Genomic DNA, 175,342 nt, shown 5'->3' with positions numbered 1-175,342 from the left:
AACAGCAACAGCAACAGCAACGCCACCACCGGCCCTGGCAGTAATGGCGCCAACAACGCTGACACTCAGACCGGAATCAATGGCGGCAGCGCGGGCACCACCAATCCTGCGTTAAGGCCGGGCAACGGTGGCGGTTCATCGTCGGCACCGTCTTCGGGCGGCACCAGCGATGCGCTGCAACAGCAACGTCAGCAAAGCGGCGAGCGGATGATCATGGAGCGCAAGGGACAGGTGCAGGAAAATAATTAAGCATTCACTCCCTTGTGCGTTGACATTCTGTTCCGCGGGCCAGTCTGTCGGCAGGCGGTGGGACCTGACGGCCAGCGCCGGGGAGGCGTGTTGCCATAGGGCCCGTGTATTACGCCTGGAGCGCCGAATACACCGGGCGTCTTTTGGTGGTTAACCTTCAATCCCGCTCTGTACGATCTCCATGCCTGGCCTTAAGCTCGCGTCACTATCATTGGAGGTCATCATGGCTAAAGCATCTGCATCCGTGCGCGTCGCGGTTTCGGCCGATCAGGTCTGGGAGTTGGTGGGGGGCTTCAACTCCTTGCCCGACTGGCTGCCACTCATTGCCAAAAGCGAACCGGATGAAGGCGGGCGGGTTCGTCATCTCACCACTCAGGACGGCGCCCGGATCAGCGAGCGGCTGATGGCGTTCGACGACCGGGCTCGCACCTACAGTTACTCGATCACCCAGGGACCGTTCCCGGTCACCGATTACCTGGCAACCCTTAAGGTCAGCGCTGACGGCGAACACGGTGCGCTGGTTGAATGGTCGGGTACCTTCACCCCGGTGGGCATCAGCGACGCAGAAGCCGAGACCTTGTTCCTGGGAGTGTATGAAGGCGGCCTGGAAGCGTTGAAGGGCAATTTCTGATCTATTTGCGCAAGACCTGTCATGCAAGGTTGCACGAAAGGGAGGGGCTGATCGCGACCTGACCGAGTGGGGGGGCGCAGGTTGCAGGGCCGGTCCGATCACTGAACGATTCATGGTTGAGCAAATGGAACCGTTCGGGCGCGTGGGCCACCTAGGGTAATCGCTTTCAGGACCCGTCCCCATGCCACCTGCCTTGACCCTGCCGAATGGGCCCTCGCTTCTCGTGCTTCAGCTGCGTTTTGCATCGCTTGGCGTGATGCTGTTGTGCGCAGGTTGTCAGTCCATCGATTACCAGGCATTTGGCTATCCTCCTCAACCCTCCATAGAGCGCACGCCCAGGTTGGTCGCAGGGCTCAGTCGCAGTACGGATGCAGCACCGGCCTTGCAACCCCATGTTGCGGCAGCTCCCTACGACGGCAGCGACATCTGGGGGCGACTGGGGCAGGGGTTCAGCCTGGTGGATGACACGGGTGTGAATGCGCGAATCGCACGCCAGCGCGACTGGTTGCTGGGCAATCCTGGCTTTTTGCGCAATGCCAGCCTGCGCGCCAGCCCGTATCTGCATTTCATCGCCGAGAGCCTGGACCAGCGAGCAATGCCTGCTGAGCTGGCGCTGCTGCCCATTGTCGAAAGCGCCTACAACCCCAAGGCCAATTCAATCCGCGATGCGGCCGGCCTGTGGCAGTTCATGGCCGCCACCGGACGCGACTTTAATCTGCGCCAGACGGCCTGGTATGACGGGCGCCGCGATGTGGTGGCGTCGAGCAAGGCCGCGATGGATTACCTGACTCGCCTGCACGATCAGTTCAATGGCGACTGGTTGCTGGCCATGGCTGCCTACAATGCTGGCGAAGGAACAGTCAGCCGTGCGGTGCAGGCTAACCAGCTGCGGGGTTTGCCCACTGACTATTGGCACTTGAACCTGCCCCGCGAAACCCAGGATTACGTGCCGCGCCTGCTGGCGCTGTCGTTGCTGGTGCGTGAACCCCAGGTTTACGGCGTGCAGCTGAGTCCGGTGGCCAACGCGCCTTATTTCACGGCAATCGAGCTGACCCGTCCGGTCGACCTCAGTCAGCTGGCGGCCAGCGCCGGGATAAATGAGACGGTGCTGCTGAGTCTCAACCCCGCGTTCCTGCGCAAGAAGACCCTCGACGGACCCACCCACCTGCTGGTGCCTCGCGATCAGGCGCAACAATTAGCCGCCAGCCTCGCGAAGATGGCCCCGTACGCGAATCAGGCAACCGGTGAGGCGCTGGCGATATCGACCAGCCCTGCGTCACCGTCCGTCAGATTGACGCCTTGAGACGTCAAGCCTGCGACCTCATGTGACCTTCCGCAGTGCGCCAACGCTTGCGCAAATTCGGTACCCGCCTAGATACAATTTGGCTCATGGTACAAATGAAGGTCACGAAAGACACCTATCAGGCTCTAAAAGACACACTTGTACAGGTAAATCCCTCTGCCGCTTGCTGAACTTTTCGATCTGCGTGTACCCAGCTCGATACATCATGCCTGAATAGCACGCCGACATATTTTGAAACATCGTGTCGATATTTACAGTGTGAATACCTGCCCATCATCACACCTTCACAGCACCTGTGCGGCGCTCGTCGTTAGTTGGATCCCGGTTGAGAATCGCGAACGCGATTTTCCAGAATCCTGTCGCTCAACGGCTGGCGGATGCAGGCGTAGTGCCAGCGAGGCCCCGCAAAACAAGGGCTTCCGAGCGCTTGGCTGAATGGATAAAGCTATGTTCGGAAAACCGAATCCCGGTAGTTGGATTTCCGAACGGGTTGGGTTATTGAAAACAGATGCAGGTTAGTTGGTGCATGATCCGTTTTCTTATATGTTTTTTACACCTGTGTCCGAATGGAATAGGTAATGGTACTATTAAAAAACTTATTATAAGATTAAAACAATTTTAAACTTATTATTGATAGTAGTGTTGCAGTTGTTTGGGTTTTAGCATGTCTAAAGTTAAGCATTTTTTAACTAGCGAGCGATCGTAATTATCGCAGAGCCTTTCACTTCATTTGAGTGTGTTCCACTGCACGGTCTAATCCTGCACTGAAATGGCGCATAAATCCTTGATTCTCAATGCATTGCGCGGTCAGCTAGGAATTGCTCCCAGCTCTTCGGGACGTCAATAAGGCATTGTTTCAAAGGGCGCAAGTCAAAGATTTAAATACACGTTTGAAACGCTCGAACCGCTCGTTAGTTGCACTGGGCAATGAAGTCATATTGATATCACTGACGGAACTTTGTGATCCCGTTCTCAGGTCACACGGGAACTAAAATTAATGATTGCTGCCTTTGTAATGCGTGGTACTAATAACTCGCTTGCACCCAAATTGAGAGGTATCGATGAAGGAAGAAATCGATGTAAGCGGCTGGGCGTGTTTTGCGGGAAATACAACGCTGGATGTTCATCAGATTGCGTTGAATACAGCCAGCCTGGGTATGGATTTACTTTTGTGTGGCGAGACAGGGACCGGTAAGGACACGCTGGCAAAGCGCATTCACGAACTGTCCGGCCGCACAGGCGCCTTTGTAGGCATGAACTGCGCGGCCATCCCCGAGTCGTTGGCCGAAAGCCAACTGTTCGGTGTCGTCAATGGTGCCTACACAGGTGTCAGTCGGTCGCGCCCGGGCTATATCGAAGCGGCCTGCGGAGGAACGCTGTACCTGGATGAGATCGACAGCATGCCGCTGAGCCTGCAGGCCAAGTTGCTGCGTATTCTCGAAACCCGTGGGGTCGAGCGGCTCGGCTCGACTGCATTCATCCCGGTAGACCTGCGGGTGATCGCCTCGGCGCAACGTCCTCTGGATGAACTCGTGGAACAAGGGCTGTTCCGTCGCGACCTGTTTTTTCGTCTCAATGTGCTGACCATCCAGATGCCAGCCTTGCGTAACCGTCGTGAGCAGATCCTGCCGTTGTTCGACCAGTTCACCCAGACCATCGCCGGCGAGTTCGACCGCCCCATACCGATGCTGGACAACGGGCTTGTGCAATTGCTGCTCAGCCATGCATGGCCCGGCAACATCCGTGAACTCAAGTCGGCGGCCAAGCGCTTTGTCCTCGGTTTCCCGTTGCTGGGCGTGGACATCGAGCCGCACCGCGACCCTGAAACCGGTTTGAAAACCCAGCTGCGGGTGATCGAAAAGATGTTGATCGAGGACGCATTCAAGCGCCACAAGCACAGCCTGGACGCAGTGATTCAAGAATTGGAGATCCCCCGGCGTACGTTGTATCACCGCATGAAGGAACTGGGCCTGACCTGCCTGGGTGTGTCCGATCCGCTGCTGTCCTGAAGACTGAAGCCTGTTGTCTCGCGAATTGTTTAAAGGCCCGTTGCGCCAGCATAAGCAATATGCAGGCGCGTGAACTGCTAGAGGTCGTGAATGAGCGTGAACGATGATCCGTCGGCCGACGACAATCATGTGCCTAACCTGACTGTCATCGCCCAAAGTATTTCTCAACTGGGTATCGACGTACTGCTGTCGGGGGAGACCGGCACTGGCAAGGATACCGTCGCCGAGCGTATTCACCACCTGTCGGGCCGTAAGGGTCGCCTGGTGGCCATGAATTGTGCGGCGATTCCCGAGTCGCTGGCCGAAAGCGAGTTGTTCGGCGTGGTCAGCGGCGCCTACACCGGCGCCGATCGCTCCCGCGTCGGCTACATCGAAGCGGCGCAGGGCGGCACCCTGTATCTGGATGAAATCGACAGCATGCCGCTCAGCCTTCAGGCCAAGCTGCTGCGGGTGCTGGAGACCCGTGAAGTCGAACGCCTGGGTTCGACGGCGCCGATTGCGCTGGATGTCTGCGTGATTGCCTCGGCGCAGCATGCGCTGGACGAGTTGGTCGAGCAGGGTCGCTTTCGCCGGGACCTGTATTTCCGGCTCAACGTCCTGACCCTGAAATTGCCACCGTTGCGCTCCCAGCGGGAGCGGATCCTTCCGCTGTTTCGGCGTTTCGCCCTGGTCTCGGCTCGCGATTCCGGCTTGTCCATGCCAGAGGTCAGTGCAGTGCTAAGGCATCTGCTGTTGAATCATCAATGGCCCGGTAACATCCGGGAACTCAAATCGGCGGCCAAGCGCTTCGTGCTGGGTTTCCCGCTGCTGGGGGATGAGGCAGGTGAGGAGCGCGAGTCGTCAACCGGATTGAAATCCCAGTTGCGCGTGATCGAGAAAGTCTTGATCCAGGCCGCGCTCAAGCGGCACAACAACAGCATCGAGGCCGTAAGCCAGGAGCTGAACATCCCGCGCCGCACCCTGTACCACCGCATGAAGGAGCTCGATGTCTAAGCATGGTCCGGATAACCTCGCTGGCGCCAGTTTGATAAGAACGGTGGGCAACAGGCGACACCCACAGCCGACCCACTAAACTGCCGTCACAACCCCGACGTCTCCCACGGGTATCGCGCAATAACGGGCCTGCACACCCACGGTCCAGATCACGCCGGCAATCCCGGCGCGTCAGCGATCGGACCCCGACTGCCTGCCTTTGTTTTTCTATTTGCTCAGCTGGTTGCAGATTTTGGCGATCCTGCCGGGCGGACCACCGCTGGTGCAACTCGGGGAACTCCTGCGCCATAACCTCCCTGGCCGCACGTACCCAGCGATAAAACGCGTTACCGGAAATACCAATGAGCGGTGCAGCAGTTGGGCCGGGCCAACCTGCCAGCAGGTACACCGCAAAGGTTGACCACAGGTGCATATGTTCGAGTCGGGCAAACGGCGTTCCGGTCAAGCTGTTATAGCCCTTACGGCAGGAACGGCATCTATAAGTCGGCAGGCGAAATCCTGGTTGCACACCTTTTGAGAAATACACACTGGAACTGTCGCAGTGCGGGCAGCATCGATACTGCTGATAGGGCAGCTCATGCAGATGGCGGATGAACATAACCGCCGCGGGACGCAGATTGACCGGCAAACAAACATAGTAGTCCGGTAACTCATCTTGCCCCGACAGGGGCGGTATCGGGCGCTTTGGCATCATGGTTTCTTCCCGGCCCACAGAAACGCGGACACCGCGCTGCCAGTGTCCATGGGGTTGGGAATAGAAAATCAACTTTCCAGTATGAAGGCTGCAAAAGTCCGGCAGCTCAACATCAAGCTAGCTTTCGTGCCGTCTGCGCCGCTAACTCTGCCTCACGCGTGGCGATGGCTTCTTCCAACTCAGGGGACCGCTTGGCCCATTGCTCCGGTGGTAGCGGCCTGGACCATTCTATGATGTCGGGATAGGGCAGGTCTGGCGGCGGGTTCAGTTTCCAGCGTTCAAGGACATCTATCAGTAGCGTATTAAAAATAAAAATCCCGCAGAAGCCTTCCCACAAAGCGGTTATAAACCAGCCTCTCAACTTCGCAGCCTTGATAAGGTCGTCCAGGTAGGTAGCCGATATTCCTTTAGATCTGTCGAAGCGTGCCGTCTGATCTTCAACAGCGTCCGGCCCAATCTCCATGTAGCTGCGCACGCACTCCCACAACGCCATGGCCGTAGTGCCGCCGCCACAGTTAAACCCGAACCAAAAATGCTTGTCATCGTCCTTGGCCTGCGGATCAGGATTCTCAAAGCCAATGATCAATAAGCCCATCGTAGCTTTACCCGCCTGACTCACCGAAGACTGCTGCGTGGCCGCCGCCGTCACGCTTTCCCAGGGGACAATCCAGTACTTGCCATCCTCTCGTGGCACGCACACCTCGCGGCGTTGCCGATTAAAGCGCACCGGCAAGGGGACATCGCGAAATAGGCCCTGAATTAAAAAAAGCGTGGGAATCCCAATGATGAAGGTAGTCATGATCGCAAATATGTGCATATCGTCATGATCATTTCTGAACAGATATCCCATGAATGCAAACAGCATCACCATCGGCCACAGCACCATCACCGCCGAGCCGATACTGTAGTTTCCGATGTCGAGAAACACCTCGTTCTTGCGCCAAATGGTATTGAGCACATCCGAGGGTTTTTCACCGGTGGGAATGGGCAACGGCGCCAAGTAGTCATTGCGCGCAAACATCCTTTTTTTTGTGGTGCCTGCCGGTGGCGTACTCATGCGCAGTCCTTGGCCTTGGGTTGCAGGTAAATAGAGCCTGAACGCTCACTGTCGAGCGGGTAGCTTGGCACGCGATCCAGTTCCGGTGTCGGATCGTCCCGCAGGGCAATCACATCCCCGTTGCCACTCACGGTAAAGGCCACACCGCGTTCGCCGCCGATAAAGTTTCGGGCGCCCAGCAGCGCGGTGAATGGCGTGCGATACCGCAAACGCAGGGAGATCGTGCTGGGTAGGGTGCTAAGGACACCTTGTACTGAGCTGAAGGGGCCGTTCAGGCGTAAACCTTGGCCTTCGTTATCGGGTATCCAACAACAGGTGCTGCCGGGCAGCCAGTGAGGTGCCATATCCCGCCATGGGCGAGGTGGTTTATAGGCGGAGTACGGGCCGTTTTTGATCAGGTCGCGAGACGCCTGAGTGTCGACCGGATCGCCGATCAGGCTCAGTTCCAGATAGACACTGCCAGGTTCGGCGCCGGGCAAGTCGATGGTCAGGGCATTGATGACGCTCTGGGAGGCTAGCCCGGAAGGACCACTGGAACCGACCATCACCGAGCTGCTTTCTGCGCTGACGCGGGGGGTATACAGGATGCCGTACAGTTGGTTGAGTTCGTCTTGTTGGGCCTTGGCCGCAATAGGCTCTAGATTACCAGCTCGGGCTTTTGACCAGCAGCAGAAGTTGAGGAAATTTTGCAGTGGGGTTTGCTGAAAGAACCAGGTGATCAGGTACAGCACGCCCAGCGCGGCAATGACCCAGTTCAGTGGGCCCATGCACAACGAGTAGCGCATGATCGCTGCTTCCACTTCCACCAAGCCTGCCAAGGCTCTTGCCGTTTGACCAAAGCCTAATAGCGCTTGAGCCCCATAGGCCGCTACTTGGCCCGTAACGACGGTCTTGCGCATCTGCAACCAAGGATCGATATGCGTCTGGCTGCTTTCCAGTTGTAGTTGCAGTGACTTGTATTCGTTTAGGGCCGCGCTAAACGACAATCCACCAATCACTCCACCAAACAGCGTCAAGGTTGGGGCCGCCGACCCAAAAAAATTAAATCTATCTTTCGCCAAACCCTGCCGCACCTGATTATCAATGACTGCCACCAACGCAGCAGCGGCATACAACGAAGCGGAAACTGTATCGTTCACGCGCTGACTGTCCATCCCCTTCACGGCTGCGGCCTGACTCAAGTAGTTACTCGCATTGAGCGTGTTCAGCAGCAAGGCCGCCAGCGGCACGACCCCGCCGCTATTGGTCACAAAGGAGGAGTTTGCGACGCCTGACACGCGTCCGACGCCAATGGCTTCCCCCGTGGTGCGGGCCCATTGGGTCAGCCCTTCCGCTTGTTGGCCCAGTACTCATCGCAAAAAATTTCTTCCCCCGCAGGGCCCGTGACACGAGCCGTCTGGCTGACCAGCACCGATTTGCGTGTCACCCGTGGTGGACGGTAGAACACATCCCAAAGAATCGCGCTAAAGCTGTTGCGGTAGCCTTGAGTGAATCCGTCTTGGGGGTTGACGTCGCTGGTGATCGACTCCTCAAGTGCCTGCGGCTGCGTGCCGTCATGCTCAACACTGAGCAGCAGCCACAACGCGTTGCACTGCTGACGCGGGTGTTCGGTCAGGTCGAAGAAGTGGCCACTGCGCAGGATCGGCTGGTCGCTTTTACCCTCGGCCAACTGGTAGTCGGTACGGTGCCGCTCCAGGGCCTGCCGGGCCAGCTGTTTGCCGCGCTTTTCATTCTCGATCAGCACCGGGTAGCGGTAGTCTTCGAGTGCCGGAGCGAACTCGGCAGTGAATTGGCTTTCGAGCAACAGGCTGGGGCGTTTTAGATCGTAGCCCCGGCGCGTCGTCGTGCTGGTCCGCGTGTTGAAACGCAGGGAGAACTGGCTGACGACCGGATGATCCGCTGCCAGTCCAGAACCTTGCTGATAGGGTGTTTCGCCCAACTTGGGGAAATAGGTCTGGTCGTCAGTAAATACCAGATGATGACCATCCTGATCGTGTTGGTGGTGCCACGACATCCCGTCCTCGCTGCACAACCGCTGGATGAACTCGAAGTCGTTTTCACCGTATTGAGTGCAGTATTCGCGCACTGGGGTGGTGCTGACATGAAAGGTATATGCATCGGCCTGAATCCCGTGGTCTTGGAGCACTTTGGCCACGATCTGCGGCACCGTCAGATTCTGGAAGATCCGCTGGTTGTGGCTGAACTGCAAATAGTGCAGAGCGGGTACCAAGGTCAGGTGATACCGGGTCAGACGTTTACCGGCCTCGCCGACGAACACATCTTCGATTCGCCCATGAATACCTTCCCCATTCAGACCAAACTGGAGAAAAGCCGGCTGGCTGAGCAGGCTCTCCAGATCGAAATCAGGGGACTCGCTGACGAGTTCAACCTCGATCGCATACAAGCTGCTGATGGCTTCAGTACCGTGGAAACCCAGCACCTTGAAATCGTTGCGGACAGAGGGAATCAGTAATGTGAAGTGTGCAGTATTGGCAGGCGCGAACATGCGCTTATCCTTAAGCTGAGAGAGGAGGCAAAACGCGATGCCCAAGCCATACCTAGCCTGAACAAGCTTAAATTTCCGAGCACCCTAACGAAGCGGCAAACGAATTGATGCAGGAAACGTCTTAAAAAGACTCCGAATCTTCAACAGAATATTTCTTCGGCGAACAACAGAGTCAGTGAAAATGATGCTGAGTTCATTGCTCAGCTGCGCGGGCGCATCCCTTGAAACAACTCATCTGCGACAAGCTGTTTGACTAATACTCTCCAGTGTTTTTTGTAAGTCCCTCTGAATGATTGCTTTTGGCTGATTCTGTCCCACCGACAGAACAAACTCAAAGGGAGGACTTTCGGAATCACAACTTGCCCGAGGGCAGATCTATTACCTTGGGGCCGCTTTGCTTTGCCTTTAAAACACGAGTCTCGACCATCAATACTTCGTTAATCGAGGCGAGGTTGGCAATCTTTTCGCGTAGTTCCTCATTCTCTTGGCGGAGCATTCGATTTTTCTCGCGCTCAGCCAAAAAGTCATGGTGTTTCACATCTCGCTGAGCACGACTTGAACGCCCCTGAGCTTCGCGGATCGCCTCGGCGACGGTTGGGTAGTGATTGTGAATCAGGGCGGTTGAAACACCAGCTTCACGCGCCACCGCGGCGATAGTGACCTTGGATTCGCGCTATGCGCCCGACCGCGCAGGATACGTGCAAGTGCGAGTTGCAAATCCCGCTCGCGGGCGTCCGAGGGCTTGCGTTTAAGGGTCATGCTACGTTCTCCTCCGGGTCGTATCCAAGCTGCATAAGCATCACGACAGCGATCCAAATTACGCAATACGCGCTGCTCCGTAGGCCGAGCGGCATGGATGCCGCGAGAGCCGCCCCCGGCCATGGATGGCCGATGGCGGCGGGCCCACGGAGCGTCGCCGCAGAGACGGTACTCCGACGAAGGAGGCGCCCAACCAAGAGCAAAAGCGCTTCGGTTACTTTCGCGCTTTTCGAAAGTGACCCGCTGTAAAAGCGGAACCGATATCCGAGCCATCCAAAATACCGGATATCTACTTATCATCCACTGCCGAAACACGCTCCCGATAGGCGAATAATGACCCAAATAGAAAGCCCCAGACCTTGCGAGTCCGGGGCTTGAACAAAACGGCCACATACCGCCCGGCCAAAAAAGAACGCTAAGCGTTAGGCTGCCACCCACCACCAAGCGCCTTATAAATCGCCACGATACCGCGATACAGCTCAATCTCCGCCTGGGCCTGCGTGTCCTCAGCCGCCAACCGCTCGCGCTCGGCGTCCAGCAACACCAAAAAGTCCGCAGTCCCTTCCTTGTACTGAATGCTCGCCAGATTAGCCGCCGAACGACTCGCCTCGCTCTGACGCACCAGCGACACCAAACGCTGCTGGCGCTTGTCATAATCGCTAAACGCGTTCTCGGTTTCCTCCAGCGCCTGCAACACCTGCTGCTCATAGTTCGCCAGCGCACCCTCGGCATCGGCATTCGCGCCACGGATCCGCGCCCGCACACTGCCCAAATCGAACGCCGCCCACGTTATGCTCGGGCCCAATCCCCAGGCTTGCGCCGCCCCTGAACCAATCTGCGAACCTCGGCTGGCAGTGAAGCCAAGGAAACCGCTAAGGCTGACCCGAGGGAACAGGTCGGCAGTTTGCACTCCGATGCGTGCGGTTTGCGCCGCCAGTTGCCGTTCGGCACTGCGCACGTCAGGACGGTTCTCCAGCAAACGGGTCGGATCGCCAATCGGCAGCGCCTTGGAAATCGCCGGCAGTTTGGCCGGCGCCAGGCTCACGGTCATGGCGTCCGGGCGTTCACCCAGCAGGGTGGCGATGCGATTGCGCTGGCGGGTCTGTTCGGCCTGCAGTTGCGGAATCGTCGCTTCCACGGCGGCCAGACGTGCATCCGCGCGCACCACGTCGATCTCGTTGCCGACGCCTTCGTCGCGCAATTGCACGGTGACCCGGCGCGAGTCCTGCTGGTTTTTCAGGTTGTCGCGGGCGATGTTTTCGCGCAGTTGAGCGCCGCGCAATTGACCGTAGGCGTCCACCAGCTCGGCGATCATGCTCACTTGAAGCTGATACAGGTTGGCCTCGGCCACTTGCTGATCGGCTTCGCTGGCTTCCAGTTCGCGCTGAATGCGACCGAACAGGTCGATCTCCCAGGCCATGTCCAAGCCTAGGTCGTAGCGTTCCTGATTGACCCGGTGTTCGGTTTCACCCGGCACCTGGGCGCGACCCACCTGGCTGCTGGCGCGGCTGGTCACCACGGGCATGGCATCGTTGCTGATGTCGTCACGGATGGCGCGAGCCGCCTTGAGCCGGGCGAACGCGACGCGTAATTCGCGGTTGCCTTGCAGCGACTCGGCCACCAGTTGATTGAGCGTTGGATCATCGAATTGCTGCCACCAGATCGTCTCTGTGCGGCTGCGGTCGTAGGCGCCCTGGGCAGCGGCCTGGATGTTGGCCGCCGCGGTGTCCGGCTTCTTGTAGTCAGGGCCGACGGCACAGGCCGCCAGCGCAAGGACCAGCAGGCTCGGCAGAAAGAGTTTTACAGCCTTCATCAATGAGCCTCCGGGGCGATGGTCTGAACGTGTTGCGCCTTGGCCGCCTTGCGCGCCTGTTTGCGCTCCACGAAATTACGAATCAGCACATAGAACACCGGGGTCAGCAGCAGACCGAAGAAGGTCACCCCAAGCATCCCGGAGAACACCGCCACCCCCATGGCGTGACGCATTTCGGCACCGGCACCGCTGGACAGCACCAGCGGCACGACACCCATGATGAACGCGAAGGACGTCATCAGGATCGGACGCAGCCGCAGCCGGCAGGCCTCCAATACGGCCTCCAACGGGGTCTTGCCTTTTTCCTGTTCGTCCTTGGCGAACTCGACGATGAGGATCGCGTTCTTGCACGCAAGACCTACCAATACGATCAGGCCGATCTGGGTGAAGATGTTGTTGTCGCTACCGGCAATGATCACCCCGGCGATGGCCGACAGCAGGGTCATTGGCACGATCAGGATCACCGCCAGTGGCAGGCTCCAGCTTTCGTACAGGGCCGCCAGTACCAGGAACGCCAGCAGCACACAGAGCGGAAAGACCAGCAGCGCCGTATTGCCCGAGAGAATCTGCTGATAGGTCAGGTCGGTCCACTCGTATGTCATGCCGTTGGGCAGTTCTTGCTTGAGCAGTTTTTCCATCGCTGCCTGGGCTTGACCCGAGCTGTAGCCTGGGCCTGCGGCGCCGTTGATCTCGGCGGTGATGAAGCCGTTGTAGTGCATCACGCGGTCGGGGCCAGAGGTGTTGGTGACGTGCAGCAGGGTCGCCAGCGGGATCATTTCACCCAGGTTGTTGCGCACTTTCAGCTGACCGATCTGCTCGGCGTCCTGACGGAACTGCTGTTCAGCCTGAACGTTGACCTGGTACGTGCGACCGAAACGGTTGAAGTCGTTGGCATACAGCGAACCCAGGTAGACCTGCAACGTATCGAAGATGTCGCTGATGGCCACGCCGTGGGTCTTGGCTTTTTCCCGGTCAATGGCGGCATCCACCTGCGGCACGTTGACGGTGTAACTGGTGAACAGCGCGGCCAGTTCCGGCACGCTGCGGCTCTTGCCAATCACGTTCATCGTCTCTTTATACAGCTCGTCATACCCCAGGTTGCCCCGGTCCTCGATCTGCAGCCGGAAACCACCGATGGTGCCCAGCCCCTGTACCGGCGGTGGCGGGAAGATCGCCATGTAGGCTTCCTGAATCGATGCGTACTCACCGTTGAGCGCACCGGCAATCGCCCCGGCCGACTCGCTGGCCAGCTTGCGCTCGTCGAACGGTTTGAGCGTGACGAACACCACACCCGAGTTGGGGCTGTTGGTGAAGCCATTGATCGACAGGCCCGGGAACGCTACCGCGCTTTCTACGCCCGGCTGCTTCAGCGCGATGTCGGACATGCGCTTGATCACGTCTTCGGTGCGGTCAAGGCTGGCCGCGTCGGGCAATTGCGCGAACGCGACCAGGTACTGTTTGTCCTGCGCGGGCACAAAACCGGTGGGCGTGCTCGAGAAACCCAACCAGGTCAGCACGATGAGCCCGGCATAGACCAACAGCGCCACGCCGCTGACACGAATCACGCGGCCCACGGCCCCTACGTAGCCATTGCTGGCCTTGACGAAGAAGCGGTTGAAGGGGCGAAACAGCCAGCCTCCCAGCAACTTGTCGAGGAACCGCGAGAAGCGATCTTTCGGTGCATCGTGAGCACGCAGCAGCACTGCAGCCAGCGCTGGCGACAGGGTCAGCGAGTTGAACGCGGAGATCACCGTAGAGATGGCAATGGTCAAGGCGAACTGTTTATAGAATTGCCCCGTCAGCCCGGAGATGAACGCCGCCGGGATGAACACTGCGCAAAGTACCAGTGCGGTCGCGATGATCGGGCCGGTCACTTCGCGCATTGCAATCTGTGTGGCCTCCATCGGTTGATGGCCCAATTCGATATTTCGCTCGACGTTCTCCACCACCACGATGGCGTCGTCCACCACGATACCGATCGCCAGCACCAGACCAAACAGCGACAGCGCGTTGAGCGAGAAGCCGAACAGGTGCATGACGGCAAACGTACCGATCAGCGACACCGGCACCGCCGCCAGCGGGATGATCGAGGCGCGCCAGGTCTGCAGGAACAGGATTACTACCAATACGACCAGAATCAGCGCTTCGAACAGGGTGTGGACCACTGCCTCGATGGAACCGCGCACGAAGATGGTCGGGTCATAAACGATGCTGTAGTCCATGCCTTCGGGGAAGCTCTTCTTGAGCTGGTCCATCTGGGCGCGCACTTCGTTGGAAATGTCGATGGCGTTGGAGCCAGGCCGCTGGAAAATAGGCATCGCCACCGCTGGCTGGTTGTTCAGCAGTGAGCGCAGGGCGTACTGGCTGGAGCCCAGTTCGACTCGGGCAATGTCGCGAACCCGGGTGATCTCGCCGTTTTCACCGGAACGAACGATGATGTTTTCGAACTCTTCTTCCGAGACCAGACGGCCCTGGGTGTTGATCGACATTTGAAAGCTGGTAGCGCTGGGGGAGGGCGGGGCACCTAGTTGACCGGCCGCGACCTGGCGGTTTTGTTCGCGAATGGCGTTGACCACATCGGTCGCGGTGATATTGCGCGACGCAGTCTTGTTTGGGTCCAGCCATACGCGCAACGAGTAGTCACCCATACCGAACAGTTGCACGTCGCCGACACCGTTCAGGCGCGCCAGCTCATCCTTGATGTTGAGCACGGCGTAGTTGGACAGGTACAGCATGTCGTAGCGTTTGTCCGGCGAGGTCAGGTGCACCACCATGGTCAGGTCCGGGGAGGCCTTGTCCACGGTGATACCGATCCGCGTGACCTCTTCAGGCAGCTTGGGTTCGGTGCGGGTTACGCGGTTCTGCACCTGTACCTGCGCCGTGTCCAGGTTGGTGCCCAAGGCGAAAGTGATGGTCAGGGTCAGTTTGCCGTCGGCGGTTGCCTGCGAGGACATGTACAGCATGTTCTCGACACCGGTGATCGCCTGTTCCAGTGGCGCGGCCACGGTTTCGCCGATGACCTTCGGGTTGGCGCCGGGGAAATTGGCGCGCACGACCACGGTCGGCGGCACGACTTCCGGGTACTCACTGATCGGTAGCTGAAACAGCGAGATGGCGCCGGCAATCAGGATCAACAGCGAGAGCACCGCCGCGAAGATCGGGCGCGTGATAAAGAACTTTGAAAAATTCATCGAGTGTGTTCCTTAACCGCGTGGGGTCGCGACAGCTGCAACCTTGGCGTCCGCTTTGGACGGCACCTTGGGTTGATTGCTGGCGTCGAGTGCCTGGCGTTGTTTCTGCAGTGCAGCGAGCGTGTCGGCGCTGGCCATCTCGGTGTCTTGCGGATCAATCGGCGAGCCGGGACGCACGCGCTGCAGACCGCTGACGACGATACGGTCGTCCTTGGCCAGGCCGCTGCGCACGATGCGCAGACCTTCGATTTTCGGCCCCAGGTCAACACTGCGGTAAATGGCTTTGTTGTCCTTGTCGACCACCAGCACGAACTTCTTGCCCAGGTCGGTGCCGACCGCTTCATCCTTGATCAGCATCGCCGAGTAAGTGCCACTGCCCACCAGCTTCAGACGCGCATAAAGACCAGGGGTGTATTGACCCTTGCTGTTATCGAACACAGCACGGCCACGAATAGTGCCGGTACGCGGGTTGACCTGGTTATCGACGAAGTTCATCTGGCCCTGATGCGGGTTGTCCGCTTCGTCGGACAGCCCCATGTACACCGGGCTGGCAGCGCCACGCTTGCCGTCACGGGCCAGTTGGTTGTACTTGAGGAACACACGCTCGTCGGCGTCGAAGTAGGCGTAGACCTTGTCGGTGGAGACCACGCTGGTGAGGATGCTCTGGTCGGCGGTGACGATGTTGCCGGCGGTGATCTCCGCTCGGCTGACGCGGCCGGTAATCGGCGCAGTCACGCGGGTGAAACTCAGGTTCAGCCGCGCCAGGTCCAGTTGTGCCTGAATCGCGGCGACAGCCGCCTTGGATTCCTGCGCGGTGGTGGTCCGCGAGTCGGCCAGTTCTGCGGAAATCGCATTATTGGTGCGCAGTCGCTCTCCACGTTGCGCTTCATTGTTGCTGCGATTCGACGCTGCCCTGGCCTGTTGCAACTGGGCATCCAGATGATGCACTTCAGCTTCGAACGGACGCGGGTCGATCTGGAACAATACGTCGCCTTTGTTCACCAGTTCGCCGTCGGTGAACGCCACCGAATCAATCTGTCCGGAGACGCGAGGTCGCACCTGCACGGTTTCGGGTGCTTCAAGGCGTGCGGTCACCTCATCCCATTCGTTGACCGGCTGCTCAAGCACCTTGGCCACGCTGACTTTTGCCGCCGCTGGCGCCTGTGCCGCCGTCTCCGGGCCTTTGCCGCAGGCACTGATCACAACCAGTGCCAATGCGGCAAGGGGATAGCGAAATGGATTGAGTGACTGAAACATTGGAAAATCCGCCGATGTTATTGAGATGGGCGGATTCTGTTCTCGGGGATTTTATTGCACGAATCGAATAACACGAAGGTAACTATCAGTCGGAATGATATTTCCGCAGCCGCAGGCTCTGAGTCGCGGGTTACACCAGGCTGTCCTAATCCCCGGAAACATTTTGGCTGGGCGTCAGGGTTGGTCGCGCATGGAAGAGGTCTTGCCAAAGGTGCCAAGTGAATTAATTTTCACTTGACATTCATCGGTCTGCGAAAATAAAAAAGGCACGGTGTTCAAGCGACCGAAAGGGTAACGGTGTGGCGATTGAGGTCTTTAGGATGCTCATAAGCTTATCAACAGTTTTCTACCTAACGGCTGCCAGGTGTGCAAATGGAAAACCCATCTTATAGCTTTAGTACTCAGCCTTATCATCCCAAAGATCGTTTTGATGTTTGGCGTGAAGAGGTAAATGCTATCTTCGATGTGAGGATTGGCGAGTCGGAGTTACTGGCCTTCAATTATGGGCTGACGACCTCTTATCTTGGAGCATTACTTATGGGGTGTGGAACCTGGAAGGGCGCTACAACACCGGTTAATTATGCTGTTAACCGGACTGATCAGATGATACGGCGCGATGGGCTTGACCACTATTATCTGTGCTTGGGCCTTTCTCATTCAATTGATGGGACGGCGGGCGGCGCGTCGTTTGTTGCGAATAAGTCACAAATTTATATATTGGATCTGGCCAAAGAGCTGAACTCTGTAATCATTGCCGGCGACACAATAATCCTGACGATTCCTCGTGATCTTCTAGCCCCTCGCATAGGCAATAAGGATATTCACGGCATGGTAATGCAGGGGGCGCTCAGCGATTTGCTAGCTGATCATATGCGCGCGCTACGAGCGCGTGCCTCCAGTTTCACTGCCGCCGAGATACCTTACATTCAACAAGCCACATTGGCCATGATCACCGCAGCAGTTACCCCTTGCGTGGCGAACCTAAAAAGTGCGGAGACTGAAATTGACCGAGTGCTGCTCAACCGAGTTAAAGTATTCATAGAGCAACGGCTACAAGATCCAGGCTTGGCGCCTTCATTGATATGTCAGCACTTAGGCATTTCAAGAGCCAGTCTCTATCGCCTGTTCGAGCGAGAGACCGGGGTCGCGACTTATATACAAACGCGAAGATTGGAAAAGATAAGAACGGTCATCCAGGAGAGTTATAGCGTTTCACATCGAATATCCGCGCTGGCCTTTCAGTTTGGCTTCAAGAGCGAATCACATTTCAGTCGTTCGTTCAAAAAGGCTTTTGGCTACTCACCTAAAGACGCTAAAGACTATGCGACTGCGGCTCGACCTACAGAAAGCGCTGGAGCGATATCCATGCACACCGGTTTCTCGCTTCGGTCCGTGCTCGATCAAATGGCACCTGACTGAGACGTAGAGGCAAAAAATTGATACGCAGAGGCAAGAAATTTTTCTCAAATGTGACGGTTAACAGCCTATGATTTATAGCTATTCGATTCGTTGCGATGTGAAGTTGACCCTTCCTGCTTTGATCATCGAATCGCCAGGTCAGGCGTTAAATATTTCATTACTGATAAGGGAAAAACGACATGTTCATGCGTAAATTTTGCTTGGCATTCACAACGCTGTGTGTATTGAGCGGCTGTAACGCTATAGCAAGTAAGACAAACATGTTGAGTGACGATGACTTGAAATCCAAAAGTGCTGGGGCACTGGGCTACGATCCGGCAGACTTGACCATCGTGAGTCGTCGAACAGAAGGTACTGATACTTATGTAACTTTAAAAAACAAACAAAACAAGCAGTTTAATTGCTTGATTAACGGAGGCAATCTCCTCACATTTGGTATGTCCAATCCGCCATCTTGCGCGAAAAAGGGAGAAGTACTCAAAACTGGTCCATTTGGGAGTTAAACCCGCGCTCGCGAATATAAGCGCAACTCAATGCACGTATTGCCGTCAGAGCAGGGTCTTTCTCAATGCAGTCTGTTTCCCCGCTTAGCACATTGCGGCTATTTTTAGTCGCAATTGCTCTCGTGGCCACCTTGGCCAATGCTGCTGGCTCAGCTGCCATAGCGGATGCCACCGACGTGCCGGACTTAGCGTTTGGTTTTGCACAGCGTTGCGTTGAAAAGGGTGTAAACCTGAAGCGTCTAGAGGTTATCGCTTGCAACAGTCAAAAGCTGCGTGCGCAGGAAAAGACCATGCTCGATATTGTCGCTGCGGCGCGTGAGGAAACCAGTGGGGTGGACGGCGAAACCGGCGATATCATTGATCCCTTACCCAAAGAGCAGGACGGCTGGCGTCAAGGTGTTGAGCGTAGATGTAAGGATGCTCCGTGCTTATCCAAGGCTTATGCTGCTCGTATTTCGCAACTCCGTGAGGACTGGTGGGACGCATTGCCTGAAGCGCTACGAGACTAGCTGCAACATAAGTATTTTTTGGTTGAGGCCGTAAATAGGTCTTGCCTATTGATAATAAAAAGTACTGCCCGTCATTAGCTTATTGATCTTTGCGCGGCCGGTAACCACACGTTGGCCTAATGGGACGAACGATATCCAGAGAAGGGCTTTACTGCAACAGTCTGCTATTTTTAAATCCTTTTTTGAGGATTGCTTCGCTATGCGATTTTTTCTGGTGTTTCTTGTATTTCTTCCTTCTCTGGCATCCGCATTACCTGCTCTAGAAGAAACCGAGCTTTATACGAAAAAGACAACTTATTGCCATGACGTCGACCTTTCGACTTGGCAGCATCCCATCCGTGCTGTATTCAAGAAGGCCAATATCACGCTTGAGCGTGTCCAGCTCTGCAATGCGGATCGCTACCCTGTATTCACTGTAGACCTGCCCTACGACCCAACAGGTCATACAAAATCCTATTTTACTCCGCTGTATTGGAAAATCCGCAAGGCCAACGGAAAATGGCCCTATGCGATTGTGGCCACTAGCGACAATTTAGTGCTTTATATAAGTTACTCGGTGCACGACACGCTAGTGATTGACTACGAACAGTATCATCTCTAGCCCGAGCCGCTGCGGTGCACTGGAAAGGAGTGGGGAATTTGCGATGTACGATGTTATTACTCAGAGAATCGGTCAGCCCTACGGCGGCCTTAATCATAGGCGCACGAGGATACGGGGTATGAGGCATCTGGTTGTCATGGGCATATTTGTCAGTGTGGGGGTACTGCCAGCATCGGCGTACTCAATGGATTGCAAAAAAGCAGCGACTAACCTTGATCACCTTATCTGTTCGGACCAGCGTCTTATCAGTGCTGACGCATCAATGGGCAAAGCCTATTCTCTGTTGCTGAAAAGTGCCCCTGATGCGGCCGTTCGCAACCTGTTGGTTGGCAGTCAGCGCCGTTGGATCAAAACTCGCGACGCAGCGTTTGGCGACCTCGACACGCTTACCGATGACCAGACGGGTGATGCTTATACCAAAGATGACCAGCGCGAAATCCTGCTTAACGCTATCCAGCAACGCACGCGACAACTGAATGAACGTTTGCCTGGCAACGCCCCATATCCACGTCTGGTCCAGACAGTTGTGGATCAACGTACTTTTGCCAGCCACTTTTCCGGTGGGCCATTCGCGGGTTTTTCAGTGTCCTGTGAGTTTTTGCCGCAGTCCGGCCAATATTCCTATGGATGCTTCGGCACGCATTTTTATCAGCACAACAACAGGGTCTGTAGCGTATCCATAGACTGGGCCAGCGGTAGCGTCACTGAAATACGGGCGATGGCCAATGTTGTTGACGGTAAGCCCAAATTGGCGGCGACCTGCCACCCCGGCGAGAACCGATGCTCCTTGGATGACGCTGCCAACATGGACTTGCCGGGCTGGAGTGAAAGAGCAGAGCGCTTCTCTGGGGATGCGGTGCGGATATACGAACAACTCGGTGAGACTGCATTGCCCGAATCAGACCCTGAGATGTCAGAGGAAGACTCACAAAAGTGGCTACAGAGTTGTTTGACCGATCCGCACTATCCGGTCAATGCACTAACCGAATAATAATGGGTTGCGCAATTTATTCGGGCTCTGGCATGGCGGGAAATGCTTCACCGGAGGGGCTGCTGTGGAGGATGGGGCCTTCACAACGCATGTCACGGGTCTCCGAGGTGTAATTGGCCTCCATGTGGTTATCAACCTGTAGCCGGGTTCTCCAGCCGACGGTAGCCTGATAGGTAGCAATGTCCTTGCCTGAAAGACTTAGCCCCGGGCCTTGCAATGTTTTTGCTACGGTTGCGCCACTGTCCAGCACTTCTAGCTTTGTAAGGCCCTGACGGTCATCGTGGTCCTGTTGCTGGAGTACTGCCAAGCATTCGGCGAAATTTTTGTAGTTTACCGGCAGCAACTCCATGGGCCACAGATGAGCGCTGGCTTGAGCGTGCGAACTGGCCAGAGTGTAAAGGAGAAGGCCGAGCATAGTGTAACGGGCTGAATTCATGATATCGACGCTCTTGCTGATAGTGAGTAGGGCGCTTGACGATTTTCTTTTATCCATACTAATACAGTGAATAAGCGTTGAATGTTTAACTTTACCCAACGTTCACTGACGTTTGACGCAAGCCGCCAAGGGGCGTAATTGATGAAAGGGTGCCTACGAGTTGCCTTGTTGCTAACTACCTGTACGGGTTTCATGAATACCGCCGGCGCGCAACTTGCCAACCCCTATGCGCGTCCCGACTCCGGGGCCACCACTGTCGAAAAAAATGCCCGTGATGATTTCAGCAGGTTTGCCACGGGTGGCTTCAAGGTTCTCGAGTCAGTCAAGGGCGATCTGACTGGGGCCGGCCATGTGGATGTTCTTCTCGTTCTTGATCCGCCTTTGAATGATCCTTCAGTAGCGCGAGAAGGCCTCAAGCGCACTGTCATACTGCTGGTACGTGACAGCAGAGGAGGTTTACAAAAGGCCGCTTCCAACCCGAATATTGTGCCGTGCTCCACATGCGGAGGGGTTGTCGGCGACCCCTATGCTTATTCGAAAATTGAAAAGGGGCATTTCACTATTGTATTAGGCGGCGGTAGTCGTGAGCGATGGACAGACGAATACAGCTTCAGTTACGCACCTGACACAATGAAATGGCTGGTCTCCAGGGTCGTGCGCAAAGTGGTCGATATGGACTCAAACAATCAAAAGCAGATTGCTCTCACCGGCAACGACCTGGGCGAAATGTCTTTCAATGATTTCAACCCTGAGCAATTACCTGAAGTGACTCTGCGTTGATACTGCCAGGGCCGTTCACGCTGTACCCACCCCATCGCCAGTCCGTCGCTCACCCATTGAACACGAGCCCACTATGAAGCACGCATTTCCCCTGTTACCCATCGCTGTCGTGGCGATTCATTCGTTCGCTTACGGCCAGTCTATGGTTCAACCGGACGTCTCGATCAACCAACATCCAACGATGAGGTATGAGGTTACCGTGAAGTTGGACGGGGCTCCTGGCTCATTCGACCGCATTGAGGGCATGGCGGATTACCGAGTAAAGAATGAGGACTGTGTGGCGCTAACTCCTGTCACGGGGGCAACTGTCCCGCCGGAAAGGCGGGTACCGCTTAAGCTGGTGCGGTCGGAACACAACCTTTACACATTTGAATTTTTCGCTGATTTGCTCCAGGACAAGAACTATTTTGATAAAGGCGTCTGTCATTGGGTGATTGTGGCGGTGAGCGCGAATCTTTGGAATAAAAGCGTCGACTTCAGTGCGCCACTGTTCCACGACGATTTATTCCGAGGCCGCTCGGTGACGCGGTATTACTCCAATCGCTCCTATGCGACGACGCAACTGGATCGTGTGGATGTGGGCGAAGCGAATCGTGCCCAGTATCAGGACGAAGCCGATGCCACCTTTTCCATTACGTTGAATGCGCGGCATACGCCTCAGTAAGCCAGTGCATGATTCCGTTGAGCCCGACACGCCCATCCTAGTGGGTTGCGCGCTTCTCAAGCTCGGCCGCCCGCGCCGCCGTCTTGTTCAAATGGCACTGATTAGCGTCAAGCATTGCCGCGGTACCGCCGTCCGGATCGGGAGCACAACTCTTATCACGTGAGGCAATCCACGCCCGCTCTTCATCGCGAAGTGCGGTATTGGCAGAGCCACTCAGGCTTTTACGCAGCCGCTGGTAAGCGTCATTCAGTCGTTTGTCCTGAAAGTCGTATTCCGCGCCGATGCAATTATTCAGTGTCAGCGTAACGCCTTCGGACCCATCGACACATTTATCGAAGGAAGGACGACACTCGTCGCCCAAGAGCAAAAAATATTGTCATCGTGATGCGACTCATGCGTCGTGTCTGTCCCATCATCCTTTTTGATCTCATCTTGCGCATAAGCAATTCAAGTTTGGTTTTGATAGCTGAAAGCGCCCAGGTGAATTAGTTCATTTGTAATCGGGGTCGATTCCGTCCCTGCGATTGCCTCATATCCTTATACCTGTGCTCATGACCCGAAACTTTTCTGTCATTTTGGCGTTACATTGATGATCGGGTAGCAGGAGAAGGTATTTGAGTAGTTTAAGCTTTTACTGGTGTCGCACTGAAAGACAGACGAACCCTTTTGGAGTATTAAATAATGAACGGTGAACGGACTCCCCGGCGCCTGATAGGCAGCCTTGACCTCATAACCATCACGCAGGAGCTCCACCACCCCGTTATGTCATCAGCGAAAGCCAGTGAGCTGACCGTTGGAAGCGTGAGGGCGCAGATTGCCAGGGCGGTAAAGTGTTTTTCAACATGAGAGGGTCTCTGGGTAGGGCTGAGGTCATTTAGTTTGGAAAAAATAAGTTAAGCAATGGGCTTGCCGCTGTCTGGTTCAATGGCGTCACAGGTTAGCGACGACCATGGTATATACGACTGCACGCGCCCGGATCAGTTTTCTGAGTCGTGACATCGGTCACGATATTTTGCGCGTTGAACGTGACTGAAAGAATACATTGGTGATTCGTGACGGACGTATATTCCGTAGGGGTCACCATTGTCGATCCACCAGGGCCTGCGCTCAGCTGATTAACCTGCGACACATACGTATAGGAATACGCATCATCCCATTTCGCCACGGAGAGGCCATTGGGCAGTTTCTCTACTTGGTCTGGCGGGCCAATTTTTTGGTAGGCTTCATTTATGCCTGATCCCTTTAACTTATGCGCGGCGTATAAATCATTCAAGGTGGGCGCGTCGCGCCCCATCAGTGCGCAACCCGACAGCGCCAACACGATAGAATAAGCAGCGCAATAGCTTAATAGTTTTATGATGTTCATCACGGTACTTTTCAGTCTTTGAGTGGGTATTGATTGCTGGGATGTCATCAGCATGAAGCAACTTAAAAAATACTAACGTCTTAGAAAGTAAAGGTGGAATAAAAGGCTTGTCCCTGCGTCTCAGATTTTTGTCTGTGCGTCTCAGTTGGAGCCGTTCTGAACTATCGGGCTTGAAGCGCAAAGCCAGAAAGAGTAGCTATATGTCACGGTAGGTAAGGCGCTCACCTACATCCCGACCGATGAGGGCTGGCTATTTCTGGCCGTCGTTATCGATCTGTTCAGCCGTCAGATCGTGGGATGGTCGATGGATGAGCGGATGAAAAGTAGCTTGGTGATCGATGCGTTGCGCATGGCTTGGTTCAAGCGTCATCCATCAAAGGACTCAGGGTTACTGTTTCATAGTAATCGGGGAAGTCAGGGCGGATTCAACCGGTCGTCGCAACACCTTTGATCGAGGTGTTTATGGGGCGGCCTGCAGGTTGGATGCAATAGTTGACTGGACGTGGAGCGATGCGTTCGCCAGGTTCGCCGTCACTTCGTAATGAAATCGAGCGGCTGTTCTGGAAGCAAATCGCAACCAGGATCGCCTGCACTCAACTCTGCTTTACGTAAGTCCGATGCAATACCAGAAGAACTGGCAAATGCTGCGACCTTAGATACTCAACCCGAACGCCGGGTAAGGGATACGTTTCTCGGGGGCAAGGTCACCCCCGCACAAGCTTTATTCACCGGACGTTTACAATGCAATCGCGGATTTAGGATGATCGCCTGCATCATGGGGGGCAAAGGGGAACCAATGAACGAATACATACTATTGATGTACCGGGATACACCTAACCCGGACTCTGCATCAGACATGGCCCAATGGGCTCAATATTTCACCCACCTACGCAGCACGGGTCAATTCGATGGCGGCAGCTCGATTGGTCAAGGGGAGCGTCTACGCAAAGGTCACTTGATTCAGCCTAGCGATACTCAAGTAAGTGGATTCATTCGAGTCCGCGCAGAGAATCTCGATAAGGCTAAGAATCTACTTGTCGGCAATCCAGTTTATGAGGCCGGCGGTACAGTGGATATTCAGGAGCTACCCCAGACCTAACGTTTAGGCATGACCGGTGCCGACGCATCTGGCTAGCGAGATTGAGCAGCTACTCCCGCATCAGTGGACGCCAGCCCAATTTACGCAAGGTGTGTTCGCCGTTCGCTTACGGCAGGTGGCATTGCCACTACGGTAATGGTAACCACAGGCGTGATGCTGGGTCGTGTACTTGGAACAATTGTTGGCAAGGGCGCTGAAATAATCGGTGGGTTGGTGTTGATGCTAGTTGGCTCTACTATCCTCTATGAACATTTGTCCGTGGCATGATTTAGTTTGGACTTATCTCGCCGATAATACAGGCCTTAAATTGCGGGTTTAAGGCCTCTCTGTACCAGCGTGCAGTTATTTTTCGTCTTGCTTGTTCTCGCTGAATTTATATTTAAGAAGAGTCAAAAATAGGATTTGGTAATGGGTCTTCGATGGGTTGCGGCCACTGTGGTTCTGGCGATCCACTGGAAGTGAATGGATCGCCATGACTATGAAAAGGCAGAAATGATCAGGTTTACGGCCAGCTCGACAACGCCTAAAGACTCTCAGGATCGCCAAAAAACATTTTTACTTGGCTCTAGAACGGGTGTTTCAGGCTTAAATTCTGAAGTTTTGCCCCCAATTTTGCCCCCAGTCGCCTCAGGTGCGCGGGCGATCACGATTGGCGATTTTTGACACGGACCACGGTGGTCGTCAGCAGTCGTCAGTGTACGCCAGTCTCGGCTTAGCTGAAGCAGGCCTGATGATTGATTGCCTAGGTCAGTGCGCAAAGCGGAGGGGGACTGCGCCGCGTCCCGCGCGGATCTGTCACTTTCAACTGGATGGTGGCTAAACCCCTGTAGCTGGTGTGCGTAAGCCTCTTGACACCGATGCTGAGTTGACCCAGTTGCCGAGGGATCTAGACCCAATTTTATACTTCCTGAATCATTACCTGCGTGGGGGGGATAAGGTATTGGTGGTGGGTCAGTTGGGCCCCGGCATATGGGTCGATTCCGCATCAGCGCGAACACCCGGTATTAAAGGCATAGCAGGCGTTCAAGGGCAGCGCAGCCGTTTACCGGAGGATTTCCGGTTTGGCCTGGATACGCGGTTGAATCGAAAAGTTCTCTGTTACACATTTCAGCTGGTACCGTTGTACGGTCGGACAGATACAAAATGCTTCGCTCAGAGGTGTCAGCATAACGCGCACACGTCCAAAGTGCACGGCGGCGGAGACAAGCTAAGCGTTAATCAATCGTCATACAATATGTGGGCCTGTGACGCAGGTGCCACATAGAGACGCCGCAGCATTCCTGTCCGGACATGAGTGAATGGATCAAGGTCTCCATACCCACCAGTTGCTGATCTGAATACGCTTCCATTGGGCACGCACCTGGCGCATCGAAGCGGCGTGTGCACGAATCCCATTCCGAAATTAGATGGATGTCAAACTGAAATCGTCTGCAAGTGTTTCATTCTCGAGAGAAGGATTTTAGGGCGGCGGGTCAGTGACCAGTTGCTTCTCCATTTGTGGCCAATCCTCCTTGAAAGGCTCCGACAGCCTCCTGAATTACGCCCGGTCTTGATTTGCCGACTGGGTGCACCCAACTGTCAGCTATCGCCCGGGCCGTGTGAAAAAACGATTAATACATCCAGAACTGAGACGCGCCCGGATTTATCAATGAAATCGGCAGGCGAAAGCTCAGAGGCTACCCTGACCGCAACCGGAGTTTCACGACGTTACATAGTTTGACAGTACCCTACATGGACGGCGCAGCGTTGTGCAAAATTTGCTTCGGCAGCCGACAAACTCATCTATTCTCGTTGTTTGAATTCGCGAAACGCTATTTTCTCTCTTTGGTATCAATATGAGTTACAGCTGTTTGACGCGCTGTTTTCTCGATAGTGCACCGATAGTGTGCGAGATTCCCTGTTTATACCAGCGCGGTCACGGTAGTGGTGCGTTTTTTCCTTAATATCACCCGTTCGCTCGGCGGGCAGCGGCGTGACGAATCATTGCACAGATCGTAGAATGGGCCACCTATTCATAGTTTAGTGATTGAATACGTTAATTCATACGCAATTGTTTTGATTGGCGGAGATGTATATCCATGAAAAGTCACACTTCGGAAGTTCAACTTGCGACCTTGGGTTTGGCGCCCGTTGCCCGTAGAGTTTATGCCTTGGAAGAAACCTTGATCGAGCGAGGTATGGTCGAGCACGAGTCGTTCGAGTCCATCGAGCACAAGGCAACCGAGGAGTGGGTTCCGCGCAATGGTGCTCGCCTGGTGGTTCGGGCCTGGACCGATCCCGCCTTCAAACAGCGGTTGCTGACTGACGGGCGGAGCGCCGCCTTGGAGCTGGGCTTTGAGCTGCCCACGATCCACAGACAGTTGAGTGTCAAGGAAAACACCACGCTGGTTCACAATGTAATCTGCTGCAGCCTGTGCTCCTGCACTGCGTTTACTCTAATCGGCCTGCCGCCATCTTGGTATAAGGACCTTGAGTATCGGGCCCGGGCGGTTCGCGAGTCACGTACAGTGTTGGGTGAGTTAGGCCTGCAACTGCCGGAGGCTATCGCGATCCGGGTGTGGGACACCACGGCCGACACTCGCTACATGGTGCTGCCGCTGCGCCCACCTCACACAGAGGGGTGGACCCATGCGCAACTTATCGATCTGATCACCCAGGACAGCCTGATCGGTGTTTCCCGCTTGGAAGCACCGTTCACCCAGCCCGATGTCCCGGAGGGGAGTATCTGAATGGACGGCATGCACGATTTGGGCGGTAAAGAGGGCTTCGGCCCGGTCAAACGCAGCAACTATGCAGGTTTTTATCAGATGCCCTGGGAGCTGCGAGTCCATGCCATCGGTGCCGTGATGATCGGTAAGAAGTTCTGGTGCGCGGACGAGCAGCGGCATGCTATCGAGCGCATGGAACCTCGCCACTACATGAATGCCAGCTACTATGAGCGCCAACTCACGGCGTTCTTGACCCTGGCCGTGGAAAAGGATCTGTGTGGCCATGCTGAGCTGTGCAAGCGCGCAGAGGGCGGGGTTCCCTTATCCTTGCCCGCTGCCGCCGGCAGAGCCGCAAGCGGCGCCACCGAATGGTTCCAGGTGGGGCAGAAGGTGCGAGTCAAGGATGAGTTCGTTCCTGGGCACACGCGTTTTCCTGGCTATGTTCGCGGGCGCACCGGCGTCATCGCCGGCCAGTCAGCGCCTTGCCACTTCCCTGACGCCGCCGGGCACGCCCTTGATGCCGCGTTGGAAATGACCTACGACCTCTGTTTCGAGGCCAAGGATCTCTGGCCCGAGAGTTGCGATGACGCACAGGTGCACTTCACCGCTTTCCATAGCTATCTTGAACTTGTCGAGGATTGCACCGATGTCTGACGTACCCGAGGATCAACAGCATAGCCTGTTGACGCAACTGCAGCGCTCCCGCGCCTGGGCCGATTACCAGGACGACCTGCGCAAGGGTTTCATCGGCGGGCGGGCCATCAGCCAAGGCTTCGAGCGGCCTTCGGATTGGCGGGTCGGTTTGGGCATACTGCCTAGCGGCAATACTGAACAGGGATCGACAGATGACTGATTTGCATCGTTTGAGCATTGCTGAGGTAGCAGCGCTCTACCAAGTCCGTGATCTATCGCCGGTGGACTATGTTGGCGCCTTGGCCGAGCGCGTGAGGACCTTGGACCCGCTGGTCAACGCGTTTATCGAGCCCATGCTTGAACAGGCGCAGGAAGATGCGCGCCAAGCCGAAGCCGAGATATTCGCTGGCTATAGCCGTTCGCCGTTGCACGGAATTCCCATCGGCATCAAGGACATCATCGATGTCGCGGGCATGGCAACAACCTGCCATTCAAAACTGATGCTCGAACATCGAGCCACCGCCGATGCCCGGGTGGTCAGTCAACTGCGTAGTGCCGGTGCGATCATCATGGGCAAGCTCTCCACTCATGAGTTCGCCTTAGGCGGACCCAGTGTGGACCTGCCGTTCCCGCCCGCGCTAAACCCCTGGAACCTGGCGCATAACTGCGGCGGCTCATCGTCAGGTTCAGCCGCCGCAGTGGCTGCCGGATTCGTGCCCGCTGCCATCGGCACCGACACCGGCGGCTCGATTCGTCACCCGGCGAGCCATTGCGGCATCGTAGGTATGAAACCCAGTTTTGGCTTGGTCAGCGTCGACGGGGTCTTCCCGCTCGCCTATTCGCTGGATCATGTTGGGCCCTTAACCAAAACAGTGGCTGACAATGCACTGGTGCTCGACGCCATTGCGTCGGCCAGCGCGAGGGGTGCCAGCTACGGTGCGCTTTTGCAGCAAGGTGTTAAAGGCAAGCGCATTGGTGTGATCAGACACTTCTACAATCACGACACCGTGGCCGACGAGGAAATGCTTAAGGCCATAGAAGACGCCTTAGCGATCTTGTTGGCTGCCGGCGCCAACGTTGAAACCGTGACCCTGCCACCCTTGGCGGACTTTGAGAACGCACTGCGAGTGATCATGTGCACGGAAGCGGCGGCTATCCATGAGCACAATCTGTTAAATCACCCAGGTGATTTCGCCGAGTTCACCCGGCTGCGGCTGTTGCCCGGTCTGTTCACCACGGGGGTGGACTACGTGCAGGCCCAGCGCCGCCGGCAGCAGCTGACTCAGGCGGTCGAAGCCTTATTTGATGATCACGATATACTTATCACAGCGTCCATCATGGACCCCGCGTGCCGTATGGATGATCGTGCCGCCATCGACTACACCTACACGCGCCAGTCGCGCATGCCCTTCAACCTCTCCGGGCACCCAGCGCTGTCAATTATGTGCGGAATCAGCAAGCTCGATGGTGTACCGTTAGCCGTGCAGATCATCGGTCGGCGCTGGGCGGAAGCCGAGGTTTATGCGGTAGCGGCAGAGTACGAACGTCTTACCCCTTGGCACCAGATGTTTGCGCCGGCACCGCTGTAGTTGTTATTGGATAGTGCTGCTGTGTGCCCCGCACTGGGGCGCACTTCGGTTAAAAAGATCACTGGTGGTGCTGTTCGCAAAACAGAAAATAGTTGATTCCTGAATACCTCTTTTGCTCAGTGAATAGTTCATTTACTGTCGCTAGAACGCTATGGATGAGCCGTTTAGCATCCCTGATAGTAGTTTAATATAACAATCGCCATGCGTTGTTATCTTATTCTGCCCTGCATAATTCTCATGTTGCATGAATAATCTTCTTTAAGAATAATGAGGTTTAGCAATGGCTGTTTTATCTTGCACGCATGTGCAGAAACAATATATGTCACGCGTGGGCATACCGATGACCGCTGTCAAGGATTTCAATTTAACCTTGCAGCATCAAGAGTTTTTTTGTCTGCTCGGTCCTTCCGGATGTGGGAAGTCGACGGTTCTGACCATGCTGGCAGGGTTCGAGCTGCCGAGCAGAGGCGATATCACCTTGGACGGACAAAACATCACCGGTCCGTCTCGGGATCGAGGTATGGTGTTTCAAGGCGATGACTCTCTATACCCTTGGCTCACGGCTCTGGAAAACATTGCGTTCGGGCTCAAGCTAGCCGGGGCAAGCCCTATGGCTATTCGGGAAGAGGCCATGGGATACCTGGAAATGGTGGGCCTTAGTGGGCAGCAGAACAAATACCCCGCGGAGCTCTCCGGCGGCATGAAACAGCGCATCCAGATTGCTCGCGCGCTCGCCGCCAAGCCAAAGATGCTGCTAATGGATGAACCCTTTGGCGCCCTTGATGCTCAAACTCGCGGAGTAATGCAGCACCAACTCCGGGATATCTGGCACAAAACCGGCTCGACGGTGGTGTTCATCACCCACGATATTGACGAGGCCATCGTCCTGGGCAGTCGCGTCGGCATCATGACCGCAGGCCCGGGCGGCACGCTGAAGACTACCATCGATATCGACCTGGGTGAGCAGCGCAGCCGCAGCGATCCGGGCTACAACGCCTACTACGGGAGGATCGAGTCGACGATTCGCGAAGAGGTCGATAAGACTTACAGCATCGTCAGGAGTAGCGTCGCATGAACAGTTCCTCTCTTCCTACCGTAGATTCGCCTGTCAGGAACAAACGGCCGGGCCGGTTGCGTAGCGCAATAGCGCCGATCTTGAGCCTTGGCCTGAGCTTTTTTTTACTCCTGGCCATTTGGTATGGATTTTCTCTGCTATTTGCCTCGCCGTTGTTTCCCGACCCGTTCACTGTTGCACGCAAGGCCCTCGAGTTACTAGCCGACGGATCTCTGCTAAACAACACCTGGGTCAGCATGCTGCGGATCCTCACCGGTTTTACCATAGGCTCGGCCATAGGCGTGCCCTTGGGCTTGCTGATGGGCAGCTTTAAGCCGGTGAAACAGTTGCTCGAACCCTGGACGGAATTCCTGCGGTTCATTCCCGCCACCGCCATGATCACCACCGCAGTGATCTGGTTTGGGATTGGCGAAGGCTCGAAGATCTTTCTGCTGATCTACACCACCGTCTTCATCGTGATTCTAAATACCGCGGCAGGGGTCCGGAGTATTTCGCCCAACAAAATCCGTGCGGCGCAAGCGCTGGGCGCTACCAAGGCCCAGATCTTCTTTCTGGTGGCGTTTCCGGCCACGGTACCGTTCATCTTGACCGGCATGCGCCTGGCGATGGCCAACGCGTTCACCACCATTGTCGCAGCCGAGATGGTCTCGGCCGACATGGGCCTGGGAGTAATGATCTGGTCGGGGCGCATGTTCATGTTGGTCGACGATATCTTCGTGGCGCTGGTTACCCTCGGTTTGCTCGGCTTTCTCACCGACCGCTTATTCCGCCTGGGTATTTACCGATTCGCTCGACGCTACGCCCCCGTCATCTGAAGGCCAGACGCCTTGGTGCTTTATCCCTTTCGAAGAGGCGAGTCATGTTGAAGTCATTCAAGCAAGTTCTGCGGCCGTTGTTATTCGTTGTCTTGGGGTGTTCAGTGCATTTCGCCCAAGCAGCCGCTCCGACCAGGATGCTAGTGGGTGTCGGCGCTGATCCCTCCATGGCGCAATTGTTGATCGCCAAGTCCGAAGGCTATTTCGAGCGCGCCGGACTGGATGTGCAGTTGATCCAGAGCGCATCGTCCGGCGCCACTGTACCCATGCTGATCGGCAACCAGATCAATGCCACGATCTCTGCCGAATCATCTGGCATCACCACGCACCTTGTAGACAATCGGGTGATCACCGCCGGCGAAGTGCTAACGTTCAAAGGCTTTTACGGTCTGGTGGCGCGCGGTGCCAAAAATTTCGATGAGCTCAAGGGCAAGCGCGTTGCCGTGGATAACGCCACGAACAGCGGCATACTTTGGCAGTCGATCCTGGAGAAGAACAGGCTCAACCCCGCCGATTACACCGTCGTACAGGTGCAGCCTCCGGAAATGATGCCGGCACTGATGCGTAAGGATGTTGATGCCATGGTCACGTGGGAGCCCTGGATCAGCCGTGCAGAGGCGCAAATAAAAGGCGCCACGGTGCTGAGCACCAACGAGGGCATCATGGAGGCGGGTTGTTACATGTATATGAACAGGGAGTGGGCGCAGACCAACGCGCAGGCGGCCCGTGCTTTCGTGCTGGCGATTACCCAAGCCACCGATTTCATCAACAAGGATCCCCAGGCAGCCGCGCGCATCACGGCGGCGCAACTGAAAATGGATCCAGCCCTGACCGCAAGCTTGATGGCCAAGCTCAACTTCAGCGTAAAGCTGGATGGCCAGACGAGAAACCGAGTGTCGACCATGGCCGAGAAGCTCACTCAGGCAGGGCGCTTGAAATCCGCCTTCAATGACAGCGATTACTACTACCCCGCAGCACTTATGAGCGTGGCGCCGGAGTCGGTCAGCCTCAAGGACTGAGCGTTGCTAACCCTGCAGATCAAGATTCGAGGATTTGATGTGATGACCCATAGGATTGAACAACGCCTTGCAGTGCTCGAGGCCCAGCAAGCCATTCAGGCCCTGAAACATCGCTATTGCCAATTGTGCGATCTACATTACGACGCGGATGCTATTGCACTGCTGTTTACCGAGGACGCCAGTTGGGAAAGCGGGGGAAGAGGAAGGTTCGTGGGGCGCGAGGCGATCCGGACGTTCTTTCTCGGCGCCAACCAACTCTATCCATGGGCCGCCCACCTTGTCCTGAATGCCATCATCACGGTCAATGGTGACGAGGCAACTGGCCAATGGCGGATGCTGATGCCTTGCAACGTATTGCGTGATGGCCAGTCGGTAGGTGTTTTGCAATGTTCGGAATATCAGGAGCGATACCAGTGCGTTGACGGCGCTTGGTTGATCAAGTGCCTTATAGTCACTCACCGCCGGATAGAGTCGCGTTTTACCGCTTGGGAGTAACTTCTCGGATCTGCTGGACAGCACTGCCGATGCCGGAACAAAGTAAGACGGTACTGGACTGAAGGGCTGGAAAATGCCTGCTGCGCAAGCTGCAGGCTTATTTTTGCTTAGAGTGTTTCGTCATTGGAAACAAACTGTTTCTGAGGTGGCTTGGCGTTGGGTGATCAGGGTCAATGACGTAAAAGGTTTTCGGCCGACCCTTGGCCTTGTCAACTATCAACTGTGAGAAACCTAATGAAAACTGCACTGCAAACCTCCACCGCCGCAGAACGTGTTGCTATCGTGACGGGGGCAGCCTCTGGTATCGGCAAACAGTGTTGCCTGGATTTGCTGGCCGCAGGCTGGCACGTCTATGCCTTAGATGTCTCATTGGACGCCTTGACCCACCTAAAACAAACCCAAGGGCCACACCTTCGCACGGTGATGTGCGACGTGAGCAATGAGCGCTCAATTGCCGCTGCACTCGAGATTATCGTGGCGCAAGTGAAACACGTATCGGCGCTGATCTGCAGCGCCGGCATTCTGCGTACCGGTTCTTTGATGAGCTTAGAGACCTCCGCGTTCGATCAGTTGTTCGCAGTCAATACTCGCGGCGCTTGGTTGGTCGCCAAGCATGCCCACCCCCTGCTGGCCGCCGCCGCCAGCAACGAGCACCCAGCGCGGATCATCATGGTAGGTTCCATTGCTTCGATTCGCCCGAAGGTCGGCGGGGGCGCATACTCAGCCAGCAAGGCCGCACTTGCGACATTGGTGCGGGTGATGGGGGTTGAGCTGGCAGCCGAAAACATACTGGTCAATGCCATCGCGCCTGCGACCGTCGATACACCTATGATCCACGGCAATGCCAACGCCAGTGAGGGCAACTATAAACCTTCTGGTGTTTCGCCGCTGGGCCGCATTGCGGGTGTGGCGGACATCACCGGGGTCATCGGTTTCCTGCTGAGCCCGGCCGCCAATTACATGACCGGTACCTTATTGCCGGTGGATGGCGGCACCAGCGCTGCTTTTGTGCCACGGTAATACTGGGTGCATACACCGGTTCGGGGGGGGCTGTGCCCGGGCAATAGTCTAGAGGGGAGTGATATGGATCTGTTACGTTGTATCGAAGTATTCATCGAAGTCGCCGAAGGATCGAGTTTCACCCGTGCCGCCCAGCGTCTGGGGATGGCCAAGGGCAACGTAACCAAGCACGTGGCATGGCTTGAAGAGCAGTTGGGCGTTCAATTGCTGAGACGCACGACGAAAAGCGTCAGCCTTACCGAGTCCGGCAGCTTGCTGATCGAGTCGGGTACCGAGCTGCTGGAACGGACAGAACAGATCCGAGATGAGGTGAAAATGCTGGCGGTTTCACCCAAAGGGATGATCAAGGTCGGTGCCCCACCGGCTTTTGCCGCGTTGCAGATGATTCCCGTGGTCGCCGCATTCTCCAAGCTGCATCCAGACATCAACGTGGCTTTGGCCTTGGATGACGGACGCGCTGACCTGGTGCAGGAAGGTCTGGACTTAACCATCCGAATCCGTCCGGCGCTGGGCGATACCAGCCAAGTGGCGCGCAAGCTTGCAGATGTGCGTCAGGTGCTAGTGGCCTCGCCCGACTATCTGTCACGCCATGGCCATCCTACCTGTGCCCAAGACCTCGCATCTCATGCGTGCATGGTGCACTCGTTGAAATCGCCTACTAACTATTGGGAGTTGAGTGGGCCCTTCGGGAGTACGAGTGTTCGGGTCAAGGGAAATATTCGCGCCGACTTCGGTGAGCCGCTTCATTATGCCGCACTCTCGGGTATGGGCATCAGTATGCATCCTGTATATATGGTAGCGCCGGATATTACATCCGGCCGCTTACAGGTGGTACTTCCCGACCATGTTCCGCAACAGTTGGGTCTTTACGTGGTATTTGCCAGTCGGAAATCAATTACCTTGCGTTCGCGAACTTTCGTTAACTTTCTTCAGGCCTGGTTCGGACGAGCGGACTGGGATGAAACCGGGGCGCCAGCGATGCCCCTAGCTCTTCACGGCTCTCAAGCGGAGTCCGCAGCATGCATCAAATGAGGCATAACTATATCTGTACAGTGAATAGCTTTTTCTCATACTGGAAACAAACCCCCTTTTTTGGCACCGTCTAGAAGATTTCAGCCTATATTGCACTGCAATCGTGCCTGATTTTTCCGCTTTTGCTGTTTTTAGAATTTTATGTTCATGCCTGGTGCAGTGACTATCATCCCTCCAATTTTGCTGTTTCGGAGGGGGGGTGACGCAGCCTAAAATAGTAATTAAGCTTGTTTTAGGCGAACAAATACAACCGTAGCTAGTTATCAATTGGCGCCAAATTATTTTTCTGTTCGCACGTTAATTCGGAGGTTGTAAAGTGTCATTGCATTTCATAAAACCCCACACTGTGGAAACGGCGAACTCAGCCAAATCGACCGGTGCTGCATTACTTGAATTGAGCAAGGTCGACTTGGTCTTCGGTAGTCAGAGAGTCTTGCATCAGGTGGACCTGACCATTGCGCAAGGTGAGTTCATTTGTGTTGTAGGCCCCTCGGGTTGTGGAAAAACCTCCCTGTTGAGGCTTCTGGCGGGATTCTATACGCCTTCGGCCGGCAAGATCACCTACAGGGGCAAGGCCGTCAGCGGCCCCAGCCAGGACATCGCCATCGTTTTTCAGGATTACGGCAAAGCCTTGCTGCCTTGGCGCACCGCCGCCGGGAATGTATCGCTTGCCCTGGAAGTGGCGGGAGTGCCCAAGGCTGAGCGCGCCGCTCGTATCGCGCCGCTGTTGGATAAAATGGGCCTGGCGCAGCACGCCGACAAGTTTCCCGGGCAAATGTCTGGCGGTATGCAACAGCGTTTGCAGATTGCACGCGCTTTGGCACAGAACCCCAGGGTACTGCTCATGGATGAGCCCTTCGGCGCTCTTGACGCCATGACCAGGCAGGTGCTTCAAGATGAGTTGCTTTCACTGGTTGCGGACACTGGAGTGACGGTGTTCTTCGTGACCCATGATCTGGAAGAAGCTATCTACCTCAGTGATCGCGTGGTCGGGCTGCAACCGCATCCCGGCCGCGTCGGTGAGATTTTCAATATCGGAATCGACAAACCCCGAGATCAGTTGGCATCAAGGGAAGTTCCCGAATTCCTGCGTCTGCGCCGTGAAGTGTTCGACTTCGTGCTCGCGGCCGAGGGTCGTAAATGAGCACCGCCATTACCTCAAAAGACCGCATGGTAAAGGCCTGCGTCGTGCCGGTGCTGCTACTGGCTATTTCCGAGATCTATTGCCGCTTCACCGGTCTGAACAGCTACTCGATCGCGTCGCCTAGCGCTGTCGCGATGGCGTGGTGGAACACATTGTTGAGTGGCGCGATTTTCCCCATCGCCGGCGAGACCTTGGCGTCAGCTTGCGCCGGCCTCCTGATTGGCACACTTATAGGCTGCAGTTGCGGCGTTTTGTTGGGGTTGTCGACACCGCTGAACCAGGTAACCAACATCACCATCGAGTCGTTGCGCCCGATTCCCTCGGTTGCTTTGATTCCTGTGGCGGTAATGCTACTGGGGCTCGGCTACTCCACCGAGATCGCCATCATCGCGTTCGCCACGGTTTGGCCAAACCTGATTGTAACCCGCACCGCGGTGCAAAACGTGGAGCCCCGGTTGCTGGAAGTGGCCAAGGCCCTGCATCTGTCGCCTTGGGCTGTGGTCAGTAAAATTATTCTTCCTGCAGTGACTGCCCGAGTGTTCGTTGGCATGCGGATCGCCCTCGGCTTTGCCTTTATCGTGGCATTAACCGTAGAGATCTCTTCTGTACCGCTGGGATTGGGCTACGCAATGATGGCGGCTCAGCAAGGGCTGAACCCAGCATCGATGCTCGCCTTCCTTGTGTGGACGGCAATCATCGGCGGTGGGCTCAACTATCTCATGTCGGTTGTCCAGAAGCGTTTTTTTGCACATGTCGAATCTCAGGGGTGATGTGATGAAGAAATTGGCATGGACTGTTGCCGGGCTTCTGTTTCTCGCGTTGATGGTGTGGCTGTGGCAGGTGCTGGCCGATGCCAGGATCATCTCCCCGGCATTTTTCTCTAGCCCGCAGAGGGCGTGGACCTCGCTGGTGCGTGGTCTGAGTAACGGCCCATTGTTCGATGCGTTCACAGGCACTGTCGAGCGCATGGTCTACGGCTGGTTGGTGGCGGGATTAGCAGGGATCGTCACTGGTAGCCTGATTGGCACCTCGAAGGCGGCCCGTACCTACCTTGGCCCGACGTTGGAGATGCTCCGGCCGCTGCCGGCTGCGGCGATCATCCCGTTGGCCATCGCGGTGTTCGGGCTCACCAACACAATGGTGATCGCGGTCGTTGCGTTCGGTGCGTTCTGGCCAACGCTGCTCTCCACGATCCACGGTTTCTCTGAAGTTGAACCGCGGCTCTACGAAGTCAGCCGGGCATTGGGCTTAAGCCGTTGGCAGGTGATTTTCAAGATTGCCTTGCCCAGCGCCATGCCTGACGTGCTGGCGGGCCTGCGGCTGAGTATCACCGTAGCGCTGGGTCTGTCTGTGGTGGGCGAAATGCTGGCCAGCGGCCAAGGACTAGGGCAATGGATTCTGGTGGCTGGGCGGATGTTCCGTGCCCCTGATGTCTTTGCCGGGATCATTCTGTTGGGGGGCATCGGAGTTTTCACTGCCTGGTTGCTGGCAATCCTAGAAAACCACTTCCTGAAGTGGCGCAAAACTTACTGATTCATCATTAACCCAAGGTAATTAGCATGCTCGAACGTTTTGGTGTACTGCGCCAAACTTTGTTGTCGATGGCGGTACTGGGTGGTCTCTCTTCCGGTGCCGCTCACGCTGATCAGACAGTCCGGTTCGGTTACGCGCCGGGCAACGATTCCATAGCGCTGTTCATGGCAGTGGAGCAGGGCTATCTGAAGAAACGCGGCATTGAGCCAGACTTGAAGTTCATGACCGCGCCGCCCGTATCCATCGCGGCGCTGGTGTCAAATTCGATCGACATAGTTGCCGTTGGCCCGGGCTCGACGTTGCAGGCTATCGATGGGGGCGTTCCGTTGGTCGTGGTATTTGACGGGCAAACCCTGCCCACCGGTACCCAACTGGTGATCGTCGCCACCAAGGGGACCAATATAAAGACCGCTCACGATCTGGTCGGAAAAAAAGTGGCCGTAATTGGTTTTTCCAGCATTCTACACACCATGACAAAGCGGTGGCTGGAAGAGAAGGGCGTCGACTACAACAAGGTCGACTTCGTGGAAACGGGTCTGGCGCAAATGCCTGATTTGTTAAAGAACAAGCAAGTAGATGCTGCGGTCATCGCTGATCCAGTGTATCCGCGCGTCGTACAGGACCAGTCAGCCGACAAAATCGGTGATGTCTATGACACCGCGCCGACAGGTGTGGCCATCTCGGCTTATACCACTACTGAGCAGTGGGCGGAGGATAATAAGAAAGTGTTGGCCGATATTCGCGCCGCGCTGTCCGAAGGCGTCGACTATGCCAATGCCCACCCCGACGCGGTACGCGCTTCGATCGTCAAATACTTAAAGTTGCCTGAGGACGTCGTAGCCCAGATTGGACTGCCAGGCCTGGGCAAACAACCTTCGGTGGCGAGTCTGCAATGGGTATATGACGTAATGAAGCACCAAGGGCTGTTTCAAAGTGATGTGGACCTGAAAAAAGTGGTAGTTGACGGTAAGTAACATACCGCTGGAAGTCTATTCGTAAAGTTCACGGGGGCTGCTGTCCGCCCTCGAGAGCGAGCCGACGCGTCTGGAAATAGCGTCGGTGGCATGAGCAATGGTGTTTTGTATCAACCAAGGCCGAGTACTCAATATACGGTCGCGGGTGAGTGTTGCCGAAGAGCAGCCAACTCTGAAGAGTTCATATCTGCCCCCACTACTAACGGTCAGTAAGAGGTTGCAATGAAGTTTTATATGGGGAGTGTTTCTGTGATTACTTCTTTGGGTGCATTGATGGCATTGCCGGCACTGGCGAGCCAGCAATCCGACACCAAGGGGTTCGTAGAAGATTCGAAACTGTCAGTCCTGAACCGTAACTTCTATATCAACCGCGATATGCGTAATGGTGGCAGCTTCACCGCCGGCAGCGAGCCCCGCGGTTACGGCTCGGAATGGGGTCAAGGTGTGATAGGGCGCCTCACTTCGGGCTTTACCCAAGGGACGATAGGCTTTGGTGTGGACGCATTGGGGCTGTTTGCCGCCAAACTCGATACTGGAGATGGGCGAAGTGGCCTGCTGGCGCTAGAGCGCGACGACGAACGTCACGCCAAGGACACTCAGGCGTTCGCTGGCGCGGCATTGAAAATGCGTCTCTCTAACACAGAGTTGAAATATGGCGACCAAATGGTCAATCTACCGGTGTTCTCCACTGCTGACACGCGACTGTTACCTGAAACTGCCGAAGGCTGGCTTCTGACCAGCCAGGAAATCAAGGATCTGAGCATTTCTGCTGGTCACTTCACCGGCTTGCGTGCACGCAACGATTCCTCCCATGATAGCGTCGGGTTGACATCTACCGATTTGGCGGGGCTGGTCTACAAGTTCAGCAAGCAGGCGGCGGGTTCGTTCTACTATGCCGACACCGATAATCGCTTCAGGAAATACTACGTCAACGGCAACTATGTCTATCCGCTGAACAGTAGCCAAAGTCTGTCCTTCGATGCCAACTATTACAATACTAAGGGTGACAGCTCCCTGGCGACCTACGACAGGCTTGACAATCAAGCGTTCAGCCTGTCGGCAGGCTACAGTTTTGGCCCGCATAAAATCACTTTGTCGCATCAGCGTATCGTCGGCGACGGTGGTTACAACTATGGCATCGATGGCAACACCGCGATCTTCTTGGCCAACTCGGTGCAACTATCCGACTTCAACCAGGAAGATGAACGCTCTTGGCAGTTAAAGTATGATCTTAATATGGTGGCGTTCGGCTATCCGGGCTTAAATTTCATGACGCGCTACCTGCGCGGTGATGGATTCACGGCCGCCGGTACCACCGATGGCAAGGAATGGGAACGCGACACGGAAATAAAATATGTCGTGCAGTCGGGAGCCGCGAAAGATCTCAGTCTGCGCGTTCGACACGCCGTACGCCGTACCAGCGATATTGCGAACGGTGACATCGACGAGATCCGTATTATTACCGAGTATCCCATTAACATCTTTTAAGGCAGCAACACGCCTGCATTAGCTGAATATTTACGCACCGCGGCTCCTTGATCTCAGGCTTCCTCTGGAAGCCTTTTTTAGTTTTGAGAAAAGTGTGTTTCCAATCGCGAACTTACAGCCAGTCTGTTCTCGATGTTAACGTTTAAGGACTAATGCGCGTTACGGCTTCGAGGAAATATAGTGGACAGGGTTGAGCATCACCATAATGGGCGACGTATCGAGGCTCATCACGTTATGACAGCGGCTTTGACCGACGGCTATCGCCGAGGTGAAAGTGGTTTTGCGAGGATCGCATTGGCACTGTTCTTGGCGGGGTTTTCGACATTCTCGCTGATCTATTGCGTACAGCCGCTGATGCCGGTATTTGCCAGCGATTACGGCATCTCCGCTACGCAAAGCAGCCTTTCGCTCTCTGTCTCAACGATATGCCTAGCTGTCGGAATGTTGTTCACTGGGCCATTGTCCGATGCTTACGGTCGAAAACGGGTCATGCTCATGGCCTTGTTCGCCGCCACTCTGGCGACATTGTGCTGCGCACTGAGCACCACCTGGCCAATGTTTCTGCTATTTAGGGCTCTGGTGGGGTTGTCGCTGAGCGGGGTCGCGGCAGTAGGAATGTCCTACCTAAGCGAAGAGATCAGCATGCGCCACCTTGCGTATGCCATGGGGTTGTATGTCAGTGGTAACGGAATCGGCAGCCTGACCGGACGGCTATTGGGCGGGGTGCTCGTGGACTGGCTGAACTGGCGTGTGGTCATGGGGTTGATGGCAGCGGTGTCATTGCTGGTAGCAACAATATTTGCCTATGCATTGCCGCGTTCTACTCGATTCATCGCCAGTCCATTGAACCTGGCTTATCTGGTCGGAGGGATCTCGGCGCACTGTCGAGACAAGGGCCTGCGGTTGCTGTTCCTGCAAGGATTTCTGTTGATGGGGGTATTTGTCGCGCTCTTCAACTACATCACGTATCGGCTACTAGAACCTCCTTTTAGCTTCAGCCAAGCCTGGGTCGGACTTGTCTTTGTGGTCACCATCACTGGCATCATCGGCGCCTCCCACCTAAGTGCGATGGCTGATCGCTTCGGGCTGGCTAATATGTTCATCGTGGTGGTGACAATCCAGCTGATTGGAGTACTGTGTACACTCAGCAGCCATATCGTGGTGGCGTTGCCAGGGCTGTGCATTTTTACACTGGGTTTCTACGGCGCCCACTCCATTGCCAGCGGTTGGGTCGGTCAACGTGCCACTCATGCCAAAGCGCTGGGGTCTTCGCTCTACCTGTTTTTTTATTACTTAGGGTCCAGTGTGGCGGGTACGGCCGGTGGAATATTCTGGCAGGCGTTTAATTGGCGTGGGGTGGTGTTTTTCGTCAGCGCCATGTTGATGTTTTCGTTGTGGATCGCCACAAAGCTAAAGCGTCTGGATTGATCATGCAGGTGTGCCGCCAGCTGCACGTCGTGTTTGCCTGTCTTTCAGAGATGGACAACTACTTATCCGTTACGACGGATTTCCGTGCGATCGTCGTGCCTGTGGGGTTTATGGTCAGGCGATAAGTCTCCGCACCGCGCAAACCGTTTAAATAGAAGAGGCCGCCTAAGCGGCCTCATCTTGCTATTTAAAGTATTTATCGACGTAAGACTGAATTTCGCGGCGCATGAAGCGACCCGAATCATCGGCGCGCTCCTCCCATCCGAATACGCAGGCGGTGATGATGCCGTCGAAGCCGGTTTTTGCCAGTGAGCTGAAGAACAGATCCCAGTCGATTTCGCCCTGGTGTATGTCCATATGCTGATGCACGGTAACCTTCGCTCCTGGTGGGTTGACGATGTAGCGCAACCCCGATGATGCCTTGTGGTTGTAGGTGTCGGCGATGTGCACGTGGGCAATCAACGACCCGGCCTCGGCGATCATCTTTTCCATGTCATCGCCGAAGTAAAAGGTGTGGGGCGTGCAGTAGAGAAACTTGACGTTCTGCGAGCCGATGGTTTTCAGCATGTCCAGGGCCGGGTGTAGAGTCTCGCACCAGTCCTCAGGATGGGGTTCAACGTTGAGGGTTACACCTTCCTTTTCCAGTACCGGCACCAACTCCTCCATGGAACGCCACCAGGCGGCTTCGCTTGATTCGTGGCTGTGAGAACCACCGCAGCAACTGACTTTATGGCCGCGATCAGGGGATGGACCTCGGCCGAATTCAGAATTCATGGTGGTGCAGCCCATCTCCACAGCAATCTGGATCGCCTCCTTCCAGTAGTTGACGGCCGCCCTGCGCTCGTCCTCATGGGGGCTGGCCCAGCGGTACATCGGAAGTAACGAAGCGAGCTGGAGGTTGTGGTCACGCAGTGCCTTTTTGAACTCGCTGATGCGCTCCTTGTGCGCGCGGGGGCGAACCCACCATGGCAGGAAGTCGTCGCGGGGAGATAGCTCCAGGTATTCATAGCCCAGTTCTGCGGTCTTGCGGCACAGTTCGGGCAGGCTGAGGTGACGATGCATGTAGGGATCGAGCGCGATTTTCATTGTTGTTCTCCATAGCAATTGCGGGCGCATATTCGGGTTGGTCAATGCGGTAGGCAGAGACGCCAAGCGTCAGTAGGGGACCCAGGCGGCGTCTTTATCGGCGGATTCCACGCAGCGCTCGACCCAGCGGACCCCTTCGACACCTGCGTCGATATCGGGGTAGCTAATCGCTGCCAGTGCCTCGACATCGCCTCGGTCGGCGGCGTCCATGGCCAGAGCGAAGCGGTAGTAGAGGTTGGACCAGGCTTCGAAGAGGCCTTCTGGATGACCGGCACCGATTCGGTCGTCGAGCAACGCGTCGGCATGCAGATACCCCATGCCCCGCTCAAGGATCTGAGCGGGCTGCTCCTGCACTTCGAAACTCAGTTGGTTGGGGCGCTCATCCCACCATTCCAGGCTGGCACGTGAGCCAATGACGCGGATCTTCTGGCCGTGCATGGAGCCTGCGTTGACCGCGCTGGACCAGACCATGCCCATTGCGCCGCCTTCATACTCCATGAGGGTGTAGGCGTTGTCCTCCAGCGGTGCGCGGCTGGCCACGAAGCTCTGGCGGCTGCACATCAGGCGTTTGATTTTCAGGTCAGGCAACATCACTTCTGACAGGTAGAGTGGGTGTGTTCCTACATCGCCAAGCACGTAACTGGGGCCTGCCTGGCGGGGGTCCACACGCCATTGCGTTGCCTGACTCTGCGCTTCAACAGGCGCACTATGAAACCCGTGAGCGAACTGCATGTGCACCATGCGGATTTCGCCCAGCTCGCCTCCAGCAATCATCGCCCGAGCCTGCTCGATCAGTTGGTGGCCTGCGTATCCATAAGTCACACCTACCACCCGATTATTGGCTTTGGCCACCCTGCGAAGGGTCTCGGCTTGCTCGACGGTAAAACACAGAGGCTTCTCGCAAACCACATGTAGCCCCGCTTCGAGGGCGGCCTTGGTGATCGCGTAGTGGGTGCCATTGGGTGTGGCAATTGATACGGCTTGAATGCCATCGGGGCGCTGGGCTTCCTGCTCAAATAGGCTCAGATAATCGGCATAACAGCGATCAGGGTCGACACCCAGCTGTTCGCCAAACGCGCAACCTCTGACCGGGTCGATGTCGAAGGCGCCGGCCACCAATTCGAAATTGCGATCGCGCAGTGCTGCGCTGCGGTGGATATAGCCGATCTGACTCTGGCTGCCGCCGCCGACCATGGCCCAGCGTATAGGCTGAGAAATTCGTTTGCTGCCGTTGATCATGTTGTTGTCCTTGTTAGTCAGCGTGGTGGATTAGAAACCGGTGCAGGCGAGGAAGGCTCGACTAGCGGCGACATCGTCCAGGCTGCCATTGGCGTTACGCGGATCGCGTTCTTGCTCGACGGTGATGTAGCCCTCGTAGCCCAGCTCGTGAATCAGGCTATACAGGGCGGGATAATCGATGACGCCTCGGCCAATCGGGCACATGACACCTCTGCCGCAGGCGTCGAAAAACCTGATGCGTTCATTCATCACCTGGTCAAACACGTTCTGGTCAATGTCTTTGAAGTGGATGTAATCCAGGCGATGGGCGTAAGTGCGCAGCGACGCAACAGGGTCCATGCCGGCGTAGTAGAGATGCCCTGTGTCCAGGCACAAGCCCGCGACTTCGTCAGGGATGTCGTCCACTAGCCGCGCCAGTTCATCAGCGAATTCGATATAGCCGCCAGCGTGAGGGTGGATCACGGGCCGGATGCCGTATTCCTTCCACGCGATGTCACAGACAGCGCGGATGTTTTCCATCATGTCGTTCCACGCCGAGTCACTCAGTCGCGGAGCTTGATCGGAGTGGCCGGCGGCGTAGTCACGTTCATCGTGGCCCCAGTCCATGATCACCAAATAGGGGCCCGCGTACCGCTGTTTGGCTTCCTGTTCGATGGGCGGCAGTGTGTTGAGCAGTGTGCAGATGTCGTGGGTCTGGCGAAGCAGGGCAGGTCGGTTTGTGGGGGTAGCCAAGTCATCAAAGATCGTCCCGGCAACGACATGCAGCTGATTTTCCGCCAGTGCAGAACTTACTACTGCAGCATCCAGCGGTAGATAGCCGTATGGCCCCAGTTCGATTCCCCGATAGCCCGCTTCGGCGGCCTCACTCAGGACACGGCGCCATGGCGGTAAAAATGGATTTTTGACGTCGTCGACGCCCCAGCAGCATGGCGCGGTGGAAATGTGGATGGTCATGAAGCACTCCGCAATTGTTGTTTTTAGCGAGCGTTTAGCGTGTGAAACGATGCTAGTGAGATGTGTCAGCAGGCGCTATGGGGGAGTGGCTTAACCTGTCAAAACCCTTCCTGATTTAAAAAAGAGATGTCAAAACATGTCAAAATTGCCCCGTCAAAAACTGCGTCCCACGATGGAAGATGTCGCTCGCGAAGCGGGCGTCAGCCTCTCGACCGTGGACCGTGTTCTGAATATGCGCGCCGATGTCCGTGCCGATACTGCACAGCGCATCGCTGCGGCGGCAGCGCGATTGGGCTTTCATGCCAAGGGCGTCATCGAGCAGCGGGTATTGAATGACCGACCCACTGTACGGCTTGGCTTTTTGCTTCAAAAAAAGCGGGGTGGCGTTCTATCAGGGGCTGGCGCAAGCGCTATCGAACGCTGCTGCAACGTTTGCGCGGGCGCGTATTCGGGTCGTGATCGGCTACCTGGATGACCTTGATCCGGCCAACGTCGCGCAACGAATTCTGGCGTTGCGCGAACAAATCGATGGCTTGGGCGTGGTGGCCGTGGATCATCCGGTGGTGCGTGAGGCCGTTGCCACGCTTCGTGATGCCGGGGTCCCTGTGGTGGCGCTGATCTCTGAGCTATCGACTGCTGCCGGTGCAGGCTATGTGGGCGTAGACAACCGGGTGATGGGGCGTACTGCAGGCTGGTTCATTTCTCGGCTGGCAGCGGCTCCAGGTTCGTCCGCCGTCATGGTCAGCAGTCAGCGTTTTCAGTGCCAGGAGTTGTGCGAATTCAGCTTCCGCAGCTATCTGGCTGACCACTCGGGCGATTGGGAGTTGCTTGCCTCGCGCCTTACTTTGGAGGATGACGATTTCGCTTACGGCAATACCCTGGACTTGTTGGCGGGCGAGCCCGATCTCGTCGGACTGTACATCGCTGGGGGCGGGATCGCAGGCGTGGTGCGAGCGTTGCGTGAGCACAAAGCGCAGGAAGCTCGCCTCCCCGTAGTGATCTGTCATGACCTGACGCCATTGACTCGGGAGGCTTTGAAAAGCGGCTTGGTGCAGGCTGTCTTGTCGCATCCGGTTGCGAGCGTCGCCGAGCAGGCAGTGAGCGCATTGGTCGAAGCGGTCAAGGACGGTTCAACGGGAGTAATTGCGCGGGTGATGTTGCCTATTCAGATCGATGTCCCCGAGAGCGTCTAGAGATTTACCAAGTTGCTCAAGGCTGAGGATCCGGCATTATCTGGCCCGCGAGAATCACGTAAAGACGATATCAGAGCTTTGTGAACATAAATTCCATTACCTGTTGCGATGGAAAAATAATTCGAATATTGTTTTTGACACGCATGCCAATCGGTACGGCGAAACAGAAAAACAATAGGAACCTGCCCATGCTCCGTTTATCGCTTTGCTTCAGTGTGCTTGTATTTTCCCTCGCTGCTCATGCCGATCTGAAGATTGGAGTCACCGTAGGCAATTACGATAACTACGTGGCCTATCTGGTATAGGCATTGCAGACCCACGCCAAAGAAATTCCGGGGGGCGTGACGATTCAGGTGGAGGATGCTAGCAATGATGTGGTGCGCCAGCTGAGTCAGGTCGAGAGCTTTGTCAGCCAGAAGGTGGATGCCATTATCGTCAGTCCCGCCGACACTGCCGCCACTGCTGGTATCACTTCTCGCGTGGTCGCGTCTGGCATTCCGCTGGTGTACATGAACACACGCCCTGAAGTTGATACGCTTCCTGACGGCGTTGTCTTTGTGGGCGCCGATGAGCGAGAAATTGGCCGTATGCAAATGCAGTACCTGGCCGAACAAATGGGGGGCAAAGGTAGCCTTGCGATCATACTGGGTCGGCATGGCGCATGCGGAGACGCGTAAGCGTACCGATGGCGTGAAGGACATTCTGGCCAAGTACCCAGAGATCAAAGTCGTTGAAGAGCAGAGTGCCGATTGGCAGCGCGAAGCCGGAATGACGTTGATGAACAACTGGCTGACAGCGGGTGAAAAAATCGATGCTGTTGCAGCCAACAATGATGAGATGGGTATCGGCGCCGCGATGGCACTCAGGCAGGCGGGGCAGGGGGCAACAATGGTCGCCGGTATCGACGTTACGCCTGATGCAATGACGGCATTGAAAAAAGGACTGTTGATGGTCAGCGTTTTTCGCGATCCGGTGGCAATCGCCACGACGTCTTTGGATGCCGCAGTCAGCCTGGTACACCATGAGGGTGTCAAAGGAGAGGTCTGGGTACCTGCTACGTTGCTTACGCCGAAAAACGTTGACCAGTTTGTAGCGAAATAACCATAAGCGGAGCTGAGAATGGCATCGGTAGCTTTTACGTGGCTGATTGATGAAATGGAGGGAGGAGCCCGTGGTGAGATTATCCAAGTTAAATCGTTGGGGTTAGCTGTTTATCTTTGTATTCATCAAGGATAATGTTGATGTTTTTGGGAGATGCGCTTGCCGCCAGGATGGTGAGCGAAAAATCCATGTTTTTGCTTCGCTGCTTAGTTGTGGGTTAGCGCATGTAGGATCGACGCTGCCACGGCCAATTGGTTTGGCACGCAGGTCCGCCTAATTAGGCTTAATAAGTTATCCGTAAAATCTCTCTCCCCTCAGTAGAGGGGAGCGCTACCTTTAATATACTAGGTAATACGTGCCGATGAATGATGCCTGTCAGTCAGTTATTGTCGATTCAGCTTTTCCCAGGATGAATTAAAAAACTGTGCACAGCGCCTACGGCCGGCACACCCAGTCCATCTGTTTTCCACACGAGTCCGAGCTCCATCTCTGGAGGTGGATCAAGCAACGGACGCATTTCCAAGCGTTTCCCTTCGAGTGACCATGGTCTGAACACCATCTCGGACAGTATGGTTATTCCAAAGCGATGGGCGACCAACTCACGAAGCGACTCCATCGATCCCGTCCTGAACGCGATATCAGGCACTACTCCAGCCGACTTCCAATACCGACTACTCGATGCCTCGCCTTCGTCGACCGTGAGCAATATGTAGGGGAAACGTTCGATATCTTTCAGCTGTATTTGACTTTGTTGCATGAGCGGATGGTCGGCTGCTAGCCAAATCTGACGTGGCGACCGCAAGAGTACGGCTTTCTGAAGAGTAAGATCTGCATCGGAATTGGACAGGATAATGAGGCCTAGATCCAACTCGCCATCCGCCACAGCTTCTTCGATGGCAACGCGATCCAGATCCCGTAGATCGAAAATGATGTTGGGGTAGCTTTTACGAAATCGCGCCAACAGTGCTGGCAGGTAATACCCCAATACAGTGTAGCTAGCCCCGATGCGTACCGTTCCGCTTAAAGCAATGTCGTTCGTGAGTGGCTCGCTTACAGCATCCTGTACTGCATTTAGGATCGACCGAGCTCGCTCTAAAAATCGGTAGCCCTCACGTGTGAGCCTGACCCCGTGAGGTAGCCGCTCGAAAAGGGTGACACCAAGCGTTGCCTCCAACTGGCTCACGGCCGATGTGATTGCCGATTGAGAAATGTGTTCATTAGCAGCTGCCAAGGAAAATTGACCGCTGTCAGCCGCTGCCGCGAAATACCTGAGCTGCCGAATCGTAACGTCACGAAAGCTGGGCATCTGTTTTTTTTATACCTGGGGTTCGTTTTTAGAGTTTTACGATAGCGCAATTGGTGGATAGGGTGTCGAAAATTCGATTGGCGCTCGTGCGGCTGACCGACCACAAGAATAAAGCCTGAGGATTTGCCCGATGACTACGCCCGTCCCAACGCTGGATGATAAATACATCCTAGAATCAGGCACTGTTCTGATGACGGGTGTGCAGGCACTCGTACGGCTACCTATGATGCAACGCCAGCGCGACATGGCCGTGGGGCTAAACACCGCTGGATTCATTTCTGGCTATCGTGGCTCGCCGCTTGGGAATTTCGACCAAGCCCTTTGGAAAGCTCGCGACCATCTGAAGTCCCAGCACGTCAAATTCCATCCTGGCTTGAATGAGGATCTGGCGGCAACCTCAGTCTGGGGTACCCAACAAGTCAATATGTTCGAAGGCGCCACCTACGATGGGGTTTTCGGAATCTGGTATGGCAAGGGCCCAGGCGTAGATCGCTGCGGTGATGTTTTCAGGCATGCAAACGCGGCAGGTACCTCTCAGTTTGGTGGGGTACTGGCGATCGCTGGCGACGACCACGGTGCGCGCTCGTCGTCTCTGCCGCATCAAACCGAGCACATCTTCAAGGCGGTAATGATCCCCGTATTGGCTCCATCCGGCGTACAGGAATATCTGGATTACGGCCTGCATGGTTTCGCAATGTCTCGGTATTCAGGTTGCTGGGTGGCGATGAAGGCCGTCGCAGACACCGTCGAAAGTGGGGCAGTCGTTGATGTGAGCATCGACCGTGTGCGCCCTATCATCCCTGACTTTGAACTTCCAGTAGGTGGGCTGAACATTCGGTGGCCGGATCCTCCTTTGGCCCAAGAGCAGCGCCTACTAGAGCACAAGCTGTACGCTGCTGCCGCTTACGCCCGGGCGAACGGTATCGACCGGATAGTGATGGATGCGCCCAAGGCTCGCATCGGTATCGTTACTTCCGGGAAGTCTTATCTGGATGTCTGCCAGGCGCTGAGAATGCTCGGTATTGACGAGACTCGAGCGAAAGAGATCGGTCTGCGCGTTTATAAGGTAGGCATGGTCTGGCCACTGGATGCGGAGGGCGTACGCCAGTTCGCTGAGGGATTGGAAGAGATCATCGTGGTGGAGGAAAAACGCCACATGATTGAGTATCAGCTCAAAGAAGAGCTCTACAACTGGCGTGAGGACGTCCGCCCTCGTATCGTCGGAAAGTTTGATGACAAAGGCGAATGGACGCGGCCGCACACAGCCTGGCTGCTGCCAGCAACTAGCGACCTGACTCCGTCGCAAATCGCTCGTGCTCTAGCCAAGCGGATTCTCGGCTATCACAAAAGTGGTGAGCTGCAAGTCTCCCTTGCAGTTCTCGAGGCGCAGTTAGCCGCCAACAAAAGCTTTGGCACACTGATGGATCGGGTGCCTCACTACTGTTCCGGATGCCCACACAACAGTTCCACCAAAGTTCCTGAGGGCAGTCGTGCCCTTGCGGGCATCGGCTGCCACTACATGGCTGCCTGGATCTATCCGGAGACGAAGACTTTCAGCCAGATGGGCGGCGAAGGTGTTGCCTGGATCGGTCAGGCACCCTTCACGAGCACACCTCACGTATTTGCGAACTTGGGCGACGGTACGTATTTCCACTCGGGCCTGCTTGCTATTCGTGCTGCCGTTGCTGCGAACGCCAACATCACCTACAAGATTCTCTACAACGATGCTGTCGCCATGACTGGGGGGCAGCCTGTCGATGGGACATTGAATGTCCCGCAAATCTCACGTCAGCTCGCAGCGGAAGGTGTTCAGCGAATAGTAGTCGTGACGGACGACACAGGTCGTTATGCATCGATCTCAGACCTAGCAGTCGGGGTACCTGTGCTGGGGCGCGAGGAAATGGATTCTGTGCAGAAATCGCTGCGCGAATTCAAAGGCGTCTCTGCCATCATCTACGACCAAACATGTGCCGCCGAGAAGCGCCGTCGTCGTAAGCGCGGTAAGTTTCCAGATCCGGCACGTCGCGTGATGATCAACGAAGCTGTGTGCGAAGGCTGCGGCGATTGTAGTAGCAAGTCGAACTGTATGTCCGTGACGGACGTCGAGACAGAGTTTGGAAGCAAGCGTGAGATCGACCAGTCATCGTGCAATAAAGATTTCACGTGCCTGAGCGGCTTTTGCCCGAGCTTTGTAACGGTGGAAGGTGGAACGCTTCGTAAGCCCAAGGCTTTAGCAGACGAGGACGATTGGGATTTACCAGCGCCTCGGCTCGCACCTATGGATCAGCCCTATAGCATTCTCATCACTGGCGTGGGCGGTACGGGGGTTGTCACCATCGGCGCGCTTCTGGGTATGGCGGCATTCATTGAGGGCAAAGGCACGCTCAATCTAGATATGGCAGGGATGGCCCAAAAAGGCGGTGCCGTTTGGTCTCACATTCGTATCGCTTCTCGTCAAGACCTGCTGCATGCACCCCGCATAGCGGAGGGTGAGGCCGATCTGCTGTTGGGTTGCGACCTGGTAGTGAGCGCGAACACCGAAACGTTGTTGAAAATGCGCCAAGGCGTCAGCCAAGCGGTGATCAACAGCGAGGAAAATATTACGAGCGCCTTCGTTCGGACGTTTGCTCGTCAGGCTGAGAGTGGTGATTTGCAAGCTAACCCTGATCCGGTATTTCGCACCTCAGAAATGGCTCAGCAAATCACAGATGCTGTGGGGGATGGGCGAGCGACCTATCTGGATGCCAGTCGGATCGCTACAGCGCTGATGGGTGATTCGATCGCCACCAACACGTTCATGCTTGGTTTTGCCTGTCAGAAAGGGTGGCTTCCTGTCGCGCAAGAATCCTTGATCCAGGCTATCGAGCTCAATGGCACCGCTGTTGGCTTCAATAAAGCAGCATTCATGTGGGGCCGTAGAGCTGCCTGGAATCTCCCGAAGGTTGAAGCCAAGTTGGCAGGAGCTCAGCTAAAAATCGCGGATCGGGTGTTGTCAGAAACTCTGGAGCAGCAGGTCGCGCGTCGTGTCGAGTATCTAACTAGCTATCAAAATGCTGGATTCGCGGCTCGCTATAAGCAACGTGTTGACGATTTTATCCACGCAGAAACGAAGCTCAACGGTAAAGCCGGCGATCTCAGCGAGGCGGTTGCTCGTTATTACTTCAAGGTGCTTGCGATCAAGGATGAATATGAAGTTGCACGTCTCTACACCAGCGGTGAGTTCCTGAAAAAAATCGAGTCGACATTTGAAGGTGACTACCGACTGCGCTTCCACCTGGCTCCACCTATTTTGAGCAAGACCAATGAAGGTGGACAGCCTAAAAAATCCAGTTACGGCCCATGGATGCTCAAGGGCTTTCGGTTGCTGGCCGCTTTCAGAGGCTTACGTAATACCTGGGCAGACCCATTTGCTCGCACTCACGAGCGAAAGGCTGAGCTTGCGTGGCTTAAGGCCTATGGCGAAGTTCTTGACGAAGTGCATAGCGGCCTGACTGCCGACAATATCAGCGTGGCCCAGTCCCTTGTTTCACTCCCTGACGCAGTGCGCGGCTATGGGCATGTCAAGGATCGGTACCTCGAAAAGGCCTATCAGCGTAGAGATGTATTGCTGAAGCAATGGCGTGAACCCGCACTATTTCATGATGCAGCATCGCCCGTGGGCATGATCGCTGTCGCACAGTTGTAACGAGTGCCCTAAATGCGTGCCGAGTCATTGGTACGCATCTATCTGCCAAAGCTCTGCATTCGTGAATTTTGGTTTGGCTGAGGTTTGACGTTCACGTAAAGGATACCCATGCCCACTTTCAGCATTTCTGACCTGGCCAATGAGCTGAATGTAACCACTCGCACCATTCGATTTTACGAGGAACGGGGCATGGTCACTCCGGCACGCAGAGGTCTGGAGCGAATTTACAACAGTCGTGATCGAGTCATCCTCAAGCTGATATTGCGGGGCAAGCGCATTGGCTTTTCCTTGAACGAATGCAAGGAGCTTATCGACATGTACGACCCGAGCGGCGGCAACGAGAAACAGTTGGAGCGCTTCCTGGAGAAGATCGTCGAGCGTGTGAATCAGCTCAACCGGCAGGCCCAAGATATCCAGCTGATGAAAGCCGAGCTTGATGGGCTTGCCTTGCGATGCCAGACCACCCTTGCCAGTACACAAAACAGTGTCACCCAACTCGATTTGAGCCCCATCAAATAAAAACGGAGACCACTCATGAGCCACTTACCAGGACTCAATTTTTTCCTCGGCGAAGACATCGACATGCTGCGCGATTCTGTAGCCGGATTTGCTGCCAAGGAGATTGCCCCCCGTGCCGAGGAGACTGATCGGACTGATCAGTTTCCGATGGATCTCTGGAGGAAATTCGGTGACATGGGACTGCTGGGCCTGACTGTCAGCGAGGAATACGGAGGTACCAGCATGGGGTATCTCGCTCACATGATCGCAATGGAAGAAATCTCTCGTGCTGCCGGCGGTATAGGTCTCTCATACGGCGCGCATTCCAACCTCTGCGTCAACCAAATCAATCGCAACGGTACGGACGAGCAGAAGCGTAAGTTTTTGCCACGGCTGATCAGCGGCGAGCACATCGGTGCGCTTGCGATGAGTGAGCCAAACGCAGGTTCGGACGTTGTCTCCTTGAAGCTTCGCGCAGATAAGAAGGGCGATCGCTATGTGCTCAATGGCACGAAGATGTGGATCACCAACGGCCCAGACTGCGACGTGCTAGTGGTGTATGCCAAGACGGATCTGGCAGCAAATGCCAAAGGTATGACTGCATTCATCTTGGAGAAGGGCGCTCCAGGGTTTTCAGTAGCGCAGAAGCTGGACAAGCTGGGTATGCGAGGTTCTCACACCGGTGAATTAGTGTTCCAGGACGTCGAAGTTCCTGAAGAAAATGTGCTGGGCGGCGTCGGTGAAGGCGTCAAGGTGCTCATGAGCGGCCTTGATTACGAGCGCGCGGTTCTTTCGGGCGGCCCGTTGGGCTTGATGCAGGCTGCTATGGACGTAGTAGTGCCTTACATCCATGACCGCAAACAGTTCGGCCAAAGCATCGGTGAATTTCAGCTGATCCAAGGCAAGATCGCCGACATGTACACCACTCAGCAAGCTTGTCGCTCATACCTCTATGCCGTGGGCAAACACTTGGATGCACAAGGAAGTGGGCATGTCCGTCAGGTTAGAAAGGACTGTGCAGGCGTCATCCTGTACGCCGCTGAGAAAGCCACATGGCTGGCGGGAGAGGCGATTCAAATTTTGGGGGGTAATGGCTACATCAATGAGTTTCCAGTTGGCCGACTGTGGCGTGATGCAAAACTTTATGAAATTGGTGCGGGCACCAGCGAGATCCGCCGCATGCTGATCGGGCGCGAACTATTTAACGAAACGCGGTGAGCTCTTGCTCGGGCTGACAGCCCGTGGTTTGTAGACGACCGGCAGAGGCGCAGTTTTTCTGAGCTGTTGCTCTTGTTAATCAGAGTAGGGCAATAAAAATAAGAGGCACCCATGACCACCCTCAATACACATATCAATACGCGCTCGCCTGACTACGCCGCTAGCCGCGACGCTTTGCTCGCGCAGGTCGAAGGTCTGCGTGCGTTGCTGGCTCATGTAAGCGAAGGCGGCGGGGCCAAGGCGCAAGAGCGTCACATAGGCAGGGGCAAGCTGCTTCCTCGCGATCGAATCGATCAGTTACTGGACTCAGGCTCGCCATTTCTTGAAATAGGGCAACTTGCTGCCTACGAGGTCTACGGTGAGGATGTTCCCGCCGCAGGAGTCATCGCTGGCATCGGTCGAATCGAGGGGGTCGAGTGCATGATCATCGCCAACGACGCCACGGTAAAAGGGGGTAGTTATTACCCTCTTACTGTCAAAAAACATCTGAGAGCCCAAGCGATTGCGCAGCAGAACCGCTTGCCGTGCATTTATCTTGTGGACTCTGGTGGCGCCAATTTGCCACGCCAGGATGAGGTGTTCCCTGATCGAGAGCATTTTGGCCGCATTTTTTTCAACCAAGCCAATATGAGTGCTCAAGGTATCCCACAAATCGCGGTCGTAATGGGCTCTTGCACTGCTGGCGGCGCCTACGTTCCGGCCATGAGTGACGAAACCATCATGGTGCGTGACCAGGCCACGATCTTCCTGGCGGGGCCCCCATTGGTAAAGGCGGCAACGGGTGAGGTCGTCACTGCTCAAGACTTGGGTGGTGCTGATGTGCACTGCAGAACATCGGGTGTGGCAGACCATTATGCCGAAGATGACGCTCATGCCTTGGCCATTGCTCGTCGCTGTGTTGCTAATCTGAATTGGCGCAAGCTGGGACGACTGGACTCTGTTGCTTCGATCCCTCCTCGCTATCCTGCAGAAGAGCTCTACGGCGTCATCCCGGTGGATTCAAAGCAGCCATTCGACGTGCGCGAGGTGATTGCACGAATCGTCGATGACTCCCAGCTGGATGAGTTCAAAGCACTCTTTGGTACAACGCTCGTCTGCGGCTTTGCACGACTCAATGGTTATCCTATTGCCATTCTCGCCAATAACGGGATTCTCTTTGCTGAAGCAGCGCAGAAGGGCGCGCACTTCATTGAACTAGCCTGCCAGCGCGGCATCCCGCTGCTCTTTCTTCAAAACATCACGGGCTTCATGGTGGGGCAGAAGTACGAGGCGGGTGGTATTGCGAAGCACGGTGCAAAGCTTGTCACAGCTGTTGCCTGCGCACGTGTCCCCAAGTTTACGGTGATCATTGGCGGCAGCTTTGGCGCTGGCAATTACGGTATGTGCGGACGGGCGTACGATCCTCGATTTCTCTGGATGTGGCCAAACGCCAAAATCGGCGTCATGGGCGCGCAGCAGGCAGCTGGCGTCCTAGTGCAGGTCAAACATGAGCAGGCCCAGCGCTCGGGCCAGGTGTTTTCGGCTGAGGATGAGCAACAGCTCAAGCAACCCATCGTTGACCAGTATGAACGCCAAGCACATGCCTACTACTCCAGCGCACGGCTTTGGGACGATGGGGTGATCGATCCCGCGCAAACTCGCGACGTTCTCGCTCTAGCGCTATCCGCCAGCCTGAATGCCCCTATCGAGACTACCCAATTTGGTGTGTTCAGGATGTAAGACCGCACTCGGGTTGAGGGCTAAGCATCCACTTGGCCTGGGCTCGAATGGCGAAGACTTATACAGAGGATTGATTTGTGACTGACTACCAGACCATCGAAATCACGCGAGATCCATGTGGTATCGCGACACTGTGGCTGAACAGACCCGAAAAGAACAACGCGTTCAACGCTCAAATGATTGCTGAGCTGGTTGGGGCACTGCGAGTGCTCGCCGACGATGAGGAGATACGTTTTCTGTTTCTCCGTGGTCGGGGCAAACACTTTAGCGCAGGCGCGGATCTCGCTTGGATGCAGGCGTCAGCTGCTTTGGATTACGCCGCGAACTTGCGTGACGCCCACGAGCTGGGCGAGCTGATGAGCTTGGTTTATCACTTACCCTTTCCAACGGTCGCGGTGGTGACAGGCGCTGCTTTTGGCGGAGCTGTCGGATTAGTCTCGTGTTGCGATATCGCTATTGGCGCAAACGACGCGCTGTTCAGCCTTTCGGAAGTGCGGATCGGTCTCGCTCCCGGGGTCATTAGCCCATATGTCGTTCAAGCCATCGGCGAGCGTGCGAGTCGGCGCTACGCACTAAGTGCGGAAAGGTTCAATGGCGACCGCGCCTGCGAGATCGGCCTGCTTTCAGAGACTTATCCACTACCGGATTTAGAGAGTGCGGTAGAAAAGTGGACTGAGACCTTGATGCAGAACAGTCCTCAAGCAATGCGCGTGTGCAAGGCGCTGCTTCAGGAAGTGGGTAGTGGTGTCCTGAGTGATGCCTTACGTAAACGCACCGAAACTACCATTGCCGGCATTCGTGTCAGTGAAGAAGGGCAAGAAGGGCTCAATGCGTTTCTCGAAAAACGTAGCCCAGCGTGGGTTGGTCGTGACAACGCACCTTTTGATAGAGCCTGATGCCATGAAAAAAACAACAATTACGACTGTTTTGATTGCCAACCGGGGCGAAATCGCCTGCCGCGTAATGCGTACAGCCAAGGCTCTTGGCCTATCCACTGTCGCCGTGCACAGTGAAATCGACAGAAAGGCCCGTCATGTCCGCGAGGCCGACGTCGCAATCAATCTGGGCGGCGCCAAGGCCAGCGAGAGTTACCTGCTGATGGACAAGGTCATCGAAGCCGCGATCACGACAGGTGCTGAAGCCATTCACCCTGGCTACGGTTTTCTCTCCGAAAACGCCGAGTTTGCTCGAAAATTGGAGGATGCCGGCCTGGTTTTTCTAGGGCCTCCCGCCAGTGCCATTGACGCAATGGGCAGTAAATCAGCCGCCAAGGCATTGATGGAAAAAGCTGGTGTGCCTCTGGTGCCGGGATACCACGGTGACGACCAGGATATCGAAACATTTCGCGCCGCAGCCGAGCGCATCGGTTATCCAGTGTTGCTAAAAGCAACGGCAGGCGGCGGCGGCAAAGGCATGAAAGTTGTTGAGCGCGAGAGTGAGCTTGCCGAAGCATTGTCTTCAGCTCAGCGGGAGGCGAAGTCTTCGTTTGGTGACCACCGCATGTTGGTGGAAAAGTACGTTCTTAAGCCGCGTCACGTTGAAATCCAGGTGTTCGCTGACCAGCACGGGAACTGCCTCTATTTGAATGAGCGCGACTGTTCCATTCAGCGCCGCCATCAAAAGGTCGTCGAAGAAGCGCCAGCGCCGGGCCTGTCATCTCTTCTGCGCAAGTCCATGGGAGAAGCAGCTGTTCAGGCAGCGCAGGCGATCGGCTATGTCGGTGCAGGCACTGTCGAGTTTTTGCTGGACTCACGTGGTGAGTTTTTCTTTATGGAAATGAACACGCGACTCCAGGTAGAACACCCTGTGACAGAAGCGATCACGGGCTTGGACTTGGTCGCATGGCAAATCCGGGTCGCACGGGGCGAGCGTCTCCCTATCACTCAGGATCAGGTTCCGTTGAACGGCCATGCCATCGAGGTGAGGCTGTACGCTGAAGATCCTGAAGGTGGTTTCTTGCCAGCGAGTGGGCATCTCGATGTATATCGAGAGCCAGCGGCTGGGGCGGGACGGCGTGTGGACAGCGGCGTAGAGCAAGGCGATGAGGTATCACCATTCTACGACCCGATGGTCGCCAAACTGGTCGCTTGGGGGGAGAACCGTGAGGAAGCTCGCCAAAGGCTTCTCGCCATGCTTGGCGAAACCGTGGTCGGTGGGTTTAAAACCAACTTGGCATTTCTTCAACGGATTCTTGCCCATCCTGCTTTCACGAATGAAGAGTTGGATACCGGCTTTATCGAGCGTCATCAAGCAGAGTTGCTTCCTCCTTTAGAACCGCTCCCAGAGGCGTTCTGGCAGAAAGCGGCGTCCGCGTTTGTGGCGACAGACGTAAAGCGTCAGCGCGAAGATGATCCCCATTCGCCATGGAGCACTCACACCTCTTGGCGCAGCGGGTTGCCTGCAGTGAATGCCGTGAAGTTGGTATGCGCAGACACAATGCGTGTCGTACTGATCGATTCGAGCGCTGCGGAACGAGCCAAGGTTAACGTCATTCGTCATGCAGACACAGTGTATGTCCGTTGGGGCGTTGAATGGCATGCAGTGAAGCGTTTCGATCCAATCGCCGCTGCAGAGACGTCGCACGGTCATCAAGGGGGGTTAACTGCTCCTATGAATGGCAGCATCGTCAGGGTGCTGGTCGAGGTGGGGCAGGGTGTGGATGTGGGCGCGGCGCTGGTAGTGCTTGAGGCCATGAAGATGGAACACACGATCAGAGCTGCCGAAGCGGGCACGGTCTCAGCGGTCTACTGCGTAGAAGGGGAGCTGATCAGTGAGGGATCTGTTTTGGTGGAAGTGGAGACCCAGTCATGACGTTCCCAGATCGAGTTCGAGTCGTAGAAGTTGGCCCTAGGGATGGTCTGCAGAATGAACAGAGTCCACTTTCCATTGAGCAGAAAATTCGCCTGATCGATAACCTGTCGGGTACCGGCCTGAGCTATATCGAAGCGGGCAGCTTTGTATCGCCCAAATGGGTGCCTCAGATGGCAGGGAGTGCCGAGATCTTCGCCGGAATTACCCAAGAGCTCGGGATTACTTACGCCGCCCTGACACCCAATATGAAAGGGCTGGAGGCAGCCCTTGAAGCGGATGTCAAAGAGGTCGCCGTATTCGCCGCCGCATCCGAGTCATTTTCTCAGCGAAACATCAATTGCTCTATAGCCGAAAGCTTGGTGCGATTTATACCGGTTATTGAGACAGCTCAGCGACACGGCGTGCGGGTGAGGGGATACGTATCCTGTGTATTGGGTTGCCCATATGACGGAAAGATCGCCCCTGAAACTGTTGCAGATATAGCAGGAGAGTTACAAGGCATGGGCTGCTACGAAATTTCTCTCGGAGACACTATAGGGGTAGGAACGGCCTCGGCCACTCGAATGCTTATCGACGAGGTCGGTAGGCAAGTACCTCGTGAAGCTCTTGCTGGTCATTTTCACGATACCTATGGGCAAGCTCTTACGAATGTCTATGCGAGTTTGCTGGAAGGCGTCTCAGTCTTTGATAGCTCGGTTGCCGGCCTTGGCGGATGCCCCTATGCGAAGGGCGCCACTGGCAATCTTGCGACAGAAGATTTGCTTTATCTGCTACAGGGCTTGGGTATCGATACCGGCGTGGACTTAAGGAAGGTCGTTCAGGTGGGGCGGTCTATATCGACCCAGCTTGGTCGCTCTAACGGCTCTAGGGTTTCAAACGCTGTTGCCAGCTCCGAGGGATGATCCATGACGACTGCTACCGCTCAAAAGCTCCCTACGTCCGAACAGATTCGCGTCATGGCTTGCGATATGTTCAGTCGCGACGGTTACAAAGGTGTGGGTATGCGAAGGCTTGCCGCTGCGGTGGGCATCCAGGCCGGATCGCTCTAAAACCACATCGATAGCAAGCAGGCACTACTCAGTGAGCTCTTGACTGAGTACGAGTTGAGTTTGTTGCAGGTCTTCAAGAGCAGGAGTATCAGTCGAGCAAGCACCCCTCTACAGATGGTCGCCGTGCTGTGGGACAAAGTTGAGAGCTACGTTCACCAGAACAGCAAGCTTGCTCAGTTGGTTCGAGCAGAAGGTGCCAACCTGACGCCGATGCAGGCCAAAAGGATTGTGGCCATCCGGCAAAAAAGAGTGCGAGAGCTTTACCGACTTCTGGCAGCGATGCCAGAAGTTCGATTGAGTGATGGTGGCCTTCAGGCTGTAGCGGAAGAGCTCTACACGTTGGTTGACTGTAACGCGAAGCTGATTGTCGAACTGGACACGCAAAACAATGAGTTTGTGAGGCGGCAGTTGCGAGATATGGCATCCATGTTAATGATCAAGCGCGACTAGCGATTTGTAGCCTAATCCTTTTTGCTCCGGGCGTTAGCGAGGCCCACCACGCATGGGTAACACTTAATACCTGGGGCGTTTTCATAGTGTTGGGGGGAGAGCCGCTGCTTACTCGGCCTGCTTCAGAGGGCCGGCAGCACGAGCTCGCAAAAACTCTACGAATATCGAACAAACTTTCGACTGAGCGGCTTGCGGCTTGGTCACGATCTGAAACCTCCGTATCGCCCACTCATCAGCCAGCGGGATGGCCACCAGCTCTACGCCCGGAATATAGCTGATGGATTCACGTGGAATGATGCCCAGGCCCAGTTCGGCCTCGACCATCCGGCACACCGCGTCAAAGCTTTTGACGTGTACTTCGTATTTGATTTTCTGTTTGGCAAGTCGAGCCGCTTGATCCAGCCGACGATACAGAGGACTGTCTTTGTGCAAGGCGACGTGGTTAAAGGGCAGTGTTTCGCTGAAGGCCACTGAGCATCGCTCACTCAACGAGTGGCCATGGGGTACGACAACTACCAATTGATCGCTACGGTACTCCGTGATGGTCAACCCTCTTTCTTCTGCGTTGATCAGCTCGGTACCGATGCCGACATCGCTGACGTTACCACTTACGTCGTCAATAAGTTCTTCGCTGGTTCGCTCGTGGAGCTCAAGCTGAATACCGGCATGGGCTTCTCTATACGCTCGAATATCCTGGGGTAAAAACTGAACGATGCTGGATCGGTTGGAACTGATACGCAGATGGCCCTGCTCGCCGTCAGCGTAGTGGGATAGAGCGGCAGACATGGCCGTGATTTCACCGAGTACGTGCTTGGCGTGCTGCAGCAGACACAGGCCTGCGGGGGTTGGCTGAATGCCCTTTTGCAGGCGGTACAACAGTGGGGCACCCACTACCTCCTCAAGCTCCGCAATGCGCTTGCTCAACGCGGAAGGAACCAGGCCTTCTTTTTCTGCGGCACGGCCAAACGTGCCCTCATCACAGGCTGAAATAAAAAGTCTAAGTGTCGTTGGATCAAACCGCCACAGATTGTGCACAACGCCCCCCAAGAGATTTTTTCACCTTTGGCATCACTTTTTACCGTTACCCAAGAAGCTTAAGTGTTCCTAGCATGTCTGAATGATGAGGAACGAGCCATTATGACAACAAAAATCAATTTCTCTGGACGCTTTCTTTTTCTCTCATGCAGCGAGGCTGCAGTACGTAGCCAGCTTGCCGGTGAGAACCTGAGTGCTGCTGAGGCATTCCCCCTGCGCGACGACATCTCTACCGACGAAATTACCCCGGTGGTCATCATGATGACCTTTGATGAGCGGCTGGGGAAATATCCCTATGTTGGCTTCAAAACAGAGGGCGTGCTTCCGATTGCCGAAGACGCTGTCAAACAGGGTGGTTTTGAAATCACAGTCGCCGGCAGGCGATACGGCAAGGGTTCATCGCGCGAATCCAGTCCGCTCGCTGAGAAATCAGCGGGTATCCGTTTGATCATTGCTGAAAGCTTCGAGCGGATCTATCGCCAAAATTGCGACAACATCGGGATTTACACCTCGACGGATTTCGGCTTGATCGAAAGGATCAAGGCTGGTGAATCAATTGATATTGGTGAGTTCCTCAAGGGCAGGGACGCAGTGACTCAAGCAGTCATCAGCGCTGGAGGTCTGCTTTCCTACAGCACCCAGCATTTGCCCAAAGTCGCTGAAAAAGTCTTCAACGAAATTCCGACGAGTCGGCCTTTGACGCTCGTGGAGAAGATCATCGAGCGCCGTCGTGTAGCTCCTCATGGAGACATAGCAAAAGGCGAGGGCGTGTTTCTGTCCGCAGACTGGCGATTCAGCCATGATTACTTCACCGGCATGTGCGCGCACTTTATGCACGAAGCGTTTGGTCAAAACCTGACCTTGGCGCGGCCTGACGAAATCATCGCGTTTCAAGACCACCTCATCCTGGCGAACCAAAGCTTTCCACATGTTCGAGACAACCTGCTCGCAGCAGTGGGTGGTTTAGCGAGCGCTCATGATGAGTTCGTCAGGCGCTACCCGGTGCGTGCCCATGGCGCCCTCAAAGGTCAGCCGGGCTCAGAGGGTATCTGTCACGCGCTGATGACTGAAATGCATGCTCTGCCAGGGCAAGTCGTGGTGGGCACCGATTCTCATACTCCTCATTCCGGAGCCCTGGGCTGCCTGGCATTCGGGGCCGGTGCGACTGATATTGCTAATAGCTGGGCAACAGGGTTCATCAGATGTCGGATGCCCGAGACTATTCGGGTGGAGCTCAATGGTCGGCTTAACCAAGGCGTAACGGCCAAGGATCTTGTGCTTGAGCTACTGCGCAGTGATTCCATCAAGAAAGGCAACGCCATCGGTGCAGTCTTCGAATACGCCGGGGACGCAGTTACGGCACTATCAATAGACGAACGTGCCACGCTAACAAACATGGTTGCCGAATTAGGCGGTTTCACAGGGATCGTTGCGCCTGATCAAAAGACCGTCGACTTTATCCGGGCTCGCAGGGGGGTGAATATTGAACTCGAGGCCTGGATGGTCAGCGATGAGGGGGCAGAATATCGGGAAGTAATTTCGATTGATTGTTCAGAGCTGACGCCGCTGGTGGCATCTCCGGGTGACCCGGGAAACGGTTTGACCATTGATGAGTTAGCAGGGCCGGTACACATCGATATTGCTTACGGTGGGTCTTGCACCGCAGGTAAACGTGAAGACTTTGATTATTACCACGAGGTGCTTGCATGGGGTCTCAAACGTGGCCTTGCAATCCCTGAGCAGACCCGACTGTTCCTTCAATTCGGCACGCTTGCTGTGCGCGATTACTGCGTATCCATGGGTTATCTGAAAACGTTCGAAAAACTCGGGGTTGAACTGATCATGCCGGGTTGTGGGGCATGTGCTAACTGCGGCCCAGGGTCTTCGACCCGCGCCGACCAAGTGACGGTGAGCGCCATCAATCGAAACTTCCCAGGGAGATCAGGCCCAGGACAGGTCTGGTTGGCTAGCCCCTACACGGTGGCCGCGAGCGCGCTCTTGGGGCGTATCTGCAGCTTCGATCAATTGAAGCAGATCAGTGAGCAGCGCGAGGTGGTCGTATGAGCACCGCAACCGCTGACCTCTGCGATGAACATGAGACTGCGATTCACGATGGTGAACTGGCCATTTTGGCTGGCGACTGGCGATGGTTCGGACAACTACGTTCTTTGAAGGGCTCGGTATCTACCCTCGCAGCGGCTGGGTGCAATTATGAGATTCGGCAGGCACTCGCAGAGCTTGGCGCTGGTCGCATACTGTTCATTGATGCACAGGGCGATAAAGGCGCGTGCATTGGTGAAAATCTTGCCCTGCTTGCCCAGCGCAATGGCTGGGGTGGTCTGATTATCAAGGGAAATATTCGCGATGCCTCCCAATTGCAGCACGTCCCTTTAGGCATCGTGGCGCAGGGTACTTGGCCCCGACGAAGTGAGAATAAAGAAGGGGGGCGCCGTGACGTGCGCCTCGTGCTAGGCAACGAACATGTCTCCCCGGGCGACATCGTCTGTGCTGATGAGGACGGAGTGGTAATACTGCGTCATCCGTGAGCCGATCGTTCTTATAAATCTCCGACAATTACAATTATGGAGAATCACAATGGCTGGAATCGAAAGCTCCGCCGGCGGTGCCGGGCAGGAAATCAACGAGCTGCTGCTGTACCGTCGAATCGCATGGCGGATACTCCCGCTCACAATCGTGTGTTTTCTATTCTCCTACTTCGACAGAATCAACATCAGCTTTGCCAAAACTCAGATGCAGCACGAGCTTGGGCTTAGCGACGCGGCCTATGGGCTGGCTGCGAGTATTTTCTTCTTTGGCTACGTCCTTTTCGAAGTACCCAGCAGCTTTGGTCTCAAAAAATACGGTGCTCCAAGCTGGATCTGCCGAATTATGGTTTCTTGGGGGCTGGCGACAGCCGCATTGGTATTCGCTTACAACGAATACACACTCTACTTCCTACGCTTTCTGATTGGCGTGATGGAGGCGGGGTTCGGGCCTGCGCTTCTGTTCTACCTCGCCTGCTGGTTCCCCAAAAAGAACCTCGCCAGCATGAATGGTATTTGGTTTCTGTCGATCCCGCTGTCGGGCGTACTGGGAGCTCCCGTTTCAGGCTTCATTCTCGAATACATGAATGGCTTTCTCGGTTTAGCGGGCTGGCACTGGTTGTTCGTCCTTTCAGGGCTACCGTGCAGTGCGCTAGGAATCCTCGTACTATTCAAGCTTGATAAAGACATACAGTCGGCCAAGTGGCTTTCGGTTGCTGAGAAGGAGGTGCTACAACGTAACCTCGACAACGACAAGAAAGAGTCGAACCCGATTCACACAACCCTGCTCAAGGTGTTGTTGACCCGGGAGGTTGCGATCCTCTCCGTCATCTACTTCATGATCAAGCTGACTGGCTACGGGCTCAATTTCTGGATGCCTCATCTAATCACTTCAGCTGGTGTGAAAAGTCAGATGTGGGTGGGTCTGCTCACGGCATTGCCTTACCTGGTAGCAGCGGTGGGAATGATCTTGGTTACCCGGAGGTCTGATCGCTCTGGCGAGCGTAGGAAGTACCTCTGGCAGTGCATGCTGGTAGGCGGGATTGGTTACTTCGCCGCACTTTATTTCAATGATTCGTACGTGCTACTGACTGCGTTCCTGGTACTTGCGACTGCCGGGGTATTCATCGCGATCCCGATTTTTTGGACGATCCCTCAACAGGCCTTCAGCGGGCTTGCCATTGCTGGCGGTATCGCTGCAATCAATACAGTTGGGCAGTTGAGCGGGATGGTCGCGCCATTGTTGGTTGGTTATCTGAATGACCTCACTGGTAACACCTATATGGGCATGCTCGCCTTGGCGCCGTTTTGCCTTATCTGTGTTGGAGTCATCTTGTGGGGAATTCCAGATGATCGGCCGAGAAAGCCAAAGAAACCGGTCGGTGGCTCACACTCCATGACCGTGGTGAGCAGCTAAGCAACGCTCAGGGGGGGGGCGGTAATTAACTCGTTTATTCTTGACGACTTCCCCGCCGGAGTTCGTTGTGGAGGCAGACCGGTTTAGGCTTTTCGCCCCCTGCCCACAGCACTTGGGCACATTCGCCATTTATGGTGACTGGGCACTTGGTAAAGAGCGTCGGGTCAGTGCATCGCTGGAGGTCTGCCCCCTGCGAGCGGGTGTCCTACAATCCTGGCGTTTTGCACGGCAATTGGAGAATTGGAAGTGCTGAGTCACTGACTTCCGAGCCAGTGACTAATCACATGGGTGCGGCTGATGCCCGACCGGCCCCCACTCGCGAGATGTCGGACAGTGTAGAGCGCAGAGCTCGTGGCCTGCGCCACCGCATGCCGTGGCAAGCCCCTACCCTCGTTGCGCTGTGGAATCACTAAGACGATTGTACTCCGGCCTTGGGCGACGTATTTCAGACATGCTCTAAGCAAATCGCATCTCTGTAGTTTTCAAACACTCCCCAATCGATTTGGACGGGCTAATAGCCGCGGATCGCATCGACTGTATTTAGCAAGGGCATGCCTGCGTGCAAGCGATCAATATTGGCGAGGATCTGCTCGCCAATAATCTCGAACGATGCACTGGACGCGATGTGAGGAGTGACAATCACCCCGGGCGTGTTCCACAGTGGATGGTGCAGCGCCAGCGGTTCTTGGCTGAAAACATCAAGCAAGGCACCTCTCAATTGCCCGCTGGTCAGGGCATCCACCAGATGATCCTCACACAAATGGTCGCCGCGCCCGCAATTGATAACTGCTGCCCCCTTTGCGAGTGAGCCGAAGCTCTCTGCGCAGAGAATGCCTCGGGTGTGTTCGGTCAAGGGCAGCAGGCAGATCAGAATGTCCAGCCCCTCCAAAAATATTGGCAGTTGGTTGGTGGTAAATGTCTGAACCTGCTCGATGGCTTGTTCGTTGCGGGCCCAGCCTCGCGTGTTGAATCCAAGTTGGGCCAGTTGCACCGCGACCGCTTTTCCCAACTGGCCAAGGCCCATGATGCCAACCTTGGTGTCGCGGGCAGGTCGTTGCGGTAGGCGCTGCCAGGTCTGTGTGGATTGGTTCGCTATCATCTGATCGAAACGGCGGTGGTAATGCATTACGCCCCATAACACGTACTCGAGCATCCCTTGGCAATGCCCTGGGTCGACAATCCGGCACACCGGGATGTGCGCGGGACGGCTCGGTTCGCTGAAAATGCGCTCGGCACCAGCCCCGACGGAATGTATTAGCTTCAGGTTGGGCAACGTCCCCAGGCTACCATCAGGGGGCGCCCAGCAGACCGCGACCTCGGCGTATTGGGCCAAACTGTCTTCAGGGCGACAGAAGATCAGGTGAGGGCGGCGGTGCGCCATGATTTTCTGCGCCTGAACTATGTCGTTACCCGGCCCGACCAAGACGATGGGAGTCATGAGCAGTACGCCTCCTGCTGGTTTTGGATCAAGCTTAATGCGGCAGCCCAACCGAGTTCGATCAGCCCGCTTTCATCGTCTTGCTCGAACTGGCGTGCAGTGAATTCACAGGTTTCGGCACTCGGCAGGTTCAGCGCATTGCCGCCAGCCATTGCCTGGATTTGCGCCTGGCAGGCTCGCTCGAGAATAAAAATGGTCTGGAACGCATGGGCGACGCTGGCCCCGGCGGCCAATAAGCCGTGGTTGCAGAGGATCATAGCGTTGTGAGCCCCCAGGTCGCGTACCAGTTGCTCACGTTCTTCGACGCGGGTCGCGATCCCCTCGTAGCGGTGGTATCCGATACGGTTATAGAACTTCAAGGCGTGCTGACTGATAGGGAGCAGTCCATCGACTTGTGCCGACACCGCGATGCCGGCGGCGGTGTGTGTATGAATTACGCAGTGCAGGTCCGCACGGGCTTCATGAATGGCCGAATGAATGACGAAGCCTGCGCGGTTGACCCGGTGGTTCGGGAAGCAGGGGTCCGTCACCTTGCCATCCTTGTCGATACGTACCAGGTCGCTAGCCCTCATATGCTCGAACAGCACCCCATAGCGATTGATCAGGAAGTGGCCTGTCCCGTCGTCGAGTCGCATGGATATGTGGGTATCGATCAAATCTGTCATGCGAAAGTGCGCGACCAGTCGGTACAGGGCAGCCAGTTGGCAACGGGCGTGCCATTCTGATTCGGGCATGTTGAATACGGAGCAGTTATTCATCGTTTCAGTCTCTGTGTTGCTGGGCAGTGTGCAGTGCAAGGTCTGCGTGTTTGGCACACCCGTCACTTGGGCAATTACATTGTTTGTAGGGGCGGAGGAGATCAGTGAGACAGGATGTCGTTGGCCGCAGAGTTTTCAGTCAATCCATATTTGGCCAGAGCCGCCGCGTAACTGCCATCGGCTACGGCATCCTTCAGCGCCTGGCTGATGGCCTGGCGCAACTGTGCAGAATGTTTGGGAAATGCAGCAACAATGGCCAGACTGTTGAGGGGGCCGCCAATGGTCACGTAAGTACCTTTCTCCAACGCCATGGTGGTCGGGACCGATTCGCTGCTTTGCACCGCAACATCTGCGCGGCCTTGTTTGAGGTCCAGCCGCGCAGTGGCCGTGCCATCAGTAGGCTGCACCTGTATGGCGGGTCTGCCAGCTGTCAAGCAATGGGCATCGCTCCAAGTTCGCATGGCTGCGTCAAAAGCATTTCGACGGTTGGCGCTGACTTTCAGGCCACAGATATCCAAGGCACTGGCAATCGGTGCATGGGACGTCAGGGTATAAGGCTGCATGCCTGAATTAAGGTAGGGCAGGTAGTCCAGGCGATCGGTCGCTTCGGGTGCATCGAGCAGGCTGAAGGCCATATCGACGCGGCCGGTCATCAGAGAGTTAATCGCTGACTCATAGGAAACTTCCTCCCACTGGATGGTGACCCCAAGGCGCTTGCCGAGATAGTCGGCCAGATCCACGTCGATTCCGACCAGTTGGTTGTTCTCAGGCTTGCGCCAGGCCATGGGCGGGAAACTGGCGAAGAGGGCGATCTTGATTGCGTGAGCGGCCTGAATGTTGATGGGAAGCGGAATTGGGGTCTGACGGGTTTCAACTGCGGTCGCTGGCAGGCAGGCCATCAGCGATGAGGCGGCGAGCATTGCGCCGGTCAAGTGGATGATCGAGGGACAGGACATGGGAGACTCCAGATTGGGCCAAGCAAAATGCTCGCAAGCGTTGGCGGCCGCGTAACTGCCGCACGGTGACTTGGGGCACCGTGCAACCGTCTTGACCGGTTTACAGAACGTTCAATGGGTATTCGGTGATCACCCGCACTTCATCGATCTGACCGCCGCGTTCTGAACTGCGATAGCTCGCATGGCGGACCCTGAATGAAAGATTCTTCACTGGCCCACTCTGAATCACATAACGCGCCTCGGTGTCACGTTCCCACGCCTTGCCGTCTATATCTCTGCCTTTTCCGCTCTTAAAGTCATAGCCCTTGATGTAGCGCGTCATGAAGCTCAGGCCGGGCACACCGTAGGGGGCCATGTTCAGGTCATAGCGAGCCTGCCAGGATTTCTCGTCTTCGTAATCGAAATCAGAGTACTGCACGGAGTTGGCGAAGTAGTAGATCGAGTTGCCGTCCGGACCGTAGAGGTAGTCGCCGGTACCTGACACGCGCTGATGAGCCAAGGTGAAAGCATGGGCGCCCTGCGTATAGGTTGCCGCCAGGCTCCAGATGCGGTTGTCCAGCTCGCCGCTACGTGCCTGGCCGATGCTCTTGGTGTCGTAGCCGTTAAAGTCAAACTTCAGCGATTGGGTACCACTCAGGGGCAGCACATAGTTAGTATTGACGTAGTACTTGCGAAAGTACTCGTCGGTCTTAGCGTAATACAAGCTGCTCGACAACCGATCGGTGAGTTTGTAGACGCCCCCTGCGTAGTCGACCGACGTCATGCGTCCACTGTCGTGGGAGGACTGGTTGCGGTTAGTCAGCGCCGTGAAGTGACCGGCATCCAGTCGCAGGTTTTTGATTTCCTTGCTGGTTAGCGAGAAACCGTCGACGGTCTCAGGTAACAAGCGGCTGTCAGAAGTGGCAAGCACGGGCAGCGACATGATTTGCGTGCCGTATTTGAGCACGGTGTTGGAAATCCTCATCTTGAAGACGCCTCCGGCCTTGGCATACTCATCCTTTGCTCCACTGCTATCAGTCTCAAGCAGATTGGTGCCGCCACCGTAACGCCCGCCGCCGGTGTCGAGCTTGAGAGCGTATTGACCGATCAGGTCGACACCGAAACCCACTGTGCCCTGCGTGAAACCCGATTCCAGCGTACCAACGAAGCCCTGCGCCCATTCCTCGCCATAGTTTTGAGAGGCGCCAGAGGCGTGGTTGTCACGCTGCATATACATGTTGCGGGCTTTGACCGCGATCTTGGTGCCTTCGACAAAACCAGTGGAATCCGACTGGTCGCTGGCGAACACGAAATGGCTGGTACTGGCCGATACGAGAAATGCGGCCAAACTGATTTTACTGACATTCATTCAAACGGCTCCTTTGACTCTCTCACACCCGCCGACTACGACGGTGCATTTATGAGGGCAGTGTTCAAGCAGGTCTTGCGGCCGGCGATTCATTACGCCGAAGCCTTTTTTATAGAGCGCGAGCTACTGCGGCGCAGAGCGCAGGGCAGGAAGATAAGGGTGAAACACGATGAGAGTAAGCACTTGTCGGCATCCACCGAATAGTGCTGGCGACCATTTTTATAATGCGAGTTGGAGACGGGGCAATGTGGCAATACTTATATTGAATATTGGCAATTCAGATAAACAATCCGATGTATATATTTGGGCAGGGTGCGCACTGATACTGGGCTGCACGCTAAGCTACCATCGCGTCAGCCTGGGGCGATTGGTTGATGATTTGCACCATCGGCGTGCATCATCATTCGATGATCGTTGACCGATCAACGCGTCGAAACAAAGCCACGGAGCCCATCCGTAGCGAGTTTTGTGGGCGCGCACTCACGTATTGGCGCAGACTTCGTCCTGGTTTGTGGCGAGGTACGGGCCGTGAAACCCGTCGTGGCGTGTTTCCTGCAAATACGTGTAAGGCGCCCATAATTTATTTAAGGCGCCTGATCGGCACTTCATTGCATTTTCTTCGATAGGTTTATTCCGTGAGTCCTTCGCCAAGTGCAGTCGTTAAGCGCCCCTTTACCCGATCCTTGGGCGAGCGGGTGGACTGGAACTTATTACGCACCTTTCAAGTGGTCGCTCAAGAATTGAGTATCAGCCGCGCCGCTGTTCGCTTGCATTTATCCCAGCCCGCCGTCAGTCAAGGCCTAAAGCGTCTGGAAGAGCAAATGGGCACGCCGCTTATCGAACGACACGGTCCCAGATTCATGTTGACACAATCAGGTATCGAAACGCTGAGAGTGGCCGCTGAGGTGTTGGGGCAATTCGCGCAACTGGATGCAGCGCTGGAGCAATCCAATGGGCAGGTGGTGGGCAAAGTACGCCTGTTGGCCGTGAGCGGCATCCAATGCGTTCACTACGACCGCTTTCTTGCAACGCTGCATCAGGATTACCCGGGTATCGCCTTAGAAATCGAAGTGCAGTCCAGTGATGCCATTGTCAGCGCCCTTTCCCAAAAAACGGCAAGCTTTGGCCTGGCGGTCAATCGCTCTGCCAATGCATGGCTAGGCCAGCAGTTTCTCACTCGTGAGAGTTACGGCTTTTATTGCAGCCACCTACATCCCCTGTACAGGCTCGACGACCTGACGGTGGAAGATCTGCGCAACGAGAGCGTGATCAGTTTCACCGGTGATTTGCTTGGAGGTACGTTGTCGGCGTTGGCAGAGTTTCGCGACCGGCATCATTTGAACGGTCAGATAGTGGCGTCGTCAGCCAACACTCAGGAGGTATTGCGCCTGGTAATGGCGGGGTTTGGCATTGGCTGCCTACCACAGCATATCTGTGAAGGCGAGGTAGCCGCGGGGCGGCTTTGGCGTCTGCCGCCATCTGAGGGCGTGTGCGAGGTCGACATTCAGTTGCTATGGAATCTGGACCAGCGCTTCACCATGGCCGAGACGGTTTTTTTGCAGCGTCTGCGAGATGCTAATATGGAAAATCCGGCGCGTGTTTGATGTGTTAGATGAGGGCGGTGCCTGAGTGCGCCTAAGAAATTTGCACCTGTGGGGGGCGGTTTTATTGGTTTTTAGGCCTCGATCCCTGCCCATTTGCTATATTTCTTCAACACTCTCTGCCATGCATTTCAAAAAAAGTTCCAGTAATGGGTTGTGCGGCGTATTTGGCTTGCATAGGAGTTTAACTGGCGTGGCAACGGCAAAAAGTTCTGGCTTTACCGAGCGCATAACTCCTTTATCAATGTAGCCCTCTGCCCAATGGACGGGCAAGTAGCCCAAGTAGCGACCGGTCATGATCATGATTGCGACGGCCTCAACTTGCGTGGCAATCGCGGTGGCGTTTCTCAATCCGAGTAACTTTATTTTTTCCTTGTGAGTCGCATAGGTGTGGTCAACGAATTCGGCATGGGTTAAGCAAGTTTCGTCAATGTTTTCATCGTTCATCGGGAAGAATTCGTGCGACTTTGAGCAATATAGCTCGGACCGTTCTTGGTAAAGTGGTATGACCTGGAATTCTTCTTTTCCGTGGTAGACCGGGACAATGCCGACAGCAAAACGGCCCTTTAAAATGCCCTGCTCTATTTCTTCAAGTGGCGCGACATTAAGCCGCACTCTTGCCTTTGGGGCTCTGTTTTGCAAGGCTTTTATGGCCTTAACAAGGGGCGAGGCAGCGTCCGAAACCGTGTTGTCGATCACGGCGATGTTCAGGTCGCCCAATAACTCGGCGCGCACATTGCCTACCCTGTCTTTAAAATTATCCAGGGCCATGAAAAGATCTAGGCTTGCATCATAGATAAGCTTGCCTTCCTCAGTAAGGCAAAATTTTTCGCGACCACGCGTGCATAGGCGCATACCCAGTCGTATTTCAAGATCGGATATCTGTTTGCTGATAGCGGCCAGGCTGATGTTTAGTTCAATTTGCGCTGCCGTGAAGCCACCCGCTTCAACGACGGCCCTGAACACTTTGAAGAGTTTTAGGTCCATTGCGCTAGCCATGGATATAGCCGCATCACCACTTCGCTTAGGCAGCTTTCCATTTTCTATAAGTTGACTTGCCATTTGGAATATTTCCCCAGCGTTTGAATTTTCCTAGCATCCATCTCCTGTGATCGGTTCATTATTTTTAATCAGGCGAATGCATCCGGTCATTCAACTTCACACCTGGCGACTCTCACCTCGCATCCTGGTGTTATAGCAATCAACGTGCCAATGGAGAATATCAATGTCCGATACTACTGAGCGTCTTTGGGGTGCACGGTTCAAATCCGGCCCGGCTGAGGCCATGGCCAATCTGTCACGTTCTCCGAAAGCCTATTTCCGCCTGACGCCTTACGACGTCGCAGGATCCAAGGCGCATGCCAACGAACTGCAACGCGCCGGCCTGCTGGACGCCGAAGAGACGCAGCGCATCGTTGCGGCCCTGCAATCAATCGATGAGGATTTTGCCGCTGGCAAGGTCGAGCCCATCGCCGCCGACGAAGACGTGCACACCTTTATCGAGCGCCTGCTGACTGAACGCCTTGGCACTCTGGGCGGCAAGCTGCGCGCAGGCCGCTCACGTAACGACCAGTCGGCCAACGACATGCGCCTGTTCCTGCGTGATCAGGTTCGTGTGTTGACCCTTGCCATTGTCGAGTTGCAAAAATCGCTGGTAGGGCAGGCTGAGCAGCACATCCATACCATCGCCCCTGGCTTCACCCACCTGCAACAGGCTCAGCCGATCGTCTTCGCCCATCACCTGATGGCCCATGCGCAAGCGATCCATCGTGATATCCAGCGTTTGCAGGATTTTGACAAGCGCTTCAGCCTTTCGCCGCTGGGCGCCGCAGCATTGGCAGGCTCTGCCATCGCCCGAGACCTGCACAGCTCGGCCGCTGAAATGGGCTACAGCGGCCCCTGCGAAAACTCGATCGACGCCGTTGCCAGTCGCGATCACGTCGTTGAATTCCTGTTCTGCTGCAGCATGCTCGGCATCAACATTTCGCGCATGGCCGAAGAGTTTTGCCTATGGACGTCGCGGCAGTTCCGCTGGGTCGACCTGGACGACGGCTATGCCACCGGTAGCTCGATCATGCCGCAGAAAAAGAACCCGGACATCGCCGAACTCGCCCGTGGCAAGTCAGGCCGCCTGATCGGCTCGCTGACCGGCATCCTGTCGGTGCTCAAGGCGCAGCCACTGTCGTACAACCGCGACTTGAGCGAAGACAAACACGCGATCATCGACACCCTGGAAACCGTTCACCTGGTGCTCCCGGCCTTTGCCGGAATGGTGCGGACCATGACCGTGCGCAGCGACGAACTGCTGCGCCAGGCGCCATTGGGTTTCACCCTCGCCACTGAAGTCGCCGACTGGCTGGCAGTGCGCGGTGTACCGTTCAAAGAGGCCCACGAAATTACCGGGCAACTGGTTCAACTGTGTGAGGCCCAGGACATCGGCCTTGAGCAACTGACCCCACAAATGTTGGCCGAAACCGACCCTCGCCTGACCCCGGACGTGCTCGAGTGCCTGACCCTGGAAGCGGCGCTGGCGGCACGCAGTGGTCATGGCGGTACGTCTCCGGTCCGCGTTGCCGAGCAGATCACCCGCTTCAAGCAGCAATTGGCGGCACAGGAAAACTGGGCCAACGACTATGCCGGTCCACGCGGCTGACGCTTCCGGGAGCATCACCATGGCTAATATCCAGGCATCCAGGGGCGCCCAACGCCCCGGCGTTTCGCTCGAGGCGAAATACGACATCTCGACGTACAAGGTCGTCCCGCGTCGGTATTACGGACGCATCTGCGCCGCGGTGATCATCGTCGTGTTGCTGATCGGGCTCGCGCAGGCGTTCGCCAAAGGCAACATCGAATGGTCCTTTGTCGGTCAGTTCCTCACGGCTGAGTCGATCATGTTCGGCCTGCTGAACACCATCACCATGTCCATTCTGGCGATGGCGCTGGGTGTGCTGCTGGGTGTGGTGATTGCCGTCATGCGCATGTCGCAGAACCCGCTGCTGCGCTATGTTGCGCAGGGCTACACCTGGCTGTTCCGCGGCACACCGCTGATCCTTCAGTTGTTGCTGTGGTTCAACCTCGCATTGATCTTCCCGACCCTGGGCATTCCTGGCGTCATCGAGTTCAAGACCGTTGAAGTGATCACGCCCTTCGTTGCTGCATTGCTGGGCCTTGGCATCAACCAGGGCGCCTACACCGCAGAGGTCGTGCGCGCTGGCCTGCTCTCGGTGGACACAGGGCAATACGAGGCGGCAAAGTCGATCGGCATGCCGCGCCTGCAAGCGCTGCGCCGGATCATTCTGCCGCAGGCCATGCGCATCATCATTCCGCCGGTCAGTAACGAGTTCATCGGCATGGTGAAAATGACCAGCCTGGCGAGTGTGATCCAGTACTCCGAACTGCTGCACAACGCACAAAACATCTACTACGCCAACGCCCGAGTAATGGAGCTGTTGATCGTCGCCGGTATCTGGTACCTCGCCGTGGTGACGGTCCTGACGTTCTGTCAAGGCAAGCTGGAGCGGCGTTTTGCGCGCGGCGCCGGGAAACGCAACTGAGCCGTCAGGCGTCAAGGAGTCGAGTCATGCGAAATATTGTGAAAGCGGTAGCGGTGAACAAGTACTTCGGCGATTTCCACGCGCTGAAGAACATCGAACTGGAGATCCCGCACGGCGAGGTGCTGTGCATCATCGGCCCGTCCGGCTCCGGTAAAAGTACCTTGCTGCGGTGTATCAATCAGTTGGAAAAAATCGATCAGGGCGGGATGTGGGTCGATGACGAAATACTTGGCTACCGCACCGATGGCCATAAGCTGATCGAGCTGGGCGATGAGCAGATCTCTCGGCAACGTCTGAAGACCGGAATGGTGTTTCAACGCTTCAACCTGTTCTCTCACATGACGGTGCTGGAAAACATCATCGAAGGCCCTTGCCAGGTGCTCCGTCGCCCGGTGGAGGAGGCCCGCGAACTGGCGCTGGAGTTGTTGCGCCGGGTCGGTCTCGAAGCCAAGGCCGATGCCTATCCGATCGAACTTTCAGGGGGCCAGCAGCAACGTGTCGCGATTGCCCGGGCGTTGGCCATGCGCCCGAAACTGATGCTGTTCGACGAGCCGACTTCCGCCCTCGATCCCGAGTTGGTGGGCGAGGTGCTGTCGGTCATGCGCGATCTGGCCAAAAGCGGCATGACCATGGTTGTCGTCACCCACGAACTGGGCTTTGCCCGCGAAGTTGCCAGCCGCGTGGTGTTCATGGATGCAGGTCAAATCATCGAAACCGGCTCGCCAGAAGACGTGTTGATGAACCCGCGCAATGCGCGGACGCAAGACTTTATTTCTGCCGTTTTGAACTGAACCTTTTCCCTGATTTCGAGGATCACCGATTTGAAACTCATCGCACTGACTGCAGCTCTTTCCGCTCTGGTTTCGGTATCGGCGTTTGCCGCCCAGACTCACGCGTTGCCCCAGGCCATCAAAGACAAAGGCTTCATTGCCGCAGGCATCATGCCGAACTACCCGCCGATGGATTTCAAGGATCCGGTCACCAATCAGTTGACCGGCGTTGACTACGATCTGGGCATGGAGATGTCGAAGCGCCTGGGCGTCGAATTCCGCTGGCAGGAAACCGCGTTTGAACAAATGGTCAGCGGCCTGACCACCAACCGTATCGACATCGTGCTGTCGGGCATGACCGATACGCCGGAACGGCAAAAGACCGTCGACTTCGTCGATTACTTCAGCACCGGCCCGCAGTTCTACACCTTGCAAACCCAGAAGGATCTGAAGACCGCCACTGACTTCTGCGGCAAAAAGGTCGGCACTAGCCGCCGCACCACCTTCCCGGTGGAAATCGCCAAGTGGAGCGCGCAGAACTGCGAAGCCAAAGGCTTGCCAGCGATCACCGTCGTCGGCACCGAAGGCAGCGCCGATGCGCGTGCCCAGTTGCGTCAGGCGCGTCTGGACGGGGCGGTTCAGGGCAGCGAAACCCTGCCGTACATTCAGTCCCAGGAGCCGGGCGTGTTCAAGGTCATCGGTGGGCCATTGGCCCGTCAACTGACCGGTCTGGGTGTCGCCAAGAGCAACCCCGAACTGAGTGCCGCCATTGCCGCGACCCTTGACGCCATGATCGAGGATGGCACTTACCAGAAGATCCTCAAGAAGTGGGATCTGGAAGACGGCTCAGTGGACGCAGCGCAGATCAACGGCGCGAAGTAAGTCTGGTGGGGCTGGAGGCGAGGGTGCTTGCCTCCAGCCCCCAGCTGCTTTGAGTGTCGCCTCCATTCGTTGCGATTTCCTGCAGGAGAATTCCATGCATCGCACCACCGATCTTCGCTGGCCCGCAAAGGCACGCGCAAGCGTAGCACTGGCTTTTGATCTGGACGGGCCCACCGGAGCCGCGATGCTCGACGGCTCGATCTGGGGCAAGCCCGAGTACTTCACGTTTGGCGGCTATGGCCCCTATCGCGCCCTGCCGCGTTTGCTCGACATGCTCAAGGAGCATGCGACTCCGGCAACTTTTTTTGTCCCGGCCTGGGTGGTCGAAAACTGGCCTAGACAGTGCCAGGCGATTATCGAGCACGGCCATGAAGTGGCCTACCACGGCTACCGCCACGAATCGTTTTTTGCCTTGGACCTCAACCAGCAACGTGAGGTGATGAGGATCAGCGCCGATATCTTCAAGCGTCATCTGGGGATTGTCGCCACGGGTTTCCGCACCCCCTCGGGCGATTGGCACCGGGAAACACCTGCGCTATTGATGGAGTGCGGCGTGACCTACTCCAGCAGCATGCGCGGCGACGACCGTCCGTATTTCATCGAGGTGCCCGGCACTCCTAACGGGCTGGTGGAAATCCCCGGCCGCTGGGAGCTGGATGACTATGCCTCACTGGCCTACACGCGCGGCCCGAATTATCCCTGTGGCCTGGACCGCATCGCCAGCTATGAACAGACCCTCGACAACTGGTGCCACGAGTTCGACGGCAGCTATCGCGAAGGACTATGCATGACCACGTTGTTCCACCCGAAGATTTCTGCGAAGCCGGGGCGTATCGCCCTGCTCGAACGCTTCCTTGAGCATATGCACAGCTACACCGACGTGTGGTTCGCCACCTGCAATGATATCGCCAGCTTTTGGGTCAAGGAGCACGGAAATGCGTGAGACCAAATGCGTATGGCCGGTGCCGTATCGTTGCGCCGTGGTCATCACCATCGATTACAACGACATCCACGGCATTCTGACCCAAGTACCGGCCATTGCCGGTCGCGACAAAAGCCTGTCGGTGTGGCGCTACGGCAGTACAAGAGGCGTGCAGCGCATGCTCGACGTGCTGGCCGAAGAGAACATTCGCGCCAGTTGGTGCATTCCTGGCATCGTCGCCGAAGAAAATCCGCAAGTGGTGCGTGCGATTCATGCCGCCGGTCATGAAATTGCCTGCGCCGGTTATCGTCACGAAGATTTTTCTCTGCTGGACCTCGCCGGACAACAGGCGTCGGTCCGCCGCGGCTGTGACGTGCTTGAGCAATTGACCGGGCTGCGTCCCAGCGGCTTTCGCGCACCTGCCGGGAGCTACGCGCCGGGCTTGAGCGATGCGTTGCGGGCAGAGGGCATCAGTTGGTCATCGTCGTGGGCCGGTGACGACCTGCCGTACCTGCACCCCTCTGCGCAACCCGACGCGGTGCCGTTGGTGGAGTTGCCGCAGCACGTGGAGCTTGAAGACGAGCCGTACTTCGCTTTCAACCTGTCGCCCGCAGTGCCGCCCAGCCAGGCGCGTATCGGTTCTTACGTTGAGGTGCTGAAAAACTGGCAACAGGACTTCGCTGGATTCCACCGTTTCGGCCTGTGCTACGTTATGCGCCTGCACCCGGAAACCCTCGGCACGGTAGGGCGCAGCGGCCTGTTTCAAGAATTGTTGCGCTGGCTCAAAGCACAGCCGGATGTCTGGTTCGCCAGCGCCGAGGAAGTCGCCGATTGGTGGAGTGAAACCCGCAGCGAGTTGCCCGAGGATCACCCGGCAGCGATCTTCGACAAACACTTGCAAGGCCAACGCCATGACTAATCCGCAACAGGTGCTTAGCCACTTTATCTGCAACAGCCGCTATGAAGATTTGCCGGTCGAACTGATTGAAAAAGCCAAGCGGCACCTCCTCGACACCCTCGGCGCTGCGCTGGCTGGAGCCAACGCTGAGCTGACCCAGCGCTGCCTGCGTGCTCTGCAGATCTGCGAAGCCAGCGGGCCAGCAGGCATATGGGGGAGTGCGCATGGATTGTCGCCACGCAATGCTGCATTGGTCAACGGCATCGCTGCTCACGCGCTGGAACTGGATGATGCAGGTGGCTGTGATCACTCCGGTGCCGTGGTCGTGCCCGCGATGCTCGCGGTCTTGCCGTTGTGCGCTCCGATGCCCAACGGTAAAGAGCTGCTACACGCGATGGTCATCGGCTACGACATCGCTCGTCGGGTGCTGGAAGCCTGCGGCGGCTATTCGCCGCACAACGAGGCAGGCTGGCACTCCACCGGTACCTGTGGCGTATTCGGTGCGGCGGCGGCGTGCGCGCGGTTGCTCAAGCTCGATGAGAAGCAAACCTCATGGACATTGGGCTTGGCCGCTAGCATGAGTGGCGGTTTGTGGGCGTTTATTCATGATGGCACGGATAGCAAAAAGCTGCATGCCGGTCGACCCGCCGAGAGCGGCCTGCTGGCTGCGTTGCTGGCCAAAAACGCAGTGTCCGGCCCAGGACAAGTGTTTGATGATGTCTGGGGTGGTTTTCTTTGCACGCTTGCCCGAGATGCAGCTCGGCCTCAAGCGCTGACAGCCGATCTGGGCAGTGTCTGGAAGCTGGCACGGTGCTCGATCAAGCCCTACGCAGCCTGTCGGGGTACTCACTCGGCGATCGACGCCATCGGTGATCTGTTGAAGACGCTGAACATTGAGGCTCACGCGATCAAATCCATTGATGTCAAAGCCAGCGCTTTCCTCGTCGGGATGTGTGCCGGGGTGGACACTACAACCCTTGCCGCTTCACAGATGAGCTTGCCTTATGCTCTGGCGGTGCGTTGTCTGCGTGGGCATGCAGGACTGGACGCCTACGATCCGCACGAAAGGAGCTCTGCCCAAATACTCGGCTTTATGGGTCGGATTACGATGCGCGTCGATGCCCAATTTGCCCCACTGGAAGAGCCTGTTGTGACGGTGTTCACCCGCGATGGTCGCCACGCCACACAGCAAGTGAAGGCGCCTCTGGGTGGTCCGTTGAATCCGGTTAGTGATACTCAACTGCTGGAAAAGTTTAACTCGCTGGCTCGTCGCGCAATCCCAGCCGTACAAGCCCAAAAATTGGCAAAGGTGTGCCTGGACCTGGACAAGGCTAACAACCTGCACTCACTGCTCGACCTTTTGCGCTTCGACTGAAGCCTGCTGCGCTTGACTTTTGTCCCTGAACTTATGACGCAAGGAAAATCGATCATGCTGGACGTATGCAAAAAGACCGCGGTGCTCTGTAAAGGTGGCGCATTGGCAACGATGCTAGTTGCCTGTTGCTCTTCGGCGTTGGGAGCAACGCCGGACCAGGCGCTAACCGTAGGCGTGGAAGCGACGTACCCACCGATGTCCTATCGCGACCCGGCGACTAACCACAGTGTGGGTCTCAACATCGACTTGTTCAACGCGTTGGGCAAGGTGATGCAAGTACAGATCAAGCTGGAGGAGATGAGCTTCGAGCAACTGACCAGCAGCCTCAGTACAGGGCGTATCGATGTCATTGGTACGGCCATTACTGATCTGCCAAAACGGCGGACAGAAATGACCTTTGTTGACTATCTGCAGACCGGCGCGCAGATGTTCACCACTGTGGCAAACAGCGACGCAGGCGCGACGCCCGAGGCGTTCTGTGGCAAGTCCATCGGCACGCCCCGCACCACTAACTACTACCCGGAGGTGATTGCGTGGAACGAAAGCCATTGCGTGAGCACGGGCAAGACCGCCGCCACTATTCAAGGCACGGCAGGTGCATCGGCGTCACGCCTGGATTTGCAGCAGGAACGATTGGCGGCAGTGGTATTGGGACCTGAGTACGTCAAATACCTCATGAGTCAGGAGCCAGGCACATATGTGCTGGTCGGCCAGCCGTTGTCGATTCATCACTTCGGTTTCGCCGTCGCCAAAACCAATGGGGCTGTGCGAGATGCGTTGGTCAAGGGGCTTGATCTGCTGATCAAAGATGGCACGTACCAAGCGATCCTCAAGAAATGGAATCTGGAGAGCCAGGCGGTCACCCAGGCGATGGTCGACGGCGGTCAATAATCAGCTAAAGGGAGTTGTGGCATGAAAGGGGTGATCTTCGAGCGTGTTGGCGATCCCGACGTTCTAAAGGTGGTAGAGCGCTCCGATCCGAATCCTGCAACCGGTGAAGTGTTGATCGATGTGTGTGGCACGGCGCTTAACTATGCCGATCTACTACAAAGGCGTGGCACATATCTGATGGACAGCGGGGTAGAGGCCCTGCTGGGCATAGAATGCTCGGGAATCATCGCGGGAACAGGCGAGGGCGTCAGCGGCTGGCACGTAGGCGATAGGGTGTGCGCCTTGTTATCGGGCGGCGGCTATGCGGAACGGGTTTGCGTGCCTGCCACTCAGTTACTGCCTTGTCCTGAGGGCGTTTCTCTACTGGATGCTGCCGCATTACCAGAAGCGGCATGCACGCTATGGTCGAATCTCAGAGACATAGGGTGTCTGCAGCCAGGTGAGACGGTGTTGATCCACGGCGGTGCAGGGGGCGTGGGTTCTCTGGCGATACAGTGGGCTCGGCATTGGGGAGCCAGAGTGCTGACCACAGCGGGTTCATCGGACAAGTTAAAACGTTGTCTGGCGTTAGGTGCCGATGTCGGGATCAACTACCGTACCGATGATTTTGTGCATGTGGTGCGAGACGTTACCCAGGGGCGGGGAGTCGATCTGATTCTGGACAACATGGGCGCTCAATATCTGGAGCATAACATCGACGCACTAGCGTATGACGGCCGTATAGTGATGATCGGTCTGCAGGGCGGGCGTGAAGCCTCTGTACATCTCGGAAAAATGATGGGCAAACGCGCTTCGTTGCATACAACGTCACTGCGTGATCGTTCTGCGACCGCGAAGCAGGCGATTGTTGCTGGGGTGGTACGAGATGTATGGCCACTGCTGAAGGCTGGGCTGATAAAACCAGTGATTGATCGTGTATTCGCTTTGGGCGAGGTGAGCGATGCTCATCATTATATGGAGTCAGGGTGTCATATCGGGAAAATCGTTATGGATAGCCGCAGGTAATGCTGTCGTGATTCAGACCGGCGTCCCTACATTGCGCAGATTCCTAGCTTTTCGCTTAAGGATAGAGGCCGACGTGACAATGTTTGCACCCCTGCTAGAGCGTTCGTCTCGCATCCGCTTTGCCAATCCTCTAGCGGCTGAAAAGAGGTAAAAAGCAGACTGATGAGCATCTAAGTTTAGGAACTGCTCAAGGAAATATCGCATACCGGTGGCGAGATTCTACTTCGAACTTTCGGAAGTAGGCCTCACCGACTCAAGACTTAAACCACGATTGGGTTTGGCTTTCTGCTCCTGAGTCGGATGACCGGATGAGTGAGCGGCGCTTGATCAGGAGTTATTTGACAGCCGGAGTAAGAGCCGCTTGCAGGTGAACCTTGAAGGCTTGCCAGACTGGGCTGTGGTAGCGCTTCGGATGCCAGACGACGTGGAAGGCCCGTTTGAGATTCAACGGATTCTCAAGTTCAACCAGTGATCCTCTGGCGAGTTCCTGATTCACGCTCAGCCTGGGTAAACATGCGAGCCCGTAGCCACCGCGAACGGCTTCCTTGATTGCTTCATGCTGGCCAAGCTCCATCCGAACCTTCAAACGCTGCGCGTGGCCTGCAATGGCTGACTCAAGCACAGAGCGCGTTCCGGATCCCGCTTCTCGCACGATCCACGCTTCATTAGCGATTTGCGCATCATCAATCGTTCTCTGGGCTGCCAATGGATGCGAATTTCCACAAACGATCACGAGTTCGTCATCACGCCAGTATTGGGCAACCAGCCGCTCATCCGTACATGGGCCTTCGATCAGCCCAATGTCGGCCTCGAATCTCAGAACGTCGGACAGGACTTCCTCTGTGTTGCGCAGGCGTACCTGGAGATCGGCATGCGGGTGAGCGTCGCAGAAACTGCCGATCAATGAGGGTACGAGATAGGTCCCGATGGTCGCGCTTGCGCTGATGAGCAAGTTGCCATGAATCGCACCGTCAGGCTCGCGGGCGTTTTCCACAAAACTGACTAAGCCATCAAGCAACGCCTCAGCCTGGTTCAGCACCCGCAGCCCGGCATCTGTAGGAATCAATCTGCGACCGGTTCGCTCGAACAACGGTACGCCCAGATGTCTTTCCAGGTCCGAAAGCGACTGGCTCGTCGCTGACTGCGAAAGGTTGAGCCTATGTGCAGTCGCCCCTATCCCGCCGAGTTTGGCAACAGTGACGTAGACCTGCAGTTGACGAAAGCTGACTCCAAAGTTCATTTCGCTTTCTCCGAATGGTTATATCGTTATAACCATTTTTTCTTAGCAGTCAAACAGGGCTAGTTTTGCGAAGTCGTCACAGAGGAGACCACTTCATGTTTCGAGGCCTTGTTCTAAGTGGATTGCTCACATTGGGTGGGTACGCACTGAGTAGAATCCCGTTGCTCCACCAAAGCGGTTTTAGCCCGTTAGTGTTCGCGCTGCTGCTTGGGATCGTGGTAGGCAACATTCCCGGCGTCAAAGCCATACCGTCGACTCAGCGTGGGCTGCATTTCTGCACTCGCTGGTTATTGCGCAGCGGGATCGTGCTCTTTGGGCTCTCATTGACGCTGCAGCAGATCATGAAGCTGGGCCCGGGCGTGATTGCCCTTGATGTGGGAGTCATCACCATTGTGATGGTGGTTGGGTACGTCATCGGAACCCGAGTGCTCAAACTGGATAAAGACGTCACTCTGCTGACCTGCGCTGGCAGTGCCATTTGCGGCGCGGCTGCGGTACTTGCTACCGAAGCGGCCATACGATCCAGGCCTGCTGCGACCGCGATGGCTGTGGCGACGGTCGTCCTGTTCGGGACGTTGGCGATGCTTATGTACCCGTTGCTGTATCCGCTCACGGGGTTGGGTGAGCACATCTTCGGCATCTACATTGGTGCAACCATCCACGAGGTCGCACAAGTCGTTGCTGCAGGTGATGCGGTAGGGCCGGATGCGCTGGCAAACGCCGTTATCGTGAAGCTCGTACGGGTCATGCTATTGGTGCCTTTCCTGCTGATCATCGGTCAATGGTGGACAGGGCGCCACGCGAGTGATGATTTGCAGACCCGGCAGAAAATCATCATTCCCTGGTTCGCCTTCGGATTTCTGGCAGTGGTTGTATTCAACAGCTTCGTGGTGCTGCCCGAGGAGGTTCACAGTACCCTCGTATTGGCTGGGCAGATCGCGTTGACAATGGCCATGGCCGCGCTCGGTTACGAGACCCGTCTGGACAAGCTCAAGGCACTGGGTATCAAGCCTTTCGTGTTGGCTCTGAGTCTCTTCATCATGCTGATGGGGGGAGGGCTGCTGACGGTTCATATCTGGATGGCTTGATGCACTTTCCCCGTTTGTGACCCAACATGCCTGGCAAAGAGCCAGGGTTGCTATCAACGTGGAGCAGCAGTGGTGCCCCTTACGATCAGCTCGATGGGGAGGAATTCGCTTTCGGGGAGCTCACTGGTGCGAATCCACTGCAGCATGGTCGTGGCAGCACGCTGACCGAGTTCGAACGTTGGCAAAAGCACGGTGGTGACGCCGGGGTTCACTTGGGCAGTCAAGGGAAGGTTGTCACATCCAACAATGGATAGCTGACCGGGCACATCGAGCCCTAGCGCCTGTGCTTCGAACAGGCAGCCCACCGATAACACGTCATTACCGCAGAACACCGCGCTTGGCGGTGTTTTCAGTTGCAATAGTTGATTGAGCCCCGAGCGGCCGCCTTCGAAGCCGAAAGGTTGTTCCACCACGTTGCCATCGGGCAGCACGCAGCCTGCTTTGCACAAGGTTTCCCTGAATCCAGCCAACCGGGCGCGCGCCCGGTCGTTGTGGCGGAAGAAACCTGAGATCACTCCCATGTGCCTATGGCCCAATTGCAGCAAATGATCTGCAGCCAGTTGCCCGACGCGGTAGTTATCGAAAGCTAACGACGGATGAGTAGGATGCTTTGCCCAAGTGACCAGAAGCCTCACATCATGGGCCCGAACCATCTCCCAGACCTGTGGTGGGTGATCCGCTCCTACCAATACCAACCCATCAATGGCCTGGCCCAGCAGCGCGCGAATCAGTTCAAGCTCGGCACTCGGATTGTACTCGTGAGTAGCCAGCAGCAGTTGGTACCCCTCATTGGCGAGGGTTGTCTGCATGCCTTGGACTGCGCGAGCAAAGATTGCGTTGTCCATGGTCGGCATGATTGCACCGATGATACGTGCCCGACCAGACGCCAACGCTCGAGCTGATCCATCGGGAAGGTAGCCAAGCCGTTCGATCGCGGCTTGTATTTTCTCCCGCGTATCAGAACGAACCAGCTGTGGATTGGACAAGGCACGGGAAACCGTGGCTGGAGAGACGCCAGCCAAGGCGGCTACATCATGGAGTCTGGGGCGTGAGGTCATGTGCGGTCATGTGTCTAGGCGAACACTGACAATACAACCATTCGGCACTTTTTGCTCAAGGTTCTTGACCTGATGATTTATAGGTCTACAGTGAATGAAAGCGCTTTCATTTTGTTTCATGAAGGGCTTGTCGACGGTCCCAGGCGCATTGACGCTTTGGCATCCACATTACAAAAACAAAAACGTGACCCAGGCACGGAGACACCATGACCATCACCTATCTCAAGCAAGCCAGTAAAACCGCTGAATCTAATACTGCGACCGCCCAAGAGGTGGTCAACGAGATGCTTACCAACATTGAGCAGCGCGGCGAAGACGCGGTACGTGAATACGCCCTCAAACTAGACAAATGGAGCGGTGAGATCCTCCTGAGCGATGCTGAGATCGATCGACGCACCGCCGAGGTACCCAAGCGAGTTCGGGACGACATCGATTTTGCGGCTCGCCAGGTCTACGAATTTGCCTGCGCTCAGCGTCGCTCGGTGGAGGATTTCGAGGTCACGCTGCCGTCGGGCGTGATTGCAGGTCAGAAGGTAATTCCGGTCAACGTGGTGGGCTGTTACGCGCCGGCTGGCCGTTACGCGCACATCGCCTCGGCGTACATGGGCGTCGCGACGGCCAAGGCTGCCGGCGTTAAAACCATCATGGCCTGCTCCAGCCCGTTTCTCGGCGAAAGTATTCACCCCTATGTGCTCTACGCGTTCAAGTCAGCGGGTGCTGACATGATCATGACCCTTGGGGGAGTACAGGCGATCGCCACCATGGCCTACGGTTTATTTACTGGTAAAGCTGCAGACGTGGTGGTTGGTCCCGGCAATAAATTTGTAGCTGAGGCCAAGCGCACGTTGTTTGGCAAGGTAGGTATTGATGTATTCGCGGGCCCCTCGGAAGTCGCGGTGATTGCCGATGACAGTGCAGATGTGAACATCGTCGCCAGCGACTTGGTAGGGCAGGCTGAGCATGGCCATGAGTCGCCAGCGTGGTTGTTCACCACCTCACGCAGTCTGGCCGAGGCGGTCATGGCCAAGGTGCCCGCGTTGATCGAGGCGCTGCCTCCCATTGCGCGCGATGCCGCGTTCTGTGCCTGGCGTGATTATGGTGAAGTCATCCTTTGTGACAGTCGCGAGGAGGTGGTGGAGATTTCAGATCGCTACGCCAGTGAGCATCTGGAAGTGCACACCGAGGATCTCAACTGGTGGTTGGAAAATCTGACGTGTTACGGGTCGCTGTTCCTGGGTGAGGAAACCACAGTTGCTTTTGGCGACAAGTGCAGCGGGCCAAACCACGTCCTGCCGACCAAGGGTGCCGCACGTTACTCGGGCGGGCTGTCGGTGCACAAGTTCCTGAAAACCCTGACCTGGCAACGCATGCCTCGTGAAGCTGTGCGACAGATCGGTGAAGTTACGGCCCGCATTTCACGCCTTGAGGGCATGGAAGCTCATGCGCGAACCGCTGACGATCGGTTGGCCAAGTATTTTCCTGGCGAGAGCTTTGTTTGCGGCGAGCCGGTCACCCGCTGATTCGCGCCGTATCCGGTGAACAATCGTGAGTTATTTATCCATGCCAGCCCGGACCACGGTCCGGGTGACAGGAGTGTTTTCATGAATCCGGCAAAATTGTTTGACCTCCATGGGCGCACTGCGCTGATTACCGGCGGTGGCTCCGGTATTGGCGCAGCGATGGCCCAGGCACTGGGCGCCGCAGGTGCCCGCGTAATTCTCATGTCCCGTGGTGAGGATGCGCTGCGACAGCAGGCAGCTCACTTGCAGGCGCAAGATATCGAGGCCAGTTATCAATGCTGCGACCTCACGTCGGTCATCGCGCTGAAAGCGGCCGCACAAGATCTTATTCAGCGATTCGGGGCAGTCGACATTCTGGTCAATGCTGCAGGCGTAAATCGCCGTGAACCGTTTGAACAGGTCAGTTCAGAAACGTGGGACGAGCAACTTGCTCTGCATCTCAAAGCGCCTTTTTTTCTGGTCCAGGCAGTTGCGCCCACCATGGCCAAAAATGGGTGGGGGCGAATTATCAACATCGCCTCGTTGCAGTCCTTCCGAGCGTTTGCTGATAGCGCGCCATACGGTGGTGGCAAGGGTGGGATTGTGCAACTGACGCGAGCCATCGCCCAGCGCTGGTCCCGCCAAGGCATCACTTGCAATGCTATTGGCCCCGGCTTTTTCCCCACTGCGCTGACCGCACGGGTATTCGCAGACGAAGCGTTGGCACAGCGCCACGCCGAGCGGACATGCATGGGCCGCAACGGAACCCTTGAAGACCTGGTTGGCGCTACTCTGTTTTTCGCCAGCGATGCCAGCAGCTATGTCACCGGCCAGACGTTGATGGTCGATGGCGGCTATACCGCCAACTAATCCCGGCCTGCCCAGTGGGCAGCCAAAAGCGGTTTGATCGTGGAGATAAAAACAATGACTTCCACAGTTCCTGCTTCATCCAATCTGCGTCGCGCTACGATTTCAAGCATTCTCGGCTCGGTTATCGAATGGTACGACTTCTTTCTCTACGGCGTAGTCGCCGGTCTGGTGTTCAACAAGCTGTACTTCCCAGGCGATGACCCCATGACATCGGTGCTGCTCTCGTATGGGGTGTTCGCGGTAGGTTTTATCGCGCGGCCGGTGGGTGGCATCGTATTCGGGCATTTCGGCGACACCTTGGGCCGCAAGAAAATGCTCATCATCACGCTGGCTTTGATGGGCGGTGCGACGGTGCTGATTGGCCTGATCCCCACCTATGACCAGATCGGCGTGCTCGCGCCTATCCTGTTGCTCACCTGCCGGATTTTCCAGGGCATCGGCTTGGGCGGAGAGTGGGGCGGTTCGGTGTTGATGACCTACGAATCAGCGCCGCCCGCTCGCCGTGGATTTTTTGCCAGCCTGCCGCAAATAGGTATGTCCCTTGGGCTGGTCTCGGCATCGGGCGTCATCGGGTTGTTGTCCTGGCTGCTCAGTGACGAGCAATTCATGAGTTGGGGCTGGCGCTGCGCGTTTCTGCTCAGTGGCGTGTTCGTGCTCGTTGGCAGCTATATACGCACCAGCGTCAGCGAAACCGGTGATTTCAAAGAGGCCAAGCAGAAAGTACGGGCCCGCGCCCGGCAAAGTCTGCCTATTATCGACATGCTACGTCGTTATCCGAAGATGATCTTCGCCTGCATGGGCGCCCGGATGATCGACGGGGTGTTTTTCAACGTGTTTGGCGTCTACTCACTCAATTACCTTACTCAACAGTTGCACCTGCCGCGGACCAGCGCGCTGGTGGGCATCATGCTCAGCGCGTTACTGATGAGCTGTTTCATACCCTTTTGGGGACATGTCGCCGACCGGGTGGGTAAAGCACGTATCTATGGAATGGGTGCGTTTCTCTCGGCGCTGTCGGTGTTTCCTGCCTTCTGGGTGATGCACAGTTTTCCTCAGCACCTGGTGCTGGTGTGGCTGGCAATCATCATCCCCTTCGGGATCTTCCATGCGGCGGTGTTCGGGACGATGTCTTCCTTGTTCTCGGAGTGCTTCGACGCGTCGGTGCGCTACACCGGGATCTCCTTCGTGTATCAAGTCGCCGGGGTGTTCGCGGGTGGCATGACGCCGATCATTGCCGCAGTCCTCACCACCGTCGATGCGGGTAATCCCTGGTTTCTCTGTACATACGTCTTGTGCATCGGCCTGCTCAGCGCCTGGTGTGCACGCTGGATCGGCCGACGCCGTGCGGTCGGCGCCGAGCAAGGCGCTTTCGAACCGGCCACTGCGCGCTGATCGACACCCATAACGATAAGAAGGAATTCATATGAAAGCTCTGGTTTATACGCAGCCTCTGGAAATGCAACTGCTCGAGCGACCTTATCCTGAATTGCAGCCCGGCGAGGTGATTATCAAGGTGGCGGCCGCCGGGATCTGCGGTTCTGACATGCATGCTTTCCATGGTCATGACCCCCGTCGTCAGCCTGGTCTGGTGTTGGGGCATGAGTTGTCCGGAGTGGTAGTGGAAACGGCTGCACCGCGCTTGCAGGTCGGGCAGCGGGTGACGGTAAATCCGCTGATCACCTGCGGCCACTGTGAGTTCTGCCGCCAAGGGCGTGACAACCTCTGCGCCAATCGCACAATGATCGGGATGACCCGCCCAGGTGCGTTTGCCGAATACATGGCGATCCCGGCCGCTTCGGTGATTCCGATCCCCGAAAGTCTCTCGCTGGTGCACGCGGCAGTCACTGAACCGGCCGCGACCGCCTTGCATGCGATTAACCTGTCGATGCGAGTCTTGGCCCGGCCTCTCCCGGAAGTGCGCACACTGATCATTGGCGGTGGTGCGGTTGGCCTGTTGGCGGCCTTGTTGTTGCGCTCTTACGGTTGCCGACGGGTCAGCATGGCGGAGGTCAATCCGCTGCGTCGCGACTCTGCCAGGCAGCATGCCGGTTGCGAAACGTTCAACCCTCTGGAAACCACTGCCGAGGACAACGGATTCGATTACGTCATTGATGCGGTCGGCGCCAAGCCAACCCGCAATGCCGCCTTAGCTGCCGTGAAACCGGGCGGAGTGATCATGCATATCGGGTTGCAGGATTGGGCCAGCGAGATCGATATGCGTAAGCTGACGCTGGCCGAGGTGTCGCTGCTGGGTACTTACACCTACAGCATGGCCGACATGTACGCCACGGTGCAGGCGTTGGAAGAGGGCGCTTTTGGTGATCTGGCCTGGGTCGAGACGCGCGACCTGAGCGAAGGGCCCCAGGCGTTCAATGATCTGCACGAGCAGCGCACGGCCTCCAGCAAACTGGTGTTACTACCGCAAGTCTGAGTTTTCCTTTCAGTGAACTGTCCACCTGGCTATGTGAACGGTCGGCCAGGTGGGTGGCTGCGCCCTTGATTCGGAGTCTGTTTGTGCACATCGCCATTCCACTCGAGACATGCGCGGGAGAAACCCGTGTGGCCGCTACGGCGGAAACCATCAAGAAGCTCATTGGCCAGGGTCATAAGGTCACCGTTCAGTCGGGCGCAGGCATTACCGCCTCCGTGACGGACAGTGCCTATGAGGCGGCAGGTGCTTCTATCGGCAGCGCCAGCGATGCCTTCGGCGCCGAGCTCATTCTCAAGGTCGTCGCGCCAAGCGACAGCGAGCTGGCCTTGATCAAGAGCGGCACCGTGGTGATCGGCATGCTCAACCCCTTCAACAACGAGACTATCGCCAAGATGGCCGAGCGCGGCATTACCGCCTTTGCCCTCGAAGCGGCGCCGCGCACCTCGCGCGCGCAAAGTCTTGATGTACTGTCCTCGCAAGCCAACATCGCCGGTTACAAATCGGTATTGCTGGCCGCACATCACTATCCGCGCTTCATGCCGATGCTGATGACCGCTGCCGGTACCGTGAAGGCCGCTCGCGTGCTGATCCTCGGTGCAGGCGTTGCCGGCCTGCAAGCCATCGCCACTGCCAAACGTCTTGGTGCAGTGATCGAGGCTTCCGACGTTCGCCCCGCAGTGAAGGAGCAGATCGAGTCGCTGGGCGCCAAGTTCGTCGACGTGCCTTACGAGACTGACGAAGAGCGCGAAGCAGCCGTAGGCGTGGGCGGTTATGCGCGTCCGATGCCTGCCAGCTGGATGCAGCGTCAGGCCGTGGCCGTTCACGAACGCGCCAAGCAGGCAGACATCGTGATCACCACCGCGCTGATTCCGGGCCGCAAGGCGCCGGTATTGCTGAGCGCCGAAACGGTCTCGCAGATGAAGCCCGGCTCGGTGGTCATCGACCTCGCCGCAGCCCAGGGCGGCAACTGCCCGCTGACCGTGGCTGACCAGGTGGTGATCGAGCACGGCGTGACCATCGTCGGCCACACCAACCTGCCAGCGCTGGTCGCGGCGGATGCTTCTGCGCTTTATGCACGCAACCTGCTGGATTTCCTGAAGCTGGTCTTCACCAAGGAGGGCCAGTTCGAGATCAACCTCGAAGACGACATCGTCGCCGCGTGCCTGATGTGCCGCGACGGCCAGATCGTGCGCAAGAACGGCTGAGGATAAAAACAATGGAAGACATGCTGATCTCTCACGGCGTCTACAACCTGATCATCTTCGTGCTGGCGATCTACGTCGGCTACCACGTGGTCTGGAACGTCACCCCTGCGCTGCACACCCCGCTGATGGCCGTGACCAACGCCATCTCGGCCATCGTCATCGTCGGCGCCATGCTGGCCGCTGCGTTGACCGTGACCCCGCTGGGCAAGACCATGGGCACCCTGGCTGTGGCTCTGGCAGCCGTCAACGTGTTCGGTGGCTTCCTGGTCACCCGGCGCATGCTGGAAATGTTCAAGAAGAAAACGCCTAAAGCTAAAGACGAGGTATCGAAGTAATGAGCATGAACCTCGTCACCTTGCTGTACCTCGTTTCGGCGATCTGCTTCATCCAGGCACTTAAAGGCCTGTCGCACCCGACCACGTCGCGTCGCGGCAACCTGTTCGGCATGCTCGGCATGGGCCTGGCGGTGCTGACCACGATTGGTCTGGTGTTCAAACTGGCTGCACTGTCCACCGACGGCGCCAGCGCCGGTATCGGCTACATCATCGTCGGCCTGCTGGTTGGTGGTACGGCCGGTTCGATCATGGCCAAGCGCGTTGAAATGACCAAGATGCCGGAACTGGTCGCCTTCATGCACAGCATGATCGGCCTGGCAGCGGTGTTCATCGCCATTGCCGCTGTGGTCGAGCCGCAGTCGCTGGGCATCGTCGCGCACCTGGGCGATTCGATCCCCACCGGTAACCGTCTGGAACTGTTCCTGGGCGCGGCCATTGGTGCGATCACTTTCTCCGGCTCGGTCATCGCCTTCGGCAAATTGTCCGGCAAGTACAAATTCCGGCTGTTCCAGGGCGCACCGGTACAGTTCGCAGGGCAACACAAGCTGAACCTGATCCTGGGCCTGGCCACGCTGTTCTTCGGCCTGATGTTCATGTTCACCGGCAGCCTGTTCGCCTTCAGCGTCATGCTGATCCTGGCGTTCGTGATCGGCGTGCTGCTGATCATTCCAATTGGCGGCGCAGACATGCCTGTAGTCGTGTCGATGCTCAACAGCTACTCGGGCTGGGCGGCGGCCGGTATCGGCTTCTCGCTGAACAACTCGATGCTGATCATCGCCGGCTCCCTGGTCGGTTCTTCGGGTGCGATTCTTTCGTACATCATGTGTAAAGCCATGAACCGCTCGTTCTTCAACGTGATCGGCGGCGGCTTCGGCGGCGCAGCAGATGCAGGCGCAGCAGAAGGCAGCAAAGAGGCTCGTCCGGTCAAATCCGGTTCAGCTGATGACGCCACCTTCCTGCTGACCAACGCTGACACGGTGATCATCGTTCCGGGTTATGGCCTTGCAGTGGCGCGCGCTCAGCACGCACTGAAAGAACTGACCGAGAAGCTGACCCACGCTGGCGTGACTGTGAAGTACGCGATCCACCCGGTTGCCGGTCGGATGCCAGGCCACATGAACGTTCTGCTCGCCGAGGCCGAAGTGCCTTACGACCAGGTGTTCGAGATGGAAGACATCAACTCCGAGTTCGGCCAGGCTGACGTGGTGCTAGTGCTCGGCGCCAACGACGTGGTCAACCCGGCGGCGAAGAACGATCCGAGGTCGCCAATCGCCGGCATGCCGATTCTGGAAGCCTTCAAGGCCAAGACCATCATCGTTAACAAGCGCTCGATGGCGAGCGGCTATGCCGGTCTGGACAACGAACTGTTCTACCTCGACAAAACCATGATGGTCTTCGGTGACGCCAAGAAAGTCATTGAAGACATGGTCAAGGCAGTGGAGTGACAGCCTGAAATCAGGCTGTCGAAAAGAGGGAGTCTGCTGGGAGTTGCGTGGTGGCCGGCAGACTCAAGACGGCGAGAGCGTTTCAGCCGCGAAGGCGCAAGTCGTCAATCAAGGCTGCAGGCAAATGAATGTACTCACTGCGCTCAGCCCGCTCAGCAAACCGCCGTTCTCCGGGGAGGCGAACACCGGGTTGCTCGAGCATGGCAAGGAACAAGGCTTCGGCATGGGCCAGGTAACCGCTGGAGAAGCGTGACGGATCGATCAGCAACAGTAGGTGCCCGACACTGGGTGCGTCGCCCTCGGCTTCGAAGAACGAACTGGCCTGGAAACCGAAGTGGCTGCCTGCCAGACCCGCTGTCAGCAGTTCCACCATCAGCGCCAGCGCAGCACCTTTGGCATCGCCCATGGGCACCATGCTGCCTGCCAATGCCGCTTCAGCATCGGTGGTCGGGGCGCCGTCACGATCGATCGCCCAGCCTTCGGGGATCGCAGCGCCTGCTTTTTTTGCCAGCATGACCTTACCGCGCGCCACTTTGGACAGTGACAGGTCGATCACCAAGGGTTCGCCATGCAGACGTGGGGATGCAAATGCTATCGGGTTGGTGCCGAACAAAGGCGTGCGGCCACCCCAAGGCGCCATGGCTGCAGGTGCATTGCTGAAAGCCAGTGCCAGAAGACCTTCGCGGGCTGCGCGCTCTACAGGTTGACCGGCAACGCCGAAATGGTGGGAGCGCGTGATGGAGAGGGCGCAGATCCCCTGGTTCCGGCTAACCTGGATGGCAGCGTCCAAGCCTGCGTCAATCGCGGCAAACGCCAACCCGCGTCTGGCATCGACCTGAACCACAGCGCCATTGATCCTGACACTGGGGATGGCTTGAGCGTCGACTTTACCGGTGGCTATCTGGTCCAGATAAAACGGCAGGCGCGACAAACCATGAGATGGCAGACCATCCTGCTCGGCGCGCACAAGTGCCTCGGCGCAGCTCTGGGCACACGCCTGGGACATCCCTGCGCGACGCAACGCCGTCAACGCCAACGACAGGGCTTCGTGTAATGCGATCTGTACGGTCATGAGAACTTCCTTGCGAGAACTGTCATTGATTTTCCTGAGGCAGGTTCAGAGGCCGATGCGGTTGATCTTCCTCAACGGGAATCGGCGATCCAAGGGCACTTGGCGACGCGAGCTCGGCGCGTGCCTTGGCGAGATCGAATTTGCCTTCCCAGCGGGCGATGGCCAATGTGCCGACGACGTTTCCCATCATGTTGGTCAAGGCCCGTACTTCGTTGAGGATACGGTCGATCCCCAGGATCAGAGTGATAGCAGCAACGGGAATGATGTCGTGACTGGCAAGGGTTGCGGTCAGCACGATCAGAGCCGCTCCGGCAACTCCCGCGCCACCCTTGGAGGTGATGAGCAGAATCACCAGCAGGCCCAGTTGCTGGGTCCAGGAGAGGTCAATGTTCAGGGCCTGAGCGAGAAACAGCGCGGACATCGTCAGGTAGATCGCTGCGCCATCAAGGTTGAAGGAGTAACCGGTGGGGAGCACCAGGCCGATGATCGACTTCTCACAACCCAGGCGCTCCATTTTCTGCATCAGTCGGGGCAGCACCGACTCGGTCGTCGAGGTGCCCAGCACGATCAGCAGTTCCTCGCGAAAGTACTTGATGAGTGACCAGATGTTGACCCCGCATGCGAAGCTGATCGAGCCCAGCACAATGCCTATGAACAAAAGACTGGTCACATACAGGCAGACGATCAGCAAACCCATTTGCTGCAAGGCACCAATACCGTACTTACCAATGGTGAACGCCATTGCCCCGAATGCGCCAATCGGTGCCAGCCACATGATCATGCTGACAATGCGCATCAGCGTCTCGCCGAACTGCTCGATCACACGCGCTGCCAGCCGGCTACGACGGGACATGCCCGATAGTGCTACGCCGAATAGAACTGAAAACAACAGAACTTGCAGCAGATTTCCACTGGCGAAGGCACCGACTACCGAGTTCGGCACGATCTGGGTCAGCAGGCTTGAAGACTCCTGTGCATGCACCTGACTGAGGTACTGGGACATGGCGCCACTGTCGAGGCTTGCAGGGTCGATGTTCATCCCGGCACCGGGCTGTACCAGATTGGCGATGATCATCCCCAGTAGTAGCGCCACCGAGGTGATGACCTCGAAATACACCAGGGTCTTGAACCCGACCTTACCCAGTTCCTTGAGGCTTTCCATACGCGCGATGCCGATAGCAACAGTGCAGAAAATCACCAGGGTTATCAGCATCTTGATCAGGCGTATGAAGGTATCGCCCAGCGGTTTCATTTCGACCCCAAGCGAAGGTGAGCAGTAGCCTAGGATGATGCCGGCGACCAGACCGATGATGACCTGAACATAAAGATTTTTGAGGATTTTCACGGGTGTCTCTCCATGAGCGAATGCCCCACGCCAATCGCAACGATCAGAGCAGGGTGTCAGTTCTTGTTTTTTCAACGCACGCGCGACGTACTACAGGCGCCAGATCGGTCGTCGCGGTCGAGGGCTTGGAGGGGAGAACAAAGCGGCGAGCAGATTCATGAAGGTCTCCATTTATGGTTGTTGTGAGACGGACTTCTTGAAAGCAGGGGAGCATATAGGGTGTAAAACAGCACCGCAGCCGTTGAGGGCTGCGGTGCTGGTGGGTCAGGCGCTTTCGAACAGACGGGTCAGCACGAATTCGCGATGCCCCAAAGCTTCCGCGGCGGTAAAGCGACCGTTGGCGGTGCGCATGAGCATGTCGAGCAGGCTGTCGCCCGCATCATCCATATTGATTTCCCGACGCAGCAGGCCGGATACATCCACATCGATATGCTCGCCCATGGTACGGAACGTGCGCGGGTTGGCGCAGATCTTGATGACCGGCAGGATCGGGTTGCCGATGACGTTGCCTTGGCCGGTCGGGAAGAAATGCGCGACATAGCCTGAGGCTGCACACAGGGTCACCATCTCAGCGGCGGCTGAAGACGAGTCCATAAACCAAAGGCCAGGGCCGGTTGGTTCTTCGGCCTTATCCAGCACGCCATCGACCCGACACTTGCGGCCAATCTTCTGAATGTTGCCCAGCGCTTTTTCTTCGATGGTGGTCAGGCCACCTTCGATATTGCCTTTGGTCGGCTGCGATTCAGAAAGATCACTGGTCTTCCAGCGGTCGATCATGGCGCTGTAGCGGTCGAACATGAACTGGAATTTCTCCCGCACTGCAGGGGTGCTGCAGCGCTCGGCCACCAGATGTTCGCCACCGGTAAGCTCCGAGGTTTCGCCGAATACCAGGGTGCAGCCTTGGGCGTACAGTTTGTCGAATGCATTGCCGACTGTCGGGTTGGCGCCGCAGCCGGAGGTGGTGTCCGACTCGCCACATTTGGTCGAGACCCACAGCTCCTTGATGTCACATTCTTCCCGGCGCAGTTCGGTGGCGTACTGCACGAATTCGCGTGCTTTGCGCGAGGCGGCGCAGATGGTGTTGTGGTCGCCATTCTGCTCGATCCAGAAACCTTCTACTGGCTTTCCGGTGGCGCGGATGCCGTCGACCACGCGCTTGGTCCAGCCCGGTTCGATACCGATGACGACGACGGCTGCCACGTTGGGGTTGCACCCCGTGCCGATCAGGGTACGGAAGTGCAGCTCCAGGTCCTCGCCAAACTGCAGACGCCCATAAGGGTGCGGCAGGCCAATAGTGCCCTTGATGTTGTTCGCCACCGCTTCGGCGGCTGCGTTGGAGATGTCGTCCACCGGCAGGATGATGACATGGTTGCGAATACCCACGCGGCCATTGTCGCGGCGGTAGCCCATGAAAGTGCGTCCGTTGAGTTCCATGCTTACCACCTCTTGGTTTTGACGTTGTGGACGTGAAGGTGCTCGCCTTCGCGGATGGGCTTGACCACGCGGCCAATGTCGACGCCGTACTTGACCACGGTATCGCCTTCCTGGAGGTCACGGATAGCCAGCTTGTGGCCGATTGGAATGTCGCTGAGAACCTCGAATTCCAGTGTCGTGTTCTGGTCCATCACCCACCCGGTCAGCTTCTGCCCGGCTTTCACGCCTTCGACAACCACGACGCCCACTGCGTCGTCGGCGTCGTGGACGACAAAATCAATGCTCATTGTTGTTCTCCTCATTGACGGTCATTCATTTACCGTAAGTCCTGTATAGGACATAGGATATAGGATAGTCAAGAAAGGATTGTTTTTTAAATTTTGGGGTTATACTTCAACGCATCGATCCACTACTGACTCAATCCTATGAACGACGCCGTGCAAGCCCCATTCAAAGCCCCGACCTTCCAGCCGCTGTACCGGCAGATCAAGGATCTGTTGATGGAGCGGATTTCATCTGGCGAGTGGTCTCCAGGAACGTTCATTCCCAGCGAAACCGCGTTAGCGACGACTTATGGCGTCAGCGTCGGTACGCTGCGCAAAGCCTTGAACGAACTGATGGCAGAGAATGTGGTGGTCAGGCAGCAGGGCAAGGGCACATCCGTGGCTACACACGATGCTGACCACGCACTGTTCCGTTTCTTCAACATCTGTCGCCCGGACGGGGAGCGCAGCATGCCGGTGTCGATCGTGCTTGAACGCCGGTTGCGCAAGGCAAGTGCGGCTGAGGCAGCAGAGCTTGGGATTCCGGCAGGGGGAAAGGTGGTGCACATTGCCCGGGTGCGTGAGCTGGAGGGCAAGCCCGCGATCTACGAAGACATTCTGGTCTGTGCCGAGCGCTTCCTGGGGCTGGAAAAACAACCCGAAGTGCTGCCCAACACGCTTTATCATCTTTATCAGCAGCGATATGGCATGACCGTCGCTCATGCCGATGAACGCATCGTGGCCATTTGTGCAAACGATCAACAAGCCACTTCCCTGGGCGTTGCGGTCGGAACGCCGCTCCTGCAGATATCCCGTCTGGCACGTGATTATCAGGGGCGGCCAGTGGAAAAGCGCCTGTCTATGGTGAGCACACAGGCGCACTGCTACAGCAACAGCATCTAGCTGTTTTTGTATGGGTCGACCGTCAGGTTTAGGCGAGATGAGTGACGAGCTTGACGTTCAAGTACGCCTCAACAGCTTCCGTTCCACCTTCAGAGCCATAGCCTGAATCCTGGACACCACCAAACGGAACCTCGGGCAACCCCAAGCCTAGATGGTTGATGGTCAGCATGCCCGCTTCTATCCCGTCACTTAGGGCTTGAGCGGTGTTGCTGTCCTTGGTGAATGCATAGGATGCCAGCCCGTAAGGTAGACGATTCGCTTCTGCAAGCGCTTCGTTAATCGTCTCGAACGGCATTATCAACGCCAATGGCCCAAACGGCTCATCGTTCATTGCAAGCATGGTCGAAGTTACGTCGCTTAACACCGTGGGCAAGAAGAAGTAGCCCGGTCCATGCCGGCGTTCGCCGCCGCACACAAGTGTTGCTCCCTTGCTCAATGCATCCTCGATCATCGCCTCAAGCGCGGGCGCTCTGCGCTCGTTGGCCAGCGGCCCCATCTGGCTGTTCGACTCCAGACCGTCACCTATGCGGATAGCCTTTACGTGCGCGGTGAATCGAGAGATGAAGTCTTCGTAGACACTGCGTTGTACCAGCAGACGTGTGGGGGCGATGCAAACTTGGCCCGCATTGCGAAACTTGGCCATCGCCAGCAGCTTGGCGGCCGCGTCGAGATCAGCGTCGGCAAATACCAATGCAGGAGCATGTCCACCCAGTTCCATGGTCACGCGCTTCATGTGTTTGCCAGACAGTGCCGCGAGTTGCTTGCCGACATATGTGGAGCCTGTGAATGTAACCTTGCGAATGGTTGGGTGTGCAATGAGGTAGCTTGAAATGTGCGCGGGGTCACCGTAAACCAGACCGATAACGCCGGCCGGAACACCGGCATCGATGAACGTGCGGATCAACTCGGCGGGCGAAGCGGGTGTCTCCTCTGGGGCTTTTATGATGATTGAGCAGCCTGCGGCCAAAGCGGCCGAAAGTTTGCGCACGATCTGGTTAATGGGGAAGTTCCAAGGTGTGAATGCGGCTACTGGTCCCACCGGTTCCTTCAGCACTCGCTGCTCTACGCCTGTCGCGCGAGATGGGACGATGCGTCCGTAGGTTCGCCGCGCTTCCTCCGCCAGCCAGTCGATGGTGTCGGCTGCCCCGAGGGTTTCGACACGTGACTCGGTGAGCGGCTTGCCCTGCTCCAGAGTCATCAAACGAGCAATTTCATCGCTGCGCTCGCGCAGCAGGTGAGCTGCCTTGCGCATGACTGTATAGCGCTCGAATGCTGAGGTGCGACGCCATCTCTCGAAGCCCCGTTCAGCAGCAGCCAATGCGGCATCAAGATCGGAAGTGTCCGCTTTGGCCACTCTGCCCAGCGTTTTTCCTGTAGCCGGATTGACAACATTCAGGGTGCTACCTGAGCGGGAGGGCTGCCAGTTGCCATCGATGTGCAGTTGAATATCGGAATACATCACAGTCTCCATACTTGTCAAAGTGAGTGAGCGCGGCGGACGCTGGTCTGCGGTTCGGCATGCGCAGTAATTCTCGCTTTACCGCGCACGCGCCAAGCGCAGAAAAATGACAGCAGACAGATCGCGATCAGGTAGCACGCAACGTACCAAGGCTTACCGTTATTCAATTGCAGCAGGCCGGTCGCAATCAGTGGGGTGCACCCACCGATGATTGCCGAGAACTGATAGGCGATGGACAATCCCGTGTAGCGCACCCCAGGGCCGAACAGCTCGCTAAAAAAGGTCGCCTGAACAGCAAACATCGAAGTGGGCCCAAGGTTATATGCCACTACAATCCCTACCAATATCCATACTGGGCTCTGGCTTCCCAGTAGTAGAAAAAAAGGGACCGTGAACAGCGCCATGAATACCGCTCCAGCCATGTAAACCTGCCGTCTTCCGATTCGATCGGACATCGCGCCGAATAACGGGCAGATGATAAGCCCGATACAGGCAGCAGTCAGAACGCCATTAAGTACGACTGATTTTGGCAGGGCCAACTGAGTCGTTACATAGACAATGGCAAACGTGTTGACGATGTTGGACGCAGTCGTTTCCGCCAGACGTGCTCCGATGGTCATCAGCAACGCGCCTGGGTGATCCTTGAGCAACTGAAAAAGTGGTGCGCGTTCAGGAGAAGCGTCTCGTCGGGCGGCGGCTTTGATACGTGCAGCTTCGAAATCCGGTGTTTCCTCGATACGCAGGCGAATGAGCAGGCCCACGATTAACATGACTGCGCTCATCAAGAAAGGTAACCGCCACCCCCAGCTCAGCAAGTCCTGCTCAGGCAATTGGCTGACCAGCGCGAAGGCCCCCGTCGCAAGAAGGATCCCCCCCGACGCAGCCGCTTGTGGAAGGCTGCCCCAGAACCCCCGTTTGGCTTCGGCTGCGTGCTCGATAGTAAGTAGTGCAGCTCCGCCATATTCGCCACCAAGGCCAAAACCTTGGGCCAAACGTAATACCAGCAACAACACCGGTGCCCAATAGCCTGCCGTTTCCCACGTGGGTAATACCCCGATGAGGGTGGTGGATATACCGACGATCAGGAGTGTCGCCAGAAGGCTCTTCTTGCGCCCGTAGCGATCGCCCAAGTGCCCGAAGTACAGCCCACCAAGCGGTCTGGCAAGAAAACCCACGGCGAACGTCGCGAATGCAGCGATCATCCCCGCTGCAGGGCTTTCACTGGGAAAGAATAGCTTGCCGAAAACCAGTGCCGAGGCGGTGCCGAAAATGAAGAAGTCGTACCATTCCAGCACAGCACCAGCGAGGCTGGCGGCTGCCACCTTTCGCATTGATACGTTGCTGAGGGTACTTCCAGAGCTTTGTTCAGGAGCCGTCATTTTTGTTGTTCTCCTCTTGAATGGAAGGTGGCGTTACTGCATGCGTACAAGCACTTTGACGCTGTCGGGCTGAGCCGCTAGGCGATAACCTTCGGCAGCATCCTTCAGATCGACGATGGATGTAATCAGAGCGCTTACATCAAGGCTGCCGTTGTGGATCAGCTCAATTGCCCGTTCCATATCGGCGCCGATGTACATCCCGCTCCCATGGATATCAATCTCGAAACGCTGAAGGCGTGGGAGATTCACATAGCGCTCGCTACCAGGCACGCCGACCACTACCAGAGTGCCTCCTCCGAGAGTGGCAGTGCTGCCCAGGCCCAAAGTGGATTGAGCCGCCACACAGTCAAAGACTGTTGTGAACCGTGCGGCGCCGTCCAGTTGATCGGGCGGCAAGGCAGCAGCGGCACCGAGCTTCAGTGCAAGCGCACGCTTGGAGGCTACGGGTTCGAGAATCGTGATTCTGCCCGCTCCACGTGCGCCTAAAGCCATCAGCAAGCACAAGCCGATCGTGCCGCCTCCGATGATCAGCACTTCCTCAAGATCATCCGAGCGTTGTGCTGCATGAACCCCTACCGCGATCGGCTCAACCAGAGATGCCAGTCGCGGGTCCATTTGGGGAGGAAGACGATGTAACTGGCGCGTATTCAAGTTGAGTGCAGTCTGACCGGCCCCTGGCAGACGAAAGCCTATGACTTTGGCTTGCTCGCAGTGGTTGTCCTGACCTTGCAAGCAACGGCGGCATTGCCCGCAACTCACCAGCGGATTGAGTGCTACCAGATCACCTTTAGCGATGCCACTGACGTCGTCCGCGCAGTCGATGACTCGCGCGACGACCTCGTGCCCCGTTACCAGTGGTGGCTTGATCCATGGGTGCTTGCCGTGCAGCACATGCAAGTCGGAACCGCAGATGCCAAGATATAGCGGGGTTACACTGACCTCTCCCGGCTGAGGTGCGGGTAAAGGGATATCGCTATGAGCCACCCGGACGCTGCCCAGGTCGTCGAACATTATCTGTTGAATGGTCATTCTTATTGTCCTTCTAGCAAAAAGACGCCTTTAACCAAGGTTGCTATCGCACCAACCCAAGCCAAGCCCAACGTCAGCAGTCGAGCGGTAGGGACCGGCACCCAGCGATTGAGCCGACTGCCTAGCAACAAGCCGATGCCAAGCGTGACTGATCCCGCAGCGATGTAGCCCGGCATCAGAGGCGGGCCACCTTTGGTGGTGAGTGAGACTAAGTTGGTAAACACGAAATACACTTGCACTGAGCCCACGAATGCTGACTGCGGCCAGCGAATACTTGCGGCGTACAACGCAATCATCGGACCACCGATACCTGCTGTGACATTCATGAAGCCGCTCGCCGCACCGGCCAGTACGGCACCCGTACGGCCTTGAAGAAGGAGCATGCTCCGGCCGAATTGCAGCATCGTCAGCGAACCGATCAATACGATTCCGATGCCCAGCATCAGCACACCGAGGGACAGCACATGGAGCGTCCATACCCCCAGTGGCATGACAGCGAGTGCAGGTATCAGCAGCCATATCAGTCGGCGCAGGTCCACTTGACGCCAGGTCTGGGCCAGTATCAGGCCGCTGGACAATGCACTTAACACGTTGGCCATCAGCACACCCAGATGCGGCCCAAGGCTTACAACCAGCAGTGGTGATGCCACCAGTGCAAAGCCCATACCCGACAACCGTTGCATGGTCGCGCCCACCAGAACGGCGCACAGGCTTAGCACCGTAGTGCCAAGAGAGAGTCCGTCCACTACTGACCGACAACCCGATCAACGACATCACACAGGCGCTGTAGGCGCGGCACGGCATCTTGGAGCAGCGCCTGGTCTATATCGTTTGCACCGATCACACCGCTCCATACCGCGCGTCCGGCGAGAAACCCTGAGGCCCCCTCGCGACATGCCCATTCGACCGCTTGCGGGAAGCGATCCTGTGTCACGCCGGAAGACAGCACAACCCAAGGTGATGCGATGGCTTTAGTCAATCGCGCGCACTCGTCTCGCAAGGTCTTCTCATCGCCTTCGCCCTTAAGCGGCACTTCAGCCTTATAGAGATCAGCGCCCAGATTCCCCAACTCTTTTGCAGCGGCATGAACTCCGGCATTCCAATCGAAATCGCCTCCGTTACGCGGCTTTCGTGAGATGGGTTCAATGATGCTCACCAACCCGGCGCGGCGACACCGAGCAACGAAATCTCGAACCATCGCCACTCGCGCGTCAGGCGCCTCATCTGGACGCCACAGGACCAATAGTTTCATTGCCACTGCACCTTGTTCACGAACGCGCTCTGGAATCATGGCTTGGTCGATGATCACATCCCCGACTATTTCGTCGTCGCCGGCGATAAACTCGTCCCCCGCGGCGATAAGGCCACAGCGTGGATGCACGGCTTCTCGGGCGACAACTTGCTCCCATGCAAACTGACGATCAACTAGTACCGCTGACGCGTAGGGCGTAAGGATCTTGGTCGCGCGCAACTTGAAATCGGTAACCTGCTGATCGCTGACCGGAGTGCTTTGGTGCGCCGCAAACATTTGGCGCATGGCTTCACGCTGATCTACGGCGAGCATGGCGAATGCACCGGAGGGTCGCTTCAAGGCATCGAGCGCAAAGGCAGTGGTTTGGATCATCACAAGGTCTCCTCAAGGGCAATAACGGGCAAGGACGACAACAGGTCCATTACCTCGGCGTGAGTCGGTATGGCTGACCGGCCATCAATGCCGCGACACGACAGCGCGGCGGTGACATTTGCGTAGCGCACGCTGTCGACAGGTGACAAACCGTGCAGGCGTGCAGCTAGTAGGGCACCGTGAAACACATCCCCGGCACCTAGAGTGCTTATCAGCGGTGCTTGTGTGAAAGCCGGCACGCGGAAAGTATTGCCTTCGGCATCTATCGCCATCGACCCTTGCTCGCCGGCAGTGGCGACGACCCATCGTGCACCCTGGTCAATTGCTGCTTTCAATAGCGACTTTGCAGGCAAATCGCCGTAGGTGGCTCGCAGCTGCAATAGGGTAGGGGCAAAAAGATCGGCGCTGGCGGGATCAAAGCCAGGTATGGGATTCCCTGCGTCTACCGAAAGCTTTGCTCGGCTCGAAACTAGTTTAAAAGCGCGCCAGCTGGATTGGTCGACATGTACCCAGTCCGCTTCACGAAGGTGGAGCAGCGCTAGTGGGTGGCTCGCAAGATCAAGTTGTGGGCCGGGCCGATTGCAGATGGATCGAGTACCCGCTTGGCTGTCGCAGACGATCACGCTGACTCCAGAGGCTTGACCTGGTGCAGATAGCATACTGTCTACAAGCACCCCTTCCATTTCCAAGTCCTGACGGATCTGTGCGCCAGCGCCGTCATCCCCCACCACTCCAATAAAGCGAGTCTTGATTCCCAAGCGGGCACAGGTAACTGCGGCGGTGGCCGCAGGTCCTCCGCCAGCAGTGATAATGGCTTTGGCGGCTACACGCTGGTCTGCGTCGGGGTAGCGCTCGACTTGGGCAATGGTATCTAGGGTACAGACACCCGTGAATACCACGACAGGAGGTGTGCGTGTCATGTCAAATTACCAATTGTGGGTTTTTATTATCACTTTTGGTATTTTTACCGTTTTATCGAAACGGATGTCAACCCTATAAAAAGAAAAGCCTTAGGGCGTTGGCTGTGCAGCTCAATAGACGAATATTACCAATGTTGGTAATATCGGTGCCGTCAGTGTGCAGGAGTACCAAATGCTTTACGGAGAAGCTTCCCAGCGGCGCCAGGCCATTCTTGAATTACTCCGCGAGCGCGGCGTTCTCGCCATTCCCGATATTGTGGAAAGCTTGGGCGTGTCTCCAATGACAGTGCGTCGGGACCTACAACTTCTTGATGAGCAGGGTTTTCTGCAGCGCACAAGGGGGGCGGTTGGCCTTAAGGAGGCCGCTGTTCTGGATAGTTTTAAGACTTTGCCTCCCGACAAGTATTTCGAGGTCCGCAGCGCGAGACAGATGTCGGGCAAACAGATGATTGCTAGACTCGCAACCCAGTTCGTCGAGCCCGCAGACAGCATAGGGCTGGATGCAGGGACCACCGCCTTGGCCGTGGCGCATGCTCTTCCGGCGAGCTACGTCGGCACCGTGGTCACTCACTCCATTCCATGCCTTGACGCTTTGATGAATGCTGGCAATGCTCAAGTCATTGCCTTGGGTGGCGACTTACACCGGCCCAGCCGTGCGATGGTTGGGCCTAGTACCACCGAGCGTGCTAGCCAACTGCGTCTGCGTACCTTTTTCCTAGGTGCAGCCGCAATGGACGAGAAAGGAATCTACGTCTCGGCCGACATCGAGCGAGAGACTAAATTGGCGCTGATGAGGGTCGCGGATCAAGTGGTTTTGTTGGCGGACAACTCCAAATGCGCCCTATCTGCGGCGGTGCGACTGTGCGGTTTTGAAGTCATAGACAGGCTGATTACCGATCTACCTTTGCCCGAACCGCTCGCTCACGTGCTTAAGCTGCAGCAGGTGAAAGTGGACATTGCGGGCTGACCCTGGTTTTTGACCATGCCGGCTGCGTCATCTATTGCTGCTCGGGCCGCTCTTTTAAACCACGGATCGTATTTGCATAAGCGACTCTTGAGGTGGCGTAAGGAAGCCCCTGCCAACCGGTCTTGCATTAACTCGTGCGAACGGACAGACACTAACTAAAATATGGTATTTCAACATTCATTATTGGCCGACTACGGCCCTTAGCCCCCGGCAATCATTCACCGAAAGCCAGCTTAGGAGCGGGTCTCGGTGTCACGGATGGGCTTGATGACAATCGATCCGTTTTCCAATTCGACGCTCGAAAAGTCACCGCTGTGGGCCTTATTGTTGGAAGGAACTCCGGAGCCAGTTTAATGACAACGTCCCCGTTGCCGTCGTCTGCTTTCTGACAAATTACAGTCGCTTGCAATGAACCACTCATAAGGACTCGCTCCACACCCGATGACCAATTTTTTGCTTGGCGTCGCTGGCCAACATCCTCGGGCAAAGATAGAGGTCCACCACGTTGCCTTCGTCGTAGCCGATACGGTGGAGCAAGCGTACCCGCTGCTTCGTGATGGTTGGTTCGGCAACCCCAAAGCCGTTCATATAGATTCGCGGATGGCAGTTGATTGCGTTAAGGGCTGGCGGGTGGAGCTCAGCAGATTGGCTCCGTTACCTGGTTCACCTCGGCTGTATCGGTATCTCATCAATCTGGGTGGCTACGGACAACACGCCTTTGGCGAGGCGCATGACTGTCTTTTAGTGGTTGCCAAAGACCAGCGGGAAGCTATATCGAAAGCAAAACGCCGGGTCTTGTCGCATTGGACTCAAGCACACACCGATGTCGTCATGGATGTAGATGATTGCTTGCCCATCCAAGGGCAGCAGTGGGCTCGCCACCTGGGGTGGCGGTCATCTACAGGCTTGCTCCTAGAGCCTGTAGCTGAATTCGTCTCCTCACTATTCTGACATGGCAGAATGTTTGGAGAGTAATGGACAACGCTGACCACATACGTGGTCAGCCGCAGTGGAGGGAATCGCTACTACAGCGACGTTCAGCAGGTCTTCGCGCCGTGAAAAAATTGGGGATGCAGACAGCTTTCGCGCACCGATTTCGTTCATGTGAAAAGCGTGATCGCTCCTGTCAGCAATGAAACTCCGGTCATCAACAGTGAAAGCAACACAGCCCATTTGATTGTTGTTTTCTGAAAGTCTCCAAGATCGCGATCGATCATGCCGACCAGCAATAATGTAGATGCCACCAGCGGACTTATTTGGTGAACAGGTTGGCCGAGAACCGACGCCCTGGCGATCTCTATTGGACTGATCCCATATGCCGCCGCCGCGTTTGCCAAGATAGGTACCACCCCGAAGTAGTACGCATCGTTTGATAGCAGGAACGTCAGCGGCATGCTGGTGATCGCAACCACCAGTGGGAAAAGGTGGCCCCAGGATGGAGGAATCGTATTCACTAGCAATTGAGCAATCGCATCGACCATCTTGGTGCCGGAAAAGATGCCGGCAAACACGCCCGCTGCGAACACCAGAAGCACTACGACCATGGCGTTGCCTGCGTGGGCGAGCATGCGCTCTTTCTGTAGATTCAAACGCGGATAGTTCATCACTAGAGCGACGACGAATCCAAGCAGGAAGCTGATCACCGAATGCAGCGCACCGGTCACCAAGCAAACCATTACGATCAAAACCAGAATAAGGTTCGGAATCACCATCTTCGGTTTCTTGTTTTCACCATGGCCGACGATGGATTCGATGTAACAGTCACCGCCACCACTGGACAGGCTCATCACGCCAATGCGTTTTCGCTCCCGGCGCCCCAACAAAAACGCGGTATACAGCACTCCCAGTGCACCCACTGCCATGGTCGGCAGCATCGGAATAAAATACTCGGCCGCATCCAGACCTAGGACTGCAATCACACGCGTCGCCGGGCCACCCCAAGGGGTCATACCGCCCATCACGCTTAGCGACAGCACGCAGAGGCTTGCCAAGATCATCGGGTTCATACCGATGCGTTTATAGAGGGGAAGCATGGCTGCGCAGGTAATCATGTAGGTCGTGGTGCCGTCGCCATCCAGAGCGGTTGTCAACGAAAGAAGCGCCGAACCGATTGCAATCTTCACCGGATCACCATTCACCTTCTTCAGGATCATTTTGATCATCGGATCGAACAGTCCGGCATCGAACAGCACGCCAAAGAACAGAATCGCAAAGAGGAGCAAGGCTGCGGAGGGTGCGACCATTTTGATGCCGTCGAGCATCATCTTGTCGGTGGTCAAAGCAAAGCCTGCGACGATCGAAAAAACCACAGGCACCATGATTAACGCAACGATGGGCGAAAGTCGCTTCGCCATGATCAGGTAGGTAAGTACCACGACCATTGATAAGCCGAGAAATGCCAACATGTCAGTTACTCTTGTTTTTATTGGGTGTGCCGTCAACCTGCCGCCGCTACGCTAGAGGTAGCGTTGCCGCAGGAGATTGAGGGTCAGGTCAAGCGCGGGCGTTCAACTGGCAACGGTGGCACCGACAATGCCGTGATGTTCCAGCGCGTCTGCGACAAAACCGCTGGCCTTGGCCCGCTCGACGAATTGGCGCAATTGCTCGGCTGCCTCTTTACCGTAGGTATGAGGTACACCCATCGCCTGGCGGATTTCCATGAAGCGGCCAGGCAATAACCGCAAACCCGGAAACCGGCCCGCATCGAACTCGAGTTGCTGCCTCACCCCAGCCGCGACGTCGGCGGACTCGGCTACGAACGTGTCTACGACGGTTGGCGAAGTGGGGGAACGAATGATGGTGGCCACCTTAAGTTCGCGTGTCAGGTGCAAGTCATAGGCGCTGCCTTTGCCAACCACGACGCGCACCCCAGTCTGATCAACCTCGTTGTTGTCCTGTAACGGCGAGTCTTCTTGCACCAGGTAGCAACCCTCGATCAATACGTAGGGTTCGGTGAAGGCGAGCTGTTCTCCTCGAACGGGGTCAATAGCGAAAAAACCGAAATCAGCGTGGCCTTCAGACACCGCAGCAACTGATTCTCCTGCGCTTTTAAAGACGCGTAATTCCAGGGGAATTCCGATTTCCGCCGCAAAAGCCAGGGCCAGATCGACAGATACACCTGCTGCAATACCGTCCTCGTCCAGTCGGGCCAAAATTGGGTTTCCCACATTGATGGAAGCCCGCAGTGTGCCAGTCGGAGCGAAGATGGCAGTGAGTTCTGCATTCAGTACAGTCATGTCTATTCCCCTCAAGCCGTGCGGCTGGCGTATTGGTCGAGTAGACGTTGGGTGACGGAGTCAACGGGAACGCCGTCCTGCAGATAGCGCTGCATCTTCTTCAGTTCTATCTGACCAGGCACGATGACTGGCGACCCACTGTCAACGGGCGGGCTCTGATGCAAAATGGATGCGAAGTCGGTCATTCTGTCTTTCAACCATTCACTAGACCCCAGCCGGGCAGTGTCGATGAGGATGAAGAAGTGACCGAGATTTTGCGGCTCATCCGGCGCATCAACCCACGACTTCACATGAGTGAGATATGCCGCATTGGAGAGAAGCCCAGCCAACAGATCGACGACCAGCGCGAGGCCATAACCCTTGTGGCCGCCAATGGGCAGGAGGAAACCGTCGAGTGCTGCGCGAGGGTCGGTGGTGGATTTCCCGTTAGCGTCGGTCGCCCAGGTATCAGGAATGCTTTCTCCAGCCTTGAGCGCATTGCGAATCTTGGCGCGAGCCACCACGCTCATCGCCATGTCCAGCATGAAGTGACTGCCATCTGGGTTGGGTACGCCGAAGCCCAATGGGCTATTTCCCAACCGAGCGTCGCTGCCGCCGGAGGGCGCGATGGTCGTTGTCGCGTTGCTGCCGATGATGCTGGCAAAACCCTGTTCAGCCGCGATGTAGGAGTAGGGCGAAATGGGCCCGAAGTGGTTGCTGCCCCTAGCCAATACCAAGCTGATACCAAACTTTCTGGCGAGCTCGATACCTGTCTCCAGTGCAGCCATTCCCACCAGCGGGCCGACCGCATTGCGCCCATCGATGCGTGCGATGGCCGGTGCGACTGTTTCTATTGCCGGTTCAGCCGCAGCACCGATGCCACCTGACTCAAGCCGCTCACCATAGGATTCGACACGGCTCAGACCATGGGTGGTCAAGCCGAAGAGGTCAGCCAGCACCAGCACATTGGTGACTTTTTCGGCAGAAGAAGGTGCAAGGCCTAGGCCTTCAAATGCCTTGCGTCCAATTTGACGAAGGTCATCAACGGCAACGGTGTGAAGCTCTTTTTTGTTGTTCATTCAATACGCTCGTTTGCATCCGAACAGGCAGGCACGTACCTGCGCAAATACCTGGCTCGGAGGTTAGAAATATTGGGGTGGTCGGCAGAGCAGAATCGACGTGTTTGCGATGTGTCTGCGTGTTGACAGAGTGGCAAGCGGCAATTAAAAAGTAAATTGCAAATAAAAGTGCAATCTATGAGTAAATCGCATGAATTTTGATTTGGCGGATCTACGAGGTTTTCTAGCTGTTGCTGATCTGGGGGGGTTCAGCGCTGCGGCGAAGGCTCTGCACTTGTCGCAGTCCGCACTTTCTCGAAGAGTTGATAAGTTGGAGCAGGCCTTGGGGGTAATGCTGTTTGAATGCACCACCCGCCGCGTCGAGTTATCAACGGTTGGCCGAGGATTCGTTCCCAAAGCCCGGAATGTACTCAACGAACTTGAAAGCGCGCTGATTGGCTTTCACGACTTGTCACATCGACTGTCCGGAGAAGTGACGATTGCCTGTGTCCCGTCGGCGGTGGCTTACTTTCTGCCCGACGTGATCCGGCAGTACCACGCCAAGTATCCCGGCATCCGTATTCGAGTCATTGATGAGTCGTCCTCGGCCATTCTGACGGTCGTTGCAAGGGGAGAAGCGGACTTTGGGTTGACTTACATCGGCACTCAGGACTCCGAGGTTGTGTTTCAGTCATTGCTGGAGGAGGCGTTCGTCGTAGCACTGAAAGTGGGTCATCCATTGGCCAAGCGGAAATCACTAACGTGGGACGATCTGTCAAACACGGATTACATCAGTCTGGCGCAGGGAAGTGGCAATCGGTTTTTGATCGATCAGGCGTTAGCTAATCGGGATGTCCGACCTCGTTCGTTTTGTGAGGTGAAACATGTGCCGGCACTGGTCAGCCTTGTTGAAGCTGGACTGGGAATCGGTGTCGTACCCAAATTGGCGATGCCTGCCAATGGACACGCCACGCTCGTGACTCGGCCGCTGACTGATCCATCAATCAGCAGAACCCTAGGGCTTATATCGCGGAGGGGAAGGGCACTATCACCAGTGGCGCAGCTTCTTTTTGATTTATTGATGGATATCCGTGAGTGATTGCTATCGCTGAACATCTGGAAGGTGGAACTTGCCCAAGTAGAGGAACCCGTCTTGGTCTCGGGGTAGGTCTGTAACTGGTGTGAACCACGGTCTGGTCATACTTCGATACCTTAAATCGCCGACCTTCAGCGGGGCTTCTGCTACAACAAGGTGAGGCCTTGGCGTCGAGAGAATTAGGCGTCACACGCCCGCGTCGTGAGTCTTTTCACTGATAATTATGAGTAACGTTACCCACGGCTCTATCTGAGCTTGAGCTGCGCCATATCATCGAGCGTGACTTCCTGCCCCTTCAATGCAAATGCATCATCGACTCGCGCGGCGAGCTTTCAGTCGAACTGCTCGACCAATCGCCAGGCTGGAACCTAGTTGCAGGTGGGATTCCCCGGTCTCAGTTCAAATCGTGCCCTGGGATCGTCAACTTCGTTGCCGAAATGAAAGCGCAGTTGGCGATGCAAGGTGGGGTAGAGCGGTTTCGCGAGGGGGTGACCTGTCGTTGAGCGCTCAGCCGCGTTCCTGATCGAGTATCTGGTGCAGCTCTGCCCACGGCATTGCTGCCACCTCGTCCTTAGCCTTGCACTTATCCTCGTGGGTAAAGGACTCATCACTCTAGGTGATCGGCTGGTCACGCATGCAGCCAATGCATACAGCGACTCCTCCGACGTAAGCCAAAGCCGCTGACCAATTAATCATGCATTGATTGCTGTCCATGTTGCCGCATCCTCTGCGTCGATGATCAGCTTCAGCCTAAGTCGGGTGAGCAGTGTTCTACACGCTCAAACAGATGAACTTATCTGGCGGGCATGGCTGGAAGCGAGGAGGCTAGGTGAATTCGGCGGTCACCGATTGGACGGCACAAAATGAAAGACACCTACGATCTCGCTGCCGCCACGACTCACTCGGTCTGATGGGTGATTCACTCCATCGTTAACGGTAATCTCCTCAAAATCGAACGGGCTAACACCCTCCAGGCATGAGGCATTAATCCCGGGTTGATGGGGATGGGATCGTCGCTGGTGGTGGGTGTAAGATTCTCCATCGGAGCTTTACTGCCATTCACGCCGCGAGGTTCAGCCCGAATTACCCTGTACCCGTTATCCGCGAGTTAGCTTGCAACCTGGTCATAGTCGTGAGCCCCGCGACCTTTTGACGGCAAAATCACGATGATTTTACCGTTGCCTTGGTCGAGGGCCTGACTGTGGACATCGACTTTTTCGGCAGTGATAGTTCGTACCAATGGAGTAGCCTCTGCAAGACAACTTAACGCGAACAGACTCACCAGCATTAGGGAGGGGAGAGCGTAATTCAAACGCATGTGTCGGCCCCTTTTTTGTTTTCCAAGAGGGTAAAAGATTGACTTCAAGGGATAAGTGCCTGAAGGACAGGCGCTAGATAAGCGCCTGTTCTTCGGCACTGGTCGTCATTTTTTGGCGTACTGCGTTTTCGCGAACGCTGCAATTGCCTCGGCCATAGCCTTGGGCTGCTCAGGAGCCATGGCGTGTCCGGAATTTTTAAGCACCACGATCTGGACTCGATCACCGAGCATATTTTTCAGAACGCCGGAAAAGCGCCGAGGTGCCACGGAATCTGCTTCACCTTGCAAATCCAGGATTGGGGCAGAGCCTGCGGCAAAGTAATCATCCACCGGTGTTGTGTTGCGGGCATGGGATTCGACCTCGTGGGTTTCATCATGCCAACCGTTAAGCCAGACCGCTGGGTCATTGCCAGGTGCAAAAAATGCTTTGCGCAAGTAGATCAGGCGCTGCTCATCGCTCAGGCGTAGATCACCAGCGCCATCAATGGCCTGGCGCATTTCAGCGTTGATCGGTTTCTCAGTGGATCCCGGTGGGACTTTGCCAGCCGAAGCAGCGGCCAGTACCACGCCTCGAACGAGGTCTGGGCGATCGGCGGCTAACATGCGAGCTGGAAAGTTGCCCCAAGCGTGACCGACCACCACCACTGGCCCTTTATTTTCGTGTTCAACGACCGCGGCAACGTCCTTCGCGAAGTCGTGCACTGAGAGATTTTCCATAGAGCCTTTGCTCTCACCAATACCATGCCATCGCGGCGGGTCTACATTCACGACTGATTGAGTTTGGTCGTTTTGCTGTGACGAATCGCAGGAAACGAGGTTTGAGAAAACCGGAGACGTTTGATTTCCTGGGTTTCACCCACTGTTGTAGTGTCAGCCGACGGGGTGACTTCCAAGTACTGCGACTGACCGTCAAAAAGCGTATGCGTGCGACGCTTCTTGCTATCCGTGAGGAGTTGAGGCGCCGACGTCATGACCTTATCCGGGTTCAGGGGCAATGGCTCAAACGTGTGCTGAGCGGTTACTTCAATTACCACGCGGTACCGGGGAACTTGATACGTCTTGGCGGTTTTCGTTTGGCGGTATGCCGTCTCTGGCGGCAAGCCCTTAAGCGACGCAGCCAGCGTAATCGGCTTCAATGGTCACGTTACGGACGCCTTGCCGATCTCTAGATTCCAAGTCCCAAGAATGCACACCCATACCCTGAGGATCGCTTCGCGTCACATACCCGAGGCAGGAGCCGTATGCGGTAGTTCCGCACGTACGGATCTGTGCGGGGGGCGGCAGGTAACTGCCGTTCCTACCGCGACCCTGATTACGTCGTGGGGTCTTGCATTGCCAACGCACTTGCTTGGCAGGCGTGTTGTCTCGACCATTCAGGATGCACCTGGCGGCAAACCCAATAAAAGCTAAGCTCTGGGGCGCGTCTTTGGTTCATCATTGAGGGGGTATGTAATGGGGTCGCTCACCAAGATTTCTACTGTTTCAGCTTTGATTTCGTTGGGGGGATGTATGAGCCCTGAGGCATACTTACTGAACATCTATACGTCCCCTAAAGGCGCCATTGTTCGTGAGGATGGGGGAACATTGGCGGGGCGCGACGGCTTCATTGCGTTGCGGTACAAGACTGATTCGCTGAAGCAGCACCAAGAGAATGGCTGTTTTTTGATTAATGGATTTACTGCTACTTGGCCGAGTGGCGCGAAGGCTTCGTCTGGCGTCATTCGTTGGTGCGATAAAGACAAGACGCTCATGGGCGTTATGATCCGACGTCCAGCGGACGCTCCCAATCTCCAATTTGATCTGGATGCAGAGAGGCGAATGTTGGATGAGGCTGTCGCTGCCAGCAATGCTGCGGCGGCTCAAGTTCAACCGCCCTCCACCGAGCAGCTCATTGCTACAGGAGGTAGTAATAAATACGACACCTATTACTCCGCAGATGCTGGAGATATCAACCTGAGTAGTGATTGCGATACAGCGGAAAAAGAGGCTGCCGCCAAAGTGAACAGCATGGCCGCTGCGTCGAAGGGCCTACCGCCCAATGTTTGTCAGTCGGCTCGTAACAGTCGCAGATCTGGTGAGATAGGGCTGAAGCTGGCTGAGGCATGCGAAGGTCGGCCCGGCAACGATGAGTTGGTGAGCGCGATGGTCAAATTGATCAAAGAATCTGACGCCACTATTCAAGGCAGCTGCATGTAATTTCGTCCTCTCGTAGCGATCAAGCGGTGCGCTACGACCGGCATCCCAAGACTGACGGGCAACATTCGCAGTAGAATACACTGAGTTGAAAACTGCTTCCCTCCGAGAATTTGCATGACTCCCGATCTCACCGAAGACGAAATGCGCCAAGCGCTTTTCGGTACCCCTGCGCCCGCGCCGCAGGTTACCGCTCCACCACCCCCAGAGCCCGTCCCTGAGATCGTGTTCGTGAAATCCACGGCGCCGATTCCCAAGAAGAAGGTGGCTAAAGCCTTCACGGCCCGGCTGAGAGTCACACTTCGTGTCCGCAATGAGTTTGAAGGCAAAACGTTTGAGCTGATTCACGAAGCCGATACCCTCAGCAAGTTGCTAGCTGAGCAAGAGGCGGTGAAAGCGGCCAGAAAAAAGTACCGGTATGTAGAGGTGGTGTCGGTTGCATCAATGTAGTTGAGGCTGCACCTTGAGTGGGGCTAGACGGCTAACCCTAGTCTTGATTATCAACATGTGGAGCCTTTACGCAGAATGCGCAGCTTTTCCTAGACCATATTCGCTAGCTCACTGATCGACCATGGATCGCTCAGAACGACGGTTTAGGGTGGAAGCGCGGTTGGCGGCGGAGCTGAACCAACAGAGGTCACGATTATTGCAAGCCTAGGCTTGAACACCCGAATGATTTGAGCTAACTCGAAGTTATTTAGCAGCCCCGACATCTGCACATCGATCAACACTAGGTCAACCTGAGTGGAGTCTTCAGTGATCACATCCGCGTTAAGTGCTGCCTTCGAGTTCACAGAGCGTTTCTTACTATGGTCATTAACTCGTAGGGATGGCCACAAGCGCAAAACGGCTATAAAGGACAAGTTCAGACCTATCATCTGTATGGTGGCCTCAGCCCAAAGCTGAGCGCCCGCTCTGGTCCAGCATCGGCAGCATTAAACCGTTGGCGTCGGCTGAGCCCATCGGACCGGATCCGTTAGGCTTCGTTATGGCCAAGGTTGTCGACGCACGGCACGAACATCATCGTGATTGGTGCCACAGGTTTGAGTAGTACGTGCCGTGGTTGGTACCGAAGACGGTGTCATTGTGGACGTGGCGCCCGTGGACAGCAGTGCGACGAATGCTGCTCGGTACGATCAGGGTGAGCGTGTTGAACTGCAGGGCATAACCGACTAGGATCATTGGATCAGCGTAAGAAATGGATTGTCTGGTGTCGGTTCACCCAGCACCGCGCGGGCATTTTTCAGCATGTAACCATTTAGGGAACCGGTTCTACGTGGCCCCTGTACCTTACACGTCCATATGTTTTGGCCATCGGGCCGTTTTTCATGTAGGCCTAGTCTTTCAAAATGCCGTTGATGTTTCCGCCAGGCATCTGGTTTTTGATGAGTGTCAGCAGCTTTCAGGTGATCGGCGACGTAGTGTTGAAATATGCCAGGGGTGACCAAGAAAAATGTCCCGTTGACCGTGTGAATTTTCGCCTTGCTGTCGTTAATAAGCAGACTGTGGTTACGTATGCCTTCCCGTAGCCATTGTACAAAGGGCTGTCCAGGACCGTCGCTCGGCGAATCACATGAGGGGGGCAGGCGATGTGGCGCCGGTTTGTCCTCTATCTCGATTTTCTCATCAACCATGTCCATGAGGTCATCTAGATGGGCGTAATGCTGCCCTAGAGGCTGGACGCTTGTTTTTTGCTCTGGCTTCGGCTCTGTGTGTGCGCTCTGATCATTATGTCTGAATTCATTAAGTTCACTGGGCTGCCCGTCGTCGCTGGCTGCCAGCTCCACCGTTCCCGTAAAAAATTGCGGCCTATTCTGGTCGGCCCAAATCAGGCTGGGTTGCAAGCGCAAAAAGGTGAAGCGCTGCTGCCATCCTGCAGATGAAACCTTCGCACTCCAGATCGCTTTGCCCTCAGGCGTTGCCTCGACCAGACCATGAGATTGCAGCTCATCAAACATTGCCAGGTTGGAGGAGGGAACGCCGTCGACAGCCTGGGCCAAAAGATAGATACGAAGCTTGTCGGTCACCGTCTTGCTGACTAACCATAGATGCTCTTCGGTAAGCCATCCTGCAGCGCCCGGTTGATTAAGTTTGAGGTCATTTTTGACGAGGTGGCGCAACCCCATTAGCAGGTGATGCTGGAGCGAGTGGGCGGGGGCTTGTAAGGCCTTGAGCGGATTGGCGCCGATGTTCTGCGCCGTGGAGATGCGATCGGCTTGCTGGACCAGTTCACCCAGTTTGCCGGCTAGATCGTAGTGGTTTGCCAATAGAAACAATAGTCGTCCCCACAGCTCGGGATAGCCGCTAAGCCAGTCGAGCAGAGGCGGCATCAGGATCTGTGTATAGAGCAGCCCTGTGGCTGCACCGTGCAGGTGGTAGTTGCGGCCGGCGTTGTACCGAAAGCGGTACGGCTGGTCCAACGGTCCTTGCCAAGGGTGCCATACTTCGCCGTCGTCGTACTCCACATGAATATCAACGGCAATCTTGCCAATGTCGTGCAACAGCGCCCCGTATGCGATGGCGGCGCTCCACGCGTCGGTCTGCGCGGCCTGATCTTCGGGCGCGCTGCCGCTGGGTAGTAGGTGCGACTGGCGCAGCTTCAAACTACAGGCCATCAGTTCCAGCCCATGGTCCAGCATGCCGCCGGGGTAGGCGTGATGATGAGTTTCACTGGCAGGCAGCAGTTGTACGTAGCTGGCGTAGCGCCGAATCGGATCGAGATACAGCCGATCAAACTGTGATGGGGTCAATGCCGTGTACTGCCAGATCCGCTCCAGGAGTCTCTTTCGGTGCTTCACGTCTAGGAGGATTTCCGCCGGTTGAGGCAGAAAAATACCGTCGACAATGGTTTCTGGTTCCGGTGGAACGGCTTTGCCTTTTGAGTGTATACGCCACCAATGCCTCATCGATTCACCTGTTGTGGTTTCGAGGGGGCCTTTTGCTTTTTGCGGATAAGCCTCTTACCCTTGCTCCCCCTTCCATTGACCCCTTCAACCTTTACAGCCCTGACCTTTTAATGAGGTAGGGAATCTTGATCACCGTCGCATCGCATTCTTCCCAAGGTCAGGGTGAGCCCTTTTTCGGCAGCGCAACGTGGGAGGCTTGGATGTAGGGTCACCCCTTGCGAAGCCACGCTGACCTTCGTGTAGGGACCATCCTTGAGAGCATGTCCAGCGGTAAAACAAAGGCCCCTTACGGGGCCTGTGTCTAGCGGGGAAGATCATGCGGGCACGCATTTGAGTGTTTGGGTGGATTGTTCTGGTTGAAGTGCCATCAGGTACTCCGATGCTTCGCGAGCCAGGCCGCTGGCGCGGAAGATTGCACGCTTGTCTTCCTTGAGTATCTTGAGCCAGCTCGCGAGGTATTCCTCGTGGCGTAACTCGCCCTGGATGCCGGTCATTGCACAGAGGAACGCAGCTCCCATTTCCGCCACCAGTTCCTCAAAGGCATACGTCGCGGACCCGAAAAGATGACCCCTCGTAATCCCATCGCGATTGAGCCGAGACGTGTGCCCTGACCAATGTGTGAGCTCATGTAGTGCCGTCGCGTAGTAGCTGCCGGCGTCCTCGAACTGGGCCTTGGTCGGCAGTTGTATCAGGTCGCGGATCGGTTGGTAGAACGCGTCATCGCCGTAGCGATGTTCGATCCGCGCCCGACTGGCCATCAGCAACTGCTCGGCCGGGAGATGATCGACGAAGGCGGGTGGACCGTCAGACTCATCGCACGTCGGAGTTTCAGTGGTCAGGCCTTCGGTCTGCTCGATGTTGAACAGGCAGTGGGTTCGCAGCAGCGCGAACTGCACCATCTTGATGTTGCCTTGCTCATCCCGGATGACCTGACCGTCCGCGTCCTGTGCTTCCTTGCTCATCGGTTTGTACAGCACCGCCAGAGCGGATTGTTCCCCCTTGCGGATATGCCCGCCGGCTTGGCGAGCCTGGTTGAAGGTGAGCCAGCGATCCTGCTTGAAGCCCCGCAGCCGCGCTTCGGCCCATAGCAGTGGGATGTTGATGCCGGCATAGGGACGGTGGGTGATGGCGTTGAGCGGAAAAGGCGAGTCTGCATGTGCGTTTGCGGTTGTCCAGGGCTTGATCCAGGGAATGACACCTTGATTCAGCGCGCTGACAATCTTGTTAGTGACGTCCAGATAAATATCGTACATGGCGTTCTCCAGTCATGAAGGCGAGGGAACGCCTCCCATCCGGGAAGTGTTCCCGGATGGGTGGATGGACAGGTGGACGAGCAGACGGTGTCACAGCGCCGCGATGTCTGCAGCGGCCTCACTGGGAAGGTGTATCAACAAAACAGCCGGACCGTCACAGGGCGCGATGCGGTCCAGTTTCATCAGGTGGGGAGATTCGACGTCCGATGTGACGTTGAGGTGTGAGTGATCTAGCGGCAGGTCAATGGGCCATTCTGGGGAGCCAAGAGACGAGATCAGCGCGGCGTTGAGCAGATCGTTCAAGTGCAGCGCTGATCGAAAGTGACCATCGTTGCCGGCGGTGAACGCCATGATGTAACCCCACACGCCGGGGCTGAGGACGACGGCGTCTGAGAAACATTGGGTGATTGGCATACGTGCCTCCATGGAGCAATGGCCGCGATACCTGGGTCTCTACAGCCGTGTTTGAGAACTGCACCGGCGAGCGCCAGGATCGCTTCCAGTTTCATGATGGTTTCCCCGGATCAAGTTCTGCGGTGAGGGTCAGGTGGGTGGCCGTGGCCTCCACGATCAGCGACCCGGTTGTGCCACGAAGCGCAATGAAGACGGGATCTCTGAGATCGAAATACTCAGCGAAATCATCGCCGCCGAATTCGTCGCGAGCACGGTTCCATCAGGAATCTAAGTCGTCGACATCGGGGTTGCAGCCTGTGGCATAGGCGACGTATTTACGGCCGCGGCTATCGGGTTTGTTCTCGCCTAGCTCGGACATGAGGTAGACGCCGTGGTCCTTGACCAGTATCACTCGACAGCCGTGGATACCGGCCTCGGTCAACACCGCGTGAAGTTCAGAGCCTGTGAAGCGCAGCATGATGAGATCCTCCAGAAGGTGCGGAGGAATGCCACCCGTGCGGGAGGATTCCCAGCACTGGAATGGTTGAATAAATCGCGACGAAGTGAGGCTTGTGAGCCTGGGGAACAGAGGGCGTTCATCACCAAAGGAGCGGTGACCATGTGAGCTGCCGAACGCGAATCGCATTGGGGACGACCATCACGGATGTGATGTAGCCTTTAAGGTCATGGCTACCTGGGGTGCTGGAAATCCAGCGATTGCAAAGTCGGTTTAGCAAGCAGACTTGCCCGGCGTCAACGGTATTTTTCGGGCGACCGGGGTGGCTGGATCCACGCAGCGCCACTGGCGATTGTTGTCGTCGATCAGGCGATCAATGGTCATGGATTGCGGCTTAAAGGGAGTAAACTAAAAATTGGATCCAAATACATAGAAGTGCCTTGGCCGCGAATGCTGAGCGGAACGAGAGGTAGGTAAAATGAAGACGTCATCGGCTTCCCCAACTGCCAGCCGCACTCCATTCGGAAAGTTTCTGATCCGCGTTGCGGTTATGACTGGGCACCGGATAAATGCTTTTGAAGCAAGTATTCGAAATGCTCGCTTTTTGAGTGCTGTACCACCTCAATACCGTCGAGTTGTTTCTCGGATGTTGAAATTGATCCTTCTGCTCGCAGTAGTATCTGTCGCTTTTTTGGCAGCATTCGGAATTGCTGCTCTGTGGACGTTTGTAGCTCTGTCCAGAGTTGCGTCCCATGCTGAAGAGCCTGGCGTTCATGAGGTGAGCCATCCTCAGCATCAATACAAGTATCCGGAACTGTATGACGAACACGGATCGGTGAGATAAGGTCGTAATTCATTTCAATTTCTGTACGCCAGCCATGAGGTGGGAAGATCCTTTTCCTCCTTGTGTCTGAGCCGCCTCCGTTCCTCTGGCCAAGAGAGCTTGAATACCGCCACCGACGTTGTATCCGGCCCAACTCATTACACCCAGAAAGAACATTGGCAGCACCACAAACATTGCGCCCATCACGTAGTCGATCACCTGTGCGGTCACCGTTCCATCCATAAACCCGGCGGTGGGCAGGGACAGCAGCGCCTGGTCTGTGGCCGTGACCTGGTTGTACAACGTCTCCAGCATGCTGGAGTCGATCCAGCGGGCCAGTTCCCACCAGAATGTGAGCATGTGCAGGGTGAAGAGAGCAAATGTCACCGTCATCAGTGCCTTGAGTTGGTAGGTACTGAGCAGCAGAACCAGTGGCAGGCTGATGATCGTGGCCATGATCAGAAAAGTCTGGACCATTGGTAAAGCGGCTCGGAGTGCATTCATTGCGGGGAAGTTGCTGAATGATCCCAGAGCCAGCCCGGTGTTCGTGGCCAAGTTGTTGAGCCATTGCGTCATTGAGCCGCCGCGGGCACTGCTCCCATAGTCCTGATACACCTGTCCGGGCGCCATGCTCAGTGACTGCTGCCGTGGGCTCACCAGCTCGCGGAGCGTGGCGTCTTCAATCTCGGTAGATGTCCGGCCGGTGAGCCAGCCGCGCAACTGCGACAGCAGCGAAGGATTGACCTCCGCGACCAGGCGATCACGCAATCCGATCGTGCCGTCACTCCACCATTGCTTGCAGGTGGGGTAGCCGGCGCCATTGTCGAGCTGAGGCAGGGAGGTATCCCGGGAGTCATCATAGGGCCAATTGACTCTGGGCGTTCGCGACCGATCGGTGTCGTAGTAACCGGGCGTGTTGAGCAGGTACGACGAGCCGATCCAGGATGTGTCGTAGCTCTGAGCCTCATCAAGGTCGGGGCGATTGGTAAACAAGCGCGAGCGCGAAAAGCCGTAGCAATCCCGTGCAAAATCAGCGATCTCCTGCAGCAGCACCTGGTCGTTGATGCGCGAACTGTCGATCTCCATACGCATCGCGCGGATGTCCGGCGCGCAAGGAATCGATGCCGTCGCGGCGGCAGTGATCCCTTTGCTCATCGCATGCACGAAGAACCACCACACTGGGACATTCGCCGATTTCTCGCCAATCGTATTGAAGGTCATCCCCCAGGCTGTCTCACCGGGCTTGGCCACGGAGACACCACAGCGCTGACTCGCGGCATCATCAAAGGTTACAGACGACAGGTTCAGCGGAAAGAACGGCATGCAGCCAAATAGGATGACCACGTAACTCATCCACAACCGGTTCTCGACACGAGGAATCGACAGCAAGCCCTTGTTGCCCTCGTCCGCACCCTGTTGGCGGGCCGACAGCCATTCCTGAATGATGATCGCACCGAAGGGGGCCGCGAACAGCCCCGTGTCCGCCAGTGTGTTCCAGATGCCGTTGTTGATGATCCAGGCCAGCAGGGACAGGTAGTACTCAAGGTAGCTGTTGGTGCTCATGTTCATCGTTGCACCTCACATCCGAGACAGCTCGACAATGATGATCGAACTGAAACCGATCAGTCCCAGACGCTTGAGCCGCTGTTGGCCCGCCCCTGATCGCTGCTGGCGCAATGACGCGCTCCAACCAGTGAAGATCAGTGTGTACAGCAAGGCGCGCCAGTACGCGAAGTAGGGCATGTCGGGCCGCAGTGCTTCGAGACGTTTCAGTTGGGCACCTGACAGTTGCAGCGCCATCCCGCCAATGAGGAGTAGAGCCGCAATAGCGCCGAGGGTCAGCAACGCATGGGCGATCCTGGCTTTCGCAAAAAGCGGCGTCATGGCGTGCTCCTGCTCTGGTCGGCGCGCTGCAATCGATCCGGCCGCGGGTCACGCTCATCGATACTGCGGGAGGCGTCAGCACCCCCGGCGTGGCGATCAAGCACCAGGCTCGCGGTGTTGGTTGCCAGCGATTGGCGGACCTGCAGTTCGGTTTGCAGCAGACGGATTTCGCGCTCCAGCGTTTCGACATTGCTGTTGAGGGCGGAAGTGGCGGGGCGCGCCGACGCAACATTTGGTTCATGGCTGCCGGCCAGGAGCGTGCGCTGCAGCAGCATTGCCTTGTAGATCACGCTGGAGAGCGCGGTCTCGCTGGCGAGTCGCCTGGCAAGCAGATTTTGATCAGGGTCGTCGCGCAGCCCCTCAATGACCCCGCGCGAGACCTGCAGCAAGGGGCTCGAGACTTTGCCCAGACTTTCCGGCGTAGGTTGCTCAGCGCCCGACACCATGCGTTGCAGGCCTTCAAGATGCTCCGTGTAGGTTTCCTGAATCAACGGTGAGAGCCCGGTCCCCGCTGTGACGCGCAGTGTCTCGCAGTCATCGCAGGTCTGCACTTCGGTCTCACCCAGCACACGCGTTGCCCACTCGGCTGCCTCTTCGGGGCCCGACCAAGCTTGGCAGATAGCGCCATTCTGGCAGCCCGAGGCGACTGCCGAGGTGTCCTCGACGGCGCGGTTGTGCAGTAAGTTGTAGCCTGCCTTGACGACGTCGGATGTCACCCGGATCGGTTGTTGTCCGTTGCCGCCGGCGTTTTGCCCACCCACCCAACTGACGCCGTTGTTGCCGTTGTTCGATTCGGTGTCCCGGACAGCCGTCACCGCATCTCCGCCGGATTGCTCGAGGTTGTGTTGCATCTCCTGGTTCTGGGCCAGTGCGCCCCAGCCGGCCTGATCAACCTTGTCGGCCATTTTTGCCGCCATCGCCCGGCAGGTGAGCTTGGAACGGTCGAAGTCGAGCCGGCCCTGCAGCACGCCGTTGCTCAGCAGTTCATACAGTCCAGGATTGGCTCGCTGAATGATCATCGCCGGCAGCGACATCACGGCCTGCGTCGCGTTCTGGATGACGTTACCCATGATCTGCTGGAAGCCCTGGGTGGCACCGTTGAGCTGATTCTGAAGTGTGTTGGAGAGGTTCATGTTTCCGCACATCATGTTGGCTCGCCAAGACATCCCGACGCCGAGTCCATTGGGGCGGTAAAGCGAGGCGGGCGCGCCCGCTGCCGATCCGCCGCCAATGGTGTACATCACCCGGTCATCCAGCACCGGAGCCTGTTCGCCGAGGTGGTAGCCGTTCTCGGCGGCATGGCTGATGGCGCAGTAAAGGCAGCACACCAAGCCAAGGGCACGGATACTCATCATTGGCCTCCGTCAAAATCGATGCTGAACAGGAAGGTTTGTCCCATGCGTTGGCAACAGCGATAGGGGCGCCACAGGGACCACGCGTAAGCACCGTCGGAGCTCTGGATCGCGGGGCTGGGGAAGATGGCGCAGCTCAGCTGGGTCACCGGCGCGAGCAATTGCCAGCGGTGGTTTTCGATGTTGTTTTCGATCACCGGCAGTGGCGGCCAGTAGCCCGGATAGGGCATGGGCTGCAACGGCAGGTAGACATGCGGTTGGCCAACGCGCGTGATGAAGTCACTGGCCCGCTGCGCCATGACTGCACCTGCCTTGAAGTCATCGGGCTGGACCAGAAAACCGTGACGCGGATAGACGCTGCCCCACATGGTTCCCAGCGCTTGATTGCCAACTTCGCGCGTGCCCGGCACAAGGGCCTGCGGGTAAACGGATTCCGGGATGGCTTGGCGCCACGCCAGCGGGTCAAGGGTGCTGAGGTAGTAGGGTGCAAACGGTACCGCGCCACTCGGACACGCATAGCCAAAACTGTACGCCAAGGCGGTGAGTGCGGCGCCACCCGGATGGCCGATGCCGTCGACATTCTTGAAGCGAGGTAGGTTGTCGCGCTGCGCTGACGGCGTGATAAGGTTGCCGCCACCTTGCGATGCGTGTGTCGGCGCCGACAGGGCGGACATCTCGGCCCACGGGTTGGCGCCAGTGTCGGCGTAGCTCGACACCACCAGTTCAGGGATGAAGTGGCGCACCTTGGGCGAGGTTTTGACCGTGCAGCCAAACGGTGTGCAGAGCAGCCAGAAACAGATTCCGACCACCCTGTATTCCAGGCACTGCACCGAGGTGACGGAGGCAATGATGGCGGGAGTGGTCAGGGCCAGACACTGCTGAGCGGCAGCGAGCAGAACAGCGGCAGTGTATACACGGCTACGGCGAAGTTTCCTGGGTTGCGGCGATCTGCATCGGGTGGGGGCGGTCACGTTCATGGGCAGCGCTCAGCAGGTGGCAGCGGTGTGCATCCGGTTTCTCGTCTCAGGATCGCGGATTCGTTCCCGAGACAAGAATGAGAAAACGAGATTGATGTAATCGGTTTTGTAGGCTGCAGAATTGAGCGGGGGAGTCGAGAGAAATTGTGGGCGAGTACAAATGTACTCTTTCTGCATTTTTTCCGCTGCGGGCGTCTTCACAGCATCCCGCGCAACCGATCTATCTCTGCCGCGACCTGGATGGCAGACGCCAACTCGGACTGCTGGTGCGCCTCCATCAGCCGCCAGCGCTGGGCTTTTTCCTCTGGCTCGGTCATGGCGAGGGCAAGGTACAGACTGGGCGGTACCGCCCGGAAGAGCGTTTCCAAGTTTTTCGACAGGACCACACCTTCGGTGTATTTCCCTGAGGCCTTGCTGGCGGAGAGGAGTAGGGCTTTTTGCGCGGGCGTGAGCTTCTTGAAGCGAGCGATCTCCTCGATCTCTGCCGGCGGCATGTTCAGGCAGATCCACCACTCGATCATGTTGAGCATGGTCTGCGCGGCGTCAGGGAAGTCGGCCAGGTTCTGGGTCGCTAGCCAGAACCAGGCGCCAAGCTTGCGCCACATTTTCGTGCCCTTGACCACGAAGGGTGCCAACAACGGATTCTTGGTGATGATGTGGCCTTCATCGGTGACCATGATGATAGGTCTTCCCAAGTACTGGTCCCGTTCGGCAAGGTTATTGACCGTGTTCATCAGGCTGATGTAACTGATCGACAGTTGCGCCTCATAGCCTTCACGCGCATAGGTAGCCAGATCAACGATCGTCACATCGCTCTCCGGCCAGGGTGTGCCCGGTCGGTCAAAGAGCGCGCCCTCAAACCCTTGGCAGAACAGGTCAATCGATTCGGCCATTTCCTGAGCCCGCTCGCGACGCTTGTCCGGCAGGTGGGGATCGCTGGCGACCTGGCGCAGGGCATCGCGAACATGCCGGGTCAGCACCTGCTGTTCAGTTGCCGCACACCGCCGGGCTGCATCTAGAATGCATTCGCGGATCAGGCTGCGGTCCGCCCGGGTCAGGCGCGCTTCTTCCTTGGCCTCACCGCCGGTGACCATCAAGCGGGCGGTGATCTCCAGCTCGCCGAGCACATCGCGCTGCTCATCAGTGTCTGGCGCGATTTCATCCAGATCTTCTGTGGACAGGCTGGCGACTTGATCCGGGTGTTCGATCAACCGCCGCGCATCGGCAAAAGGCGCGAGGCTCAGGCCACTGCCGGGTTTGAGTTGGACTTTGTTCACCGAGAGCCCAAGGGTAGCGAAATGTTCCCCCTGCAGCCCGAACGAGTTACCTGCTTCGACAATGAACAGCCGCGGCCGGTAGACGGCCATGACCTGCATCAGGATCGACACCAGGGTGGCGGACTTGCCGGCACCGGTCGGGCCAAACAACAGTAGGTGGCCATTCATCGAACGGTCAAACCGCGACAACGGATCGAACGACAAAGGGGCCCCGCCACGGTTGAAGAAGGTAATCCCCGGGTTACCGGTGCCGATGCTGCGACCCCAGAGGGGAAGCAGGTTGGCGACATGTTGGGCAAACAGCAGGCGGGTGTACCAGTTACGCGAATCTCGGTTGGGGTTGTAGACCATGGGTAGCCACCGCAGGTAGCTGTTGCAGGCCGCCACTTCATCACCCTCACGCACCGGCTGTAGCCCAGCGCCGAGTAACACATTGGCGGCCTGGGTCGAGCGTTGCCGCAGTTGCTGATCGTCAGCACCACATAGGTACAGCACCAGCGTCCCGCGGTATAGCTTGTGCTGGCGCCCGATCAGCGCGCGCACCTCCTCGACGTCTTGGCGGGTCTGCGTGGAGGCGAGGTTGTCCCCGATGGCTTTGCGTGCCAAGCGATTCAACTGTTCCTCAAGCACATCCTGAGGCGTGATCACAAGCGTCAGGCTCATGACGGTCTGCTCGGGCAGCTGATCGAACAAGGCATTTAACGCCTCGCCTTTGCGCGTCTCGCCGGTCAGTTGGCCGATCTGGGGCGGCCGGCGCAGCTTGTCGACCACCATTACCGCGTGCGGTTGTTGATCGAAGTACCACAGGCCTTGGGTGCTGTCGGAGCGTGGCTCCTGGAAGAACAAACGCTCGGTGAAATCATGATCGAACGGCAGCGGCAGTCCCTCACCGTCATCTTCCTCGGGGTAGGGAACACGTCGATAAAACACCGCGGCGGGTTCGCCCGTGAGGGCAGGAACAGGATTGAACCAGGGCAGCAACCACGCGTAAAAGTCGCGGCCAGTCAGTCGTCGCGGATTCACGCCGCAGGCCTGCAGAGAGGCCACCAGACGGTCGCAGGTGCGGCTCAGCCGTTGCACTGGGCTTTGGCCGTCCTCGTCGTCCTGATCCCCCAGCCAGCGATAAACCACAAGGCGAATCCGTCGATTGCTTCCCCGCCAAGGCAGGTGAGACACCACATGGTCGTCGAACAGTCCGCCCGGCTTGGCGAGTGCATCGAAGTGACGCTGCATCGAGGCGAGGAAGGCCTCGGTGAACGGCGTGCCTCTGGCTCGCGGTGCGATATAGCTCGTCAGGCGTTCAAAGTAGGGGGTGAAGTCACTTTCGTCCTGGCAGAAGAACTGTGCCACCCAAGGCGCCTGATCCAGTTCATCGAAGCTGTCCTGCAGTGCATCTTCCAGGGCGTCGCGAGCCGCCATCAGCCACTCGGGCTCACGCCCCTCGGTACCGATCGGCTGTAGCTCGAACGCAGCGCCAACAGAGCGGTTGTCATCGAGCAGAAAGCACTGCTCGTCCTCGAGGTATTCGACCCAGGGCAGGTGATCGGCGAAGCTCGGGTTATGCGCATATTGGGCCGCCTCGTCGCCCAGTGTTGCACGCCGACGTTGTTGCGCGCGCCAGGACTTCCAGCGCGGCGGGTCAGGGTTAGCGTCGTCACCCATCACAAATCTTCCAGACGTTCGCCCGGCAGGGCGTACTGAACCTTCTCGTACAGTGGGAACACCGTCGAATAACCTGGCACCGGCGTTTGCTGGGTACCTGCCAGGTGCGGGTAGACGTACATCACCAGGTCCGGGTTAGGCAAACGTGGGAACTGGGTGCGAATCTCATTGGCGGCGGTGCGCGTGTAGGCTTTCTGATCGTCGATCAGGCGTTCGGGATCGAGCACCGGTCGGCGCAGTTCGCCGCGCGCTTCCTGCAGCTGTCGCTGGGTGCCGACCGAGCCGCCGCTGTTCCAGACGTCCAGCATGGTGTGATCGCCATGAGCCAGCATTTCATCCTTGTTGGTCGAGCAGCCCGCCAGGTGCAGGCAGAGTGGCAGGCTAATCCAGATCCAGTACCGAAACGGGTGGCTTTTCATGGTTGACTCTCCGGCCTTTGGGCTCGTAGTCGATGGTGATTTCGTGGTCCAGGTGCAACGCGACCTGGGCCCCGGGTGGGACATAGATGGCCGCGAAGGCTTCGCCATAGAGCTTGTTGATCCACTCACGGATGTCACCCATACCGCCACTGATCACCGAGTTCAGCGCACTGTTGCCGCTGTTCTGGCTCATGCCCAGGCTGCCACCGGCCGAGTTGATAAATGACGTGTTGGTGTGCTCGCTGCCCAAGGCTGCGGCGAAACCCGCACCTGCTGAGGTGATCAGGCTCTGGCTGCCCAGATACTGCTGGGCGTTGGAACGGCGCTTGCCGGACACGCAAGGAATGCCATAGGGGTCGGAGATGTAGCCCAAACCGCCGCGGATCTTCTCGCTGCCCGAGGTCTGGGTACTGGTACGGTTGCGGCTGACCACCTTCTGCGGTTGCGGCACCGTACGCACGGTGCCATCGCTGAAGACAAAGGTGATGGACTCGACTTGACCACGCACGCAGGACAGGGTCCAGTCACCCGCTGCAGTGCCGCTCATGACGGCCCCAACCACGTCAGGCAAGTCAATGCCGTTCGCGGTAAGGTTGTCTGGCCCGACCAGAACCTTGAACGGATAGGGATCGTTCACCGTGCCGTCCACCGGTACCCGGCCGATCAGGGCTGTCATGGCAATCGAGCCCATCAGCGTAGAGTTTTCGGGGAGGGTGTACACCGGCTTGGCTCCGTCGGTGCGCTGCTCCATCTTGTCCAAGTCGCGTTCGCCCTTGGCTTCCGCGCGAAGATGGTCCTGGCCGCGGTCGAGGGCATTGTTGTCGAGGCCGTGAAGGTCTTTGAACTTGGAGGTCAGGGTCGACAGTGGACCTTTCTGTTTCTCGTCATCCTGCTGGCTGGCACGGGCATTCGACGGTTCAATCCACTGCATGGCGTCAGAAGGTGGGTGCGCGCCTGAAAACTGCTGCCCATCACCGGGTTCGAGGCCAAAACCTGCAGGCACATCGGACTTCGCGGCTTGCTTGCTGGTGAGCTGGTCCTTGAGCCGGCTCAGCAGTCCCTGAGTCTCACGATGCTGCTGTTCGGCCTTCTGCCGAGCATCATTGGCCTGCTGGCGCTGTTCGGTGACTTGCTGAGTGACGCTGCTCAAGGTGCTTTGAATACGCGTGTCGATATTACCCTCGCGGGTGCGCAGGCGGTTGTTCTCGGATTGTAGGGAGTCGTTGCCTTTCTTCAGGGTCTGCATCTCGCTGCGCATGGCCTTGACGTGGCCGATCAGCGTGGCGACCGTGTCACGCGGTGTATCGCCCGCGATGCCCAAGGCCTTCGCCTGTTCCGCGCTGAGCGCAGTCTTGTCCGGGTCGTGGTTGGGTTGATTCTCGGGAGCGGCCACCCAGGACTTGCCAATGATCAGCACAATGCCTAGCAGTGCGCCGGGGACCAACCATTTCAGCAGGCTGTTAGCTTTCATGATGGACAGCCTTCGGGGGAGGGGGAAGCAGAAGCGCCTGCTGCAGACCTCCGCCACGGGTCACGAGATAGGCAACGGTGGTGTCTTCCGGAGTGCCAGCCAAGCCGAGGTAGGCGTGTTGGAACGTTGCTGCATACAACCTGGCCTGGAGATGACGCGGATCCAGCGAGACCTTACCGGGTCCTCGGTTGACGACTTTCACCGCCGTCACCCAAAAATCACCGAGCCGCCAAGCCGCGAGTCCCTTGATTGAGACGCGCTCGGTGGGCAGCAAGGTATTGAAAACAGTGGTGCTGTGCAGCGGCATCCGGCGCACTCCGGGCAGCGGCGCTACAGTGCGCAGCGGGGCATACAGGTTCTGCGCGGCATAGCGGGTCAGCACCACCGGGACTGGCGTCGCGGCAGGCGCCGCTCCTGGTACGGGTTCGGCATCCGGCACCGGGGTTTGAGCGACAATCTTGATCGGCTCCGGCGCATCGCTGCCTTCGACCGCTTCGATGTCGATCAGGATGATGTCACCGGACTTGACCGACCGTAGCTGCAGGCGGGTAGGGGGAAGCGCTTCCGCTGCACGCAGGTAGACAGTGCCCCCCACGGATTGCACCCGCAGTTTGCTGGCGATCGTGCCCGGTAGGCCGACGCGGACGTCCTCATCGAGCATCAGGATACGTTCCTGACCTACCGTGAGCGGAATGGCCAGCGGCAGGCGATCCCAGTATTTGACCTGGACGGCGTTGGCTGTAGAGTACCCAAGGGCAACCAGCATCAAGATCAGCATTAACCTGCGCATTGTCATGCACCTCCCGGTAGCGTCAGTTTCTGCGGTGTGCCTTCATAGCAGTCCAGCGCCAAGCCCCATTTGTTGTGTTCGGGGTCGACATCGAAGCGCACCACGCGCAGCGGATAGCGCACCACCACACGTTTCACCGGTTCGGCGGCGTAATACTCGTCCGCATTGAGATCGAGGTTGACCAGCCAGCTGTGCTTATCCAACTGCTTCACTCGCAAGTCGGGATCGTCGCTGTACCCACGACCCAGGACTTCGTAGACACCACGCACTCGGCCGCGCAGTTCACCGGCGGCCTTGCGGTACTCAAAGTCACCGTCGAAGAACGTCTTGCACGCGGGGGTGAGGTAAGGCTGCAGGGCGAAGATGGCCCGGTGATAATCGACTTCGCCATCGGTGGGCCAGCGGTTGAGCTGGCCAAAGATGTACAGGGCAAAGGCGTAGATGTTTTCCGGTGGCACATCCCACCATTTGCGCGTACTGCCGGAGCGTAAATCAGGCGGCACATGAATGGTCAGTGCAGACGGTGCAGACACCCAGCCGTACCACAACCCGCTGCACAGGAGCGCCAGGATTGCCACCGCCAAACGCAGACTGAAGATATGGGCCTGCTGCGCATCCACCTTGTTGCGGAAACGGCTCATGGCGCGGCCCTCACTTTCCTCTTGGTGCGCCGCACGGTCCAGGGCCCAGAGTGCAGGATCAGCTCCCCCGTGCCGATATTCCAGTACACCGCGAGATGCCATTTCAGTCGCCGATAGAGCCAGGTCTCGGGCCGGGCGCGCTTGGCGCGGCGCAGCAGCTTGCCGCCGCCGAGCAGTACCAGCGCCATTGAAAGAAAAATGCAAGTGGGGAGGGTGGCGATGGAAACCGTGGCCACCGCCAACGGAGCTCCCAAGATGACGCCCAGCGCGGCGCCAACTGCCAACGCCACCCACATCTCGTCGTTGGTAAGTCCCCGGAGAACGGCCGGGTCACGGTTGAGCCGCTCGGGCAGAAAAGTCAGCGTACCGTCAGGCAGCGTGGAAGGAGCGTCGGACATGCTGACCTCACAGAATCGTCGCGGCTTTGGTGAGGAACCACAGGATCACCACCACCAGCAGCGCGCCGACGCCGACCACCGCGCCGAGGTCTTTCCAGGTCTTGCGCTGGTTCTGCACATCGGCATAGACGGTGAGCGAATGCCAGGCCACGCCCAGAAAGGCGAGGGTGGCGATCAGCAGTCCGAGCAGAATGCCGCCGTCGTAGGCGTAATTTTTGATGGTGTCGATCAGTCCCGAGCCCTCACCTCGAGAGGGAGCTTCCATGGTGGGTAGGTCGGCTCGAGCGAGCGTTGCGCTCAAGAGAACAAGAGCGCTAATCAGCGCCTTCGTACACGTTCCCCGCAGTGCGCGAAGCAAGCGATGACAACGAGGCAGTACTTTCATGGCAAGGTCTCCAGGTTAAGACAGCATGAAAAACATCAGGATGAGGAGGGCGAGTCCAAGGCGTAGCGTGCTGCCGCCGAGCGCGCCGAAATTGAGGTTACCGGCGGCCCAGCCTCGGTAGCCAGTCCATAACGCCCAGGCACACCAGAGCAGCGCCAACATGAGAACTGATGAGCGCCACAGCACCGAACTGAGCTGCGGGGTAAATCCGGCCACGGTGGAAAATGCGCTGAGTTGGGCGTCAGTCATGCTCATGAGACGAGCTCACGTGAAGTACTTCTACGCGGTAATCAGCATTCCCCTCGATCAGGTCTGCTGGCTGCGCGCGCGAGGGTGAAAGATATTGGTGAATGCCATGGCGCACTCGGTCCAGATCGGCGGTGAGCCTTGAGTAGTCGAGGCGATAGCGAGCGCCGTCGCCATTGGTTGAACTGCTGCGTGCTCCATCGGCGAGTTGTTCGATGACGGAGATTTGCTGCTGAATAAGGCCGAGCTTGGAAAACTCATTGGTCTCCTCCGCTTCTGCCGATAACGTCACTAGACAGGCGAAGACCAGTAGATATGGATGGCGAATCATAGAGACCTCCAGAGCAAAATCTGGAAACCACCATGGCGGGTTATACAGACTTCGACACCAGAAAACCTGATAGGGGCGATCTCGGATTAATCGACGGCTCTGTGGTACGCAGGCGTGACCGGCTAATGATGCTACCGGTGGGGCTTCGGAACCAGGTGCGAAGCACTCACAATGCCTGACTCGGTCGGCGATCGTACTGTGCCCTATCGAGGTATGAGCCGCTGCAAGGAATTCCATGGCAACGCGCCGATATCGGTACCAAGACCATGTGGTTAAAAAATTCGAACGACTTGAAGTTGAGAAAGGGTGAGTTAAAATCCCGTTTTTTTCATTTGTTTGTAGAGTGTAAAATGGAATATCAGGCTGTGATTTCTCATCTTTCGGACGACCAGATTGAGGAGTTGTATCGGCGGTACATAGATGGTGAACGAAATGCAGATCTTGTTGACGAATATAAGATTGATGTTTCTCCTAATAATTTGATCAAGGTATTTCCGCCGATTGAAGTACCTGATCTGTCCTGCCCGTATTGCAATCTGAAAATGTATCAACGGCGTAAAAGTAAAGGGGACTTTACGTCGGGAGATACAGTAGGTTTTTGCAACGGATGTCAGCACAAGTCCTACCTGTTTAGCTCTCCGAACCGGCATAGGCAATGCGGGTGTTCTCCGTGTGCGGCGGCTTATCAGCAACTGCTGGCAGACAGAGAACGGCTAGTTCGGGAGAAGATTTACCAGTACTGGGAGCCCCGAATCGGTGAATCTATTCGGTATGAAGCACTGGATCTTCAAGAGAAAGTTTATCTTGTCGCGCTGATCAATGCTCAGGCAAACGTGAGTTTTTCGGCAATTAAATCCGCCGTAGAACGGAGCAATGATGTCTGGTTGGCTCCGTCCCCAGGTATCGAGAACGAAATGTTGCTGCTGCTTTACAGGCGTCGAATTATTGCCGTAGATCCTGACTCTCCTGCATCGGCATTTGACTCGGAAAATATCGGCTCGGCGAGGGTGAATGGTGTTAGATGGATCATAAACATCGCTCTCGACGGCGAGCTAAGGTCTTCCATTGACGAGGTGCACAGGCACATCGTCAAAGAGTTGTCCGTTCCAGCGGTAGACTTTGACTCGCACCAGCTTAAAGCTATTGCGAAGAGTGTGCTTACTGAACAGGCCATTCAGCAGATACATTATCAATGCGGACGTTTGTCCCTGCCATTTAGCGCCGAAAAGAAAAGTACGGATGTGGTTGGTACGCTTCTGCATAATCACAGCCTGGCAGCGGTGTGCTATTTCGCATATTTGGCTGTGCGCAGGGCCAGTGACTATTATTTGGGTGCCAACGTTAGCAAAACGCAAGCGTCCAATATTATCCCCGGAAAATGCAGGAATATGGCTTAAAGGCAGTGGCAGATGCATGGGATCTGGCGTCCAAACGCTATCTCACGGCTGATCCTCGCTCCGAATTGAGTAAAGTCGTGTTCGATCTGGTCCTGGGCGCTCAGGACGAGGGAGTGTCCAAAAAATTGGATGAATATTTCTCGTCCGTTGCGGCTGTCGATCATCCATCGATGTCGCCCGTTTTTAGCTGTCCGGTATGCGGGTCGATAGCAGTGCATGCCAGCGTCAAAGAAAATTGCATAATCGTCGACTGCAAGGACTGTATTTCACGCTCTCCAGTGAAGCTGATGGGGCAGGGTTGAGTGTCTTGGGAGCAATGAACTCCGGGTAGACTCAGAGATACTTTTTGAACGTGGCGGCGGTGATGCCGATCATGCAACCCAGCAGCGTTGCGCTCGGTATGAGCACCCAATTGGGGTTCAACGACCAAGGAAGGGAGAGGTAGATGACCCAAGGGCTGATTGTCAGCGGCAGCAACGTCCTCTTTGCCCGGTGATAGACGAAGCTGCTTTCGCGGCCGGCGCCGAACTTGCGCAGGTCGCGTCGCATCAAGCCATCGACCGCTCCCGTTATGACGGCAAGCAGGAACAGGGGCATGGCCAGGGAGAGAACAGCTAGGCGAACCACGAATGTGAAGACCGTGAACAGGGCCGCCAGCAGATACTTCTGCACAACGACGTAGGCTTGAGCCAACTGCCCCTGCATCGACCCCTCATGGCTGAGTAACTTCAGATGCTCGTCGTAATTCGCCCATCCTGTGCGCACCACGACCCAGTCGTTCAAGTGCTCAAGAATCCTAGCGGTCGCGTGTGCGGGTTCGTGCACCAATAGCGAAGTTCTGAAGTGTTCACTGAGCCAGCCTAATTCTCTCAGCCACATTCCCTGGCTGTGGTGCCAGCTCTGCTCGGGCCAGAACCACACCATGCCCACGAATTCCACCACAATGGAAAACAGCAGCGACGCAAACAGCAGGCCGAGGAGCCGCAGGCACAGCTCGATCGTACCTGTGATGAGCCCGGGACGTTGTGGGGTAGGCGGACGATTGGCTGGGGTCGTAGGCATCGGCGCTCCACTCTAGTTGGCTGCTTCCGGATAGTCAGGGTAAAGGCTTAGTCCCAGGCAGTGGCTTCTCAGGGTCGAAGTCGGGGGTCGGTGCGCCACCTGAGTTACTCCACCAACTCCCGACACCGCCGTTGTAGGACTCACGCATGCGCGCCGCCAGGCTCTGGAGATCTGCCGGCATCGTCTCGTCACTCGCCGGTGTGGGGAGCGGCATGCGCACCTTCCACAGTTGTCCACCTTCCTGAAGCGAGAACATCTGCCCCTTGGGCAGCGCGATGATGTGCGCGGGTTCAATCAGTGGTACCGCGGTGGTGGTGACCCGGTCCTGCGAGGAGGAAGTAAAGTCCGTACGGGCATCGGGATCAGCAGTATCCGTAGCTCCGGACACCAGAGTGCGTGTCTGCACGTTGACCTTTGGCAATTGGTTGGTCAGCAGTTCAGCGGTTGCGGTTTCCCGCACGCGGAGCGTCTGCAAGGTGTTGAAGTTGCCGATAACCTGGCCGGCCTTGGCGCGGCTGCCAATCCGCGCCTCAATGTCGCTCAGGGTCTGAGTGTAGGCGGTGACCTGAATTCCAGCACCGCCACCCTTGTTGACCAGAGGGATGAACTCATCGCCCATCAGCTCGTTGAATTCGTCAGCGTGCAGGTTGATCGCCACCCTGGCGGCCGTGCTGGCCGAGTTGGGTAAGCCGTGATCGATACCGTGCTTGTAGATGTGGCCGGCAACGGAAACCAGATCGGCAAACATCGAATTGCCCACGGCGGCGGCGACTTCGGCGTCGGAGAGGGCATCCAGCCCCACGTAGACGATGCCGCGTTTGCGAATGATCTGCAGCCAGTCGAAGATCGGTCGTGGATCGTCCAGATCAGCATAGTCGGGAGCCAAGAGTTGAGCGATCTTGCCGCTGGTGAGCTTTTCCAGCAGGGGCAGCAAGGAGGCCACGATCTTGTCAAAGTAGGTGCGGTCATAGCGCACGGCTGAACGCAAACCGTCCATCACCGGGTCGAAGATGCGTTTGACCGCCAGGTACTGTTCGATGGCGACCACACGTTTTTCCCGACCAATCATGTGCCGGGGGATGTTCTTCTCGTTGAGTCGGCTTTCAATCTGCACCACCGCCTCCCAGGCCTGCGGATCATGACGGGCAAAAAAATGTTGCGCGTACTCGATGAACAGCGCATCGATGTTCACCACATGCCGTTGGATCTGCAGGTAGTCCGGGCGTCGGCCCAGCTCGATCAGCGCCCTGGCAATGATGTTCACGAAACGCCAGGCAAACTCGCGAAATGCCGCCGAGTTGCCTTCGCCACTGAGCTGTCCAGCGACGCGGGTTGCCACTTCCGAGATGCGGCCGAAACGGCCGATGGCATTATAACGGGCGGAGATCTCCGGCCAGCCCAGGTGGAAGACATAGAATTCGTGCTCGCGTCCTGCACGCCGTGCTTCGACATACATGCGCTTGAGCAGGTCGGCATCGCCTTTCGGGTCAAAGACAATCACGACTTCCTGGCTCGGCCGGTGGATGTCCTGGGTGATGTACACCTCGGCCAGGCGAGTCTTGCCGACTCGGGTGGTTCCCAGCACGAGGGTATGTCCCACGCGTTCACCCAGCGGCAAGGTGGCTTCCTGCTCAGTCGGCTCGACCCCGTGGAGCAACGGCGAACCACCGACGGGAGGCAGCGGGCGTAGAGGATTGAACGGACTGTCCCATGCCGTGAGGCGAGGGAGCAGGGTCAGTCCGGGAGGGGCCTTTTCCAGCAACGCCTCCATCCGCCGCGCCCACTGGTAGGCGGTGGACTGATTGACGTATTTCGCCAGCGCGGGGTCTTGGGCTTCGAGGAGTCGCTGGGTGTGCTGGCGGGTCCAGCGAAACCCTCGGCCCATGAACAGGCGCTGGCTGCTGACGGAGATTTGTCGGCTGGTCAGCGAATAGCGGGGCAGGCGGCGAATGTTGCGCCGATAGCGCAGCACGATCCGCGCCTCGTTCAGTCGCTTGAGGCCAAATGCGGTGTAGGCCAGGGCCATGCCAGTGCCCACCTCCGGCGACAGGGCTACTGCCCAGGGCGAGTGCAGGCACAGGGCTCCGGCACCGATGCAGATGCCGACGGTGTAGAGCTCAACCGCAGGGCGCAACAGGGACTCCATCGCATGGTCGCCCATTGTCCACCTCTACTGTTCCAGACCGGTGGAGGTGATAAGCACCGGGTAGTGCTCCAACTCCAGTCGTGCTGCGATGTCGTCGCCGCTCACCGGCCAGATACTCAAGCCTGGTGCCGCCGCCTGGATGCGGTGCAGTGCCTGGGCGTCGGCAACTTCGACAGCGAGGCCCTTGGCGGCCATATCCTGAAGCGCTTGCGCGTGCCGCGACAGCCACTCGAGGGATACAGCATCCTGGCCGATCAGAAACAACGGTGCGAATCCTGGCAGATTCAGCGTTCTGGTCGGTACGTGGCCCGGCGTGAGACGGGCGCTGTGCACCGGGAGCACCCAATTCAACGTGCGCGGATCGGGTGGCTGTCCGGAGTCAGCATGCGCAGCCTGTGGTAGCCACAGGCAGATGATCATCATCAGAGCCGATCGGGTCATGGATGTGATCCTCCAGCTAACGAGACGTCGGCCTGGATGCGTTGCCAGTGCCGGCTGAACTGGTTGCGGTAGCGCGCCGCGGGCTGACCGCCGGCGGGACGGTGGTAGCGGCCGGCGGCGACGAACCAGTCACCAGCGTCCACGTAATGGTTACGCAACAGCTCGGCGGTGACGGCCAGGTTTTCGCGCGGATCCAGGGCGTCGCAGGCGCTGGCGTAACGATCGGGGTGGTAGCCGAGGTTGGTCTGCCCCAGCCCAACGTCGATGCGCTTGGCGTCATGGCGCGTCAGCGCCAGTCTGAGAGCGGTGCAGGCTTCATCCCGGCTGGCAAAGCGTTGCGGGATGCCGGCGACGTTCAGGGTCCAGGGCCATGGAATGACTTGGCCCCGCAAGGGGGCGCCGCTTTCCTGCAGGGCGATGGCGAACAGCACGGAAGCGGGAATTCCGGCGCGCGCGGCCGCCAGTTGATAGGCAGGTGGCGGCAGGGAATCGGCCTGTACTGCCCGGATTCCGGTCAGGACCAGCACGAGCATCAGTCGACGCGCTGCCATTTATCCTCCACCCGCTGGAAACGCGCCGGCAAGGGGCGTGTGGCGCCCAGGGCAAACCAGCGGCCGCGGTCGTGGTTGAGGGTCACCTGGCCACTGCTGACCTGTGCAGGTGTAATACCGGCAGCGTGCGCCCATTGACGCAACCGCGCATCGTCACCTTGGCTCCCGATCAGGTAAACATCCAGACGCTCGCCGGCGTTCAGCCACTCCTGGAGACTGGTCACACAGGCGGGGCAACGCTCTTCTACAAACAGAACGTAGCGCTGGGCACTTGTCGTTTCGTTTCCGGCCAAGCCCTGCACAGGCGCCAAGCCTGGAAACAGTCGGGCCCAAGCGGCGGTGTAGGCTTTCTGGTACGCCAGCTCACGCTCAGCACGTTTGGCTTCGAGGCGCACCTGCAGCTCGGCATAGCGTTGCCGCTCCTGATCGGAGTCGGCCTCCACCCCCAGCGTCGTCAGAGGGTCGAGTTGCGGCGACCAGTAGTGCCGAGGCCCGGCCTGCAGGCGCTGGAATTTGCGCCATTCGTCATCCGTCAGCCCCCAGACCTTGGCATTGACCGCGTCAGCGTGTTGCTGAGCCAGGGGCGATGGATCGCTGTATCGCGGGTCTGAGTCGACCCTGTTCGGGGCGCTCGATTCCGGTGCTGCCCAGGTCCAGGTGGAAAGCAGGGTGAGCGCAAGCGCGGTGAGCCGGACCATAGACACCTCTTTACGGCAAGGGCAGCGTGCGGCGGCCATACCCAGGGACCAGGAACACCGCTTGATCCTCGTGGATGGCCTGTAACTGCCAGCCGTTCAGGCTGTCGCCGAGTTGCAGCAAGTGCACCATCGATAACGCGTGCGTGCCTGGGGGCTGGACGGTGGCGTAACGCACGCTCCCCCGGGTCTCGAGCCCCAGCAGTTTGAAGGGTGGGACCGGGGCTCTGGGCTTGGCGATCCTGTCAGCCGTGGCCGCTGCCTGCGTGTTAGTCGCTGCAGGCGCCATGGGCCGCGCCGACAGTTGTGAAATCGTCGTCTCGGCTGTCGTCAGCCGTTGTGTCAGTGTGGCGAAGTCGGTGCTGCTGGGGCCTTGCGGCAATGCTTGCAGTGTCTTGAGGGATGTCGCGAGCGCTTGCTGCTGCTTGTCCAGATCGACCTGCGCCGCGGTGTGCCGCTCCTGAGCCTCACTCAACGCCAGCACCTGCGGTTGCAGCGTCTCCAGCCGATCGGCCAAGGCGCTGATGTCGCGGCGCAGTGCGGGCACAGGATTGGCGGGAGCGCTGTGCGCAGCGGTCTGGAGCTCGGCCAGTTGTTGGTGATGGTTGTAGGTGTTGGCGGCGAGCACGGTGACACCGAGGCACAACGCACCGATCACCAGGGTCTGGAAGTGGTGAGGCTTCATTGTGCGATCTCCAGTGTCGAGCGGGGCGGTTCGGGTGGTGGTAAGCGCAGGCTGTAACAGAGGGTCCGGTCGACCGGATCGATCACGACCTGCCACACCGGTCCACCGAGGATGGTCAGGGCATCGAGCAGCGCAATGGGCCCGAGCTGCTGATGCACGGCCGGCAGCGGGCGACTGAACAGCCGACTAACGGCGGGGCTGTCTGGGCACAGCGAGTAACGGGAGCGCTGCAGCACATGGCGCAGGGCGTCGCCGACAGTCGCGTGCAGGGCGGGGGGGATCTGTACATGGATCAATTGATAGAGCGGCTCACGTTGTTCCAGCGTCGGTCGTGTACTGATCAGGGTGTAGCGGTCCTGGCGTACCCAGTCAGGGATCGGGGCTTTTGGCGGGGGCGATGGGGCTGGCGGCACTGGAGGTGCGGGGGCAGGAGCAGGGGGCGGCGAGCCGCAACCCACCAGCAACATCATTAGTCCAAGCGTGAAAAGTGTAGGGGTATGCATGACCAGGTCTCGACAAAAGTTGCCGACACCATGGCCAAGCGTGCGTCGTTCCCCCAGCGATAAACCGAATCCGCTTGACCCTCATTACTGTCGAGTGACCATAAAAAAGGCGCCCTGTTGGGCGCCTTGAGTCAGTTCTCAGTGAACAGTGGCAGCTCTGCAAGCGGTAAGGCGTCAGGGTCAAATACCAGAAAGCGAACGTCCGCTTGTCCGGCCAACAGGAGCAGTCGCAACAGCGTGGGCGGGACGAGGTCATCATGCATGCGCATCAGGACCTCGTCGGTGCTGGTACTGCCGGCCTCGATTTCCATGGTCCAAGGGGTCGAGTACAGCTTGCAACCCACCGCATGGCTGTTGGACAGTGCGAAGCATTCGAAAAAGCCCGCCGGCCAACGCCACCGGGTGCGTAACTGCAGGTACCCGATGTCTTCTGCCGGCAAGTGAGCACTGCTGATTTCCCAACTGCGACTGTAGTGTCCCGTGGCAAAGGACAACTGCTCGAGCAGTTGGCGGGCGGCATCCTCGTTGGAAAAATCACCGAGGTGGCGTGAGTGACCGAGTTGCTGGCCAATCACCTGGTAGATCACCGTGTTGACCACGCCGTCTGCCAGGCTGGGCATCTCTAGCCAGTCAGGCGCACCGTTGGCGTCGAGGATGATTGCGCAGTCGTCATCGAACAGGCACGAGTGCAGGCTGATCGCGTCGTCGGGCAGCTGCTTTTGCGCCGGATGCAACGAGCGGTAGCAGGGTGGGTAGGCATCGTCATAGTGGATTTGCAGGACGCGCTCGTAGCTGAGGTTGTGGAATCCGCGAACGAAGGGATTGTGAGATGAAGGGGGCATGATGGCTCTCCTGGAAAGCAGAGGTCACCCAGACTGACGGTGACCTCCGAGGCAGAAGCGGGCGGTCAGATCCAACCGTATTCGGCCAGTGAAAGCGGCGTGCCAGCGCCGACGATGATGTGGTCCAGCACTCGCACCTCAATCAACGCCAAGGCTTCGGTTAAGCGCGTGGTGAGGGTCCTGTCGGCAGCGCTTGGCTCCGGGCATCCCGAGGGATGGTTGTGGCTGAAGATCGCGGCAGCTGCATTGCGTTCCAGTGCCTTGATCACCACCTCGCGTGGATAGACCGACGCACCGTCGATGCTGCCGGTGAACAGCACGTCGAAGCTCAACACCCTGTGGTGCGAGTCGAGACAAAGCAGGGCGAACACTTCGTGCCGATAGGGCGCGAGCTGCAGTTTCAAGTAGGCCGCAGCGTCGGCCGGGGTCATCAACAGTTCGCCGCGTTTGAAGTAGCGATGGTCGAGCAACTGCAGTGCTTCTTCGATCAGCGCGTCCTCACGGTGACGCTGAGCCAACACGGGGTCGAGTGGTTCGACCAGGTTCAGGGCGGTGTTCATGGGTCAATCCTCTTGATAAAGGGGCGCTCCTTGGTGAGTGTCCCAGACAGGTGAAGTGCCGGATTCAGAGTCGGGTGAAGCGATGACGGGTACCGTGCAGGGTGTCGTGACAACACTCGCAGGTGCGGGTGGAAAAGGTTTCGATGCCGATACCGCTTTCAGGATCGAAATCGGCACTGAGTGGCAGTAATGCCCGTAACGCGGTATGCATGCGCGTGATGCGTTGTTCGACTTCAGCCTCGCTGGAGTGCAGCGAGACTGCGCTGTAGTCGTCATAGGCGACGGCCTGCAAGCAGTCCTCGCACAACCAGAAGCTTTCCATGGTGACCTCTGAAGTGAGTTGACAGCAGGCGCTTGTGGAAGCGCCCGCTGTTGGGAGGCCATCTGCATCAGGCGGACTGATGGGCCGCAGAGGATTTGCGAGCGGTACGGGTGGCTGGAAGCGGTTCGACCTCGTTGTCTGCGTCGTCTGCTTCCATCTCAGCGTCAGGTGCAGGGCTGTCGGTGCGGGCAGGCGCCCGGTAACTGAACTGACCGTCGACCTTGATCCATTCAATGAAGATCAGTCGGCCTTTGAGGCTTGCGCCGGGTTGACCCTTACGCTCGCCTTTCTCATAGAGGAAGGGGTCAATCCAGATATCGCCGATGCGAAAGGCGATCAGCACCTTGCGTTCGGCGCGCACATCCTCCTCGTGCTCCCGGATCAAGCGTTCAGCTTCACCGCCGGCGACCTTGCAGTCGAAGCGGGTGTATTCGACATCATCCGACGCGCCGTGCAACGCTGCGATGTCGCAAGCCATGAAGGCCTGCCCGCGGCGTACCGGGACTTCACGAACACGGTTCAGGTAACCGATGCCGTGGGTGTGCAGATTGAAATAGGTGATGGGGGCAGTGGTGCTTGATGTAGTCATGATGGATCTCCTGGTTTCTGGAAACGCGGACATCCACCGGCCCTGGCGGCTGGTGAGTGCCGCAAGAGAGAGGTGCGAAGGAAAGTACTCAGGGTGCGAGGGCGTTCATCACCGAAGGATCAGTGATCGTGCGAGCTTCCGAACGCTGATCGCACTTGAGGGAGAACCACCCTTGAACGGGCGCAGCCTTGAAGGTCCTGGCTGCCTGGGTGCTGTCAACGACAGCGATGTGCAGTTCATCTATAAAATGTGGCTCGAAGCCCGTCAACTGAGGATTGCGTAGGGTTTTGGTGAGCGGAAGCCGGTGGCACCCAGTGGATTATCGGCGGCGAAAAAATAGCCCGACGGTCATCAGGCTGGGAAGAGTCGGACCACCTTCGACCCGGTGGCGTGACAGCGGAGTACATCGCAAAACAGCCGTTGTCGCACCTCTGGATCAACCGACCCTTGTCGTGGCCTGGGTCGGAATCAACTGGCACGCATCCGCGCACAAAAGGTGCCCAGTGTTTCGCCGGCGGGCACCGGAGCTGAGCATGGGCGCCGTAGCGGATGACCCCTGGGGCCTGAAACAAGCCGCACGGGTCATCCACTTCGGGGCAGGGAACGCTGAGAACTATCCAAAGACGCGGGTGGGAAGGGCTCCGAACTCTGTGAGTCTGACCGAGCTGCCCGGAGCGAATCGGTCTCGGTTCGCCAATCGGCGAGGGGGCTCATTCACTACACCAGCGCTGCTGGTCGGCGTCAAGTTCGACGCGGGCTGGATGGCTTGGCCTTGTTGTGAGAGGCGCCGACCTTGACTGACTTGGTGCCCGTGCAAACCGGGTAGCGCACACACGACCAGAAACTGCCGGTTCGGCCTTTGCGCTGACGCATCGCGCTGCGGCAGATGGGACAGGCTGGGCCCTTGGCCCGAGGCAGTGGCAGCGCCAAAGACGCGTGATCATTGACCAGTTGCACCAACCATGCGGCCTGCTTGGCGAGAAAGGTATCCACGCTCAATTGGCCAAGCTCGATTCGCTCCAGCGCCTGCTCCCACAACGCCGTCAGTACGGGGTCAGCCACGGTGGGTGGCACGGCCTCGATCAGGGTGTGGGCGGGGGCCGACGCGACGAGGCTGCGCTTTTTCTTGGTCAGGTAGCCGTGATCGAGCAGACCCTGGATGATCGACGCACGGGTTGCTTCGGTGCCGATGCCGACACTGGCCTTGAGTGTTTGCTTAAGACGCGGATCCGCCATCTGGTTGGCTATGGTTTTCATCGCCTTCACCAAAGTGCCCTCTGTGTACGACTTCGGTGGCTGAGTCCGCTGCCTGTTGACTGCCGCGTTTTGAATGTTGACGGCTTCGTTCTCAGTCAGGGTCGGCAAGGGTTGGGTCTGTTCAGACGGCTCGCTGGCATCAGTTTCGTCGATAACGGCTTTCCAACCTCGCACCTGGATCTGCTTGCCACGCGCCAGCAATTGATCAGTGCCCACGTGCAGCTGGACCTGAGTCTTCAGGTACTCGTGGTGGGGCAGGAATTGTGCGAGATAGCGCGCGCGGATCAGCGCGTATACGGCGCGTTCCCGCTCGGACAGTTGGCTCAGGTCGATCACTTTGGCCGTAGGGATGATCCCATGGTGAGCGGTGATTTTCTGATCGTTCCAGGCGCGAGAGCGCCGCGTCGGGTCGAGATGCTGCAGTCGCTGGCTGATGGCGGGGTGGCTCACGGCTAGGGCGTGCAGCACGTGCGGCGCTTGCGCCAGCATGCTGTCGGGGAGGTAGCCGCAGTCGCTGCGCGGGTAGGTGGTCGCTTTGTATGTCTCGTACAGTGCCTGAGCCGCATTCAGGGTGTCCTGCGCACCGAGACCTAACTTGGCAGAGCAAATCTCCTGCAGCGTACCTAGATCGAAGGGCAGAGGCGGTCCCTCGCTGACGCACTCTACGTCGTTGCGAGCGACCCGTGCCGAGCCCGCTCTCAGCAGGCGCCGGGCGGCGTTTTCGGCGACTGACTGATCGATGCAGCGGCCCGCTTCATCGCAGCTCTTGGGTGGTGGTAGCCAGCGAGCCTGAAAGAGGCGGTCGTCCGCGTGCAATTGAGCGTCGACCGTCCAGAACGGGCTCGCGACGAAACTGGCGATGGCGCGATCGCGCTCTACCACCAGGCGCAGCGTCGGCGTCTGCACCCGGCCCACCGGCAACTGCCCATCGTAACCGGCGCGACGCCCGAGTAAGGTGAACAGCCGACTCAGATTGATCCCGATCAGCCAATCGGCCCGGGAGCGGGCCAGGGCACTGTGGTAAAGCGGCAACGTCTGCTCGCCGGGGCGCAATGATTTCAACGCCTGGCGGATGGAGGTGTCGTCAAGCGCGGACAACCACAGGCGCAGAATCGGACCCTCGTAGTGGCACCGCTCAAGGATTTCGCGCGCGATCATCTCACCTTCACGGTCAGCGTCCGTGGCGATGACCAACTCAGTACATCGCCGCAGCAGATGGCTGATCACCTTCAACTGGCTCGCCACCTTGGCTTTCACCACCATTCGCCAATCGTTGGGGATAATCGGCAGGTGCTCCAGTGACCAGTGCTTGTAGCGTGGATCGTAGGCGTCGGGCGGAGCGGTCTCCAACAGGTGACCGACGCACCAGGTCACGGCCACTTCGTTGCCCTGCAGGCAACCGTCGCCGCGACGATTGGCGTGCAGCACTCGCGCAATGTCGCGAGCCTGAGAGGGTTTCTCACAAAGATACAGGCGCATGGTTAGGCTCTCCCGGTCGGATAGCGACAGGGTGGCGCGAGGGTCGTGGCGAGCCAGTGAAAAGCCGAAGGCAATACCATCATATCCGTCGTCATGAGGGGGCGACGGAGATCGAGCAGAGTAGAGGCAAAGCGGTTAGCGGGTCGCCAGGTGTTCGGTCAACTGATCGAGGACGGTCAATGCGAACTGGCGGTCATTAGCCTTCAGTGCCTTCAGGCGGGTGGTGAGTACCTGCGACTGATCCTGGGGGCGGGTGCTGAGCACCAGCAGGAGTTCATCGGCAGGACAATCGAAGATGTCGGCCAATTGCAGCAGCTTGGACACCGTCAGTTCCACCAAGCCGCGTTCCATTCGGGAGACAGCTTCAGCGCCGATGTCCAGGCGAACGCCCACGTCTTCTTGGGTCAATCCGCGCTTTCGACGGTACTTCGCCAACTGGCTACCAATGTGCTTGGGACTGGAATCTTTGGCTGGCACTGAGTCGTTCTCCAATTCGACCCATATGGTTGTTCATCGACCTGTTGGTATGAACACCCTATGAGGTTGACTAACAACCCATTGGGGCGTATTGCTCGATCTCGGAGGATTTCCCGGCTGGGCCGTTGAGAGGAAAAAGATGCAGCGAGGTGAAAAACTACCGTGTGAGGCGCTGAAGCTCAGGGCCTGCCTGCTGCTGTTGGCGCTACGACAGGCACCGGACAATGGCGAAAGGCGCGCAGCGCTGATCAACTGGGTTCAGGAGAATCCGGCGCATCGGCAGGCGTTTGATGCGCTGAATCAATCCCTGGAGGCGGTGGCGCAGCTACTGGAGCAGTACGGAGTTGCTCCATAAGCTACGCCACCTCACCAGCCTCGATCATTGATGTGCCCAGCCAGACACGCCTGATCAGCGGCCTCGTTCAGAGGGGGTGAAATTCCACTGACGTCCATACCCCTACTTGGGTTTGCGCGTGGTTTTGCTGGCCCCCCGCTTGCGTGTCGCGCCGTCGTCTTTGGCCGGTTCGCCGCCTTTCTCACGCATGGTGACGGAGGCCAGGCGGTGCGGCAGGATGCCGATTCGCCGTGCCTCGACCTTGAAGGTCACCCGGGCATTGTCATCGCTGTCTTCCCACTCATCCTTGACCGTACGGCCCTCAACCAGGATGCGCATGCCTTTTTGAAACAGCGTACTCCAGTGTTCGGCGTCCCGGTGCCAGAGTTCAACCGGCGCCCAATAGCCGCCCCGATCCTCAAAGCCGCCTTCGCGGGGCACCGGGTTGTCAAAATAAACGTTCAATCGCAGCAGCCGACGCGGTTCGTCAGGCTGTGTGTTGAACTCCTGGTACTCTGGCGCACTGCCGATGTTGCCTTCGCCGACAAAGAACGTACTCATGGTTGCTGCTCCTCGGTGGGGGATTGCGGTGTCATGCGCTGCGCGTCCGCCGTCTCCAGCTTGTCAGCCGAAGCGAGCGCCTGGCGGTACAGGGAATGCAGGCCACTCATCTGCAGATTCAGCACCACGCGGTTGACCTCGAGCTGGTGCAGCGCCTCGCGTACTGTCTGGCCCAGCTGCGGCTGTGCCATGGCTTGCTGCCACACGCCGACGCCCATGCAACTGAAATCACGGCTGCGCCAGCGTAAAAAATCGGTGCCCGCCACGCTGTGCTGGATCACCAACCGCAGGTCCAGCAGCGAGAAGGGTGGCTGCGCCACGATGGCCAGCATCGCGCCCATCAGTCCGGCGACATCGCTCCTCAGGCGCAGGAGAGTGTCCGCCAGCTGCACCAGGTCTCCCTTACCCTTAAAAGGCTTTAAAAGGCCTTTTAGGGAGGCAGCCTGTTCGAACTGGCGATAGGTATCCGCAGAAAACCGGCGGGCAATGGCTTCGGCGAGTGTCACGCGTCACCTCCGTCTGGCAAAGCCGCCAGGGCAGAGGCCGGCGGATCTTCCGGCGGCTCGTGATCTGGTTCAGCGCTGGTGGTTGCCCCGGCGCCGTGGTTGGTGGGCGGCGCGAACTGCGAGCGCCGTGTGCCTTCGAGGATGTCCTGCGGCGGGAGACCAAACTTCTCGACGGCCTCACGCGCGCGCGCATTGTTCGCGGCCATGTCACCGCGACTGACGCCGGCCAGTCGGTAGCGCTGCGCCAGGCCAAACAAGCTGCGGAGCTGGTGGGCGCCACGATCGATCCAGATTTCCATGTCGCTGCGGCCAATCAGTGCGGTGTGATGGGCGAGTAACACACGCCGTACCAGGGTGTCGTAGTCGGTCAGCAGGTATACCGCGAGAAACCCTAATTGGCTGCCGATGAACAGTGGCAGTGTGACGGGGTGGATGTTGAGGTTGTCACCGATGTCGATCTGCGTGGGCAAGTCGCGTTCGACCAGACTGACCTGCTCGGTCAGGGCAAGCATCTCGCTCTTGGCCTGTGCCAGCTTTTCTTCCAACTGCAGCATGAACCAGTCAGCAAACGGATCGTCCTGGCTACTGGCTTGCTTGAGCAGGTTGGTGACGCCGATGTAGCCGGCCATGCCCATGATGGCGTGGACGCCCTCGCGGGCGATGCGACCCTGCCACAGACGCGCAGCGTGGTGGGTATGCAGGGTCAGGGTCATACTGCTGCGCAACGAGCCCAAGTTTAGCTGGTAGTGGTCGACCATTGCCGTGTCCTCGCCGAGGGATGGCGGCCACCATGGGCTGCAACTGCGATAAACACACCGTTCAATGCGAAGCGCGATCGCTCAAGTTATCAGGTGATGGACCTCAGTGGATTTGATGCCGCCGGGATCAAATCCACTAGGTTCCAGTGGCGACATGACAACGCCGTTTGAGCTCCTGTAGGCACGCCTGAGCGAGAGGGGACACCGCTCGATCCTTCGCGGGGCTTGCACGTCCTGCCGCCGGTTGAGGGGGCGGGGAGGCGGGCTGGGCTGATCGGTCCGGGCTCACCTGCGCGCGACCCGCCCACAGCGTGAACTCTCCCTGACATGCCCGCTTGACCAGGCCCATCAGATAGGCGACCGGTTTTCGTATATCGCCCCGGGCGCAGCGCACCACCGCCTCACTGATGACGGCTTCACGCTGTTCCGGTTCGAGCTGGCGCAGCGCCTGCACGGCCATGCGCTGCTCGGCCGGACTGAGTTTCAAGCTGTCGGACCATCGCGTCGTCGCGTCGATCAAGGTGAGCGGTACTGTACTTTTTTTGCTTTGGTCTTGTTGTACTGTACGCCCAGGCGCGGTATTCCGAACGTCAGCCAAAACGGCGGCCTGTGGACCAGGTTCGGGATATGCGCCTGTCGACTGGGGCTTCTGAACCCGGTGCATCTCGCTGCGTTCGGAAGCGTCTGGCGCTTCGGCCGGTTTCAGTGACAGCACCTGTTGAGCGGCGGGCATGGCCAGTTGTTGGACCGCTTTAACCACTTCACACGGGACATTCGGATCAGCCTGAATTTCTGCCAGGGCGTGCTTCGCGACATTGCGTATCCCTCGGTTGGCGTGGCTCAGGTTGCGCTGGATCAACCCCAGGTAATCTTTGTCGCGGTCAACCGCTTCCGCGGCCGACAGCGGCTCATCGTGTAGCACATACTGGCAGCCACGCAGGCACCCCTGCTCATCGCGAGCACGCTCGACCAAGGTGAGCCAGCGGGTCGTGCGCAGGACATTGAGTGCGCGAGCGACGGTTTCCCGGGACGCCAGGCCTCCGCAGGGGCTGGTGGCCAGATAAGGCTGCAGGTCCTGATACTGCGGCATGCTGATTCCCTGCTGCTCGATCAGCCAACGCAAGATCTGCCAGGTGTTGCGTTCCAGCGGTGTCAGGCGCTGGTCCAGCAACAGTGCTTGGGGCAGCAAGTCGATACGGCCAGGGTTGAGGTTACCGTGCTGAGCTTGGTCACCCATTGTCTCGCCAGGCGAACTTCTGCTGTCGAGACTGCAGCGCAGCGCGTCGTAGCACTGGCGCACCACGTCCTGCCAGTCAATGCTGTAGTACTTCAGCATGATACCCCCCCGTAGAGTTCGACCTGTTGCCACACCAACGTGAGGCTGATGTGCTGCTCCTCGGCCAACATCAACATGGCATCCAACGGATCGCTGTCAGGGTCTTCTTTTCGCAACTGGCTCCAGCGGTTCCACACAGCGTGCTCCTGTGCTTCGCTCAACTGAACGGGGCGGCCGCGGTGTGTCTCGATCTTCAGTACGCGGCGGCGCAAGGCAGTTTCCGAATGATCCAGGCCAAAGCAGCGGTACATGATGGTGGAGCTGGCACCGAGCTTGAGCGCACGGTTGATTAGCCTCTCGTTGTGCTCATCGCGCTCGGCCTGGGCGATCAGACGCCGCAGCACGGTGGTGTCCACCTTGATTTCCACCCAGGCGATAGAGGAATGCGCCAGATGCGACAAGGTGGTAGGCGGCAACGACTGCAGCACCTCGATGGCTTCATCGTCGAGACCCAGAGCCTTGCAACGTTGCAGGCGTCCGTGTCGTAACTCGTGGAGCACCTGATTCAACATGGCGTGGTTCAGGAGATTGAAGGTCATGCTCATGGGGACCTCCTCGTATCAGCGAGAGGATGACAGGGTGAGTTCGATCAGACGGCGGGCGGCGCGGATCAGCGAGAACAACTGCTCCATCTGGGCGTCGGGAAGGCGCTCAAGCCCTATGGACAGCGCAGGGCGATCCACGAGCCGGATGTCGTAGGCGCCGATCAACAGTTGTCCAAACAGGGCCGCGGGGAGTTGCTGACGCTGTTCCCAGATCACTTCATCCTGTAGGCGCAGGAGCGCCGCGAGGAGCAGGTGGATCCCGGTGCCCCGGGGTGTCAGCGTGGTGGGCTGTTCCAGCGACAGGATGAAGCCGAGCCCGTTATCGCTGCTGCTCACCAGATGGCCGGTATCGGCATAGTCGGCCAGCGCTCTGGCCAGCGTGGCGGAGGTCTGCCGCAGTTCAACTGCACTGTCGGTAGCAGCCGATTTGACCTGTGGAGTGTCAGCATCGGTGACGTTTGCCGATGGCTTCGGTTCGGCCGGCGGCGAATGGGCTTGCTCCAGAGGCGCGGACCGTTCGCCGACTTCCTTCACAGGTGCAGCGCTTATCGAGGTCTCTGAGGGCGCAAGAGAGGACCCGTTTGCCGCCGTGCTGACGGAGGGAACGTCGGTTGCAGCGGGTGGCACCTCGGCAGCTGTTCCGACGCTAACCTCCCCAGGGTCGCTGGCGTCGTTCACGTTCGATGCCAAATGAGGTGCTGTTCCCAATTCGCGCTGTCCGCTCTGAAGCATGTCCAGCGCCAATGCTCGTGGCGACTGTCCCAGTGCCTCAGCCATCACCGCGAGAAGCTCGTCCTGCAACTGGCTGGTCTCCAGTTCGGCCACCTCACTGTCGAAGCGTGAGAGCACGGCCATCCAGACAGCGGGAAAACCGCTGTGGTCTGTGGCGTGGCGATTCCACACGGCCTCGGCCCTGCCGTGGAGGGAGATCGCCCGCTCAATCGCGGACTTTCCCAATCCGGCGTAGAGAACCTGCGGAATGGACGGGAGCAGGTGTTCCAGGGTATCGAGCATGCGGCTGACGTGAGACTGCGATACGGGATACCCACCTTCGCGGAGTCGCTTGGCGAGCTCGCGCTGACTGAGCGGTTCGCAGCCGGCCTCCAACATGTCTTTCAATTTGGCCACCGCCAGTGCTCGTTCGATGAACGTCAGTTGGCCGTGCAGGTCGCTTTCGGTGAGGTGCCCGAGGAGGGCGTGCGCTTCGGACTGCCAGGGCCGAAACAGGCAATTGATGCGGAAGAAACGCTCATCGCGGGTTTCCTGCCAGAGTTCGCCCAGAATGCTCAGGCGTGTATTGCCACCATTGCGGATGATGTAGTGCGCTTCATTGGGTCGCCGAGTGATGGAGGGCGGCTGGTCCAGCCCGCGCTCCCGGATGGAGGCCTTGATGTCCTCATACAGCGGATTGCGGATGAACCGCGGATTGTGCTCGTAGGGGCGTAACTGCTCCAAAGAGACGATGATCGGTGCATCGAAACGGGGCTCGAGAAGCGGCTCTGGAGCAGACTTCCTGGGGAAGTGCGTCTGTTGCAGTTTCTGCATGATTTCTTCGGAGGTGGGCGTCTTCATCACACGGCCTCTGGTCAACTTCGAAGGGAGCGTCAGCGAATTCGTGATCGATAGGCTAGGGCTGTACGACAGCGCGGGCCGTTTTTGTCTGATCCTGAGCGATGGCGATAAGTTGGGAGACAAGGCAGGCGGTCTCGTCAGTAAACTCTGACCAGGATGCCCAGACGTGGGTCAGGGTCATACTTCGCGTGCCGCTGGAGCCTGTAGCGCTGCGTCGCTGTTCACAGCCGCGATCTTCGCGGACCACTGAGGAAACAGTTCCTGCGCCAGTGACACCATGATGTCGGCGGCGCTCGGGCCGCGTGTGCCGGGTGCTGGTTTGCGTTCCACCCGGTGGACGGGCAAACCCAGCGTCGCGGCATTGAGGTAGGCGACCCGGTCCGGGATTGTCGATGCGCAGACACTGATATGTGGGTCCGATGCAAAGGTGTTCTTCAGGCTTTGCATGATCAGGCTGGTGTCACGGCGGTTGGTGTTGACCTGATTCAGTAGCAGCTTGACCGAGGGTAACCCAACGCCTAGGTAACGATAGGGCTCAAGCTCTTCAAAGAGTCCTAGCGTCCCGCGGCGCAACTCGCGGGCCGCCAGCATTTCCGGCGGCAGAGGACAAAGCGCACAATCGGAGGCAAGGATGGCCATCTCCACGACGACGCTGCGGGCGCCTTGAGTATCCACGATCAGTACATCGTAACGTTCCTCAAAGGCTGATCGCAGGTTGCGCAACCTCAGCCTGCCGTCTGCCGCATGCAACACCAGCGTGGTCAGATGGGCTTCACGATCATTGGAGACGATCAAGTCGAGGCCTTGAATGACCGTAGCCGTGACAATCTGATCGGTCTCGGTGATCCCATTGGCAATCAGTTCGTAGCTACCTGCGTTGCTGGGAGCCAGTAGCGCGTAATAGCTGGAGAGCGTCGGCTGGCTGTCCAGGTCCAGCAGCAGCACGCGCAACCCTGAATCGGCGAGCAGCCCCCCGAGGTTGGCGGCCACCGTGGTCTTGCCAACACCCCCTTTGGTTGAGATCAACGACAGGACGTTCATGGCTGGGCACCTGACGTCAGCCGCGCCAGCACCCATTGTTCTATTTCCCAGGAGTCCCAGCCGACGGCACGCGTGCCGATACGGCGACATTTTGGGAATTGCCCAGCCTTCATGAGGTTGTAGATGTGCGAGCGTTTGAAGCCGGTTTTTTGCTCCACTTCATCACGACGCATGATGTGCCGATCGGCAGGAGCAGCGGTAACGTTGGCAGCTTGCATGGTGTCACTCCTTAGCGCCGAGTGGCGCGCGGTGGGATGTGACAGTCAGTCAATGCCTTGGCCAGCGCAAAGTCATTGCCAGGCAGTCGCCTGCGCTGCCTGGCAATCGCCTCCAGACAGCTATCCTGGCGGATGCAACTGCCGATGCGCTTCGGCGAATTTCCGATCGAGGGTACGTTTACTCAATCCAGGCTGGCTGGGGAAACGGGTGATGATGGCATCCACCACTGCCGCTTGGTTTTTGTAGACAGATTGCACCTGGCCATCGGCATTCTTCCCGACGGTGACGTCCAGCAGGGCGCCGATAATGACGTAGAAAACGACCGTGGACACCTCGGACGGCGCGTCCAGTTTCTCAAGATCCGAGGCCAGATTGTGATGGTCCTGAGTCAGCGTCTTTAGCTCCAATTGCACGGATGAATGAATCTCGCGCAGCTTGGTCAACTCCCCTCGAGCACATTCCAATTCAGCGCGTTGAGCGAGGTGCGCTCCGAGGCTGACGCACTCTGCGTGGTCGGTGTTCTTGCTGAACAGGAAATCGGGCTTGTCGTCTGGGTAGTAGCGGGCCACCCACATTCGGAGATCGGAGTGACGGATGCACATGTAGGCATGTTCTAGCCGACTGCCGGGACTGATGGCTTGGCCGAGGTAGGTGGCCGGCAATTCCTGGCAAGCGATCGCATCACAGATCCGCTCGTTGTAGGCGTGCAGGAACGGCCACTGAGGAAACTCCTTGAGCAGGAGCTCTGGCTTTCGGAGCGCGACCTGGACGATTTCTGTCTCATGCGCGGCGAGGTCCGACCAGAGAATAGCGGCGTCTATCGGGTGATAGTAGTTCCTTAGTGAGGCCATCTTGTCAGTCCCTTTACTTCTTTCCATGAACCGGCGACGGGTGAGGTACCGCATTCCGGAGACTGTAAGAAATCCAGTTTGGCACAAAATCAAAACTTGGATCCAATTTGATGACTATATAAATGATAATTGGTTCAAGAGCTGATATTGGTTTTTGTTCTATTGATAGGCCATCGAGGAATTATGCGTGCTGCCGGGACTGTCCTTGCACGGTTATAGGACTCTTGGGAGTGGCGAGATTGGGGATTTGTTTGGCTGCGAAGTTCACCGTGCGTCGCTCATCATGGAAACTCTTATACGCCATACTACCCGGCGGGTTTGCCTGGACTATCGACTAACCCGGTGATGGCTCGCCAAGTTAACCTAGTCAAAAGGCCTCAGGTCCACGTCATGAGCACGCCCACAACGTTTAACCTCTACGCTTGAGTCATCCCACTGTGGAGGGATGAACAAGCGGCCATTCTGCCAGAGCTCGGTACGACCCCTTGTAAGATTCGTAGAGCGCGAACCGATCGGCTCGAAGAACGAAGTCCGGTTGGCTACACGCCTCCGGAACCGGGAGTCGATAGTCACGCGACAGCGTCAGATGAGGGCGAAACTCCATCTGTTTCTTTTCCTGTCCAAGTGGCAACATTGCCTGTTCCAGCGCATACGACAACCGCATCAATGCGGTGTCCGCGTCGGTTGGAGACAACACCAATGCGCCAGCCCTACGCCACGCTTCTAGCCTGTCCAGATGGACATTGAGGCTTTTCCCCGGCCCTTTGATTTTCGACGCCGCTTCGCAGATTCCAGCTATCTGGGTTGTATCAACAGACCCCAGGAAGAGCAACGTGAGATGAAAATTGGCTGTGGGTACAGGGCGACCGGCTCGTAGTGAAAGCGAGGCACGCCATTGGGAGATGGTCTTCCTAAGCGCAGGCGGGCAACTGAGGGCAAAAAACAGTCGGGATTGTGGTTCATTGCTCATCGTCATGTTTCTCTTCGCGTGCAGCGTGCTGGTCACGAAGGTTATCCCTGTGGCTTTCGGCGGGTTCGATCAAATAAGGCCCCTGGTTACGCACATTGCCCACATCCTTGCCCACCTTGAACCAGTGAAAATCATCTGTGGGTCGGCAGCCTTCCAGGGCGATTTCCTTCGCGCGCTCCGGTGAGGTTTCAGGATCGATCCATTCCCTGGCGAGCTCAGGGCTCAGCACCAGAGGCTTCCGGTCGTGAATATCAACCATATCCTGATCTGAGCCCGCAGTGATGATCACAAAACCGTCGCGTTCATCCGGTTCCAACCCCTCATGAACCTCGGCCAGGCCAGCAAAGAACATCGGGATCTGTTCCTTGAGGGTGATGAAGTAAGGCTGCTTTTTCCTGGGGTCGACTGAATCCTTGACCCACTCATACCACCCGTTGGCCGGTGCTAACATGCGACCTCTGGGCCAAAGCTGGTTGAAAAGCTTACCAGTCATCAGCGTATCGACCCTGGCGTTTATTGGATCAGGCCGTTTGCCCTTGGCCCAAAAGGGTGACCAGCCCCACCGCACCTTGTCGACGCTCAGGGCATCTCCGACAGGGCGAATGATCTCGACCCGCGTGGTCGGCGCGACGTTGTACCGTTCGATAGGCCAGAGGTCATAACCATTGATCACCAGTTGCTTTGCGGCCAACTCTTTGAGGTAGTGATCCATCGGCTCTTAGATCGGATAGCGTCCGCAGCACATGCTGTCACCTGTCGAATTTCCTCATTTATGAGATTGACCGCAAGCGATCCAGATCGTTAACTGTGTATACATACAGTTTGGCATCGCAAGGCGTGCATCATGAGCATCACCATTCTTGGCCCATTGGCAAACGGCGGCGAAAAGCTACCCATGTACTCGTTTCATGTGCCAGCCGGCTTCCCGTCTCCGGCGGCGGATCACATCGAAAAGCACATTTCGTTAGACGAGTTGTTCGACATCCGCGCACCTCACGTTTAACTGGTGAAGATCGAGGGCGATAGCATGCGTGGCGCCGGGATCTACAGTGGGCACTGTCCGGGAATGCCAGCGAGCGCGTCATGATGATCATTGAGTCGATGGTACCGGCGCTCGAGGTCTACAGCATCGATGAGGCGTTCGCCGAACTGACAGGTATGCCGGGTGATCTGACAGCGTTTGGTCGCAAGCTGCGAGCGACCATTTTCAAACACACGAGTATCCCCGTTGGCGTAGGGATTGCTCGCACAAAGACTCTCGCCAAGCTGGCAAATCACACGGCAAAGCTGCTCTTGGAAAAGACTGGCGGAGTCGTTGATCTCTGCGATCAAGCCAAGCGTGAGTGGACGTTGCGCAACACTGACGTTGGAGGGTTTTGGGGCGTGGGCAAGCGGATGAAGGCTCATCTTGAATGCATGGGCATCAAGACCGCCATGGATCTCGCACTAGCGGATGCCTGGACACTCAGACAGAAATTCAGCGTCGTGATCGAGAAAACTGCGCGCGAGCTCGCCGGCACACCTTGCCTGGAACTGGGTGAGGCGGATCCGCCGAAACAAGAGATCTGCTGCAGTCGCATGTTTAGCAACCGGTTGACCGAAATCGAGCCGATCAAAGAGGCTGTGGCCACATACACGCAGCGCGCCGCAGAAAAGCTTCGGGCGCAGAACTCGCTGTGCAAAAAGATCCGCGTGAGCATCCGAACAGGGATGTTCAATTCCGAGGAGACGAAGTACGCGAACGGCGCGCTAGTCGAACTGCCGTATCCAACGAACGATGTGCGGCTGATGACCAAAGCGCGACTGAGGCAGTCAACCGTCTCTTTCTGCCAGGGTACAAGTACAGCAAAGCCGAGGTCTTGCTCATGGATTTGCGGCAGCCTGGTGAGTTTACGGATGACCTTTTTGCTCATTCGCAGCCAGCGGTGGCCGATAAGGTGATGAGTGTCCTCGACTTCATCAATGAGCGATGGGGAAGGGGGACATTACGCGTAGCCAGTGTGCCTTCGGCACCTGGATGGGCGATGCGCAGGGATCTGATGAGCCACAGCTACACGACGAGGCTGGATCAGTTGTGGACTGTTACAGCCAAGTAGGACAGGGAATTAGGGAAGCTGATATGAACGATTCAAACCAAAACCTGCGAAGAGACTTGCAGGGAATCGCCGCTGATTTGAAATGGTCAGCAGTGGAGCTCGTGCGCATCGCTGAGAGGTTGAGCCAGGCTGGTAATGATCCGGATGCCCAAGCGTTGCACCGGATGATTGCGATGTTCCAGAGGGAAGAGCTTCGTCTTCAAGGCATGGTGAATGACGTCGCTGAAGGTCGCATTGTTCAGGTGGATGCCGTGCCAGGCTGATCCCGATCGATTAGGTGATCCCTCAAGCCATCGTGGCGCTCCATCAACCGCTTGGACAGGGCGTTGAGCTGAGATTCGAAGCTCTCCATCCTTCTTCGCAGGTCGTTGATGTGAGCTGATGGCACTCCCCGTAGAGATGCTTCGTCGATGATCGACGTAAGCGTTGAGGTGAGCTCAATCTGATTTTGGATCAGGCCGTTGTAAGCGATGGTAAGTGAATCGTGCATGTCTAAATCCATTTGAAATCGAGGCAAACCTAACGGCTTGGTCGAGCGGGCGCCTGCGGCGTCGGCTGGCGTGAATCGAGCCCTTGCGGTATCCGCTCAGTATCGTGGCTCCGGGCGCTCACCTTCCACCTGCTCGCTCTGCTCGCGCGTAAGCGGAGCGTTCCGCAGCACTTTCCAGATGTCTTTCCTCAGCCACAAATCCAACTATGTTCCGTGGTAACAACTCAGACTGGAAGCTCTATGCATTTAAATCGCGTTGGGAATACTTGCTTACGCGTACCAGATTTCTGATTCTTACTAAATGACCAGGTTGCATAACAGTCTTAGTAATGTGACATGGAGACTTGCAGTGCCTCGTTCTCTGACCAACGATGACGTCCTCGACCCTTAATGCCTCGACGGGATGTTGATTTCCATCATCGCTACTAGCTCATGCAGTAATCGGATAGCAGTCGTTGTTAGTGATATCTACGGCAGCGGTGCTTTCACCACCTTGGATCCAAAATATGGCAGCAGACAGGTATTTGTGCTATCAATACGCAATCATGCGTGCGGGGCTCATAGCGGCGTACGGCGGCTTGAAAGATTCGCTCGTGCTCGCTTGATGTAAAGGTTTTTAACCTTTGAAACCCCCAGTACCTGATCGTCGTGGCGCGGATGTCTCTCCAGATCGCCAGACACCTGAGCAACCTGGCCTTGTACTGCCAACGCAGTACGGGATTATCGCGTTGAATACTAAAGCTCGCTGGCACTAGAGATTCTTTGAGCCGTGAGACCGTAAATGGCAAGGATCGATCTTTATTCATGAGAAAGCTTTTTATCAGCTACTGTCACAAAGACGAGGATTATCGTGTCAGCTTGGGGGAGCACCTAGCTGGGCTTATCAGAAAGAAAGCGATCACGATCTGGCACGACCGCAAGCTTGTCGTCGGTGACGAGTGGCGAGGCACCATAGAGGAAAAGCTTGAAACCGCCGACTTGGTCATTTTCTTGATCACGCCGGCATTTTTGGCTTCTGATTATTGCAATGACATTGAGGTAAAACGTGCGCTGGAGCGCCACGATAACGGCTCAGCGTTATTTATTTCGATCATCGTACGCCCTTGTGACTGGACGGACACTGAATTTGCCAGGTTTCAACCGCTTCCAAACGACGCTCGACCGATTTCCAAATGGGAAGATCAGGACGAGGCTTGGCTGAGCGCGATCGAGGGCATAAAGGCTGCCCTCGACTCTTTCACCCCGAAGGAGCAAAACGTCATGCCCATCGAGGATGTTGCGCCTAAGAAGGTTTCAGATCGTTGTGCCGAATGGCTTCAGGACACGGAAATCACCTTGGTGCATCGCAAGGTGGACAGGGTTCGCCTGAGCGACATCTATGTGCTGCCCGACATCGAGGTTGATAGGGACTATCGGGACAATGAACTTGAGCTCGATTTCAGCAGCGCTGAAGTCCTGTACCAGAACACCGGTCGATACCTGTTGATGGGGGAGGAGCAGCAGGGGAAAACGTCCTTTTTGAAGAAGGCATTTTCAGAGCTGGCCCTTAAGGGGCATCTTCCGATTTACGTGGATGCGGCCGGGATTACCAGCTCGGACGTTCGAAAACTCGTCCAAAAATCCGTGGAGGCTCAGTACACCGGCTTCACCGTCGACGAATTCCTGGCCAGTGAAAATGTCGTGCTTCTGCTCGATAACCTGGACGAGATCGGGCTCAACGAGCGGTATCAAAGTGTTTTCATCGATCGTGTGAACGAGCTTTTCGAGAACGTGATTGCCACATCCCACCTGGCCTTTGGATATGTATCCGCTGAAATTGAAGGGTTGGCGCATTACAAACCAGCCAATTTATTAGGCTTTGGCAACCTCAAGCGCGAGCAGATAATCAAAAAATGGGTGTCCTTAGGGGTCGAGGAGACGCTTGAAGACGCTGCGCTTTACCAGCTTTGCGACGACATCAAGAATCACCTGAACACGATCATCAAGCGGAACATCGTTCCTCCTCGCCCTATCTACGTGCTCATGCTGATGCAGATGTTTGAGGCGTACAGCCAGCAAAATATCGAGCTGACGTCATACGGACATTGCTACCAGCAGCTGATCTATCAGTCCTTCGAGCAAGCAAAAATCCACGGCAAGGACTATGAGAAATTCCTGAACGTCCTCACCGAGATTTCCTGGGCTATTTTCATGAGGGGGGAAGGGCTCAACAGCGCTGAGCTGGGGGAGTTTTTTGACCGCTACGAGTCAACCTATCTTTCGGTAGACAGAACCGACATCATGTCGAAGCTTGAGAATCACTCGATTTTGGCGACGCGCCAAGGACGGATGCACTTCAAGTACCCGTATATTTACTACTTCTTTGTCGGCAAAAAGGTCGCAGAAGGTTTTTCCGAGTCGGAGGACGTCAAGGTGCAGGTTGATCTGCTGCTCAAGGATCTGCACCGCGAGGATTACGCCAACATCCTGATCTTCATTACCCATCACACCAAGGATTCCTGGTTGCTGACGAAGATCAAGGGCACGCTGGCAACGCTTTTCACCGAGCACGAACGCGCGACGCTCACCAAAGAGCAGTTGTCCTTCATGGATGACTTCATGAAGCAGATTCCTGAATTGGTATTAGAGCAGCGAGAGATCCAGAAGGAACGTGACAAGGAAAACCGCTCCCTCGACCGAATTGAGCGCAAAGCACCGCTGGATGAGTCCCAGATTGCCCCGGCTGACACACTGGCCAACATCAACCAGTGCTTCAAAGGTATGGAGATCGCTGGTCAGATCATTCGCAATCGGCACGCAACCATGACGCGCGGCTCAATCTATGAGCTGGCCAATAGCGGCATGATGACGGGACTTCGATTCCTGGATTACTTCATCACGATTTCCAATTCGTCGCAGTCAGAGGTGATCAAATTCATCTCCAATGTGCTCTCTGAGGATCCGGGCCTGAGTGATCGGGAAATTCAGGGATACGCCGAAAGTACCTACCTTCACCTCACATACGGGGTGATCAACGCGGTGGTGCGAAAAATCGCGGGTTCGATTGGCTCGAAGGAAGCAGGCGAAGTCTACAAGGAGCTTGCAGACAAAGAGGACTCTCCGGCCTACACACTGATCAATCAGGCAATTGAGCTGCGGTTCAAGCGAGAGCTGAATCCAGAAAGCATCGAGAAAACATCTGAGAGATTGAAGAGCAATCCTGTGTGCCTGCGCATCCTCAAGGAGATCGTCATTCAGCACATTTACATGTACCCGGTAGACTATAAAGCCAAGCAGCAGCTCTCCAGGATTCTGAACATCTCGGTTCAGGGCCAGCGACACATGGATATGCGCAAAATTGGAAAGGGGTCAGTTTAGCTTAGAGATTTCCAAACTGGTCGGTGCTTAGGGGTGGTGTGTCGAGGGATTGGGTCGCCGACACACGCTGTCGCGATCTACCCTATATGCGCCTTGCCAGATCGATGTTGGCCCAAATGCCAGCCCTGAATTCTTTAATAATGTTAGAGGTAGCTGCGCGCTGTCCGTCTTGTTGGAATAGGAAATTGTGATGAAGGTATGCTTTGTCGTAATGGGTTTCGGCAAGAAAGTCGAGTATGAGACGGGTAGAGTTCTCGATCTCGATGCCACTTACGAGGCCATCATTGAGCCTGCGGTTTCAAGCAACGGCCTGAGGTGCATCAGGGCCGACGAGATCACGCAATCAGGCATCATCGATGTAAAAATGTACGAAATGTTGCTCAGGGCGGATTTGGTGATCGCTGACATTTCCACCGGAAATGTGAATGCCGTGTATGAGTTGGGCGTGCGTCATGCGCTCCGCCCCAACTCGACCATCATCATGACCGAGGATCAGGGCAAACTGTACTTTGATCTCAATCACATCAGCACCTTTCGATACCAGCACTTCGGTGATGACATTCTGGCACGTGAAGCGAAGAGGGCGGTCAAGGATCTGGGGACGCTGATTGGATCTGTAATGTCGGCTCAGGCTGTTGACAGCCCGGTCTATACCTACTTGCCCAAACTGCTCTCACCGCGGATGTCTGATGAAGAGTATGAGGAGTTGCTAGGGGAGGCAGAGGAGGCGCATCAGCGGTTCTCGCGCCACATGCGCGAAGGTGAGAGGTTCATGCGCCAAAGCAAGCATGGACTGGCTTGTCGGGAGTTTTCTGCTGCGCGTGACATGAGACCCGGTGAACCTAACATTCTCCAGAAGCTAGCGCTGAACACCTATAAATCCAAGCTCCCAGCCGAGCTAATGGCTTTGCGGGCGGGTTTCGAAATCATCGCGCAGCTGAATCCTGACGAGTCCAATGACCCAGAAACCGTAGGTATTGCAGGCGCTATCACCAAACGTCTGTGGCTACTGGAGGGGAATCGCGATTCTCTTGATGCTGCTATTCAGTACTACCGTCGAGGATTCGAGGTCAAGCGTGACTATTACAACGGACAGAATCTGGCGCAATGTTTTGAGTTCCGCGCGCAGGTTCAGTCTGAGCGTTCTGAGAAGATTTTCGATTTCATGTGTGCTCAGAAGATCCGTCAGATGCTTCTGAAGTCGCTTCAACGTGTGTTGGGTTCTGAGAACTTCATGGAGAGGCCCGATAAGCGCTGGATTTATGCAACGCTGGCGAACTGCCATTTTGCATGCGAGCAGCCTGACGAGGGCGAGCGCTTTGAACAAATGTTTCGTGGGGCGGCAGAAGCTCAGTGGGAAATCGATACCTACCAGACCGGGAAAGATGAGCTATTCAGGATTCGGGCAGACCGGCTAGCGACGCTTGCCCCGGATGAAAAGTAAACTCATCAACAATGGTGAAATATGTCTGAATTTGTGAAGAGGATAATGAATGGGATTACCTAGAACGTTCGTGGGCTTTAGCAGCACTGATCGACATATGTATGAGTTGATGGGTGCGTGGCGAACGAATACTCATATTGATTTCAATTTTGCAGATTGTCAGCTGAACATGGCGCTGGACTCTGAAAGTGAAGATTACATAAAGCGTAAATGCCGCGAGCGGATTGACATGGCTGGCACCTTCGCGCTTCTGATCGGACAGGACACGCGATCAAAGCACAAATATGTGCGGTGGGAGATTCAGGTAGCTATGGAGAAAGGTTGTAAGCTCATCGGCATCAACTTGGACGGTAGTCGTTCCCTCAACCCTGACCTCTGTCCTCCTATCTTGAAGAATGTCGGTGCCGTGTTTGTACCATTTTCACCAGCAATCATTCAGCACGCTCTGACGCACCCAACCAACAGCGAACGGGGTGACTACCACTACGCACCCGAGATCTACAAAAAACTCGGGTATAAGGATTAACCCATGCAGAATTCAGACTTCCCAGGCCTATACCAGTCGGTCGATACCCTCTCTGGCGACGCCCAAAAATATTTCTTTGGCGCACTGTTTAGTAACCTGCTGCTGCTGGTGCTTGCAGCGTTTGCTTCCGTGATCAATTACCCCCATTGGATTGCAGCGACTATCCAAGCCATGCTGCTGTTGGGCGCGCTAGCCAGTTCAGTTCTGCTGGCATGGAAAAGGCCGGAAAAATTATGGTACTCAGGGCGAGCTGTTGCAGAATCCATCAAGACGATGACGTGGCGCTATGTCTCTCGCGCTGAACCCTTTGATAAGGGTGATGAGGATTCAAGATCGCTGCTGATCAGTCGGCTCAGAGACGTTGTTCAGCAGAACCCAGGTGTCTCGAATCAACTGATCAGTCATGTGTCTGCGCCACAAGTCACCAACACCATGACGCTAATGAGGGCAAAAGCCTTTCCTGAACGGCGCGATGCGTATATTAATTATCGCATCAACGATCAACTGGACTGGTACAAACGAAAGGCAAAATTCAATTCCACCGCGGCCAAGTGTTTTTTCGCAGGACTGATCGCCGCCAATGGAATCGCCCTGGCGTGCTCGGCGTCAAAGATTGCCAATCCCGAGTTTCAGTATTTTCCGACGGATATTTTTATCACTATTGCCGCGAGTATTCTGACGTGGATGCAGGCGAAGCGATTCACTGAGCTATCGGCGTCTTACGGCCTCACAGCCAACGAAATTGGCCTTATCCGTGAGGAAGCCTACAGACTGGGAGAGGACGGGGAGTTATCAAAGTTTGTGGGTGATGCGGAGAACGCTTTTTCGCGTGAGCATACGCAGTGGGAAGCGCGCAAAGATAACTGAAAGAGTACCGTGGGAGCGCATCTTGGAATCGCTGTCACCTTCAGTATCAGTAAGTGGACGTTTTCGTAGCGTCTCGGTGATGCTCTCCTTGTAAACCCATCTACACAAGAGGCCCGATCTGGGCCTCTTGTGTAGATGGGTTTACTTGAGTGCGTTCGCAAGGCCAGACCAGGGCACCGTGTCGATTCCGTAGTCAGAAATCCAAATTGGTTTGGTGGCGTTAAATCTGTCCCCTGCGTGAGTTGCGATCACTTTTTTTCCTAGCTCCAAGCTTTTTTCAACTTCCCATTTCACCCATTTGCTTTGAGCCGTATTGTCTGAAATATAGACGACCGTCACAGAACAACGGTTGATGCGTTCGGTAATCTTCCGTTTGATGTAATCAGCCTGATCACTGTCGTAAGCTTCTTTTACAGAGTGATCGTTGAACTCAAGATCATTATTTTCATTTTTTGTCTGCCCTCGAAGCAAATTGACGTTATCCATGTCCTCAGTCGCGAAGCTGATGAATACGTTACGTTTGCCTTCATTCAGCGCTGCCTTGGCCTTTTGCTCAAGCGACTTGACGTCACCAAGACGACTCCATCCTCCAGAGCTGCTTCCCCCCATTACTGTACTCCCTCAAACTTGAACTCATTGCAGGCGATGCAATCTCCGCAAGGCTCGTCATCGCCAAGATGGCAAGAATAGGTTTGAGATATTCCTTTGACTTCGGCGAGAGCAACAACGTCCTGTTTTGTAAATGACGACAAGGGCGCAAGGACTTTGATTGACTTTCCCATGCATAGAGAGATCATTTGCTCAGCTTGTTGAAGGAAGTGGGAAGTTTGGTCAGGAAAAAGGCTTGTGCTTTCATGCAGTAGGCCTATCGAGACTGCATCGGCATTTTTTTGGTACGCGTAGGCAGCTGCGGTCAGCAGGAAGAGCATGTTGCGGCCGGGGGTAAAGGCATCGTCAATTATGTGAAGGCCCGGATCTGTAAGACCTGATCGGATCAATTTACCGAAACCCGACAATCCCGCCACCTCTGGTTCGGGCAGCCCTAGGTTTCTCATGGCCAACTGGCAGGCCGCATACTCACGGTTACGTGCCCGCTGGCCGTAGTCGATGAAGAGAGGAAAAATTTGCAGACCCTCTTCAAGCGCCAGTTTGGCAACCAGTGTCGAGTCCAGCCCTCCGGAAACAAGTGTCACAATGCTCATAAAACTACAGCCTCCTGCTTGCGGTTCGCGACACGCATTACAATCCATATCGCCCAGTCCAGAATACCGACAGGGCAATCCATCTCTTGGGCATGATCACGAAGTCGATTCTCGTATCTGCCATATTGGTTTAATCCAGAAATCGAGACTTGCTTGCCTGAGCAGATACCCTGAGCCGACATGTAATTGAGCACATGCCGATCCAGTATGGCCAAATCATAGGTAACGCCACAGTTGCGCAAGAACATGCTCGCCTGTTTTGGCCCTATTCCGGAAGCGTTCTTTACAAGCCAGGCCCTTACATCAATCACATCGCCCCTGATCAAGGCCTTCAGGGACCCTCCCGCTTGGGACACTGCCAACCATGTCGTTGCCAAGTGGGCAGCCTTCGCCCTCGGAAAACGGTAGAGCCGGCGCTTGCCTTCGACGTCAAGAGGCGTGCTGAGCGCCTCGAACAACTGATGGGCAAGGTCGAGGTGATCTTGCTTCATAACGAGAAGCCAGCCCTGCGCATCGATCCTGTCAGCGGCCGCCATCGCAAGGGAATAGGGGACTTGGCTGCTCAGGATGCAGCACGATAACTCCCACCACAGGTGTCGTTCATCCGAGACGGCTCCGGTATCGATACGCGTATGGATGTCCGGGCAGACTGCCGCGACCGCTCTGGAAAGGGCTTCGGCGCTATAGGTGGTCATTGAAAAATCTCCGGGAACAACTTTTTGAGCTCAGGGGCGGTCAGTCCGATGCCCGTAGCGAACAAGGTCGCGTCGTTGCTTGCAATCATAGAATGCATCAGCTGCCCAAACTCCTGATAGTACTCCAGATTGTACAATGCCACCCTGCCTGCATATTTGATTTTCAAATCGACATCGACGAGGTCAAGTAGAGGGGTTCTGTTCCATGAGTGTCTGAAAAAATCGAAATGTTGGAAATGGTGAAGGCGCCCTCTGCTCGGGTCGATGCTGAAGCGGCACCATTCAAGGCCGTCAAAGGTGTCGGCTCCAGCTGCCACTAATATCGAAATGCTCCAAGGATTGCCCGTGCCGAGCAGGTGGATCGGCTGATAAAAAGGAAGATCTCGTAGGCGAGTCCTAACGCGTTTCATCGTCTGAGCGCGAAGCGCCAGGCCTGGGCCCAGCTCCCGTTCCGCTATAGCGATGACGCCTGGACGGATACGGTTGGCCACTTCAAAAACGATATACGGCAGGTGCTTTAGCCCATCGTCATCTTGAGAGATATGCACAATCGGATACACCGGCGCTGATGTGTGCAGACGGTCACGTTCGAATGCCTGAATAATCTCCTCGATTGCGATGTCCGGATCACTGCTTTGTTCCAGATTGTCAAAGCTAAATGCGCAATCGTGGGGCGTCTCAAGCAGCGCTTGGTGGAACTCGTTCGGTGTCCATGACTTGTCTTCAGTGCGGTCTGCCTCATAATTGCCCGAATCGATCAGAACAAATCCTCCCCCCTCACGATAGGCTTTGATCTCCTCGATCATCTGATCGTTGTCATCAGATTTCCCCAGGTCGTAAGCAGACACCAGAATCGATTTCGTGCCATGAGCCCTCAGCACGCTCAATGCCTCCGCAGGCTTGAATTGAGTCTCGTGAGACGACACCGACATGAAAATGTTAGGGATCGGCAGCGCATTGCTTTCCAGCGAGGATAACCTTTCAGCAGGGCGAATCGGGGGCACTACTTCTTGGATTTTAACCTGAAGAAGTTTGAATGCTTCATGGTCAGGTTCGCCTGACCAATGTTGGAAATTCACCGTGCTGAGGTTCCCAAACGGATAGGGTGGATCGCTATCGTCCAACTGCAGCGGGATGATGTTCTTACCGCATTTGGTGGCGAACCTAAGTTCATCAGTCACCGCCGGCTTGCTTGCAAACTCTGAATAAAGCGCCACCACGCAACCAGCTTTTTGGAGGTTTTCTTTGATGACACTTCCGAAGTCACCCACAATTCGGTCGTCCATCCACACCGACCAAGACTTCCGAAGCAGATCATGCACCTTCACCGCGACTTTCCGGTTTTCCTTGGCATAGATGATGTATATGTCCGCCATGTGGGACTGAGCCTCAGCTGATTACATTCCATTGCACTACCCTGACGGTCATGCTTTCGAAATCATTAAAGCGTTTTCTGTGATAAGGCTTCGCCCGCTGCCCACGCTGTGAAATACAGTGCAGTGGTGAGATCCGGCGTAGTCAAGGTGCCAGTCGGCCATTGTGGGCCTGCTATATGCCGCTCTTTTAGCACGATCAGATTTGCACCTCTGGCAACATTTTCTGCAGTGCGGGTCATCGACTCAGGAGGGAGAGCATCATCGATGACGAGTATCGTGTCGCAGTTGCCAGTAGGGAATACAGTCTCAACATTCGGACATATCGCGTTAACACCTAACTCGTCCAGCCCGAAACGAGCTTCCTCCAGGGTGAAACGCTGCCCCACCGCTTCGATTCCTGCCTCAAGGCAAGCGGTGGCCCCGCGAGTTGCAAAGACGGGTTGGCGAGAAGCGAGGGCAGCTTGATCGAACTTGAACGTCCGGGTTTCGCAGTAGAGCGACACCACGCGGGAGGCGAGGTCCGCAGCCTCTGGAGGAGGCGTTTTCATCTGTGCCCAGAAGTAAGCAAAGGCTGCGCTGAACACATCTCCGGTGCCAATTTTGAAGACTTGTGTTGAGCGGTACGCTGGGACGTGAGTACTGCTGCCTGAGCGGTCATATACCTTGGCGCCATAGGGGCCTTGTTTCACGACCACGACTTGAGCTTCCTGGGTCTGGATAAGGTAATGGGCTGCGCGATCGAGGTCTTCCATGCCCGTGGCACTCAATGTTTCCAACTCGTTCATGACAAGCGCAAGCTCATCTGCCGAGGAGCCGTTTGAATGGCTTGGGATGACGCCACGTCTGTGGGTCATACACCGCACGGCAAGCTTTGACGACAGCGTCCCCCTCTAGGAAGCCGAAGCGCAAAACCGCATCATCTGTCACGTGGAGGGGGGGTTGAGGGACCAATTCCTCGCGCGCGGGCTCAATATATGGAGATGAGAGCGGATGGAAGTAGGCAAAAACAATTGGGCTCGGTCGTGTCGCAACGGTGGTTGCAATGCCCAGGCGCTCTAGTGCTGCAATCGCTACGCTTTCGTTCGCAGCTGCATAGGTCGTGAACTGTGTCCCCGGGGAGAAAGCAGCCACAACCATGGCTGCGCGGGCACCAGACCCCATAGTGGCGTCCCACGAAGGGATATGGCAAAGCTCACGGTAAAAGCCTCCCACGATATGCATTCCTTGCCCTCGTTACTCGTCCATTCCCAATGCGGAGTGCTCGCACGAACCCCTCTCACGGCACATTGCCATACTAGGGACACTCGATGGAACGGGCAATACAAAAACCGGCTTTGCTCCTAGCCCATTGCTTTCAGTCTGCGCTCTTCGCCGCCATGCAAATTAGACCCGGTGTTATCTAAATTCTGCTGTCGGTGCGTTCGTCATATTTCGTGTAATGAGGATGAGGCCCATTGGTAAGCTGGTACGTACCGCCGCGCAGCAATGCTAGTAGAATATGGCCTGTAGGAACCTGCTCCATTTCCCGAGAACATGCATGAACCCCGATTTGACTGAAGAAGAAATGCGCCAAGCGCTTTTCGGTACCCCTGAGCCCGCCCCGCAGGTGACTACTGCACCACCTCCAGGGCCCGTACCTGAGGTCGTGTTCACGAAGCCAACAGTGCCGTCGGCGCCCAAGAAGAAAGCGGCCAAAGCCATCACACCTCGGTTGCGCGTAACGTTGCGAGTCGGGAATGAGTTTGAAGGCAAAACGTTTGAGCTGATTCATGAAGCCGACACGCTCAGCAAGCTGTTGGCCGAGCAGGAGGCTGTCAAAGCCGCGCGCAAAAAGTTTCGGTATGTCGAGGTGGTGTCCGTACAGTCGATGTAGCCGCGGAGCAACAGCGTGCAGCCGGTTTGTCGGGTGCTCAGACGGTGAATGGGGTGGAGACCCCACTGCGTGTGCTCAGAGATATCTGCGAGCGGTCTTACAGGAGGGTAGGGATGTGCAGATTACCCCCTCAGACGGAAGCGCCCCAAGATTAGCCGCCAATAAAAAACCCGCCGAAGCGGGTTCTTTGCCATCAAATCCATCCAACATCCCAGTCAGCAGCGTTCCGAGCAGTGGCAGATCATCCTTGACCTCTGAGGGACATCCCGTTCCTCAGTTCATGGATCCAATTTATGGTTTTCCGTCTGCCCCGTAAATGGCCGGTTCGCTCGTCGTGATGTAAGCTTTTTCCTACACCGAACCTAAATCGCATCTGCTGGCCTACGACTGACGGTCGATTCCCGGCACCTAATCGCATCACAGATTCGCGCATTGAAGGCGTGCAAGAACCGTTACGGGGAAACTCAGAGGTGTTCAGGCGTTGGGAGTGCGAGCTCGACGCTTGCTATTTCCTTCATGAGGAGGTCCGACCTCAGCAGAGCGGCGTCGATCGAGGTGGTCGTTCCTCAAGGACGCCAGCATAGTCCGTCCTTTGACTTCGCGTGGCGCTTTGCTGGCGGTGATCCGCCTAGGAGGCGTCGGGGATTGGCTTGAGCACAGACGCCGCATTTGTTCGTAATTGATCCAGGTAGTCAGCCCACGCCTGCGCGGCAGCGCGGCGCTGGCTCAACAGCTGTGCACGTGCGTAGACGGCGCCAAGCGCCCCAGGCATACGATGGGACAGCGACAGTTCCAGCACTACGGGGTCGATTCCCAGATGCTCGTGCGCGATGGTCCGGTACGTCGCACGAAAGCCATGCGCGGTAATGTCGTACTCGGGCCAGATACGCTGAAAGGACTTGAGCATGGAGGTGGGATTAATCGGCCGTCCGGGGTAAACCGGGGACCGGAAAACATAGCCGCGTTCCTGATCATCCACCACGCGCATTTGGTGAAGCCGACGCAATAGCACCAGTGCTTGTTCCGGCAACGGGACAATGTGCTTGTTCTTATCCAAATGGCGGGTTTTGCCCACCACATAGCGCCAATCAGCCCCGACCAGGTCGACATCCTCCCATCGCATGACCGCCAATTCGCCGGGGCGGACGGGCAACATCACCAACAGTCGCATCGCGGTGGCAACGCTGCCGTCATCGCAGTCATCTAGGCGCAGCAGAAAGGTCCCAAGATCGGCCGGCTTCTCAATGGCCGGGTTGCTTGAAACCACGTGGCGAATTTTCAGCTCCTCGATGTTGCTGAGGGCAACGTTACGATCGACCCAACCACGACCTTCGGCGAAGCCCAGCACGGCGCGGATAATCGTGCGGACGCGTTTGGCCATCGCCATCGTGCGTTGATGGCGAAGCCTGTTGAGGATCTCGCAGACATGCTCCAGCTTGATTTCGCTGACCGGCCTCTGGCCGATGAAGGGCAGCACATGGTTGTCCAGGGCGCCTTGAAACCCGGAGAGGGACTTGCTCACCAGATCGGCCGCTTTGAAATGCAGCCATTGCTTGGCCACGTATTCGAAGGTGCGCTCTTCGTCGCGCAGCTGGGCTTCGATTTTAGCCAACTTGGCTTTTAGCGGTGCGATCTGATTGCCGATCTCTCGGCGCGCGCTCAAGGCCGCTTCGCGCGCGGCCTTGAGGCCGATTTCCGGGTAGGCACCGATAGAAAAGCGGTTTTCCTTGCCGTGCAGTCGATATTTCAACCGCCAGTGCTTCGAGACCGGCCTTGCGCTTTTGCGCGATACGCTGACCTCGAGGTACAGACCGGGGACCTCACCGTCGGCATACTTGCCCGGTTCAGTCACGGCGCGAATGAAGGCGTCGCTGAGTTTACGCCGGGCGGCTGGCGGTTGGTCTGGGGGCGACATGTGGGGGCATCACTTTTGATGTGACTGAATTTGCCCCCAATTATGCCCCCACGGCCACTGGAAACCAGTGGAATACGACGGATGGCAACGGAAGATAAATGTGTGTAACTAGCTGTATTTGAACGATTTTCTTGAATTCTGTGGAGCTCCGTCAGAGACTGTCGGGGTCCCCAAAAAACATCTGGATCCGCGAACGCAGCCAACGCTCGCCCGGGTCGTTGTCCTGTGAGCCGCGCCAGGCCATGTGCAGCTCGAAGGCCCGGGACTCCACTGGCAGGTCCTCGGCGCGAACACCGCCCGCTGCCGTCAGCACGTCAGCCGCGTAATCGGGCACGGTGGCGACGATATCGGTGCCGGAAATCAGGGTCGCCAAGCCGTTGAACTGCGGTACCGCCAGCACCACGTGACGCTTGCGTCCGATTTTTTCCAGGTACTCATCGATGAACCCACCCAGGTCTCCGGCGAACGAGACCAATGCGTGCGGACGCGCGCAGAACTCGTCCAGGGTGATCGGCCCTGGCATTGCGTCTGCACGCAGCAGTTTGGGCTTGCTGCGGCGCAATAGTTTGCGTTTGGCGTTGGCGGGCAGATCGTTGGTGTAGCTGACGCCGATGGAGATCTCGCCGGAAGAGAGCAATGCGGGCATCAGAATGTAGTTGGTACGACGCACCACCAGCACGATGCCGGGTGCTTCGGAGCGCAGGCGCTTGAGCAGTGAGGGCAGGAGCGCGAACTCGGCATCATCCGACAGGCCGATGCGAAACACTGCCGTGCTGGTCGCCGGGTCGAAGTCGGCGGCGCGGCTGACGGCGGTAGAAATGGAGTCCAGCGCGGGGGAGAGCAGGCCGAAGATTTCCACGGCCCGCGCGGTGGGCTCCATGCTGCGACCGGTGCGCACGAACAAGGGGTCGTCGAACAGCCCGCGCAAACGGGAGAGGGCGGCACTGATGGCTGGCTGGCCAAGGAACAGTTTTTCTGCGGCACGGGTGACGCTGCGTTCGTGCATGAGGGTTTCGAACACGATGAGCAGGTTGAGGTCGACGCGACGCAGGTCGTTGCGATTCATGACGGGGGCCTCGAAAACATGGGTCGATACGTTGGCCGCCAGGAAAGCACGCCAGTGTTCAGCTCAGGAGCGCGATAGTAAGGGCAAAAGTGCGTTATGCGCATCGCTAAATTACCTGCGAGCCTACAAGGACAGGGCGTGCTCGCGCCGAGGCGAACAATCCTAACCTATCCGTATGCGCTCATGCATCGAAGCGATATCCTTCATCTGCAAGCAGGTTTCGCGCCGCCGTGGCCTGCGCCCATCCGAAAATTGTCCATCGGGTTGCATTGTGCTGACGAGAACAGAACAATGTCCGCCTTGAATACGTGGGCATTCGATGGTTATCTAGTGGCCGCTTTTCAATAAGAATCGATGACAGGCATGTCGACTATTAATAGCCACTGATAGTGTTACCGGCAGCGCCCGGATAGAGTTCATGGCATCAAGGTTCATAACGCGAGGTTCGAAATGTCCCGCACGATCCGTTTTCATCAGTTTGGCCCGGCCGAGGTGCTCAAGTTTGAAGAGCTGCCCGTCGCGTTGCCCGCACCCGGTGAGGTGCAGGTGCGCGTCCAGGCAATTGGCGTTAGCTGGTACGACGTGCTGTGGCGGCAAAATCTGGCATCGTCCAGGGCTCGATTGCCTGCCGGTCTGGGGTCCGAAATGGCTGGTGTGATTACCGCCGTCGGCGATGGCGTGGCCGATTTCAAGGTCGGCGATAAGGTGGCCAGTTTTCCCGCCGCCGACCCCAACGTACATCCGGTGTATGGCGAGATGATTACCCTGCCGGCCAATTCCGTGACCCGTTATCCGGAGGTGCTGACCGCCAACCAAGCGGCGGTCCACTACACCCCGATGCTGATTGCGTATTTCGCGTTCGTTGAACTGGCCCGCGCCAAACCCGGCCAGACCGCTTTGATCACCGACGCCAGCCACTGCGCGGGCCCTGCATTTCTGCAACTGGGCAAGGCCTTGGGCATCAAGGTGATCGCAGCGACCAAGACCGAGGCGTGTCGCGAATATTTGCTCAAGCTGGGTGCGGACAAGGTGGTTGTCACCGAAGACCAGGATTTGTTGATGGTCATCAACAAATACACCGACAACCGCGGCGTCGATATTGTGCTCGATGGCCTCGGCGGTCCGCAGATGTCCATGCTGGGGGATGTGATGGCGCCGCGGGGCAGCTTGATTCTTTATGGTCTGCAAGGCGGTAATCAAACGCCATTCCCGGCGTGTGCAGCGTTCCAGAAAAATATTCAGTTCTTCGTGCACTGTGTGGGCAATTTTACCGGCAAGCCTGAACTGGGCATCAGCCAGGATGAAGCAGCGGTCAAGCGTGCGCTGCGTGATATCAACCAGATGACCGCAGACCGGGTACTGGAGCCGCAGATCATCAAGGTGTTCCCGTTCGATCAGCTCGTTGAAGCGCATCGCTTGATGGATGGCTGCCCGGTGGGTGGTCGTGTGGTAGTAGAAGTCACCGCAGCCTGAGTGCAAGTCACCGCGCTCATCGAATGACCGACGCCTTGGCCAGGTGTCCAGAGAGGATCCGGTCACCGGTTCAAAGTGGCCGCCCGTTATCCATCGGCCACGTTGCACCCGACACAGCCTTCCCGATCAGTCAGGAAGGCTTTTTTGTTTACGCGTTGACGATCAATCAACACAGGTACTACAGCCCATAACCTCGACATACAAGGCTGTTGTCGTCATGCTAATAACGCTGAATAAACATTCATGTTTAAAGTAAATTTCTTAGTTTAAACTGGTCTGTATTCCTTGATAATCTGTACCTTGTAAATGTCATTCAAGTGTCGATAATAGTTCGCTAAATATCACTCAGGGAATGAGTCATGTCACACTATTCTTTGCAATCCACGCATGAATGTTATTCAAGCATGCCACGACGCTTTCACGCCTTATCCGGCCGCCGGAAAACGCTGCCTTGCGCTAGCCGCCGGAGACTGGGGGCGCCCAGCGACGGTTGACTTCACCCTGGATTAACGTGCTGCTTCAACCACAGGGCCATCGGCGTCTTTTCCGACCGCGTCGTCGAGAATTCGGTGTTATCGCTTGATCGAGTTATCCAGGTGCTGAAGTTATGAGTTCCATGCATGAGCAAGCCATGAACTATGTCTATCAACAAGTATTGCAACGCTTGTTGAGTTATATCAATCGCGCCGAACGAACTGCATTGCAATTGCTGATTCAACGTTTGATCGTGGCCGCCGGCGGTATCGAGGGTATTGGCGATTACCGGGTATTGGTGGCGTTCAGCGGCGGCAAGGACAGCGCCTATGTCGTGGCGTTGATGCGCGCCGCGCAGCTGAGCATTGCCGCTCGCGCTCCGGCCACGTTCAAGCTCAGGGTCGCCAATATGCGTCACGCCGGCATGACATCGGCCGTCATGGGTAATATCCAGCGCTGCTATTCGGCGTTGTTTCTGCACGATGACCCGAGGGTGCAATTGCTCATGGTCGATCACCCGTACATCCAGAACTACGAGGCGGATCTGGCCTTTTCCAGCGCGGGGCGCGAGCAGAGCCGCTCCGACATGCTGCTGGCCGGGCACCTTACCGCCGGTGATGCGCGGACCACATTTTGCAACGCTTGCTATCTAAGCCTGGCCCAGTTTCTGGGCCGAGCCGCCAGTTGGGGAGAGGGTGTCGATGCGGTGGTCAGTGGCGGTTCGCTCAAGGAGCAGAAACAGTACGCCACCTGGGTCCTGCGCCTGGCGCGGGCACACGGTCAGAGTGTGTCGCAGTGGCACACACTTGGTTTGGGCCACGCGCTCAAGACCATCGACAGTATCGGTCGGGTGTATTACCGCGAGCTGTATGGCGAAGAGTCGATGCCGAGCGATTTCGTTCTGCGGCCTCCAGACATACCCCTGGCCCCGGTGTTGCTGCCTGTGGCCGATCTGGTCGGTTTCAAGGCCGAGGAACACTGGCGGCTGCTCACGGATTTCCTAGGGTTTCGCTTTGACGACCTGGCCTTTGGTTTCAGTGAGTCCGACTGCGCCAATCCGCTGCTGATGGCTCACATGCGTGGTCTGAGGGCGCAGTTCGTCCAGGGTCGGGATTACGCCGACGGCATTGCCGAATATCTGGAACTGGCGGCGGCGATGATGCGCCGCAAACGCATGCCTGCGCACCTGATCCTGCGGGCACTGGCCGCCTATGATCAGCCCGATAAGATCGAACAGCGCCGAATGCTGGCCGCGGGCTATGCACAGGAGGCATTTGGCCTGAGCGAAACACAGCTGATCAGCCTGTTGTTCGCGCCTTTTGTCGACGCGGGCGCCGGGCTGGAGGCGTTTTTGCGCGCTTGCCATCCCGGCATGCTGGTCGCGTTGGCAGACCTGCACCGCGCGCTTTCGGGCCACTCGGCGCCTGATCAAGTGGTTCAGTGGCTGGTGGATGTCAGCGGGCTGAGCCTTAAAGGGCTGCAGAACCTCTACGCCCGAGCGCGTATTGATTACAGCGACGAGCGCTCGATCATCGCCCGAGTCAGGGCCAGTGACCCGGACAAGGCGCGGGTGTTGACCTTCGATCCGTGCACCGGAGAAACGGTGGCCGAATTGATTTCCGGGCGTTGAGTGTTTTATTGCAAGGACGCGGAAGTCCGGAGTCCCGCACCTTGCGCGTTTGTTTCATTGACCCTGCGCATTGCGCATGGATGGGGTGTTTGCGATGAATAAAGACAAGACCGATTTTGCCTATCAGAGGGTCTACCGCTACCTGTCGCGGCTGACCCACGAGCTGCCCGAAGGTCCCGCCGTCAAGCTGCCGTCCCTGCGCCTGCTGGCCCGACGTCTGCGGGTATCCATTTCAACCGTGCAGAATGCTTACTCGCTGCTGGAAAAGGAGGGACGCATCTGTTCGATGCCCAAATCCGGCTATTACGCATTACCTCAACCCTGCAACGATATTCACTGCGAGGGGGAAGATCTGCTGGAGCGGTACCAGGCCAGTGCGCGACGACCTGACATGTTCGTGTTCGGCGCAGATGAGCCGACGCTTCTGCAATCGCTGGACGTCGCACTGCTGACTCTGGAGCGCGACCTCATGCGGCATTACCCCTGCCAGGCCGACCCGCGTTTTGAGCCTTTCGGTGACATCGAACTGCGCACCGCGCTGGCGGCCTATTACACGTCCAGCGCCGAGCGTTGCTGGCACCCGGACAACGTCTTCATCGGACCGGACAAGACCGGCGTGCTGAACACCGTCCTCACGGCCCTGCAGTTGCGTGATTGTGCGGTGCTGGTCGAATCTCCCTGCGGGTGGAATATCCTGCGCACCCTGCAATCGTTCGGCATTCGGGTGATCGAGCTGTGCACGAGTGTCGAAGGGGTGATTGACCCCGACGAGCTGGACGGGTTGTTGGCTCAGGGCGAAGTGAAAATGGCGATCCTGTCGTCGCGGATGGACACCGTCCGAGGCCGCATCATGGCGCCGGATCAGCGCGCGCGCCTGGCTGAGGTGCTTAATCGCCATGGGCTGTGGGTGCTGGAAAACGACAGCCAGGGCGAACTGTGTTTCGACGAGAACTTCACCCCGTTGCGCGATCTGATCGACCCGCAGCGGCTGCTGATCGTTGGCGCTTTCGACAAGATCATCGGCCTTGAGGCGCCGTTCGGCTACCTGCTGACCCGGCATTCCCGACCCTTGTGGCATCGGCAGCTGTTGTTACGCTCGTTTCGATTGCCGCCCATTCGCCAGAAAGCCATTGCACGTTTATATAGCTCCGGTCAACTGGAGCGCCATCTTCGAGGCTTGCGCACGTGCTTGCAGCAGCGGGTGGACGACCTGGCGCTGATGGTCGACGATTTTCTCGGCGAAAACGTGACCTTCGAACCGCCCCAGGGCGGCGCAACGATCTGGCTGAACTGTCGTCACCAGGTCGATATGGGCCGCGTATTCGAGCGCTTGCTGGAGCAGCGCATCGTCATTGCGCCGGGAGAGCTGTTCAGCGTGCGCGGCCTGCATCAGCAGAGCCTGTGCCTCAGCGGTGCGGCGGACTGGAGCCAGAACATCGAGTCGATGCTGGTGATCATCAGAAATGCGCTGGTGCAGGAGCGTCTGGCGTAGCGGCAGTTGCAGGGGCAGGGTCAACAGGTCTGATCGTTCCCACGCTCTGCATCACTAGTGTCCGGTAAAAA

162 protein-coding genes and 9 pseudogenes are annotated in these 175,342 nt (G+C 57.0%); 85 read left to right on the top strand and 86 right to left on the bottom strand.

Annotated features, from left to right (window positions below; genetic code table 11):
• The 5 genes and pseudogenes from B3I26_RS13045 to B3I26_RS13025 all read left to right on the top strand — a co-directional run.
• Positions 1 to 249 (top strand): hypothetical protein (locus tag B3I26_RS13045; protein WP_296258178.1); only part of this gene is annotated, 249 nt, incomplete at its 5' end.
• A 223-nt stretch (positions 250 to 472) separates the two neighbouring features.
• Positions 473 to 880 (top strand): SRPBCC family protein, encoded by a 408-nt coding sequence (locus B3I26_RS13040; protein WP_296258176.1) that lies wholly within the window; start codon positions 473 to 475, stop codon positions 878 to 880.
• 181 nt (positions 881 to 1,061) lie between these two features.
• Positions 1,062 to 2,162, top strand: a pseudogene (locus tag B3I26_RS13035) (transglycosylase SLT domain-containing protein); the annotation flags it as partial.
• Positions 2,163 to 3,340: 1,178 nt separating this feature from the next.
• Entirely contained in the window at positions 3,341 to 4,192 is an 852-nt protein-coding gene (locus B3I26_RS13030; protein ID WP_409522023.1) for a sigma 54-interacting transcriptional regulator, read from the top strand.
• 90 nt (positions 4,193 to 4,282) lie between these two features.
• Complete coding sequence (locus tag B3I26_RS13025; protein WP_296258174.1) at positions 4,283 to 5,185, top strand: sigma 54-interacting transcriptional regulator; 903 nt, start codon at positions 4,283 to 4,285, stop codon at positions 5,183 to 5,185.
• An 806-nt stretch (positions 5,186 to 5,991) separates the two neighbouring features.
• Here B3I26_RS13025 and B3I26_RS13020 read toward each other — a convergent pair.
• The 7 genes and pseudogenes from B3I26_RS13020 to mexE form a co-directional block, all read right to left on the bottom strand.
• Positions 5,992 to 6,936, bottom strand: coding sequence for a hypothetical protein (locus B3I26_RS13020; RefSeq protein WP_296258173.1), 945 nt, complete (start codon positions 6,934 to 6,936; stop codon positions 5,992 to 5,994).
• The gene (locus tag B3I26_RS13015) at positions 6,933 to 8,213 is read right to left on the bottom strand and encodes a hypothetical protein (RefSeq protein WP_296258171.1); all 1,281 of its coding nucleotides are present in this window, start codon (positions 8,211 to 8,213) and stop codon (positions 6,933 to 6,935) included. The genes B3I26_RS13020 and B3I26_RS13015 overlap by 4 nt, the downstream gene beginning before the upstream one ends.
• A gap of 68 nt (positions 8,214 to 8,281) precedes the next feature.
• Positions 8,282 to 9,442 (bottom strand): annotated as a pseudogene (tssI, locus tag B3I26_RS13010) (type VI secretion system tip protein TssI/VgrG); the annotation flags it as partial.
• Between the two features lie 352 nt (positions 9,443 to 9,794).
• Positions 9,795 to 10,088: a hypothetical protein gene (locus B3I26_RS13005; RefSeq protein WP_313483021.1), complete on the bottom strand. Its 294-nt coding sequence runs from the start codon at positions 10,086 to 10,088 to the stop codon at positions 9,795 to 9,797.
• Between the two features lie 528 nt (positions 10,089 to 10,616).
• Entirely contained in the window at positions 10,617 to 12,014 is a 1,398-nt protein-coding gene (locus tag B3I26_RS13000) for an efflux transporter outer membrane subunit (protein WP_296258170.1), read from the bottom strand.
• A complete protein-coding gene (locus B3I26_RS12995; protein WP_296258169.1) occupies positions 12,014 to 15,205 on the bottom strand; it encodes an efflux RND transporter permease subunit in 3,192 nt (1,063 codons plus the stop codon). The genes B3I26_RS13000 and B3I26_RS12995 overlap by 1 nt, the downstream gene beginning before the upstream one ends.
• A gap of 12 nt (positions 15,206 to 15,217) precedes the next feature.
• A complete protein-coding gene (mexE, locus tag B3I26_RS12990) occupies positions 15,218 to 16,462 on the bottom strand; it encodes a multidrug efflux RND transporter periplasmic adaptor subunit MexE (RefSeq protein WP_296258168.1) in 1,245 nt (414 codons plus the stop codon).
• Between the two features lie 372 nt (positions 16,463 to 16,834).
• Between mexE and B3I26_RS12985 the strand changes: the two genes are divergently transcribed.
• The 5 genes from B3I26_RS12985 (at position 16,835) to B3I26_RS12965 (ending at position 20,485) form a co-directional block, all read left to right on the top strand.
• On the top strand, positions 16,835 to 17,881 hold the full coding sequence (locus B3I26_RS12985) for a helix-turn-helix domain-containing protein (RefSeq protein WP_296258166.1): 1,047 nt from the start codon (positions 16,835 to 16,837) through the stop codon (positions 17,879 to 17,881).
• A 179-nt stretch (positions 17,882 to 18,060) separates the two neighbouring features.
• Entirely contained in the window at positions 18,061 to 18,384 is a 324-nt protein-coding gene (locus tag B3I26_RS12980; protein WP_296258164.1) for a hypothetical protein, read from the top strand.
• Between the two features lie 65 nt (positions 18,385 to 18,449).
• Positions 18,450 to 18,893, top strand: coding sequence for a hypothetical protein (locus B3I26_RS12975; RefSeq protein WP_296258163.1), 444 nt, complete (start codon positions 18,450 to 18,452; stop codon positions 18,891 to 18,893).
• Between the two features lie 199 nt (positions 18,894 to 19,092).
• Positions 19,093 to 19,494: a hypothetical protein gene (locus B3I26_RS12970; protein ID WP_296258162.1), complete on the top strand. Its 402-nt coding sequence runs from the start codon at positions 19,093 to 19,095 to the stop codon at positions 19,492 to 19,494.
• Between the two features lie 118 nt (positions 19,495 to 19,612).
• Positions 19,613 to 20,485 (top strand): lysozyme inhibitor LprI family protein, encoded by an 873-nt coding sequence (locus B3I26_RS12965; RefSeq protein ID WP_296258161.1) that lies wholly within the window; start codon positions 19,613 to 19,615, stop codon positions 20,483 to 20,485.
• A 16-nt stretch (positions 20,486 to 20,501) separates the two neighbouring features.
• Here the strand turns inward: B3I26_RS12965 and B3I26_RS12960 are convergent, their stop codons facing one another.
• Positions 20,502 to 20,921: a hypothetical protein gene (locus tag B3I26_RS12960; protein ID WP_296258160.1), complete on the bottom strand. Its 420-nt coding sequence runs from the start codon at positions 20,919 to 20,921 to the stop codon at positions 20,502 to 20,504.
• A 192-nt stretch (positions 20,922 to 21,113) separates the two neighbouring features.
• On the opposite strand from B3I26_RS12960, the gene B3I26_RS12955 reads away from it, so the two are divergent.
• Together B3I26_RS12955 and B3I26_RS12950 are read left to right on the top strand one after the other, a co-directional pair.
• Positions 21,114 to 21,701 carry a hypothetical protein gene (locus tag B3I26_RS12955; RefSeq protein WP_296258159.1) on the top strand — a complete coding sequence of 196 codons (588 nt, stop codon included), beginning with the start codon at positions 21,114 to 21,116 and terminating at the stop codon, positions 21,699 to 21,701.
• Between the two features lie 73 nt (positions 21,702 to 21,774).
• Positions 21,775 to 22,365: a hypothetical protein gene (locus B3I26_RS12950; protein ID WP_296258158.1), complete on the top strand. Its 591-nt coding sequence runs from the start codon at positions 21,775 to 21,777 to the stop codon at positions 22,363 to 22,365.
• Between the two features lie 37 nt (positions 22,366 to 22,402).
• Here B3I26_RS12950 and B3I26_RS28890 read toward each other — a convergent pair whose 3' ends face one another.
• Both B3I26_RS28890 and B3I26_RS12945 read right to left on the bottom strand, forming a co-directional pair.
• Entirely contained in the window at positions 22,403 to 22,726 is a 324-nt protein-coding gene (locus tag B3I26_RS28890; RefSeq protein ID WP_409522022.1) for a lysozyme inhibitor LprI family protein, read from the bottom strand.
• Positions 22,727 to 23,302: 576 nt separating this feature from the next.
• On the bottom strand, positions 23,303 to 23,731 hold the full coding sequence (locus tag B3I26_RS12945) for a hypothetical protein (protein WP_296258157.1): 429 nt from the start codon (positions 23,729 to 23,731) through the stop codon (positions 23,303 to 23,305).
• A 220-nt stretch (positions 23,732 to 23,951) separates the two neighbouring features.
• Between B3I26_RS12945 and B3I26_RS12940 the strand changes: the two are divergent.
• The 20 genes and pseudogenes from B3I26_RS12940 to B3I26_RS12845 all read left to right on the top strand — a co-directional run.
• Positions 23,952 to 24,149, top strand: a pseudogene (locus B3I26_RS12940) (DDE-type integrase/transposase/recombinase); the annotation flags it as partial.
• A gap of 123 nt (positions 24,150 to 24,272) precedes the next feature.
• The gene (locus B3I26_RS12935) at positions 24,273 to 24,830 is read left to right on the top strand and encodes a hypothetical protein (RefSeq protein ID WP_296258243.1); all 558 of its coding nucleotides are present in this window, start codon (positions 24,273 to 24,275) and stop codon (positions 24,828 to 24,830) included.
• A gap of 117 nt (positions 24,831 to 24,947) precedes the next feature.
• Positions 24,948 to 25,097, top strand: a pseudogene (locus B3I26_RS12930) (manganese efflux pump); the annotation flags it as partial.
• Positions 25,098 to 25,292: 195 nt separating this feature from the next.
• On the top strand, positions 25,293 to 25,493 hold the full coding sequence (locus B3I26_RS12925; RefSeq protein ID WP_296258155.1) for a hypothetical protein: 201 nt from the start codon (positions 25,293 to 25,295) through the stop codon (positions 25,491 to 25,493).
• Between the two features lie 1,415 nt (positions 25,494 to 26,908).
• Positions 26,909 to 27,559, top strand: a complete 651-nt coding sequence (locus B3I26_RS12920; protein WP_296258153.1) for a nitrile hydratase subunit alpha — start codon at positions 26,909 to 26,911, stop codon at positions 27,557 to 27,559.
• The gene (gene nthB / locus B3I26_RS12915) at positions 27,560 to 28,192 is read left to right on the top strand and encodes a nitrile hydratase subunit beta (protein WP_296258152.1); all 633 of its coding nucleotides are present in this window, start codon (positions 27,560 to 27,562) and stop codon (positions 28,190 to 28,192) included.
• Entirely contained in the window at positions 28,185 to 28,391 is a 207-nt protein-coding gene (locus B3I26_RS12910) for a hypothetical protein (RefSeq protein WP_296258151.1), read from the top strand. Before nthB ends, B3I26_RS12910 begins: the two co-directional genes overlap by 8 nt.
• Complete coding sequence (locus B3I26_RS12905; RefSeq protein WP_296258150.1) at positions 28,384 to 29,760, top strand: amidase; 1,377 nt, start codon at positions 28,384 to 28,386, stop codon at positions 29,758 to 29,760. The genes B3I26_RS12910 and B3I26_RS12905 overlap by 8 nt, the downstream gene beginning before the upstream one ends.
• 280 nt (positions 29,761 to 30,040) lie before the next feature.
• The gene (locus B3I26_RS12900) at positions 30,041 to 30,835 is read left to right on the top strand and encodes an ABC transporter ATP-binding protein (protein ID WP_296258148.1); all 795 of its coding nucleotides are present in this window, start codon (positions 30,041 to 30,043) and stop codon (positions 30,833 to 30,835) included.
• Positions 30,832 to 31,650 carry an ABC transporter permease gene (locus tag B3I26_RS12895; protein ID WP_296258146.1) on the top strand — a complete coding sequence of 273 codons (819 nt, stop codon included), beginning with the start codon at positions 30,832 to 30,834 and terminating at the stop codon, positions 31,648 to 31,650. Before B3I26_RS12900 ends, B3I26_RS12895 begins: the two co-directional genes overlap by 4 nt.
• Before the next feature lie 44 nt (positions 31,651 to 31,694).
• Complete coding sequence (locus tag B3I26_RS12890; RefSeq protein ID WP_296258144.1) at positions 31,695 to 32,669, top strand: ABC transporter substrate-binding protein; 975 nt, start codon at positions 31,695 to 31,697, stop codon at positions 32,667 to 32,669.
• A 42-nt stretch (positions 32,670 to 32,711) separates the two neighbouring features.
• Positions 32,712 to 33,164: a nuclear transport factor 2 family protein gene (locus B3I26_RS12885; protein ID WP_296258142.1), complete on the top strand. Its 453-nt coding sequence runs from the start codon at positions 32,712 to 32,714 to the stop codon at positions 33,162 to 33,164.
• A gap of 234 nt (positions 33,165 to 33,398) precedes the next feature.
• The gene (locus tag B3I26_RS12880) at positions 33,399 to 34,184 is read left to right on the top strand and encodes an SDR family NAD(P)-dependent oxidoreductase (protein WP_296258141.1); all 786 of its coding nucleotides are present in this window, start codon (positions 33,399 to 33,401) and stop codon (positions 34,182 to 34,184) included.
• 63 nt (positions 34,185 to 34,247) lie between these two features.
• Entirely contained in the window at positions 34,248 to 35,216 is a 969-nt protein-coding gene (locus B3I26_RS12875) for a LysR family transcriptional regulator (protein ID WP_296258139.1), read from the top strand.
• Between the two features lie 316 nt (positions 35,217 to 35,532).
• Positions 35,533 to 36,360, top strand: coding sequence for an ABC transporter ATP-binding protein (locus B3I26_RS12870; RefSeq protein WP_296258138.1), 828 nt, complete (start codon positions 35,533 to 35,535; stop codon positions 36,358 to 36,360).
• Complete coding sequence (locus tag B3I26_RS12865) at positions 36,357 to 37,130, top strand: ABC transporter permease (RefSeq protein WP_296258136.1); 774 nt, start codon at positions 36,357 to 36,359, stop codon at positions 37,128 to 37,130. The genes B3I26_RS12870 and B3I26_RS12865 overlap by 4 nt, the downstream gene beginning before the upstream one ends.
• 4 nt (positions 37,131 to 37,134) lie before the next feature.
• Entirely contained in the window at positions 37,135 to 37,893 is a 759-nt protein-coding gene (locus B3I26_RS12860; RefSeq protein ID WP_296258135.1) for an ABC transporter permease, read from the top strand.
• Positions 37,894 to 37,919: 26 nt separating this feature from the next.
• The gene (locus tag B3I26_RS12855) at positions 37,920 to 38,867 is read left to right on the top strand and encodes an ABC transporter substrate-binding protein (protein WP_296258134.1); all 948 of its coding nucleotides are present in this window, start codon (positions 37,920 to 37,922) and stop codon (positions 38,865 to 38,867) included.
• Between the two features lie 222 nt (positions 38,868 to 39,089).
• Positions 39,090 to 40,355, top strand: a complete 1,266-nt coding sequence (locus B3I26_RS12850; protein WP_409522019.1) for an OprD family porin — start codon at positions 39,090 to 39,092, stop codon at positions 40,353 to 40,355.
• A gap of 180 nt (positions 40,356 to 40,535) precedes the next feature.
• Entirely contained in the window at positions 40,536 to 41,783 is a 1,248-nt protein-coding gene (locus tag B3I26_RS12845) for an MFS transporter (protein ID WP_296258131.1), read from the top strand.
• A 183-nt stretch (positions 41,784 to 41,966) separates the two neighbouring features.
• Here the strand turns inward: B3I26_RS12845 and B3I26_RS12840 are convergent, their stop codons facing one another.
• From B3I26_RS12840 to B3I26_RS12825, 4 genes are all read right to left on the bottom strand, one after another.
• Positions 41,967 to 42,869 (bottom strand): sugar phosphate isomerase/epimerase family protein, encoded by a 903-nt coding sequence (locus B3I26_RS12840; RefSeq protein ID WP_296258130.1) that lies wholly within the window; start codon positions 42,867 to 42,869, stop codon positions 41,967 to 41,969.
• A 69-nt stretch (positions 42,870 to 42,938) separates the two neighbouring features.
• The gene (locus tag B3I26_RS12835) at positions 42,939 to 44,108 is read right to left on the bottom strand and encodes a Gfo/Idh/MocA family protein (protein WP_296258128.1); all 1,170 of its coding nucleotides are present in this window, start codon (positions 44,106 to 44,108) and stop codon (positions 42,939 to 42,941) included.
• A gap of 30 nt (positions 44,109 to 44,138) precedes the next feature.
• Entirely contained in the window at positions 44,139 to 45,062 is a 924-nt protein-coding gene (locus tag B3I26_RS12830) for a TIM barrel protein (RefSeq protein WP_296258126.1), read from the bottom strand.
• A gap of 139 nt (positions 45,063 to 45,201) precedes the next feature.
• Positions 45,202 to 45,363 carry a hypothetical protein gene (locus tag B3I26_RS12825; RefSeq protein WP_296258242.1) on the bottom strand — a complete coding sequence of 54 codons (162 nt, stop codon included), beginning with the start codon at positions 45,361 to 45,363 and terminating at the stop codon, positions 45,202 to 45,204.
• Between B3I26_RS12825 and B3I26_RS12820 the strand changes: the two are divergent.
• Positions 45,289 to 46,255: pseudogene (locus B3I26_RS12820) on the top strand (substrate-binding domain-containing protein). The gene B3I26_RS12825 and the pseudogene B3I26_RS12820 sit on opposite strands and share 75 nt — an antisense overlap.
• A 188-nt stretch (positions 46,256 to 46,443) precedes the next feature.
• A pseudogene (locus B3I26_RS12815) lies at positions 46,444 to 47,356 on the top strand (substrate-binding domain-containing protein).
• Between the two features lie 394 nt (positions 47,357 to 47,750).
• Here B3I26_RS12815 and B3I26_RS12810 read toward each other — a convergent pair.
• Entirely contained in the window at positions 47,751 to 48,662 is a 912-nt protein-coding gene (locus B3I26_RS12810) for a LysR family transcriptional regulator (RefSeq protein WP_296258124.1), read from the bottom strand.
• A gap of 130 nt (positions 48,663 to 48,792) precedes the next feature.
• Here B3I26_RS12810 and B3I26_RS12805 point away from each other — a divergent pair, with 130 nt between their 5' ends.
• From B3I26_RS12805 to B3I26_RS12765, 9 genes are all read left to right on the top strand, one after another.
• The gene (locus B3I26_RS12805; protein ID WP_296258123.1) at positions 48,793 to 52,347 is read left to right on the top strand and encodes an indolepyruvate ferredoxin oxidoreductase family protein; all 3,555 of its coding nucleotides are present in this window, start codon (positions 48,793 to 48,795) and stop codon (positions 52,345 to 52,347) included.
• A 108-nt stretch (positions 52,348 to 52,455) separates the two neighbouring features.
• Entirely contained in the window at positions 52,456 to 52,866 is a 411-nt protein-coding gene (locus B3I26_RS12800) for a MerR family transcriptional regulator (RefSeq protein WP_409522018.1), read from the top strand.
• A 15-nt stretch (positions 52,867 to 52,881) separates the two neighbouring features.
• The gene (locus B3I26_RS12795; RefSeq protein ID WP_296258122.1) at positions 52,882 to 54,063 is read left to right on the top strand and encodes an isovaleryl-CoA dehydrogenase; all 1,182 of its coding nucleotides are present in this window, start codon (positions 52,882 to 52,884) and stop codon (positions 54,061 to 54,063) included.
• Between the two features lie 111 nt (positions 54,064 to 54,174).
• Complete coding sequence (locus B3I26_RS12790; protein ID WP_296258121.1) at positions 54,175 to 55,782, top strand: carboxyl transferase domain-containing protein; 1,608 nt, start codon at positions 54,175 to 54,177, stop codon at positions 55,780 to 55,782.
• A gap of 77 nt (positions 55,783 to 55,859) precedes the next feature.
• The gene (locus B3I26_RS12785; RefSeq protein WP_296258120.1) at positions 55,860 to 56,678 is read left to right on the top strand and encodes a gamma-carboxygeranoyl-CoA hydratase; all 819 of its coding nucleotides are present in this window, start codon (positions 55,860 to 55,862) and stop codon (positions 56,676 to 56,678) included.
• A 4-nt stretch (positions 56,679 to 56,682) separates the two neighbouring features.
• Complete coding sequence (locus B3I26_RS12780) at positions 56,683 to 58,593, top strand: acetyl/propionyl/methylcrotonyl-CoA carboxylase subunit alpha (protein ID WP_296258233.1); 1,911 nt, start codon at positions 56,683 to 56,685, stop codon at positions 58,591 to 58,593.
• Positions 58,590 to 59,495, top strand: a complete 906-nt coding sequence (locus tag B3I26_RS12775; protein WP_296258118.1) for a hydroxymethylglutaryl-CoA lyase — start codon at positions 58,590 to 58,592, stop codon at positions 59,493 to 59,495. The genes B3I26_RS12780 and B3I26_RS12775 overlap by 4 nt, the downstream gene beginning before the upstream one ends.
• Positions 59,496 to 59,498: 3 nt before the next feature.
• Complete coding sequence (locus B3I26_RS12770; protein WP_296258116.1) at positions 59,499 to 59,642, top strand: TetR family transcriptional regulator; 144 nt, start codon at positions 59,499 to 59,501, stop codon at positions 59,640 to 59,642.
• A 54-nt stretch (positions 59,643 to 59,696) separates the two neighbouring features.
• The gene (locus tag B3I26_RS12765) at positions 59,697 to 60,092 is read left to right on the top strand and encodes a hypothetical protein (RefSeq protein ID WP_296258114.1); all 396 of its coding nucleotides are present in this window, start codon (positions 59,697 to 59,699) and stop codon (positions 60,090 to 60,092) included.
• 108 nt (positions 60,093 to 60,200) lie between these two features.
• Here the strand turns inward: B3I26_RS12765 and B3I26_RS12760 are convergent, their stop codons facing one another.
• Positions 60,201 to 61,127 (bottom strand): LysR substrate-binding domain-containing protein, encoded by a 927-nt coding sequence (locus B3I26_RS12760; RefSeq protein ID WP_296258112.1) that lies wholly within the window; start codon positions 61,125 to 61,127, stop codon positions 60,201 to 60,203.
• Between the two features lie 102 nt (positions 61,128 to 61,229).
• Between B3I26_RS12760 and B3I26_RS12755 the strand changes: the two genes are divergently transcribed.
• From B3I26_RS12755 to B3I26_RS12745, 3 genes are read left to right on the top strand one after another with little or no spacing between them, the layout of a single operon-like run.
• Complete coding sequence (locus B3I26_RS12755) at positions 61,230 to 63,191, top strand: aconitase family protein (protein WP_296258111.1); 1,962 nt, start codon at positions 61,230 to 61,232, stop codon at positions 63,189 to 63,191.
• Positions 63,188 to 63,673 (top strand): RraA family protein, encoded by a 486-nt coding sequence (locus B3I26_RS12750; protein ID WP_296258110.1) that lies wholly within the window; start codon positions 63,188 to 63,190, stop codon positions 63,671 to 63,673. Before B3I26_RS12755 ends, B3I26_RS12750 begins: the two co-directional genes overlap by 4 nt.
• A 49-nt stretch (positions 63,674 to 63,722) precedes the next feature.
• The gene (locus tag B3I26_RS12745; RefSeq protein WP_296258109.1) at positions 63,723 to 65,087 is read left to right on the top strand and encodes an MFS transporter; all 1,365 of its coding nucleotides are present in this window, start codon (positions 63,723 to 63,725) and stop codon (positions 65,085 to 65,087) included.
• 511 nt (positions 65,088 to 65,598) lie between these two features.
• Here the strand turns inward: B3I26_RS12745 and B3I26_RS12740 are convergent.
• From B3I26_RS12740 to B3I26_RS12725, 4 genes are all read right to left on the bottom strand, one after another.
• Complete coding sequence (locus B3I26_RS12740; RefSeq protein ID WP_296258108.1) at positions 65,599 to 66,525, bottom strand: 2-hydroxyacid dehydrogenase; 927 nt, start codon at positions 66,523 to 66,525, stop codon at positions 65,599 to 65,601.
• Entirely contained in the window at positions 66,522 to 67,283 is a 762-nt protein-coding gene (locus B3I26_RS12735) for a class II aldolase/adducin family protein (RefSeq protein WP_296258107.1), read from the bottom strand. The genes B3I26_RS12740 and B3I26_RS12735 overlap by 4 nt, the downstream gene beginning before the upstream one ends.
• Positions 67,284 to 67,384: 101 nt before the next feature.
• Positions 67,385 to 68,239, bottom strand: coding sequence for a transporter substrate-binding domain-containing protein (locus B3I26_RS12730; RefSeq protein WP_296258105.1), 855 nt, complete (start codon positions 68,237 to 68,239; stop codon positions 67,385 to 67,387).
• 100 nt (positions 68,240 to 68,339) lie between these two features.
• Positions 68,340 to 69,587, bottom strand: a complete 1,248-nt coding sequence (locus B3I26_RS12725; RefSeq protein ID WP_296258103.1) for an OprD family porin — start codon at positions 69,585 to 69,587, stop codon at positions 68,340 to 68,342.
• A 635-nt stretch (positions 69,588 to 70,222) separates the two neighbouring features.
• On the opposite strand from B3I26_RS12725, the gene B3I26_RS12720 reads away from it, so the two are divergent.
• Positions 70,223 to 71,191, top strand: a complete 969-nt coding sequence (locus B3I26_RS12720) for a LysR family transcriptional regulator (RefSeq protein ID WP_296258102.1) — start codon at positions 70,223 to 70,225, stop codon at positions 71,189 to 71,191.
• A 96-nt stretch (positions 71,192 to 71,287) separates the two neighbouring features.
• Here the strand turns inward: B3I26_RS12720 and B3I26_RS12715 are convergent, their stop codons facing one another.
• Positions 71,288 to 72,250, bottom strand: a complete 963-nt coding sequence (locus B3I26_RS12715) for a LysR family transcriptional regulator (protein ID WP_296258101.1) — start codon at positions 72,248 to 72,250, stop codon at positions 71,288 to 71,290.
• Between the two features lie 163 nt (positions 72,251 to 72,413).
• On the opposite strand from B3I26_RS12715, the gene argH reads away from it, so the two are divergent.
• From argH to B3I26_RS12670, 9 genes are all read left to right on the top strand, one after another.
• The gene (gene argH, locus B3I26_RS12710; protein WP_296258100.1) at positions 72,414 to 73,841 is read left to right on the top strand and encodes an argininosuccinate lyase; all 1,428 of its coding nucleotides are present in this window, start codon (positions 72,414 to 72,416) and stop codon (positions 73,839 to 73,841) included.
• Positions 73,842 to 73,860: 19 nt separating this feature from the next.
• Entirely contained in the window at positions 73,861 to 74,742 is an 882-nt protein-coding gene (locus B3I26_RS12705) for an amino acid ABC transporter permease (RefSeq protein ID WP_296258099.1), read from the top strand.
• Positions 74,743 to 74,768: 26 nt separating this feature from the next.
• Entirely contained in the window at positions 74,769 to 75,533 is a 765-nt protein-coding gene (locus tag B3I26_RS12700; protein ID WP_296258098.1) for an amino acid ABC transporter ATP-binding protein, read from the top strand.
• Positions 75,534 to 75,563: 30 nt separating this feature from the next.
• A complete protein-coding gene (locus B3I26_RS12695; protein ID WP_296258097.1) occupies positions 75,564 to 76,394 on the top strand; it encodes an ABC transporter substrate-binding protein in 831 nt (276 codons plus the stop codon).
• A gap of 94 nt (positions 76,395 to 76,488) precedes the next feature.
• Positions 76,489 to 77,337: a polysaccharide deacetylase family protein gene (locus B3I26_RS12690; protein WP_296258095.1), complete on the top strand. Its 849-nt coding sequence runs from the start codon at positions 76,489 to 76,491 to the stop codon at positions 77,335 to 77,337.
• A complete protein-coding gene (locus B3I26_RS12685; RefSeq protein ID WP_296258093.1) occupies positions 77,330 to 78,235 on the top strand; it encodes a polysaccharide deacetylase family protein in 906 nt (301 codons plus the stop codon). Before B3I26_RS12690 ends, B3I26_RS12685 begins: the two co-directional genes overlap by 8 nt.
• Complete coding sequence (locus B3I26_RS12680; RefSeq protein ID WP_296258092.1) at positions 78,228 to 79,589, top strand: MmgE/PrpD family protein; 1,362 nt, start codon at positions 78,228 to 78,230, stop codon at positions 79,587 to 79,589. Before B3I26_RS12685 ends, B3I26_RS12680 begins: the two co-directional genes overlap by 8 nt.
• A 54-nt stretch (positions 79,590 to 79,643) precedes the next feature.
• A complete protein-coding gene (locus B3I26_RS12675; RefSeq protein WP_296258090.1) occupies positions 79,644 to 80,480 on the top strand; it encodes an ABC transporter substrate-binding protein in 837 nt (278 codons plus the stop codon).
• Positions 80,481 to 80,501: 21 nt separating this feature from the next.
• A complete protein-coding gene (locus B3I26_RS12670; protein WP_296258088.1) occupies positions 80,502 to 81,485 on the top strand; it encodes an NAD(P)H-quinone oxidoreductase in 984 nt (327 codons plus the stop codon).
• 334 nt (positions 81,486 to 81,819) lie between these two features.
• Here B3I26_RS12670 and B3I26_RS12665 read toward each other — a convergent pair whose 3' ends face one another.
• Positions 81,820 to 82,725: a LysR family transcriptional regulator gene (locus tag B3I26_RS12665; protein WP_296258087.1), complete on the bottom strand. Its 906-nt coding sequence runs from the start codon at positions 82,723 to 82,725 to the stop codon at positions 81,820 to 81,822.
• A 95-nt stretch (positions 82,726 to 82,820) separates the two neighbouring features.
• Between B3I26_RS12665 and B3I26_RS12660 the strand changes: the two genes are divergently transcribed.
• Positions 82,821 to 83,813 (top strand): YeiH family protein, encoded by a 993-nt coding sequence (locus B3I26_RS12660; RefSeq protein WP_296258086.1) that lies wholly within the window; start codon positions 82,821 to 82,823, stop codon positions 83,811 to 83,813.
• A 53-nt stretch (positions 83,814 to 83,866) separates the two neighbouring features.
• Here the strand turns inward: B3I26_RS12660 and B3I26_RS12655 are convergent, their stop codons facing one another.
• Entirely contained in the window at positions 83,867 to 84,871 is a 1,005-nt protein-coding gene (locus tag B3I26_RS12655; RefSeq protein ID WP_296258085.1) for a LacI family DNA-binding transcriptional regulator, read from the bottom strand.
• A gap of 206 nt (positions 84,872 to 85,077) precedes the next feature.
• Between B3I26_RS12655 and hisD the strand changes: the two genes are divergently transcribed.
• From hisD to B3I26_RS12620, 7 genes are all read left to right on the top strand, one after another.
• Positions 85,078 to 86,391, top strand: coding sequence for a histidinol dehydrogenase (gene hisD, locus B3I26_RS12650; protein WP_296258084.1), 1,314 nt, complete (start codon positions 85,078 to 85,080; stop codon positions 86,389 to 86,391).
• 81 nt (positions 86,392 to 86,472) lie between these two features.
• Positions 86,473 to 87,240, top strand: coding sequence for an SDR family NAD(P)-dependent oxidoreductase (locus B3I26_RS12645; RefSeq protein WP_296258083.1), 768 nt, complete (start codon positions 86,473 to 86,475; stop codon positions 87,238 to 87,240).
• Between the two features lie 54 nt (positions 87,241 to 87,294).
• Positions 87,295 to 88,632: an MFS transporter gene (locus B3I26_RS12640; RefSeq protein WP_296258081.1), complete on the top strand. Its 1,338-nt coding sequence runs from the start codon at positions 87,295 to 87,297 to the stop codon at positions 88,630 to 88,632.
• A 31-nt stretch (positions 88,633 to 88,663) separates the two neighbouring features.
• On the top strand, positions 88,664 to 89,671 hold the full coding sequence (locus B3I26_RS12635) for a galactitol-1-phosphate 5-dehydrogenase (RefSeq protein ID WP_296258079.1): 1,008 nt from the start codon (positions 88,664 to 88,666) through the stop codon (positions 89,669 to 89,671).
• A gap of 83 nt (positions 89,672 to 89,754) precedes the next feature.
• Positions 89,755 to 90,876: a Re/Si-specific NAD(P)(+) transhydrogenase subunit alpha gene (locus tag B3I26_RS12630; protein WP_296258077.1), complete on the top strand. Its 1,122-nt coding sequence runs from the start codon at positions 89,755 to 89,757 to the stop codon at positions 90,874 to 90,876.
• An 11-nt stretch (positions 90,877 to 90,887) separates the two neighbouring features.
• The gene (locus tag B3I26_RS12625) at positions 90,888 to 91,211 is read left to right on the top strand and encodes an NAD(P) transhydrogenase subunit alpha (RefSeq protein WP_296258075.1); all 324 of its coding nucleotides are present in this window, start codon (positions 90,888 to 90,890) and stop codon (positions 91,209 to 91,211) included.
• Complete coding sequence (locus B3I26_RS12620) at positions 91,211 to 92,656, top strand: NAD(P)(+) transhydrogenase (Re/Si-specific) subunit beta (RefSeq protein ID WP_296258074.1); 1,446 nt, start codon at positions 91,211 to 91,213, stop codon at positions 92,654 to 92,656. The genes B3I26_RS12625 and B3I26_RS12620 overlap by 1 nt, the downstream gene beginning before the upstream one ends.
• An 82-nt stretch (positions 92,657 to 92,738) precedes the next feature.
• Here the strand turns inward: B3I26_RS12620 and B3I26_RS12615 are convergent, their stop codons facing one another.
• The 4 genes from B3I26_RS12615 to B3I26_RS12600 all read right to left on the bottom strand — a co-directional run bounded on the left by B3I26_RS12615 (position 92,739) and on the right by B3I26_RS12600 (position 96,794).
• Complete coding sequence (locus tag B3I26_RS12615) at positions 92,739 to 93,728, bottom strand: Ldh family oxidoreductase (protein ID WP_296258073.1); 990 nt, start codon at positions 93,726 to 93,728, stop codon at positions 92,739 to 92,741.
• A 22-nt stretch (positions 93,729 to 93,750) separates the two neighbouring features.
• Complete coding sequence (dctA, locus tag B3I26_RS12610; RefSeq protein WP_296258071.1) at positions 93,751 to 95,073, bottom strand: C4-dicarboxylate transporter DctA; 1,323 nt, start codon at positions 95,071 to 95,073, stop codon at positions 93,751 to 93,753.
• Positions 95,074 to 95,337: 264 nt separating this feature from the next.
• The gene (locus B3I26_RS12605) at positions 95,338 to 96,507 is read right to left on the bottom strand and encodes a UxaA family hydrolase (RefSeq protein WP_296258070.1); all 1,170 of its coding nucleotides are present in this window, start codon (positions 96,505 to 96,507) and stop codon (positions 95,338 to 95,340) included.
• A 2-nt stretch (positions 96,508 to 96,509) separates the two neighbouring features.
• Positions 96,510 to 96,794 (bottom strand): UxaA family hydrolase, encoded by a 285-nt coding sequence (locus B3I26_RS12600; protein WP_296258068.1) that lies wholly within the window; start codon positions 96,792 to 96,794, stop codon positions 96,510 to 96,512.
• Between the two features lie 150 nt (positions 96,795 to 96,944).
• Between B3I26_RS12600 and B3I26_RS12595 the strand changes: the two genes are divergently transcribed.
• A complete protein-coding gene (locus B3I26_RS12595) occupies positions 96,945 to 97,673 on the top strand; it encodes a GntR family transcriptional regulator (protein WP_296258067.1) in 729 nt (242 codons plus the stop codon).
• A gap of 28 nt (positions 97,674 to 97,701) precedes the next feature.
• On the opposite strand, the gene B3I26_RS12590 is transcribed toward B3I26_RS12595, so the two are convergent.
• From B3I26_RS12590 to B3I26_RS12565, 6 genes are read right to left on the bottom strand one after another with little or no spacing between them, the layout of a single operon-like run.
• On the bottom strand, positions 97,702 to 99,132 hold the full coding sequence (locus B3I26_RS12590) for an NAD-dependent succinate-semialdehyde dehydrogenase (protein ID WP_296258066.1): 1,431 nt from the start codon (positions 99,130 to 99,132) through the stop codon (positions 97,702 to 97,704).
• Positions 99,133 to 99,149: 17 nt separating this feature from the next.
• Positions 99,150 to 100,511: an MFS transporter gene (locus B3I26_RS12585; RefSeq protein ID WP_296258065.1), complete on the bottom strand. Its 1,362-nt coding sequence runs from the start codon at positions 100,509 to 100,511 to the stop codon at positions 99,150 to 99,152.
• 33 nt (positions 100,512 to 100,544) lie between these two features.
• On the bottom strand, positions 100,545 to 101,540 hold the full coding sequence (locus B3I26_RS12580) for a zinc-dependent alcohol dehydrogenase (protein WP_296258064.1): 996 nt from the start codon (positions 101,538 to 101,540) through the stop codon (positions 100,545 to 100,547).
• A 2-nt stretch (positions 101,541 to 101,542) separates the two neighbouring features.
• Positions 101,543 to 102,286 (bottom strand): TSUP family transporter, encoded by a 744-nt coding sequence (locus B3I26_RS12575; RefSeq protein ID WP_296258062.1) that lies wholly within the window; start codon positions 102,284 to 102,286, stop codon positions 101,543 to 101,545.
• Positions 102,286 to 103,164 carry a hypothetical protein gene (locus B3I26_RS12570; protein WP_296258060.1) on the bottom strand — a complete coding sequence of 293 codons (879 nt, stop codon included), beginning with the start codon at positions 103,162 to 103,164 and terminating at the stop codon, positions 102,286 to 102,288. The genes B3I26_RS12575 and B3I26_RS12570 overlap by 1 nt, the downstream gene beginning before the upstream one ends.
• Entirely contained in the window at positions 103,164 to 104,084 is a 921-nt protein-coding gene (locus tag B3I26_RS12565; RefSeq protein ID WP_296258059.1) for a carbohydrate kinase family protein, read from the bottom strand. Before B3I26_RS12565 ends, B3I26_RS12570 begins: the two co-directional genes overlap by 1 nt.
• Before the next feature lie 172 nt (positions 104,085 to 104,256).
• On the opposite strand from B3I26_RS12565, the gene B3I26_RS12560 reads away from it, so the two are divergent.
• On the top strand, positions 104,257 to 105,051 hold the full coding sequence (locus B3I26_RS12560; RefSeq protein ID WP_296258057.1) for a DeoR/GlpR family DNA-binding transcription regulator: 795 nt from the start codon (positions 104,257 to 104,259) through the stop codon (positions 105,049 to 105,051).
• Positions 105,052 to 105,492: 441 nt separating this feature from the next.
• Entirely contained in the window at positions 105,493 to 106,002 is a 510-nt protein-coding gene (locus tag B3I26_RS12555) for a DUF1543 domain-containing protein (protein WP_296258055.1), read from the top strand.
• Between the two features lie 149 nt (positions 106,003 to 106,151).
• Here the strand turns inward: B3I26_RS12555 and B3I26_RS12550 are convergent, their stop codons facing one another.
• From B3I26_RS12550 to B3I26_RS12540, 3 genes are all read right to left on the bottom strand, one after another.
• Positions 106,152 to 107,456, bottom strand: a complete 1,305-nt coding sequence (locus B3I26_RS12550; protein WP_296258053.1) for a CitMHS family transporter — start codon at positions 107,454 to 107,456, stop codon at positions 106,152 to 106,154.
• Between the two features lie 102 nt (positions 107,457 to 107,558).
• A complete protein-coding gene (locus tag B3I26_RS12545) occupies positions 107,559 to 108,287 on the bottom strand; it encodes an ABC transporter substrate-binding protein (RefSeq protein WP_296258052.1) in 729 nt (242 codons plus the stop codon).
• Between the two features lie 11 nt (positions 108,288 to 108,298).
• Positions 108,299 to 109,345, bottom strand: a complete 1,047-nt coding sequence (locus B3I26_RS12540) for an Ldh family oxidoreductase (RefSeq protein WP_296258051.1) — start codon at positions 109,343 to 109,345, stop codon at positions 108,299 to 108,301.
• Between the two features lie 190 nt (positions 109,346 to 109,535).
• Between B3I26_RS12540 and B3I26_RS12535 the strand changes: the two genes are divergently transcribed.
• Both B3I26_RS12535 and B3I26_RS28885 read left to right on the top strand, forming a co-directional pair.
• On the top strand, positions 109,536 to 110,423 hold the full coding sequence (locus tag B3I26_RS12535; RefSeq protein ID WP_296258050.1) for a LysR family transcriptional regulator: 888 nt from the start codon (positions 109,536 to 109,538) through the stop codon (positions 110,421 to 110,423).
• Between the two features lie 257 nt (positions 110,424 to 110,680).
• Positions 110,681 to 110,923 (top strand): DUF1652 domain-containing protein, encoded by a 243-nt coding sequence (locus B3I26_RS28885; RefSeq protein WP_409522021.1) that lies wholly within the window; start codon positions 110,681 to 110,683, stop codon positions 110,921 to 110,923.
• Between the two features lie 920 nt (positions 110,924 to 111,843).
• Here B3I26_RS28885 and B3I26_RS12530 read toward each other — a convergent pair.
• Complete coding sequence (locus B3I26_RS12530; RefSeq protein ID WP_296258049.1) at positions 111,844 to 112,455, bottom strand: alpha/beta fold hydrolase; 612 nt, start codon at positions 112,453 to 112,455, stop codon at positions 111,844 to 111,846.
• A 735-nt stretch (positions 112,456 to 113,190) separates the two neighbouring features.
• Between B3I26_RS12530 and B3I26_RS12525 the strand changes: the two genes are divergently transcribed.
• Together B3I26_RS12525 and B3I26_RS12520 are read left to right on the top strand one after the other, a co-directional pair.
• Entirely contained in the window at positions 113,191 to 113,934 is a 744-nt protein-coding gene (locus B3I26_RS12525) for a hypothetical protein (protein WP_296258048.1), read from the top strand.
• Positions 113,935 to 114,048: 114 nt separating this feature from the next.
• Positions 114,049 to 114,381, top strand: coding sequence for a hypothetical protein (locus B3I26_RS12520; RefSeq protein ID WP_296258047.1), 333 nt, complete (start codon positions 114,049 to 114,051; stop codon positions 114,379 to 114,381).
• Positions 114,382 to 115,109: 728 nt separating this feature from the next.
• Here B3I26_RS12520 and mobH read toward each other — a convergent pair.
• The 4 genes and pseudogenes from mobH to B3I26_RS12500 all read right to left on the bottom strand — a co-directional run bounded on the left by mobH (position 115,110) and on the right by B3I26_RS12500 (position 118,961).
• Positions 115,110 to 116,837 (bottom strand): MobH family relaxase, encoded by a 1,728-nt coding sequence (mobH, locus tag B3I26_RS12515; protein ID WP_296258046.1) that lies wholly within the window; start codon positions 116,835 to 116,837, stop codon positions 115,110 to 115,112.
• Positions 116,838 to 117,151: 314 nt separating this feature from the next.
• Positions 117,152 to 118,090: an ArdC family protein gene (locus B3I26_RS12510; RefSeq protein WP_296258045.1), complete on the bottom strand. Its 939-nt coding sequence runs from the start codon at positions 118,088 to 118,090 to the stop codon at positions 117,152 to 117,154.
• A gap of 90 nt (positions 118,091 to 118,180) precedes the next feature.
• Positions 118,181 to 118,504: a hypothetical protein gene (locus B3I26_RS12505; RefSeq protein ID WP_296258044.1), complete on the bottom strand. Its 324-nt coding sequence runs from the start codon at positions 118,502 to 118,504 to the stop codon at positions 118,181 to 118,183.
• 91 nt (positions 118,505 to 118,595) lie between these two features.
• A pseudogene (locus tag B3I26_RS12500) lies at positions 118,596 to 118,961 on the bottom strand (DUF3085 domain-containing protein).
• 457 nt (positions 118,962 to 119,418) lie between these two features.
• Between B3I26_RS12500 and B3I26_RS12495 the strand changes: the two are divergent.
• Positions 119,419 to 119,784 (top strand): hypothetical protein, encoded by a 366-nt coding sequence (locus B3I26_RS12495; RefSeq protein WP_296258043.1) that lies wholly within the window; start codon positions 119,419 to 119,421, stop codon positions 119,782 to 119,784.
• Positions 119,785 to 119,793: 9 nt separating this feature from the next.
• On the opposite strand, the gene B3I26_RS12490 is transcribed toward B3I26_RS12495, so the two are convergent.
• The 13 genes from B3I26_RS12490 to B3I26_RS12430 form a co-directional block, all read right to left on the bottom strand.
• Positions 119,794 to 121,332, bottom strand: coding sequence for a conjugal transfer protein TraG N-terminal domain-containing protein (locus tag B3I26_RS12490; RefSeq protein ID WP_296258042.1), 1,539 nt, complete (start codon positions 121,330 to 121,332; stop codon positions 119,794 to 119,796).
• A gap of 9 nt (positions 121,333 to 121,341) precedes the next feature.
• Positions 121,342 to 121,647 carry a hypothetical protein gene (locus B3I26_RS12485; RefSeq protein ID WP_296258041.1) on the bottom strand — a complete coding sequence of 102 codons (306 nt, stop codon included), beginning with the start codon at positions 121,645 to 121,647 and terminating at the stop codon, positions 121,342 to 121,344.
• A complete protein-coding gene (locus B3I26_RS12480; protein WP_296258040.1) occupies positions 121,644 to 122,999 on the bottom strand; it encodes an integrating conjugative element protein in 1,356 nt (451 codons plus the stop codon). The genes B3I26_RS12485 and B3I26_RS12480 overlap by 4 nt, the downstream gene beginning before the upstream one ends.
• On the bottom strand, positions 122,999 to 123,976 hold the full coding sequence (locus B3I26_RS12475) for a TIGR03756 family integrating conjugative element protein (RefSeq protein WP_296258039.1): 978 nt from the start codon (positions 123,974 to 123,976) through the stop codon (positions 122,999 to 123,001). Before B3I26_RS12475 ends, B3I26_RS12480 begins: the two co-directional genes overlap by 1 nt.
• 197 nt (positions 123,977 to 124,173) lie before the next feature.
• A complete protein-coding gene (locus tag B3I26_RS12470; RefSeq protein WP_296258038.1) occupies positions 124,174 to 126,915 on the bottom strand; it encodes a conjugative transfer ATPase in 2,742 nt (913 codons plus the stop codon).
• Positions 126,915 to 127,334, bottom strand: a complete 420-nt coding sequence (locus B3I26_RS12465) for a TIGR03751 family conjugal transfer lipoprotein (protein ID WP_296258036.1) — start codon at positions 127,332 to 127,334, stop codon at positions 126,915 to 126,917. The genes B3I26_RS12470 and B3I26_RS12465 overlap by 1 nt, the downstream gene beginning before the upstream one ends.
• Entirely contained in the window at positions 127,297 to 128,805 is a 1,509-nt protein-coding gene (locus B3I26_RS12460; protein ID WP_296258035.1) for a TIGR03752 family integrating conjugative element protein, read from the bottom strand. The genes B3I26_RS12465 and B3I26_RS12460 overlap by 38 nt, the downstream gene beginning before the upstream one ends.
• The gene (locus B3I26_RS12455; RefSeq protein ID WP_296258034.1) at positions 128,795 to 129,595 is read right to left on the bottom strand and encodes a TIGR03749 family integrating conjugative element protein; all 801 of its coding nucleotides are present in this window, start codon (positions 129,593 to 129,595) and stop codon (positions 128,795 to 128,797) included. Before B3I26_RS12455 ends, B3I26_RS12460 begins: the two co-directional genes overlap by 11 nt.
• A gap of 2 nt (positions 129,596 to 129,597) precedes the next feature.
• Positions 129,598 to 130,236, bottom strand: a complete 639-nt coding sequence (locus tag B3I26_RS12450; protein ID WP_296258033.1) for a PFL_4703 family integrating conjugative element protein — start codon at positions 130,234 to 130,236, stop codon at positions 129,598 to 129,600.
• Complete coding sequence (locus B3I26_RS12445; protein ID WP_296258032.1) at positions 130,233 to 130,634, bottom strand: TIGR03750 family conjugal transfer protein; 402 nt, start codon at positions 130,632 to 130,634, stop codon at positions 130,233 to 130,235. Before B3I26_RS12445 ends, B3I26_RS12450 begins: the two co-directional genes overlap by 4 nt.
• A gap of 7 nt (positions 130,635 to 130,641) precedes the next feature.
• Positions 130,642 to 131,019, bottom strand: coding sequence for a TIGR03745 family integrating conjugative element membrane protein (locus B3I26_RS12440; RefSeq protein WP_296258030.1), 378 nt, complete (start codon positions 131,017 to 131,019; stop codon positions 130,642 to 130,644).
• Positions 131,020 to 131,034: 15 nt separating this feature from the next.
• Positions 131,035 to 131,274 (bottom strand): TIGR03758 family integrating conjugative element protein, encoded by a 240-nt coding sequence (locus tag B3I26_RS12435; RefSeq protein WP_296258029.1) that lies wholly within the window; start codon positions 131,272 to 131,274, stop codon positions 131,035 to 131,037.
• Positions 131,261 to 131,596, bottom strand: coding sequence for an RAQPRD family integrative conjugative element protein (locus tag B3I26_RS12430; protein ID WP_296258027.1), 336 nt, complete (start codon positions 131,594 to 131,596; stop codon positions 131,261 to 131,263). Before B3I26_RS12430 ends, B3I26_RS12435 begins: the two co-directional genes overlap by 14 nt.
• 350 nt (positions 131,597 to 131,946) lie before the next feature.
• Between B3I26_RS12430 and B3I26_RS12425 the strand changes: the two genes are divergently transcribed.
• Positions 131,947 to 132,993 carry a hypothetical protein gene (locus tag B3I26_RS12425; protein WP_296258025.1) on the top strand — a complete coding sequence of 349 codons (1,047 nt, stop codon included), beginning with the start codon at positions 131,947 to 131,949 and terminating at the stop codon, positions 132,991 to 132,993.
• Positions 132,994 to 133,326: 333 nt separating this feature from the next.
• Here B3I26_RS12425 and B3I26_RS12420 read toward each other — a convergent pair whose 3' ends face one another.
• From B3I26_RS12420 to B3I26_RS12360, 13 genes are all read right to left on the bottom strand, one after another.
• Positions 133,327 to 134,055, bottom strand: a complete 729-nt coding sequence (locus B3I26_RS12420; RefSeq protein ID WP_296258023.1) for a TIGR03747 family integrating conjugative element membrane protein — start codon at positions 134,053 to 134,055, stop codon at positions 133,327 to 133,329.
• Positions 134,056 to 134,089: 34 nt separating this feature from the next.
• Positions 134,090 to 136,216, bottom strand: coding sequence for a type IV conjugative transfer system coupling protein TraD (gene traD / locus B3I26_RS12415; RefSeq protein ID WP_296258021.1), 2,127 nt, complete (start codon positions 136,214 to 136,216; stop codon positions 134,090 to 134,092).
• A 9-nt stretch (positions 136,217 to 136,225) separates the two neighbouring features.
• Positions 136,226 to 136,642: an integrating conjugative element protein gene (locus B3I26_RS12410; protein ID WP_296258020.1), complete on the bottom strand. Its 417-nt coding sequence runs from the start codon at positions 136,640 to 136,642 to the stop codon at positions 136,226 to 136,228.
• On the bottom strand, positions 136,639 to 137,193 hold the full coding sequence (locus tag B3I26_RS12405) for a transglycosylase (RefSeq protein WP_296258018.1): 555 nt from the start codon (positions 137,191 to 137,193) through the stop codon (positions 136,639 to 136,641). The genes B3I26_RS12410 and B3I26_RS12405 overlap by 4 nt, the downstream gene beginning before the upstream one ends.
• Positions 137,175 to 137,891: a TIGR03759 family integrating conjugative element protein gene (locus B3I26_RS12400; protein WP_296258017.1), complete on the bottom strand. Its 717-nt coding sequence runs from the start codon at positions 137,889 to 137,891 to the stop codon at positions 137,175 to 137,177. Before B3I26_RS12400 ends, B3I26_RS12405 begins: the two co-directional genes overlap by 19 nt.
• Positions 137,892 to 137,901: 10 nt before the next feature.
• Positions 137,902 to 138,573 (bottom strand): hypothetical protein, encoded by a 672-nt coding sequence (locus tag B3I26_RS12395; protein ID WP_296258015.1) that lies wholly within the window; start codon positions 138,571 to 138,573, stop codon positions 137,902 to 137,904.
• Positions 138,570 to 139,076, bottom strand: coding sequence for a PilL N-terminal domain-containing protein (locus B3I26_RS12390; protein ID WP_296258014.1), 507 nt, complete (start codon positions 139,074 to 139,076; stop codon positions 138,570 to 138,572). Before B3I26_RS12390 ends, B3I26_RS12395 begins: the two co-directional genes overlap by 4 nt.
• A gap of 131 nt (positions 139,077 to 139,207) precedes the next feature.
• Positions 139,208 to 139,918, bottom strand: coding sequence for a hypothetical protein (locus B3I26_RS12385; RefSeq protein WP_296258013.1), 711 nt, complete (start codon positions 139,916 to 139,918; stop codon positions 139,208 to 139,210).
• A gap of 65 nt (positions 139,919 to 139,983) precedes the next feature.
• Positions 139,984 to 140,478: a JAB domain-containing protein gene (locus B3I26_RS12380; protein ID WP_296258012.1), complete on the bottom strand. Its 495-nt coding sequence runs from the start codon at positions 140,476 to 140,478 to the stop codon at positions 139,984 to 139,986.
• 64 nt (positions 140,479 to 140,542) lie between these two features.
• Entirely contained in the window at positions 140,543 to 140,800 is a 258-nt protein-coding gene (locus B3I26_RS12375; protein WP_296258010.1) for a hypothetical protein, read from the bottom strand.
• A 67-nt stretch (positions 140,801 to 140,867) separates the two neighbouring features.
• The gene (locus B3I26_RS12370) at positions 140,868 to 141,389 is read right to left on the bottom strand and encodes an STY4534 family ICE replication protein (protein WP_296258009.1); all 522 of its coding nucleotides are present in this window, start codon (positions 141,387 to 141,389) and stop codon (positions 140,868 to 140,870) included.
• 741 nt (positions 141,390 to 142,130) lie between these two features.
• Complete coding sequence (locus tag B3I26_RS12365) at positions 142,131 to 144,125, bottom strand: DNA topoisomerase III (RefSeq protein WP_296258008.1); 1,995 nt, start codon at positions 144,123 to 144,125, stop codon at positions 142,131 to 142,133.
• Positions 144,126 to 144,260: 135 nt separating this feature from the next.
• Positions 144,261 to 144,602 carry a helix-turn-helix domain-containing protein gene (locus B3I26_RS12360; RefSeq protein ID WP_296258007.1) on the bottom strand — a complete coding sequence of 114 codons (342 nt, stop codon included), beginning with the start codon at positions 144,600 to 144,602 and terminating at the stop codon, positions 144,261 to 144,263.
• Between the two features lie 91 nt (positions 144,603 to 144,693).
• Between B3I26_RS12360 and B3I26_RS12355 the strand changes: the two genes are divergently transcribed.
• Entirely contained in the window at positions 144,694 to 144,957 is a 264-nt protein-coding gene (locus tag B3I26_RS12355; protein WP_296258005.1) for a DUF4880 domain-containing protein, read from the top strand.
• Between the two features lie 102 nt (positions 144,958 to 145,059).
• On the opposite strand, the gene B3I26_RS12350 is transcribed toward B3I26_RS12355, so the two are convergent.
• The 11 genes from B3I26_RS12350 to B3I26_RS12300 all read right to left on the bottom strand — a co-directional run bounded on the left by B3I26_RS12350 (position 145,060) and on the right by B3I26_RS12300 (position 154,007).
• Positions 145,060 to 145,497 (bottom strand): single-stranded DNA-binding protein, encoded by a 438-nt coding sequence (locus tag B3I26_RS12350; protein WP_296258004.1) that lies wholly within the window; start codon positions 145,495 to 145,497, stop codon positions 145,060 to 145,062.
• Positions 145,494 to 146,003 carry a DUF3158 family protein gene (locus B3I26_RS12345; protein WP_296258003.1) on the bottom strand — a complete coding sequence of 170 codons (510 nt, stop codon included), beginning with the start codon at positions 146,001 to 146,003 and terminating at the stop codon, positions 145,494 to 145,496. The genes B3I26_RS12350 and B3I26_RS12345 overlap by 4 nt, the downstream gene beginning before the upstream one ends.
• The gene (locus tag B3I26_RS12340) at positions 146,000 to 146,761 is read right to left on the bottom strand and encodes a PFL_4669 family integrating conjugative element protein (RefSeq protein WP_296258002.1); all 762 of its coding nucleotides are present in this window, start codon (positions 146,759 to 146,761) and stop codon (positions 146,000 to 146,002) included. Before B3I26_RS12340 ends, B3I26_RS12345 begins: the two co-directional genes overlap by 4 nt.
• A gap of 136 nt (positions 146,762 to 146,897) precedes the next feature.
• Positions 146,898 to 148,097, bottom strand: coding sequence for an STY4528 family pathogenicity island replication protein (locus B3I26_RS12335; RefSeq protein WP_296258001.1), 1,200 nt, complete (start codon positions 148,095 to 148,097; stop codon positions 146,898 to 146,900).
• Positions 148,091 to 148,642 (bottom strand): DUF2857 domain-containing protein, encoded by a 552-nt coding sequence (locus tag B3I26_RS12330; RefSeq protein WP_296257999.1) that lies wholly within the window; start codon positions 148,640 to 148,642, stop codon positions 148,091 to 148,093. Before B3I26_RS12330 ends, B3I26_RS12335 begins: the two co-directional genes overlap by 7 nt.
• 15 nt (positions 148,643 to 148,657) lie before the next feature.
• A complete protein-coding gene (locus tag B3I26_RS12325; RefSeq protein WP_296257998.1) occupies positions 148,658 to 150,214 on the bottom strand; it encodes a ParB family protein in 1,557 nt (518 codons plus the stop codon).
• A gap of 177 nt (positions 150,215 to 150,391) precedes the next feature.
• A complete protein-coding gene (locus B3I26_RS12320; protein ID WP_296257997.1) occupies positions 150,392 to 151,255 on the bottom strand; it encodes a ParA family protein in 864 nt (287 codons plus the stop codon).
• Positions 151,252 to 151,473, bottom strand: a complete 222-nt coding sequence (locus B3I26_RS12315; RefSeq protein WP_296257995.1) for an AlpA family transcriptional regulator — start codon at positions 151,471 to 151,473, stop codon at positions 151,252 to 151,254. Before B3I26_RS12315 ends, B3I26_RS12320 begins: the two co-directional genes overlap by 4 nt.
• A gap of 120 nt (positions 151,474 to 151,593) precedes the next feature.
• Positions 151,594 to 152,325, bottom strand: coding sequence for a hypothetical protein (locus tag B3I26_RS12310; protein WP_296257994.1), 732 nt, complete (start codon positions 152,323 to 152,325; stop codon positions 151,594 to 151,596).
• A 427-nt stretch (positions 152,326 to 152,752) separates the two neighbouring features.
• Positions 152,753 to 153,301 carry an RNA 2',3'-cyclic phosphodiesterase gene (gene thpR, locus B3I26_RS12305; RefSeq protein WP_409522020.1) on the bottom strand — a complete coding sequence of 183 codons (549 nt, stop codon included), beginning with the start codon at positions 153,299 to 153,301 and terminating at the stop codon, positions 152,753 to 152,755.
• A complete protein-coding gene (locus tag B3I26_RS12300) occupies positions 153,285 to 154,007 on the bottom strand; it encodes an SOS response-associated peptidase family protein (protein ID WP_296257991.1) in 723 nt (240 codons plus the stop codon). Before B3I26_RS12300 ends, thpR begins: the two co-directional genes overlap by 17 nt.
• A 132-nt stretch (positions 154,008 to 154,139) precedes the next feature.
• Here B3I26_RS12300 and B3I26_RS12295 point away from each other — a divergent pair.
• The 3 genes and pseudogenes from B3I26_RS12295 to B3I26_RS12285 all read left to right on the top strand — a co-directional run.
• Positions 154,140 to 154,295, top strand: a pseudogene (locus tag B3I26_RS12295) (peptidase S24); the annotation flags it as partial.
• Between the two features lie 56 nt (positions 154,296 to 154,351).
• Positions 154,352 to 155,391, top strand: a pseudogene (locus B3I26_RS12290) (DUF4113 domain-containing protein).
• Between the two features lie 23 nt (positions 155,392 to 155,414).
• Positions 155,415 to 155,654 carry a hypothetical protein gene (locus tag B3I26_RS12285; protein WP_296257990.1) on the top strand — a complete coding sequence of 80 codons (240 nt, stop codon included), beginning with the start codon at positions 155,415 to 155,417 and terminating at the stop codon, positions 155,652 to 155,654.
• Here B3I26_RS12285 and B3I26_RS12280 read toward each other — a convergent pair.
• Positions 155,630 to 155,881, bottom strand: coding sequence for a hypothetical protein (locus B3I26_RS12280; RefSeq protein WP_296257989.1), 252 nt, complete (start codon positions 155,879 to 155,881; stop codon positions 155,630 to 155,632). The genes B3I26_RS12285 and B3I26_RS12280 overlap by 25 nt on opposite strands.
• A gap of 804 nt (positions 155,882 to 156,685) precedes the next feature.
• Between B3I26_RS12280 and B3I26_RS12275 the strand changes: the two genes are divergently transcribed.
• The 4 genes from B3I26_RS12275 (at position 156,686) to B3I26_RS12260 (ending at position 162,075) form a co-directional block, all read left to right on the top strand.
• Entirely contained in the window at positions 156,686 to 159,238 is a 2,553-nt protein-coding gene (locus tag B3I26_RS12275) for a toll/interleukin-1 receptor domain-containing protein (RefSeq protein WP_296257987.1), read from the top strand.
• A gap of 190 nt (positions 159,239 to 159,428) precedes the next feature.
• The gene (locus B3I26_RS12270; protein ID WP_296257985.1) at positions 159,429 to 160,682 is read left to right on the top strand and encodes a TRAFs-binding domain-containing protein; all 1,254 of its coding nucleotides are present in this window, start codon (positions 159,429 to 159,431) and stop codon (positions 160,680 to 160,682) included.
• Between the two features lie 49 nt (positions 160,683 to 160,731).
• Positions 160,732 to 161,208 (top strand): TIR domain-containing protein, encoded by a 477-nt coding sequence (locus tag B3I26_RS12265; protein ID WP_296257984.1) that lies wholly within the window; start codon positions 160,732 to 160,734, stop codon positions 161,206 to 161,208.
• A gap of 3 nt (positions 161,209 to 161,211) precedes the next feature.
• Positions 161,212 to 162,075 carry a DUF4231 domain-containing protein gene (locus tag B3I26_RS12260; RefSeq protein ID WP_296257968.1) on the top strand — a complete coding sequence of 288 codons (864 nt, stop codon included), beginning with the start codon at positions 161,212 to 161,214 and terminating at the stop codon, positions 162,073 to 162,075.
• A gap of 141 nt (positions 162,076 to 162,216) precedes the next feature.
• Here B3I26_RS12260 and B3I26_RS12255 read toward each other — a convergent pair whose 3' ends face one another.
• The 5 genes from B3I26_RS12255 to B3I26_RS12235 all read right to left on the bottom strand — a co-directional run bounded on the left by B3I26_RS12255 (position 162,217) and on the right by B3I26_RS12235 (position 166,133).
• The gene (locus tag B3I26_RS12255) at positions 162,217 to 162,684 is read right to left on the bottom strand and encodes a TIR domain-containing protein (protein WP_296257966.1); all 468 of its coding nucleotides are present in this window, start codon (positions 162,682 to 162,684) and stop codon (positions 162,217 to 162,219) included.
• Positions 162,684 to 163,277: a 7-cyano-7-deazaguanine synthase gene (locus B3I26_RS12250; protein WP_296257965.1), complete on the bottom strand. Its 594-nt coding sequence runs from the start codon at positions 163,275 to 163,277 to the stop codon at positions 162,684 to 162,686. The genes B3I26_RS12255 and B3I26_RS12250 overlap by 1 nt, the downstream gene beginning before the upstream one ends.
• The gene (locus B3I26_RS12245; RefSeq protein ID WP_296257964.1) at positions 163,274 to 163,972 is read right to left on the bottom strand and encodes a DNA lyase; all 699 of its coding nucleotides are present in this window, start codon (positions 163,970 to 163,972) and stop codon (positions 163,274 to 163,276) included. Before B3I26_RS12245 ends, B3I26_RS12250 begins: the two co-directional genes overlap by 4 nt.
• Positions 163,969 to 165,348 carry a toll/interleukin-1 receptor domain-containing protein gene (locus B3I26_RS12240; protein ID WP_296257963.1) on the bottom strand — a complete coding sequence of 460 codons (1,380 nt, stop codon included), beginning with the start codon at positions 165,346 to 165,348 and terminating at the stop codon, positions 163,969 to 163,971. The genes B3I26_RS12245 and B3I26_RS12240 overlap by 4 nt, the downstream gene beginning before the upstream one ends.
• A gap of 65 nt (positions 165,349 to 165,413) precedes the next feature.
• Complete coding sequence (locus tag B3I26_RS12235; RefSeq protein WP_296257962.1) at positions 165,414 to 166,133, bottom strand: carbohydrate kinase family protein; 720 nt, start codon at positions 166,131 to 166,133, stop codon at positions 165,414 to 165,416.
• Between the two features lie 752 nt (positions 166,134 to 166,885).
• Here B3I26_RS12235 and B3I26_RS12230 point away from each other — a divergent pair.
• Positions 166,886 to 167,221: a hypothetical protein gene (locus B3I26_RS12230; RefSeq protein WP_296257961.1), complete on the top strand. Its 336-nt coding sequence runs from the start codon at positions 166,886 to 166,888 to the stop codon at positions 167,219 to 167,221.
• A gap of 628 nt (positions 167,222 to 167,849) precedes the next feature.
• Here B3I26_RS12230 and B3I26_RS12225 read toward each other — a convergent pair.
• Positions 167,850 to 169,136: a tyrosine-type recombinase/integrase gene (locus B3I26_RS12225; protein WP_296257958.1), complete on the bottom strand. Its 1,287-nt coding sequence runs from the start codon at positions 169,134 to 169,136 to the stop codon at positions 167,850 to 167,852.
• A 151-nt stretch (positions 169,137 to 169,287) separates the two neighbouring features.
• Positions 169,288 to 170,202: a LysR family transcriptional regulator gene (locus B3I26_RS12220; RefSeq protein WP_296257957.1), complete on the bottom strand. Its 915-nt coding sequence runs from the start codon at positions 170,200 to 170,202 to the stop codon at positions 169,288 to 169,290.
• Between the two features lie 450 nt (positions 170,203 to 170,652).
• On the opposite strand from B3I26_RS12220, the gene B3I26_RS12215 reads away from it, so the two are divergent.
• The 3 genes from B3I26_RS12215 (at position 170,653) to B3I26_RS12205 (ending at position 175,271) form a co-directional block, all read left to right on the top strand.
• Entirely contained in the window at positions 170,653 to 171,675 is a 1,023-nt protein-coding gene (locus B3I26_RS12215) for a zinc-dependent alcohol dehydrogenase family protein (RefSeq protein ID WP_296257956.1), read from the top strand.
• Between the two features lie 607 nt (positions 171,676 to 172,282).
• Positions 172,283 to 173,779, top strand: coding sequence for a hypothetical protein (locus B3I26_RS12210; RefSeq protein ID WP_296257954.1), 1,497 nt, complete (start codon positions 172,283 to 172,285; stop codon positions 173,777 to 173,779).
• Positions 173,780 to 173,873: 94 nt separating this feature from the next.
• Entirely contained in the window at positions 173,874 to 175,271 is a 1,398-nt protein-coding gene (locus tag B3I26_RS12205) for a PLP-dependent aminotransferase family protein (RefSeq protein WP_296257953.1), read from the top strand.
• Positions 175,272 to 175,342: the final 71 nt, after the last annotated feature.

It is taken from the genome of Pseudomonas sp. UBA5706 (assembly GCF_002419965.1).
GTDB lineage: Bacteria > Pseudomonadota > Gammaproteobacteria > Pseudomonadales > Pseudomonadaceae > Aquipseudomonas.
Note: the sequence above shows the minus strand (reverse complement) of the source record. Positions and strands in the feature narration are given on the sequence as shown.

What these genes read in the sequence shown, in the direction of transcription:
- B3I26_RS13040 (WP_296258176.1), top strand. Translation starts at nt 473, where the DNA reads ATGGCTAAAGCATCTGCATCCGTGCGCGTCGCGGTTTCGGCCGATCAG.
- B3I26_RS13030 (WP_409522023.1), top strand. Translation starts at nt 3,341, where the DNA reads ATGGATTTACTTTTGTGTGGCGAGACAGGGACCGGTAAGGACACGCTG.
- B3I26_RS13025 (WP_296258174.1), top strand. Translation starts at nt 4,283, where the DNA reads ATGAGCGTGAACGATGATCCGTCGGCCGACGACAATCATGTGCCTAAC.
- B3I26_RS13020 (WP_296258173.1), bottom strand. Translation starts at nt 6,936, where the DNA reads ATGAGTACGCCACCGGCAGGCACCACAAAAAAAAGGATGTTTGCGCGC.
- B3I26_RS13000 (WP_296258170.1), bottom strand. Translation starts at nt 12,014, where the DNA reads ATGAAGGCTGTAAAACTCTTTCTGCCGAGCCTGCTGGTCCTTGCGCTG.
- B3I26_RS12995 (WP_296258169.1), bottom strand. Translation starts at nt 15,205, where the DNA reads ATGAATTTTTCAAAGTTCTTTATCACGCGCCCGATCTTCGCGGCGGTG.
- mexE (WP_296258168.1), bottom strand. Translation starts at nt 16,462, where the DNA reads ATGTTTCAGTCACTCAATCCATTTCGCTATCCCCTTGCCGCATTGGCA.
- B3I26_RS12985 (WP_296258166.1), top strand. Translation starts at nt 16,835, where the DNA reads ATGGAAAACCCATCTTATAGCTTTAGTACTCAGCCTTATCATCCCAAA.
- B3I26_RS12980 (WP_296258164.1), top strand. Translation starts at nt 18,061, where the DNA reads ATGTTCATGCGTAAATTTTGCTTGGCATTCACAACGCTGTGTGTATTG.
- B3I26_RS12975 (WP_296258163.1), top strand. Translation starts at nt 18,450, where the DNA reads ATGCAGTCTGTTTCCCCGCTTAGCACATTGCGGCTATTTTTAGTCGCA.
- B3I26_RS12970 (WP_296258162.1), top strand. Translation starts at nt 19,093, where the DNA reads ATGCGATTTTTTCTGGTGTTTCTTGTATTTCTTCCTTCTCTGGCATCC.
- B3I26_RS12965 (WP_296258161.1), top strand. Translation starts at nt 19,613, where the DNA reads ATGAGGCATCTGGTTGTCATGGGCATATTTGTCAGTGTGGGGGTACTG.
- B3I26_RS12960 (WP_296258160.1), bottom strand. Translation starts at nt 20,921, where the DNA reads ATGAATTCAGCCCGTTACACTATGCTCGGCCTTCTCCTTTACACTCTG.
- B3I26_RS12955 (WP_296258159.1), top strand. Translation starts at nt 21,114, where the DNA reads ATGAATACCGCCGGCGCGCAACTTGCCAACCCCTATGCGCGTCCCGAC.
- B3I26_RS12950 (WP_296258158.1), top strand. Translation starts at nt 21,775, where the DNA reads ATGAAGCACGCATTTCCCCTGTTACCCATCGCTGTCGTGGCGATTCAT.
- B3I26_RS12945 (WP_296258157.1), bottom strand. Translation starts at nt 23,731, where the DNA reads ATGAACATCATAAAACTATTAAGCTATTGCGCTGCTTATTCTATCGTG.
- B3I26_RS12935 (WP_296258243.1), top strand. Translation starts at nt 24,273, where the DNA reads ATGAAATCGAGCGGCTGTTCTGGAAGCAAATCGCAACCAGGATCGCCT.
- B3I26_RS12925 (WP_296258155.1), top strand. Translation starts at nt 25,293, where the DNA reads ATGGATCGCCATGACTATGAAAAGGCAGAAATGATCAGGTTTACGGCC.
- B3I26_RS12920 (WP_296258153.1), top strand. Translation starts at nt 26,909, where the DNA reads ATGAAAAGTCACACTTCGGAAGTTCAACTTGCGACCTTGGGTTTGGCG.
- nthB (WP_296258152.1), top strand. Translation starts at nt 27,560, where the DNA reads ATGGACGGCATGCACGATTTGGGCGGTAAAGAGGGCTTCGGCCCGGTC.
- B3I26_RS12910 (WP_296258151.1), top strand. Translation starts at nt 28,185, where the DNA reads ATGTCTGACGTACCCGAGGATCAACAGCATAGCCTGTTGACGCAACTG.
- B3I26_RS12905 (WP_296258150.1), top strand. Translation starts at nt 28,384, where the DNA reads ATGACTGATTTGCATCGTTTGAGCATTGCTGAGGTAGCAGCGCTCTAC.
- B3I26_RS12900 (WP_296258148.1), top strand. Translation starts at nt 30,041, where the DNA reads ATGGCTGTTTTATCTTGCACGCATGTGCAGAAACAATATATGTCACGC.
- B3I26_RS12895 (WP_296258146.1), top strand. Translation starts at nt 30,832, where the DNA reads ATGAACAGTTCCTCTCTTCCTACCGTAGATTCGCCTGTCAGGAACAAA.
- B3I26_RS12890 (WP_296258144.1), top strand. Translation starts at nt 31,695, where the DNA reads ATGTTGAAGTCATTCAAGCAAGTTCTGCGGCCGTTGTTATTCGTTGTC.
- B3I26_RS12885 (WP_296258142.1), top strand. Translation starts at nt 32,712, where the DNA reads ATGACCCATAGGATTGAACAACGCCTTGCAGTGCTCGAGGCCCAGCAA.
- B3I26_RS12880 (WP_296258141.1), top strand. Translation starts at nt 33,399, where the DNA reads ATGAAAACTGCACTGCAAACCTCCACCGCCGCAGAACGTGTTGCTATC.
- B3I26_RS12875 (WP_296258139.1), top strand. Translation starts at nt 34,248, where the DNA reads ATGGATCTGTTACGTTGTATCGAAGTATTCATCGAAGTCGCCGAAGGA.
- B3I26_RS12865 (WP_296258136.1), top strand. Translation starts at nt 36,357, where the DNA reads ATGAGCACCGCCATTACCTCAAAAGACCGCATGGTAAAGGCCTGCGTC.
- B3I26_RS12860 (WP_296258135.1), top strand. Translation starts at nt 37,135, where the DNA reads ATGAAGAAATTGGCATGGACTGTTGCCGGGCTTCTGTTTCTCGCGTTG.
- B3I26_RS12855 (WP_296258134.1), top strand. Translation starts at nt 37,920, where the DNA reads ATGCTCGAACGTTTTGGTGTACTGCGCCAAACTTTGTTGTCGATGGCG.
- B3I26_RS12850 (WP_409522019.1), top strand. Translation starts at nt 39,090, where the DNA reads ATGAAGTTTTATATGGGGAGTGTTTCTGTGATTACTTCTTTGGGTGCA.
- B3I26_RS12840 (WP_296258130.1), bottom strand. Translation starts at nt 42,869, where the DNA reads ATGAAAATCGCGCTCGATCCCTACATGCATCGTCACCTCAGCCTGCCC.
- B3I26_RS12835 (WP_296258128.1), bottom strand. Translation starts at nt 44,108, where the DNA reads ATGATCAACGGCAGCAAACGAATTTCTCAGCCTATACGCTGGGCCATG.
- B3I26_RS12830 (WP_296258126.1), bottom strand. Translation starts at nt 45,062, where the DNA reads ATGACCATCCACATTTCCACCGCGCCATGCTGCTGGGGCGTCGACGAC.
- B3I26_RS12825 (WP_296258242.1), bottom strand. Translation starts at nt 45,363, where the DNA reads ATGAAAGCCCAATCGCGCTGCCGCCGCAGCGATGCGCTGTGCAGTATC.
- B3I26_RS12810 (WP_296258124.1), bottom strand. Translation starts at nt 48,662, where the DNA reads ATGCCCAGCTTTCGTGACGTTACGATTCGGCAGCTCAGGTATTTCGCG.
- B3I26_RS12805 (WP_296258123.1), top strand. Translation starts at nt 48,793, where the DNA reads ATGACTACGCCCGTCCCAACGCTGGATGATAAATACATCCTAGAATCA.
- B3I26_RS12800 (WP_409522018.1), top strand. Translation starts at nt 52,456, where the DNA reads ATGCCCACTTTCAGCATTTCTGACCTGGCCAATGAGCTGAATGTAACC.
- B3I26_RS12795 (WP_296258122.1), top strand. Translation starts at nt 52,882, where the DNA reads ATGAGCCACTTACCAGGACTCAATTTTTTCCTCGGCGAAGACATCGAC.
- B3I26_RS12790 (WP_296258121.1), top strand. Translation starts at nt 54,175, where the DNA reads ATGACCACCCTCAATACACATATCAATACGCGCTCGCCTGACTACGCC.
- B3I26_RS12780 (WP_296258233.1), top strand. Translation starts at nt 56,683, where the DNA reads ATGAAAAAAACAACAATTACGACTGTTTTGATTGCCAACCGGGGCGAA.
- B3I26_RS12775 (WP_296258118.1), top strand. Translation starts at nt 58,590, where the DNA reads ATGACGTTCCCAGATCGAGTTCGAGTCGTAGAAGTTGGCCCTAGGGAT.
- B3I26_RS12770 (WP_296258116.1), top strand. Translation starts at nt 59,499, where the DNA reads ATGACGACTGCTACCGCTCAAAAGCTCCCTACGTCCGAACAGATTCGC.
- B3I26_RS12755 (WP_296258111.1), top strand. Translation starts at nt 61,230, where the DNA reads ATGACAACAAAAATCAATTTCTCTGGACGCTTTCTTTTTCTCTCATGC.
- B3I26_RS12750 (WP_296258110.1), top strand. Translation starts at nt 63,188, where the DNA reads ATGAGCACCGCAACCGCTGACCTCTGCGATGAACATGAGACTGCGATT.
- B3I26_RS12745 (WP_296258109.1), top strand. Translation starts at nt 63,723, where the DNA reads ATGGCTGGAATCGAAAGCTCCGCCGGCGGTGCCGGGCAGGAAATCAAC.
- B3I26_RS12740 (WP_296258108.1), bottom strand. Translation starts at nt 66,525, where the DNA reads ATGACTCCCATCGTCTTGGTCGGGCCGGGTAACGACATAGTTCAGGCG.
- B3I26_RS12735 (WP_296258107.1), bottom strand. Translation starts at nt 67,283, where the DNA reads ATGAATAACTGCTCCGTATTCAACATGCCCGAATCAGAATGGCACGCC.
- B3I26_RS12730 (WP_296258105.1), bottom strand. Translation starts at nt 68,239, where the DNA reads ATGTCCTGTCCCTCGATCATCCACTTGACCGGCGCAATGCTCGCCGCC.
- B3I26_RS12725 (WP_296258103.1), bottom strand. Translation starts at nt 69,587, where the DNA reads ATGAATGTCAGTAAAATCAGTTTGGCCGCATTTCTCGTATCGGCCAGT.
- B3I26_RS12715 (WP_296258101.1), bottom strand. Translation starts at nt 72,250, where the DNA reads ATGGCAAGTCAACTTATAGAAAATGGAAAGCTGCCTAAGCGAAGTGGT.
- argH (WP_296258100.1), top strand. Translation starts at nt 72,414, where the DNA reads ATGTCCGATACTACTGAGCGTCTTTGGGGTGCACGGTTCAAATCCGGC.
- B3I26_RS12705 (WP_296258099.1), top strand. Translation starts at nt 73,861, where the DNA reads ATGGCTAATATCCAGGCATCCAGGGGCGCCCAACGCCCCGGCGTTTCG.
- B3I26_RS12700 (WP_296258098.1), top strand. Translation starts at nt 74,769, where the DNA reads ATGCGAAATATTGTGAAAGCGGTAGCGGTGAACAAGTACTTCGGCGAT.
- B3I26_RS12690 (WP_296258095.1), top strand. Translation starts at nt 76,489, where the DNA reads ATGCATCGCACCACCGATCTTCGCTGGCCCGCAAAGGCACGCGCAAGC.
- B3I26_RS12685 (WP_296258093.1), top strand. Translation starts at nt 77,330, where the DNA reads ATGCGTGAGACCAAATGCGTATGGCCGGTGCCGTATCGTTGCGCCGTG.
- B3I26_RS12680 (WP_296258092.1), top strand. Translation starts at nt 78,228, where the DNA reads ATGACTAATCCGCAACAGGTGCTTAGCCACTTTATCTGCAACAGCCGC.
- B3I26_RS12675 (WP_296258090.1), top strand. Translation starts at nt 79,644, where the DNA reads ATGCTGGACGTATGCAAAAAGACCGCGGTGCTCTGTAAAGGTGGCGCA.
- B3I26_RS12670 (WP_296258088.1), top strand. Translation starts at nt 80,502, where the DNA reads ATGAAAGGGGTGATCTTCGAGCGTGTTGGCGATCCCGACGTTCTAAAG.
- B3I26_RS12665 (WP_296258087.1), bottom strand. Translation starts at nt 82,725, where the DNA reads ATGAACTTTGGAGTCAGCTTTCGTCAACTGCAGGTCTACGTCACTGTT.
- B3I26_RS12660 (WP_296258086.1), top strand. Translation starts at nt 82,821, where the DNA reads ATGTTTCGAGGCCTTGTTCTAAGTGGATTGCTCACATTGGGTGGGTAC.
- B3I26_RS12655 (WP_296258085.1), bottom strand. Translation starts at nt 84,871, where the DNA reads ATGACCTCACGCCCCAGACTCCATGATGTAGCCGCCTTGGCTGGCGTC.
- hisD (WP_296258084.1), top strand. Translation starts at nt 85,078, where the DNA reads ATGACCATCACCTATCTCAAGCAAGCCAGTAAAACCGCTGAATCTAAT.
- B3I26_RS12645 (WP_296258083.1), top strand. Translation starts at nt 86,473, where the DNA reads ATGAATCCGGCAAAATTGTTTGACCTCCATGGGCGCACTGCGCTGATT.
- B3I26_RS12640 (WP_296258081.1), top strand. Translation starts at nt 87,295, where the DNA reads ATGACTTCCACAGTTCCTGCTTCATCCAATCTGCGTCGCGCTACGATT.
- B3I26_RS12635 (WP_296258079.1), top strand. Translation starts at nt 88,664, where the DNA reads ATGAAAGCTCTGGTTTATACGCAGCCTCTGGAAATGCAACTGCTCGAG.
- B3I26_RS12625 (WP_296258075.1), top strand. Translation starts at nt 90,888, where the DNA reads ATGGAAGACATGCTGATCTCTCACGGCGTCTACAACCTGATCATCTTC.
- B3I26_RS12620 (WP_296258074.1), top strand. Translation starts at nt 91,211, where the DNA reads ATGAGCATGAACCTCGTCACCTTGCTGTACCTCGTTTCGGCGATCTGC.
- B3I26_RS12615 (WP_296258073.1), bottom strand. Translation starts at nt 93,728, where the DNA reads ATGACCGTACAGATCGCATTACACGAAGCCCTGTCGTTGGCGTTGACG.
- B3I26_RS12605 (WP_296258070.1), bottom strand. Translation starts at nt 96,507, where the DNA reads ATGGAACTCAACGGACGCACTTTCATGGGCTACCGCCGCGACAATGGC.
- B3I26_RS12600 (WP_296258068.1), bottom strand. Translation starts at nt 96,794, where the DNA reads ATGAGCATTGATTTTGTCGTCCACGACGCCGACGACGCAGTGGGCGTC.
- B3I26_RS12590 (WP_296258066.1), bottom strand. Translation starts at nt 99,132, where the DNA reads ATGTATTCCGATATTCAACTGCACATCGATGGCAACTGGCAGCCCTCC.
- B3I26_RS12585 (WP_296258065.1), bottom strand. Translation starts at nt 100,511, where the DNA reads ATGACGGCTCCTGAACAAAGCTCTGGAAGTACCCTCAGCAACGTATCA.
- B3I26_RS12580 (WP_296258064.1), bottom strand. Translation starts at nt 101,540, where the DNA reads ATGACCATTCAACAGATAATGTTCGACGACCTGGGCAGCGTCCGGGTG.
- B3I26_RS12570 (WP_296258060.1), bottom strand. Translation starts at nt 103,164, where the DNA reads ATGATCCAAACCACTGCCTTTGCGCTCGATGCCTTGAAGCGACCCTCC.
- B3I26_RS12565 (WP_296258059.1), bottom strand. Translation starts at nt 104,084, where the DNA reads ATGACACGCACACCTCCTGTCGTGGTATTCACGGGTGTCTGTACCCTA.
- B3I26_RS12560 (WP_296258057.1), top strand. Translation starts at nt 104,257, where the DNA reads ATGCTTTACGGAGAAGCTTCCCAGCGGCGCCAGGCCATTCTTGAATTA.
- B3I26_RS12555 (WP_296258055.1), top strand. Translation starts at nt 105,493, where the DNA reads ATGACCAATTTTTTGCTTGGCGTCGCTGGCCAACATCCTCGGGCAAAG.
- B3I26_RS12550 (WP_296258053.1), bottom strand. Translation starts at nt 107,456, where the DNA reads ATGTTGGCATTTCTCGGCTTATCAATGGTCGTGGTACTTACCTACCTG.
- B3I26_RS12545 (WP_296258052.1), bottom strand. Translation starts at nt 108,287, where the DNA reads ATGACTGTACTGAATGCAGAACTCACTGCCATCTTCGCTCCGACTGGC.
- B3I26_RS12540 (WP_296258051.1), bottom strand. Translation starts at nt 109,345, where the DNA reads ATGAACAACAAAAAAGAGCTTCACACCGTTGCCGTTGATGACCTTCGT.
- B3I26_RS12535 (WP_296258050.1), top strand. Translation starts at nt 109,536, where the DNA reads ATGAATTTTGATTTGGCGGATCTACGAGGTTTTCTAGCTGTTGCTGAT.
- B3I26_RS12530 (WP_296258049.1), bottom strand. Translation starts at nt 112,455, where the DNA reads ATGGAAAATCTCTCAGTGCACGACTTCGCGAAGGACGTTGCCGCGGTC.
- B3I26_RS12525 (WP_296258048.1), top strand. Translation starts at nt 113,191, where the DNA reads ATGGGGTCGCTCACCAAGATTTCTACTGTTTCAGCTTTGATTTCGTTG.
- B3I26_RS12520 (WP_296258047.1), top strand. Translation starts at nt 114,049, where the DNA reads ATGACTCCCGATCTCACCGAAGACGAAATGCGCCAAGCGCTTTTCGGT.
- mobH (WP_296258046.1), bottom strand. Translation starts at nt 116,837, where the DNA reads ATGAGGCATTGGTGGCGTATACACTCAAAAGGCAAAGCCGTTCCACCG.
- B3I26_RS12510 (WP_296258045.1), bottom strand. Translation starts at nt 118,090, where the DNA reads ATGTACGATATTTATCTGGACGTCACTAACAAGATTGTCAGCGCGCTG.
- B3I26_RS12505 (WP_296258044.1), bottom strand. Translation starts at nt 118,504, where the DNA reads ATGCCAATCACCCAATGTTTCTCAGACGCCGTCGTCCTCAGCCCCGGC.
- B3I26_RS12495 (WP_296258043.1), top strand. Translation starts at nt 119,419, where the DNA reads ATGAAGACGTCATCGGCTTCCCCAACTGCCAGCCGCACTCCATTCGGA.
- B3I26_RS12490 (WP_296258042.1), bottom strand. Translation starts at nt 121,332, where the DNA reads ATGAACATGAGCACCAACAGCTACCTTGAGTACTACCTGTCCCTGCTG.
- B3I26_RS12485 (WP_296258041.1), bottom strand. Translation starts at nt 121,647, where the DNA reads ATGACGCCGCTTTTTGCGAAAGCCAGGATCGCCCATGCGTTGCTGACC.
- B3I26_RS12480 (WP_296258040.1), bottom strand. Translation starts at nt 122,999, where the DNA reads ATGAGTATCCGTGCCCTTGGCTTGGTGTGCTGCCTTTACTGCGCCATC.
- B3I26_RS12475 (WP_296258039.1), bottom strand. Translation starts at nt 123,976, where the DNA reads ATGAACGTGACCGCCCCCACCCGATGCAGATCGCCGCAACCCAGGAAA.
- B3I26_RS12470 (WP_296258038.1), bottom strand. Translation starts at nt 126,915, where the DNA reads ATGGGTGACGACGCTAACCCTGACCCGCCGCGCTGGAAGTCCTGGCGC.
- B3I26_RS12465 (WP_296258036.1), bottom strand. Translation starts at nt 127,334, where the DNA reads ATGAAAAGCCACCCGTTTCGGTACTGGATCTGGATTAGCCTGCCACTC.
- B3I26_RS12460 (WP_296258035.1), bottom strand. Translation starts at nt 128,805, where the DNA reads ATGAAAGCTAACAGCCTGCTGAAATGGTTGGTCCCCGGCGCACTGCTA.
- B3I26_RS12455 (WP_296258034.1), bottom strand. Translation starts at nt 129,595, where the DNA reads ATGCGCAGGTTAATGCTGATCTTGATGCTGGTTGCCCTTGGGTACTCT.
- B3I26_RS12450 (WP_296258033.1), bottom strand. Translation starts at nt 130,236, where the DNA reads ATGAGCCGTTTCCGCAACAAGGTGGATGCGCAGCAGGCCCATATCTTC.
- B3I26_RS12445 (WP_296258032.1), bottom strand. Translation starts at nt 130,634, where the DNA reads ATGTCCGACGCTCCTTCCACGCTGCCTGACGGTACGCTGACTTTTCTG.
- B3I26_RS12440 (WP_296258030.1), bottom strand. Translation starts at nt 131,019, where the DNA reads ATGAAAGTACTGCCTCGTTGTCATCGCTTGCTTCGCGCACTGCGGGGA.
- B3I26_RS12435 (WP_296258029.1), bottom strand. Translation starts at nt 131,274, where the DNA reads ATGAGCATGACTGACGCCCAACTCAGCGCATTTTCCACCGTGGCCGGA.
- B3I26_RS12430 (WP_296258027.1), bottom strand. Translation starts at nt 131,596, where the DNA reads ATGATTCGCCATCCATATCTACTGGTCTTCGCCTGTCTAGTGACGTTA.
- B3I26_RS12425 (WP_296258025.1), top strand. Translation starts at nt 131,947, where the DNA reads ATGGAATATCAGGCTGTGATTTCTCATCTTTCGGACGACCAGATTGAG.
- B3I26_RS12420 (WP_296258023.1), bottom strand. Translation starts at nt 134,055, where the DNA reads ATGCCTACGACCCCAGCCAATCGTCCGCCTACCCCACAACGTCCCGGG.
- traD (WP_296258021.1), bottom strand. Translation starts at nt 136,216, where the DNA reads ATGGGCGACCATGCGATGGAGTCCCTGTTGCGCCCTGCGGTTGAGCTC.
- B3I26_RS12410 (WP_296258020.1), bottom strand. Translation starts at nt 136,642, where the DNA reads ATGACCCGATCGGCTCTGATGATGATCATCTGCCTGTGGCTACCACAG.
- B3I26_RS12405 (WP_296258018.1), bottom strand. Translation starts at nt 137,193, where the DNA reads ATGGCAGCGCGTCGACTGATGCTCGTGCTGGTCCTGACCGGAATCCGG.
- B3I26_RS12400 (WP_296258017.1), bottom strand. Translation starts at nt 137,891, where the DNA reads ATGGTCCGGCTCACCGCGCTTGCGCTCACCCTGCTTTCCACCTGGACC.
- B3I26_RS12395 (WP_296258015.1), bottom strand. Translation starts at nt 138,573, where the DNA reads ATGAAGCCTCACCACTTCCAGACCCTGGTGATCGGTGCGTTGTGCCTC.
- B3I26_RS12390 (WP_296258014.1), bottom strand. Translation starts at nt 139,076, where the DNA reads ATGCATACCCCTACACTTTTCACGCTTGGACTAATGATGTTGCTGGTG.
- B3I26_RS12385 (WP_296258013.1), bottom strand. Translation starts at nt 139,918, where the DNA reads ATGCCCCCTTCATCTCACAATCCCTTCGTTCGCGGATTCCACAACCTC.
- B3I26_RS12380 (WP_296258012.1), bottom strand. Translation starts at nt 140,478, where the DNA reads ATGAACACCGCCCTGAACCTGGTCGAACCACTCGACCCCGTGTTGGCT.
- B3I26_RS12375 (WP_296258010.1), bottom strand. Translation starts at nt 140,800, where the DNA reads ATGGAAAGCTTCTGGTTGTGCGAGGACTGCTTGCAGGCCGTCGCCTAT.
- B3I26_RS12370 (WP_296258009.1), bottom strand. Translation starts at nt 141,389, where the DNA reads ATGACTACATCAAGCACCACTGCCCCCATCACCTATTTCAATCTGCAC.
- B3I26_RS12365 (WP_296258008.1), bottom strand. Translation starts at nt 144,125, where the DNA reads ATGCGCCTGTATCTTTGTGAGAAACCCTCTCAGGCTCGCGACATTGCG.
- B3I26_RS12350 (WP_296258004.1), bottom strand. Translation starts at nt 145,497, where the DNA reads ATGAGTACGTTCTTTGTCGGCGAAGGCAACATCGGCAGTGCGCCAGAG.
- B3I26_RS12340 (WP_296258002.1), bottom strand. Translation starts at nt 146,761, where the DNA reads ATGGTCGACCACTACCAGCTAAACTTGGGCTCGTTGCGCAGCAGTATG.
- B3I26_RS12335 (WP_296258001.1), bottom strand. Translation starts at nt 148,097, where the DNA reads ATGCTGAAGTACTACAGCATTGACTGGCAGGACGTGGTGCGCCAGTGC.
- B3I26_RS12330 (WP_296257999.1), bottom strand. Translation starts at nt 148,642, where the DNA reads ATGAGCATGACCTTCAATCTCCTGAACCACGCCATGTTGAATCAGGTG.
- B3I26_RS12325 (WP_296257998.1), bottom strand. Translation starts at nt 150,214, where the DNA reads ATGAAGACGCCCACCTCCGAAGAAATCATGCAGAAACTGCAACAGACG.
- B3I26_RS12320 (WP_296257997.1), bottom strand. Translation starts at nt 151,255, where the DNA reads ATGAACGTCCTGTCGTTGATCTCAACCAAAGGGGGTGTTGGCAAGACC.
- B3I26_RS12315 (WP_296257995.1), bottom strand. Translation starts at nt 151,473, where the DNA reads ATGCAAGCTGCCAACGTTACCGCTGCTCCTGCCGATCGGCACATCATG.
- B3I26_RS12310 (WP_296257994.1), bottom strand. Translation starts at nt 152,325, where the DNA reads ATGGCCTCACTAAGGAACTACTATCACCCGATAGACGCCGCTATTCTC.
- thpR (WP_409522020.1), bottom strand. Translation starts at nt 153,301, where the DNA reads ATGACGATGAGCAATGAACCACAATCCCGACTGTTTTTTGCCCTCAGT.
- B3I26_RS12300 (WP_296257991.1), bottom strand. Translation starts at nt 154,007, where the DNA reads ATGGATCACTACCTCAAAGAGTTGGCCGCAAAGCAACTGGTGATCAAT.
- B3I26_RS12285 (WP_296257990.1), top strand. Translation starts at nt 155,415, where the DNA reads ATGAACGATTCAAACCAAAACCTGCGAAGAGACTTGCAGGGAATCGCC.
- B3I26_RS12280 (WP_296257989.1), bottom strand. Translation starts at nt 155,881, where the DNA reads ATGCACGATTCACTTACCATCGCTTACAACGGCCTGATCCAAAATCAG.
- B3I26_RS12275 (WP_296257987.1), top strand. Translation starts at nt 156,686, where the DNA reads ATGAGAAAGCTTTTTATCAGCTACTGTCACAAAGACGAGGATTATCGT.
- B3I26_RS12270 (WP_296257985.1), top strand. Translation starts at nt 159,429, where the DNA reads ATGAAGGTATGCTTTGTCGTAATGGGTTTCGGCAAGAAAGTCGAGTAT.
- B3I26_RS12265 (WP_296257984.1), top strand. Translation starts at nt 160,732, where the DNA reads ATGGGATTACCTAGAACGTTCGTGGGCTTTAGCAGCACTGATCGACAT.
- B3I26_RS12260 (WP_296257968.1), top strand. Translation starts at nt 161,212, where the DNA reads ATGCAGAATTCAGACTTCCCAGGCCTATACCAGTCGGTCGATACCCTC.
- B3I26_RS12255 (WP_296257966.1), bottom strand. Translation starts at nt 162,684, where the DNA reads ATGGGGGGAAGCAGCTCTGGAGGATGGAGTCGTCTTGGTGACGTCAAG.
- B3I26_RS12250 (WP_296257965.1), bottom strand. Translation starts at nt 163,277, where the DNA reads ATGAGCATTGTGACACTTGTTTCCGGAGGGCTGGACTCGACACTGGTT.
- B3I26_RS12245 (WP_296257964.1), bottom strand. Translation starts at nt 163,972, where the DNA reads ATGACCACCTATAGCGCCGAAGCCCTTTCCAGAGCGGTCGCGGCAGTC.
- B3I26_RS12240 (WP_296257963.1), bottom strand. Translation starts at nt 165,348, where the DNA reads ATGGCGGACATATACATCATCTATGCCAAGGAAAACCGGAAAGTCGCG.
- B3I26_RS12235 (WP_296257962.1), bottom strand. Translation starts at nt 166,133, where the DNA reads ATGAACGAGTTGGAAACATTGAGTGCCACGGGCATGGAAGACCTCGAT.
- B3I26_RS12230 (WP_296257961.1), top strand. Translation starts at nt 166,886, where the DNA reads ATGAACCCCGATTTGACTGAAGAAGAAATGCGCCAAGCGCTTTTCGGT.
- B3I26_RS12225 (WP_296257958.1), bottom strand. Translation starts at nt 169,136, where the DNA reads ATGTCGCCCCCAGACCAACCGCCAGCCGCCCGGCGTAAACTCAGCGAC.
- B3I26_RS12220 (WP_296257957.1), bottom strand. Translation starts at nt 170,202, where the DNA reads ATGAATCGCAACGACCTGCGTCGCGTCGACCTCAACCTGCTCATCGTG.
- B3I26_RS12215 (WP_296257956.1), top strand. Translation starts at nt 170,653, where the DNA reads ATGTCCCGCACGATCCGTTTTCATCAGTTTGGCCCGGCCGAGGTGCTC.
- B3I26_RS12210 (WP_296257954.1), top strand. Translation starts at nt 172,283, where the DNA reads ATGAGTTCCATGCATGAGCAAGCCATGAACTATGTCTATCAACAAGTA.
- B3I26_RS12205 (WP_296257953.1), top strand. Translation starts at nt 173,874, where the DNA reads ATGAATAAAGACAAGACCGATTTTGCCTATCAGAGGGTCTACCGCTAC.